This is a genomic window from Luteibacter mycovicinus, assembly GCF_000745235.1.
Taxonomy (GTDB): Bacteria; Pseudomonadota; Gammaproteobacteria; order Xanthomonadales; family Rhodanobacteraceae; genus Luteibacter; species Luteibacter mycovicinus.
This window is the reverse complement of the sequence record NZ_JQNL01000001.1, coordinates 630,550-853,350: the sequence shown is the minus strand read 5'-3', so window position 1 is coordinate 853,350 and position 222,801 is coordinate 630,550. Positions and strand designations below refer to the sequence as shown.

Below are 222,801 nucleotides of genomic sequence, written 5' to 3'. Positions count from 1 at the left end.
GTTCAGGAGACGGCATCCGACGTTCCGGTGATCATGGCGGTGCTGTCCAGCCTGCGCGATCGTCCCCTGCCCGAAAAGACCATCGCCTTCGGTGAAGTCGGTCTGTCCGGCGAGATCCGCCCGGTGCCCAATGGCGAGGAGCGGCTGAAGGAAGCGGCGACGCACGGTTTTCGTCGTGCCATCGTGCCGGCCGCCAACGCGCCCAGGCGTGGTCGCGTGGGCGACATGGAAGTCATCGGGGTCGAGCGGTTGTCACAGGCCCTGGATGCGAGCCGGGACACGTAAGCCGCGAGGGCGCAAGGACGCGCGCGCTTATGCCGTGCGGTGCAGGATGAGCTCCAGCACCGCCTTGGTGCCGAAGAATGCCAGCAGCAGGAACGCCATGCCGGCCAGCGTCCAGTACACGGCACGAATGCCGCGCCAGCCGTAGCGCCACCGTCCCCAGAGCAGGACCCCGAAGACGATCCAGGCGATGATCGAGAGCACCGTCTTATGGACGAGGTGCTGCCCGAACAGGTCGCCGACGAACAGGGCGCCGGTCACCAGGGTCAGCGTGAGCAGCACGAAGCCGACCGCGATCAGACGGAACAGCAGTACTTCGGTCAGCGTGAGCGGGGGCAGGGCGCGCAGCCAGTGGCCGAACTTGCTCCGGCGCAGTGCGCGCTCCTGAATCGCCAGCAGGATGGCCAGGGCGGCGGCGATCGACAGGATGCCGAAGGCCAGCACGGCGATGGTGACGTGCAGCTCGATCTGCCAGGTCATGATGCCGGGCGCGGTGTGAGGCGCCAGAAACGTATCGACCGCCAGGAAGATCGCGGAGAGCGGGAAGATCAGGATGCCCAGCCCCGCGACCGGCCGGGACAGGTTGACCGCCAGGGTCAGCGCCGAGGCGATCCAGGCGACCAGCGACAGGGCGGCGAAGAAATGCAGATCCAGCGTGCCGCGGTGAGCACTGAGCAGGACGGCGCCGTGGGCGAGGGCGGCGACGGTCGCCAGCAGGGCGCCCGCACGGGCGAGCGGCTGCCCGCCCGTGACCAGTGGCCGCGCGAGGACACCGGCGGCGGACAGGTAGAGGGCGATGGCGGCCAGCGTAAGGGCGGTGACGATCATGACTGCGGAGTGTGGCATAGCCGCCCGGGGTCGTGAATGCGACACAGTGGCATTTGCTCGCCCAAGCCCTTTGCGCGTCCCGCGTCAGCTATAATTCGTTGTTTACAGCATCGCCGACCCGACTCGCCATGTTCGAATCGCTCAGTAATCGCCTCTCCGATACCGTCAACCGCCTGCGTGGTCGCGGCCGGCTGACCGAGGAAAACATTCGCGAAACCCTGCGCGAAGTCCGCATCGCCCTCCTCGAGGCCGACGTGGCCCTGCCTGTGGTGAAGGCGCTGATCGAGCGGGTCAAGGTCCGCGCCGTCGGCCAGGACGTTCTGAAGAGCCTGTCGCCGGGCCAGGCGCTCATCAAGGTCGTCAGCGACGAACTGACCGCGGTCATGGGTCAGGCCAACACTGAGCTGAATCTCGCCGCCACGCCTCCCGCCATCGTTCTGATGGCCGGTCTGCAGGGTGCGGGTAAGACCACCACGGTCGGCAAGCTGGCCCGTTTCCTCAGGGAGCGGAAGAAGAAGCGCGTCATGGTGGTCAGCTGCGACGTGTATCGTCCCGCCGCCATCGAGCAGCTGCGCACGCTGGCCGAGCAGGTCGACGTCACCTTCTTCCCGTCGGAAGCCGGCCAGAATCCGGTCGATATCGCGAAGGCCGCGGTTGCCGCCGCCCGTCGCGAAGTGATGGACGTGCTGCTGGTCGATACCGCGGGCCGTCTGCATATCGACGACGCGATGATGGACGAGATCAAGGCGCTGCATGGTGCCCTGAACCCCATCGAGACCCTGTTCGTGGTCGACTCGATGACCGGTCAGGATGCGGCCAATGTGGCCAAGGCGTTCTCCGACGCCTTGCCGCTGACCGGTGTGATCCTGACCAAAACGGACGGTGACGCCCGTGGCGGCGCCGCCCTGTCGGTGCGCTACATCACGGGTCGCCCGATCAAGTTCCTCGGTGCGGGCGAGAAGTCCGACGCCCTCGAGCCGTTCCATCCCGATCGCCTCGCGCAGCGCATCCTCGGCATGGGCGACGTCCTGTCGCTGGTCGAGGAAGTCGAGCGCAAGGTCGACCAGGAAAAAGCCCAGAAGCTGGCCGAGAAGGTCATCAAGGGCAAGCGTTTCGATCTGAACGACATGCGCGACCAGCTCGAGCAGATGTCGAACATGGGCGGCCTGGCCGGTCTCATGGACAAACTGCCCGGCATGGGCAACATCCCGGACAGCGTCAAGTCCAAGGTCAACGACAACGAGCTGAAGCGCATGGTCGCTATCATCGGCTCGATGACGAAGAAGGAGCGTCGGCACCCCGATCTCCTGAACGGATCGCGCAAAGCCCGTGTGGCGCGTGGTTCGGGCACGCAGCCGGCGGACGTCAACCGCCTGCTGAAGCAGTACATGCAGATGGAAAAGATGATGTCCAAGCTGTCCAAGGGCGGCAGCAAGGGTCTCCTCCGTCAGATGCGTGGGGCGATGAAGGGTATGGGCGGTATGGGCGGCGGTTTGCCGCCGATGCGCTGAACCCCTTCCATTTTCTACAACTTTCGCTAAAATGCCGGGTTTACCGCGCCCGCTTCTCGCGCGCGCCTTGCCGGCACACGGCATTCTGGAGCTCGTAATATGGTTAAGATTCGTCTTTCGCGCGGTGGCGCCAAGGGCCGTCCGTTTTATCACATCGTTGTGACCGACCAGCGCAGCCCGCGCGACGGTCGTAACATCGAGCGTGTCGGCTACTACAACCCGGTCGCTTCGGGCGCTGATAAGCGTCTCGAGCTCGACGTCGCCAAGGTCCAGGCTTGGGTCGGCAAGGGTGCGCAGCTGACCGACAAGGTCCGTGCCCTCGTGAAGGAAGCCGGCAAGCTGGCTGCTTGATGTCGACGGAGTCCGGTAAGCGCGTCCGTCTGGGGCGCATTGTCGGGCTCTACGGTGTGCAGGGCCAGGTCAAGCTCGAAAGCTGGACCGAGCCCCGCATCCAGATCTTCCGCTACCAGCCATGGCTGCTCACCGCGCCGGGTGTGGAAAAGGAAATCGGCGGAGTCCGTGGACGCGCGCAGGGCAAAGGTCTCGTGGCCAGCCTTCCGGGCGTCGAGGATCGCGATCAGGCGACAGCCCTCATCGGTTGTGAGATCACGGTCTCGCGCGATGTGCTGCCGCCTCCCGCTCCGGGCGAGTTCTACTGGACCGACCTCGAAGGCCTCGAGGTCGTTACCACGGAAAACGTCGTTCTCGGTCGGGTGAATCACCTGTTCGCCACCGGCGCCAACGACGTCATGGTGGTGAAGGATGGTGACAAGGAACGCCTGATTCCGTTCGTCCAGGGCCCTTACGTGCACGCTATCGATTTCGACAGCGCCCGCATCGTGGTGGACTGGGACCCCGAGTTCTAAGGCGACGAATCCAGGTCATGCGTATCGATGTGGTTTCGTTGTTTCCCGATTTCGTCCGCCAGTCGGCCGCGGTCGGGGTGGTCGGAAGGGCGCAGCAACGCGAGTTGTTACAGGTGGAAACCTGGAACCCCCGCGATTTCGCTCCCGACAGGCATCGCACCGTGGACGGCCGCCCTTTTGGCGGTGGGCCGGGCATGGTGATGCTGATCGACCCTTTGCGAGCGGCGCTCGCAGCGGTTCGTGAGGCGGCACCGGAACCGGTGCACGTGATTTATCTCAGCCCGCAAGGTGCGCGGCTGACGCAGAAGAGGACCGAGGCGCTGGCAAACATGCCGCGAATCGCCCTGATCTGCGGACGTTACGAGGGCGTGGACGAACGCCTGCTGGAGCACGAGGTCGACGAAGAGCTTTCAATCGGCGATTATGTGCTGTCTGGCGGGGAGCTTGCCGCAGCGGTGGTTATCGACGCGGTGGGTCGTCTTCAGGAAGGTGCGTTGAACGACGCGCAATCCGCCCAGCAGGACTCCTTCTCGGATGGTCTGCTGGATTGCCCGCATTACACCCGTCCCGAGCATCACGATGCCTGGGGCGGCGTGCCGGAGGTGCTGCTTTCCGGCGATCACGCGGCTATTCGCCGCTGGCGTCGAAAACAGTCGCTGGGTCGTACCTGGCTGCGCCGGCCGGATCTGCTAACGCAGCGTGCGCTCGATGATGAATCGAGGGCATTGCTTGATGAATTCCGCCGTGAATACGAACGGCCAAACGGTGCGGCCGGAAACGACCGCCGTAACAAAAATTGACAGGTGTGCCATGAACAAACTCCTCCAACAGTTCGAAGCCGAGCAGATCACCCGCCAGCTGCCGGATTTCGGTCCTGGCGACACCGTGATCGTCAACGTCAAGGTGAAGGAAGGTAACCGCGAGCGCGTACAGGCGTTCGAAGGTATCGTCATCGCCAAGCGCAGCCGCGGCCTGCACTCCGCCTTCACCGTGCGCAAGATCTCGCACGGCACCGGCGTGGAGCGCGTGTTCCAGTCGCACAGCCGCGCCATCGACTCGGTCGAAGTGAAGCGCAAGGGTAAGGTCCGCGGCGCCAAGCTGTACTACCTGCGTGGTCTCGAAGGTAAGGCTGCCCGCATCAAGGAAGACATCGCCGCCGCCGCCGCTGCGAAGGTCGCCAAGAAGGCCGCTGCCGCCGCTGCCGCCGCCGAGTAATCGGCTGCCGCAAGGCACACGAAAAAGCCCGCGAGCGATCGCGGGCTTTTTCGTTGTCAGACCGGCATGTATTCCTCGGCCAGCACCTTGGCGGGCTCCTGCAGGAAGTTGCCCTGCACGAAGTCCACGCCGCAGGCGAACAGCAGTGAGGTGCTCACCGCGTCCTCGACCCATTCGGCGATGGTCTGCTTGCCCGAAGTGTGGCCTTCCTTGCAGATCTCCGCGATCTTCTTCTGATTTTCCGGGTGCTGCGGGAGATCCGTCATGAAGCTGCGGTCGATCTTGAGGAAGTCGGCTTCGATGTGATTGAGCATCTGGAACGAGTTGAGGCCGGAGCCGAACTGTTCGATGCCGAACTTGCCGCCCGCCTTGCGCCACGCCGAGACGAATTCCTGGGTCGGGCGCAGGCTGGTGAGCACCTTGGATTCCGGCATCTCGATGACCAGCGTGCTGCGACGCAGCCTGGCCGTATCCAGACGCCGACAGAGCCAGGGGAGCAGATCGCGGTCTTCCAGCGACTGCTGGGTCATCTTTACGAAATACGTGGTCGTCAGACCGTCGTTCTCGCGATGCACCAGCGCGTCGATGGCATGCCCCAAAACCCAGCGGTCGATCGCGGGCAGCAGGCCGTTACGCTCCGCCACCGGGAAGAAATACGACGGCAGGACATCGCCCTTGGGCCCGCGCATGCGGACCAGGATCTCGTAGAACTCGCCGGCGGCATCCTGCAGGCTGATGATCTGCTGGTGATAGAGGCGCAGGCCGTCTTTCGCCAGCGCGTCGCGGACCAGGTCGAGCCAGTACTGCTCGCGCTCGGCGTCGGCCTTCTCGCGTGCGCTCGGGTCGTGCAGTTCGACCCGGTTGCCGCCCTGGTTCTGGGCGTTGCGAAGCGCTGCGCTGGCCTGGTCGAGCACGGTGTCGCTGTTGGCGTTCTTCTCGGCCAGCAGGGTGCCGCCGATGGTGATCGTGACGGTCAGCGAGCGGGAGCCCGCATCGAAGATGTGCTCGGAGATCGCGGTGCGCAGGCGCTCGGTGAGAGCCGCGTGTTCCAGATCGCCGCGCGGCCCGAGGATCAGGCCGAGCGTGTGGTCGCCAAGGACGCCGGCGACGTCATCGTCGTCGATGGATTCCGCGATGCGCGTGGCGATGGCCGCCAGCAGGGAATCCGCGTTGCCGATGCCGGCGCTGGTGACGATGTCCTTCCAGTTGTCCGGCTCGATGAGCAGGACGGCCTGGCCCTCGCGGCCGGCGGCCGCGGCAGCCACGGCTTCATCCACGTGCTCCAGGGTGCGCGCGCGATTGAACAGGCCGGTGACCGGGTCGCGTTGCAGCTGGGCGACCAGTGCGGCGTCGACGATCTGCTGACGGAAGACGATCTGCAGGCAGGCTTCGCTTTCGAAGGTGGCGTGGGCGAATTCCACCATCGCGGTGAAGGTGCTGCCGTCATCGCGGCGCGCCAGCAGTTCGATCGGCGGGGGCGACTTGTCGCCCCTGGAAAGGCCGCGCAGCGTCGTCTTGAAGTCGTCCGCGTGCGTACCGGCGATCAGGTCGAGGATGGGCAGGCCCAGGATGTCGTCGAAGTCGGCAAAGCCGAAGGCATCGAGGTAGGCCTGATTCACACGCACGTGCATGCCTTCGTGCACGTAGGCGATGGCATCGCGCGACGAATCGAGCAGGGAGTCGCAGCGTCGCTCGGTCTCACGCAGCGACGTCTCGAGGCGACGCACCTGGCGCCGCGTCGAGAGCGACTCGAACTCGCGCAGGACGATCGCAAGGATCTGGTCCGGGCGCTTGCGCAATGCCACGCCGCGGCAGCCGTTGGCGAAGAGATCGGCGACCGCATCGTCCTGCAGGCCATCGACGATGGCGATGAGCGCGAGGTCGCGGCCGCTGGCATCGAGCTGGCGCATGACGGCACCGGCATCGATGCCGGGCACGTTCGGATTCAGAAGCACCAGGTCGGGCACGAGCTCGTCGAGCGAGGCCTGGATGCCCGCCGCGTCGACCGCCCGGGCGGGGCGCACGGCGATGCCGCCATTGCGCAGTACGTTGATCAAAAGCTCGGCGTCTTCCACCGAGTCTTCGATGAAGAGGATCCTGATGACGTTGTCGTGTTTCATGCCGTTCCGCTTACCGCTGTTCCACCCGACGAACCCGTGAACCGGCCCGCTCCCCCCTTGTCGCGGCCCGGTCACTCTCGTACCGGGTAGGGGACATACTAGCGCGCGAAATCGGCAATGGGGCGCTTCGAAGGGTCGCCCTGCAATTCACGCACGAGTTTTGGGACGAGGTACCCGGGAAGCCTTGCACGCAGGGCGTCGACGAGGCGCAGAGCCGTCTCATCGTCGACCTCGAAATGGGCGGCCCCCGCCACCTTGTCCAGCTGGTGCAGGTAATAGGGCAGCACCCCGGCGGCGAAGGACCGCTCACACAGGTCACTGAGAATATCCGCATCGTCATTGATGCCGCGAAGCAGGACCGACTGGTTGAGCAGGGTGGCGCCAGCATCGCGAAGGCGCGCGCAGGCGGCATCGACCGAGGCGTCGAACTCGTTGGCGTGGTTGGCGTGCAGGACCACGACCTTCTGCAGCGGCAGGCTGGACAGCCAGGTCGTGAACTCGTCGTCCACCCGCTCCGGCAACACGACCGGCAGGCGCGTGTGGATGCGCAGGCGGATGACGTGAGGCATTTCCGCCAGGCCCCGGGTGAGTTCGGCGAGCTTGTGCGTGGCCAGTGACAGGGGATCGCCGCCGGACAGGATCAGCTCCCGGATCGACGGGTCGGCCTTCACATGCGTGAGGGCCTCCCGCCACTGGGCGGCGGCGGCGATTTCTTCTCCGTACGGGAAGTGCCGGCGAAAGCAGTACCGGCAATTGACCGCGCAGCTGCCGCTGGCGATCAGCAGGGCCCGTCCATCGTACTTGTGCAGCACCCCGTGGCCCGTCCGCGAGGCCATGTCGCCCACGGCGTCCACGGTAAAGCCCTCGGCCATATCGTGCTCGGCGCGGCGCGGGAGTACCTGGAGCAGGAGGGGGTCGCTGGCGTCCCCCTGACGCATCCGGGCCGCGAAACCGCGGGGCACACGCAGGGGAAACCCGGCGTCGTCGGGGGGCAGAAGGTCGGTGCGCCCGCCGAGGCCGACGGCCCGCAGGAGCTCGCCGGCGTCCGTGATGGCGTCCCGCCACAGCTCGCGCCAGCCCGGGGAAGGCGACGATAGGCGGGAAGTGGGGCTTGCGGTTATCATTGTGGACCTTGGATCGGGCGCTGTGGCCCGTGACAGACCCTATTTTAGCCGCCCAGCGGGGCGGATATAACTCTGGAGCAGATACAGATGGGCATGCTGGGCCTCAACGACGTCAAAACGGGCAAGAAGATCATCCACAACGGCGATCCCTGGATCATCACCGAAGCGGACTTCATCAAGCCGGGTAAGGGCCAGGCGTTTACCCGTATCCGTATCCGCAACCTCAAGGACGGTCGCACGACCGAGCAGACGCTCAAGTCGAGCGACTCGTACGAAGAGGCCGATGCCGTCGATACGGATGCCAGCTTCTCGTACGTCGAGGGCACCGGCAACGATCGCGAATGGATCTTCATGCAGAGCGAGACCTACGACCAGCACCGCGCCAGCCTGGCGGCGATGGGCGACGCGTGGAAGTGGCTCAAGGGCGACGAAGAGTGCGTCATCACCCTCTTCAACGGCAATATCATCGCCGTGCAGGCGCCGAAGTTCGTCGAGCTGAAGATCACCGAGACCGATCCGGGCGTCCGTGGCGATACCTCGGGCGGCGGCGGCAAGCCGGCCACGCTCGAGACCGGTGCCGTGGTCCGCGTGCCGCTGTTCGTCAATCAGGACGAAATCATCAAGGTCGATACCCGCACCGGCGAGTACGACAGCCGCGTCAAGTAAGGCACGGCGTCTGTTGGTCGAATCGGCACGGCTGCCTTCCAGGCGCCGTGCCGATTTGTTTATGGGGTTTGCGCCCGATATGTTCCGAGAGTCCTGGTACCCCGCATCCCTGAGGCAGAAATGACTTCCAGCCCCACACCGATCGACCTTCTTATCGAAGCCCGCTGGGTCGTTCCCATCGAGCCGCATGGCGTGGTCCTCGACGACCATGCCGTCGCCGTGCACGGCGGCGAGATCGTCGCGATCCTGCCTGCCGACGAGGCCCGCGCGGCGTACGCGCCCGAAGAGCGCGTCATCCTCGAAGAACACGCGCTGATCCCCGGCCTGATCAACGCCCACACGCACAACCCCATGACTCTGCTGCGCGGTCTGGCCGACGACCTGCCGCTGATGACCTGGCTGCAGGAGCACATCTGGCCGGCCGAAGCGCGCGTGATGGGACACGACTTCATCCGTGACGGCGTGGAACTGGCCGTGGCCGAGATGATCCGCGGCGGCACCACCTGCGCCAACGAAAACTATTTCTTCCCCGACGTGATCGCCGCGACCTATCGCAAGATGGGCTTTCGCGCCGTCATCGGCCTGCCGGTCATCGATTTCCCGACGCCCTGGGCGAAGACCTCCGATGAATACTTCAGTCGCGCGGTCGAGGTCCACGATTCCCTGCAAGGCGAGCCGCTGCTGACCACGGCCTTCGTGCCGCACGCGCCGTATACGGTGTCGGACGAAAATTTCGAGCGCATCCGCGTGCTGTCCGACCAGCTCGATATCCCGGTGCATCTGCATACGCACGAGACCGCGCAGGAAGTGGAGGAGGCCGTCGCGAAGGACGGCATGCGTCCCTTCGAACGTCTGCGTAAGCTCGGCATCGTCAACGAGCGGCTGGTCGCCGTGCACATGACCCAGCTCACCGATGGCGAGATCGCGGCGTGTGCCGCGGCGGGCGTGTCGGTCGTGCATTGTCCGGAGTCCAACCTCAAGCTGGCATCCGGCTTCTGCCCGGCGGAGAAGCTGCGCACCGCGGGCGTCAACGTCTGCATCGGCACCGATGGCTGCGCGTCCAACAACGATCTCGACATGTTCGGCGAGATGCGCACGGCGGCGATGCTGGCCAAGGCCGTCGCGCAGGACGCCGCGGCGTTCGACGCCGCCTTCGCGCTTCGCGCCGCGACGCTCAACGGCGCAAAGGCCATCGGCCTCGGCGACCGCGTCGGCTCCATCGAGCCGGGCAAGCGCGCCGACCTGACCGCGGTTCGCCTGGATGCCCTCGAGACGCAGCCGCTCTACCACGTGGCCTCGCAGCTCGTGTACGCCACCGGCCGTCATCAGGTGAGCGACGTGTGGATCGACGGCCAGCGCAAGCTCGTCGCCGGTGAGCTCGTCGGCATCGATACCGCCGCGATCCGCGAAAAAGCGCGTTTCTGGCGCCAGCGTATCGCCGCCGGGGATCAGCCCGATGAGTGAGGCGACCCACCTCTACCTCGTGATGGCGATGCGCAACCCGACCTTCCAGGCCGAGGCGGGGCAGGCGCACCAGACGTTTCTCGCCGGACTGATCGAGCGCGGCGAACTCGACATGACCGGCCCGTTCACGGACGGGTCCGGCGGAGCCTACCTGCTGCGTGCCGCCAGCCTCGACGAGGCGACACGCATCGCGCACGCCGACCCGTTGCACATCACCGGTTCTTCCACGCTCACCGTCCACGAATGGCGTTTCCGCCGTTTTCCGGAGGCTTGAATCATGCAAACCGAAACCACCGCCAACGTCAGTCCGGAAGAGATCGCCCGCTTCGAAAAGCTCGCTGCGCGCTGGTGGGATCCCGATGGTGAATCGCGCCCGCTGCACGACCTCAACCCGGTGCGTGCCGCGTATGTCGGTGGCCGTGCGAACCTGCGCGGCGCGAAGGTCGCCGACGTGGGCTGCGGCGGTGGGTTGCTCAGCGAAGCGCTGGCGCGCGCGGGAGCCCATGTCACCGCGATCGATCTCGGCGCGAAGCTGATCGAGATTGCGAAGCTGCACCTCTTCGAGTCCAACCTTCAGGTCGATTATCGCGTGCAGTCGTCCGATGCCCTGGCCGCGGCCGAACCTGCCTCGTTCGACGTGGTCTGCTGCATGGAGATGATCGAGCACGTGCCTGATCCGCTGGTGCTGATCCGGGACCTCGCCGGCATGCTCAAGCCGGGCGGCCAGCTCTTTCTGTCGACGCTCAATCGCACGCCGGCCGCATTCGGCGCGGCGATCGTCGGCGCGGAATACCTCATGCGTCTGCTGCCGCGCGGTACGCATCACTACGCGCAGTTCCTCAAGCCGTCGGAAGTCGCGGGCATGCTGCGCCGCTTCGACCTCGAGCTCGAAGACCTGCGTGGCCTCGCTTACAATCCGCTCACGCGCAACGCGAGCCTGTCGTCCAATACGTCGGTGAACTACGTGCTGGCGGCGAGGAAGGTCGCGTGAGCGGACTGCCGTTCAAGCCGGAAGGTGTGTTCTTCGATCTGGATGGCACCTTGCTCGACAGCGCGCGCGATCTGTACGCCGCCGCCGTCGACCTGTGTGCGGAGAAGGGCGTGACGCCACCGTCTTACGACGACGTCCGCCCGGTGGTGTCGCGTGGATCGCGCGCGATCATCGCGGTGGCTTTTCCGGAGCTCGACGCCGACGCGATCATGCGGCTCGTGCCGCGTTACCTCGCGATCTACGAAGCGAACATGGCCCGCCACACGATTCCGTTCGACGGCGTCGAACCGCTGCTCGCCGGTATCGACGCGGCCGGTATCCGCTGGGGCGTCGTGACCAACAAGCCCGGGTTCCTGACGGATGCGCTGCTGCCTCAGGCGGTACCGCACTGGAAGCCCGCCGCGGTGGTCTCCGGCGATACGCTGCCGGTGAAGAAGCCCGACCCGGCGCCCGTATTGCACGCGTATGCGATCGCCGGCTGCGATCCCGCCCGTTCGGTGTTCGTCGGCGACGATCGTCGCGACATCCTTGCCGGCAAGGCGGCCGGCTCGTTCACCGTGGCTGTGCGCTGGGGCTACCTCGATGGTGGCGATCCCGACAGCTGGGGTGCGGACGCGGTCATCGATCACCCGGGCGAACTGGCCGCGCTGCTGGGCGTCGGGGAGGCGGTGGCGTGAGCGACGGCGCGACCCAGAGCTATATCGACAAGTGGCTGGCGGTGCAGCCGCAGCAGCGCATCGCGCTCGGTTTCGTCGACGAGCGCGTGCGCGACGAGCACGTGGCGCTTGCCGCCTTCGAACAGGAACTGATCGCGTCCGCCTACGGCATCCGCGAGCCGCAGGTGGCTGCGGCCAAGCTGCAGTGGTGGGCCGAAGAACTCTCCGGCGCGTCCGCCAGTGGCGGCCGGCATCCGCTGACCAAGCAACTGTTTGCGAGCGAGCGCGCGCGTCGTATACCTGCGTCGGTCTGGATCGCTCCCGTGCTGGCCGCGATGGCCCAGCTCGAGCAGGGCACCTCGTCGGACTTCGGCGCCCAGGTGACGGCGGCCAGCGGTCTGCATGGCGCGCTGGCGACGCTCGAAACCGCGTGGTGGTTCGGCCCTGATGCATCTGCCGAGGCGGCGTCACGGGTGGCCACGCTGTCGCACCTGGTCTTCGCGCTCTCGCGCCTGGAACTCGATGCGGAGCGCGAACGCCTGCCGTTGCCGATGTCGCGCCTGGCGAGGCACAGCCTGTCGCGAGGTCAGCTGAAAGACGATACGCCGGCCCGGCGCGACGCCATCCGCGCCCAGCTGACCGAACTCGCCGCCGGTCTGAAGGCCGCGCTGGCCCTGAATCAGCCGCTGAGCACGTTCCGCGGACTCGAGGGCCGTACGGCCCTGGCGACGGCCCGAGGCGCGGCCAAAGCCGCCGAACCTTTCGCCGAACTGCACCGTCGGCAGTCGCGCACGGGACCGGCGACGGCTCTGCGGGCCTGGCGCGCGGCCCGTCGCGCGGGTCGGTTGGGCTGAACGCACCGTTTCCCGGCACCCACCATTGAGCCCGTGAGTCGGGCCCCCATCTCGGCACGGTAGGCCGGATACGACTGGCCCCCTAGGATATTCCCCGATGTACATCCACGATTCCCCCACTCGCCTGCTGCCTGACGTCGCCTCTCAGGAACACGCGCTCGCCCTCGGTACGCTCGACTGGGTGGGTATGGACGGCATGGAAATGCCGGTCGCGTTCGATGCCGGCGACGGCGACGTGCGGTCCACCGGCGCCCGCGTCGGTGCCTTCGTCAATCTCACCAAAGCGGAGGCGCGCGGCATCCACATGTCACGCCTCTACCTGCTGGTCTCCGAGGCGCTATCGGCCGGACCGCTGACGATCGACGGCATCAGGCGTCTGCTGAACGACTTCCTGAGTTCGCATGAGGGGCTGTCGGACCACGCGCGGATCACGATCGGCTTCGACCACCTCGTCCGTCGCCATGCGTTGCGCAGCGACAACAGCGGCTGGCGCTCCTACTCGATCACGATCGATGCGACGCTCACGGGAGAGACCTTCCGCCTCGAGATCGTCACCGACGTGGTCTACTCCTCGACCTGTCCCGCCTCCGCCGCGCTGTCACGCCAGCTTATCCAGGACAATTTCGCCAGCACGTTCGCGGCCGGTCAGCCGCTGGACCGGGAAACGATCCTCGCCTGGCTGGGCACGGAGAAGGGCATCGTGGCGACCCCGCATGCCCAGCGCAGCACGGCCACGATCCGCGTGCGTCCCGCCGGCGACGGCGTCTTCCCGCTGATCACGCTGATCGACAACGTGGAGGCCGCGCTCGGGACTCCCGTCCAGACGGCGGTCAAGCGTGCGGACGAGCAGGCGTTCGCGCTGGCCAATGGTCAGAATCTGATGTTCTGCGAAGACGCCGCCCGTCGTATCCAGAAGACGCTGGAGGCCGACCGAAACGTCGCCGACTTCCACGTCCGCGTGGCCCATCACGAGAGCCTGCACCCGCACGACGCCGTGGCGTTTGCCAGCAAGGCGCGCTAGCGCCTTGCGTTGTAGGAGCGAGCCCTGCTCGCGAAGCTCTTCGCCCCGCTCGCGCAGACCCGCGCGAACGTCGGTCGCGAGCAGGGCTGTAATGGCCGGGTTTTTCAGGACCACCAAGTAGGAGCAAAATCTCCTGCGAGGTGAATCATGGCTCATAGAAAAATTCCGGCAGCGGTCAAAGCCGAGGCAATACGACTGGTGGTCGAGGTGGGATATACCCCGCCTCAAGCCGCTCAGATGATGGGTCTGGGGCCGACGGCCCTGAGGCGATGGGTGGAGGAATGGCGTGAACGGCAAGCGGCGATACCGGACGATCCGGTGGAGCAGCGGCGCCTCATCGCGCAGCTTCAGGGACAGCTGAAAGCCTCTGAAGACGCTCGTGCGGTGTTGGCACAGGAGCGTGACGTCCTAAAAAAACAGTTGCCCTCTCACCTGGCCGCCATCTTGCGAAAGCCGAGATCGTCCAAAAGGTGAGAGGGGATTTGTCGATACGACAGGTCTACGCGATTCTTGGCTGGCCCCGGAGCCGGCACTACGCCCCCGTCAAGGCGGCTCCCGCCATCGACGAAGGGCTTGCCCAGACCGCTCTGGCCATTCATCGGGATAGTCGCCGCAGCTATGGCGCACGCCGCCTTGCGCGCAGCCTGTGCCGGCACGGCTTTCGTGTGGGTCGCGAACGGGCGGCGACACTGATGCGCCGGCTGGACATTCGACTGAGGAAGAAGCGGTTTCATTACGCCAGACGCAACACGAAACCTGCACCGGCCGAAAATATCGTCAACCGACAGTTCGATCCGGCGCGTCCCAACCAGACCTGGGCCGGCGACATCACCTTCATCCGAACGGGCCAGGGCTTCCTCTATCTGGCCATCGTGGTCGATCTGTACTCCCGGCGAATCGTCGGCTGGGCCACAAGCCACACGCCCGATTCACGACTGGCCATCAAGGCCAACGAACTGGCCATCGGCTTGCGCCAGCCGGCTCCCGGGTTAGTCATGCACACCGATCAGGGCGCCTCGTACACCTCCGATCGCTACACCCAACATCTGGCCCGGCACGGCATCGTTCAAAGCATGAGCCGAAAGGGGAACTGCTGGGACAACGCCGTCGTCGAACGCGTCTTCCGAAGCCTTAAACAGGAGTGGTTCGGCGAGGAAACCTTCCCGACCCGAGCTCTGGCATCACAAGACGCGATCGACTATCTGGTTCGCTATTACAACCACGAGCGCCTGCACTCCGCGCTCGACTACCGCCCGCCAGCCGAGTTTGAGAGGATGGCGGCTTAACGCTCCTATGCGTGGTCCTCAAATACCCGGCCACTACAGCCTCGCTCCTACAATGGACGCGGCTATAGGCGACCTGTCAGTGAATCCCAGGCAGCAGCAACGGATCCAGCCGTGTTCCGAACCAGTTGAAGCCCCAGTGCACGTGGGGTCCCGTCGCGCGTCCGGTCTTCCCGGCCGCACCGATGATCTGCCCCTGACGCACATGCTCACCGACCCGCACGTCGATTCGTGACAGGTGCAGGAAGTTCGACGACAGGCCGAAGCCGTGGTCGAGCAGCACGGTGCCGCCGGTGAGATAGAGATCCGGGCTGGCGAACGTGATGATGCCGTCCGCGGGTGCTTTCACCGGCGTGCCTTCAGGTACGGCGATGTCCATGCCCGAGTGCGGCGCCTTCGGGTCGCCGTTGTAGATGCGCTGATTGCCGAAACGCCCGCTGATACGACCCGTCACCGGCCAGATGAAGCCGTGGGCGAAGTCCTCGCGCGTATCGTCACGGTTACGTGCCGCGACCACCCCGGCCTGCTCGCGTTCGATGCGCGCCGCGATGTCCGGCGGCGGGTTCACCGTCTTCGGCGGCACACCCTCGACGCGCTCCATCGGCCAGTCGCGAGGGATGACCTCGACCACCCGTTTCTCCGTGCCGACAGTGACGACGATGGGACCTTTCTCATCCCGTCCGGCACCGAAGACGAAGATGCCGTCGTCGCCGACATGCACGGGCTTGCCGGCGACGGTGACGTGAGAGCCCCGGGGCGCGTGGCCGATGACCAGCCCGCCCTGCGACACCGTCGAGGGCAGGTCGGGGACCGCGGCCGCGGCGGCCGCGGTCATCCACAGAGCGAGTGCAGCGCTTGCGATTTTCCTCATGCCTTGGCCGCACCACTCGCCGGTCGGTCGAACGTCAGGCGCTGGCCACGGACATCGCCGTCGACGGTCTTGCCGTCGAAAACACGCTGTCCATTGACGAAGGTCGACACGATGCTGCTCGAGAACGTCTCACCCTCGAACGGCGACCAGCCGCACTTCGAGAGAACTTCCTCGCGTGTCACCGTGTGCTTTTTCTTCGGGTCGACCAGGACCAGATCGGCCGCGTAGCCCTCGCGCAGGAAGCCGCGCTTCTCGACGTCGAACAGCTTGGCCGGTGCGTGACAAACCGCCTCGACCACACGCTCGAGCGTGAGCTTGCCTTCATGCACGCGCTCGAGAGCGGCCTGCAGCGCGAACTGCACGAGCGGCAGGCCCGACGGCGCCTTGTCGTACTTCTGTGCCTTTTCTTCCAGCAGATGCGGCGCGTGGTCGGTGGCCAGGACGTCGAGTCGGCCTTCGGCGAGAGCTTTGGTAATCGCGTCGCGATCGGCCTCGTCCTTGATCGCGGGGTTGCACTTGATGAAAGAACCCTTCGCGTCATAGTCGGCCTTGCCGCCGAAGTGCAGGAAGTGCACGCAGGTTTCCGCCGTGATGCGCTTGCCCTCGATCGGGCCCGGCTCGAACAGCGCCAGTTCGTCGGCCGTGGAGATATGCAGCACGTGCAGGCGGGTGTTGTGCTTTTTCGCCAGGGAAATCGCCAGACGGGTGGACTTGATGCAAGCCTCACGCGAGCGGATGTGCGGGTGCTCCCACATCGGGATATCGTCGCCGTACTGTTCGTGCGCCATGGCGAGGTTCTCGTCGATCATCGGCGTGTCTTCGCAGTGCGTGATGATCGGCACCGGGGTGTCGCGAAAGATACCGTCGAGGGTCTCCGGGTTATCCACCAGCATGTTGCCGGTCGACGCACCCATGAAAACCTTCACGCCGGGTGCGGCCTTCGGATCGAGCGCGCGGATCGCCTCGAGGTTGTCGTTACTGGCGCCCATGTAGAAGGCGTAGTTGACCACGGAGGACTTGGCGGCGAGCTCGTACTTGTATTCCAGCGAATCGCGGTCCAGTGCGGGCGGCTTGGTATTGGGCATTTCCATGAAGCTGGTGATGCCGCCTGCCGCGCAGGCGCGCGACTCGTGCGCCAGGTCAGCCTTCTGCGTGAGACCCGGCTCACGGAAGTGCACCTGATCGTCGATCATTCCGGGCAGCAGCCAGAGGCCCGTGGCGTCGATAACCTGTTCGTCACGTTCCGTTGCCAGATGCTGCGCAATCGTCGCGATTTTTCCGTCACGGACACGTAAGTCGGCGGTGAACCGGCGGCCTTCGTTGATCAGTTCGGCGTTCTTGATGAGCCAGGCATCAGTCATGGGTATCAGCTCCTTGGGCGCCACATCGGCGCAGGACGAATTGGTCGGGGACGGGGTCGTGGCCGCCTTCACACAGCGGCTGGCAGCGCAGGATGCGCCAGGTTCCCAGAACCGCGCCACGTGCCGGCCCGAAACGGGCTATGGCGACGCGGGCATAATCGGAACAGGATGGATGGAAGCGGCATCGGGCCCCAAGGAGGGGACTGAGCCACCGTTTGTAGAAGGAAATCAGGATTAAGAGGAGGCGGGTCACTATGAGTCCGGTGTCGACCGGCGTAAGCCAGAAGACAGTATCCCAGAAGAGAGGTTGCTGGGGTAACGCTTCTGGGCTATAACACCCCGCCGCCACGGCCACCGAGGTGAAGGATTATGGCGAAAAACGCTAGCAGTTCCGCAGCCGCCAAGGGCGCCGCCAAGAAGGGCGGCGCGGGCGACGTGAAGACGGCCAAAACGGTTGTGGCCGGGGTAAAGGCGGCCAAGGCGCCGGCGAAGAAGGCAGCGGTCAAGGCCGCGCCGGTGAAATCCGCCGCGCCCGCGAAAAAGGCCGTGGCGAAGACACCCGCCAAGGCCGCGCCCGTCAAGAACGCCAAGCCGGCGGCAAAGGCGCCCGTTAAAACGGCGACAAAACCAGCGGCTTCCCATGCGGCTCCCGCCGCGACGAAATCCACCGCTCCCGCCGTAAGTAAGGCGGCAGCGGCCAAGACCAAGCCGACGCCGGCCAAGGCCGCGCCGGCTCCCGCTCCAACGCCGGCGGCGAAGTCATCCGCCCCGGCCCACGATGCACCGACGCCCGCCCAGGGCAGGACGGCATCGGCCGTTGCCGCTACATCGCCGCGGAGTGCCTCCGCGGTGGGTAGCGCTACCTCATCCAGTAACGAGAATTCCACGCACTCCAGCATGAACAGCACCACTTCCCACACCGCCGACAACGGCATCACGCGCGAAGACGGCCGCTATGCGCTGCCGGCTTCGACTGTCATCGACCTGCCGAAGGGTTACAAGCCGGGTCCCGACGAGGAGTACATGAGTCCTCGTCACCTGGCCTATTTCCGCAACAAGCTGAAGGACTGGCGCGACCAGCTGGTCGAAGAATCCCGCCAGACCATGGACAACCTCCGTGAGGAAGTCCGCGACGTGGGTGACGAAGCGGAGCGCGCCACGCGCGAGACCGAGAACTCGCTCGAGCTGCGCACCCGCGACCGCTACCGCAAGCTGATCTCCAAGATCGACAAGGCCCTGCGCCGGATCGAGGAAGGCCGCTACGGTTTCTGCGAAGAGACCGACGAGGAAATCGGCGTGGAGCGTCTCGACGCCCGCCCGATCGCCACGCTGACGCTCGATGCACAGGAGCGCCGCGAGCACCTGCAGAAACAGATGGGCGACTGATCGCCTGTTTTGCCGCGGTCTAAAAAAACCCTCGCGAGCGATCGCGAGGGTTTTTTCTTGCCTGCTGTCGTAGGAGCGCGCCTGTAATGGCCGGGTTTTTCAGGACCACCAAGTAGGAGCAAAATCTCCTGCGAGGTGAATCATGGCTCATAGAAAAATTCCGGCAGCGGTCAAAGCCGAGGCAATACGACTGGTGGTCGAGGTGGGATATACCCCGCCTCAAGCCGCTCAGATGATGGGTCTGGGGCCGACGGCCCTGAGGCGATGGGTGGAGGAATGGCGTGAACGGCAAGCGGCGATACCGGACGATCCGGTGGAGCAGCGGCGCCTCATCGCGCAGCTTCAGGGACAGCTGAAAGCCTCTGAAGACGCTCGTGCGGTGTTGGCACAGGAGCGTGACGTCCTAAAAAAACAGTTGCCCTCTCACCTGGCCGCCATCTTGCGAAAGCCGAGATCGTCCAAAAGGTGAGAGGGGATTTGTCGATACGACAGGTCTACGCGATTCTTGGCTGGCCCCGGAGCCGGCACTACGCCCCCGTCAAGGCGGCTCCCGCCATCGACGAAGGGCTTGCCCAGACCGCTCTGGCCATTCATCGGGATAGTCGCCGCAGCTATGGCGCACGCCGCCTTGCGCGCAGCCTGTGCCGGCACGGCTTTCGTGTGGGTCGCGAACGGGCGGCGACACTGATGCGCCGGCTGGACATTCGACTGAGGAAGAAGCGGTTTCATTACGCCAGACGCAACACGAAACCTGCACCGGCCGAAAATATCGTCAACCGACAGTTCGATCCGGCGCGTCCCAACCAGACCTGGGCCGGCGACATCACCTTCATCCGAACGGGCCAGGGCTTCCTCTATCTGGCCATCGTGGTCGATCTGTACTCCCGGCGAATCGTCGGCTGGGCCACAAGCCACACGCCCGATTCACGACTGGCCATCAAGGCCAACGAACTGGCCATCGGCTTGCGCCAGCCGGCTCCCGGGTTAGTCATGCACACCGATCAGGGCGCCTCGTACACCTCCGATCGCTACACCCAACATCTGGCCCGGCACGGCATCGTTCAAAGCATGAGCCGAAAGGGGAACTGCTGGGACAACGCCGTCGTCGAACGCGTCTTCCGAAGCCTTAAACAGGAGTGGTTCGGCGAGGAAACCTTCCCGACCCGAGCTCTGGCATCACAAGACGCGATCGACTATCTGGTTCGCTATTACAACCACGAGCGCCTGCACTCCGCGCTCGACTACCGCCCGCCAGCCGAGTTTGAGAGGATGGCGGCTTAACGCTCCTATGCGTGGTCCTCAAATACCCGGCCACTACAGCCCTGCGCGCGAAAGGCATCGCGCGCAGGGCGCGCTCCTACAGGTGACGTCAGCGCCGCGTGCAAGTCACGTCAGCGCCGCGCGGCCGCGTGCAAGTCACGTCAGCGTCGCGCGGCCGCGTACAGGTCACGCCAGCGTTGCGGCCGCGTAGGCCTTCAGTTTGACTAGCATCGCCGCCAGGCCATTCGACCGGGTGGGCGACAGATGCTTGGCCAGCCCGATGTCCTGGATGAAGCTCGGCTCGGTGTCCACGATCTCGCGGGCCGACCGGTCGGAGTACACGCGCAGCACCAGCGCGATGAGGCCCGAGACGATCGCCGAATCGCTGGCGGCGTCGAAATGCATCTTCGAGGCATCGCCCGACGGAATCAGCCAGACCATGGACTGGCAGCCGTGGACCCGGTTCTCTTCCGTTTTGCGCTCATCGGGAAAGGCAGGCAGCTGGCGACCGAGGTCGATCAGGTACTGGTAGCGTTCCGTCCAGTCGCTGAAAAAGGCGAACTCTTCGGCGATGGCCGCCTGGGCCTCGAGGGCGGTGGATTCGATCGGCTCGCTCATGCTTTCACCACGCTCCAGCGCGTGCCCTGTGCGCCGTCTTCAATGGCGATGCCCAGCTCCCTGAGCTGGTCGCGGATGGCGTCCGAGCGCGCGAAGTCCTTCGCGGCACGAGCCGCCCGGCGCTCCTCGAGCAAGGCCTCGATGGCGGCCTCGTCGATGCATTCGCCCGGGTTGCCCTGACGGAACCAGCTTTCCGGGTCTTCCTGCAGCAAGCCGAGCAGGCCGGCGCCACCCAGCAGCGCCGCCTTGGCGGCGGCGCGCTCGTCGCCCGTGGCGCGGCGTGCCGCGTCGGCCAGCTGGGAGATCTCCGCCAGGGCCTGCGGGGTGTTGAGGTCGTCGCACAGGGCCGCTTCGACGGCCGCTGGCATGACCGCATCGCCGGCATCGACATCCGCCATGTCGCGCAGGGCGCCGTACCAGCCGTCCAGTGTACGCACGGACTGGGTGAGTGCGCTTTCCGACCAGTCCAGCGGCTGGCGGTAATGCCCGCGCAGGAGCATCAGGCGCAGCGCTTCGCCGGGGTGTCTGCCCAGCAGTTCGTGCAGCTGAAGCACGTTACCCAGCGACTTCGACATCTTGCGACCGTCGAAGGTCAGCATGCCGTTATGCAGCCAGTAGCGCGCAAAGGTCTTGCCGCCGTGGGCGCAGACGCTCTGGGCGATTTCGTTTTCGTGGTGCGGGAACGTCAGGTCGACGCCGCCGGCATGGATGTCGATGGTCTCACCCAGATGGGCTTCGCTCATGGCCGAGCACTCGATGTGCCAGCCCGGACGGCCACGGCCCCAGGGACTGTCCCAGCCGGGCAGGGTGGCGTCGGAGGGCTTCCAGAGCACGAAGTCACCGGGGCTCTTCTTGTACGGAGCCACCTCGACACGGGCGCCGGCGATCAGGTCCTCCGGGTCGCGACCGGAAAGGGCGCCGTACTCGGCATACGACTCCACATGGAAGAGGACATGGCCCTCGGCCTCGTAGGCGTGGCCGGAGGCGATCAGACGCTCGATCATCGCCACGATCTGTGGAATGTGGTCCGTGGCGTGGGGTTCGACGTCCGGCGCCGCGACGCCCAGCCGGGCCATGTCCTCACGATAGGCCTGAGTGAATCGCTCGGTGATCTGACCGATCGGCACGCCCGCGGCGGACGCGGCGGCGTTGATCTTGTCGTCGACGTCGGTGATGTTCCGCGCGTACACGAGATTCGGGTAGTGGCGGCGGATCAGCCGCGCCAGCACGTCGAACACGACCGGCGGCCGGGCATTGCCGATATGGATGTAGTTGTAGACGGTCGGCCCACAGACGTACATCGTCACCCGGTTCGGATCGATCGGGGTGAACGCCTCCGTGCGGCGCGACAAGGTGTTGTAGAGCGAGATCGGCATCGTGGATCCGTGGACGGGCGCGGCGGGCGGCCGGTCGCAGATAGTAACAAGCCCGCCGCCTTCCCGGGCGCACGCACGTGGCGCGAATCGGTTGACATCGTGCGTGAATTCGCCCGCGCGAGGTTCTAAGCGTGGATTCAGCGTGAACTTGATGAAATGCGTACCAGTAGGCGCGCCCGTGCGCCTGGCTGGAGGTTTTCCTACATGTCTCGCCTGCTTATCCCTGCGCTCATCCTCGCCGTTTTCGCCTCTGGCGCCAGCGCCCAGGACGGCCGTTATGCGCCACCGCCGCCACCCCCGGGTGCCGTGGGTCCGGATGACAACACCCATTTCGGCTGGGCCGACGTGCTGCGCGTGGACCCCGTCTACGGCGTCGCGCGTGTCGAGACGCCGCGTCAGGAGTGCTACGACCAGCCAGTCGTCCGTCGTGAGTCCAGTGGCAACAGCACCGCCGGCACCATCCTCGGCGCGGTGGTCGGTGGTGTCCTGGGCAATACCGTCGGCAAGGGCGACGGCCGTAAGGCCGCCACCGTGGTTGGCGCGGTGGCCGGCGGCGCCGTGGGCAACAACATCTCCCACAACGGCGACCGCACTTACGAGAGCACCGAAACCCGCTGCCGCGACGTGAGCTCGGTCTCCGAGCAGCGCCGCATCGCCGGCTACGATGTCGAATACCGATATCGCGGTGAGGTCTACGTCTCGCGCCTGAACTACGACCCGGGCGAGCGCCTGCGGGTCCGCGTCAACGTGGCGCCGGCGGACTGACCGCCTCGCCATGATGTCGAGAAAGGCCGCGAGCGATCGCGGCCTTTTTTTGGGCGCGCGTCGGGGCACGGGCGGGGGGCGGGGGCGGGGGCGGGGGCGGGTGCCATTCTCGTCGCTAAGTCCTCCTTCGGCCTTCGCCTACGTGCGGAAGCGCTCCGAGAACGACACCCGCCCCCGCCCTCCCAACCAAGAGGTTGCGGGTGGGGAAAGCGGCGAGCAGCATGAGGTGTGATCCGTGCGTGCGGTGCTGCCCACGATGTCGATCACCGCGGCGCGCGCAGGTTCCGCGATTTGCTCGTCTTCCACGTGCCCCGTCGCGTTGGAAGGGAGTGGTCGGCTGCCGTTCTTGGAGCGCTTCCGCACGAAGGCGAAGGCCGTAGGAGGACTTAGCGACAAGAATGGCAGCCGACCGCTCCCGTGCCTCAGCGCAAGCACCCCCATGCGATGGCGAAGCCGAGCCCGAGCCCGAAGCAATGTTGCGCAACGCACCAAATCCCGGCATGATCGGGGTTCCATCTTCGCCGACCCTGCCGTGTCCCATACTGTCTACACCGCCGTTGTCTTCACTAGCGCCCGCATGGCCGCTGGGATGACGTCGCGTGCTCGTCGACCGTACATCGGACATTCGGCCGGGTAGGCTGTCGCGCGCATTTCATTCGCATCGACTAAAAAACCCGGCCCCGTGCCGGGTTTTTTCGTTTCCGATTCCTGATATTCCACCCACGGCCCCCGGGCCACCGACCGATCTGGACCGCCATGACCGTTCGCCACTTCCTCAATACCCAGGACTACAGCCGCGCCGAGATCGACGCCCTGCTCGAGCAGGCCGCCGAATTCAAGCGCTCGCCGCAGGGTCAGCAGCTGGCTGGCAAGTCGATCGCGCTGATGTTCTTCAACCCCTCCATGCGGACCCGGACCAGCTTCGAGCTGGGCGCGTTCCAGCTGGGCGGGCACGCCGTGGTGCTTTCCCCGGGCAAGGACGCGTGGCCGATCGAGTTCGAGGTCGGTACGGTGATGGACGGCGATACGGAAGAGCACATCGCCGAGGTCGCCCAGGTGCTGTCGCGCTACGCGGACATCATCGCCGTGCGCGCCTTCCCCAAATTCGTCGACTGGCAGGTGGATCGTCAGGACATCGTGCTGAAGGCGTTCGCGCGCTATGCCACGGTGCCGGTGATCAACATGGAGACGATCACCCATCCCTGTCAGGAGCTGGCCCATGCGCTGGCCATGAAGGAGCATCTGGGCGATCTCCAGAACAAGAAATACGTGCTGACGTGGACCTATCATCCGAAGCCGCTGAACACGGCGGTGGCCAACTCGGCGCTGATGATCGCGACCAGGATGGGCATGGACGTGACCCTGCTGTGCCCGACGCCGGAATACATCCTCGACGAGCGCTACATGGAATTCGCGAAGCGGAACGCGGCCGAGAACGGCGGCTCGCTGCAGGTGTCACATGACATCGAATCGGCGTACAGCGGCGCGCACGTGATCTACGCGAAGAGCTGGGGCGCGATTCCCTACTTCGGTCGCTGGGACGAAGAAAAGGCCATTCGTGACGCCAACAAGCACTTCATCGTCGACGAGGCCAAGATGGCGCTCACCGACAACGGCCTGTTCAGCCACTGCCTCCCGCTGCGCCGGAACATCAAGGCGACGGACGCGGTGATGGACTCGCCGGCGTGCATCGCCATCGACGAAGCCGAAAACCGCCTGCACGTGCAGAAGGCGGTGATGGCTTCGCTCATCTCGCACGCGTCGGGCGCGAAGTCCGGCCTCGGTTTCTGATTCGCTCTTTCCCTTTTCCCTTATTTTGGAGCCAGCATGTCCAGCAAAGATATCGTTCTCGCGTTTTCCGGCGGCCTCGACACCAGCTTCTGCGTTCCGTACCTGATGGAGCGCGGCTATGCCGTGCACACCGTGTTCGTCGATACTGGCGGCGTCTCGGCGGAAGAGCGTGAGTACATCGAGCAGCGCGCGACCGAACTGGGCGCCGCCTCGCACCGCACCGTCGACGCCTCGCAGGCGATCTGGGACACCTTCGTCACCCCGCTGATCTGGGCCGGCGAGTTCTATCAGGGCCAGTACCCGCTGCTGGTGTCCGATCGCTACCTCATCGTGAAGGCCTCCCTGGAGCGTTGCGACGAGCTCGGCACCAAGCTGTTCGCCCACGGCTGCACGGGCATGGGCAACGACCAGGTGCGTTTCGACCTGACCGTCCGCGCCCTCGGCGACTACACCATCGTCGCGCCGATCCGCGAGATCCAGCGCGAGCACACCCAGGTCCGCGCTTACGAGCAGAAGTACCTGGAAGACAAGGGCTTCGAAGTCCGCGCCAAGACCAAGCACTACACGATCAACGAGAACGTGCTGGGCGTGACCATCTCCGGCGGCGAGATCGACGCCTGGGAAATTCCTGGCGAAGGCGCGATCGGCTGGTGCGCGCCGCGCGCCGAATGGCCGTCCGAACCGCTGCGTATCGAACTCGGCTTCGAGAAGGGTGTAGCCACCTCGCTCAACGGTAAGGCCGCCACTGGTCCCGAGATCCTCGCCTTCCTCAACCGCGAACTGGCGAAGTACGGCGTGGGTCGCAGCCTGTACACCGGCGACACCAACATCGGCCTGAAGGGCCGCATCGTGTTCGAGGCGCCGGCACTGACCGCGCTGCTCACCGCGCACCGCGCACTGGAAGAAACCGTGCTGTCGAAGCAGCAGAACCGCTTCAAGCCGGAGATCGGTCGCAAGTGGACGGAAGTCGCCTATGAAGGCTTCTTCAACGATCCGATCAAGGCCGACCTCGAGGCCTACCTCGTGTCGACGCAGCGCAAGGTCGACGGCAAGGTCATCGTCGAGACCCGCGGCGGTTCCATCTACGCCGTGAAGGTCGAATCGAAGAACCTGCTGCATTCGTCCAAGGCGACGTACGCGCAGGCTGCCGACTGGGGCGTCGCCGAAGCCGAGGGCTTCATCAAGCTCTACGGCATGAGCTCGACGATCTGGGCGGAAGTCGACCGCGCCAACGGGAACTGATCCAGGCTCATGGAAAAGCTTCTCGAAGACACCCTGACCCATCTGCGTGCGCTGGTCGGTTTCGACACGCGCAATCCGCCACGAACCATCGGTACCGATGGCATCTTCGACTACCTGCGCGCGAACCTTCCCGGGTTCGACGTGCAGGTGACGGATTTCGGCGCCGGTGCCGTCAATCTGTACGCCGTGCGCGGTAAGCCAAAGTACCTGTTCAACGTACACATGGACACCGTGCCGGATTCCCCGCACTGGACCGCCAACCCGCACGAACTGCGGGTGACGGAAGACCGTGCGATCGGCCTCGGCGCCTGCGACATCAAGGGTGCAGCGGCGGCGCTGGTCGCCGTCGCCAACGCGACGCAGGGCGACATGGCGTTGCTGCTGTCGACCGACGAAGAGGCCAACGACGCGCGTTGCATCGATGGGTTTCTCAAGACGCCGCGCGACTACGAGGCGATCATCGTCGCCGAGCCGACCAGGGGTGAGGCGGTGCTGGCGCATCGCGGCATCCACTCGGTGCAGATGCGTTTCCTTGGCCGGGCAGGGCATGCCTCGGGTGAGCAGAAGCCGTCGGACAGCGCGTTGCACCAGGCGATTCGCTGGGGCGCGGCTGCGCTCGATCACGTGCAGGCCCTGTCGCATGAGCGTTTCGGTGGTCTAACCGGTCTGCGCTTCAACATCGGCAAGGTCGAAGGCGGGATCAAGGCCAACATGGTCGCGCCCACCGCGGATGTCCGTTTCGGCTTCCGTCCGCTGCCGTCGATGGACGCGGATCAGCTGCTGGAGACGTTCCGCACGCTGGTCGAGCCGGCACCGGTCGAGTACGGCGAAACCTTCCGTGGCGATTCGCTGCCGGCGGGCGACACCGCCACGGCGGAGACGCGTCGCCTTGCCGCGCGCGACCTCGCCGATGAACTCGGCATCCCGGTGGGCAACGCCGTGGACTTCTGGACCGAGGCGGCCCTGTTTTCCAAGGCGGGCTACAACACCTTCGTGTACGGCCCCGGTGACATCGCTCAGGCGCACAGCGCCGACGAGTGGGTCCTCCTCGAACAACTGGCGGATTACGCCAGGACCATCCATCGGATCGTCGACAGTGGAATCTAACAAGCACACCCGCAAGACCATCGTGCGACTGCTGTCCTCGATGGGCAGCGCGCGCGAAATTCAGCAATACCTCAAGCGCTTCTCGCAGCTCGACGCCGCGCGCTTCGCCGTGGTCAAGGTCGGCGGCGCCGTGCTGCGCGACGACCTGCCGGCACTGACCTCGTCGCTATCTTTCCTGCAGCAGGTCGGCCTGACGCCCATCGTGCTGCACGGCGCGGGTCCGCAGCTGGACGAAGAGCTCTCGGCCGCCGGTATCGAGAAGAAGACGGTGAACGGCCTGCGCGTGACCTCGCCGGAAGCCCTGGCGATCGTCCGCAAGGTGTTCCAGGCACAGAACCTGCGTCTGGTCGAAGCCCTGCAGGAAGCCGATACGCGTGCCACGTCGGTGCCCTCGGGCGTGTTCACCGCCGAATTCCTCGATCAGGAAGTCTTCGGTCTCGTCGGCCGCGTGCGCGAAATCAACCTCGCGCCGATCGAAGCCAGCCTGCGCGCCGGATCGATCCCGGTCATCGCCAGCCTCGGCGAAACCGACTCGGGTCAGATCCTCAACATCAACGCCGACTTCGCCGCGAACGAACTCGTCCGCGTGCTGCAGCCGTACAAGATCGTGTTCCTTACCGGCACGGGCGGTCTGCTCGATGGCGACGGCAAGGTCATCGACTCGATCAACCTGTCGACCGAGTACGACCAGCTGCTCAAGCAGCCGTGGCTGCATTCGGGCATGCGCCTGAAAATCGAGCAGATCAAGGATCTGCTGGACGACCTGCCGCTGACCTCGTCGGTCTCGATCACGCGTCCTTCGGAACTGGCCAAGGAGCTGTTCACTCACAAGGGTTCGGGCACGCTCGTTCGTCGCGGCGAGCGCGTGCTGCGGTTCGATTCGTGGGGAGGTGTCGACAAGGAGCGCCTGCGTGAGCTGATCGAGTCCAGCTTCGGTCGCAAGACCGTGCCGGACTACTTCGACCGTACCGATCTCTACCGGTTGTACGTGTCGGAGAACTATCGCGCCGCGATGGTGCTAACGCAGGAAGAAGGTTTCGCGTACCTCGACAAGTTCGCCGTGCTGGACGACGCCCAGGGCGAAGGCCTCGGGCGTGCGGTGTGGCAGGTGATGCGCGACGAGAATCCGAAACTGTTCTGGCGTTCGCGCCACGGCAATGTCATCAATCATTTCTATTACGCGGAGTCGGACGGCTGCTACAAGCAGTCGCTCTGGAAGGTGTTCTGGTACGGCCTGGACAACTTCGCGGATATCGAACGCTGCGTCACGCATAGCGCGTCGCGCGTTCCCACCCTGCAGGACTGAGCGGTCATGGCAAGCAAGACCATCGGCATCGTCGGCGCACGTGGACACACGGGCGCCGAACTGATCAAACTCATCGCCGGTCATCCGGACCTGGAACTGGCGTTCGTTTCGTCGCGTGAGCTCGACGGCCAGCGACTGGCCGATCACAGCGACGCGTACAGCGGCGACCTGACGTACAGCAACCTCGATCCGTCCGCCGTGGCGGAGCAGGGTGCCGACGTCGTGATCCTCGCCTTGCCCAACGGCAAGGCGGCACCGTACGTCGAGGCGATCGACAAGGCGGCCGGATCGACGGTGATCGTTGACCTCTCGGCCGATTACCGCTTCGACGAGCGCTGGTACTACGGCCTGCCCGAGCTCTATCGCGATCGCTGGCGCGGCGAGAAGCGCATCAGCAATCCGGGCTGCTATGCCACGGCCATCCAGGTGTCGATCGCACCGATCAAGGACCTGCTGGCCGCGCCGCCGGTGTCGTTCGGTGTATCCGGTTACTCGGGCGCGGGCACGACGCCGTCGGACCGCAACGATCCCGAAAAGCTGCGCGACAACCTCATGCCGTATTCCCTCACCGGGCATATGCACGAGAAGGAAGCCAGCCGTCATCTGGGCATGCCGGTGGAATTCATGCCGCATGTCGCGCCGCATTTCCGTGGCCTGACGGTGACCACGAATCTCTATCTGGCCAAGCAGGCGAAGCGCGAGGACATTGTCCGTCGCTTTGAAGCCCGCTTCGAGAAAGAGAAGCTCATCCATGTCGTGGACGAAGCGCCGTGGGTCAGCCAGATCGCCAACCAGCATCATCTGGACGTGGGTGGCTTCGCGCTGTCCGTGGACGGTCGTCGCGTGGTGGTTGTCGCTACGCTGGACAACCTGCTTAAGGGCGCGGCCACCCAGGCCATGCAGAACGTCAACCGTGCGCTCGGCTTCGACGAGCTGACCGCCATCCCGCTTTAAGGACCTGACGATGACCCAGCCGCTCTGGCAGAAATCCGGTATTCAGGTCGACGCGAAAATCATGCGTTTCCTCGCCGGGAACGACGTGGTGCTCGACCGCGAATTCTTCCTGCACGACATCACCGCCAGCAAGGCGCACGTCGAAGGCCTCGCCAATATCGGCGTGGTGTCCATCGATGAGCGCGACGCGCTGTTGCGCGAACTCGATGCGCTGGCCGCTGACTTTTCGGCCGGTGCGTTCGTGCTCGACGATCGCTTCGAAGATGGCCACTCGGCGATCGAAGCGCGTCTCACCGAGCGTCTCGGCGATGCCGGTCGTCGCGTGCACACGGGGCGTAGCCGCAACGACCAGATCCTCGTGGCGACGCGTCTGTGGCTGAAGGAAAAGCTTTCGACGCTCGAGACGCTGTGCCGCGAGATTGCCGGGGTCTGCCTGCAGCGTGCGGCCAGCGACGCATTGCCGATGCCGGGCTACACGCACATTCAGCGTGCCGTCGTGTCCTCGACGGGCATGTGGTTCGCGGCGTTCGCCGAGGCCTTCATCGACAACACGCTGCGTGCGCGCCAGGCGCTCGAGCTGATCGATGCGAATCCGCTCGGTACGGCCGCGGGCTATGGCGTCAATATCCCACTCGACCGTGCGCATACGACAGCGGCACTCGGCTTCTCGCGTATGCAGGTATCGCCGATCTACGCGCAGCTGTCGCGCGGCAAGTTCGAGATGGCGGCGCTGGATGCCGTCGGTACCGCGCTGCTCGATACGCGTCGTCTGGCGTGGGATCTCTCGTTGTTCACCACGGCCGAATTCGACTTCGTGAAGCTGCCGGCGGAGTACACCACCGGTTCGTCGATCATGCCGAACAAGCGCAACCCGGACGTCGTCGAGTTGCTCCGCGCGAGCTACGCCAGTGTCGCCGCCGCGCGCACCGAGATCGAGCAGCTGCTGTCGCTGCCGTCGGGTTATCAGCGCGATCTGCAGTTCTCGAAGGGTTCGCTGTTCCATGGCTTCTCCATGGGTCTCGGTGCGCTTGAACTGCTGCCTGACATGCTCGCCCGTTTCGAGTGGAAGGCCGAGAAGATGCGCGCCGCCATCGAGCCGGCGATGTATGCCACGGACGTGGCGATCGAGCAGGCCGTCGCGGGCGTGCCGTTCCGTGACGCGTACCGTGCGGCGGCGGAGACGGCGGCCTCGGCGGGTGAGGGGCGTTCGCCGGAGTCGAGCCTGGCTGCTCGTACATCGCCGGGATCGGGCCACGATCTGATGCTGGATACGTTGCGGGCCAGGCTCACAGCCCTGACCTGACCATCGCCGGCAAGGCTGGCTCCTACACGAGTGCGGACACCGTAATGCTTCCGCTCCTGTAGGAGCCAGCCCTGCTGGCGACCCCAGATGCACGAAAGCCAGGGGTAACACCAATGCACTTCACGCCCCAACCGCTCCCAGACTGGCACCGAGCCGTCCTCAAAGTCGGCAGCAGCCTCCTCACTACCGCCACAGGCGCCCTGACCGACGAACACGCCGATGGCCTCGCCGCCTTCGTCCGCGCGAGCCGCAGCGCCGGCCGTGAAGTCATCATCGTTTCCTCGGGCGCCGTCGCCGCCGGCAGGGGCTTCGCCGCCCCCGAGCGCGCCGCCGGCCTCACCGGTCGCCAGGCCCTCGCCGCGCTCGGCCAGACCCGTCTCATCGCCCTCTGGCAGAGCTTCTTCGACTCCCCGGTCGCCCAGGTGCTGCTCACCCACGACGACCTCCGCAACCGACGTCGCTACCTCAACGCACGCTCGACCCTGCGCGAACTACTCGCACTGGGCGCGATCCCGGTCATCAACGAAAACGACACCGTCGCCGTCGACGAACTGAAGCTCGGCGACAACGACAACCTTGCCGCCATCGTCGCGGCGCTGGTCGATGCCGACGTTCTGTTCATCGCCTCGGATATCGGGGGCCTCTATACGGCCAATCCGCGTACCGATCCGCAGGCACGGCCCCTCGATACCGTCGATGTCGTCACGCCCGAACATCTGGCCAGCGCGGGCGGGGCGGGCACCGCCGCCGGCACGGGCGGCATGCGCACGAAGCTCGAAGCGGCAAGCAAGGCGGCCGCCGCGGGTATCGAAACCGTACTGTTCGACGGTCGCGACAGCGCCTGCGTCGCCCGGTTGGGCGAGGGCAGCCTGACCGGCACGCGCCTCAAGGCCCCCAGCACGCGCCTCGCCGCCCGTAAGTACTGGCTCCGACACGCGCCGCCGGCAGGCCGCATCGTCGTCGACGACGGCGCCGCCAACGCGGTGCGCGGCAAGGGTGCCTCGCTGCTTCCCGGCGGCGTGTCGGCGGCCGAAGGCGACTTCGCCCGCGGCGACGTCATCGAGATCGCCGATGGCGACGCCGTCTTCGCACGAGGCATCGCGCAATACGCCGCCGTCGACGTCCGCCGGATAGCGCGCCGTCATACGCGCGATATCGAGGCGGCGCTGGGCTACAGTTATGGCGAAAACGTCGTCCACCGCGACGACCTGGTCGTCCTTCCCGAATAAACGAGGCCACGATGACGGTTACCCTGCGCGAACGTGCCCTGGCCTGCCGCGACGCATCGACGGCCGTGTCCTCTCTCGATACAGCGGCGAAGCAACGCCTGCTGCGTGCCATGGCCGACGCGCTGGATGCCGACGTCTCCGCCGTGCTCGAAGCGAACGCCGTCGACATGGCGGCAGCGCGCGATAACGGCACGAGCGCCGCCATGCTCGACCGCCTTCGTCTGGACGACGCGCGTGTCGCTACGATCGCCAACGCCATCCGTGAGGTAGCCACGTTGCCGGATCCGGTAGGCATCGTCACACGGCGCGATGTCCGGCCCAATGGCATCGAAGTGGAGCGTGTGCGTATCCCGCTCGGCGTCATCGCGATGATCTACGAGGCGCGTCCGAACGTGACCGCCGATGCGGCTGCGTTGTGTCTGATGGCTGGGAATGCCGTGATCCTGCGTGGAGGTTCCGATGCTATGCATTCGAACGTTGCCATCGCGACGGCTTTGCGTCGTGCGATGCGTGAGCAAGGCGTGCCCGAAGCGGCGTTGACGCTGATCGACGATCCGCGCCGCGACACGATGGTCGAGTTGCTGCAGCTGGTCGATATCGTCGATCTAGCCATTCCTCGCGGCGGGGAGGGGTTGATTCGCTTTGTCACTGAACATGCGCGCGTGCCGGTGATCAAACACTACAAGGGTGTCTGCCACCTCTACGTGGATCGTGACGCCGATCATGATCTCGCGTTGCGCCTGCTGATCGACGGCAAGACCAGTCGTCCGGGTGTGTGCAATGCGCTCGAGACGTTGCTTGTTCATCGGGATGCTTCAGCCGCCTTTCTTCCACGGGCCATTGCACGCCTGCGAGAACTTGGGGTCGACGTGCGCGGTGATGAAGGGACGCGTGCGCTGGTCGGTGATGTGACGCTCGCGAGTGAAGATGACTATGCGGCGGAGTTTCTCGATCTCGTGATCGCGGTGCGCGTGGTCCACGACATCGACGTGGCGATTGCTCATATTCGGCGGTTTGGTTCTGACCATACTGAGGTCATCGCGACGCGTGACGCGGCTACTGCGGATCGGTTCATCCGCGCGATCCGCTCCGCCGTGGTCATGGTGAATGCCTCATCGCGCTTCAGCGATGGCGGTGAACTGGGTCTTGGCACTGAAATCGGGATATCGACGACGCGACTGCATGCCTACGGGCCCATGGGCGCCGAGTCGCTGACGGTGGAACGCTTCGTCGTGCGTGGCGACGGTCAGGTGCGTCATCCTCATCCTGCTAAATGATCGCCAGGACACGAGCTCTGTCCGTACAGTCAGAAGCGACCAATGCAGAATTTTCTATGGATTGTCTTGTGGCTTCCCATGATTGCGTTGGGTCACACGTTGTCGACCATCCTGTTCAAAACAGGGTCACCGGCAAGCTATGCGTTTTTCATGGTGTGGCCCTTTGCGAATTTTTATCTCGCTTACAAACTTTGCAAGAAAGGTGACGATGTCCTGGTTATTCGACTAATTTCCTTTTTCCTGACAGAGTTGGCGATCCTTGCTGTTGTGCTTCTCTACTTTGGCTAGGTCCACCTGATTGCTGTCAACCTGTCGCACAGAGAAATCAGGCGCGAGCAAGTGCGGTAGATACTGTTGAAGGCGCTCTCATGAATCCTGCCGAATCGTTGCTCGTCGCCGTATTGTCGTAGCTTTACAGATGGAGGCTATCAGTGGGTGCCGGTGAAAATAGAAGCATTGCACCCGCGATCGCTGCACTGCTCGGCGCATTGGTAGTCCATTACCTTGGCTACGCCTATCGCTTCATGTGGTATCTCGATAACGCCAACTTCGCCAAGCTGGTGTCGGCATACGCGGTCTTTCTTGCGGCAATTATCTTTGCCTTCGTGGTCGTTCCGAGGTGGTGGGTCATGGGGCCGCTTGCGCTGGCCGCCATGTTCGCACCGGCCCTCGTGGGAGTGCACTATGTGCTGCCGATCGGGGCAGCCTTTGTCTTGGTTGCCGTCGTGTGCGCGTCTCTCTTTGCGGGTGTCGCCGTATTGAGGTCTCGTGGACGAAATGCCCCCTAACGGGTCGGCTTTTGCAGGCTTCAGGTTGGTGCCAGAGACTTAGAGCGTGTATGGGAAGCGGAGGAATCGAGCCATGGTCAGAATCCTCTCGTTCCTACCCCTCGGAGCATCGATCGGTGTACTGATCTTTCAGATGTTCTCTTTCACGACCACCACTGAGCAAGTCATGGGATCGATTGCGGGTATTGCCGCGTATGGCTTCGTTGCGAGGGTCGCACGCCGGCCGTCCGCCTCGATGGGGTGGTCGTTTGCCGGGGTCGTTGTCATTGGTGTATTTCTCGGCCTGCTTCCGCCGCGCCTCCGCCTTGGCGGGGATGTCGATGCGTTCGTGCTGTTTTATCCCGTGGTGCATGCCGCGTTGCTTACGGGCTTCCTCACGCTTTACCGGTGCCGCTTCGCCAGCAAGAGGTAATCATGAGTTATCAACTCGTTCTTCAGTGGTGGCAACCGAACCTTCCGAGCTTCGATGAATTGCTTGCGATCGAAGAGGCGCTTATTGAAGTGATTGGGCAAGGTGGCGATGTGGACGGCCACGATGTCGGCGCATCGGAATGCAATATCTTTATCGAGACGGAAAATCCCGAAGCGTGTTTCGAGAAAGTCCGCGCCCGCTTCGACACCGCTCCCTGGTTTGCCGACCTGTATGTGGGCTATCGGAGGATGGACTCCGACGTATTCACGCCGGTATGGCCTGAATCGATGCCCTCATTCTCGGTCTCTTGACGCCTTCAGAGATGTCCGCTCAGGCTGGCCGCGCGAGCCCCGTGCGGATTTGCTCGGCGACGTGGATCATCGCGTACCACGCGCGTTCGATCGCGTCCGCGAGCGCATCCCGATCCAGCGCGACGGTTTCGCTTCGGCCGCCTTCGTCCGGTTCGTACTCGATCAACACCCGGTTCCCGTCGATCCAGGCCTGGTTTCCTGCAAGGAAGAGAGGATCCTCAAAACCTCCCGTCCCCGGCTCGGGTGGCATCGCGAACGGCGTGCGGCCATCGCGCGGCGCGTGACGAAGTAGCTCGATCACCCGCTCGTAAGACCCGTCCTCATCATCGAGTTCGAAATCCACGGCGTCCATCGCGGGACCTGCATACAGCTCAACCGAGCCCATGAAGATCACATGCGTGGCGTAGCCATCGAGACGGGCACGCGGATTCTTCAGCACGTCGCGTAACGCGGCCACGTAGCGCGATGTGACCTCCGGATGCTCACGCAGCCACACACTGCTGACATCCTCAACCGCCGTAACGTGCCCATCGGTTCTTGCTTCGACACCACGATGCGACACGGTCGCCGGGCGATCGGGCAGGGCCACAGGCAGTCCGCCAGCCTTGAGGCCGAACATCACGCGGCCCGGCGCGGTCCGCAGCCAGTGCGTAACGGCCTGCACGACGAACCCGTCGCCGCGTTCGCTATAGGGCGCGGGAAACAGCTCCTGCGTGCTCATGCCTGCGCCCCGCGCCAGGCTTCGATCGCCTCGACGGCGCCGAAACAATCAGCAAAGCGGTTGTAGAGCGGCGTCGGCGAAAGGCGGATCACATCGGGCTCGCGCCAGTCGCCGATCACGCCATGCTGCTCCAGATGAGCGAACAGCGCGCGCCCCGCATCGCGACCGGCGCGCACGCGGATCGACAACTGCGCGCCACGTTGTAGCGGATCGTTGGGCGTGACGATATCCAGTGCGTCGTCGAGCCGCGTGCGGATCAGCCAGTCGAGATAGCCGGTAAGGCGGCGGCTCTTCGCCACGAGAGAAGGCATGCCAGCCTGGGTAAAGATATCGAGCGACGCACGTAACGGAGCCAGCGCGAGGATCGGCGGATTGGAAAGCTGCCAGCCATCCGCACCGGGCGTCGGCACGAACTCCGGACCCATCTGAAACCGCGTGCTCTTGTCGTGGCCCCACCAGCCGGCGAAGCGCGGCACGTCGGCGCGCGCGTGACGGTCGTGCACGAAACAACCGGCAACGGCACCGGGACCCGCATTGAGGTACTTGTACGTGCACCACACCGCGAAGTCCGCGCCGCTGTCGTGCAGCGCGAGGGGCAGGTTGCCGACGGCGTGGGCGAGGTCGAAGCCGACCAGGCAGCCCTGCGCATGGCCGAGGCGGACGATCTCCGCCAGGTCGAACACTTGTCCGGTGCGGTATTGCACGCCCGGCAGCATGATCAGCGCCAGGCGATGGCCGTGTTCGGCGATGGCCCGTTCGATGGCAGCCATCGACAACGTGCCGCCCGGACCGTCCGGCTGAAGTTCGATCAGATCGGTCGCCGGATCGAAGCCATGGAAACGCACCTGCGACTCGAGGGCATAACGGTCGGTGGGAAAGGCGCCGGCTTCCATCAGGATGGCCGGGCGCTCGGCGGTCGGGCGGTAGAAGCTGACCATCATCAGGTGCAGGTTCACGCCCAGCGTGTTCATCGCCACCACTTCGTGCGGCTCGGCGCCGACGACCAGCGCCATCGCGTCCCGGACGTACTCGTGGTAGTGCATCCATGGTGAGCGGCCGCGGAAGTGGGCCTCCACCGCGAGGTCGGACCAGTCAGCCAGTTCGGCTTCGATCGCCGCGCGCACGCTCGTCGGTTGCAGGCCGAGCGAGTTACCGCAGAAATACAGGCTGTCACGGCCCTCGTGCGGCGGGATGTGGAATGCGTTGCGGAACGCGCGCAGCGGATCCACGGCGTCCTGAGCTTCGGCCCATGCGCGCGTCGCTTCGAAACCGGTCATACATAGAGCCTTGCGAAATCAGGAGGGCATGCGGGCCGCCAGATCCGCGCAGCCCTTGTCGAACGCCGCGCTCCACTTCGCGTCACCGCCGGGGCGGATGCAGCGCAGCTGGATCGCATACCCGCCACTGTAGAAATAACGCTCGTAGTAGTCGAGCGTTACCGTACCTTCCTTGGCCTTGTAGACGTTTTCGGTCGGGCTGTTCGCCTTGCCGGCCGCGTATTCCGTCAGGCCCGAAGCGCGGCTGCGCATGTTGCCGGAGAACTGCTGGAAGCCGTTGAGATTGGGCACTTTCTGCAGCGTGACGGATACGCGGGCGAGGGTGGCATTGGCCGCGTTGGCGCCCGGTACCTGAAAGATCTGCGTTTCCGTTTCGCCCTGCGACTGCATGATCGGCACCCAGTTGTCGGGCACCGGGAAGCGGATCGCGCCATCGGCCATGGAAATATCGGCAGCGCCAGCGACAGGGCTGGCCAGCAGAAGGCCGAGCACAAAGGCATGCACAGAGCGGTTCACGATTCGGATTCCCCTGGTCCAGCGGCGGTGCCGCGCTATCCCGCCATTTTTGCACAGTGCCGGTGCGCTTATGACGAGGGCCGCTGTGCGCTGCGTCACGTCACGCCACGGCGGCGACCGCCTGGAAGCGGGACAGCGGCACGCCGAGCCATTCCAGCGCCGTACCGTGGAACAGGCGCGCCCGTTCGGTGTCGCCGAGGCCAAGGGCGTCGATACCGCTGCCGGGTTCCTGCTCTCCCAGGGGGAACGGGTAGTCCGTGCCGAGCATGACGCGGTCCGTGCCTGCGGTTGCCAGCAGATAGCGGAGTGCCGCGTCGTCGTGCACGCAGGAATCGAAGAACAGACGGGAGAGGTATTCGCGCGGGTTTCGCGCGTTGTCGGTCGCGACAAGGTCCGGGCGCATGCGGAAGCCGTGCTCGATACGACCGATGGAGTAGGGAAAGCTGCCGCCACCGTGCGCCAGCATTACCCTTAACGCGGGCAGTCGTTCGAGCACTCCGCCGAAGATCAGGGCGCAGGCCGCGCGCGCCTGCTCGGCCGGCATGCCGACCAGCCAGGGCAGCCAGTACTTGGGCATGCTCTCGCTGCCCATCATGTCCCAGGGGTGCACCAGCACGGCGGCGCCGAGGTCGGCGGCGGCCTCGAAAAACGGGAACAGTTCCGGGGCGTCGAGATTCCAGGCGTTGCAGTGCGAGCCGATCTGCACGCCCTGAAGGCCGAGTTCATCGATGCAGCGTTCGAGTTCACGTACCGCCAGGTCGGGCGCTTGCAGGGGGACGGTACCGATGCCGGCGTAGTGGCGACGATGGGTTTCGCACACGCGTGCCATGTCGTCGTTCAGGTGGGTATGCAGCTCCAGCGCCTGATGCCCCTTGGCCCAGTACGAAAACATCACCGGCACGGTGGAGACGACCTGCACACCGACGCCGAAGCGGGCGTAGTCGGCGATGCGTACCTCGGGGTCGAAAGCCGAGTCCCAGACTTCGCGGAAGAATTTGCCGTCTTTGTAGATGCGGTGGTGGCCGCTGCTATGGGTCATGACCGGGAAACGGTCATCGCCGTAGCGGGCCGCCAGATCGGGCCAGTCACGAGGCAGGATATGCGCGTGCGTGTCGATCTTGAGCATGGCCCGAGTGTATCCCCGCCGCAGGCCCGGGGCTTCTGGCGGTGCAACAACGGTGCCGCGCTGCCGCGCGGTAGGAGCGCGCCCTGCGCGCGAAAAGCCTATGGAGCGGCGACGCGGAAAGGGGAGGCGTTGCCCGCTGTAGGCTTTTCGCGCGCAGGGCGCGCTCCTACAGGCGGTGTGGGGTCAGGCGGGCGTCACCGACCGTCTCGTCACCACGTGCGCGATCGTATCCACGTTGTCGGTCAGGCGGTCGGTCAGGCGCTCCACCGCCTCGGCCAGCTCGCGATCGGTCGACCGCGCCAGCGACGCCATCAAGCCGCGCTGGTGGTCGCGTAGCAACGGCGGTACGGCGATGCCTTCGGTCCGGGTGAGTGCCTCAGCCTGGGCCCGCAACGCGACCGCCGCCTCGTGAATGAACGGTCCCACGTGCGTCCATGCCTGAGGCACCTCATCGACATCGATCAACGACTCCAGCGCCATCGCCGTGCGGGCTAGGCGGTTGCCGTTGGCGAACAGGGTCTCCGCGAGCTCGAGGAGGATGGCCGGCGTGCCCGGTTCGGCGCGCATGCGGTCGACCGAGGCCTGCGCGTTGGTCCGCGCCGTACGCGTGGCGGTGCGTACCTCGTGTCGCGTGCGACGGTCGGCCGGCGCGACCAGGGCATCGAGGTAATCCGCGTACGCGCAGAGCATCGTGGACAGGGCGTTGCGTGCCTGATGGCGTTCCCACGACGGCCATAGCAGATACGCCAGCAGGGCGAGCCCGCTGCCCAGCGCCGTGTTGAGCACGCGGTCGGTCATGGCCGCGTTCGGGTCCACGCCCTCGAACGACAGCAGGACGACGACCGTGCCGGTCAGTGCGGCGACGGCGATACCGTAGTGCGCCACGGCGAGGTAACGGAAGGCGACGCACAGCACGCCCATCACGGCCAGGTGCGCCCACGGCACGTCGGGCGTCAGGCGCAGCACGAAGGTCGTCAGCAACAGGCCGAGCACGGTACCGACCACGCGTAACAAACCGAAATTGAACGTGGCGGCGAAGTCGGGGCGCAGCACGATCGCCGCCGTCATCGGCAGCCAGTAACCGTGGGGCAGGGCGAAGTAGCGCGAGAGCGCGAAGGCGAGGGTGAGGACGACGGCGCAGCGCACCGCGTGGCGGAACGCGACCGAGCCAGGCGTCAGGTTGGCGCGAAGGGTGGACAGCGCGGAGCTGCTGCGCAGCGTTTCGGGCAGCGCGGTTTCGGCGCGCTGGGCGCGTTCTTCACCGCGCGAGCCGGCCCAGTTCGTGTTGCGGACGACGGCCGCCAGCTGACCGGACAGGGCGCGGATATGACCGCTCAGGCCCATGCCACTGGAGCCGGCAAGCAACGCGCGCTCGCTGGCCTGCAAGGTGGCCAGCGCACGCTCGGCCCGCTGCGGCGGTTCGGCGGCGTCGAGTGCGTCGGCCGTCGCATCGAGCACGCGCGCGGCATCGGCGCGGAACATCTCGCTCATGCCGTCCTTCCGTGTGTCGAGCTCGGCCATGGCGATCAGTTCGAGACGCAGTCGTTCGGCCAGTTCGAGCAACACGCGGAACGCTTCCATGGCGCGGCCACGCGCGTGATGACGGCCGAGCAGGGTGATCTGCAACGTGTTCATCGCGTCGGCGAGGCCGGGGCTTCGCCATCCTTCTGCGGCTTGCGTGCGAGATCCGCCAGCCCGCGGTAGACGACCGCGAGCGCCAGGCGCTCCGGGCGATAACGTTGCAGCGGCCACGCCGCGACCGAGAAGGCGGCCAGCAGCATGCCGCCGGCAAAGATGAGGGCGCCACCGCTCAGGGCGTCGACCAGCCCTTTCGGCGTCGCCGCCGTAATCACGAGCAGCAGCATGCTGGTCATGCCCACGCGCGCGATATCGGGGCCGAACACCACGAGCATGCCGCCGAAGAAACCGCAGACCAGGCAGGCGACGCACATCGGCAGGATCCAGTCGCCGATAAGGAACCCGACGAGCGATGCGGCACCGGCGGCCAGCGCGGCGAGAAACAAACGGCTGAGTCGCTGCTGATAGGGCCCGGGCTGGTCGGAGAACATCGTGTCGAGCGCGCCGGCCGCGATGCCGAGGCCGATCTGCGGATAGCCCAGCAAAATGCCGAGCGCCATCGGCAGCACCACGGCCGCGGTATTGCGCAGGGCGACGCGCACGGGCACGTCGGGTCGCTTCGTCCGGATCAGCGTGTCGATGACGCTGGCGCGAAGCGAGTAGCCGTTGTTCATGGGGTGGGTTTGCTCATCCGTTGAGCGGGCGATTGTGCCGCAGCCTTGCTGACTGGACGGCGAGCGAAAACGCGGAACGGCATCGATACCGCGCGATGCCGCTCCGCGACGCGCATTAAGCGCGGCCGGCGAATTCGCCGGTCAGCGTGTTGACGGTGACCTTTTCGCCCGTCGTGATGTACTCGGGCACCTGGACCTCGATGCCGGTCTGCAGCGTGGCGGGCTTCGACCGCTTGGTCGCGCTGGCGCCCTTCATTTCCGGGGCGGTGTCCGTGACGGTCAGCACGACCGACGTGGGCACCTGCAGGCCGACCGGTGCATCGTCGATCACCTGGATGTAGTAACCCTCGAGGTCCTCCACGACGTAGCCGGCGTTGTCGCCGACCACGCTCGCGTCCAGCGTGTACTGGGTGTAGTCCTCGTCGTCCATGAAGACGAACGCGTCGCCGTCCATGTACGAGAACTTCGCCTGGCGGCGCTCGAGGGCGACTTCCTTGATTTCGTCATCGGCGCGCACGCTGAGATCGAACTTGCGGTTGCCCGGGATCGAGTACAGGGTGAAACGATAGGTGACGTTGCCGCCGCGCGCGGAAGGCGCGCTGCGTTCGATATCGCGGACCTGGTAGACGGTGCCGTCGTTCTCGACGACGTTACCCTTTTTGACTTCGGATGCTTTCATGGCGTTCGGTGTCGTGGCTTGGATTACTTGGGAGCGAGACGGACGCCGCCGTCGAGGCGGATCGTCTCGCCGTTGATATAACGGCTGGTGAGGAGGAAGGCCACCGTGTCGGCGAACTCCTCGGGCTTGCCCAGGCGCGACGGGAAGGGAATCGACGCGGACAGCGATTCCTGCACCTGCGGTGGCATGCCGTCGACCATCGGCGTCCAGAAGATGCCCGGCGCGATCGTGTTCACGCGGATGCCGAAGCGCGCGAGCTCGCGCGCCATCGGCAGCGTCATGCCGACCACGCCGCCCTTGGACGCGGAGTAGGCGGCCTGTCCGATCTGGCCTTCATAGGCGGCGACCGATGCGGTGTTGATGATGACGCCGCGCTCGCCGTCCTCGCCCGCCGCGTTGCCCTGCATCAGCTGGGCACCGGCCTTGGCGACGTTGAAGCTGCCGACCAGGTTGACCAGCACGGTGGTGCTGAAGTTGGCCAGCGGCATCGGGCCTTCCTTGCCCAGCACGCGACCCGCGCCAAGGATACCGGCGCAGTTGATCACGGCGTTGAGGCCACCCATGGCGTCCTGCGCGGCGGTGACGTTGGCGGTCACGCCTTCTTCGGAAGTGACGTCGGTGCGGTAAAACGAAGCGTGCGAGCCGAGGGCGGCCACGGCGGCCTGGCCCTTCTCTTCGTTGACGTCGAAGAGCGCGACTTTCGCGCCGGCGGCGACGAGTCGCCCGGCGACGGCGTGACCGAGACCGGATGCGCCGCCGGTGATGACGGCCCTGACCTGTTCGAGCTGCATGGAAACTCCGCGGTGCGACTGGCAAAGAGGCCCATCTTAGCCGAGGCATCGGGGATTGGCTTTGTGCGGGAGCACACGCTCCCGCGTCGCCGACGCTCAGGCCTCGGCGAGGAAGGCCTGAATACGACCGGACGCGACCATCTGCGCGAACGGAATGACGGCGGTCGGTGGATTCTGCGGCTCACTCAGGAACCGGCTGAAGACGCCGACGTCCCACCACTCGCCCAGCTTGTAGCCGGCCTTGGGCCACACGCCGGCGGCCCGGAATCCCATGGCTTCGTGCATGGCGACGCTGGTCGCGCCCGGCAGCGTGATGACGCCGACCGCCTGATTGATTCCCTGCAGACGCAGCGCCTCCAGCAGTACGCCATAGAGTCGCCGGGCGATGCCGCGACGGCGCGCTTTCTCGTGCACGTAGATCGACGTCTCGGCGACCCAGTCATACGCGGCGCGCTCGCGGAAGCGCCCCGCATACGCATACGCCAGAACGTCGCCGTTTTCTTCCCACACCAGCCACGGATGGTGCGCCATGCGCGCGACGATGCGCTCACGCATGACGTCGTCACCCGGCAGGTCGGTCTCGAAGGTGATCGCGCTGGTTTTCACCACGGGTGCGTAGATGGCGTGGCAGGCGGCGGCGTCGGCCTCGACGGCGATACGGATCACAGGGGTTTTTCCATGAAGATGCTGGACGGATTGGCGTGATGATCGCCGAAGGGCGGGCAGCGGTGGTAGCCCGATCGCTCGTAGAGTTCGATCGACTCCGTTTGTGCGGTGCCGGTCTCCAGTCTCACCTTCGTCCCACCGCCCGCGCGCACCTGGCGTTCGAGGGCCTCCAGCATCTGCTTGCCCAGGCCCATGCCGCGGCAGGCGGGCACGACGTACATATATTTCAGCTCGACGTAATCGCCGTGGTCGACACCGGCACCGCAGGCCAGCGGCTGGCCATCGACACGGGCCGTCATGAAGGTGGTGTCGGATCGACGCAGGTTCTCCACGCCGATCGCCTGCGGCAGGGGATGGCGGTAGAGGTCGGACAGGTATCCGTGCAGCTGCTCGATCAGCGGCAGGACGTCTTCCTTGCCGGGGTCGTCGATGCCGAACACCAGCGAGGGCGGTTTGGGCGCGACGATCAGGTCGCCGTCATTGAGGCTGCGCAGGAAAAAGCGATCGCAGCTGAAATGGCCCGTGCCACCCATCGGAGCGTCGATCCGGGTGAAGCCATGCCGGAAGTACACGGCCTGCGCCGCGTCCATCCCCGTCAGCGTTTCCAGGTAGCAACGTGAGAAACCGGCGCGCCGGGCCGCGTCCAGACAGGCACGCATCACCTTCGAGGCGGCGCCGATGCCACGGGCCTCGGGCAGGAAATACATCTTGCGAAGTTCGCAGGTCTCGTCGTCGCCGCCGTCCAGCGGCGCGATGCCCGCCCCGCCGATGGCGCGGCCGTCCTTCTCGACGACAAAATACGCGGCGCGTGGGCGGGCGTAGGCCGATGACATGGCGTCGACTTCGGCGTCGTGGATCGCGAAGCCCGGGCCGTCGGCGCCGAACTCCGGCATCACATGGCGTATGACCGCGGCGATGTGGGCATCGTCGCGGGGCTCGATGGGGCGGATCAGATAATCGGCAGGCATACGCCTGATGCTGCCAGCTTGGATGGGGAATGGCCAACTGCCCGGGCAGGAGCCAGCCCTGCTGGCGATGGGAGCCGCCTCAGCCCGCCATACGCGCCCGCGTCACCCGGCTTGCCGTTTCCTTCCCCAACTGCCCGGCCAGCCAGGCTCCCGTCTCCACCAGGCGGTCCAGATCGACGCCGGTCTCCATGCCCATGCCGTGCAGCATGTACACCACGTCCTCGCTGGCCACGTTGCCCGTGGCCCCCCTGGCATACGGGCAGCCACCCGTCCCCGAGACGGCGCTGTCGACGACGCGGACGCCTTCTTCCAGACAGGCGAGGATGTTCGCCAGCGCCTGGCCGTACGTGTCGTGGAAATGCACGGCCAGCGCAGGCATCGGCACTTCCGACGCGACGGCGCGGAGCATCGCGCGCGCCTTCACGGGCGTACCGACCCCGATCGTGTCGCCAAGCGAAATCTCGTGACAGCCCAGTTCATGCAGGCGGCGGGCGACACGCACCACGTCGGCCACCGGCACCTCGCCCTGATAAGGGCATCCGAGCACGGTCGACACATAGCCGCGTACCGCGACGCCATCGGCCCGCGCACGTTCCATCACCGGCACGAAACGATCGATCGACGCATCGATGGAGGCATTGATGTTCTTCTGGTTGAACGCTTCCGACGCGGCCGTGAACACGGCGACCTCGGTGGCGCCGACCTCGCGCGCACGCTCGTAGCCCTGCAGGTTGGGCACCAGCACGGGGTAGACCACGTCGGCCGCCTTGCGGATACCGAGGAAGACCTCGGCGGCATCGGCGAGCTGCGGTACCCATTTCGGGCTGACGAAGCTGGTCGCTTCGATCGTTGCCAGGCCGGTCGCCGACAGCCGGTCGATCAGTTCGATCTTCACGGCGGCGGGGAGCATGGCCTTCTCGTTCTGCAAGCCGTCGCGTGGGCCGACCTCGACGATGCGAACGTGGTTCGATGCGTTCATGGAAGCTCCGGTCAGGCGGTTTCGGCGAAGCGGACGAGGATCGCATCCGCGTCGACGAAATCGCCCTGTACCGCGGATACGCTCTCGATGGTGCCGCCGCGAGGTGCCTTCAAGGCGAGCTCCATCTTCATCGCTTCCATCACCATCAGTTCCTGCCCTTCTTCGACCACGTCGCCCGCCGCGACGCGCACCAGCACGACGCGGCCCGGCATGGGGGCGGCGAGGTGACGTGCGTTGCCCGACTCGACGCCGGCCCACGCGTAAGCGGGAGCGCGGGTGAACGACCAGCGACGTCCCAGAGCGTCGTGTACACGGACGAACCGCCCGTCGATCGCCAGCGGCAAGCGGCGTGCCTCGTCGTCGAAACGGGCGGACAACGCGCCGTCGACGAGACGCGCCCCGGCCACGGTGCAGGACACGTCACCTTCGCGGAGAACGTAGGCGCCGCCGTGTCCATGCGCATCGATCTCATGGCGGACGTCGCCCTGCATCAGCGCGACGACGCGTTTGCCGTGATGACCGATGCGCCACGCGTCGGCACCGGCCCAGGGGGAATGCGGGTCGCCGGGCACGCCACGGTCCTGCGCTTCATCGGCGAGAAGCACCGCCACGGCGGCGGCGAAGCGCTCCACGTGGCCCGCCTGCGTGTCGCCGGCCAGAAACTCGTCAAGGTGACGATCGAGGTAGCCCGTATCGATGCGGCCTTCCACCACCGCCGGGTGGCGTGCGAGGCGTTCGAGAAACGCGACATTGGATTTCGGGCCGACGATATCGGTCCGCGCCAGGGCTTCGCGCAACCGTTCCAGCGCCTGCGCGCGGTTCCGGTCGTGGACGATGAGCTTGGCGATCATCGGGTCGTAGAAGATGGTCACGGTGTCGCCGGCAATCACACCGCCGTCGAGGCGGACATGCCGCGACGGCGGCGGCAAGGTCAGCGACACCAGCTTGCCGGAGCCGGGCAGGAAATTCGCCTCCGGATCTTCCGCATACAGGCGGACCTCGATGGCGTGGCCGGTGGCGCGGATGTCGTCCTGTGTCAGAGGCAAGGTCTCGCCGCCCGCCACCCGCAGTTGCCACTCGACCAGATCCAGTCCGAGCGTCTCTTCGGTGACCGGGTGCTCGACCTGCAGGCGCGTGTTCATCTCCATGAAGAAGAATTCGCCGTCCTGGGCGACGATGAATTCCACGGTGCCCGCACCGACGTAATCCACGGCGCGCGCGGCCGCGACAGCGGCGGCGCCCATGCGTGCGCGTCGTGCCTCGTCGAGGAAGGGGGAGGGCGTTTCTTCCAGCACTTTCTGGTAACGACGCTGCGCGGAACACTCGCGCTCGTTCAGATGGATGATGTTGCCGTGGGTGTCGCCGAAGACCTGGAACTCGATATGGCGCGGATGCTCGACGTAACGCTCGAGGATCACCCGTGTATCGCCGAAGGCATTCGCGGCCTCCCGTTGCGCGGACGCCAGGGCTTCGGCAAAGGCGCCCGCGTCGCGCACGATACGCATGCCCTTGCCGCCGCCGCCCGAGGCCGCCTTGATCATCAGCGGAAAGCCCGTGCGGGTGGCTTCGGTTGCCAGATGGGTGGGATCCTGGTCGGCGCCGTGATACCCGGGCACCAACGGGACCGCATGGCGCTCCATCAGCGCCTTGGCGGCCGCTTTGGAGCCCATCGCGTCGATGCTTTCCGGGCGCGGCCCGATGAAGACGATGCCGGCCGCGGCGCAGGCGCGCGCGAAATCCGTATTTTCGGAGAGGAAGCCGTAACCCGGGTGGATCGCCTGCGCGCCGCTGTGCCGGGCCACTTCGATGATCGCGTCGCCACGCAGATAGGACTCGGCCGGGCGCGGGCCGCCGATGGGCCAGGCTTCGTCGGCCAGGCGTACGTGCTGGGCGTCGGCGTCCGCGCTGGAGTAGACGGCGACCGTGCGGATGCCCAGACGGCGGCAGGTCCGGATCACGCGGCAGGCGATCTCACCACGGTTGGCGATCAGAATGCAGTCGAACATGCGGCTCCCGGCGGGGTCTGGATGGGGTGGGGAAAACCCGAAAAACTAGCAGATCGCGACGACCCGGAGGGTTGCGGCGCAGCATGCCCGGTTCCGCCGATTTGCACCGGGGCGGCGTGTCGCCTAGCCTTGTGGGTCCGGGAAGGCGCCTTCATGTCTTTCCATTCCCCCTCCCAGCGAGAGAATTTCATGCAGATCGCCAACCGCCACGCCGTTTCCTTCCATTACACGCTGACCGACGACCAGGGCAACGTCATCGACAGCTCGGACGGTCGCGAGCCGCTGGCTTACATCCATGGCGAAGGCCACATCGTCCCGGGTCTGGAGAAGGCGCTCGAAGGCCGCTCGGTGGGTGACCAGTTCAAGGTCGACGTCGCCGCCGAAGAGGGCTACGGCCCGCGTCACGAAGAACTGATCCAGGTGGTGCCGCGCGCTGCGTTCCAGGGCGTGGAAGACCTCCAGCCGGGCATGCAGTTCCAGGGTCGTAACGACCAGGGCAGCATCAACGTCACCGTCAGCAAGATCGAAGGCGACAACGTCACCGTCGACGGCAACCACCCGCTGGCCGGTCAGACCCTGCACTTCGCCGTCGAGATCACCGACGTGCGTGACGCCACCGAAGAAGAGCTGGCGCACGGTCACGTGCACGGCGCCGGCGGTCATCACCATTAAGCGGTCGTCTTCGCCGACGTGACCTTATTCGCGCGCAGGGCGCGCTCCTACGACGCCGCTGTGGTAGGAGCGCGCCTGTAGTGGCCGGGTATTTGAGGACCACGCATAGGAGCGTTAAGCCGCCATCCTCTCAAACTCGGCTGGCGGGCGGTAGTCGAGCGCGGAGTGCAGGCGCTCGTGGTTGTAATAGCGAACCAGATAGTCGATCGCGTCTTGTGATGCCAGAGCTCGGGTCGGGAAGGTTTCCTCGCCGAACCACTCCTGTTTAAGGCTTCGGAAGACGCGTTCGACGACGGCGTTGTCCCAGCAGTTCCCCTTTCGGCTCATGCTTTGAACGATGCCGTGCCGGGCCAGATGTTGGGTGTAGCGATCGGAGGTGTACGAGGCGCCCTGGTCGGTGTGGATGACTAACCCGGGAGCCGGCTGGCGCAAGCCGATGGCCAGTTCGTTGGCCTTGATGGCCAGTCGTGAATCGGGCGTGTGGCTTGTGGCCCAGCCGACGATTCGCCGGGAGTACAGATCGACCACGATGGCCAGATAGAGGAAGCCCTGGCCCGTTCGGATGAAGGTGATGTCGCCGGCCCAGGTCTGGTTGGGACGCGCCGGATCGAACTGTCGGTTGACGATATTTTCGGCCGGTGCAGGTTTCGTGTTGCGTCTGGCGTAATGAAACCGCTTCTTCCTCAGTCGAATGTCCAGCCGGCGCATCAGTGTCGCCGCCCGTTCGCGACCCACACGAAAGCCGTGCCGGCACAGGCTGCGCGCAAGGCGGCGTGCGCCATAGCTGCGGCGACTATCCCGATGAATGGCCAGAGCGGTCTGGGCAAGCCCTTCGTCGATGGCGGGAGCCGCCTTGACGGGGGCGTAGTGCCGGCTCCGGGGCCAGCCAAGAATCGCGTAGACCTGTCGTATCGACAAATCCCCTCTCACCTTTTGGACGATCTCGGCTTTCGCAAGATGGCGGCCAGGTGAGAGGGCAACTGTTTTTTTAGGACGTCACGCTCCTGTGCCAACACCGCACGAGCGTCTTCAGAGGCTTTCAGCTGTCCCTGAAGCTGCGCGATGAGGCGCCGCTGCTCCACCGGATCGTCCGGTATCGCCGCTTGCCGTTCACGCCATTCCTCCACCCATCGCCTCAGGGCCGTCGGCCCCAGACCCATCATCTGAGCGGCTTGAGGCGGGGTATATCCCACCTCGACCACCAGTCGTATTGCCTCGGCTTTGACCGCTGCCGGAATTTTTCTATGAGCCATGATTCACCTCGCAGGAGATTTTGCTCCTACTTGGTGGTCCTGAAAAACCCGGCCATTACAGCCCCGCGCGCGAAAAGCCAACGCAGCGGTGATGCCGCTGCGCAGGTTCCTAAGAGATCAATACCAATCCAGCAACGACACACCGATGCCCAGATACGTCGCACGGTGGTTGTAGTCGATCATGCTCTCGCCGTAACCGTTGAACGCTTCCACGTAGCCACGCAGGTTGTTGACCACCGGGAAGCTCCAGGTGCCACGCAGCGAGCCATGCGAACGGTCACCCGTACGGAACGAATGACGCCCCGTCAGTGAGAACTCCTGACGCCCCACTTCGTGCACGACCGTGATTTCGCCACGGCCCATATAGTCCTTGATGTCCGGATTGTCGTCGTCCTTGCGTGCTTCCGGGATACGCCACCACGGACGCAGCATGATGGTCCAGCCTTCGCGTTCCAGGCCGATATCCGCGACGACGCGGTTCCAGCTGCGCGACAGGGGATCGGCGCGTCCATTGGACTGATGGTTGATGCCGATGCTGGCCAGACGGCCGTTCCAGCCGAAGATGTTGTAGTTGGTGTTGAACACCAGCAACGCTTCCGGCTCGTAGTTGGTCTCGCGGAACGGACGCGAGTTGTCCTTGTTGTACACCTGCCAGCGGGACGACTGCGTATAGCCGACCCACACGTCGCCGTTGTCGCCGAAGAGGTTCTCGGCGACCTTGGTCTTCAGGCTGATCTGGAACTTCGCCTCGACGTTGTCGAGATCCTGCGGCGTCGTGACGGTGTGGTCCGGCGCGGGCGTGTGCGGCGTCGTGTTCTGTTTGTTGGTGCCGAAGAACGGCAATACGTAGGTCGGCTTGTAACCGCGCAGATTGAACGTACCGAGTTTGCTCTCGGGCGAGAGCTCCCAGCGGCTGTCGAGCAGCGACAGCGGACGCCCCACGTCGGCCGAGTTGCGGGTCGCCAGGTCGACGCTGAGCGAATTGCCCTTCGGGTCTTCTTTCTTCGCCGCCGTCATCATGTTCGGGCGACCGACGGCCTTGTCATAGCAAAGCAGTCGCTGCGAGTCGGTTTCGATCGCCGAGCAGGCACGGATGTCGATCGGGCTCGGATTCTGCGCGAGCGCGAGGCCCGCATGCAGACAGGCGTAGACGCCGAAGGCGCCGGCGGCGTGGATTCGTTTCATGGCACGGACACTCCCTGAGCCGGCGACTGTCCGGCAGTCGCGAAGTGTATCCGTGACAAATGTGAAGACCCTGCATGGAAACTTGCGAACGTATGCACGATCTCGTCGTCCTCCCCGGGGAGTGGGGCGGTTCGCGCATGACGCCGGGATCCGGGTAAGGTCGCGCTAAAAAAAGACGGCCCGCGAATGCGGGCCGTCGAGAGACATCGGAGCGAACGCCTTACTGACCGCTGGCGCCGGACTTGGTCACCCACTTCTGGTACTCGGCCTTCGAAATATGGCCATCGCGGTTCGAGTCGGCGTACTGGAAGTCGTTCGCCAGCAGCGGAAACGCCGAGGCCTGTTCTGGCGTGATCGACTTCTTACCGCCCGCGAGCGTCGTGAAATCCGGTGCGGGACCGGACGGCTTGGCCGGGGCCGGGCCGCTGTTGACCGTGACCTGACCACCCGGGGGTGGCGTCGATGCGCCCGGCATCCCCGGTGCGCCACCCGGCGGCGGGGGCGGAGGCGGTGCATCGGCGGCCGGCGGCGGCATGGCCGGATCCGGCGCCTGCTGCATCGAACCCGGTGCCGTGTCCGACGGCGGCGGAGGCGGCGGAGGCGTGGCCTCACCCGGCGGCGGAGGCGGGACGCGGGCGGGCGGTGGAACGTCCTGGGCGAATGCGGCGCCAGCCAGCAGCAGGGATGCGCCAAGCGCGGCAGCGCGAATGTTCTTCTTCATGTAAGCCTCCGTGGTCGGGGGTGGCAGGGGTCGCAAGCCCTCGGCTCGCGACATCGTTGCCGACGCTAGCAAGGCACGATTTAATGGCGGCCCAACTGCGGAAAGGCCTTTACCGTGCCGTCACGCGTATCCGACAGGTCCTCCACGGACGCCGTGATGGAGCTGTCTCATCGTTCGGCGCAGCTGCTGCATCTGGCCGCGCAGGGCCTCGCTAAACGTGTGACGCGGCGAGCGCGCAAAGCGGACGTCCTGACCGCGATCTCACGTATGGGCATGCTGCAGATCGATACGATCAGCGTCGTCGCGCGAAGCCCTTACATGGTGCTTTTTTCGCGACTGGGTGCCTATCGCACCGAGTGGCTCGACGAATCGCTCGCCGACGGCCTGCTCGCCGAATGCTGGGCGCACGAGGCCTGTTTCGTGCCAGCGCAGGACTATCGCTTCCACCGCGACTACCGCAGTGGGCGGGCGGGGCACTGGGCGCATAAAAACGCGCTGCGCGTACACGCCGAGGCCCGTGGCGACATGGATGCTCTGATCGACCGCATCCGTAAGGAAGGCCCCTTGCGCGCGGCGGACTTCGAGCGTGAATCGACCGGAACGAAGGGCTGGTGGGGCTGGAAACCCGAAAAGCGCTGGCTGGAGGCGTGGTTTGCCCTCGGCGACCTGATGATCGCCCGGCGCAATCGTTTCCAGCGCGTCTACGATCTCGCCGAGCGGGTCACGGCACGCTGGCCGGAGCCGCCGCCAGCGGACTCCCTTGACGAATCGGCGGTGCGCCGTCATTTCATCCTGCGCAGCGTGGCGGCGCTGGGCATCGCCCGCGCGCGCTGGATCGCCGACTACTACCGCCTGCGTCCGCGCGTGACCGACGAGGAGCTGGCGTCGCTGGTGGCGGAGGGAGTGCTCATCGAGGTTGCCGTCACCGGGTGGAGCGACAGGGCATACGTCCACCGCGAGCACGCGGGATCGCTCGCCGACGCCGCACGCAACGGTTTGAGGGCCACGCGTACGGTTCTCCTGTCGCCTTTCGATCCCGTCGTCTGGGATCGGGCACGCGCGCTGGAACTGTTCGGTTTCGAATACACCATCGAGTGCTACACGCCCGCGCCCCGACGAAAGTACGGCTACTACGCGCTGCCGATCCTGCATCGCGGTCGCCTGGTCGGCCGACTCGACGCCAAGGCTCATCGTCAGGAAGGGTTTTTCCAGGTACTGGGCGTCTGGCTGGAGGAGGGTGTCGTCCTGTCTCCGGCGCTGGTCGGGGACCTGGCGGAGGCCCTGCATGAGTGTGCGGCGTGGCATGGCACGCCGCGTATCGTCATAGAAAAAGGCCAGCCGCGAGGGCTGGCCGGTCTGCTGCGCGAAGCGCTCGCGAATTGATCAGCGCGTGGACGCCGGTGCCGGGGTATCGGCACACGACTTGCCGTGCAACGCATCCTTCAGCTGACCCGCAAGCGACGCGCAACGGGCGCCGAGCTGGCCACGCATATCCGGATCCTGCGACTGGCGGAGCAGACTGGTGCGCATCATGTCGTAGCGGCTGTCGATCTGGTCGCGGGCGAAGATACCCGCCGCGAGGTGGCAGCTCTTGTAGCTCGCCAGGTATTCATCGCATGCCGCGATGCCGGTGCTGTCCGGCAGCGGGCCCGCGGCAGCGGCGGCGCGGCTGCCCGTCTTGCTCGCGGGAACATTGGTCACGGTCGTGGTCGCGGTGCGCTGCTTGACGACGCTCTTGCCCGTCGCCGTGGAAGAACTGGTCGTCCGGGTGGTGCTGGGCTGCGGCTTGGTGTTGTGGTCCGCGCACGCGGCGAGGGCGAGGGCGCCCATGAGAAGCGGAACGAGTCGGAAGCTGGAGCGGTTCATGAGGCGGTCCCCCTTGGGCTGAGCGTGGATCGGATGGTAGGTCAATTCGCATGAACGTTGCGACGGGGCGCAAGCATGTGCGCGGAATGAGTGAACGCGGCGTCAGTGGCGACGGGGCGAGGCGGCGTATCGCGCCATCGCAATTTGGTTTCCGGGCCTGTATAGTCGCCGGACTGTGTTTGCCGGGGTCATAGAGTTAGTTTGACCCGATGCAGCTGATCACGTATCCGCAACATCGCTTCGCTCCTCGCGTTTCCTTGCACACCAGTTAGGCGGCAACTATTTAAGTTGCTGGTTTTATTCGTAAAAAATCGTATTGGAGTGTTTCTATGTCGGATCGTGAAATCGGCACCGTCAAGTGGTTCAACGACGCCAAGGGCTTTGGCTTCATCTCGCGCGAGAATGGCCCGGACGTGTTCGTGCACTTCCGCGCCATCCAGGGCAACGGCTTCAAGTCGCTCGCCGAAGGCGAGAAGGTCTCCTTCAAGGTCGTGAACGGCCAGAAGGGCCTGCAGGCTGAGGAAGTCCAGAAGGCCTAAGCCTTCGGACTGACCGAGCTTCGAAAAGGCCGGGCGGCGACGCCCGGCCTTTTTTTTGCTCGTCATTTCCGATTTTTCTGTCCGAATCGCGTGATCCGTGTCAAAAAAACGGCTGATGTAGGGGATCCCCTACAGAACTTCCGGAAAATACGGTTATGATCGACCCTACTGTGTCTGCGCGGTCACGCGAGTGACCCGATGTAAGCGCGAAGTTAACGCTCCATCGCCTCACCCGGTCCTGCAAGCTCAGTAAGTCGCCGGCTCGTCGAGCCGGGTTTTTAGTGTGTTGGATAGAGGTGTGTGTGATGGCAACTGGTACTGTGAAGTGGTTCAACGACGCCAAGGGCTTTGGCTTCATCACTCAGGATGAGGGTGGTCCGGACGTGTTCGTGCATTTCCGTTCCATCCAGGGCAACGGCTTCAAGTCGCTTGCCGAGGGTCAGAAGGTGGAATACACCGTGACCCAGGGCCAGAAAGGTCCGCAGGCTGACAACGTCGTTCCGAAGTAATGCCCCAGGGCTGGCTCGCGCCGCCCGTTTTGCATGACTTTAGCCCTCCCGGCGCCCTGTGCCGGGAGGGTTTTTGCGTTTCGGGGAAGCTGAATCGATGACGGAACCCACGCGCGATGCGATCGTGCGCAGCGCAGCGCCACTGCGCATGGCGGACGGGGCATCGTCGGATCTGCTGCTTTACCTGCCGGCGGGCGAGATCGCCGCGACGCTGCTCTGGCTGCCCGCCATGGGCGTCGGCGCCCGTCACTATGAATCGCTTGCTCTCGCGCTGAGCGCGCAAGGTATCGCCGTCGCCATCCATGAATGGCGAGGCATCGGCTCCAGCGACCGGCGCGCATCGCGTCGACTCAACTGGGGTTATCGCGAACTCCTGCATGACGACCTCCCGGTCAGCCTTCACCGCCTTCGTGAGGCCGCGCCAGACGCCCCCCTGTATATCGGAGGGCACAGTCTCGGCGGACAACTCGCCTCCTTGCTCGCGGCGACGACGGCGATGCCGGTTTCCGGTCTGGTGCTGGTCGCCAGTGGGGCACCTTACTGGCGCCGCTTCAGTCCCTGGGTCGGTCTCGCCTACGTGGCGGCTCCGTTACTCGCGGCTGTGGCCGGTCGGCTTCCCGGTCGCCGGATCGGCTTCGGTGGCAACGAGGCCCGTGGCGTGATCGCGGACTGGTCGCGCAGCGGTCGTACCGGGCGTTACGCCGCCCGTGGCATGGACGTCGACCTGGAGGCCGCACTGCGCCACCAGAAAGCACCCGTTCTGGCCCAGCGTTTACGGGACGACTGGTTGGGGCCCGCGCCTTCGCTGGCATTCCTGCTGGACAAGATGCCTGATGCACCGCGCGAGGTCTCGGTCGTCGTGCCTGACGACCTCGACGGGGCGCCCGCGGATCATTTCGCGTGGATGAAAGCGCCCGGCGCAATCGCCGGACGCATCGCGGATTGGGTGCACGCGCGCTAGTCTGTGCGCCATGACCATCACGCCCATCGACGGCAAGCAGCGCGACCTCGGCGACGGATTCGTCGTACGGCGCATGCTGCCGCATCTCAAGGCCCGACACGTCGGCCCCTTCGTCTTCTTCGATCAGATGGGACCTGCCTCCTTCGGTGAGGACAAGGGCATGGATGTCCGCCCGCATCCGCACATCGGCCTCGCCACGGTGACCTGGCTGTTTCAGGGGGCGATCCGCCATCGCGACAGTCTCGGCAGCGCGGTGGATATCCATCCCGGTGACGTCAACTGGATGACGGCCGGGCGCGGTATCGCGCATTCCGAACGCACCCCGCCGGACGAACGTCACAGCGGACACGATCTCCACGGCATACAGGTCTGGGTGGCGTTGCCGAAGACCCATGAACGCATCGATCCCGAATTTCACCACCATCCGGCGAGCACGTTGCCCGTGGTGGAGCGCGACGGTGCGCGACTGGTCGTCATCGCCGGTGAGGCTTTCGGTGTGTCGTCGCCCGTACGCGTGTTCGCACCCATGTTTTTCGTCGAGGCGCGGCTGGAAGCGGGCGCACGTGTGACGATGCCTGAGCAGCACGCGGAGTGGGGCGCCTACGTGGTGGAAGGCGCCGCGCGCTTCGGCGACCTTCCGCTGGGGGCGCTGGACATGGCCGTGGCCCACGAAGGCGAAGCTCCGGTGCTCGAGGCCACGCAACCGTCGTTGATCATGTTGTTCGGCGGCGCCCCACTCGATGGGGAGCGCCACCTCTGGTGGAATTTCGTCGCCAGTTCGAAAGAGCTGATCGAAGCGGCAAAGGTCGAGTGGGCCGAAGGACGTTTCCCACTCGTACCGGGGGACGAAAGCGAGCGAATCCCGCTGCCGTCCTACTGAGCCGGAGCCCTCACGCCACTTCGGCGGCCGCCGATTCCCGCTCGCCGTCGCGGCGCGCCCGACGCATGGCGCTCCATGACGGCAACGCCATGGCGTCACGCGCGACGCGGCACACGTCGATCAGTCGTGCCACGTCGTCGTCGCTCATGCCCGCGTTCAGTGTCAGGCGCAGCAACGAGCGGTTGACCGTGGTGGCAGGTGCGCTGAACACGGAACCGAAGACGCCGTGCTGTTCCATCACGTCACGTACCTTGCCGGTGAGGATCTCCTGGCCGGCTTCGAAGGCGATGATCTGCTCGGTTCCATCCGCGATCGGATAGCCCAGTTCCGTCAGTTCCGCGCGTACCCGGCGCGTCACCTGGCGCAGGCGCTGGCGCCTCCAGCCCTCGGTCTGGATGACCCGATGGGCCGCCGACATGCCCGCGAGTTCGTGTGGCAGCAAGGACGAGCTGAAGATGGCGGGCAGAGCTTCGCAACCGAAATAATCCTTGAAACGTGTGGTGCACGCGATGAACCCCGCGCGCGAGCAATACGCCTTGGCCAGGCTCGCCGTGATGAAATGCACGCGGTCGTTGAGGCCCAGGCTGGCAACCAGTCCTTCCCCGCGCACGCCGTGCGTACCCAGCGAATGCGACTCGTCGACGACGAGGACGCAGCCGTGCTCCCGGGACAGGTTGGCGATGGCCTCGAGGGGAGCGAGGCTGCCGTTGGTGCTGTAGACCGCATCCACGACGATCACGCCCGGGCCGTTGCGCAGTACCTGTCGCTCCAGATGCGTCACGTCGTTGTGCAATACGGACACCGCTCTGGCCCCGGCGCTGCGAATGCCTTCCCATAACGACGCGTGCGCGAGCATGTCGACGTAGACGGGGATGCGATCGCCGGCGATGGACTGGATGAGGCCGACGTTGGCGGCGAAACCGGATTGCGCGAGGATGCCGTCCTCACTCCCTACCGCGCGCGCCAGCTCGGCCTCCACACGATGCAGCGGCTGATCCGCGTCCTGCTGAAACAGCGCCGACATCATCATGCCAAGGCCGCCTTCGGCCAGTGCCTCACGCTGTGCTTCGACGATGGCGGGATGTCCCGCGATCGCGAGGTAATCGTTGCTCTGGAGCATCAGGTCGTCGCCGGCGGGGCGACGCCCGCGCAAAATGTGACGGCCACCCCAGTCGATCGCCACGCGTTCGTTGTGGAATCGATCCACGCGGGTCGCAACGAAGCCAGGCAGCGCAGGGGCGGTAACGACACGGTGCAGAACGGAAACGTTTTCCATGGACATCTCTCTCTCGATGGCATGGGCGATGGACACGTTGCCGTTCACCACGAACGGCACGCGCGCGCCAACCTCGCCCGGGCGGGCGCGAAAACGAGAAAGGCCAGGGGTGGGTCGCGAACGACCCTGCGGCCTTACGCAATACCTGGAGAGAAGCGTCGGCGGGTCGGAAGACCCGCGAGCGCACCGCATGTTTTGGGCAACACAACGCCACGCGCCGGGTGCTGGGCGCGATGGCGTTTCCGGAAGGGCGAAAGTAACCCGTTTAGATGAATCGTGGTCGGCTGTCGGCGGCCAGACTCAGATCCTGCTCCCGGAGCCAGGTGCGGTACGACTTGACGTGCTGAAGCCGGAAGCGCTCAACGTCGTCGATCAGGGCGTAGTAGTACCACTGCTCGCCGGAAACGGCGGTGGCGGCATACATGTGTTCTTCAGGCCGCTCCACGCCTTTGTGATAGAAGCCGTCACGGGAGTTGAACCAGGGCAGGGCTTCGCCGCTCCGCAGGGACTCCAGGACGGCGCCGGGGGCCCCCAGATCTGCCGCAATTTCATAGTGGGTGCGCAGGTCCTCGTCCGTCTGAACCAGCAGGAACCGGCCGATCCCCCAGGCGTCGACCAGTAACAGGCCCGTCGGATTGCAGTGCACGTAGCACTCCACGGGCTGGAACGTGGCGGTGACGCTCTGCAGGACCTCGCGGAAGGCGGGGTCGCGCAGGAAGCGGAAGTTGCCCAGGGCCAGCGTTTCGGCGACGAAAGCGCTGGCACGGTCGAAGTACCGGCGCTGCAGCTCGGAGATGGCGGTCTGCAGCTTCTCGATGGCCAGCGGGTCGTTCTTGCGGATGAAGCGGTCGATCACGCCCGAATTGAAGGCATCGATCGCCGTGGCGTCATCGGCCCGGCCGGTCAGCAGGATCTTGCCGATATGCGGATTCGGCAGGCGCTTGCAGAACGTGATGCCGTCCATCTCGGGCATGGCCTGATCCACCACCACCACCGAAATCTCCGCGAAGCGCTCCGGGTCGTAGACCACCCGATGGATCGAATCGATATCGAGGGCCACCAGCTCCTGAGTCTCCGAGGGGCGGTCCTTCCAGCGGTAGAGCCAGCCGCCGCCCGGCACCGGACGGCTGCCGTTGTTGCCCAGCGTGGCCAGCGCGCTGCGCGGTGAACTGAAGGTGCGGACCCGGACCATGGGATCGAGCAACAACGGGACGACGTCGAGGTATTCCTCGTGGTCGTCGACCAGCACCGTGGTGGTCGGGAAATGGAAAGGCTGGATGTCGCCCTGCGCGTTCAACGTCGTCACTGCCGGCCCCCGGTGTTCGAATGCGGGAAGGTCAGAGTGAATTCGGTGAATTCACCCAGGTCGGTACGGCATGCGATGCCACCGCCCATATGCTCCATCGCCGCGCGGCAAAAAGCGAGTCCTATTCCCAGTCCGGTGATGGTGCCGGTGCCGGCGCTGTCGCTGGAATAGGAATAAAACCGGTTGAAAATGCGGGGCAGGACATCCGCGGGGATGCCCGGACCGGTGTCGTGGACCCGGATCCGGTTGCCACCGTCGGCGGGCTCGATGAAGACCCGGATCTCGCCCTTGCCCGCGCGATCTGTATGAAAAAGTGCATTGCGCAGAAGATTGAACAGCACGTGGACCACCAGGCTTTCCTCGCCCATGAGCGAGAAGTCGCCGGTCGGTGACAGGGTGATGCGGTCTCGTTCGGCGCGCGAGCCATAGGGAAAGCGGCGTAGCGCCTGCTCCACGCACTCGCGGGCCTGGAGCAGGGAGAGCGGCACCTCGCCGATCGGACGCGCCGAGAGCAGCAGCATGTCGATGATCGTGTTGGCGTAGGTGACCTCGCGCTCCATCACACCGATGCTGCGCTCCAGGGCATGCAGGTTCTGCGCGCGCATTTCGGGGACGGCCAGGCCCTCGCTTTCGGCGAGCCGGTGACTGCGGATCAGATCGGGCATGAAGCGGGCGACGGCGCGCGCGGCGATGCGCAGCGACCCCAGAGGCGTGCGCAGTTCGTGGGCGATGTTGTTGGACGCCGCGGTCAGGGCGTCGATCCGTGACTGCTCGGCCATATTCGACGACACCGTGCAGGTGGCGCCACCGACCATGCCGAACATCAGCAAGGGGATGTACTCCAGCATCGTCCGGGTATGCAGGTGGGCTTCCGGGGAAAGCACGAACACCAGACCCGCGAGCAGGCTGCCCAGCGAGAACACCAGCAGGAAGCTGACCAGGTCGAACAGCATCATCAGCAGCATGACGCAGGCAAGATGGGTCATCAGCCACGCGGGCGTGGCGTTGCGTAAGGTCATGTAGCCGACGAAAAACGGCATCGCGACCGTCATCGCGAAATACCAGTATGTCGGCAGATGCGTCCGCAGGCGGCGCGGCCACCAGGGCAGCAGGGCGAGCGGGATGAAGGTCGCGCTACAGACCAGCCGCATGGGCAGGTTCTCGTAGGGCTGCGGGAACAGGTAGGCCCAGACCGGGTAATACACCGCCAGGCAGAAGCTGCCGACGACGCCGATCGCCACCATCTTCGGCTGCGAGTAGCGCGTACGCAGGAACATGGTCGTTTCAAAGCGCGCCATGGCGCGCACCAGCAGCCACCAGCGCATGCGCAGGAAGCCGAGCGGACCGGTGGGCTTGTCCGAAGGCGAGGCGACAGAGGGGCCGGCGTCGTTCATGGGTCAGCGGTACTGCTGATGGCAGGACTGGCAGGCATCGCCTACGGGTTTCAGCGCGACGGCAAGGGCGTCGCAGCTGGCGGGCGCCGCCGCGACGGCCGCATCCAGTGCGGCATCCAGCGTGGCGCCGGCTCTGGCGAACCCCGCGTCCATATCCGGGAACGCCTCACGAATGTCGCCGGCCGTCAGGCGCAGGCGCGTTAGCCGCTCGGCCGAGACCTTGGCATCGCACTGTTTCGCCCGCACGTTGGCTCGCAGCGCGCCCATGTGGTGCTGCATCACGGCCATCACGCCGTCATGGAACGGCGTGCCCTGACGCAGGGCGGACAGCGCGAAAGTCGCGCCCATCGCGCCGACCGCGAGGCCGAGGATGACGAAGAGCAGCGCACGCATTGGTGTTCCATGGCTTGGCACGGCCGTCAGCATAGCGGACGGCCCCATTCTTTCAATATGAGACAATGAGCACAGTCCTTTCCTCCGAGAGTCATGTGAGCACCGCACAGGCGGAACGCTTCGCCGGTATCGAGCGCCTGTACGGGCGCGGCAGCCTGGACCGCCTCGCCCAAGCGCATGTCTGCGTCATCGGTGTCGGTGGCGTCGGCTCGTGGGCGGCGGAAGCCCTGGCGCGCAGCGGTGTGGGGCGCCTGACCCTGATCGATGGCGACGACGTCTGCCTGTCCAATACCAATCGTCAGCTGCACGCACTCGACGGTCAGTACGGCAAACCCAAGGTCGGCGTCATCGCCGAGCGGGCTCATGCGATCAGTCCGACCATCCGGCTCGAGGCCATGGAACGCTTCCTTACGCCGTCCACGCTCGATGAACTGCTCGACCGCAACTACGATGTGGTGATCGACGCGTGCGACGCGCTCAAGGTCAAGCTGGAGACGATCGTCTGGTGCCGTCGGCGAAAGGTCCCGCTGGTCACTGTAGGCGCGGCCGGCGGTCGCACCGATCCGACGCAGGTCCGCGTGCGCGACCTGTCGCGTACCGAGCACGACGCCATGCTCAGCATGATCCGGAAAAAGCTTCGCCAGGAGCACGGTTTTCCCCGCAACCCCGATCGCTTCTTCGGCGTTTCGGCGGTGTACTCGTTGCAGAACGTCCAGTACCCGCAGGCGGACGGCAGCGTGTGTGGCGTGCGCCCGCCCGGTAGCGACGCGCTCAAGCTCGACTGCGGCGGTGGGCTTGGTGCGGCCACGCACGTCACCGGCGCGTTCGCGTTCGCCGCCGTGGGTAAGGCACTCGAAAAACTGACGGCGCCAGCAAAGGCGGGCTGATCCTGCGTGTCGCCCGTCACGCGGCGGCGGGTTACGCTACGTCCATGTGGTGCGTCTATCTCATCGAATGTCGGAACGGCGCCTGGTACGCGGGGATCACCAACGACCTCGACGCACGCTATGCGGCTCATGTGGCGGGGAAGGGTGCGCGCTATACGCGGGCCAATCCGCCGGTACGGTTGCTGGGCTCACGGCCATTCGCGGACCGGTCGGAGGCGTCGCGGGCCGAGTGGGCGGTGAAGCGGCTGCCTAAGGCGAAGAAGCTGGCGTGGTTGTTGGCCACCTAAGGCAGCGTATACGCCAGGTCGTAGGTGTGCCCACCCGCGTTATCGATCGTGATCGAAAAGGTTCCGGTGATGCCCGTGAGTTCGCGGCTGCCGGTATCCGGGACGATCGTGATGAGCAGTTCCTGTCCGGCCGCGGACATCACCCCTCGGTGGACGAGCGCAAAGCTGCCGGCTCGCCCGTTGACCGAGCCCGTGAATCGCTCCACGGCCGCATAGGCAGCCGAACCCTGCACGCTCGTACTTCCGGCGGTGAGCATGGTTCCTTTGGAGGTACCCTCCATCCCTCCGTAAAACGTCTTCTCCAGACTCATCCGGCCGAGTGCCGAACCATCATCCGCGTCAACGGCCCCGTCGGGAGCGATCTTTACTTCGAAACTGCCATCTGCGTGCTGCGTCATGCGGCCTCCCCGGGCGTTTCAGTGACTCACCGTGTCGGTGTAGGATGTCAATTAGTACGGTTCAATGCCCCGGAGCGAGGCTAGCGCATATGGATACGCGACGGCATACCAGGATCACCCCCGAATGGCACACGTGGATCGGTGAGGCGCTGGCGGCAGGGTCGGCGCCGGCCGAGCTGCTCACCACGATGCGGGAAAACGATTTCGACGAGGCCGCCGCGCGTACGGCCATCGCCGATGCGCTGTTCGGCGGGCCCGCGACCCGCGCCGCGCCAGCCTGGCATACCCCGGGCTCCCGCCTGGCGGAGGGGCATGTACTGCGGACCTCCGACCGTGACGTCCGCGTTCTTCTGCGTATCGCCAGGCCGACGATCGCCGTTCTCGATGGTGTCCTCGACGACGCCGAGTGCGAGGGCATGATCGAGCAGGCCAGATCACGACTGGCACGCTCGGCCGTGGTGTCGCCCGAGTCGGGCGCCAATACCGTCATGGGTATCCGTACGAGCGAAGGCGCGTTTTTCCAGCGGGGCGAGAACCCGCTCGTACTACGCATCGACCGGCGGGCCGCCGAGATCATGCGGTTACCCCATGAGCACGGCGAAGGCCTGCAGGTGATGCGCTATGGCGTCGGCGGCGAGTACGTACCGCACTTCGATTACTTTCCGCCCGACCAGAAAGGCAGCGAGCCCCATCTGGCCCAGGGCGGTCAGCGTGTCTCCACGCTGATCATGTACCTGGCCGATGTCGAGGCCGGCGGCGAAACCATCTTTCCCCGCATCGATTTCAGCTACGTGCCGCGCAAGGGGCAGGCGCTGTACTTCGAATACACCGACGCCGACGGCTCGCTGGACGTGCTTTCGCTGCACGGCGGGGCGCCCGTCACCCAGGGTGAGAAGTGGATTGTCACGAAATGGATGCGCCAGCGATCCTTCGTGGGATGAGTCATGGCAGGCGGGGCGTGACCTCTGGCCTATATCGGCGTGAAGTCTGAGCCAGCAATCATCGCCGGATGACAGGGGGAGGGGGTTCGATGCGCCGAGAGGCAGGCAGGATGGTTCGTTTCGTCGCCGCGGGGTTGCTGCTTTGCGTCGGTAGTGTGTGGGGGCAAGCGGCCGCGCCCGCTCTTCCCGCGCCGGCAGGGGCCAGCACCGTGGCGCCGCCTGCGGTCCCTGTCGAAATTCCCTTCGCCTCGCCGCATGCCGGCTCGGTACGCACACCCAGTGCGCCCGACGCCTGGGGTGGCCCGCGTAACGGTCAGGAAGCGACCCTCTCGGATCGCGTGGTGTCGTATCGCATCCAGGCGCGGCTCGATCCCGACAAGCACGCCGTGGACGGCCAGCAGCAGCTGACCTGGCATAACCGCAGCGACCGTCCCGTGTCGGCGGTCTTCCTGCACATGTATCTCAACGCGTTCGAAGGCGAGGGCAGCACCTTTTTCACCGAGCGCGCGCTGCTCGCCGCCGCCGGTGGCGCACGCGGCACCGCCGAGGTGAAGAAGGGCGAATGGGGCTACATCGACCTTGGTAACGTCGAGCAGGACGGCGCCGCCCTGAAGTGGAGTTACGTCCATCCCGACGGCGGCCCTGCGACGGATCACACCGTGATTCGCGTGGATCTGGCGCAGCCCGTGCCGGCCGGCGGCAACGTGACCCTGGATATGAATTTTCACAGCCAGCTACCGCGCGTGATCGAGCGCACGGGCTACGTGGGCCAGTTCCATCTGGTCGCCCAGTGGTTCCCGAAGATCGGCGTGCTCGAGCTTCCGGGTGAGCGCGGTGCGACCGAGCCGCGGTGGAACGTGCACGAGTTCCACTTCAGCAGCGAGTTCTATGCCGACTTCGCCGAGTACGACGTGCGCATGACCGTGCCGAAAGGCTACGTCGTCGGCGCGGTCGGTGAGCAGCAGGGTGAGCCGGTTCCGGAAGGAAATGAGCTGACCTGGCATTTCATCCAGGGCGACGTACACGATTTTGCGTGGATGGCCGCCCCCGGCTACAAGACACTGGACAGTGACTGGAACGGGCCCGGCAGCCCGAAGGTCAGGGTGCGGGTGATCTATCCGCCCGAATACGCGGCCAGCGCGAAACCGGTGCTTAAGGCGACGCTCGATTCGCTGAGCTACTTTTCCGACACGCTGGGTCCGTACCCGTATAAGACGGTGACCGCGGTCGTGCCGCCGTTCAACGCGTCCGAAGCCGGCGGGATGGAGTACCCGACGTTCTTCACGGCCGAGGCATACGACAGCGTCAAGCCGAAGACGATGGACGAGTACATGCTCGACTTCGTCACGATCCACGAGTTCGGTCATGGTTATTTCTACGGACTGCTGGCCTCGAACGAGTTTGAAGAGCCCATGCTGGACGAGGGCCTCAACGAGTACTGGGACGAGCGCATGCTGCGCGAGCGTGGCCAGCCCTTGTATCTCACGCAGCCGGTCTGGCAGTTCTTTGGCGTGCAACCGGCGATGCCTGTCTTCATGCTCGAACGCATGTTCGCCACGCTTTCCCGTCCATCCGACCCGCTCGGACAAAACGCATGGGATCGCCTGTCGAGCGGCGATTACGTGACGGTCTATACGCGTACCGCGACGGCGATGCACGATCTGGAGGAGCGTCTCGGCAAGGAAGTGATGGAAAAGGCCTTCAAGGACTACTACGCCCGGTGGCACTTCCGTCATCCGTCCATTGCCGACCTTCAGGCCTCGCTTTCCGAATCGTCCGGCAAGCCTGACGTCGTCGCGCAGGTGTTCAACCAATACGTCTTCGGCACCGATCGTATCGACGACCGTGTCAGCGACATAACCAGTGACGAAGTGCTGCCGCTGGCCGGTACCGTCATGAAGGACGGCAGGCGGGTCGAGAAGAGCAGCGAGGAGAACGAGGCGGCGATCGACAAGCAACGTGAGGCCTGGAATAAGGCGCATCCGGATGCGAAGAAAGGTACGGGGCCGTTTCCGTGGAAGACCGTGGTCACGGTCTGGCGTGATGGTTCGTCGGTACCGCAGACACTGAAGGTGAGCTTCGCCGACGGCTCAACGGAAAACGTGCGCTGGGACGATCAGCGACGCTGGGCCCGCTTCGCCTTCACGAAGCCCGCGAAGGGCGTTTCCGCCGAACTCGATCCGGCGCAGAAGATTTATCTCGATGCGAACAAGCTCAACGACAGTCGCACCGTCGAGTCGAATCACTCCGCTTCCAACCGCTGGGGCGCCGACTTCGCTGCGCTGATCCAGGGTATCTACGCTTTCCTGGGGACGCTATGAACGCGCGCACCAAACGTTCGGCTGCTTCGGCTCTGGGTCTCGGCATGGTCGGAGGCCTGCAATGGCGGCTGATGCTGCTGTGGGTGTTCATCACGTTACTGCCGACCCTCGTCGTGGCGTTGCCGCTCTGGCGCGTGCTCGACGGCCTTTTGGGTCACTCCGTGCACGCGGAGGAATGGGCGCGTCACTTCAACGGTCTTTTCCTGGGCGATGTGTCGTCCGCGTTGCAAGCCAGCCCGTGGATCGGTTCGGCCTTCGTCGCGGGGGCGGTGCTGACGCTTGCCATCTCGCCGTTTCTTTCCGGCATGGCCGTTGCCGGCGGCCGGGCGAATCGCGCCCTGAGCTTTGGCGGGCTGTTGCAAGGCGGCGCGACCGAGTACGGACGCATGCTGCGCCTGCTCCCGCTCTCGCTGATTCCCTACGGCCTCGTCGTCCTTGCCGCGAAAGGTGTTTCGTCCCTCGTCGACGATAAGGTCGACGCCGCCTTGCTGCCGTCGACCGCCGACATGTACCAGCATGGGTCGCTCGTAGTGATCGCACTGTGCTTCGTCGTCGCCCAGGCGATCGTGGAGTCGGCGCGTGCACAGTTCATCGCGGACATCACCTTGCGCTCGGCATGGCGTGCGTTCGGACGCGGCGTGGTGCAGGTGGTGCGTCGACCCGTCGCCAGCCTGTTCGCCTATGTCGTCATTACGGCGGTCGGCCTGGGTCTGACCGTGTTGATCGCATCCTGGCGCGGTCATTCGGTCGCGGTCGGCGGCGAATGGTTCGCCGCGTTTCTGATCGTGCAGCTTGGCGTGGCGATCGTGGCATGGATGCGCACCGCACGGCTGCTGGCGCTCGCCGGTCTCAGCGGCGCGACACAGCAGCGCCGGCGCCGTTCGGATTTCGCGCCGGCGATGTAAGCCCTGTGAGTCAGCCCGCCCGGCGGACTTCGCGGTGCGGCGGGTAATAGGCGAACAGATGCGTCGCCCCGCCAAGGAAGTCGATGTTGTCGATGTGCTCGCCGCCCAGGCGCTCGGCGACGTGGTCGGAGGCTTCGTTGCCGATGCGCACGAGGCTGATCACACGCTGCGCGTGCATCTCCTTCCAGGCGAAGGCGAGGATGGCCTCACCGGCTTCGGTGGCATAACCGTGGTGGCGATGTTCGGGCTTCAGCATCCAGCCCAGCTCGAGGTCGGGCCAGCCTTCCGGTTTCATGAGGCCGGCACGGCCGATGAATTCACCGGTGTCCTTCAGTTCCATGGCCCACATGCCGCAGCCACGTAACGCCCAGTGGCCAAGCAGCATGGCCATGGATCGCCAGGCATTCATGCGGTCGAGCGGCTGGCCGTCACCGATCCAGCGCGTGCTCTCCGCGTCCGCGAGCATCCTCGCGTAGTCGTCGAAGTGATGTTCGGTAAGAGCGGTGAGCCGCAGGCGCGGCGTTTCCAGAACGGGGATATCGGATAGTGACATCGAGGTGACCAAGGGTTCAGCCGAGCAGAGCTGCCAGGGCGCGCGTGGACTGCGCGAGGCTTTCCTGCCAGGGCAAGCCGATTATTTTCTCACCACTTGCCGCGTCATTAAAGCTCTCTTCCTGGCCCGGCGCGAGAAGGTGTCGGTAATCGACAGTGATTTCAGTGCCTTGCGCGAGATCCTTCGCCGCAAAGATGAAGCCCAGGTGCCAGAGGCCGGTGGGCTCGAAGCTGTGATTCACGTAGCACTCGTCCGGCCAGTCAGGCGACACCGTGTAGCGGTCCTCGAACCAGCGCGCGGCGGCGTGAAGGTCGGCGGACAGGGCGGGGGACGCCATGATGTCGTCCCAGCGGTGCGTCTGGTCGATCGCGTCAGGCGCGGTGACGATACGGCCCGCGGCGACGAATTCATCGACGAACAGACCTTTGCCTGCGCCGGGGATGGCGGAAGCGGCGATGCGGTAACGCGGCAGGATCATTGCTTTCGTCTGGCCCCTGGTCACGTCGGCAGGGCAGAAGCGCCGCCGGCATGGGGCGCGAGTGTAGCGCGTTCCGCCGGCGGCGAAAGGGGGAGGGGTCACTCGTCCGCGTCGGCCGCCTTCGCCCTGGCCTTCGCTTTGGCGGCGCGGGGCGGCTTGGCGCTCTTTGCGATTTTGGCACCTCCGTCCACCTGGATGGCGTCCCGGTTGCGGTCGACGAGGGACTGGCCGATGCCCTTGACCTCGACGAGCTGGTCGGCGGATTCGAAGCTGCCATTGGCTTCCCGCCACGCCACGATCGCCTGAGCCTTGGCGAGGCCGACGCCATCGAGTGACTGCGCGAGGGTCGGGGCGTCGGCCGTGTTCACGTTGACGGGGGTGGAGGCGAAGGCGGGCAGACAGGTGAGAAGGCCGGCGAGGGCGAACAGACGGTAGTTCACGGTGAAACCTCCTTGGTAAGCGCGTCGGATGACGCCCGGGCACTCTGCGCTGCGCAGCCGGCGTCGCGTACCGGCGCGGCGGCGTTGTCAGCGTGCGTCGCGCGCATCACGGCGCGACGGAGCCGGACCACGGTGTGAAGGTCACCCCTGTCGGCGCTGTTACAATCGTCCTTTGTCCCACAGAGTCGTGCCCGCCATGGATACCTCGCGCATTTCTTCCTTCGTCAGCGGCCTCTGGGACGCGGAAATCGTCCCGCAGCTGGTCGAGTACATCCGTATTCCGAACAAGTCGCCCATGTTCGATGCGCAGTGGCGCGAGCACGGGTACATGGATCAGGCCGTGACGCTGATGGAAACGTGGGCGCGCTCCAAGTTGCCGGCGTTCGAGGGTGCCACGCTCGAGGTGGTCCGCCTCGAGGGCCGTACGCCGCTGATCTACATCGACGTGCCCGCGCAGGGCGTGACCGGCAAGGGCACGGACGAGACCGTCGTGCTCTACGGCCACCTCGACAAGCAGCCGGAGATGACGGGCTGGGCCGAGGATCTCGGTCCGTGGACGCCGGTGATCAAGGGCGACAAGCTTTACGGTCGTGGCGGCGCGGATGACGGCTACGCGATCTTCGGCTCGCTGGCGGCGCTGCTGGCGCTGCGCGAGCAGGGCGTGCCGCACGCGCGCTGCGTGATCATGATCGAGGCCTGCGAAGAGTCGGGCAGCTACGATCTGCCTTACTACGTGGACCACCTGGCCGACCGCATCGGCAACCCTGCCCTCGTGGTCTGCCTCGACTCCGGTTGCGGCAACTACGACCAGCTCTGGCTGACCACGTCGCTTCGCGGCATGACCGGCGGCAACCTCACCGTGCAGGTGCTCGAAGAGGGTGTGCATTCCGGCGACGCGTCGGGCGTCGTGCCTTCCAGCTTCCGTATTTTGCGCGACATCCTGAGCCGTCTGGAGAACCCGCAGACCGGCGAGATCGTGCCGAAGGAACTGTACGTCGAGATTCCCGCGCAGCGCATCGAGCAGGCGCGTCGCTCGGCCGACGTGCTGGGCACGGACATTTACGACAAGTTCCCGTTTGTCGAAGGCATGAAGCCCACCACCAGCGATCTGACCGAGCTCGTGCTCAACCGCACCTGGCGTCCGCAGCTGGCCGTGACCGGTGTGGGCGGCATGCCGCCGCTGGACAGCGCCGGCAACGTGCTGCGCCCGAAGACCGCGGTCAAGCTCAGCCTGCGCGTACCGCCGACACTGTCGGGTGCCGAAGCCGGCAAGTTCCTCAAGGAGCTGCTTGAGAAGGATCCTCCGTACGGCGCGAAAGTCAGCTTCGCGCTCGAGAAGGACGGTAGCGGCTGGAACGCGCCAGCGCTGTCGCCGTGGCTGGAAGAGGCCGTCGCGAAGGCATCCGAGCACTACTTCGGTGCCCCGGCCGCCTACATGGGTGAGGGCGGCAGCATTCCTTTCATGGGCATGCTGGGCGAGAAATTCCCGCAGGCCCAGTTCCTCATCACCGGCGTGCTGGGGCCGCATTCCAACGCGCACGGCCCGAACGAGTTCCTGCACATCCCGACGGGCAAGCGCGTGAGCATGGTGGTGGCCGACGTCGTCGCCCGGCACTTCCAGGAAGCGTCGAAGGCATGACCGCTGGTGCCGGTACGACCGCAGGTGCCGATACGCTCGCCGGTCGCCTCGCGATCGTTCGGGGTCGGATCGCCGCGGCCTGCGTCAGCGAGGGGCGCGATCCCTCCGAAGTGACGTTGTTACCGGTCAGCAAGACCTTCGGCAGTGACGTGGTCCGTGAGGCCGTCGGCCTCGGCCTGCGGCGTTTCGGCGAGAACAAGGTGCAGGAGATTCAGGCCAAGGCCGCCGATCTGGCGGCCGAGGCGCTGGACTGGGTGGTCATCGGGCACCTGCAGACGAACAAGGCCAGGCCCGTTGCCCGGCTCGCGTCCGAGGTCCAGTCGCTGGACCGCCTGGACCTGGCCGTCGCGCTGGACAAGGCGCTGCAGGCCGAAGGCAGGGCGATCGATGTCCTCATCCAGGTCAAGACCTCCCGCGAGGACAGCAAGTTCGGGCTCGCCCCGGACATGCTTCCCGCGTTCCTCGATCAGCTCCGTGCGTTCTCGTCGCTGCGGGTGCGTGGGTTGATGACGCTGGCTGAGGCATCCGAAGACGAGGCCATCGTCCGCGGCTGCTTCCGGACCCTGTATCAATGTCGTAACACCGCCCGCGAGGCCGGCTACACGGTCGATCGCCTGTCGATGGGCATGAGCGGTGACTTCGCCCTGGCCATCGCCGAGGGCAGCACCGAGGTGAGGGTAGGCAGCGCCTTGTTTGGCGCCAGGGCGTACAACGCCTGACGTGACCGGATGCACGTTTTCGGCTCCCCGCCGCCCGCGAGGGGCCGTCCGGGCCATCACATATGTGAATCCAAGTGCTTATATCGGTTCAGGTTTCTGGCCTGTTTTCCGCGCTTTCCTGCGACTTGTATGAATGTTTCCTAGGACAGGCGTTTTTTAACTTTATGCCAACAACTAGGGCGAGGGGGTTTGGTAACTTCACCACTCGTTCACGGTCGTCTCACCTTCACGGCGGCTTAACTTCACGATGAATAGGCCTTCTCGCTCATGCATTTAAAGCGACTGACCGCTCTCGCGTTAGCCTCCTGCTGTTTCGCTGTTGTCACACCCGTTATCGCCGACACGGTCACCGCTCCACAGGGTCTTGACCAGTCCGCGACGCTTCTTCTCACTGATCTTCCGGTCTTCGCCCCAGCGAATGCCCTGGCCCAGTCGGCCATCCCTGACGTCGCTTCCCTGGTTGCCCCCAAGGCGCCGGTTGCCGCCGCCAAGGTTGCCGCTCCGGCCGCCAGCGACGACGACACACTGGGTGACGATGACGACGACAGCCTCGTCGCCGCCGCCACCGACAAGCTGGCCGGTCACGTCGACGGTCATGCCCGCGAGGCCCTCCTGGCCTTCGCCATGAAGCTCCGCGATATCCGTTACCACCGCGGTGGCCGCGCCCCGTCCACCGGCTTCGACTGCAGCGGTTTTGTCCGCTACGTCTTCTCGCACAGCATCGGCCTCGACCTCCCGACCAACTCGGCCAGCCAGTTCCTCGCCGGCCTGAAGGTCAAGCGCAACGAGATGAAGACGGGTGACCTGGTCTTCTTCCGCACCCGCGGCAAGGCCATCTCGCACGTCGGCATCTATATCGACAACGGCCAGTTCATCCATTCTCCGTCGGCAGGCAAGACGGTGCGCGTGGATAACCTCAACGAGGCTTACTGGTCCAAGCACTTCGCCGGCGCCAAGCGCCCCGAAGGTATCGCGAAGATCTGACGGGAACCCTTCAACGTATTTTCCGAAACGGCATGCTCCGGCATGCCGTTTTTTTTGCGTTTTTTGGGGAGGTGTCGGGCTCGGCTTCGCCGTCGCTTTCGCCTTGTCGCGGCGTGTCGTGTGCGTTCGAGAGCCGGCGGGGGTGACCCTCGAGGCCACGCCTTCGGCGACCCCTCAGGGAAAGGCCGCTACCGCGGCCGTGTATCAATGGCCTTCGGCCGGGTCGGGCTTCGCCTGGGGGTTTTCGAGTCGGCTGTCCCTGCCTCCCCGAAAACGGCCGGTCATCCCTGACCGGCCCCGCCTGCGCGGCCTTGTCCAGTCGAAGCCCTCGCCTGCGGCTACCGGCCTCGAGGGTCACCCCCGCCGTCTCTTCCGTGCACTGAGGTGGGGTGGTGGTCGAGCGGGGCGCGGCTTCTTCGCTTCGTTGGCTTTTCGCGCGCAGGGCGCGCTCCTACAGGCCGCCATGTATCCCACCATTGCGGTCGCCGTGCGGTAGGAGCGAACCCTGTTCGCGAACCCTCACCCCGGCTAAGGCGAACGAGGCCATCCGAAACAGGTAGGCGAGCGGTCCCAGCCACGAAGCGAGCCGCGGCTCGACCCCACGCTGCCTCAGTCCCCCAAAGAGCCGGCGGGTGCCACCCTCGCGTCCGGTAGCCGCAGGCGAGGGCTCCGACTGGAAGAGGCCCGCAGGGGGCCGGTCAGGGATGACCGGCCGTTTTCGGGGAGGCAGGGACAGCCGACTCGAAAACCCCCAGTCGGAGCCCGACCCGGCCGAAGGCCATTGAAATACGGCCGCGGAGCGGCCCTTCCCTGAGGGGTCGCCGCAGGCGTGGACGCGAGGGTGGCACCCGCCGGCTCTTCAACGCGCCACGACACGCCGCGACAAAGCCAAGGTGCGATGGCGCAAGCCGAGCCCCCCAAGGACATCCTCCCGCCAGAAGAACCGCTTCCACTATCCTAGACATATGCCTCGCCCTCCTGTCAGAACGCCGACGCCGCTGCGCGCCAGACGGCCATCTCAGCCCACCTTCGGGGTCGCGCGCGTGTTGTCCAAACGCGGTGTCTGCTCGCGTAGCCAGGCGGAAAAGGCCGCGCGCGAGGGGCGGGTCAAAGTGGATGGAAAGATCGTGCGCGATCCCGAATTCCGGATCACGGGGAGCGAGCGGATCGAGCTGGATGGTGCGGGGGCGGTCGCCGCCGCGCCCGTGTATCTCGTCATGAACAAGCCCCGAGGCGTGGTGGTCTCCGCGTCCGACGATCGCGGGCGGGATACGGTCTATGGGCTGCTCGAAGGTGCCGGGTTGCCCTGGGTCGGGCCGGTGGGTCGGCTCGACAAAGCGAGCGAAGGCTTGCTGCTTCTGTCGAACGACACCGTCTGGGCGGCTGGTATCACCGAGCCGGCGACGCACGTGCCGAAGACCTATCACGTGCAGGTGGCGGGACAACCGGACGCGTCGACCATCGCGGCGATGCTCGGCGGCGTCATCGATGAAGGCGAGCCGCTGCGTGCGGGTGCGGCGGCGTTGTTGCGGCAGGGCGAGAAGACGGCCTGGCTCGAGGTCACGCTCGACGAGGGACGCAACCGGCATATCCGCCGGTTGATGGCGGCGCTGGGGTTCGAGGTGCAGCGACTGGTGCGGGTGGCGATCGGTGACTTGCCCCTTGGCGAACTGGCCAAGGGGCAGTGGCGGCATTTGAGTGAGGCTGAGGTGTCCAGCCTGCGGAGGCGGTGAGGCCAGGTGAGGCCAGTGCCCGTCGTTAGCGGGCTGGCTCTCACCGGTGTGAGGAAGACCCTCAGCCCTTCAACACGCCCAGCTTCTTTCCCACCCGGGTGAACGCCGCAATCGCGTGATCCAGGTGTTCCCGTGTATGCGCCGCACTCATCTGAGTGCGGATACGTGCTTTGCCCTGCGGTACGACGGGGAAGAAGAAGCCCGTGACGTAGATGCCTTCCTCCAGCAACTCGGTAGCCATGGCCTGCGCCTGCTTCGCGTCGTAAATCATCACCGGCACGATCGGATGCTGACCCGGACGGATGTCGAAACCGGCGTCGGTCATCTTCTCGCGGAAATAGCGGGTGTTTTCCTTCACCTTCTCGCGCAGGTCGCCGGCGGCATCCAGCATGTCGAAGACCTTGGTACCGGCGGCGACGACGTGCGGTGGCAACGAGTTGGAGAACAGGTACGGGCGCGAGCGCTGGCGCAGCAGTTCGATGACTTCACGGCGGCCGGTGGTGAAACCGCCCAGGGCGCCACCGAGTGCCTTGCCCAGCGTGCCGGTGATGATGTCGATCTTGTCGAGCACGCCGTGCAGTTCGGCCGAGCCGCGGCCGGTATCGCCCAGGAAGCCGGTGCAGTGGCACTCGTCGATGTGGACCAGCGCGTCGTACTTCTTCGCCAGCGCGGTGATCTCGGCCAGCGGGGCGACGAAGCCGTCCATCGAAAACGCGCCGTCGGTGGTGATCAGCTTGGTGCGTGCGCCCGCCGCATCGGCGGCCTGCAGCTGGGCTTCGAGATCGGCCATGTCACAGTTGGCGTAGCGGAAACGCTTTGCCTTGCACAGGCGGATGCCATCGATGATCGAGGCGTGGTTAAGCGAGTCGGAAATGACCGCGTCTTCCTCGCCCAGCAGCGGCTCGAACAGACCGCCGTTGGCGTCGAAGCAGGCGGCATACAGGATCGTGTCCTCCTTGCCGAAGAACGTGGCGATCTTCGCCTCCAGCTCCTTGTGCAGATCCTGCGTGCCGCAGATGAAGCGCACACTGGCCATGCCGAAGCCGTGCGTGTCGAGCGCGTCCTTGGCCGCCTGGATCACGTCGGGGTGATCGGCGAGGCCGAGGTAGTTGTTCGCACAGAAATTGAGGACCTTGCGGCCACCTTCCAGTTCGATCTCGGCCGACTGCGGCGAGACGATGATGCGCTCCTTCTTGAACAGACCCTGTTCGCGGATGGCGTCGAGCTCGCTGGCGAAACGGGTCTGGCCGGGGTAGGTCACGTCCATGAGCAGACCACCTTGCCGCAGTGACCGGCGCCCATCAGGTCGAAGCCCTTCTGGAAATCGTCGATCGCGATCTGATGCGTCAGCACCTTCTGCAACGGGAAGCCCGTGAGCACCATCTGGGTCATCTTGTACCAGGTCTCGTACATCTTCCGGCCGTAGATGCCCTGCAGGGTGAGCCCCTTGAAGATGACCTTGTCCCAGTCGATCCCGGCGCCACGCGGCATGATGCCGAGCATGGCGATCTTGCCGCCGTGGTACATGCAGTCGAGCATGTCGCCGAAGGCGCGGGGGTTGCCGCTCATCTCCAGACCTACGTCGAAGCCTTCGATGTGCAGGTCCTTCACGGTGTCCTTGAGCGACTGCTTGGACACGTTGACCACGCGCGTGGCGCCCATGTCGGCGGCGAGCTTCAGGCGGTAGTCGTTGACATCGGTGACGACCACGTTGCGCGCACCGACGTGCTTGGCGATGCCTGCGGCGATGATGCCGATCGGACCGGCGCCGGTGATCAGGACATCTTCACCGATCAGGTCGAACTCGAGTGCGCAGTGCGCGGCGTTGCCATACGGGTCGAAGAAAGCGGCCAGCTCGGACGGAATCTGGTCCGGGATCGGCCACAGGTTGGACGCCGGCATGGTCATGTATTCGGCGAAGGCACCGTTGCGGTTCACGCCGATGCCCGTGGTGTTCGGGCACAGGTGCTGACGGCCGGCGCGACAGTTGCGGCAATGGCCGCAGACGATGTGGCCTTCGGCCGAGACGCGATCGCCGATGTTGTAGCCGGTGACGCCCGGGCCGATCTCGGCGATGCGACCGACGAACTCGTGGCCGATGGTGAGGCCAGGCGTGATGGTGCGCTGGGACCACTCGTCCCACTTGTAGATGTGCAGGTCCGTTCCGCAGATGGCTGTCTTTTCGATCTTGATCAGGACTTCGTTCGGGCCGACCTGCGGCACCGGCACTTCTTCCATCCAGATGCCTTGCTCGGGCTTGCGCTTCACGAGCGCTTTCATCGTCTGCTGCATGGGCTCAAAGGTTCCGTGCGGGGAAGGTCCGGGGCTGGACCCAAACCGCCATTATAGGCCCGTCCATCCCCCGTTCGTGATGCGGCGCGGCATTGCCAGCGAGGGCCCGGGGCCTCTATGGTCGGGACCGCTTTGCAAGACCGACAGGGGCAACGAAAATGCGAATCCGATCGATGATGCTGGGAGCCGCCATGGCGCTGGCGCTGGATGCGAAGGCCGACGAAGGCATGTGGCTGCCGTCGCAGCTGCCTTCGATTGCGAAGAATCTCAAGGATGCCGGCTTCCGGGGCGATCCGAAGGATCTGGCCGACCTGACGAAAGCCCCCCTGAATGCGGTCGTCCGCATTGGCGGTGGCACGGGCTCGTTCGTGTCATCCGATGGTCTCGTCGTGACCAATCACCACGTTGCCTTCGGTGTCATCCAGTACAACACCCGGCCGGACCGCGATCTCATCAACGAGGGCTTCGTGGCGCCGGACCGCGCTGGCGAGCTGCCGGCCAACCCGGATTACCGCCTGCGCGTGACCGTAGGTTTCGACAAGGTCACCGACCGCATCCTGGCGGACGCGAGAGGCAAGACGGGAAGGGCTTACTACGATGCCGTCGATGCGGCGAGCAAGGCACTGGTCGCGGAGTGCGAGAAGGAGCCCGGCATCCGGTGCAGTGTCGCCAACATGTTCTACGGTCGCGACTTCTACCTGGTGCGTCAGCTGGAACTGCGCGACATCCGTCTGGTGTATGCACCGCCCCGGGCGATCGGTAACTACGGCGACGAGATCGACAACTTCGTCTGGCCGCGCCACGCGGGTGACTTCACCATCCTTCGCGCCTATGTCGGCAAGGACGGCAAGCCGGCCGACTTCTCGCCGGACAACGTGCCCTATCACCCGCCGTCGCATCTGAAGCTGGCGACGGAAGGCGTGGCCGAGGGCGACTTCGTCATGTTGGCCGGTTACCCGGGCACCACCTACCGTCATCGCACGGCGGCGGAGTTCGCCGACCAGATCGAGTGGCGCCTGCCGACGTCGGTCGCCGTGCTCAAGGGCTTGCAGGATGTGATCGAGGCCCAGGGCAAGGCGGACAAGGAAGCCGGCATCCGCTACGCCTCGCAGCTGCAGTCGCTCAAAAACAACATCAAACGGTTCAGCGGTGAGCTGGAAGGTCTGAAGCGCAGCGACGCCGTGGCGGTTCGCCGTGAGGACGAGGCGGCAATGCTGGCGTGGCTGGCGACCCAGTCCGACGCCGCTGCGCTCAAACCGTCGATCGATCAGGCCATGGCACTGATCGCGCAGGGCAAGGACGTGCGCGACCGCGACCTGCTCGTGGGCCTCCTGACGTCGCAGACCCAGCTGATGCGCGGCGCACTGTCGATCGATCGTCTGTCGGTGGAACGCCTGAAGGCCGACGCCGAGCGCGAATCCGGCTACCAGAAACGTGACGAGGAACTGATCCAGAGTCAGCTGAAACAGATTCAGCGCCGCTACGACCCGCGCGTGGAGAAAGCGCTGGTGACCTCGGTGCTCACGCGCTACCAGCAGTTGCCGGACGCGCAGCGTCTGCCGGAAGTCGACAAGGTGTTCGGTCGTACACCGGCCGAGCTGACCAGGGCGCTCGACGGCATCTACGGCGCGACGACGTTCGCCGACGAGGCGGAACGCACGCGTCTGTTCGCCGCCGCGCCTGCCGACGTTGCGAAAAGCAACGACGCCCTGCTGGTCGCCGCCCGCACGCTTCGGCCTGCGCTGCTGCGCATCGAGGAAGAAAAGAAGGCGCGGGAAGGCGATCTCCTTCGCCTGCGCCCGGCTTACATGCAGGCGCTGATCGCTTACCGCGAAAAGCAGGGTAAGGCGGTCTATCCCGACGCGAACTCGACGCTGCGTGTCAGCTACGGCAAGGTCACGCCACTGGCCGCACGCGACGCGGTCAGCTACGCGCCGCTGACCACGGTGCAGGGCATCGTCGAGAAGAACACGGGGGCGTTCCCGTTCGACGCGCCCGTACCGCTGATCGATGCGATCCACAAGGGCGACTTCGCGGGCTACACCGATGCGAAGACCGGCGCGATGCCGGTCGACTTCCTCAGCAACCTGGATACGACCGGCGGTAACTCGGGCTCGCCGGTGCTTAACGCCAGGGGCGAACTCGTCGGCCTCAACTTCGACAGCAACTGGGAGGCCGTCAGCGCCAGCTGGATGTACGACCCCCGCTACAAGCGGGCCATCCATGTGGACATGCGCTACATGCGCTGGCTGATGGACAAGGTCTATCCGTCGCACGCCCTGCTGCGTGAACTCGGCGTTCCCGCAAAGTAAGGCGTTCCATGACCTCCGGCACATACCGCCGGAGGTCGCCTCGGTCATTGTTACTTTATAACATCTTCAGGGAGCATCACCTCATGCGTCGTCTCGCCCTTGCTGCCGCCCTCGCGGCCGGTCTCGTCCCCGCCGCTCACGCCGTCGAAGGCATGTGGCAGCCGGCCCAGCTGCCGAAGATCGCAGGCACCCTCAAGCAGCACGGGCTCAAGCTCGATCCGGCCTCGCTGACGGATCTGACCGCTTATCCGATGGGCGCCATCGTCAGTCTCGGCGGCTGCACGGCGTCATTCGTGTCGACGGACGGCCTGGTCGTGACCAACCACCACTGTGGTTACGGCGCGCTCCAGTACAACTCGACCAAGGACAAGAACCTCATCGAGCAGGGCTTCCTGGCGAAGAACTTCGGCGAAGAGCTGCCGGGCTCGCCCGACATGCGCGTCTTCGTCACCGAGGAGATCCGGGATGTCACGAAGGACGTCACCGGCAAGCTGACGGCGACGATGACGGGCCAGCAGCGCTACGACGCGATCGACCGCGCGAAGAAGGAGCTGGTGAAGGCGTGCGAGACCGACGGCTACCGCTGCGACGTCTACACCTTCCACGGCGGCTACAGCTATCAGCTGATCCGACAGCTCGAGATCAAGGACGTACGTCTGGTCTATGCCCCGCCCGAGTCCATCGGCAAGTTCGGCGGTGACGTCGACAACTGGATGTGGCCGCGCCACACCGGCGACTTCAGCTACCTGCGTGCGTATGTGTCGAAGGACGGTAAGTCGGCCACGTATTCGAAGGACAACGTGCCGTATCACCCGAAGCACGTGATCAAGGTGAATCCGCAGGGTGTGGAGGAGGGCGACTACGTGATGGTCGTCGGCTACCCGGGTCGTACCAACCGTTATCGGCTGGCCCAGGAGGTGCAGAGTGCCATCGACTGGAGCTACCCGACGCAGATCAAGCTTTATCAGGAGCAGCTCGACACGATCGCCACCAACGGCAAGCGCGATCCCGAGGTCACGGTGAAGTACGCCAGTCTCGTCGCAGGCCTCAACAACTATCTGAAGAACTTCGGTGGCCAGCTCGAAGGGCTGCGTCGTGCGGACGCGGTAGCGGTGAAGCAGAAGCAGGAAGCCGATCTCACCGCCTGGCTCGCAAAGCAGGGCGGCGCGGAAAATCAGGCGCTCGCCGGAGACATCGCCCAGCTCAAAGCAAAGCTCGCCGAATACCAGGCCACGCGCGAGCGCGATCTCGACCTGATGCTGATCCAGCGGACACAGCTGTTTTCCGCAGGCGTGCGTCTTGCGCGCCTCGCCGAGGAGCGCGCCAAGCCGGACATGGAGCGTGAGACCGGCTTCCAGCAGCGTGACGAGGTGCGTATCGAAGGCGCGCTGAAGCAGATGGAGCGTCGCTACGACGCGCAGACCGATCAGGATCTGCTGACGAACGCCCTCGTCCGTTATGCCGCGCTGCCGAAGGATCAGCATCTCGCCGGTCTCGACACCTGGCTCGCTGGCGCGAACACGCGACCGGCCATCCAGGCGAAGGTCGCTTCGCTCTACAAGGGCAGCAAGCTGGGCGACACCGCAGAGCGGATGAAATGGTTCAAGGCCGATGCGAAGGCCGTCGCCGCCAGCGACGACAGCATGCTCAAGCTGGCGCATGCCCTGCTGCCGGAACTGAAGGCGAATCAGGATCAGGACGATGCCCGCGACGGTGAACTGGCGAAGCTTCGTCCGCGCTACATGCAGGCGATCATCGCGTGGAAGGAATCGCAGGGCCTGCCGGTGTATCCCGATGCCAACAGCTCGCTTCGCGTCACCTTCGGCAATGTGCAGGGCGTCGCGCCGCGCGACGGCGTGAGCTACGCGCCGTTCACCACCGCCGAGGGCATCGTGCAGAAGGATACGGGTATCGAGCCGTTCAATGCGCCCAAGGCTGAGACCGACGCGATCAGGGCAAAGGCCTACGACGGCTACGCGTCGAAGAAGCTGGGTACGTTGCCAGTCGACTTTCTCGCCGATCTCGACATCACCGGTGGCAATTCGGGTTCACCGGCACTGGATGCGAAGGGCCAGCTCGTGGGCCTCGCGTTCGACGGTAACTGGGAGTCGGTGAGTGGCGACTGGCTGTTCAACCCGAAACTCAATCGCTCCATCCAGGTGGATGTGCGCTACATGCTGTGGGTAATGCATCACCTGGACCATGCCGACAATCTGCTCAAGGAGATGGGCGTGCCGGCGAAGTGACGTCGGCGGTTCGTCGCTTCAGGCGAGAAGCTTCAGCAGGCCGAGAGCCGCTGCGAAAACACCCGCCGCTGTAACGAAGGGATACCACCTTGCCTCAGCGTCGATCTTCGCGGTCTCGGCCATGAGCTTGCCGATCTCGGCGCGGACTTTTTCCAGCTCGTCGGGTGACATGCTTCCGGTCTCGGCTTTCTTTGGGGACGGGGGCGGCATGGGTTGTCCACAGGGTATGTGGATACGGGTTGCATAACCGTGTGGATAAGTCGGCATATCGCTTTGCCGACAAACACTTCGGTTTGTCTGATCACTTAATGATCAGCGCGGTGCTCAGTGCTCCACCAGAGTCCATGCTGCTTTTTCGTCTGAGGTGCTGATGCCCGGTTGAAGAGCCTAGCCGACCCTGCGAAGAAAGCCAGGTCGGTTGTTCCCGATTCTCAATGCGGTCTTATCCACACCCTGTGTGGATACCGACTGCATAACCGTGTGGACAAGTCCGATTCAGGCTTACATAGCAACGACTTGGGTTGTACTGGTCAATCGTTGCTCACCGCCGAGCGGGCGTGAGTCACGATATCCACAGGCCATGTGGATACCGTTTGCATAAGCCTGTGGACAAGTTTGCAGATCCCTTGCGCATCATGCTCTTGCGTTGAGCTGGTCAACGGGTGACCACGGCGGTCGCGTCACCGCACCGGACGACACGCGTCGATGCAGGTCAGATACGCCTTGTGCCGTGCGTAATCGATCGTCATGCGGAAGGACCGAAGGAGATTGGCGCCCGCCGCGCCGAAAACCGTCCCATCCATATAAGAAGACATCGTGTCGACGAAACTCTTGTCCGGCCGCTCGGTGAACCAGACAGGTCCGACGGACCAGCCGCCGACGGCGACGGCAGGTACCTGGATCGCGCGTGTCGCCTTCGCCGCACCGAGCAGATCATCGGCCTGATCGACGAGCTTCCAGTCGGGATGCTTCTCGTGCCATCGGTTCATGACGCTGGTGGTCACGTAGCTGGTGACGCCGTAGCCCTCGACGACCGGCGTGGCCATGGCGTGCTGGCCTGCGACCGTCGGATGCGCGGTGGCACCGGTGTCGAGCAGTACATCGAGAGCTTGCCCGTCGATGGTCAGTGTGATCCGTGGGAACGGGCTTCCGAGCTTGCCCTTGCGATTGACGAGAAAGCCGAGCGGCACGGTATGAGCGGATGCATCCGAGCGCCAGCCGGCGTCCTCGAAGACGAGGCGCTTGCCCGGATAGTCGAAGGTCACGATGAAATCGGAGAGATACCAGCCGCTGAGCATGCCGTTCTCGACCGAGCTGCGCGGCCAGTCGACGTTGCTTGCCATGCCGCAGTTTCTTGGAGACCGCGGCAGCGCCTTGCCTGGCGCAAAGGCGGGCGTGACGAACGTCCTGTCACCCTCGCAGGACGATTCGACGAGGCCCATGGCGCGTCCGGCATCGCCGTAGACCAGCCAGCTCCTGCCGCCGCCCCCTGTGTCCACGACGAGCTTCAGTGCATGGCCGGCAGTGTCGGCGGGCGTGGCGAAGAAATGTCCTGCCTCGTAGACCGTGGGCACAACCGTCGCGGCATCCGCCGCAGTGATAACCCCCATCATGGCGGCAAGCGCCAGCGCAACACGCAACATGCTCCCGTTCTCCCTTTGAGTGCCCGCCGATCTTACCGGCTGCGGTACCCTTGCGATCGTTTGCTTCGTCGTACCCTGGCATGACCCTCGATCACCGTCCTCTCGCCGTTTTTCTGATGGGCCCGACCGCCTCGGGCAAGACGGCGCTTGCCTGTTCGCTGGCCGACCGCTACCCGATGGGCCTGATCAGCGTCGATTCGGCCCTCGTCTACCGCGGGCTGGATATCGGTTCGGCGAAACCCGACGCGGCGACGCTGGCGCGTTACCCGCACGAGCTCGTCGACATTCGCGATCCGGCTCAGCCGTATTCCGCGGCAGACTTTCGCTCCGACGCCCTGGCGGCGATGGACCGGGTGCGAAAGGCGGGCAGGGTGCCGCTGCTCGTCGGCGGCACGGGCCTTTACTTCCGGGCGCTGCAGCAGGGGCTGTCGGATCTCCCCGAGGCCGATCCGGCCGTGCGGGAGCGGATCGGCGCCGAGGCGGCGCGGGTCGGCTGGGCCACCATGCACGAGCGGATGGCCGAACGCGACCCGGTGGCCGGTGCACGTATCCGGCCGGGCGATGCCCAGCGCGTCCAGCGCGCCCTCGAGGTCATGGAGCTGACCGGCCGGACACTCACCGAGCTCCAGCAGGGCGGTAGCCGCGAGCCGTTTCCCTGGCGGGTGCTCAAGCTGGCGTTGCTGCCGGATGACCGCAAGCTGCTTCACGAGCGGATAGCCGCCCGCTTCGACACCATGATCGCCGGTGGTTTTCTCGATGAAGTGAAGCGGCTCCGCGCCCGCGGCGACCTGCATGCCGAGCTTCCGGCCATCCGTGCGGTGGGTTACCGCCAGGCCTGGGAGTACCTCGATGGTCAGGGAGACGCCACGAACTTCCGTGACCGTGGTATCTATGCAACGCGGCAACTCGCCAAGCGCCAGATCACCTGGTTGCGCGGCGAGCTCGACGCACGCACGTTCGACCCGGACCGGGGGGATCCGCTGCCGGGGGCCGACGTGGCACTTCAGCAGTTCCTGGGGATGCCGCGGGCTTCACGCACGGCGCTTCCAGCCGGTATTTAAAAGCAGTTAAGATTCAAATCACTTGGACCGGGGCGCCGTCAGGCGTTCTTTTTACCCGGTCCCGTACGAAGGCGTAGGGGAGAAGAAGAAATGTCCAAAGGGCAATCGTTGCAGGATCCGTTTCTCAATGCGCTTCGTCGCGAACGCGTGCCGGTCGCCATCTATCTGGTGAACGGCATCAAGCTGCAGGGCACGATCGAGTCGTTCGATCAGTTCGTGGTGCTGCTGCGCAATCAGGTGAGCCAGATGGTGTACAAGCACGCCATCTCTACGGTCGTGCCCAGCCGCAACGTGCGGGTCGGTGGCCACGAGAACCACGCGGAAGCCGGTGCGGGCGACGTCGAGGGTTGAGGGGCCCCCGTCGGCGACCCATATGTAAAAGAGCGGGTGCGCGTATCCTTGGGGTACGCGCACCCCTTCCTTTTTTGATGAGGTCATCCCCCTAAGTGTTCGACAGGCAAAAGAAAGGCGATCGCGCGGTGCTGGTGCTGCCGCATTCCCGCGGCGAAGGCGACGCCATTCGTCGCGGCGAGGAATTCGCCGAGCTGGTGGCTTCCGCCGGTGCCGAGGTCCTTGCGACCATCTCCGCCCGCGTAGAGAAGCCCAACCCCCGTTTCTATATCGGTACCGGTAAGGCCGAAGAGGTCGCCGAAGCCGTGCGCGCGCTGGAGGCGGACGTGGTCCTCGTCGACCACGAGCTGACCCCGGTGCAGGAGCGCAACCTCGAAAAGCAGCTGCAGACCCGCGTGGTCGACCGCGCCGGCCTGATCCTGGACATCTTCGCCCAGCGTGCCCGCTCCCACGAAGGCAAGCTCGAGGTCGAGCTGGCTCAACTCAAGCATCTGGCGACCCGGCTGGTCCGGGGCTGGACCCATCTTGACGCCCAGCGTGGCGGTGCCATCGGCAACCGCGGCCCGGGTGAAACCCAGCTCGAGACCGATCGCCGGCTGCTGGCCGAGCGCGTGAAGATGCTGAGCAAGCGGCTCGAGAAAGTAGGGACCCAGCGCGACCAGCAGCGCCGCTCGCGGCTGCGAAATACGGTGCCCCGGGTCGCCCTGGTGGGCTATACCAACGCCGGCAAATCCACGCTGTTCAACACGCTGACCACCGGGGGCGTCTACGCGGCGGATCAGCTGTTCGCCACGCTGGACCCCACGGTGCGCAAGATCGACGGCCTCGCGTGCGGGCCCGCGGTGATCGCCGACACGGTGGGTTTCATCCGCGAGCTCCCGCATGACCTCGTGGCGGCTTTCCGCGCCACGCTGGCCGAGGCGCGCGACGCCGACCTGCTCATTCACCTCAGCGACGCCGCGGACGAAGAGCGCGAGCTGCTCCGTCGCGTCGTCGACGAGGTGCTGGACGAGATCGGGGCGGGGGATGTGCCCCAGCTCTCGGTGATGAACAAGGTCGACCTGATCGACGTCGAGCCACGGGTGGATCGCGGGGACGACGGCAAGCCGCGTCAGGTCTGGCTCTCCGCCGCCACGGGACAGGGTATCGAAGGGCTGCGCGAGGCGTTGGGCGAACTGCTCGGCGGCGACCGGATCCGCACGGGTCTTGAGCTTCCGCTCACGGCGGGCCGGCTGCATGCCCGCCTCAAGGCGGCGGGCGCGATTGCCGGCGAGGCCATCGACGAGCATGGCTGGCATCTGGATATCGACGCGCCGCGATCCGTTCTGGCGCCGTTGCTGGGCGACGATGTGCATGCCGGGCCGCTCCGCGAGCTGATCGATCCGCCGCATCCCGCGTTCTGAGCGAGCACCCGCCTTACCCTATCTGATAGAATTCACGTCGTTTGCGTGCCCGATCGGCATGGCGACGGGCCTTCGCGTGCCCGGCGCCGCTTCCCCGCCGCCCGGGCCACCTCATGGCTTGCCAGCCGCCCACCCTCGGTCCCCGAAGGAGACTGTCGCCCATGGCTTGGAACGAACCCGGTAACGGCCAGAAGGATCCCTGGAACCGCAACCGGTCGAGCGGGCGGAAGCCCGATCTCGACGGTGCGCTGAAGAGCCTGAAGGCACGCTTTGGCAAGTTCGGCGCCGGCAGCGGCGGCATAACCGCCATCGTGCTGGTGTTCATCGTGGCCTGGCTGCTGGTCAGCAGCTATACCGTCATCGATGCGCGTCAGGTCGGCGTGGTGCTGCGCTTCGGCCAGTTCTCGCGCATTCTGCCGCCCGGCTTTCATCTGAAGGCGCCCAGCCCGGTCGAGACGGTGACCAAGGTCGAGACGACCCAGATCCGCTCGGTCTCGGACAACGTGTCGATGCTGACGCGGGACGAGAACATCATCGCGATCGACTTCAACGTGCAGTATCAGGTCTCCGATGCGCGCAAGTTCCTGTATTCGAACGCGGATCGCGAAGAAAACACCATCCACAACGCGGCCGAGGCGGCCGTGCGTTCCGTGGTCGGCGCCAACATCATGGATAACATCCTGACCACGCCGGGCGTCGACACGCCGGCGCCGGATCAGGCGCCGGCCGCCGGTGTCGCGCCCGCCGCGAAGGAAACCCTGCAGCAGCAGACCCGCGACATCCTCCAGGCCACGCTCGACAAGTACGACGCCGGCATCCTGGTGACGGGGGTCAGCTTCCAGAACGTTTCGCCGCCCAAGGAAGTGAAGGACGCCTTCGACGACGTCAACGCCGCGCGCGAAGACAAGCAGAGCGAAGAGAACAACGCCCGCGCCTACGAGAGCCGCGTCGTGCCACTGGCCCGTGGCGACGCCGGTCGTATCTCGGCCGTCGCGGAAGGCGATCGCGTGGAGCGCATCGCACGCGCCAACGGCGAGGCCGAGCGCTTCAATCTGTTGCTCAAGGAATACCGCGCCGCTCCCGAAGTGACGCGCCGCCGCCTGTGGCTGGAAACGGTCGAAGAGGTCATGGCCGGCAATCCCAAGATCGTCGACGGCAGCAACGGCAAGAACATCATCCAGTTGCCGGTGGAAGCGCCGAACAGCTCGATTCGCAACGTACCCGGTGTCGGTACCGTCGTGCAGTCGGCCACCACCGACGCCAACCCGACGCCGAACCAGCCGCAGCAGGGGAGCGCCCAGTGAAGATCGTTTCCGGCCTCATCGTCGTCCTCATCGTCCTGCTGGGCTTCAACAGCGCCTTTGTCGTCAGGGAAGGCGAAAACGCCTTGCTGTTGCAGTTCGGCCGTATCGTCCGCGCGGATTACCAGCCGGGTCTGCACTTCAAGATTCCCGTCGTGCAGCAGGTCATGCGTTTCGATAACCGCATCCTAGGGCTCGATGCCCAGCCCGAGCGTTATTTCACGCTCGAGAAGAAGAGCGTCAACGTCGACTTCTACGTGAAGTGGCGTATCGCCGATAACGCGGCGTATTACCGCGCCACGTCGGGCGACGACACCCAGGCGATCCAGCGCCTCACGCCCATCGTCAAGGACGCCCTGCGTCACGAGTTCAACTCGCGCAAGCTGGAAGACCTGATCGCCGGCGGCCGTGAAGACATCACCGGCCAGGTGCGTAAGGACACCGACGCCGCCGCACGCCAGAACCTCGGCATTTCGGTGGTCGACGTACGCATCAAGCGCATCGACCTTCCCGACGAAGTCAGTGGCTCGGTCTACAAGCGTATGCGCGCCGAGCGCCTGCAGCTGGCCAACGAGCTCCGTTATACCGGCCAGGAAAGCGCGGCGAAGATCCGCGCCGACGCCGACCGTCAGAAGTCGGTGCTGGTGGCCGATGCGGAGCGTGACGCGACCAAGGTCAAGGGTGATGGCGACGCTCAGGCAGCCGCCATCTACGCCCAGGCGTACAGCCAGGATCCCGAGTTCTTCGCTTTCTATCGCAGCCTGGCGGCTTATCGTAAGTCGTTCGCCGATGGCAAGGGCGTGCTCGTCCTCAAGCCCGATTCCGAATTCCTGCGCTATCTCAACGACGGCCCCGGCCGTCAGCGCTGATCCCTATACACATCGCCCATCCGGGCAACGTCACTTAGAGAGAACCGTCAACATGGGTAAGTCAGTCGTTATTCTGGGCGCGCAATGGGGCGACGAGGGCAAGGGCAAGATCGTCGATCTTCTCACCGAGCGCGTCGGTGCCGTCGCACGTTTCCAGGGTGGCCACAACGCCGGCCATACGCTGGTGATCAAGGGCAAGAAGACCGTCCTTCACCTGATCCCCTCGGGCATTCTGCGCGACGACGCGCTCTGCCTGATCGGTAACGGCGTCGTGCTGTCGCCGGCCGCGCTGATGAGCGAAGTCGCCGAGCTCGAGGCTCAGGGCGTCGACGTGCGTCCGCGCCTGAAGATCTCGCCGGCGACCCCGCTGATCATGCCGTACCACATCGCCGTCGATAAGGCGCGCGAAGTCGCCTCCGGCGCCAAGGCCATCGGCACGACCGGTCGTGGCATCGGCCCCGCGTACGAGGACAAGGTCGCGCGTCGCTCCATCCGCGTCGCCGATCTGATGTACCCGCACGAGCTGCCGGAGAAAGTGCAGGCCGCCGTCGAGTATCACAACTTCGTGCTGACCCAGTGGCTGAAGGCCGAGCCGGTCGACTATCAGACCGTCCTCGACGAAGCCCTGACGTGGGGCGAATACCTGCGTCCGATGGTCGACGACGTCGCCACCATCCTGCACGACGTGCGTAAGGAAGGCGGCAATATCCTGTTCGAAGGTGCGCAGGGCGCGTTGCTCGACATCGACCATGGCACCTATCCGTACGTCACTTCGTCGAACACGACGGTGGGCGGCGCGCTCGCCGGCACCGGCGTCGGCGCACGTGACATCGATTACGTGCTCGGTATCTGCAAGGCCTACGCCACGCGCGTCGGCGGCGGTCCGTTCCCGACCGAGCTCAACGACGAGATGGGCGAGCTGCTGCGCAAGAAGGGCAACGAGTTCGGCGCCAGCACGGGTCGTCCGCGTCGCTGCGGCTGGATCGATCTGGTCGCGCTCAAGCGCGCCGTGCAGATCAACGGCATCGACGGCCTGGCGATCACCAAGCTCGACGTGCTCGACGGCCTGGAAAGCATCAAGGTCTGCATTGCGTACGAGTACCGCGGCAAGCGTCGCGAACTCGCTCCGCTGGACGCCGACGGCTGGGCCGAGTGCAAGCCGGTCTACCTCGAGTTCCCGGGCTGGGAAGAGTCCACCGCGGGTATCCGCGACTGGAACAAGCTGCCGCCCGCCGCTCGCGCCTACCTGCGTGCGGTCGAGGAACTCTCGGGCTGCAAGCTGGCGCTGGTCGCCACGGGCGCCGATCGCGATGACACGATCATCCTCGACGACCCGTTCGGCGGTGCCGACAACTGCTGATCCGATGCAGTGATGCGATACGAAAAACGCCAGCCGTGAGGCTGGCGTTTTTCGTGGACGGCTACGGATGCTCGCCCGGGCGCCCTGCTTCCAGGGCATGCAGATCGATGTCCTTCACCGACACCGGCCGATACCGCTCATCGAACGCCACATCGCCCAGCGTCCATCCGGCCTTGCAGCGCACCGCGCCCCAGAACCGCCGGAAGGCGTTCCAGTGCAGCCCTACGAGGCCCTTCCCGTTATCGGCATCCACCATCGGATCGCCCACGCCGGTCGGCCGGATCGGCTCGCCGTACAGGGCCGTGCCAAACAGCACGTCCCACACTGAAAACACCTGCCCGAAATTGCAGTTATGCAGCGTCGGCCGATCCGGATCCACCAGCATGTGATGCAGGCGATGGAACACCGGTGACACGAACAGTCGGTCCAGTACCGGCCCGAAGCGCACGCGCACATTCGCATGCGAAAAGTTCTGCACGAGCTCACCCAGCAGCATCAGCCAGGCGAAATCGGTCGGCGCCACGCCGATCACCAGGCCGACACCGGCCAGTACCATCGACTGCAAAAAACCGTCGACGAGGCTGCCGCGATCGTTGGTCCAGCAGCTCATCTGTCGGGTGCTGTGATGCATGCTGTGCAGCGCCCACCACCAGGGCAGCGCGTGCTGCAGGCGATGCATCCAGTAATAGACCAGGTCGTAGATGACGTAATAGACCAGGAACAGCGCCAGCGGATGTCCGTCGAGTGCCGGGATCCAGTGCGTGATGCCCAGCAGTGAGTCGTCGCCTGCCTGGCCGTCGTCCGGACCGCCGAAGGCATTGCCGATCGGTGTCAGCACCAGATAGCTGAACATCGGGAAGATGCCGAGCAGCATCATCAGCGTGTACTGCCGGTCGACCCGTGTCAGCCTGCGGTCCGTCCAGCGCTCGGCCGGAATCACCGACTCCAGCGGACGGAACAGAACGCCGATGATCGCCACCTGCAGGATGGATATGAGGATGGCCTCGGCGATCTCACGCGGGTCGCCGGCCAGGCCGTTCAGATGGAGAAAGGTCAGGAACGGGACGATGGCGTGGAGACTCGTCCAGTCGACCAGTGAGGACCAAAGCGCGAACATGCCGCTTACCTTCGCCGGTGCCGCGGAGGTGCACGCGGCCGATCGGGCCATTAAGCTTCACGCCTCTTTCGTCGGGCTTTCCGCATGCGTGACATTCCCGGTATCCGTCTCGACGTCCATGTGGGGCAGGGCATCCTGCCGGTCGTGGACGAGCTGGCCGGTCTCCGTATCGCCGTATTTCGTGACTGGCCCTATCTGTACGAAGGCGACCGCGATTACGAGCGTGGCTACCTTGCCTCGTACGCCGCTTCGCCGCGCAGTGTGTGCGTCGTGGCTCGCGAGGCGTCGGGGCGGGTGATCGGTGCGTCAACCGGGGTGCCGCTCGCCGATGATGGCGAAGCGTTTCATTCGGCTTTCCTGGCGCGTGGCATTCCGCTCGAGGACGTCTTCTATTTCGGTGAGTCCGTTTTGCTGTCGCCGTGGCGCGGGCGCGGGATCGGGCACGCATTCTTCGACGCTCGTGAGGCGCATGCCCGCACCGTCGGCGAATTTCGTTGGACGGCCTTCTGTTCGGTCCGGCGCGAGGCGACCGATCCGCGTGCGCCGGACGGCCATCGCGTCAACGATGCGTTCTGGCGGGGCCGTGGCTACGCGCCGGTCGATGGTATGTCATGCACGCTCTCGTGGAAGGAGCGGGGCGATGACGCCGCGACACCGCACACTCTCGATTTCTGGATGCGCGAACTCGATCGTGCAAAGGTTTCCCAATGACTCGTTCGCTCGCCGACTGGCTCACCTATCAGGAAAGCACGCACCCGCGTGACATCGCACTGGGACTCGATCGCGTCCGCGCCGTCTGGACCGCGATGGGCTCGCCGCGCCCCGCGCCGAAGGTGATCACCGTGGGCGGCACCAACGGCAAAGGCTCGACGGTCGCTCTCATCGAGGGCATGCTCCGGGCCGCCGGCTATCGCGTGGGTTGCTACACGTCGCCGCATCTCATCCGCTACAACGAGCGCATCCGCATCGATGGCATCGACGCCGACGACGAGGCCATCGTGGCCTCTTTCGAGCGGATCGAACGCGCGCGGGGCACCATCCCGCAGACGTACTTCGAGTTCGGCACGCTGGCGGCGATCGACCTGATGTCCCGCGCGTCGCTGGATGTCGCGGTGCTCGAAGTCGGGCTCGGCGGGCGACTGGATGCCGTGAACATCATCGACGCCGATGTGGCGGTGATCACGACGATCGATCTCGATCACCAGGATTGGCTGGGCGGGGACCGCGACAGTATCGGCCGCGAAAAGGCGGGGATCGCCCGCGCCGGGCGCCCGGCGATCGTGGGCGAGCACGCACCTCCCGAGGGCCTGCTCACCGCCCTGGCAGGCCTCGGCGCGCGCGTGATGCGAGCCGGCGACAGCTTCCGGGTCAGCCGGCACCCGGGCGCCGGGACACACGGCTGGACCTGGACCCACGCCGACGGCACCGTCCTCGATCTGCCGCCTCCCGCACTGGATGCGCCCGTCCAGATCGATAACGCGGCCACCGCTATCGCGGCCATTCACGCCCTCGGCCCCACACGGGATGTCCCCCCCGGAGCGATGCGTCACGCGCTGGCCAGTGTGCGGGTACCGGGGCGCTTGCAGAAAATCGCCGACCGACCCGCGACGCTGGTCGACGTCGGACACAATCCGCAGGCGGCCAGGGCGCTGGCCGAGTGGATCGACGCGCAGCCGGGTCCCGTGAGGGTGCTCGCCGTCTACGGCGCACTGTCGGACAAGGACACCCATGGGGTGATCGCGGCGCTGGGGGATCGCGTCAACCGCTGGTATATCGCCGGACTGGATCGCGATACGCCTCGCGGGCTGACAGCCGACGCACTGGCGGCGAGCCTTGTCGCGACCTTGCCGGGGGCGGTACATGCCAGTTTCGCCAGCGTGGAAGCGGCCTGGGCCGCGGCGCGCGCCGATGCGGGTGAAGACGACATCGTGCTGTTATTCGGCTCGTTCTTCGTCGCGAGCGTCGCCCTGGCCGCCGCGAGGTGAACGCCACGCGGGGAAGGGCGTCGGGGGCACCCCTTTGCCGGTTATAATCGCCGCGATTCGCTTTGCGCCGGTCGTATGGAGCCTTCCTTGAAAACACGCCTGCTGGGTGCCGCGGTACTGATCGCGTTGCTGGTCCTGTTCGTGCCGATGATGTTCTCCAGCGCGCCGCCGAAGTCCGACGCCGACCAGACGGTCAGCCTCGAGATTCCGCCGGCCCCGGATCGCGAGCTGCAGACCCGTACGCTCGATGTGGCGCCGAATGGCTCGCCGGCGTCCGCCAGCGGCTCGCAGCCCGCCGCCGGCGCCCCGGCCTCGGGCACGCCGTCGGCTGTCGCTGCTCCCGCGCCCGCGCCCAGCCCCGCCGCGGTCACTCCGGGTGGCGGAAGCAAGCTGGCTTCGGTGGACATCGCCTCGCGCAAGCCTGCCGATGCACTGCCCGAAGACTTCGCGCCAGCGAGCAAGCCCGCGAACACCCCGGCCGCTCCCGCGCCGGCCGCCCGGCCACCGAAGCCGGTGGCCGCGACCGCGCCGCCTGCCGCCGAGGCCCTGCCCGCCGGTACGGCCGGGCGTGGCAGCTACACGATCAACCTCAGTGCCTACGCCGATCATGCCAAGGCCGACGCCCTGGTCCAGAAGGTGAAGGCCCTGGGTTACCCGGTCAGCACATCCGCGTCCAATCAGGCGGGCAAGGCGCTGACGCGCGTCTCCGCCGGCCCGTTCGAGACGCGTGCCGCCGCCGAGGCCGCTCGTCTCAAGATCACGGCCGCCGTACCGGGCGCTCCCGCGTCGCTGTCCTCCAGGCCGGAGACGCAGACGGCTGACGCACCCGCCCCGGTGCGGGCTGCCGCCGCTCCCACGCCCGCCGTACCCGCCGCCGTGCCGGCCGCTGTGCCGACCCCGTCGCCACGAGCCGGCGGTTTCGCCGTTCAGGTTGCAGCGGTCAGCAGCGAGGCGGAAGCCACGCGACTGCGCGACAAGCTGCGTGGTGCGGGCATCGCCGGCTACATCGACAGCGTCGCCTCCAGCACGGGTGCGAAGCTCTGGCGCGTGCGCGCTGGCCCGCAGACGCAGCGTGACGATGCGGCGCGTCTCAAAGATCAGATCAAGGCCAAGGTCGGCCTCGATGGCGTCATCGTACCGGCCCCGTAACGGGCACTCCCGGATGACAATGACAGCAGGGGGCGGCCGGTGAGCTGGGTGGACTACGTCATCATCGGTGTGCTGTTCATCTCGGCCTTGATCGGCCTGGTGCGCGGCCTCATTTCCGAGGTGTTGTCGCTCGTGGTGTGGGTTTGCGCGTTCTGGGCGGCGTGGACGTTCGGGCCGCTTATCGCACAGCGGCTCGAAAGCAGCATTTCGCTGCCGATGGCGCGGATCGGCATCGGTTACGGCGTGTGTTTCATGGGGGTCCTGCTCGTGGGCGGGATCTTTCGCTTCCTGATTTCCCGACTGGTCGCCAGCACCGGCGTGGGTGGACCGGATCGGCTGTTCGGCATGGTGTTCGGCGCCGTGCGCGGCGTGCTGATTGTCAGCCTGGTGGTGTTCGCGCTCGGTTTCACGCCGCTGCCGAACGAACCCATCTGGCGGGAATCGGCCCTGCTGCCGCAGTTCGCCGCGCCTGCCGCATGGCTCGGTCAGCAGGTGCCGGCCAATGTCCGTCAGTACCTGCATCCGCCAGCGGCGCTGCAGGACATGAAAATGCCCAACGTCTCCTTGCCGAGCAAGGATGAACTGATGAAACTTCGCGACCTGACGATGCCAGGGCAGGCCTCGAAGAACGATAATGCTCACCCTGCCGCCGCGACCACGACGGCCACTCAGTAGAAGGCAACACCATGTGCGGAATCATCGGCATCGTCGGTACCACGGAAGTGGCATCGGCCCTGTATGACGGCCTGACCGTCCTGCAACATCGCGGGCAGGATGCCGCCGGTATCGCCACCGTGGACGGCGCGCGCCTGCGCCTGCACAAGGGCAATGGCCTGGTACGCGATGTCTTCAACTCCGCCGGCGTCAGCAAGCTGCGCGGCCGTATCGGGATCGGCCACTGCCGTTACCCCACCGCCGGCTCCGAAGGCACGGAGGAGGCGCAGCCTTTCTACGTGAATTCGCCTTACGGCATCGCCTTCGCGCACAACGGTAACCTCGTCAACACCGAGGCGCTGCGCAAGGAAATGTTCGAAGACGACCGTCGTCACATCGACACGGACTCCGACTCCGAAGTGCTGCTCAACGTCCTCGCCCACGAGCTGCAGGTCGACGACCGCGGCGCGCTCACGCCGGAGCATGTGTTCAAGGCGATCACCAACGTGCACGCCCGTGCGCGCGGTGGTTATGCCTGTATCGCGCTGGTGCTGGGCTACGGCCTGATCGCCTTCCGCGACCCCAACGGCATCCGTCCGCTCGTTCTCGGCGAGCGCGTCTCGGCGGAAGGTCGCGAATACGCGGTCGCTTCCGAGTCGGTCGCGCTCGACGTGCTCGGTTTCAAGCGCGTGCGCGATATCGAGCCGGGCGAAGCCGTCATCATCACCGAGGGCGGTGAACTCCACGCCCAGCGTTGCGCTGAGGGCGCGGTGCATGCCCCGTGCATCTTCGAGTACGTCTATCTGGCCCGTCCGGACTCGATGATCGAAGACGTCTCGGTCTACAAGGCGCGCCTGCGCATGGGCGAGAAACTCGCCGAGAAGATCCTGCGCGAGCGCGGCCCGGATCACGGTATCGACGCGGTCATCCCGATTCCCGACACCTCGCGCACGGCGGCCAGCTCGCTGGCGCAGGCGCTGGGCGTGCCGATGCGCGAAGGCCTGGTCAAGAACCACTATATCGGCCGCACCTTCATCATGCCGGGCCAGGGCGAGCGCGTGAAATCCGTGCGCCGCAAGCTCAATACGGTCGAGCTCGAATTCCGCAAGAAGAACGTGCTGCTGGTGGATGACTCGATCGTCCGCGGTACGACCTCGCGCCAGATCATCCAGATGGCGCGCGACGCCGGGGCGAAGAACGTCTATTTCGCGTCCGCGGCGCCGCCCGTGCGTTACCCGAACATCTATGGCATCGACATGCCGGCCGCTTCCGAGCTGGTCGCCGCCGGCCGTACGGTGGAGGAAGTCGAGAAGGCACTGGGTGCCGACTGGCTGATCTATCAGGACCTCGAAGACCTCGTCTGGGCGGTCAACGACGGCAACGAAGACCTCAAGCAGTTCGACACGTCGTGCTTCTCGGGCGAGTACGTGACCGGCGTGGACGAGGGCTTCCTCGAGCAGCAGGAAGCGATGCGCTCGGACTCGGCCAAGAACGAACGCCGTACCGCCTGACGACTGATGGCGGCACGGGATCGTGCCGCCAGTCCCGCGATGAACGACGCCCACGATCTGCACGCTGCCGCGCGGCGCTGCCTTGACGCCGCCGCCCCCGCGGAAAAGTTGCGACTCAGCTTCGAGACGTTCGCCGCGCTCGATCGCGGTGAACTGCGTCCCGATGCGGGATCGCCGCCGCCGCTGCCCATCGGCCTGCCCGGGCGTCCCGAGCGTCCGCGCCTCGTCCCGTCGCGCGAGCTTTCACAGCGTGGCCTGGGTTCCGCGGAAGGACGCGCCGCGCTGGTTCACGCCATCGCGCACATCGAGTTCAATGCGATCGATCTCGCCTGGGACGCGGTCTATCGCTTTCGTGGCAAACCCGACGCGTACTACCGCGACTGGGCGTCCTGCGCCAACGACGAGGCACGTCATTTCACGATGCTGTCGGGTCGTCTGGCCGAACTCGGCTACGCCTACGGCGATTTCGACGCGCACAACGGTTTGTGGGAAATGGCGGAGAAGACCGCCCACAGCGATACGGCGCGCATGGCTCTCGTACCGCGTGTGCTCGAGGCGCGTGGGCTCGACGTCACGCCGGGGATGATGGAGCGTCTTCGTCGGCAGCAGGACGAACGCACCGTCGCCATCCTCGAGGTCATCCTTCGCGAGGAAGTGGCGCACGTCGCTGCCGGCACGCGTTGGTTTCACTGGTGCTGCGAGCGCGACGGTATCGAGCCGGAGGCGACGTTCGCCCGGTTACTCGATGACTACATGAACGGGTCACTGCGCGGGCCGTTCAATCTGGATGCGCGGCGAGCGGCGGGGTTTTCCGAGAGCGAGCTGGTCTGGCTGGCGACGCTGGGCTGACCGATTTTCGGCAGTCAGCCCCCTTGGCGATTCAACCCGCCGACAAGCCGCGGAGTTCGACGCGATCGCCATCGATCGCCAGCACCGACCCATGGTCGTACCAGTCGCCCAGCACAATCCGCTGCGCGGCGTCGCCGTCGAGCGTGAAGTCGTGAACGGCGGGACGATGCGTATGCCCATGCACGAGCCGACGCACGGCGGCGTCGCGCATCGCGCTTTCGACGGCGTTCTGATTCACGTCCATGATCGTCTCGTCGATACGCCCCGTGCGTGACTTGCTGTCGCTGCGCGCCTGCGCGGCGAACGCACGGCGTGCGGTAAGCGGCATCGACAGCACCTGGGCCTTCCACGCCTCCGTACGAACCTGCGCACGCACCGTCTGGTATTCGACGTCGTCGGTGCACAGCACGTCACCGTGCATCAGCAGCGTCCGCGTACCTTCGATGTCGTGAACGGTGCCATCCTCGAGCAGGGTCATGCCTGCACGCGTGGCGAAGGTCTCTCCCAGCAGGAAATCGCGATTGCCCGCCATGAAATAGACGGGCACACCGGCGTCGCGCAGCGCGCGGGTGGCGTTGGCGATGCGGTCCGGGAGCTCGGCATCGTCGTCGTCGCCGATCCACGCCTCGACCAGATCCCCGAGGATGTAGAAGGCCGACGCCGATCGCGCTTCGTCCGACGCCAGAAACTGTTCGAAGAGGGCGGTGATACCGGGGCGTGCATCATCCAGATGCAGGTCGGCGATGAACAGCGTGCTCATGCGGCCTTCGGCGTTGCGGACTTCTTTTCGGTTTTCTTCGTCGCGGGCCTGGCCGGCTCAGCGGCGGCAGGCTTGGCTGCCGGCGCGGCGGGAGCCGATGACGACGCGGCCGGGGCGGCTTTCTCCTCGCCCACCACGCTGGCCGTATCGATGATCACCAGCGGGTTGGGCACGTCGCCGACGAAGGGGCCCTGCGCGCGGGTAGGCAGTCCGGCGATCTTGTCGACGACGTCCATGCCGCTCACGATCTTGCCGAACACGGCGAAGCCCCAGGTCAGGCCGCTCTGGTTGCTGACGTAGTCGAGCCGGCGATTGTCGACCAGGTTGACGAAGAACTGCGACGTACCCGAATTGGCGTCCGCACCGCGGGCGACCGCGACGGTGCCGCGCAGATTGGACAGACCGTTGTCGGCCTCGCTGGGAATGGCCGCGCGCGTGCGACGCTGGGTCAGGTCGCGGCTGTAAAGGCCGCCCTGGACCAGATAGCCGTTGACCACGCGATGGAAGACGGTGCCGTCGTAGAAGCCGTCACGGACGTACTGCAGAAAGTTGGCGACGCTCTTGGGCGCCTTTTCCGGGTACAGCTCGAGTGTGAAGTCACCTTGCGTCGTGTGCATCACGACCCTGGGATGCTCCGCCGAGCCGGTGGGCGGAGCCGACGGTTTGGCAGGCTGCTGGGCCAGCGCCGCGACGGGCAGGGCGAGAAGGACGCTGGCGAGGACGGCTTTGAGCATGGGTGACCGGTCGTGGCGGTGGAACAGGCTGGTCATGATACGCCCCTTGGTCATTCCGTCACGATTTCCAGTTCGAGGCCGAGCTCGGCCAGCGGCTCCCGCTCCTGGTCGAGATCGGCCTCGGTCAGTGGATGCTGGTCCAGCCAGTCGGCGGGCAGGGTGAGACGAAGGCGCTGGCGCGTGGCGACGGCGCGAATGCGCGGCAGGGCCTCGGCACGCCGGGCGCGTCGGAAGAGCACGCCCAGGCGGAGGATGGCGGTGATGTGCCGCGCGAGAACCCGGTAACGCACCGGGAGCGCCGTGATGGCGGACTTCTCCGGCTTGCGCCGGTGCGATTCGACGATGGCCGCCAGCAACTGCTGCTCCTGGCGCGAGAAACCCGCCAGGTCGGCATGGCGCAGGATGTAGGCGCCGTGGCGCTGATGCTGGCTATGGGCGATGGCGAGACCCAGCTCGTGCACACGGGCCGCCCACGACAGCCATTCGCGGGCATCGTCGTCCAGCTTCCAGACCTTGGCCAGCTGATCGAACAGGCTCAGCGCGGTGGTTTCCACGCGACGCGACTGCGCCTTGTCGACACCATAGCGCGCGGCCAGCGAATCGATGCTCGCCATGCGGGGATCGGTACCCGCCGAACGGCCGATCAGGTCCCAGAGCAGGCCCTCGCGCATCGAGCTTTCCGATACGCGCAGGCGTTCGATACCCAGGGCCTCGAAGGCGGCTTCGAAGATGGCGACGCCGCCGGCGAACACTTCCGCACGGTCGTCGGCCAGGCCGGGCAGCTTGAGCGTGGCCGAGGAGCCTTGCTCGATGATCGCCTCGCGCACGGCGGCCAGGGCCTCCGGCGTGACGCCGTCGTCGGAGAGTTTCATCGCGCGCACGACGGAACCGATGGCTTTGGAGGTGCCCGACGAGCCATAGGCGTCGGCCCAGCCGGCTTCGCGGTAATCCTCGGAAAACTGCTGAAGGAGGACGCCGATTTCACGGCGCGCCTTCTGCCAGCGCTTGCGGGTGATCTTGCCGCCGGGGAAAAACCGCAGCGTGCTCGCGATACAGCCAACCTGCACGCTCTCGGTCAGCAGCGGCGCGTTGCCCCGGCCGATGATGAACTCCGTACTTCCACCGCCGATATCGATCACCAGCCGGTGGTCGCGCGATGCCGGCAGATCGTGGGAGGCGCCAAGAAAAATCAGGCGACCTTCTTCACGGCCCGAAACGATCTCCACCGGATGCCCGAGTGCGGCTTCCGCCGCCGACAGGAACGCGTGCGGCGACGCGAGACGACGCACGGTGTTGGTGGCGACCGCGCGCACATGCAGCGCCGGAATGCCGGCGATGCGCTGACCGAAGCGCGCCAGGCTGGCGAGCGCGGCGGCGCGGTGTCCCGCGTCGAGCGTGCCGTCCGGACGCAGGCCGATCGCCATGCGCACGGAATCGCGCAGGCGGTCGATCACGCGGGGCTCACCGTGTTCGTACCGCGCTACCACCATGTGGAAGCTGTTGGAGCCCAGGTCGACGGCGGCAAGCAGTTCACCGTCGTTGATCTGCGATTTACCTGTAGAGGCCAAAGGTGCATTCCGCAGTGGCGTATCGGTGGATTCTGGCATGGTGCTGCGCGCGAGGGTAGGAGCGCGCCCTGGGCGAGACATGGAAATCGCGCGCAGACCGCGCTCCTACGCGGTTTTTGCCTCACGCGATTTCGGCAGCGCGGAGAGGATGAACAGCACGACGCAGAGAAAACCGAACACCCAGTAGTCGGTTGGCGCGGGGCCCCACCAGTGCCGGTGCCACGGCACGTCCACGGGGTCGAAGCGCGCCAGACCGAACGCGGGGTTCAGAACGAACCAGAGGCCGTCCTCGGCCACCCAGAACAGCATCACGCAGGCGATCGTCCGCACCTGCGCACGCCAGCTCCAGTACCCCTGGAAGATCATCGGAAAATGAAAGAACAGCGCGATGAACGGAAACACGTAAGCGTGGTAACCCGTCATCGCGCGGCCGCCCCAGAACAGGTCGAGCAACCAGTGGTTCTCGATGCGCCACGTGGGCAGGCTGGTCGCCCAGCCATGCGAGCCCTCGATTTCGATCTCGACATGGGCGAACAGAAAGGCGAGCAGAAGGGTGAACAGCGCGGTCGTCAGCACGGCGACGACGCGACGGCGGGGCGAATGACTCATGGATCGTCCGGATGGGAGAGCACGGCGGCGATCACGTCGCGCGCCGCATGCGGGCGTCCGATGGCGCGTGCGGAAGCCGCCATGGCGGCGAGACGATCTGGCTCGTCACTCAGCAGGCGGACACGCCACGCGAGCGCGACGGCGTCGATCGCCTTCCACGCGGCGCCCTGTTCGAGCAGGTAATCGGCATTGCGTTCTTCCTGACCGGGGATGGGCGCATTCACGATCATCGGCAGGCCCATGGCCAGGCACTCCGAGCTGGTCAGTCCCCCGGGTTTGGTAATCGCGAGATCGCAGCAGGCCATGACGTCCTCGACCTGACGCGTGAAACCCAGCGGAATGAGGCGCCCGGCGTGCTTCGATGCCGCGATGCCGCGCAGCCGCTCCAGTGTCACGGCGTTGCGGCCGGCGAGCACCACCAGCTGGAAGTCGCCACCGGTGGACAGCAGCGTGTCGGCCAGTTGGTCCAGATCGCCGACTCCGGCACCGCCACCCATCACCAGGTAGGCCGGCCGGCCGGGGTCGATACCGAGCGTGGCACTCAGGGCCTGTCTGTCGTGCGCGCGCGCAAAGGCGGGCATGATCGGGATACCGGTCGTATGCACGCGCGACGCCGGCAGACCGACAGCGCGCATGCGGTGCGCGATTTCCGGACTGGCGGCGAAATAGCCGGCCATACCCTGCACGACCCAGAGCCGGTGCAGGTCGAAGTCGGTCACCTGCAGCCAGACGGGCACGGTGACGCGACCCTTGCGGATCTGTCGTGCCAGCATCTCGGCCGGGAGGAAATGCGTACACACGATGGCGTCGGGCGCGAATGCCGCGATGGCCGCACGCAGCCGTCGCGTATTCAGGCGCTCGATCGTACGCCGCATGCGCTCGGTCACCGCGTCGGGATGCGTATCGTCGGTGATGCGATAGAGCATGCCCCACAGCCGCGGGTAGCGGGTGATCAGGCTGAGATAGAAGTCCGCGTAGATCCGCCGGAACGTGGACGGCACGTAGTTCATGACATCGAGGTGCTTCGCCTCGACATCGTGTCCCTCGGCGGCGAACGCGGCCACCGTGGCTTCGAGCGCCTCCGCGGCGCGCACGTGTCCCGCTCCCGCGGATACCGACAGGAGCAGGACGCGCCGTGTCACCCGCAATACGCCGAGAGCAGCGCCTGCTGCGCGCTATGCGGCGCTTCGCCCTGCGACGGGTGGCTGCGCGTGTAGCGGCCATCGGTGCCGAGCAGCCACGCCTGCGTGTTGTCGCGCAGATAATTGTCCAGCGTCTCGGCATAGACACGCGAGGCGAGGTCGGGTTCCATGATCGGCACGGCGACTTCGATGCGGCGCATGAGGTTGCGTTCCATCCAGTCCGCGCTGGCGCAGTAGAGCTCCGGCTCGCCATCGTTACCGAACCAGTACACGCGGCTGTGCTCGAGGAAACGGCCGATGATCGAGCGCACGCGGATGTTCTCCGACACGCCCGGGATGCCCGGACGCAACGTGCAGGCGCCGCGGATGATCAGATCGATGCTGACGCCGGCAATCGATGCGCGATACAGCGCCTCGACCACATGCGCTTCGTTGAGCGCGTTGAGTTTGGCGACGATGCGTGCGGGACGGCCGTTGCGCGCGTGTTCGATCTCGCGTTCGATCTTGCCCATGACGCTGCTGTACAGCGTGAACGGCGAATGCAGCAGACGCTTCAGCTGGATCATCGGCCCCAGACCGGACAACTGCTGGAAGACCTTGTGGATGTCTTCGCCGATGTCCGCGTTTGAGGTCATCAGGCCGATGTCGGTGTAGCCGCGGCTGTTGCCCTGGTGGTAGTTACCGGTGGAAAGATGCACGTAACGGCGCAGGCCGCCGGCTTCGCGCCGCACGATCAACAGCATCTTGGCGTGCGTCTTGTAGCCGACCACGCCGTAAACGACCTGCACGCCCGCTTCCTGCAGACGCGTCGCCAGGCCGATGTTGGCTTCCTCGTCGAAACGCGCGCGTAGCTCGATCACCACGGTGACGTCCTTGCCGTTGCGTGCCGCCTCGACCAGCAGGTCGACCAGCGGGGAATCCTTGCCGGCCCGGTAAAGCGTCTGCTTGATCGCCAGCACGCCCGCATCCTGCGAGGCGCGGCGAAGCAGTTCGACCACGGCGGCGAACGATTCGTACGGGTGATGCAGCAGCACGTCGCGCACACCGAGGACGTCGAATTCGTTGACGCCCTTGCCGAAGGCCGGCGAAAGGCGCGGTGTGAAGCGCGGAAATTTCAGCTCCGGACGGTCGACCTGATCGTAGATCAGGCCCGAGCGGATGATGTTGACCGGACCGTCGCAACGGTACACGTCGGCATCCTCGAGCTGGAAGTTCGCGATCAGCATTTCCGTGATCGCGCGCGGACAGTCCGCGCCGACTTCGAGGCGCACGGGCCGGGCATAACCGCGACCGACCAGCTCTTCGCTCAGGGCGCGGGCGAGGTTCTCGACCTCCGCTTCCTCGACCACCAGCTCGCTGTTGCGCGTGACGCGGAACTGATACGCCGCACACACGCGAAAGCCCGGGAAGATCTCGTCCGCGAAGGCCTGGAGTACCTCGGCCAGGAAGACGAAGTCGCCCTCGGTGCCGTCCACCTCGCCCGGGATATGGATGATGCGCGGCAGGGAACGGGGCGCACGCACCAGCGCCATGTGGCCTTCGCGACCGAAGGCGTCGCGGCCTTCGAGCACGACGGCGAGGTTGAGGGTCTTGTTGAGGATGCGCGGGAAGGGGTGCGCGGGGTCGAGACCCAGCGGCGACAGCACCGGCATGATCTCGTTCTGGAAATACCCCTGCAGCCAGCGTCGCTGGCGATCGCTCCAGGCGCCGCGGGTCAGGAAGCGGATGCCTTCGGCTTCCAGCGATGGCAGCAGTTCTTCGTGCCAGATGGCGTAGAGCTCGCTGACCAGCTCGAGCGTGCGCTGGCGGATCCGCGCGAGGATCTCGGTCGATGACAGCCCATCGGCGCCCGGCATCGCCGCGCCCAGCGCGTGCTTATGCTTGAGCACGGCGACGCGAACCTCGAAGTATTCGTCGAGGTTGTTGCTGACGATGGTCAGGTAGCGCAGTCGCTCGAGGGCCGGAACGTCCGGGTCGCGGGCCTGGGCGAGCACGCGGAAGTTGAACTCCAGCGCCGCCAGCTCGCGGTTGATGTAGAGGTCGGGGTTGCCGAGGTCGACGGGCTCGCTCATTCGTTCCGGTAATCCTTTCATGACGTCCGATGGTGGCGCATGGACGATCATGCCGGAAAGCGGCGTCGCAGCAACCCGTCTACGCTTGCCTGCCATCGATCAGCCGTGCAGGCCGGCCGTTTCGTGCACGCGGGTGCTGTCCAGCAGCCGGTCGCTGACGAACACACACGCGAACACGGAGCCCTTGCCCGTCTCACTCTCGATCACCAGGCGCGCCTGGTGCAGGTTGAGCACGTGCTTGACGATCGACAGGCCCAGGCCGGTGCCGCCGGAGTCGCGCGAGCGGCTCGACGATACGCGGTAGAAGCGTTCGGTCAGCCGTGCGATGTGCGCGGCGGGAATACCGAAGCCGGAATCGTGTACCGAGAAACGCGCGCCGTCTTCCGTGTCGGCCCAGCGGATGGCGATCTTGCCGCCCGTGGGCGTATAGCGAACCGCGTTGCTGACCAGATTGGAGAACGCGCTGTGCAGATCCTTGGGCGAGCCCAGCAGGTCGTGTGCCGTGGCGACGTCCAGGGAGATGGTATGGCGACCCTGGCTCAGGGCCTCGGCTTCCTTGCGCAGGCTGGCGAGCAGCGGGGCCATCTGCACCTGCTCGTCGGCCACATGCTCCTGGGTTTCCAGGCGCGACAGGGTCAGCAGGTCTTCCACGATCTGGCCCATGCGCTTGGACTGCGCGCGCATCTCGTCCAGCACCGGCGCGAGTTCGGGCACGTCTTCCGGATCGAGCAATTCCAGGTAGCCGTGGATCACCGTCAGCGGCGTGCGCAACTCGTGCGAGACGTTGGCCACGAAATCGCGACGGATCTGTTCGAGGCGGGTGAGGTGGCTGGTGTCGCGGGCCAGCAGCAGGCGCTGGCGGCTGCCGAACGGCAGCAGCGTCGCCGTGACATGGCGGTTAGGGTGGCCCGGTGCGGTCACGTCGTTAAGCGGCTCGCGGGCGCCTTCGGCCAGCCAGTCCGACAGGTCGGTGTTGCGCATCAGATCGGCCAGCACGCGGCCACGATCGCGCGGTCGCTTCAGACCGAGCAGATCCTCCGCCGCGTGATTGAACCAGCGCACATGGTGCGAGTGATCCAGCAGGACCACGGCGTCGGGCAGGGTTCCCGCCGCGCTGCGCAGGTCACGCAGGCGGGAGGCGATTCGGCGGGTGCGAGTCATGAGACGGTCATGGTCAGGATGGGGCGTGGCGGACGATTGCAACATTGGCCCCGACTTGTGACGGAACAGCGACAGCAGCACGACGGTTTCGCCCAGCGCGACCACCGTCACGCAAGGCCATACCGCGCCCGTCAGCCAGCCCACAGCGCCACCCAGCAGAAGCAGGGCGGCGCAGCTGACAGGCAATCGCCAGGAAGTCAGGAAGCGTTGTGGCATGGCGGGCACGGCCGGTGTCGGTCTCAGGAAGGGACCATAGCGCGGCTACCCGCGCACGCCTAGGTGTTCGCGGAGAAGCGGTAGCCCGCGCCGCGCACGGTCTGCACCATGTCGTCGAGCTTCCACGGCTCCAGTGTCTTGCGCAGGCGGCGGATATGCACGTCGACCGTGCGCTCCTCCACGTACACGCTGCCGCCCCAGACATGGTCCAGCAGCTGGGCGCGCGAGTAGACGCGCTCAGGGTGGGTCATGAAGAAGAACAGCAGGCGGTATTCGGTCGGGCCGATCGGCACGGCTTCCTCGCCGGCGAACACGCGATGCGCGGGCCCATCGATGCGCAGGCCGCCGAGTTCCACCACGCCGGAGCCGTCGTCGCCCTGACTGCGGCGGAGCACCGCCTTGATCCGGGCGATCAGCTCACGGGTGGAGAACGGCTTGATGACGTAGTCGTCGACGCCGGCCTCGAGTCCGTTCACCCGGTCCATCTCCTCACCGCGCGCGGTGAGCATGATGATCGGGATCTCGCGCGAGAGTTCTTCCCGGCGGAGGCGACGGGCCAGTTCCAGTCCACTGGTGCCCGGGAGCATCCAGTCGAGCAGGATCAAGTCCGGTACCCGCTCCGAGATCGCCATCTGTGCGGCGCGGGCGTCGGCGGCGTGAGCCGCGTCCATACCCGCCTTACGAAGCGCGAATGCGACCATGTCGCGGATCGATGCTTCGTCTTCTACGATGAGAATGCGCTTATGCACGCGTGGGCCGCTCGTTGGCTATGACGGTCATATTGCAGCCATGCTGTGTTACACGCTAATGACAACGGTCACAATCCGGTTCTCAGACCGAACTGAGACCGCACGTATTGACTGCGTCCGTCCGGATTGTCGTCGGTCGTGATGCGTCGTTTACGCAGTTCCAGCAGCAGTGGGGTGAGGTCGCCGATCCGGGCCTGGATGCGCGACCGCTGGTAATAATCGAGGTCGTCCCGTTTCAGCAGCCGCTTGAGCTGCTCCATGGCGTCGAACGGCCGGCCGGCGAGGTAGGCGCTGTCCGCATACGCCTCCGCGGCCCGGATCCCGTCGCCGGACCGCTCGCTGGCCCGTGCGAAGGTGAGGAAGATGTCCGGGTCGTCGCTGTCGTCGAGCATCGGCTTCAACATGGTCGACGCCATCCGGGCGTCCTCCACGCGCCCGCTGTTGGCCAGCGCCCGCGCGTAGCCCAGAGCCACGGCGCGGTTGCGCGGCGAGTTGTCGTGCAGGGCCTTGTAGATCGCCATGGCGTCGCCGTGACGGCCGGCGTTCTCGTAGGCATCGGCCATGGCCAGGCGCAGCACCACGCTGGAGGGCAGGCTGGCCAGCAGGGGCTGAAGTTGCTCGACCGCCTGGGCACCGTGGTCCGTGCGCAGCAGGCACAGCGCGTAGCCGTACCGGTTGGCCGCGGTGTCGAAATCCTTGCGCTTGAGGTTCGTGGCATAGAAGGACGTCAGCTGACGGGCATCCCCGGAGAGGACGCGCACCCGTTCGCGCATCAGCGCATAGGTGTCGTTGACGCTGTCCTTAGCGACCTTGCCGGCGGGGGTGATCAGCGCGGTGGGGTCCTTCACGTAGAGCACCGGCGCCGTGCTCTTCTCCCAGCTGGCTTTGTCCAGCGTGGGCTGGCGCGGCTTGTTGGCCTGGGCCTCCTCGAGCGTACGGGCGCGCGCCTTGGCCTCGCTGATGCGGGCCAGGGTCACGGGGTGGGTCTGCAGGAGGGCGGGCAGCGCCTCTTCGCCCTGGCCGACGCGCAGCGTGTCCTGCATGCGGCCGAAGAAATCGCCCATCGCCTCGGGGTCGTAACCGGCCCGCGACAGGGTCTGGATGCCGACGCGGTCGGCTTCGACCTCGTCCTTACGGGTGAAGTTGATCTGCCGCTGCATGAGCAGCCCCTGGCCACCCATGAGCACGGCGGGCGCGGCGTCGCCCGCGCCGCCACCGGCACCGGCGGCGATCGCGCCCAGCAGCACGAGCGCCATCAGCGGGGCGTTCTTCTTCGAATCCTCGAAGGCACGGTACAGGTGGTTCTGGGTGATGTGGCCGATCTCGTGGGCCATGACGCCCGCGAGTTCGCTCTCGTTGTCGGTGATGTTGATCAGGCCGGCGTTGACGCCGATGTAGCCGCCGGGGGCCGCGAACGCGTTGATCTGCGTGTCGCGCACGATGAAGAACTGGAAGTGGTCCTTCGGCCGGTCGCTGGCCGCCACCAGGCGGTAGCCGAGGTCGTTGATGTACTGGTCCAGCAGGGCGTCGTCCACCGTGAGGTCGAGCGCATGCATCTGGCGCAGCATCATGGCCCCGTACTCGTCGGCCTCGCGCGGGCTGATCAGGGCGTTGGCCGAGCTACCCAGATCCGGCAGGCGGACGTTGTCCTGCGCGCCCACGGCGAAGGTGGCGAGGGCGCTGGCGGCGATCAGGGACAGGCGGAGAAATGGGGTGCGCATAAGTGCGAGGACGATACCATCACCAAACGACGAAGGACCCGCCACGCCGCGCGCGGTGGGGCCGGTTTGACCCCGGAGACCGCGCGGGGTTCGATTGCCTTGTAAAATGGGCGCCAGATCGCCATTTTGTAGTCATTCCGGTTCGGAGCCCAACCTCCCATGTCCACCCCCGATATCACCATCTACTCGACCGCCGTCTGCCCGTACTGCGTCGCCGCCAAGAACCTGCTCAAGGCCAAGGGCCTGGCGTGGGACGAGGTGCGCATCGACACCGATCCGGCGCAGCGCGACATCATGCTGGAGAAGAGCGGCGGTCGCCGCACGGTCCCGCAGATCTTCATCAACGGCACCCACGTGGGTGGTTTCGACGACCTCGCCGCCGCCGACCGCAGCGGCCGGCTGGCCGACATCCTCGGGGCGACGAACTGATGTCCGGCACGCCGACGGAAGGTAACCGCGTGGAGGAGTTCACCGCGTTCCGCAAGCGGATGAACGAGCGCATCCTCGGCGAGGACAACCAGGTCGTCCGTCGCTTTTTCGCGCTGGACACCCAGACCTACCGGGCTGGCGCGCTGGATGTGAAGACCAAGGAAATGCTCGGCCTGGTCGCCTCGATGGTGCTGCGCTGCGACGACTGCATCAGCTACCACGTCGCCCAGTGCAAGGAAGCCGGGGTCAATCGCGACGAGTTCTTCGAGGTCTTCAGCGTCGGCCTCGTCGTCGGCGGCTCCATCGTGATTCCGCACCTGCGCCGCGCCGTGGATTTCCTCGACTCGCTCGAGACCGAGGCCCCGGCCGAGGCGGAGGCCTGCGCGGACCATCCCGCGGCCTGATGAAGGCAGGGCGCCCCGCCCGGGGCGCCAAACTTGAAGGAAGAGGGCGAGATCGCCGATAATTGGGCGATTTTTCTCCCCACACGCGCCCTCGTGCGTGTGTCATGCGACGCATCCTTCAGGAGTAACCCCATGAGCAAGACGATTGCCGTGATTCCCGGCGACGGCATCGGCCCCGAGATCATGGACGCGACCATCCGCGTCCTCGATGCTCTCGACTGCGGTCTGTCCTACGACTACGTGGACGCGGGCGTGGTCGCGCTCGAGAAGCACGGCGATCTGCTCCCGCAGGCCACGCTGGATGCGATCGAGAAGCACAAGGTCGCTCTGAAGGGTCCGCTGACCACCCCGATCGGCGGTGGCTTCACCTCGATCAACGTCACCCTGCGTCGCAAGTTCGACCTGTACGCCAACGTGCGTCCGGCGATCAGCTTCCCGGGCACCAAGGCGCGCTTCGAGAACATCGACATCATCACGGTGCGTGAAAACACCATGGGTGCGTACATGGCCGAAGGCCAGACGCGCGAAGGCACCGGCGAGAACGAGGTCGCTGTCTCGGTCATCCGCAACACGCGTCCGGGCATGGAGCGGATCTGCCGCTACGGCTTCGAGATGGCGAAGCAGAAGGGCCGCAAGAAGGTCACGGCCGTGCACAAGGCCAACATCATGAAGACCTCGTCGGGCCTGTTCCTCGACGTGGCGCGTGAAGTCGCGAAGGATTACCCGGAGCTCGAATTCCAGGAAATGATCGTCGACAACGCCTGCATGCAGCTGGTGATGAACCCGTACCAGTTCGACGTGATCGTCACCACCAATCTCTTCGGTGACATCCTGTCCGACCTGTGCGCAGGCCTCGTCGGCGGCCTGGGCCTCGCCCCGGGTGCGAACATCGGCAAGGACGCGGCGATCTTCGAAGCCGTCCACGGTTCGGCGCCGGATATCGCAGGTCAGAAGAAGGCCAACCCGTGCGCACTGCTGCTGGCTGCCGCCGACATGCTCGATCACCTCGACATGGTCGCCAAGGCGACGCGTCTGCGCGCCGCCATCAGCGACGTGATGAACGCGCGCGATCGTACGACGCCGGATGTCGGTGGTACGGGCACGACGGATACCTTCGGCGATGCGATCGTCGAGCGGATTCGCGCTACGGCGTAAGCGTTACGGTTCGATCTGATTGTCGCTTTTGGAAAAGGCCTCGCGAGTGATCGTGGGGTCTTTTTCTTTGTGATCGCGTTGGAGGGCTCGGCTGCGCCATCGCTTTTGCTCTTGCGCGCTGTAGAGAGGGAGCCGTCGGCTGCCATGCCTGTCGCTAGGTCCTCCTACGGCCTTCGCCTTCGTGCGGAAGCGCTCCAGGCACGGCAGCCGACGGCTCCCTTCGGACGGTGCGGTTCGTTGTGTGGAGAGCGGAGAGCAGAGCCGGAGCGGCGTCTGGGTAAGCTTGCGGTGACGCGCGAATGGGTCGCGAATTGACGCAGATTCTCATGACACGACGTCGCGTTTTTTGCTAGCTTGTGTTCGTTGCCTGCGGGATCGCAATCCACGCATCGCAGGCAACCATCGCTCAGAGCGGTGAGCGCGGACCCAGGGTGTTCGAAGCACCACAAGGTCCGCTGACCCTAATCAACGGATAAGGTTGACCATGGCTATGCCAAATACTAAGGCATTCTCACGCGTGCCGCTTCCCGGCGGCACTTCCCTCAACGGTTACCGGGCCGTCTGCCGATCTCGCAGACACGGTTGAAGAACCGCGGCGCTGGCCGTTGTCAGTTGAGTTTTTTCTTGCCGTAGCTATCCGGCGCGTTGCCGTGTGGCCGCAAGACAGCGACTGGCGTTGCGAACCACTTCTTGAACACACCGCCCGGCGTCCGGTCACGGACAGGCCGATGAGGCTCATCGTGCGAGCGATGGTGGCACGCCTTTGCGTTTTGGCGTGCCACAACTCGGGGCTACGTGCGGCACGCATGGAGATGACTATGGAAAAGTTTGGAACGGTTGGCGAAGGAAGTTTTTGTATCGACCCCGAGGCGAGCGTCAACGCGTTGTTGAATGACGCTACCGAGTTGTTGCAATACGCGCGGGGCATGACCGATTTGCTCGTTGAGTCGCTGCAGGAAGACGAAATTCCCGAGCGTCAGCGCACGTTGCTTGCGCTGGGAGGTGTCGGTGCATTGATTACGATGGGTGTGCAGTGCGCGGCGCGGGCGCACGCGAAGATGGAGTGGGACAAGGTTTGATGTTGGAACCGCCGGCGCGGGCGGATGCAACGCTTTGTTCGCCATGTTGAGCGCTGAGGGGTCGCGAGCAGGCTCGCTCCTACATGAGCCAAGTGGCGTCAGCGTTCGGAGGGGCGTCGGCGTCTGGCGTTCCTGGAGCGATTCCGCACGGAGGCGAAGGCCGGAGGAGGACTTAGCGACAGGAATGGCAGACGCCGACGCCCCTTGCCGCGAGGCGAGGCCTCAAATCAGATGCGATGGCAAAGCCGAGCCCGGCCGCGGCGCTTCGATCCGAGCACGCCACGTCGGCGGTTAGTCGCGTGAGCCACTCCGGCAAACCGAAGCCTGCGCCGGATAATGATCGACACACCACGCCACCCACTTGCGTGTGTTCTTCTCACGCTGACTCGGCAAAAGATGCCCGTTCTGCGGACCGAACGCACGTCCCGTCACCACCTTCAGCACGAACTCGAGCCCGTCATGGACGTACCACGGCTGCCCTTGCCGATCGCGTGAGCCCTGACGGCGCACCCAGATCGACTGCTCGGGAAGGCGACGACCGTCGCCCAGGTGACTGACGATATACGGCACGCCCGCGCTGCCGAGATTCATCAGCGCATCAAACGCACGACGTTCGCTGTCCGAATCCCTTGCCGTGTCGTCCACGAGCCTGGAGACCAGAGGCGCCAGGTCGGGCGCGGGCGGTGGCGCGGCAGAGGCGGCCGCGGCGATGGGCATCAATAACGCAAGGCAGAACGCTCGCTGGCTCATAACCTGTACTCCGTTCAGGCTCACCCCGCCCGGAGTATCGCGCCACGCGCGCGGCGCGATGTTAAGACCCGATCAGCGGTAGAACGGGTAGGGCGCCAGGAAGATCAGCCAGATCATCAGCACGATGCCGACGTACTTGATCAGGCGGAACAGCTTCGGGTTCGCCTTCTTGAATTTGCGCGTGCGCTCGCGGCCACGCTTGTTCAGGGCGAACATGCGATTGACGAAGCCGACTTGCTCATTGCCGTCGTCGCTGTTGGGCGAGGCGGTGATCGAACCCATGAAAGCGCCGACGCGCTTGTTGATGCCCGTCATCAGGCGGCTCTTCAGCGGACGCTCGACGTCGGCGAAGAGGATCACGCGGGTCTGGTCCGTGCGGTTCTCGGCCCAGTGCACGTAAGTCTCGTCGAAGACGACGTCTTTCCCGTCGCGCCAGGCGTGCATTTCACCGTCGACGAAGATGCGGCAGTCGTCGGAGTTGGGCGTGATCAGGCCGAGGTGGTAGCGCAGCGAACCGGCGAATGGGTCGCGGTGCGCATTGAGCTTGCTGCCCGGCGGGAGCAGGGCGAACATCGCGGCCTTGACGCTCGGGATGGAGTTGAGCAGCTTGACCGTCTCGGGGCAGAGCGCCTCGGCCGAGGACAGCGGTTCGCCGTACCACTTGAGGTAGAAACGCTTCCAGCCCTGCTTGAAGAACGAGTTGAACGACGCGTCGTTGTGCTTCTCCGCCGAGCGGATGAAGCCCTCGTCGAACAGATGCATCGCCTCCGCGCGGATCGCCTGCCAGTTGTTCTGCAGCAGGTCGAGCTGCGGAAAGCCGCGACGATCGAGGATCGGTCGCGCCGGCACGGCCGAGAAGGCGTACATCAGCAGGTTGTACGGCGCGAAGATCGCCGAGTGATCCACCAGCTGGCGATCGAAGCGCAGGCGCGAACGGCCGCGCAGATGCACCAGCAGCACGCACAGCGTGAACAGGATCAGGAGGTACAGGACGATGAAGCGTGGCCCGAGGAAATTCATGCGCGTGGACTCGACAAGGACGAGCGATACATGCGGCCGGAGCGGCCCGTATCAACGCGCATAGGATACTCCGCCCTCAGTGCCCCAGCACGTGGACCGTGCCCCGGCCCGGTCGCCAGGACCGCTGGAAGGCCTTGTTTACCCATGCAATCGCCTCGCGGACAGCCGATTGCGGCGATTTGCCCCGAGCCAGCCCCGCCGCCACCGCCGACGCCAGCGTGCAGCCGCTCCCATGCCCCTCGAAGGGGAGGCGCGGATTCCGGACCTCGATAACCCCACTGGCGTCGTAATAGCGATCGACGACTTCGCGGCCCTTGCCGTGGCCGCCTTTGAGCAGCACCCCAGCAGCGCCCAGGGCCAACAAGTCGGCCCCCGCGGCATCCAGATCGCGTCCCAGAGGACGGCCCAGCAACGCCTCGGCCTCAGGAAGATTGGGCGTCAGCATGTCGGCAAGAGGAATCAGCCGCGTCACCAGCGCCTCAAGCGCATCCTCATCCAGCAATCGTGCCCCGCTGGTGGCGATCATTACCGGATCCACCACCAGCCACGCCGGCTGACGCCGCCGCATCTCCTTCGCCACCAGCCGTGTCACGGCCGCACTACCCAGCATCCCGGTCTTCACCGCCGCAATGTCGAAGTCGTCGAACACCGCATCGATCTGGCTACGCACATGGGCCAACGGTAACGTGTGCACCGCCGTCACCCCACGCGTGTTCTGCGACGTCACCGCGGTAATGGCCGTCAGGCCATACGTACCCCGCGCGTAAAATGTCTTCAGGTCAGCCTGAATACCCGCGCCACCCCCGGAGTCGGAGCCAGCAATGGTGAGAGTGTTAGGACGCATCGTCATAACCGAAGGATAGCGGCGCATCCAGGCTTGCGGTTATCGCTCGGGCCACAACCCGACGTCACGTTCGTGGGGAGCCGCCGGTTGCCATTATTGGAGCGCTTCCGCACGTAGGCGACGGCCGAAGGAGGACTTAGCGACAAGAATGGCGACCGGCGGCTCCCCTGCCGAAACGCGGCAAGAGCCCGCGATGGCGAAGCCGAGCCCACCACCAGGCCCAAACGAAAAAAGGCGCGGTACAAGCCCGCGCCTTTTCTTCATAGCAGCGCGCTTAAAGCGCTTCAGAAGCGAAGTCAGCCAACCTCGACCTCTCACCGCGTTTCAGCGTGATGTGCCCCGAATGAGCCCACATCTTGAACCGATCCACCGCATAAGTAAGTCCCGACGTCGTCTCCGTCAGATACGGCGTATCGATCTGCTCGACGTTACCCAGGCAGACGATCTTCGTCCCCGGCCCCGCACGCGTAATCAACGTCTTCATCTGCTTCGGCGTCAGATTCTGCGCCTCGTCGATGATCAGATAGCGGCTGAGAAACGTACGACCGCGCATGAAGTTCAGCGAGCGGATCTTCACGCGCGACGCGAGCAGATCGTTAGTGGCCTGACGTCCCCACGACCCACCCTCCTCAGGATTGGCCAGCACCTCGAGGTTATCGGTCAGTGCACCCATCCACGGGGTCATCTTCTCCTCCTCCGTACCGGGAAGGAAGCCGATGTCCTCGCCGACGGAAACCGTCGCGCGGGTCATGATGATCTCGCGGTAGCGCTGCTGGTCCATGACCTGGGCCAGGCCGGCGGCAAGCGCGAGCAGCGTCTTACCCGTACCGGCGGTGCCGAGCAGGGTGACGAAGTCGACGTCCGGATCCATCAGCAGGTTGAGCGCGAAGTTCTGCTCACGGTTGCGGGCCGCGATGCCCCAGACGCCATGCGCGGAATGCGTGTGGTCGTCCAGCAGTACGAGCTTTGCCTTGCGATCGTCTTCGTCGCCGGTGATTTCCAGAACGCGCAGTTCGACGTCGTTCTCACCCGGCATGTAGAGGCATTCGTTGGCGTACCACGCCTCGTCCTCGTGCATGCTCACTTCGTAGAACGTGCGACCGCGCTCGTTCCACGAACGAAGCTCCGGGTGCCGGCTCCAGAAGTCTTCCGGCAGTGCGTCGGAGCCCGTGAAGAGCAGGGCGAAATCGTCCAGCGCACGGTCGTTCTCGTAGTCTTCCGCGTCGATCCCGTAGATCGACGCCTTGATCCGGAGGTTGATGTCCTTGCTGACGAGAATGACCGGCCGATCGGGGTACTGATCGCGCAGGTCGAGCACCGCGGCGAGGATCTGGTTGTCGGCCTTGCCGTTCCCGTGCCCGGCGCGCTGCTGGAAGAACAGCCGGCCGACCGCGGTGCGCTTGAGCTTGACGCCCTGAGGATTGGAGAGCTCGATGCCTCCGCGGATGCCTTCGCCGCCGCCGCGTTCGATGAGCTCGTTGATGAATCGACTGACCTGCCGTCCGTTACGCGAGACTTCCGAACCGCCTTTCTTTTTCTCGTCCAGTTCCTCCAGCACCGTCATCGGTATGAAGACATCGTGTTCCTCGAAGCGGAACAGCGAGGTTGGATCGTGCAGCAGCACGTTGGTGTCGAGGGCGTAGATGCGCTTGCTTCCGGTCATACGGAAGTCACCTCATGTGGAGGTTGCGAAGACCGGCCGCACGGCGACGGCCGGGGATGGGAGCCGCGTGACGCGGAATCCGTCACGCGGTGGGAACACGCTCTAGCACGGCCTGCGCATGGCCCGGGATTTTCACCCCGCGCCACTCGGCCGCGATCTTGCCGTTGGGATCGATCAGGAAGGTGCTGCGGACCACGCCGAGATAGCGCTTACCGTAAAGTACCTTTTCGTGGATGACGTCGAACGCGTTGCACCAGGTTTCGTCGGCGTCGGAAACGAGGGGGTAGGGCAGTTCCTGCCTGGCCGCGAAGTTCGCGTGCGAGCGCACCGAGTCGCGGGATACGCCGATCACTTCGGCACCGCGCGCCTGGAATTCGCTGTAAAGGTCGCGGAAGTCTTTCGCTTCGTTGGTGCAGCCGGGCGTGCTGTCCTTCGGGTAGAAGAACACCACGACCCACTTGCCTTTCAACGAGGCCAGCGAGAGCGACGAGCCGTCGCCGAGGGTGCCTTCGAGTCTGGGAAGTTTCGTGGTCTTGCCAGTCATGCGTGGGTCTTCAATCCTTCGGTCAGAACTTCACGGGATCCATGATGGCGTCGAGATTGAGGCCATCGCACAACTCGAGGAAGTCGTCGCGCAGGGCGGCGATGTGGGTTTCGGACGGAATGCCGATGGTGATCTGCGCCTGGAACATCTCGGCGCCGGTCTGCATCGCCTGGTAGCGCATGGAGGACAGCTGCTCGACGCTGATGTCGCGCCGGGAGAAGAACTCGATGATCTTGACCAGGATGCCCGGACGATCGGCGGCGATCACTTCGACCAGGTAGGGCAGCAGGTGCGCCGTCGGTTCGCGCGGCGTGGTGCGGTAATGGACAATCTGCAGTTCTTCGTCGCGGGCCAGCTTGCCCAGCGAGGTCTCCAGCTTGGCCACGGCGTCCCAGGCGCCCGAAGCCAGCAGCATGACGGAGGTGTCGTTGCCGATCGTGGAGACGCGGGCGTCGGCGAGATTGCAGCCGGAATCCGCGATGCGCTTGGCCAGCGCGAGGATCGGGGCGCGGTGCGCCGGCGACAGCGTCGAGATGAGGAGCTGGTTATCGGTGGTGGCGCTACGTGCTGCGGAACGATTCAAGGCGGAATTTACCCGTGGCGCGTCCCGCGGGGCGCGGAACCATCGCTTTGGGAGCAGCTTACTTGGCCCTGTCGCACGCTAGCAAGACACGCTGCGTCGTTCAGGCGGGGATTGGCTGAATGGACTCGCCGGAAACGCCCCGGTAACATGCGAAGGGCTGATTACTCAACGGGTTCCACCTTGGACATCTCAGGAAGCATCACCGCGCTGGCAACGCCCTTTGCCGCCGACGGTTCCCTCGACCTCGACGCTTTCGGTCGCCTGCTCGACCAGCAGATCGCGGGCGGCACGCAGGGCGTGGTCGTGGCCGGCTCCACGGGCGAGTCGCATTTCCTCGAGCATGACGAATTCGAGCGCCTGCTCGCCTTCGCGGTGAAACACGTCGACAAACGCATCCCCGTCATCGCCGGCACCGGCGAAGCGGCTACGGCCAGAACCATCGCCACCACGCGCCGCGCGAAGGCGCTGGGCGCGGACGCGGCGCTGGTCGTGGCGCCGTTCTACGTGCGGCCCACCCAGGAAGGCCTCCGTCAGCATTTCCTCGCGGTAGCCGATCAGGGCGGCCTGCCGGTCATCCTTTACAACGTGCCGCCGCGCACCGGCTGCGATATCGCGCCGGCCACCGTGGCGGTGCTGCGCGACCACCCGGGCATCATCGGGATCAAGGAAGCCCGGGGCGATGCGGAACGCATTCGCGCGCTGGCGGAACTTATCCGCCCGGATTTCGTCTACCTCAGCGGCGACGACGGTTCGGCTCACGAGGCCATGCTGGCGGGCGCCGCGGGGACGATCTCGGTCGTGGCGAACCTCGTGCCGGACGCTTTCCGTGCCTTCTGCGACGCCGCCCGTTCGGGCGATGCCACGCGGGCCGCGAAAGAAACCGCGCGTCTGGCACCACTGATCGACGCGCTTAACTGCGCACCGAACCCGATCCCGGTCAAGGCGGGGCTGAGCGCGCTGGGGCTCGGTTCCGCCGCGCCGCGGCTCCCGCTGGTCGAGCTGGAATCCGGCCCCGAACTGGCGAAGCTGCGCGAAACGCTCTCCGCTCTGGCACCATTGGCGTCTGCCGCCTGAAGCATCTCATTTCAACGGAACCCCGATTCATGAAGAAAACCTCGTACGCGCTGGTCGTCCCGGCACTGCTCCTGTCCGCCCTGCTGGTATCGGGCTGTGGCGCGTTCCGCTCCACCAAGGAGTGGCAGAAGGCCCAGCAGGAAGCCCCGCTCGAGATCCCCCCGGGTCTCGATACGCCGTCGACGAGCGCTGCGCTGGTTGTGCCGGACGTCGGTTCGGGCGCCGCGGATGCCAAGGCGGCCGCGATCGCCGCACCGGTCTCCGACGGCTTCATCCTCTCGGATGATCCGGAAGCCGCCTACCGCCGCATCGGCGAGCTGCTGAGCGTGGGTGACCTGGGCAAGGTCGTGTCGCACGACGATGCGAACCACACCTATCAGATCGCCGCGACCACCAGCGCCCCGGAGAACCGCCCGGGCCTCTTTAAGCGCATGTTCGGTGGTGGCAAGAAGGACGACGCGCAGGACGCTCCGGCGTCGGCGCAGGGTGGTAACCACACGGTCGTGCTGGCGGTGACCGCCAGCGGCACCGGCAGCGAAGTCCGCGCGCAGGGCGACGCCGGTGGCGTTCGCCGCGTGGTCGACGCACTGAAATCGCGGATGGGCAGCAAATAATCTCGCTCATCAGCGTATTCCTCAAAACGCCGCCTTCGGGCGGCGTTTTGCGTTGGGGCGGCACCTGTTATCCGTCGACGTGCCGAAAATGGCCTCACCGCGCCTACAGCGAAAGGCGGATGGCCCCGGATCGACACCCGCATTAGCGTATCGGGTGAGGGCGAGGCAGCCCGCCACGATGGCGATCGATCCAGGGAAGGACGGGGACATGAAGCACGGGAAAACGTTGCTGCGTACAGTTTTGGTGACGAGTTGGCTGGTCCTGCTCCTCGCGTGTGCACCGGCCGTGCGGCAGCCTCCGCCGCCGGAGGCGTCCCGGACCCGTGCGGGCATGGTGGTCCAGGGAGCGCATGACAGCGACGGGCAGGCCGTCGCGCGCCACCTGCAAGACCGCTACGACGACACGGCGGCGGACTGCCGCAAAAACGCGAGCGATCCCAATCCGCTTCCAGCGGTGCTCTGCTCGGGCATTCTGCTGCGCACCACCGTGCGCGGGAACTACGATGTCTGGAATCCCAACCTCGGGTCGCCTCTGAAGTACGGGGTATCGTTCTCCTGGCTACGCAGGGACTCCGCGTTCGGCGGCCTGGTTTTCAACTACGACAACGGCTTCATCATCCTGCCGCACTTCTTCGCGGATTCGCCGTCGGATGGTTATACCCAGCTCGCCGTGTTGTGCATCTTTCCTTTTGACGCGGATACGCTGAATCGGAAAGGGGATAAAAACGACGGCTGCGGTCAGCATGGGACGACGCAGGGTACGGGTCCCTGCCAGGCGCAGAAGATTGAAACAGCGGCCCAATGGCTGGCTAAGTTTGGCGCGGCGCCAAACCGCTATCGCGATCAATGCGGCTTTACGCTGACGGCCGGGACGCCTGGCGCTTCTCTCTCGTTTCAGGCGCAGGCGAGCATTCGGACACAACTGACGCAGTTCTTCGGGATACACAACGAAGTCATGGTGGAGAAGTGGGCGCAAAACGATGCACACATCCCTCTTGAGGCCTTCTTTTACGACGACCGGGGCGCAGGGCTGGCCAGTGCGCGACTGAATCAATGGGACTTCCAGGCCGCCACTCGTCGGTGGGTGCCGATCATCAAGGTAACGATGCCGACGGCCGTCAATGGGCCGGCCGCATTCACGTACGTGGTTGCCGATCAGCAGATTCCCTGAGCCTTGAGGGCGCAGTCAAAACGAGGCGGAGCGAGTCGGCCGCTATGGATAACGGATCGTCGGGAAGGAGACCGTCATGACCCAAGGAAGCGATGCGACCGAGCGGTTGCGGGTAGCGCTGTTAGGCCTGCTCGATGAGCTGGATGCGCGAACGGATGTGGGTGGCGCGCAGGTCAGTGCTGCCGGACCGGTAAACGACGAAGTGCGGGAGGACGCCGATGCGGAATCGCATCCGGAGGTCAGTGCCGCCCGTTGGGGGCAGTATCTTCTGAAAAGGCAGCACGATCTGCTCGCCACGTCGCGGGACCGGAACGTGGTCGATGAGGCTCGCGGCCCGCTTGCGCGGCGGCATGCCTTGTTGGCATCGGAATACCTCCAGACGATCCTGGAGGGGCAGATCGAGCATTTTTCCGGTGGCATCTCGACCAATCAGGTCTGGATCCCGTGTCCGTGTTTTGGGACGGTGCCGCCGCCGCCGCCGCCGCCGCCGCCACCGCCACCGCCACCGCCTCCGCCACCGCCACCGCCACCGCCACCGCCACCGCCACCGCCACCGCCACCGCCACCGCCACCGCCACCGCCACCTCCTGTGCCGGTGCCGCCGCCCCCGGGGCCGTATCCACCGCCTCCGTCACCGCCGCCACCGCCGCCGGGAGGTGGGAGCGCCTGCAGGACGTGTGGGAGCACGGTGAATCCTCAGGGTGCGCGTTACTGCATGGACTGCGGTAACACGTTATGAGGTAGCGCGGCACCGCACAGCGATCCGCGGTTTTTGCGGTTTTTGCGGTTTGTGCGGTGTCGCCTTTAGCGGTTCCGGGTTGCCATGGAAGGATTCGTCATGGAACGGCGTGTTTCGGAAAGGTTGCGTGCCGGTGGGCTGGGGCTGTGTTGCCTCCTGGCCTCCTGTAGTCACACCGTTCGCCTTCCTGCGCCGATGGCGCATGACGGCGACGGTCTCAGGGTCGCCCGCGCTATCCAGGCCAGGTACGACGACTCGACGAATGTCCGCTGCAACGGTTCGGTCACCGCTCCCTCGTTTCTCTGCTCCGGCGTCATGCTCCGCAGTACGAGCTACCCGGCCAGCGGTCACGCCTGGGACCCCAAGGGCGCAACCAATCCCAAGCCGGGGGGTATCTCGTTCTCCTGGATGCGACGTGACGCGCAGTTCAACAAAGTGGCACACGGGTACACGCAGGGTTTCGTGCTGATTCCCGTGCTGCTTTATGACGGACGGCCATTCCGGAATATGGAAGTCCTCTGTGCGTATGCCATCGACGGTGCGTCCGATGAGCGCGCCAGTCGCGGGTGTGGGGCCCACCGCAACTACCTTTCCGACAGTGGACCGTGCCAGTCGCAAGGCATCGTGACGGCAGCGGCGTGGCTGCTTCACTACGTCAAGGTGTCGGGCGAATACGAGCAGCGCAACCATCAGTGCGGCTTTGCCGTGATGTCCGCCACACCGAACTCGTCGGCCATCTTTCAGGAAGCTCTCGGCGCCATGCGTGTCATCAAGCAGCAGTCGTTCCGTGAGCAGAACGAACTGGTTGTGGAGGAGTGGTCGTTTGGCGATGACGCCCGGTTGCCGATCGAGGCGTTCTTTTACATCTCAGGGCAGGACGGTCCGCGCGGGGCGATGGCCTACCAGCGTGATTTTCAGGCAGTCGCGGGCCGTTGGGTGCCAGTGATTCGCCTGACGCTGGCGCCGTCGGCGGGAGACCGAGCCACGTTCACGTATCGCCCGCAGGATCAGGCCATTCCCTGATCGGAGCTATTCAGCCAAGGAAGGTGAGTCATGAAGCATGTATGGATTCGACGCTACCGCGCGTGGGGTGTGGCTTTCGCGATCGCGATGTTGGCCGCCTGCTCCAGTGTCCCCGGCACTCGTCCGGCCTCCCCTGAGCGGGCGACAGTGGTCGCGTCACGTCCGGCGGACGTCTCGCCGCTGGGTGCTCATGACAATCAGGGAGCCAGGCCGGGGACGACGTACTCCGTCGGTGTCCAGGACGCTGACGGACCCTCGGTGGCGGCGGCCCTGCAGGCGCGCTACGCCAGCGCCGTCACGGCGTGTCCTGGCGGCCTGCCGGCCGTGTCATGTTCCGGTGTGCTGATGCGGGCGACGGTGCGCGGTGCCTATCGCGTCTGGAATCCCAATCCGGTAAGCCGCACGCCGCGGGGAGTGCCTTTCTCCTGGCTGCGCCGGGACGCGGCGTTCAGCGGGATGGTCTTCAATTACACCAACGGCTTCGTCGTGGTGCCCTATCAGACGGCCCTGGGTTTGCCAGGCCGATACACGGCACTGGAAGTGCAGTGCGTCTATGCCTATGACGCCGATACGTACAACCGCACAACCGGCCTGCGCGACGGATGCTCGCCCCATGACACTGAGACAAGCACCAACACGGCGCCGTGCCAGTCGCAGGACATTTTCAATGCCGACCAGTGGCTCCGCCGGTTTGAATACGCCGCCAATCGCTACACCATGCAATGCGGCTTCCGGGTCAGCGCCGGCACGCCGAACGCGGCTGCCGTTTTCATGGCGCTGCCAGCGATACGAGCGAAGCTGCCGAACGAGATGTGGCTGCATGACGAGCTGATGGTCGCCACGTGGGGTCAGAACGACCCCCGCGTTCCTGTCGAAGCGTTCTTCTTTCTTGCTGGCAGCGCGGCCGGTCTGGCGGAGGCGCGCGCGAATCAGGCCGACTTCCAGGCCGCCACCGGGCATTGGGTGCCGGTCATTCAGTTGACCCTGCCGACCAGTCCGAATGGTCCGGCCTCATTCGTCTACACGCCCTGAGGCGGGCGTGGGATCACTGCGACGGAGGTCTCATCGGGAGACTCCGCGCATCAACGCGGGAGAGCGGATATGAGTGATCGATGGAGCGAGCTGGCGACGAAGCTGGCAGAGGTGGTGAAGCTGATCGAGCTGCTTCAGCAGCCGGTGGCGTCGGAGGGTGGCATTGAGCCTCTTCGTGTCATCCCTCCAGGGCCTGGGGGAGGGACGCCCCCGCCTCCGCCGCCGCCACCGCCAGGTCCGGCACCGACCCCGCCAGGAGGTGGCGGAATCTACTGCAAGGCATGCGGAACGTATAACGTCTTCTGACAGTTCTGGCGGGGCGGGACGGACACGTCCGCCCGTCCCTTGCCCGGCGACTCAGCGCTCGATCAGATCGATCTTGCCCGGCTTACCTTCCCAGTCCTTCGCGTCGGGGAGGCCGTCCTTGCGCTCGGTGATCACCTTCCACTCTTTCGAGAGTTCGGCATTCAGCGCCACGAACGCTTCCTGGCCCGCGGGGACGTCGTCCTCGGGGTAGATGGCGTTGATCGGGCATTCCGGCTCGCAGAGGGTGCAGTCGATGCACTCGTCCGGATTGATCACGAGGAAATTCGGGCCCTCATGGAAGGCATCCACGGGGCAGACTTCGACGCAGTCCGTATACTTGCACTTGATGCAGTTGTCGGTAACGACAAAGGTCATGCGGACTATTTATGCGCCGAAGAGGAAAGTGGTGCTCCCTACGAGGTTCGAACTCGTGTTCCCGCCTTGAGAGGGCAGTGTCCTAGACCACTAGACGAAGGGAGCAGGTCGTACCCGGGGTACGAAGCGCGCTAGTATAGCCAAAATCCGGTGGCCAGCAACGCTTTTTTTGCCCGCTCGTCGGATCGGGTCAGATTCGTTACATTTGACCCATTCATCCCGACACCGGCTGCCGGTGGGGGCAGCCACTTGAACGGACGCGGACGCGCCCGCCAGGACCAAGACCGCTTGAATCCCGAAACCAGGAATGAGGTTCCGCCGACGCTCCGCGTCATCCCGCGCGAACAGCACTCCATTTCCCGCAAGAACATCAGTAAAGCCGCCCTGCGCGTGCTGTACCGGCTGCACGACGCCGGCTTCGCCGCCTACCTGGTCGGGGGCGCGGTACGCGACCTGCTGCTGGGCGGCCATCCCAAGGACTTCGACGTAGCGACGGACGCCACCCCCGACGAAGTCAAGGGGCTGTTCCGCAACTGCCGCCTGATCGGCCGACGCTTCCGTCTGGCCCACGTCGTGTTCGGCCCCGAGATTATCGAGGTAGCGACCTTCCGTGGCACGGGCGAGGAAGGCGGCGAGGGCGACAGGCACATCGCCACCGACGGCCGCATCGTCCGCGACAACATATGGGGCACGATCGAGGAAGACGCTGTGCGCCGCGACTTCAGGGTCAACGCGCTTTACTACGACATCGCCGATTTCAGCGTGCGCGATTTCGTCGGCGGCATGCAGGACCTCGAAGACCGCACCATGCGGCTGATCGGCGACCCCGATCAGCGCTATCGCGAAGACCCGGTGCGCATGCTGCGCGCCGCCCGCCTTGCCGCGAAGCTCGGCTTCACCATCGATGCCGCCGCGTCCGCGCCCTTCGCGACGCTCGGCCATCTGCTGACCGAGGCGGCACCCGCCCGCCTGTTCGACGAGTCGCTCAAGCTTTTCCTGGGCGGTCACGGCCTGAAGAGCTTCAAGATGCTCGAGGCGTGCGGCCTGCTGAAATTCCTCTTTCCCGCCACGGCGCGGGCGCTCGAGCGGGGCGACAACGCCCTGCGTGCGCTCGTCGAACAGGGGCTCGCCAACACCGATGCACGCATCGCCGAGGGTAAGTCGGTTACGCCGGCCTTCCTGTACGCGGTGCTGTTGTGGGGCGAAGTGCGCGACCAGGCCCAGGGCTGGATCGCCCAGGGCTATGACGTCAACGAAGCATGGCAGCACGCCGCGGTGCGTGTCGTAGGCGAGCAGTGCCAGCGTGTGGCGATCCCGCGCCGCTTCACCTTCACGATGGAAGAGATCTGGTCGCTGCAGCCGCGGTTCGAGCAGATCCACCGCAAGCGCGTGTTCCGTCTGATGTCGCACCCGCGCTTCCGGGCCGCGTTCGATTTCCTTCTCCTGCGTGCCCCGGAATCGGATGGCATGCGCGAGCTGGGCGAGTGGTGGGCGCATGCCCAGCAGTTGCCGCCCGAGATGCTCGCCGCCGCCCTCGGTGGCGGTGGCGTGCCGGTGCACGAGCCTTCCACCTCGTCGTCGGCGCCCGCGCGCAAGCGTCGCCGTCGCCGCAAGCCGACGGGTCGCGGTAAGGGCGGTTCGGGCGACGCGTGAGCGTGACCGCGCTGATCGGCCTGGGTGGCAACCTGGGTGACGTGCGTGCGCGGCTCGCGGCCGCGATCGACGCGCTCGGCCGGGTGCCGGGCGTTTCGGTGGGGGCTCGCTCGCGGTTTTACCGTACGCCGCCCTGGGGCAACGTCGACCAGCCGGACTTCGTCAATGCGGCGGTCGCGGTCGATACCGCCATGGGCCCGCATGACCTCCTCGATGTCCTGCTCGCCACCGAGCGCGACTTCGGGCGTGTTCGCGATGGCGAGCGCTGGGGGCCGCGCACGCTCGATCTGGACCTGCTGGCTTACGGCGATCGCACGATCGACGACGAGCGGCTTACCGTGCCACATCCCCGCATCGCTGAACGAGCCTTCGTGCTGTTGCCCCTCGCGGACATCGCTCCCACGCTGACCCTGCCCGGGATCGGACGGGTCGACGCGTTGCTTGGTCACGTCGACGCGGCCGGCTGCGTCTTGCTGGGCTGATGTCATCTCCTTGAGATGCCGCTCGTGTAGGCGGACAATTCCCGTTTCACCCAATCTGGCGAGAAGAGCGTGTACGTCGAAAAAACGAGTGCGCCGGCGCGTAAGCCGGTGACCGTGCCGGGCCTCAAGGCGATGAAAGCCGATGGCCGGAAGATCGTGATGCTCACCGCCTACGATGCGAGTTTCGCCGCGCAGTTGGAGTTTGCCGGGGTAGATATCGCCCTGGTCGGCGATTCGCTGGGCATGGTGGTACAGGGTCGTTCCAGCACGCTGCCGGTCACGGTCGACGAGATGGTCTACCACACCGCCGCGACCGCGCGCGGGCTGTCGGCGACCCTGCTGGTGGCCGACCTGCCGTTCATGAGCGATCGCGACGTGGCGACCGCCATGGACGCCGCTGCGCGACTGGTGGGGCAGGCGGGTGCCGCCATGGTCAAGATCGAGGGCGCCGGGCGTATCTGCGAGGTCATCGCCGCGCTGGCCGAACGCGACATTCCGGTCTGCAGCCATCTGGGTCTGACGCCGCAATCGGTGAACAAGTTCGGCGGCTACAAGGTGCAGGGCAAGACGCAGGACGCCGCCGACAAGCTGCTGGCCGACGCGAGGGCGGTGGAAGCCGCCGGTGCCGACCTGCTGGTGCTCGAGTGCGTGCCGTCCGCGCTGGCAAAACGCATCACCGCCGAGCTGTCCATTCCCGTGATCGGGATCGGCGCGGGCGTCGATTGCGACGGTCAGGTACTGGTCGTGTACGACCTGCTCGGCCTCACCCCCGGCAAGCGCCCGAAGTTCTCGAAGGACTTCCTCGCCGGCCGCGATTCCATTCAGGGCGCGATCGCCGCCTATGTCGAGGACGTGCGCGAACAGCGCTTCCCCGGCGCCGAACACAGCTTCACCTGAGGACCACCCGATGCAGACCGTTACCGATGCCGCCGCGCTCCGCGCCACCGTCCGTGGCTGGCGCGCCGCCGGCCACAACGTCGGCTTCGTGCCCACGATGGGCAACCTGCACGCCGGCCACCATTCGCTGCTGAAGCTGGCGCGTGCCCGCGCTGACCGCGTGGTCGCCAGCGTGTTCGTCAACCCGACCCAGTTCGGTCCGGGCGAGGACTTCGAGCGCTACCCGCGTACCCTGGCTCAGGATCAGGCTGGCCTGGCCGAGGCAGGGTGCGACATCCTTTTCGCCCCCGAGGTGTCGACGATGTATCCGTTCGGCCCGGCCGCCAGTGTCAGCATCCACGTGCCGGTCATCACCGACACGCTCGAGGGTGCGCATCGCCCGGGGCACTTCGACGGCGTCGCCACCGTGGTGGCCAAGCTGTTCAGCCTGGTCCAGCCGGATCTCGCCGTGTTCGGCCAGAAAGACTTTCAGCAGCTCAAGGTGATCGAGCGGATGGTCGCCGACCTCTCGCTGTCGGTGAAGGTCATGTCCGCGCCGACCCTGCGTGACGAGGACGGCCTGGCCAAGAGCTCGCGCAACCAGTATCTGTCGACCCAGGAGCGCGCCCGCGCGCCGCAGATCTACGCCACCCTGACCCAGATGCGCGATCTGTTCGGTCAGGGTCACAGCTGGCAGGCGCTGGAACAAGCCGCCAGGGCGCGTCTGGAGCGGGCCGGCTTCGTGCCCGACTACGTGGCGATTCGCCGTGCGGACGACCTTACGGAGCCGACGGCGGAGCAGCGCGACGGCCTCGTCGCCCTCGTGGCTGCCCGGCTGGGCAATACCCGCCTGATCGACAACCTGCCGTTCGACTGAATCCCTTCACAAACGGGGACTTGCGTTTCGAGGCGCTGTCCCCCATAAAGCGCACCGACAGAGGAAGCCCACGCGACGGACGGGCAACCCTCCGTTAGAATGGGCGTTTTTGTAACCGCCAATACCCAGAGACCGCCATGCAGCTCAACATGCTCAAGTGCAAGATCCACCGCGCCACGGTGACTCACGCCGAGCTGAACTACGAAGGTTCGATCGCCATCGACGGCAACCTGCTCGACGCCGCGGGTATCCGCGAGTACGAGCAGATCCATGCCTGGAACATCAGCAACGGCGAACGATTCGTCACCTACGCGCTGCGCGCGGATGAGGGCTCGGGCATCATTTCCGTCAACGGCAGCGCCGCCCGTCGCGTCTCCGTAGGCGACCTCGTGATCATCGCCGCGTTCGCCACCCTGTCCGAGGCCGAGATGGCCAAGTATCAGCCGGACCTGGTGTACGTCGACGCGAACAACCGCATCACCCATACGAATCATTCGATTCCGAAGCAGGCGGCGTAGCCGCCTGCTGTGTAGGAGCGCGCCTCGCGCGCGAAAAGCCGACAAGGCGATGAAGCGGCACCCCATCATCGCCCCGTAGGCCTTTCGCGCGCAGGGCGCGCTCCTACATCAGCGGGCTGGCCACAGCCGCGGGGCGGCCACACCATCGGGCTGGCCACACGATCTCGCGAGTCCCCGGAGCGACATCCATACAATCCACTTACGCTGCACTGCGGTAACATCGGGATTCCCTATCCGTTGCAGCCAAGTGGAAGCCATGGAATCACAGCACGACCGTCTGCCCTCGTTCGAGGCGCACGCCTCCCGCCTTGCCAGGACCACGCTTCGCGAACTCGTCCAGGACGATGCCCGCGGTGAGCGCCTGCGTCGCCGCATGGGCCCCATCCTTCTCGACGTGTCCCGCCAGAAGCTCGACGTCGCGGCGCTCGACGCCGTCGGCGAGTACATCGAAAGCACCGGCTGGAAAGCCGCGCGCGACGCGATGTACGAAGGCAAACACATCAACACCTCCGAAGACCGCGCGGTGCTGCATACCGCGTTGCGCGGCGGTGCCTCGCGACATCCTGCGGCGCCCGCCGACGTCCGCAAGGAAGTCGCCGACGCGCTCGACAAGATGGAAATCCTGGTCAATGCCGTCCACAAGGGCGAAGGCGAGTCGGTCGGCCTGATCGGTCGCGTCACCGACGTGGTCAACATCGGTATCGGCGGTTCGGACCTCGGTCCCCGTCTGGCCGTGCACGCGCTGGAGCAGTTCCATGTCGACGGCATCCGCAGCCACTTCCTGACCAATGTCGACGGCCAGGCAGCGACGGACCTGATGAAGGTGCTGGACCCGGCGCACACGCTGGTGATTCTCGTCTCCAAGAGCTTCAACACGCAGGAGACGCTGCTCAACGGTGGCGTGTTCCGCAACTGGATTCTCAAGGCCAACAACGGCGACGAGGCGAAGACCACCAGGCACTTCATCGCCGTGAGTTCCAACGACGAAGCCGTGCACAAGTGGGGTGCCTCTCAGGTGCTCCCGATGTGGGACTACGTCGGCGGCCGTTTCTCGCTCTGGTCTGCGGTCGGCGCGTCGATTGCCTTCGCCATCGGCATGAAGGGCTTCCGCGATTTGCTCGCGGGCGCTGCCGAGGCCGACGATCATTTCCGCAGCGCGGATTGGAAGGACAACCTTCCGGTCCTGCTGACCATCGCCGAAGTCTGGAACCGCAACGTCCTCGGCCGCACTAGCCGTGCCGTCGTGCCGTACGTGGATTCCCTCGCCGACCTGCCGTCCTACCTGCAGCAGCTCGAGATGGAAAGCCTCGGCAAGCACGTGCATCCGGGCGACGGCAGCGAAGTGACGGGCAAGACCGTCCCGGTGGTCTGGGGCAGCATCGGCACCAACGCGCAGCACGCCTATTTCCAGGCGCTGCACCAGGGCACCGATATCGTGCCGCTGGAGTTCATCGGTCTGGTCAAGCCGGCGCACCCGCTGCGCGAGAACCACGACGTGCTGCTGTCCAACCTGCTGGCGCAGGCCGCTGCGCTGTCGCTGGGCAAGACCTTCGAAGAGGCCCTGGCCGAAGCGAAGACCGGCACGGAAGAAGAGCGTCGCGCGCTGGCTGCGCAGCGCACGTTCAAGGGAGACCGTCCGAGCACCGTGTTCATGCTCGACTCGCTCACCCCGCATTCGCTGGGTGCGCTGATCGCGCTGTACGAGCACAAGGTGTTCCTGCTCGGCCACCTGTGGGGCGTCAACGCGTTCGACCAGTGGGGCGTGGAGCTGGGCAAGGTGATTGCGAAGCAGATCTATCCGTCGCTCGCCAGCGATAAGGACGTCGGTGATCTGTCGCAGTTCGATGGCGCGACACGTGCATTGATCGGGGCGATTCGCGGGCGTCGGTAACGAGCATCGCTAACACACGAAGAGCCCGGCATATGCCGGGCTTTTCGTTTTTACATGCCGGAAAAACACAGGTCGCGCCTACAGCCAATGGCCTATCGCGGTGCTGTTGCCATCGGGCGCACAGTGAGCGCGAAGTTCCCAGGGATGGAGACGCGTCATGACGACACGACACACTGGAATGTGGAAGGTTTTCGCCCTTCTGCTGTTGCTTGCCGGCTGCGCCACGGAGTCGCCCCGCCGACTCACGCCACATGCCTCGACGCAGGAAGACGGTGCCACGGTGGCGCAGCACATCCAGGATCGGTACGACCAGCTCTACACGGAATGTCGGCCCAGCTATACGCCCGCGGTGCTGTGCACGGGCGTCCTGATGCGTGGGACGGTATGGTCCACGGGCTACCATTCGTGGATTCCGAACCCGGCAAACGCGAATGGTGGCGTGTCCTTCTCGTGGCTGCGGCAGGACTCGAATTTCGGCCTCTCGGCCTATCCGAACGGGTTTATCGTGTATCCGCATTTCTACTCGGACTCACCCAACTTCTACCAGCTGACGGTGAACTGCGGCTACGTCATTAACGCGGGAACGAACGGCCTCGCCGACAAGTGCCGGTCGCCGTGTCACGCGCAAAAGGTGTACACCGCCGCCCAGTGGCAGGCAAAGTACGGCGCGGGGTCTTATGGCTGTGCATTCAAGATCGCCCCCGGGGACGCCGCTCCGGATGCCGCCGTCGCATGGATGCAGATCGTCGAGGTCCGCAAGGCGCTGAGCATCTTTACGTGGAACGAAATCCTGGTGGAGGCATGGCCCCAGAACACCTACGCAAACATGCCGCTCGAGGCGTTTTTCTATATCTCAGGGAATGCATCCGGCCTCTCCAGCGCGAAGCTGGATCAGCAGGATTTCAGGACGACAGCGGGTCGCTGGGTTCCGGTGATCCGGTGGACACCCGCGACGTCGATCGGTGGCCGCGCCACCTTTGCGTACAACGCGGCCGACCAGGCCATCCTCAACTGAAGCAAGGCGACGCTCAAACCTCGAGCGTCGCCATATCACCCTTTTCTTCCAGCCACTGCTTGCGATCGCTCGCACGCTTCTTGGCCAGCAGCATATCCATCAGCTTCGCCGTCCCGTCTTCCGCTTCGATGGTCAGCTGCACCAGACGACGCGTATCGGGATGCACGGTCGACTCGCGCAGCTGCGCCGGGTTCATCTCGCCCAGGCCCTTGAAGCGCGTCACGCTGACGGCACCCTTCATCTTCTCGCGCTCGACCTTCTCCAGCATCAGACGCTTCTCTTCCTCGTCCAGGCAATAGAACACCTGCTTGCCCACGTCGACACGGAACAGCGGCGGCATGGCGACGAAGACGTGGCCCTGGCTGACAAGGGTCGGGAAGTGACGCAGGAACAGGGCGGCGAGCAGGGTGGCGATGTGCAGGCCGTCGGAATCCGCGTCGGCCAGGATCACCACCTTGCCGTAGCGCAGACCGGACAGGTCGTCCTTACCGGGATCGCAACCGATGGCGACCGCCAGGTCGTGCACTTCCTGCGACGCAAGCACGGCGGTCGACTCGACTTCCCACGTGTTCAGGATCTTGCCGCGCAACGGCATGATCGCCTGGAAGTCCTTGTCGCGCGCCTGCTTGGCCGAGCCGCCCGCCGAATCGCCCTCGACGAGAAAAATCTCGGTACGGGTGAGGTCGGTGGACGCGCAGTCGGCCAGCTTGCCGGGCAGGGCGGGACCTGCGGTGATCTTCTTGCGGACGACCTGCTTGGCCGCCTTGAGACGCGCGCTGGCGCGTTCGATGGCGAGCTGGGCGATCTTCTCGCCGAGGTCCACATGCTGGTTCAGCCAGAGACTGAAAGCGTCGTGCACCACGCCTTCGACGATGCCGGCGGCCGCACGCGAGGACAGGCGCTCCTTGGTCTGGCCGGCGAACTGGGCGTCCTGCAGCTTGACGCTGAGCACGAAGGCCAGCCGCTCCCAGACGTCTTCCGGTGCCAGCTTGACGCCACGCGGCAGCAGGTTGCGCAGGTCGCAGAACTCGCGGATAGCGTTGGTCAGGCCCGAACGCAGACCGTTGACGTGCGTGCCGCCCTGCGCGGTCGGAATCAGGTTGACGTAGCTTTCCTGCACGAGGTCGCCTTCCGGCAGCCAGGCCAGGGCGACGTCGAGTGCGTCGGTCTCGCGTGAGAAATGCTTGACGAACAGCTCCGACGGCAGCGCTTCGGCGCCCTGCAGTTCGGCGCGCAGGTAATCGGACAGGCCATCCTCGAAGTACCACTCGGTGGTTTCGCCGGAGCTTTCGTCGGTCAGGCGAACGGTGAGGCCGGCGCACAGCACCGCCTTGGCGCGCAGCAGGTGCTTGAGCTTGGAAACGAGGATCTTCGGCGTGTCGAAGTACTTCGGGTCGGGCCAGAAGCGCAGCGTGGTGCCGGTCTTCTTCTTGGGCACCGTGCCGATGACTTCGAGGTCGCTCGCACGGTCGCCGTCGGCGAAGCTCATGCGGTATTCCTGACCCTCGCGGCGGATCGTGACGTCCACGCGCGTCGACAGCGCATTGACCACCGACACGCCCACGCCATGCAGGCCGCCCGAGAACGCGTAATTCTTGTTCGAGAACTTGCCGCCCGCATGGAGGCGGGTAAGGATCAGTTCGATACCCGGCACCTTCTCTTCCGGGTGGATGTCCACGGGCATACCGCGGCCGTCGTCGGTGACTTCGACCGAGCCGTCCTCGAAGACGGTGACATCGATGGTTTTCGCATGGCCGGCGAGGGCTTCGTCGACCGAGTTGTCGATGACTTCCTGGGCCAGATGATTCGGCCGCGAGGTGTCGGTGTACATGCCGGGACGGCGCTTGACGGGATCGAGACCGCTGAGGACTTCGATGTCTGAGGCGTTGTAGCGAGTATTCATTAGGTATCGAGGCCGTTCGTAGCCGGGCAGGATGGGGCGACTGCCCCGGAATGGTCAAGCGTGGGACCGCCGTGTATCAGAGGATGAGATCGGCCTTGCGAAAGCACACGCTGTGGGCGATGACTCACAACGGCGCGCAATGCCACTCCAGCCATTCGCGATCCGCCCCGTCCAGCAACGGTGACAGCGCCGCGCGTACGGTGGCGTGATAGTCGTCGAGCCAGGCTCGCTCCGAGGGCTCCAGCAGGCGCGGTTCCAGCCCCCGACGATCAAACGGACAGAGTGTCAGCGTCTCGAAGGCGAAGAATTCGCCGAACTCGGTGCTGTCCGCCTGCGTCACCACCGCCAGGTTTTCGTGGCGGATGCCGTAACGGCCGGGTTTGTACAGGCCCGGCTCGATCGAGGTGATCATCCCGGTCTCCAGCGGTACCAGCGCGCCACCGGTCACCGGCGGGCGAATGCCATGCGGGCCCTCGTGCACATTCAGGAAATACCCCACGCCGTGGCCGGTGCCGTGCCCGAAGTCCATGCCGGCTGCCCACAGCGGCGCACGGGCGAGTGCGTCCAGCTGCGGGCCGCTGGCGCCTTTGGGGAAACGGGCGCGGGACAGGCCGATCATGCCCTTGAGCACGAGGGTCGAGTCGCGGCGCTGCTCGTCGGTCACGGGTCCCAGCGCAAGGACGCGGGTGATGTCGGTCGTGCCGCCCAGGTACTGGCCGCCGGAATCGATCAGCAGCAGGCCTTTGGCGGCCAGCGGGCTGAACTGGCCTTCGGTGGCCCGGTAATGGGGCAGGGCGCCGTTGGCCTGATACCCGGCGATCGTGGAGAAGCTCTCGCCGACGAAGCCGGTCTGGGCGCTACGTGCGTCGCGGACGATCGTGTCGACATCGAGTTCGGTCAGCGGCTCACCCGCGACGAGACCGGTCTCGATACGGCGGAAGGCACGGGCCAGCGCGGCACCGTCGCGACGCATGACGTCGCGGATGTGGTCGAGTTCCTCGGGCGTCTTGCGCGCTTTCTGCGCCGTGGACGGCGCGGCGGCATGAACCTGCTTCACCGTCGGGGGCAGACCCTCCAGAACGGAGACGACGACACGGGCCGGATCGATCAGCAGCACGGCCTCGTCGGGCAGGGCGGCCAGCGCCGAGGCGGCCGTGGCGTAATCGGCGATTGAGATGCCATCCGCGGCGAGCGCCGCTTTGACCTCGCCCGGCACCTTGGCCGCATCGACGAACAGGGTGGCCCGATCCTCCGCGATCAGCAGATGCGCCAGGAACACCGGGTTGTAGTCGACGTCCGCACCGCGGAGGTTGGTCAGCCAGGCGATGTCGTCCAGGCTGGACAGGAAGTGGTGCGTGGCGCCCGCGCGGCGCATCGCCGTGCGCACATGGCGCAGCTTGTCCGCGCGATCGACCGCGGCAAACGGAGCCAGATGGGCGAACACCGGTGCATCGGGCCTGCCCGGACGATCAGGCCAGGCGGCAGCGGGAAGGTCGAGGTCGGTGCGCAGCGAGGCGCCGGCGGCGGCCAGCCGTTTGCCCAGGCTTTCGGCACCCGAGAGCGACACGCTGTCGCCGGCGACGGCGACGGTATCGCCTTCACCGACCTGGCCGACCAGCCAGCTGACGTGCTCCGCCGTGTGCGCCACGTTCAGTTTCATCAGGGGCAGGCCACTGCCCGCGAGCTCGGTTTCCGCCTGCGAGAAGTAGCGGGAATCGGTCCACAGCCCGCCGCCGGTCGCCGTCACGATCAGCGTGCCGGACGAGCCGGTGAAGCCGGAAAACCACTCGCGGCCCTGCCAGCGGGGCGGCAGGTACTCGGAAAGATGGGGATCGGCCGTGGGAACGACGACGGCGGCGATGCCTTCGCGGGCCATGGCGGCGCGAAGGGCCTGGAGACGGGCGGGGATGGAGGTAGCGGTCATTTCACCATGGTAAAACGAAGGCGCCCGTCCGGCACGTTCATCATGCCCCTCGCGAGTAGGGATGCACTCGGGTAAAATACCGATTTCCAGCACTGGCTGCTCGCATGACTCCCCTGATTTTCGTCACCGGCGGTGTGGTGTCTTCCCTCGGGAAGGGCATCGCAGCGGCGTCGCTCGCGTCCATTCTCGAGGCGCGGGGTCTCTCCGTCACCATGATGAAGCTCGATCCGTATATCAACGTGGATCCGGGCACCATGAGTCCCTTCCAGCACGGCGAGGTCTACGTCACCGACGACGGTGCCGAGACCGACCTCGACCTGGGCCATTACGAGCGCTTCGTCCGCACGCGCCTCACCGGCAAAAATTCGATCACCGCCGGCAAGATCTACGAGTCGGTGATCCGCAAGGAGCGCCGCGGCGACTACCTCGGCGCCACCGTGCAGGTCATCCCGCACATCACCGACGAGATCAAGCACTCCATCCACGAAGCGACGCGCGGTTACGACGTGGCGCTCGTGGAAGTCGGCGGCACCGTGGGCGATATCGAGTCCCTGCCGTTCCTCGAGGCCATCCGCCAGCTGCGTATCGAGCACGGCGCCGAGAAGTGCATGTTCGTGCATCTCACGCTGGTGCCGTATATCAAGGCCGCGGGCGAGATCAAAACCAAGCCGACCCAGCACTCGGTGAAGGAGCTTCGCTCCATCGGTATCCAGGCCGACGTGCTGCTCTGCCGCTGCGAGGAGCCCCTTCCGGACGCCGAGCGCCACAAGATCGCCCTGTTCACCAACGTGCCGAAGAACGCCGTCATCAGCACGATCGACGTCGACGTCATCTACAAGTTGCCGATGTGGCTGCACGAGCAGGGTCTGGACGAACTGGTCATCAAGCGGCTCGGCCTCGACGCCGGCCCGGCGGACCTCTCCAGCTGGGTGCGCACCGTCGAAGCCGTCGAGCACCCGCGCGACGAGATCAACATCGCCATCGTCGGCAAGTACGTCGAGCACAAGGACGCCTACAAGTCCCTGGCCGAAGCGCTGCGTCACGGTGGCATCAACCAGTCCACGCGGGTCAACCTGCACTGGGTCGATTCCGAAGACGTGGAAGCGCGCGGCGCGCGCACCGTGCTGGGCGACTCGGACGCCATCCTCGTGCCCGGCGGCTTCGGCAAGCGCGGGTTCGAGGGCAAGATCCTGGCCGCGCAGTTCGCCCGCGAAGCCGGTGTGCCGTACTTCGGCATCTGCTACGGCATGCATGCGGCGGTGGTCGAGTTCGCCCGTAATACGGCGGGCCTCACCCAGGCCGACTCCAGCGAGAACGACCGCAACACGCCGGATCCGGTCATCGGGCTGATCACCGAGTGGACCACCGCCACCGGTGAAATCGAGCAGCGCAGTGAGCGCTCCGACCTGGGCGGCACCATGCGCCTGGGCGCGCAGGAGTGCCGCCTCAAGGCCGGAACGCTGGCCCGCGAACTCTACGGCGAAGATGTGGTGCGCGAGCGCCATCGTCACCGTTACGAGTTCAACAACCGCTACCGCCAGTCGTTCGAAGACCTCGGCCTGGTGATCTCGGGCAAGTCGATGGACGATCTCCTGGTCGAAATCGTCGAGCTTCCGCGCCATGTGCATCCGTGGTTCCTGGGCTGCCAGGCGCACCCGGAATTCACCTCGACGCCGCGCGAAGGCCATCCGCTGTTCATCGGATTCGTCCGCGCCGCCCGCGAGTACAAGGCTGTCCGTGAGGGTGAAAAGCTCGCCGTCCGTTCCGAGGCGCCGGCGGCATCGAGCCACGCCTGATCGTTTCCCTGAAACGGTATGATTGACGGGATGCCGGCGCGAGGTGCGCCGGCGATGCCAACGCTGGGGCCGCAAAGGGTCCGGGGAGACAGGCTGGATGACTGAGGACAACGGGATCCCTACCGCCGGTGAAGGTCGCCAGCGTGCGGCACGTCTGCCGCAGTCGGGTCACGGCATCGCCTCGTTCGTCCTAGCCATCGTCTCCGGTCTCGCCATCGCTTTCGGCATCTCGCTCGCCGCCTCCCTGATGATGGCCGGTAACCCGGAAGAGCACCTCGCGGTGTTCGGCACCATCGGCTTCATCCTCATCGCCTTTCTCGTCCTCGCCCTCGTCGGCGTCGTGCTCGGCTTCATCGCCTTGCGCCGCCAGGACCGCCGCCGCACGTTCGGCGCGATCGGGCTCGGACTCAACGTTTTCATCCTGATCGGTACCGGCGGCCTCATGCTGCTCGGTACTGTCCTGCGTCATTCCAACTCGTAACGGGAACAGCATGAGCACTTCGATCACCAAAATTCACGCCCGCGAAATCCTCGACTCCCGCGGCAACCCGACCCTCGAAGCCGAAGTCACCCTGGCCGACGGTTCGTTCGGCCGCGCGGCCGTGCCCAGCGGCGCCTCCACCGGCACCCGCGAAGCCGTGGAACTGCGTGACGGCGACACGTCCCGTTACGGCGGCAAAGGCGTCACGAAGGCCGTCGCCAACGTCAATGGCGACATCGCCAGGGCGCTGGCCGGCTACGACGCGCTCGACCAGAAAGGTCTCGACGACAAGCTGATCGCACTCGACGGTACCGACAACAAGGGCAAGCTGGGCGCCAACGCGCTGCTCGGCGTTTCCATGGCCGCCGCTCACGCCGCTGCCGCCTCGAAGAAGCAGGCCCTGTGGCAGTACCTGATGGTCGACGGCGGCGGCACGCTGCCGGTGCCGATGATGAACATCATCAACGGTGGCGCCCACGCCGACAACAACGTCGATGTGCAGGAGTTCATGGTTCTGCCGGTCGGCGCGCCCAGCTTCGCCGAAGCCCTGCGTTACGGCGCCGAGATCTTCCACGCGCTGAAGTCGGTGCTGAAGGGTCGCGGCCTGAACACGGCGGTGGGCGACGAGGGTGGCTTCGCGCCGAACCTCAAGTCCAACGTCGAAGCGCTCGACACGATCCTGGAAGCCGTCAACAAGACCGGCTTCAAGGTCGGCAGCGAGATCCTCCTCGGCCTCGACGTCGCCAGCTCGGAGTTCTTCAAGAACGGCAAATACGACCTCGAAGGCGAAGGCAAGGTGTTCACGCCGGAGCAGTGGGTCGACACGCTGGCCTCGTGGTCGAAGCAGTACCCGATCGTCACCATCGAAGACGGCATGGGTGAAGGCGACTGGGAAGGCTGGGCACACCTGACGCGCGCGATCGGCGAGGGCATCCAGCTGGTCGGTGACGACCTGTTCGTGACCAACCCGAAGATCTTCCAGGAAGGCATCGACAAGAAGATCGCCAACGCCATCCTGATCAAGGTCAACCAGATCGGTACGCTGTCCGAGACGCTCGAAGCCATCGCCATGGCCGACCGCGCGAAGTACGCGGCCATCGTCTCGCACCGCTCGGGTGAAACCGAAGACACCACGATCTCCGACATCGCCGTGGCCACCACGGCGACGCAGATCAAGACCGGTTCGCTGTGCCGCACGGATCGCGTGGCCAAGTACAACCAGCTGCTGCGTATCGAGGAAGCCCTCGGCGCATCGGCGAAGTACGCGGGTCGCCATGCGTTCCCGAGCCTGTCCAAGCTGCCGGGCTGAGTCGTCACTTGAGCAATGCGGCAATCCTGCGGTGGATCGGCCTGATCCTCGTCATCATCCTCATCGCGCTGCAGCTGAAGCTGTGGGTCGGCGGTGGGGGGATGGCCGAGGTCGATTCACTGCGCGCGTCGGTCGCCAAACAGACCGAAGACAATGCCGCCTTGCAGAAGCGCAACCAGGCGCTGGCGGCGGACGTGGAAGACCTCAAGCACGGCGAGCAGGCCACCGAGGCGCGTGCGCGTCAGGAACTGGGTCTGGTCAAGCCGGGCGAAACGTTCTACCAGGTCGTCGAGCCGGGGGCCGCGACCAGCGCGCCGCCGGCTCCGCCGCCCGTCGCGCCTGGCGGCCAGTAATGGACGCGCTGTGGTGTGTGATTCCCGCCGCCGGTAAGGGCGTCCGGGCCGGCGGTGATCGACCCAAGCAATACCAACCTATCGCCGGCAGACCGATGCTCGACCGCACTCTCGAACGCCTCGCTGCGCATCCGCGCATCGCTGGCTTCGTGGTGGTCATCGCAGCCGACGATGGGCACTTTTCTTCCGTGGACACGGTGGGCGGCAAGCCGCTGATCGTGGCCACGGGTGGTGGCGAACGCAGCGATTCCGTCCTCGCGGGCCTGCTGGCCTTGCCGCCGTCGGTCGGTGAGGGTGACTTCGTGCTCGTGCATGACGCGGCCCGGCCGTGCGTGCGCGCCACCGACATCTCCCGCCTGATCGAGCTCGCCTCGACGGGTGAGGGTGGCCTGCTTGCCGCCCCCCTGCGTGACACGCTGAAACGGGCGGATGGACAGGATCGCAGCGTGGCGACCGAACCGCGCGACGGCCGCTGGCGTGCGTTCACCCCGCAGATGTTCCGGCGCGGCGCGCTGGCGCGTGCACTTCGCCTTGCCGCCGACGCGGGTATCGTCGTCAGCGATGAGGCGATGGCGATGGAGCGGACCGGTGTTTCGCCGCTGTTGGTCGAAGGTTCGGAAGACAATATCAAGGTAACGACGCCGGCCGACTTCGCCCTGGCGGAATTCCTGTCAGGGAGAACTCGGTGATGCGTATTGGCCAGGGCTTCGACGTCCACGCGTTTGGCGACGGCGACCATGTGATGCTCGGTGGCGTGCGCGTGCCGCATAGCCAGGGCGTGCTTGCGCATTCCGACGGCGACGTCGTGCTGCATGCGCTCTGCGATGCCTTGCTCGGTGCGCTGGCGCTCGGCGATATCGGCAAGCATTTTCCGCCGTCCGACGAGAAGTGGCGGGGTGCGGACAGCCGTTCGTTCGTCCGCGCCGTACGCGATCTTCTCGCCGAGCGCGGTTACGAGCTCGGTAACGCCGACATGACCGTGATCTGCGAGGCGCCGAAGGTCGGTCCGCACGCGCAGGCCATGCGGGCGATCATCGCCGAGGATCTCGGTGTCGACATCGACCGTATCAGCATCAAGGCGACGACGACGGAAACCCTCGGTTTCACCGGTCGTCGCGAAGGCATCGCGGCGCTGGCCACCGTGCTGGTGCTGCGCGCATGAGCGAGGCCGAACCGCGCACCTCGACGCCCCGCCTGCACGACAGGCTCGAGGCGATCACCGAGTTGCTGCGGCGCCGGGAAGACCTGCTCGAGTACGCGGGTGCGGCACCCAACGACGACGAGACCGCGCTCGGCGCGACCGATGCGGAGCTCCAGTCACGCCTGGATGAACTGCATCCGGCGGATCTCGCCGACGTGCTCGAATCGCTGCCGCTGGAAGATCGCCTCGCGGTCTGGCAGCGCGTGCGTTCGGACCGGGACGGCGAGATCCTGCTGGAAGTCTCCGACTCGGTGCGCGAAGCGCTGATCGCGGACATGGACGACAGCGAGATTCTCGCCGCCGTCGAGCCGCTCGACGCGGACGAGCTCGCCGACCTCGTCGACGACCTGCCGACCGACGTGCTGCCCGAGCTCATGGCCAGCCTCGACGCGCAGGAGCGCGAACGCGTGCAGGCCGCCATGTCCTTCGAGGACGACCAGGTCGGCGCGTTGATGGACTTCGACATGGTCACCATCCGCGAGGACATCAGCCTCGAGGTGGTGCTGCGCTACCTGCGTCGGTTCGAAGAGCTGCCCGCGCAGACGGATAAGCTGTTCGTCGTCAATTCGGAGAACGTGCTCACCGGCGTGCTGCCCTTGCACTGGCTGCTGGTGAACTCGCCGGACAAGATGGTTCACGAGATCATGGCGCCCGACGTCAATACGTTCCGTCCGGAAGACGACGCGTACGACGTCGCCCAGGCGTTCGAGCGCTACGACCTCGTCACGGCGCCGGTCATCGATCATCAGCAGCGCCTGATCGGCCGTATCGCCGTGGACGCGATGCTCGACTTCATCCGCGAGGAAAGCGAGACCGAAGCCCTGTCGCGCGGCGGTCTGCGCGAAGAAGAAGACATCTTCGCCTCGGTATGGAAGTCCGTGCGCAATCGCTGGGCGTGGCTGGCGATCAACCTGATCACGGCCTTCATCGCCTCCCGGGTGATCGGCCTGTTCGAACACTCGATCGAAAAGCTCGTCGCGCTCGCGGCACTGATGCCTATCGTCGCGGGCATCGGCGGCAATTCCGGGAACCAGACCATCACCATGATCGTCCGCGCCATGGCGCTGGAGCAGGTGGGTCCGTCGCAGGCCAAGCGTCTGTGGCGCAAGGAGCTCGGCGTCTCGCTGATCAATGGTGTCGTCTGGGGCGGTTGCATCGGCGTGGTCGCATGGCTGCTCTACGGCAGCGTGTCGCTCGGTCTGGTGATGACCTCGGCCATGACACTCAATCTTCTTCTCGCCGCGTTCATGGGGGTCGGTATCCCGATGCTCATGACCAGACTCGGCCGCGATCCGGCGCTGGGCTCCAGCGTGCTGATCACGGCGGTGACCGACAGCGGCGGCTTTTTCATTTTCCTGGGGCTGGCGACGATTTTCCTGCTCTGAAGGCCCGAACATGACAGACCATAACGAACTTCCCTACGCCTACGGCGAACCGCCGTTGCGCGGTCGCCTGCGCTCCGCGCCCGAGGATTTCTTCGTCGAGGAAATCCTCGGTTACGAAGCCGACGGTGCGGGCGAGCATGCGTTTCTCGTCGTCGAGAAACGCGGTCAGAACACCGAGTGGGTGGCCCGCGAGCTGGCGAAGTTCGCCGGTATCCAGGCGATGAACGTCGGCTATGCGGGCATGAAGGACCGTCACGCCGTGACGCGCCAGGTGTTCACGGCACATCTGCCGGGCAAGGCCGATCCGGACTGGTCGGCGTTTCCGCACGAGGACGTGACGATCGTCTCGGCCGCGCGTCACTCGCGCAAGATCAAGCGCGGTGCCCTGCGTGGAAACCGCTTCGTCCTGGTGCTGCGCGAGATCGAGGGCGATCGCGCCGCCGCCGATGCGCGTCTGACGGAGATCGCCGCGCGTGGCGTGCCCAATTACTTCGGTGAGCAGCGTTTCGGCCTGGGTGGCAACAACGTCGAGCAGGCGAAGGCGATGTTCGGCGGTCGCCGCGTGGATCGCGACAAACGGTCGATCCTGCTTTCCGCCGCACGCTCGCACATCTATAACGGCGTGCTCGCCGAGCGTGTCCGCAAAGGGCAGTGGGACACGCCGATGGACGGCGAGATCTGGTCCCTCGATGGCTCGCGCTCGTGGTTCGGGCCGGAGCCGTTCAACGAGACGCTGGCCGAGCGGTTGGGACGTTTCGACATCCATCCGTCCGGACCGTTGTGGGGCGATGGTGAGCCGCCGACCACCGAGGCGGTCGGTGAGCTGGAGCGTTCGGTCGCCGCGCGGGATGACGTCCTCGTCAGGGGACTTGCGGGTGCGCGCTTGGATCAGGAGCGCCGGGCGCTGCGTCTGATGCCGCGCGACCTGACGTGGCGCTGGCTGGACGACGGCGCGCTGGAAGTGTCGTTCGGGCTGCCGGCCGGGGCGTATGCGACCACCGTGCTTCGGGAAGTGGCGGTGACCTCGTAACCCGGGTCACCCCTTCAACAACACCACCACCGCGCCGGTCCCACCCTGTGCCGGCCTCGCCGAAGCGAACGCCACCACATCGTCCCGTCGCCGCAGCAGCCGGTCGGTCAGCCCTTTGAGCACCGGCCCCGCCGCCTTCGACCGCAGTCCCTTCCCATGAATGATCCGCACACAGCGGATTCCGTCGTGCCGGCACTCGGCCAGAAACTCGGCAATGGTCAGCTGCGCGGCGGCGGCGTTCATCTGGTGCAGGTCCACCTCCGCCTGGATGCTGAATTGCCCGCGCTTCAGCTGCTTCAGCAGTTTCGGCGGATAGCCGTCGCGAAGGTAGGATAGTTCCTCACCCACCTCCAGGTCCGCCGGGTCGTAATCGAACAGCATCGAATCCGCGGGCACCGCGGCTTCGTCCGCGTCGCGCATGTGCGGATGCGGCGCCGGCCGGGGGCGCTCTGGCACGGGCTCGACGGGCGCCATGGGCCGAACGTCGCCGATCGCCTCGCGAAACAGCTGGCTGTCGTCCTCATTGACCGTGGGCGAGCGTCGCTTCATGTCTCACATCCTAGCGGCCTTTCGTGAATCCCGCTGCCCGGTCCGGTAGACTTGGGCGGTCGGGCGGCTCTCGTTTCAGCTGTGGCCGCCGTACCCGTTTTTCGATCTGGATCAGCATGCAAGTTCTGGTTAGCAACGACGACGGCGTGGAGGCTCCGGGCATCCGGGTCCTCGCCGGGCGTCTGGGCGAGTTCGGCGCGGTGACGGTCGTCGCGCCCGACCGCGATCGCTCCGGGGCGAGCAATTCGCTCACCCTCGATGCGCCGATCCGTGCGCAGCGTCTCGAAAATGGCTTCTACCGTGTCGCCGGCACGCCGACCGATTGCGTGCATCTGGCGCTCTCGGGTCTGCTCGATCATGAGACCGACATCGTCGTCTCGGGCATCAACAACGTCGCCAATCTGGGCGATGACGTCATCTACTCCGGTACCGTCTCCGCGGCGATGGAGGGGCGCTTCCTTGGCTTGCCCGCCATCGCGGTCTCCCTGGTGACGGGCGAGGGCACCGGCCGGCATTTCGATTCGGCCGCGAGCGCCGTGCTCATGCTGATGCAGCGCCTGATCGTCGATCCGCTGCCTGCCGACACCATTCTCAACGTCAACGTACCCGATCTCCCCTGGGAAGCCATCCGGGGTTTCGAAGTGACCCGCCTCGGCCGTCGCCATCGCGCCGCTCCGGCGATCCGCGGCGAGGATCCGCGTGGTCGCACCCTGTGGTGGATCGGTCCGCCGGGAGAAATCGACGATGCCGGCCCGGGCACCGATTTCGACGCCGTGCGCCGGGGCTTCGTTTCGGTGACGCCGATCCACACCGACCTGACGCGCTTTCAGGCACTGGAGAAAGTGAGCAGCTGGATGCTGTCGCTCTCCTCGGCGATGGACAGCGAGGAGGCGGCCTGATGGTGAACCTGCACGCCCTTCCTCCTTCCGCGCTGCGCGGCGAAGGCATGACCTCGCAACGGGCGCGCGATCGTCTCGTCGCCAGGCTGGTGGAGGAGGGCATTCGCGACGAGCGCGTCCTGGAAGTAATCCGCCAGCTCCCGCGGCATCACTTCATCGATCAGGCGTTGCACTCGCGCGCCTATGAGAACACCGCGCTGCCCATCGGCCACGGCCAGACCATTTCGCAGCCGTGGATCGTCGCGCGCATGACGGAAGCGCTGATCGAGCACGGCGTCCCCGAACGCGTGCTCGAGATCGGCACCGGTTCGGGTTACCAGGCCGCCGTGCTCGCCGGCATCGTGCCGACCGTTTACACCGTCGAGCGGATCGAAGAGCTGCTGCGTCAGGCGCGCCGCCGGTTCCGCCAGCTGGGTATCGAGAACCTCCGCTCGCGCCACGACGACGGCAAGCTGGGCTGGGAGTCCGACGCACCGTTCGACGCCATCATCCTGACCGCCGCGGGCGATCGCGTACCGGCGAAGCTGCTCGATCAGCTCAAGCCGGGCGGGGTACTGGTCGCGCCGGTCGGTAGTCCGAGCCAGCAGCTGCTGCTCCGCCTGCGCAAGGGCGACGACGGTGAGGTCGTGCGCGAAGAACTCGGCGCGGTGAGTTTCGTTCCGCTGCTCGGCGGCATCGGCTGATGCCCTCACACCATAAGGGAAACCGCTGAATGCGGATGTTTTCATCGCTCTACGAGCGCGCCATCGTCTGGGCACGCCATCGTCACGCGGTCCGCTACCTCGCGGGACTTTCGTTCGTCGAGGCCTTCATCTTTCCGGTGATGCCCGAGGTGATGCTCGCGCCGATGATGCTGGCCGAGCCGCGCAAGGCTTTCCGCCTCGCTAACTGGAGCCTGCTGTTTTCGCTGCTGGGTTCGCTGGTCGGCTACATGCTCGGCCACTACGCCTTCGAAGCGCTGAAGCCGCTGCTCGAGTCGATGCACCTCCTGGCGCCCATCATGACGGGCGTGGGCAACCTGCAGAAGGACATGGAGGCGCACTCGTTCGGGCTGTACATCGTGCTCGCCATGGCCGCGTTGCAGCCCGTGGTGCCGATGAAGTTCGTCACCTGGGCCTCGGGCATCGTCGGTGTGCCCCTGCTGCCCTTCCTGCTGTGCATGCTGATCGGTCGCGGCAAGCGCGTCTGGCTGCTGGCGCTGCTGATCCGCATCTTCGGCGAGCGTGCCGAAAAGATGCTCCGCAAACACATCGAGTGGATAGGTTGGGCTGTTATCGTGGCGGTCGTCCTCCTGGCCGTCTGGTGGTTCCTGTTGCGATGAGTGACCGAGAAAGGAAATCCGCGATGCTCATGACCCGTCCGCTGGCCCTGGCCGTCGTGCTGGGCATGGCTGTGGCTCTTTCCGCCTGCGCGCCGACCCGTACCGTGGTCGTGACCCGCTCACCGGGTGGTTACGGTCCGGCGCACGCCGCCACGTCGCCGTCGCCGCCTCCGGGTGGGAGCTACCGCGTCGTCAAGGGCGATACGCTTTACAGCATCGCATTCCGGAACAAGGTCGATTTCCGCGATCTGGCCGGCTGGAACGGTATCGCCTCGCCGTACACCATCTGGCCGGGGCAGGATCTTCGCCTGTCGCCGCCAGGCCATGAGAATGCACCGGCTTCGTCGCACGCCGCTCCGCCGGTGGTCGTTGCCGTGCCGCCGCCTGCCGGGCATCCGGCGCCGGCTTCACCGCCACCGCCCGTGCAGCCGACCAGGCCCGCCTTCGAGAATGTGACCGCCGCCGAGTCGGCTCCGCCGTCCGTGCCGGCGCCGGCGACGACCACCAATACGCCGGTGGTCGTGGCGGGTAAGCCTGGTGAGTCGCTCGTGCCTCCGGCGCCGAGGCCTTCCGCTCCCGCTGCCGCTCCGGCGCCGGTCGAAAACCCGCCGGCGGCCACGCCGATCGTCACCAGCGGCGCGACGCGCAGTGCGGGCGGCATCAACTGGCGCTGGCCGGCCGACGGCACGCTGATCAAGAAATTCGCGTCGGGCGATGCCATCCCCGGCATCGAGGTCGCCGGCAAGTCGGGCGATCCGGTGCGCGCGGCCGCCGACGGTGTCGTGGTGTATAGCGGCAATGGACTGGTCGGTTACGGCGAGCTCGTCATCATCAAACACAGCGACAGCTTCCTCTCCGCCTATGGGCACAACCGGAAGCGGTTGGTGAAGGAAGGCGAGAAGGTGAAGGCGGGGCAGTCGGTGGCCGAGATGGGCTCGTCGGGTGCGACGCGCGACGAACTGCAGTTCCAGATCCGGCGGGATGGCAATCCGGTCGATCCGTTGCAGTATCTGCCGGCTAAGTAGGGCGCCTTACCTCGTACGCCTGGAGGTGCGCGAACGCCACCTCCAGCATCGGCGCGGCGATGCCCGCATCCCGCGCCCGCGTCAGCATGTCGCCGACGATGTGATCGGCTTCGACCCGCTGCCCCGACTCCAGGTCGCGCAGCATCGAGGCCGTCAGCGGAGAGCCCTCCTGCGTGAGCGTCTTCCAGGCGAACGAGCGTGCGGTGTCGGGCACGGCATGGCCCGAGGCGCGCGCCACCATCAGGCACTCCTCGTACATGCGCTCGATCAGCTGGCGGCCGTCGTTGGTGGCGACGATGTCGCCGATGCTTGCACGGAACAGACAAGTCGCGCCGGCGAGCGTCGTCAGGAAGGAAAACTTCGCCCACATGTCGCGGTGGATGTCCGTCGAGTGAGCGTGGTCGACCCCGGCGGCGGTAAAGGCCTGCGCCAGGGCATCGCAACGGTTGTCATGCGCCTGGCCGTCACGTTCGCCGAAAGTGACCGAGGCGGCGTTGCCGAAGTGCAGAACCTCGCCGTGCGGACCCTTCGCCGCGCTGATGAAGCAAAGTCCGCCAATGACGGCGTCCGGCCCGAAGCGACGGTCGAGCGTCGGGTAATGCGCCAGACCGTTCAGGATCGGAAGGAGGGCGGTCCGGGGACCCACGGCCGGATCGATGGCCTCGATGGCGGAATGCAGGTCATACGCTTTGCAGGAAAGCAGGACGATATCGAACGCGCCCGCGTTGCCGACCGTTTCGGCGGTGACCGTTGCGACGTTCACCGTCGCGTCGCCGAGCGGGCTGCGAATCACCAGTCCCTGTTCGCCCAGTACGCGCTCGCGCTCGGGGCGGACGAGAAAAGTGACATCGGAGCCGGCCTGTGCGAGCCGGCCCCCGAAGTAACCGCCGGTCCCGCCGGCGCCGAGGACCAGGAGTCGCATGAGGTTCAGACCTTGGGAAGGATGAAGGCGGCCAGGACCTTGCGGCCCTCGCCAGCCAGCAGGCTGTAAGTTCGGGCGGCCGATCCGTTGGTCATGGCTTCGACGCCGATACCTTTCTTCAGCAGTCCCGCCATGAAGGCGGCCGGCGGAAACACCTGGCGCTCGCCGGTACCGAGCAGGACGAGCTCGGGGCCGAGGGCGACGAAGGTCTCGACATCGTCGGCGGTAAGCTGGCTCGCGTCGCTCACGGCCCAGTCCTCGACCACCCGTTCGGGCGTCAGCAGGAAGCTCGTACGGAAGTCGCGGTCGACCACGGTGACCGTGCCGGGGCCAACCCGGCGCACGAACAGGTACTCACCCGGGTGTTCGAACGAGAGATCCATGGGGTTTACCGGGGCAGGGCGAGCTTCGGATCCTGTTCGTTACGGCGGAACAGGACGACGATGTGGCCGATTTCCTGGACGTTCTCGGCACCGGTCTGGCCCGACAGGAAGGCGATCTGAGCCTGGCGCTCGTCCTTGTCGCCGCCGGAAAGCTTCACTTTCACGAGCTCGTGGATATCCAGGGCCTGGGCGAGCTCCTTGGCGACGGCTTCGGTCGCGCCCTTGTTGCCGAGCAGGATGACCGGCCGCAGGTCGTGGGCGAGGCTACGGAGATATCGGCGCTGTGTAGGGGAAAGCGACATTGCGTTCAGGTTCGATGTGCGGCGGATAGGCGGCAAAGGGTATCATGCAAGGCCCGCTCCTTATTAAGAATCCGGCAAAAGCCCATGGCACGCAGCAAGACCAGCTCCCGTTGGCTTAAAGAGCACTTCGACGATCCTTACGTCAAGAAGGCTCAGGCCGAGGGGGCGCGTTCGCGCGCCATCTACAAGCTCGAAGAGCTGATCGAGCGCGACCGCCTGATCAAGCCCGGCATGACCGTGGTCGATCTGGGCGCCGCCCCGGGCGGCTGGTCGCAGCTGGCCCGCCAGCGCCTGGGCGACACCGGCAAGGTCATCGCCATGGACATCCTGCCGATGGCCAGCCTGGCCGGGGTCGAGTTCATGCAGGGCGATTTCCGTGAGGAATCGGTCCTGCGCGAGCTGGAATCCATGCTTGGCGGCCAGAAGGTCGATCTTGTCCTGTCGGACATGGCCCCCAATATGTCCGGTGTGGCACTGGCGGATCAGATCCGCGCGATGGACCTTTGCGATCTCGCCCGTGAGTTCAGCCTCGAATGGCTGAAGCCGGGCGGGTCGTTTCTCGTGAAGCTGTTCCAGGGCGTGGGATTCGACGAGTACCTCAAGACCTTGCGCGCTGACTTCAGTCGCGTGACGATGCGTAAACCGAAAGCCTCCCGCGCACGTTCGCCGGAGGTGTATGCACTGGCGACCGGACTGAAGTCCGCGACCCGGCAACCAGGCGAGAACCGCGCATGAATGAGATGGCAAAAAATCTGTTGCTCTGGCTGATCATCGCGGTGGTCCTCCTGACCGTGTTCCAGACCTTCAACCCGCACGGCGGATCGTCACAGGACATGTCCTACACGACCTTCGCCCAGCAGGTCGATAACGGGAACGTCGCCAGCGGCACCATTACGTCGACGGCACCTCCGACCATCACCGGCAAACTGAAAGACGGCGGTTCCTACCGGACCGTCGTACCGGTGGTCGGCCTGTCGACCAGCGACCTGGTCAAGCAGATGCGCGACAAGGGCGTCGAGCTGCGCCAGGAGCCGGCCGATAACGGCTTCTCCCTTCTGGGGCTGGTCTTCAACTGGCTGCCCATCATCATCTTCGTCGCCGTCCTGATCTGGTTCATGCGACAGATGCAGGCCGGCTCGGGCGGTCGCGGTGCCATGAGCTTCGGACGCTCCCGCGCCAAGCTTCAGGGTGAGGACCAGGTCAAGGTCAACTTCACCGACGTCGCCGGCTGCGACGAGGCGAAAGAAGAGGTGGGCGAGCTGGTCGAGTTCCTCCGTGACCCCGGCAAGTTCCAGAAGCTGGGCGGCAAGATCCCCCGCGGCGTGCTGATGGTGGGTCCGCCCGGTACCGGTAAGACGTTGCTGGCGAAGGCCATCGCGGGCGAAGCCAAGGTGCCGTTCTTCTCGATTTCCGGTTCGGACTTCGTCGAGATGTTCGTCGGCGTGGGCGCGAGCCGCGTGCGCGACATGTTCGAGCAGGCCAAGAAGCACGCTCCCTGCATCATCTTCATCGACGAAATCGACGCCGTCGGTCGCCATCGCGGCGCCGGCATGGGCGGCGGTCACGACGAGCGCGAGCAGACCCTCAACCAGCTGCTTGTCGAGATGGACGGCTTCGAGGGTACCGAAGGCATCATCGTCATCGCCGCCACCAACCGTCCCGACGTCCTCGATCCCGCGCTGCTGCGTCCGGGCCGTTTCGACCGCCAGGTGGTGGTCGGCCTGCCGGACGTGAAGGGTCGTGAGCAGATCCTCAAGGTCCACATGCGCAAGGTGCCGACAGCGGCCGATGTCGAAGCGATGGTCATCGCGCGCGGCACGCCCGGGTTCTCCGGCGCCGACCTGGCCAACCTGGTCAACGAGGCCGCACTGTTCGCGGCGCGCGAGAATGCCCGCGAAGTCCGCATGAGCCACCTCGATCGTGCGCGCGACAAGATCCTCATGGGCTCCGAGCGTCGCTCGATGGCCATGAACGACGAAGAGAAGAAGCTGACCGCTTACCACGAGGCCGGCCACGCCATCATCGGCCGCCTGGTGCCCGAGCACGATCCTGTCTACAAGGTCACCATCATTCCGCGCGGTCGCGCGCTCGGTGTGACCATGTATCTGCCCGAAGGCGATCGCTACAGCATGAACAAGGTCGCGATCGAATCGCAGCTCTGCTCGCTGTACGGCGGCCGCGTCGCGGAAGAGGTCATCTTCGGCCACGACAAGATCACCACCGGTGCCTCCAACGACATCGAGCGCGCCACCAAGATGGCCCGCAACATGGCCACCAAGTGGGGCTTGTCGGACGAGCTCGGTCCGGTGATGTACGGCGAGGAAGAGGACGAGGTCTTCATCGGTCGCTCCGTCACGCAGCACAAGAGCGTCTCCAACGAGACCGCGCGCAAGATCGACGAAGTGGTCAGGACGATCCTGGATCGCGCTTACGCGCGCAGCAAGGACCTTCTGACGACGAACATCGACAAGCTGCACCGTATGGCCGAAGCACTGTTGCTCTACGAGACCATCGATGCGCGCCAGATCGACGACATCATGAACGGTCGTGAGCCGGGTCCGCCGGCCGACTGGCAGAAGCCGGGTTCGACCCCGCCGCCACCGCCGCGCGACGCGGGCCCGGCACCGGACAAAGTCGGTAAACCGGCGACGCAGCTGTAAAAGAGAAGGGCGGCCCATGGCCGCCCTTCTTCATTCGGACGGCTATTTGAACTGCGTGTTACCGATTCGAGAAAAAAAGATGCAGAAAAGGGTTGACGCACAGCTCCGATATCTGAATAATTCCGCTTCTCGACACGGCGCCAACGCTTCGCAGCGGAAGTCGCCGGGTTAAAGGTTTAAAGTGTGCGCCCGTAGCTCAGTTGGATAGAGTACCAGGCTACGAACTTGGTGGTCGGGAGTTCGAATCTCTCCGGGCGCACCATCTTTAAGCGGTAAGCCGGCGCGGTACATGCGCGACGGTAGCGGTAGTTGAAAGTGTGGTGTGTTCATACGGATTGACGGGCTTGAGTTAGACCCGTAACATTTGAAGGCTTCACCCCGGGTCATCGGGATGCAGCTTAGAAGTTCGGGGTATAGCTCAGTCTGGTAGAGCGCCAGCTTTGGGAGCTGGATGTCGGGGGTTCGAATCCCTCTGCCCCGACCAATTGGCGTTCTACGTACAGTGCCTGCGCCTGTAGCTCAACCGGATAGAGCATCGGCCTTCTAAGCCGACGGTTGCAGGTTCGATTCCTGTCGGGCGCGCCAGATCGTGTTTTATGGTGGGCGTAGCTCAGCTGGTTAGAGTACCGGATTGTGATTCCGGATGTCGTGGGTTCGAGTCCCATCGTCCACCCCACTTTTAGTGTGGTTTGCAAGTTTAAAACGGGCCGTTAGCTCAGTTGGTAGAGCAGTTGACTCTTAATCAATTGGTCGTAAGTTCGAATCTTACACGGCCCACCAATTTGAATCAGGCACTTAGAGAAATCTAGGTGCCTTTTTCTTATGTGCGATATTTCACGTGCTCGCGACTGTCTCGGGCCAGGACGGATACCCGATGATCATTCAAGACCAGTCGTCTCAGCGCCGCGCCCGGCGAGCACTACCGGCATGGGCGCTCGGCGCCGTGGTCGCCGTGTACATCCTCGCCGTGCTGAATCGTGGCTTGTGGACGGAGCTGCACGCGGCTCTGGCAGCATCGCAGGGCATACAAGGATTCTGGGCCCTCAGCGTGACAGTTTGCTGTCGGCTGGTTGGCAATCTGGTTCTGACGCTCGCTCTGGTCATGTGGCCGCGTATCGGTAAAGCGCTGCTTGCCGTGTTGATTGTTATCTCCGCCGCGAGCGCCTTCTACGCCGACACCTTCGGCGTGCGCCTCAACGAAGAAATCATCCAAAGCATTTTCGAGACGCAGCGCGCCGAAGCGATGGCGATGATCACAACTGGATCGGTGACATGGATCGCGCTGTTCGGCGTGCTGCCCGCCGTCCTCGTTCTGCTCGTGCCCGTGCGTTTCATGCCAGTCTGGCGAAGCCTCAGCTGGCGTGCCGTCATCGTGCTGGTCGCCGCCGCGCTGATGCTCGTGCCGCCCATGTTGATGGGTCGCACCTATGTCTACTTCGAGCGTAATCACCGCACGATGTACGAGGTCTTCAATCCCTACGCGGCACTCAGCGGCACGTTTCACTACCTGCAGCGCGATGTGTTCCGTCGCAAGAGGGTGATGGTGCCGATCGGCACCGACGCGACGCTGCCGCCGACGGATGCGTCCGTCGCTCCTCGCAAGCGTGTTGTCGTGCTGGTGGTGGGCGAGACGGCGCGCGCGGAAAATCAGTCGCTGCAGGGTTATGCGCGCGACACCAATCCCGAGATGAAGCGGGCGGGCGCGATCTATTTCAGCGACGCGTGGTCGTGCGGCACGGCGACGACGGTGTCGGTCCCCTGCATGTTCTCGGACATGACGCGCGCGAAGTTCGATAAGCCGGTCGCCAAGTCACACTGGAATGCGCTGGATGTGCTTCAGCACGCCGGCGTGGACGTGTTCTGGCGCGACAACGATGAAGGCTGCAAGGACGTCTGCGCCCGAGTGCCCAACGATGACCTGACCAATGCCAGGGTCGCGGGTCTGTGCGACGCGGATGGTTGCGTCGACGAAGTGTTGCTGGCGGACCTGCCTGAGCGTCTGGCGAAGATGCGCTCACCCGCGTTGCTGGTGCTGCACATCAAGGGTAGCCACGGACCGTCTTACTTCCAGCGTTATCCGGCCGCGTTCAATGTCTTCAAACCCGGCTGCGAGACCGCCGAAGTGCAGACGTGCACCTATGCGCAGACGGTGGCGAGCTACGACAACACCATTCTCTACACCGACCATATCCTTGGCCGGGTCGTGGACACGCTGAAGGCCGCGCCCGACATCGACAGCGCGATGATGTACCTGTCCGATCACGGCGAGTCGCTGGGTGAGCACGACATCTATCTCCATGGCGCGGACTGGGATACGGCCCCCACACAGCAGAAGCACATCCCGATGCTGATGTGGTTCTCACCCGGCTGGGTAAGCGACACGGGCATGCGGCTGGAGTGCCTCAATCAGCGACGCGTGCAGCCGGCCAGTCAGGACAACCTGTTCCATACCTTGCTGGGCTTCTTCGGCACGCGCACGTCGGTGTACAAGCCGGAGCTCGACCTGCTTTCCGGCTGCCGCGGCTGAGTCGGTAGACCTGCGTCCTGCGGGCGCCTAGAATGGCGCCGCGAGCGAGAGTGGCGGAATTGGTAGACGCACCAGATTTAGGTTCTGACGGGGTAACCCGTGGGGGTTCGAGTCCCCCCTCTCGCACCAGTCCGAAATTCGTTGATTCACCGGCTGGCACGATGATGGGCGATGGTTCCGCACCGATCAATGACGCCCGGGTTCACGCGTCGGCGCGCGTACGCCGCGCAACCACCGTTCCCAGCATCGCCAACACCACCGTAATCGCGAAGTTCGCCGCAAACGCCGCCACGTGCGAGACGTTGAGCAGCGCCGCGAACAGCGTACCTCCGACCGCCAGTGTCGTCGCCACCATCAACGACTCGCACAGTTGCAACGCCGAACTGTTCTTTCCCTGCTCGTGCTCCGCGGACATCGACAACGCGAGTACGGAAACCGTCCCGTAAAGCATTCCCATGCCCAGCCCGGTAATCAGCCAGCCGGCAACGGCGGCAGGCACAGGCATCCATTCGAAGATACCGAGCGACGCGACGATGCTGCCGATCACCATCAGCGCAGTGCCGCGAGTGAGTAAAGTCTGCCGCGAAATCTTCGCGTAGTGGCCCTGGTACCACGATCCGGAAAACCAGCCGATCGCGCCGACACTGATCGCAAGCCCGGACCACATCGGTGACAGCCCATGCTGCTGCGAGAACACGAGCGGAAGAAATGCCTCGGCGCCGAAGAACGCCGAAGCGGCAATGCCACGCAAGGCGACGACCGCAGGCAACCCTCTCGCAGCCCGCAAGGTGCCGGGTGGCAGCAACCGGCGCCCGCAGAAGAAGAGCAGTGCGAGTGACGGCAACATCAGCGCGACAGCGAGCAGGCCGTGCTCCTGACCCGACACGAACAGCAGGCACGCCCCCAGGGACGCCCCGACCGCATTGAGCATGCGTCCCGAGGTATCCGACGGTGTGCCGGACGGCGCCGGCAGCGAGCGCAAGGCACCGCGTAACCCGAGGGCGGCCGGTAACGCGAGCAGCGGCACGGCGAGGAACACCCAGCGCCAGCCGATGTGCTCGACGATCGCTCCGCTCACCGCCGGACCGATGAGCGCAGGCACGACCCAGCCAGCTGAGAACGAGGCGAACACCTGCGGCCGCATAGACTCCGGGTAAAGGCGGCCGACGATGACGTAGAGGGCAGGGGACAGGCAGCCGGCACCCAGGCCCTGGACGAGTCGTCCGACGAGGAGCATCGGCATGTTCTGAGCCGATCCGGCGATAAGCAGCCCAATCACGAAGCCGACCAGTCCCGTCCACATGGCGGGCGCCGGCCCACGCCGATCGCTCCAGCGGCCCGACAACGTCATGCCGATGACGCTGGTCGCCAGAACGCCACCGAAGGCGAGGGCATAGGCGCGCAGTCCGTCCAGTTCGCGGGCGACCGTCGGCATCGCGGTCGTGACGGCCAGCGCCTCGAAGGCGATAAGCGAAATCAGACAGACCATGCCGAGCGTGGCGGCGCGGTATCGCGGGCTGAGGATGCCGTCGACCTGGGGAAGGGTTTCGGCGGGAGTGAGATGGGGGTCGGAGGTTCCCACGTGCATGCTGGCTTCCTTGGGGGTGGGGAGTGTCGCACGCTTGCGCGGCGGTCCCGGAGAGGCGCAGGATGCGACCTCAACTAACGTTTAGGTCAAGTGGATGCGCGAGCTGAGTGTGGGGGAGGTGGCCAGGCGCGGCGGTGTCGCGGTGTCGGCCCTGCATTTCTATGAGCGGAAAGGGCTGATCCGGAGCCTGCGTACCTCGGGCAACCAGCGCCGGTTTTCCGCGGACGTCCTGCGCCGGATCGCGGTCATCCGGGTCGCCCAGCGGGTAGGCATCCCCCTGGAGGCCGTCCGTCAGGCCTTTGCGACACTCCCGGATGAGCGAACGCCGACGCGCGACGAGTGGGCGACGATGTCGGCGGCCTGGCGTGAGGAACTCGAGGGAAGAATCTCGCAACTGCTTAATCTGAAAGACAAACTGGCGGACTGTATCGGCTGCGGCTGTCTTTCGCTGACGGCATGCGCTCTCGCCAATCCGGGAGACTCACTGGCCTCGGAAGGCGGCGGCCCGAGGCGCTGGAGCCCCGGCTGATGCAGGTTGCGGCGGTGTAAGGGCAAAACGTAGAATGGGCAGTCATTTGCGGGGTTTTTCGCCGCCGGGGATCAAGGTCGCGGCGACGAGCCCGACATTCGCGGTGAATCCCATATCGTTTTAGTGGTTTCAGGAGAGGTCATGCAGGTTTCGGTTGAGAATGTCGGCAAGCTCGGGCGCAAGCTCACGGTGAAGTTCCCGGCGGAGCGCCTCGAGTCGCAGGTCAGCGAGCGCATCGCGGAGATGGGTCGCACGGTGCGTCTGAAGGGCTTCCGTCCGGGCAAGGTGCCCACCAACGTGATCAAGCAGCGCTTCGGCGCGCAGGTCCGTGGTGAGGCGCTCTCCGAGCTGATCGGCAGCACCCTGCGCCAGGCCGTCGAGCAGGAGAAGCTCCAGCCGATTGCCAATCCGTCGGTCGACACCACGGGTAACCCCGAGAACGGCGAAATCGCCTACACGGCTACGTTCGAAGTGATGCCGGAGTTCCCGGCCATCGACGTCTCGACGATCGAAATCGCCCGCCCCAAGGCGGAGGTCAAGGACGCCGACATCGACAAGATGATCGAGACCCTGCGCACCCAGCGTCGCAGCTTCGACGAAGTATCGCGCGCCTCGAAAGACGGTGACTTCGTGATGTTCGAATACGCCGCCGAAGCCGGTGACTACCGCTTCCCGGCCGAAGGTCTCGAGCGTGCCGGCAGCGTGCTGGGCTCGGGCACCCTGTTCAAGGCGCTCGACGAAGCGCTGACCGGCCGTTCGGCTGACGAAGAGCTGGTCCAGGACGTCGCCTTCCCGGAAGACTTCCGTAACCCGGAGCTCGCCGGCAAGACCGCGAAGGTCACCTTCAAGATCATCAAGGTGCAGGAAGCCAACCTCCCGGCCGTCGACGCCGACTTCGTCAAGCTGTTCGGTGTGGCCGACGGCGACCTGGAAACCTTCCGCAAGGAAGTTCGCGCCAACCTCGAGCGCGAGCTCAAGGCCACGCTCATGGCCCGTCTCAAGTCCGAAGTGGCCGAGAAGCTGGCCGGCGCCTATCCGGACCTCGACGTGCCGGAACTGATGTCCGACGCCGAAGCCCGCAGCCTCGCCGCCGGCAACCTGCCGCGTGGCCAGGAGCCGAGCCCGCAGATGGTCGCCGAGGCCACTCCGTTTGCCCGCAAGCGGGTCGCCGCCGCGCTGCTCATGGGCGAGATCGCACGCAAGAACGAGATCCGGATCGATCGCAAGCGCATGGCTGAAATGCTCACGGCGATTGCCTCGACCTATGAAGAACCGGAAAAGGTCATTGAACTGTATAACGGTGATCCCCAACTGATGTCGGGACTGCAGAACCGCGTGATGGAAGATCAGGTGGCCGAGTGGGTGGCTGACAACGCCAAGTCCACCGACCAGGAACTGAGCTTCGACGAGGTGATGCGACCGATCGGCGCGTAAGCACCGATCTTCTTGCAACAGCCGGGCCCCACACGTTAGGAGAGACCACATGTCCATGGCTCCGATCCAGAATCTCAACCTGGTGCCCATCGTTGTCGAGCAGACCTCGCGTGGCGAGCGTTCGTACGACATCTATTCGCGTCTCCTCAAGGAGCGCATCATCTTCGCGGTCGGCCCGGTCGACGACTACATGGCCAATGTCATCGTCGCCCAGTTGCTGTTCCTGGAGTCCGAAAACCCGGACAAGGACATCAACCTGTACATCAACAGCCCCGGTGGTTCCGTTACCGCGGGTATGGCGATCTACGACACGATGCAGTTCGTGAAGCCGGACGTCAGCACCATGTGCATCGGCCAGGCCGCCTCCATGGGCGCCCTGTTGCTGGCGGCGGGCGCGGCGGGCAAGCGTTACTCGCTGCCGCATTCGCGCATCATGATCCACCAGCCCTGGGCTGGCGGCATCTCGGGGCAGGCCACGGACATCGAGATTCACGCCCGTGAAATCCTGACCATGCGCGAGCGTCTCAACGCCATCCTTGCCCACCACAGTGGCAAGACGGTCGAAGAGATCGCCCGCGACACCGAGCGCGACCGCTTCATGAGCGGCGCCGAAGCCCAGGCCTATGGCCTGATCGACTCGGTGCCCGATAAGCGTACCGTCGACACCGTCCGTTCGGCTTGATTTGAACGTATACGCTTGTGAAAACCGGCACTTCGCCCCTGATTCCAGGGGCGGAGTGCTGTGCTATTCTCAAAGCGCACCTGGATTCTCAGTAGGGCCCAAAGCATGAGCGACGAGCGGCAGAGCCGTTCCAACGACGGCGGAAAGATTCTTTATTGCTCCTTCTGCGGCAAGAGCCAGCATGAAGTGCGCAAGTTGATCGCCGGCCCCAGCGTGTTCATCTGCGACGAATGCGTTGAGCTGTGCAACGACATCATTCGCGAGGAACTGGAAGAAAAGGCGGCCTCCGGCCGGACCCAGCTTCCCAAGCCCCGCGAAATCATGGAAGCCCTCGACCAGTACGTGGTCGGCCAGACGCGCGCCAAGAAAGCGCTCTCCGTCGCGGTCTACAACCACTACAAGCGCATGGAATCGCGCCAGAAGAACGACGATGTCGAGCTGGGCAAGTCCAACATCCTCCTGATCGGTCCGACCGGTTCGGGCAAGACGCTGCTGGCGGAAACGCTGGCTCGCCTGCTCAACGTGCCGTTCACCATCGCGGATGCCACGACGCTGACGGAAGCCGGCTATGTCGGTGAAGATGTCGAAAACATCATCCAGAAGCTCCTGCAGAAGTGCGACTACGACGTCGAAAAGGCTCAGAGCGGCATCGTATACATCGACGAAATCGACAAGATCTCGCGTAAGAGCGAGAACCCGTCGATCACCCGCGACGTGTCCGGCGAAGGCGTTCAGCAGGCTCTGCTCAAGCTCATCGAGGGCACGCTCGCCTCGGTGCCGCCGCAGGGTGGTCGCAAGCATCCGCAGCAGGAATTCCTGCAGGTCGACACGCGCAATATCCTGTTCATCTGCGGCGGCGCCTTCGCCGGGCTGGACAAGGTGATCCAGCAGCGTTCGGAGACCACGGGCATCGGCTTCAAGGCCGAAGTCCGCTCCAAGGAACGCACCGAGAACGTCGGCAAGACGCTGTCGGAAGTCGAGCCGGCGGATCTGGTCCGTTTCGGTCTGATTCCCGAATTCGTCGGTCGCCTCCCGGTCGTGGCAACGCTCGACGAACTCGATGAGGCTGCCCTGGTGCAGATTCTCACCGAGCCGAAGAACGCGGTCACCAAGCAGTTCCGCAAGCTGTTCGATATGGAAGGCGCCGAGCTCGAGTTCCGCCCGGAAGCCTTGTCCGCCATTGCTCGTCGCGCGCTCAAGCGCAAGACCGGCGCACGTGGACTGCGAACCATTCTCGAACAGGTGCTGCTCGACACGATGTTCGAACTGCCGTCGCTGGAGCACGTCAGCAAGGTGGTGGTCGACGACGCCGTGATCGATGGCCAGGCCGAGCCGTACCTTATCTACCGCGGGAACCTGCAGCAGCAGAGGATCGCGGGCGAGGGTGGCGACGCCGCCTGACGTAACGGGCGTTACGTACACCGACGGCCCCGGCGTCACTGACGCCGGGGCCGTTTTTCTTTCGGCGTGCCGCTCTTGATCGGTCCTTCGCGAACCACCACTTGACGTGTATGGCGGCTCCGGCGCAGTGTCGGGGCGAGCCCAAAAAACTCTGAGGGAAACCCTAAGCACATGGCGAAGAATCGCAACCAGACCACGAGCGGATCCGAGCTGGACCTATTGCCGGTCCTGCCATTGCGTGACGTTGTCGTCTACCCGCACATGGTCATCCCGCTCTTCGTGGGACGCGACAAATCGATGCGTGCGCTCGAGCGGGCAATGGAAGGCGAGCGGCAGATCCTGCTCGTCGCCCAGAAGAGCCCCGACATCGACGATCCCTCGATCGGCGACCTGCATCAGGTCGGTACGCTCGCGGGCGTCCTGCAGCTGCTGAAGCTCCCCGACGGCACCGTGAAGGTGCTGGTCGAAGGGCAGTCGCGCGTGCAGATCGACGCCTTCGAGGACGAGGCCGGGATGATGAGCGGCCGCGCCCGCGTCATCGAGCCGATCTACAGCAAGAACGAGCGCGAGCTCGACGTCGTGTCGCGCTCGCTGGTCTCGCTGTTCGAACAGCTGGTCAAACAGAGCCGCAAGCTGCCGCCGGAGATTCTGGCGACGCTCTCGGGCATCGACGATCCGTCGCGTCTGGCCGACTCCATCGCCGCGCATCTTTCCGTGCGTATGGCCGACAAGCAGCGTGTGCTCGAAACCTCCGATGTCGGTGAGCGTCTCGAGTTGCTCATCGGCCTCGTCGATGGCGAGATGGACTTGCAGCAGGTCGAAAAGCGCATCCGCGGCCGCGTCAAGTCGCAGATGGAAAAGAGCCAGCGCGAGTACTACCTCAACGAACAGATGAAGGCCATCCAGAAGGAACTGGGTGAAGGCGACGAGGGCGTCAACGAAATCGAAGAGCTGCAGAAGAAGATCGACGCGGCGGGCATGCCCAAGGCCGTGCTCGCGAAAGCGCGCCAGGAATTCAACAAGCTCAAGCAGATGTCGCCGATGTCGGCCGAGGCCACCGTGGTGCGCAACTACCTCGACTGGGTAGTGGGCGTGCCGTGGAAGAAGCGCAGCAAGGTCCTCAAGGATCTGGCGCTCGCGCAGGAAACGCTCGACGCCGATCACTTCGGTCTGGAGAAGGTCAAGGACCGCATCCTCGAGTATCTCGCGGTGCAGCAGCGCGTGAACACGATGAAGGGCCCAATTCTCTGTCTCGTCGGTCCGCCCGGCGTCGGCAAGACCTCGCTCGGCCAGTCCATCGCCAAGGCGACGAACCGCAAGTTCGTGCGCATGAGCCTGGGTGGCGTTCGCGACGAAGCCGAGATTCGCGGCCATCGTCGTACGTACATTGGTTCGATGCCGGGGCGCATCGTGCAGAACCTCAACAAGGTCGGCACGAAGAATCCGCTGTTCGTCCTCGACGAAATCGACAAGATGTCGATGGACTTCCGTGGCGATCCGTCGTCGGCGTTGCTCGAAGTGCTCGATCCCGAGCAGAACAGCGCGTTCAACGATCACTACCTCGAAGTCGATCTCGACCTTTCGGAAGTCATGTGGATCGCGACCGCGAACTCGCTGAATATTCCGGGTCCGCTGCTCGATCGTATGGAGGTGATCCGTATTCCCGGTTACACCGAAGACGAGAAGCTCAACATCGCGCAGAAGTACCTGCTGCCGAAGCAGCTGAAGGCGAACGGCCTGAAGTCCGAGGAGCTGGGTATCGATGAAAGCGCACTGCGCGGCATCGTGCGTTACTACACGCGCGAGTCGGGCGTGCGTAATCTGGAGAGAGAGATCTCCAAGATCTGCCGCAAGGTGGTGAAGGAAATCGCGCTGGGTACGGTCCCGGCCAAGGCGAAGGCCAAGGTGCAGAAGGCGGCCGGCAAGGCGGCGAAGGGTAAGGCGCTCGCGCCGGATCTGGTCCGCGTCGATGCAGAAAACCTCGACCATTACCTCGGTGTGCGTCGCTTCGACTTCGGTCGCGCCGAACAGCAGAACGAAGTCGGCCTGGTCACGGGTCTGGCCTGGACGCAGGTCGGCGGCGACCTGCTCAGCATCGAAGCATCCGTGGTGCCGGGTAAGGGCCGCCTGGTCCATACCGGTCAGCTCGGTGACGTGATGAAGGAATCGATCCAGGCCGCGCTCAGCGTCGTGCGCGCACGCGTCGCGGGTCTCGGCATCGAACCCGACTTCCACGAGAAGCTCGATATCCACATCCACGTTCCCGAAGGCGCGACGCCCAAGGACGGTCCGAGTGCGGGTATCGCCATGGCCACGTCGCTCGTATCGGCGCTGACCAAGGTGCCGGTGCGCTCGGAAGTGGCGATGACCGGTGAGATCACGCTGCGCGGTCGCGTGCTGCCCATCGGTGGACTCAAGGAGAAGCTGCTTGCGGCGCATCGCGGCGGTATCACCACGGTGATCATTCCGGACGAGAACAAGAAAGATCTTGTCGACCTGCCGGAAAACATCACGAGCTCGCTGGACATCCACGCCGTCAAGTGGATCGACGAAGTGCTCGATCTCGCACTCGAGCGTCCGATCGGGCCCAGCAAGAAGGGCGCGGGCGAGGCCGGTGTCGACGTGGCGCCCGCGCCGGGTCGCAAGGGTAAGGGCAAGGGTTCGCCGTCGCTTACTCACTGATCGCCGGAGTGTTTCATCGCATACCAAAAGGGGGCGCGGGTCACCGTGCTCCCTTTTCGTTTTCGTCGTCCTGTCACGATCGCTTCGCGATAATCTTTTTTATGCATACCCGCTGAAAGCGTTGGTATTGCTCGTATTGCGGTAGGGGTAGGGCACTGGTATAAAGTCCGCTCCGCCATCGCCCGCGCCGCAAGGGCGCCCTGGATCGCGGGGTTGCTGAGTCATGCCACATGGTGAGATTCGTAACCTGACGTCTTCTCGCCAAGGATCGCCGTCCGGCGATTCGAATTACCTTTGAAGGGAGTTACGTAATGAATAAAACCGACCTGATCGCCGCCATTGCTGAAAAGGCTGAACTGTCGAAGGCCGACGCCGGCAAGGCGCTCGAAGGCCTGATCGAAGCGGTAAAGGACACCCTCAAGAAGGGTGAAGACGTTGCCCTCGTCGGCTTCGGCACCTTCAAGCTGCGCAGCCGCGCCGCCCGCACGGGCCGCAACCCGCGCACGAACGAAGAGATCAAGATCCCGGCGTCGAAGGTCCCGGCCTTCACCGCTGGCAAGGCGCTCAAGGATCACGTAAACTAAGCAGTCTTCCCCGTAAGGGGGTGCTTAGCTCAGCGGTAGAGCGTCGCCTTTACACGGCGCTGGTCGGGGGTTCGATCCCCTCAGCACCCACCAACGGGAAGTGGAGTGGTAGTTCAGTCGGTTAGAATGCTGGCCTGTCACGCCGGAGGTCGCGGGTTCGAGTCCCGTCCACTCCGCCATTGTCCGCAAAGGCGCCCGCGTGGCGCCTTTGCTTTATCTATCCGCCGGTGAGGACTTTTCCGGCGTAAACCTTGCGAGTCGCATCATGCTGCAAGCCCTCCGTAACAAGATCCATGGCTGGCCCGCCGCCATCGTCCTCGGTGTCTGCGTCTTCGCCGTCGCGTTCTTCGGTATCGAGTCGTACTTCGTCTCGCGCGTCGATACGTACGTCGCGAAGGTCGGTGACCACGAGATCTCGCAGCAGGAGTGGCAGGACCGCCTCAATGGTCTTCGCCAGCAGGCCGCACAGGATCCGAACTCGCCGTTCACCGCAGCGGATCTCGAGAAGCCCGAGCTCAAGCAGAAGGTGCTCGACGGCATGATCAGTCAGGCGCTGCTGCAGCAGGCCAACACCGATCTCGGTCTGACGGTCTCCGACGCCGCCGTGCGCACCACCATCGCCACCGATCCCGGCTTTCAGGTCAACGGGCAGTTCAGTCCCGAAGCCTATCGCGCGATCCTCTCCATGCAGGGCATGAGCCCCGCCATGTACGAGACCAAGGTCCGTACGTCGCTCGCCACGCAGATGATCCCGGAAGCGATTTCCGCAACCACGATCGTCAGCGAAGCCGACGTCGACAACTTCTTCCGTCTGCACGGCCAGCAGCGCGATCTGCGCTACGCCGTGCTGCCGCGTCCTTCCCTGACCGACGCCACCGTCGCGGATGCGGACATCGACGCGTTCTACAAGTCGCACATCGCCGACTACACCACGCCCGAGCAGGTCTCGGTGCAGTACATCGAAGTGAAGCAGGCCGACCTCAAGATCGGCGAGCCGACCGACGAGCAGCTTCACGAGCAGTACGACAAGAACAAGCAGCGTTACGCGCAGCCGGAGCAGCGCGAAGCGTCGCACATTCTCATCGACGTTCCGAAGAACGCCACGCCCGAGCAGCAGAAGGCCGCGCTCGAGAAAGCGAAGAAGATCGCCGCCGAAGCCACCCCGGAAAACTTCGCCAGGCTTGCCGCCGAGAACTCGGACGATCTGGGTTCGAAGCGCACCGGCGGCGATCTGGGCTGGCTGGAAAAGGGCGTCGCCAACGCGGCGTTCGATACCGCCCTGTTCGGCCTGAAGAAGGGCGAGATCACCAAAGAGCCGATTCTCTCGCCGGAAGAGGGCTATCACATCATCTGGGTGCGCGATGCGCGCGAGGGTGATGCCAAGCCGTTCGCCGAGGTTCGCGGGCAGCTGGCCGGCGACTGGGCCAAGAGCGAAGGCGAGCGCCTCTACAACGAGCGCGCCGGTAAGCTGGCCGATCTGGCTGAGCGCAACCCGGGTTCGCTCGAGCCGGCCGCGAAGGAACTCGGCGTCGAGATCAAGACAACCCCGATGTTCGGTCGCCAGGGTGGTGAAGGCGTCGCCGCGGACCCGAAGTTCGTCACGGCCGCCTTCGGCGACGACGTGGTGAACCAGGGCAACAACTCCTCGCTGGTACAGGTGCAGCAGGGCGATGCGGTCGTCATGCATCTGGACAAGCATGCGGCAGCGGCGCCCAGGGCGCTGGCCGACGTGACCGATGCGGTGCGTCAGCGCATCCTCGACGAGCGCGTCGATGCCGCCGCGAAGAAGCAGGCCGATGACCTCGCCGCGCAGCTGAGCAAGGGTGGCGATGTCGCCAGCCTCGTGAAGGCACCGGTGCAGACCCTGACCGGGCTGGAGCGCAGCAAGCTCGCGACGATCAAGGACGCGCCGCCGGCCGTCCTGCAGCAGGCGTTTTCGCTGCCGCATCCGGTCGATGGCAAGAGCGCCTGGAGCAGCGTGGCGACCGGTAACGGTACCTACGCGCTCGTGGCGGTCGACAAGGTCACCGATGGCGATCCGTCCAAGGTCGAGAAGGCACAGCGCGTCGCGCTGCGCGGTCAGATGATGGACGCGATGGCTCAGGCCGCCACGATCGAATACATCGACGCCCTGAAGGCGAAGGGCGAGATCAAGGTCGCCACCGACCGGATGTAACGCTTACGGCTATCCCAAGGAAGGCCTCTCTCCGGAGAGGCCTTTTTTTTGTTTCTCGCCGACCGGGCTGGCTGCCATCCATGCGGAAGCGCATGGTGGGCCGCCCGATTTACAATGGGCGCCTTATCGCGTCAAAGGGACAACCCGTGATCATTCAACCCAAGGTTCGTGGCTTCATCTGCACTACCGCCCACCCCGTCGGCTGTGCGAAGAATGTGGAAGAGCAAATCGCCATCACCAGGGCCAGCGGCGCGTTCGCCGACGGCCCGAAGCGCGTGCTGGTCATCGGTGCTTCCACCGGTTATGGCCTGGCCTCGCGGATCACCGCGGCCTTTGGTCATGGCGCCGCCACGTTGGGTGTGTTTTTCGAGAAGCCGTCGAGTGACACCAAGACCGGCACCGCCGGCTGGTACAACTCGGCCGCGTTCGACAAGCTCGCCGCCGATGCAGGCCTTTACAGCCGCTCGGTCAACGGTGACGCCTTCGCTGACGAAACCCGCGCGAAGGTCATCGAGCTGATCCGGGCCGAGATGGGCGGCACCGTCGACCTCGTCGTCTATTCGCTCGCGTCGCCCGTGCGCAAGCTGCCGAAGACCGGTGAAGTGGTGCGCTCCGCGTTGAAGACCATCGGCGAGACGTTCACCGCCTCGTCCGTGGATACGAATAAGGACGCCGTGATCCAGGCATCCGTCGAGCCCGCCACCGAGCAGGAGATCAAGGACACGGTCACCGTCATGGGTGGCGAGGACTGGGCGCTCTGGATCGATGCACTGAGCGAAGCCGGCGTGCTCGCCGACAACGCCACCACGGTGGCATACAGCTATGTGGGCACCGAGATCACCTGGCCGATCTACTGGCACGGCACGCTGGGTCAGGCCAAGCAGCATCTCGATCGCACGGCGAAGGAGCTCGGCACGCGCTATGCGTCGAAGGGGCTGCGCTCGTACGTCGGTGTGATGAAGTCGGTGGTAACGCAGGCGAGCTCGGCGATTCCGGTGATTCCGCTCTACGTGTCGATGGTCTTCAAGATCATGAAGGCGAAGGGCATTCACGAAGGCACGATCGAGCAGATCAACCGTCTGTTCCACGACCGTCTGTATCGCGCGGATGGCCAGGCGGCGGAGACGGATGCCGAGGGCCGTCTGCGTCTGGACGACTGGGAACTGCGCGATGACGTGCAGACCGAGTGCAAGGCGCTCTGGCCGAACGTCACGACCGAGAATCTGCGTGAGGTGACCGACTATGCTGGTTACAAGCACGACTTCATCAAGCTGTTCGGCTTCGAGGTGAAGGGTGTCGATTACGACGCCGAGACCCATCCGGACGTGCAGTGGGATGTCGTGCAGCTTTGAGGTCTGGCCGGGACCTCGGGCGTGTCCGAGGTCCCCTCTCCGTCCGGCTTATTTGGAAGCCGTAAGCCGCAACACCTGGCCCGGCTTCACGGCCTGCGTCTGCAGCCCGTTCCACTTCATCAGCTGGTCGACGCTCACCTGATGACGGCGCGCGATCGTCCAGAGCGACTCGCCGTTATCCACTTTGTGGATCACGACATCGTTCTTTGCGGATGCATCGGACGGTGCCTTCGTCTTCGTGTTCTTCGAAGCCTTCGCCGTAGCCGTTTTCGATACTTTCGCCGCCGCCTTGCCCTTGCGCGAGCTCTTCGCCGGCACATCCGCCGCAGCCACGTCCGCGTCATCCGCTGTCGGGTCCGGCACATCGGCCACCGGATCCACCGGGCCTAGCTTGTACTGATCCGCCGCCGATTTCGGCAGCAGCAGCGACGACGACACCGTAGCCTTCGTCGTGCGGAACGCCGGATTGAAGTCGCGCAGATCGCCCATCGACAGCCCGGACTGCTTCGCCGCCTGCGCGAGGGATTGCGGGTTCGATACCTGGACGACCTGCAAGCTGTCCTGGTTGTCCTGCCTGGGCAACTGCACGTTGAAGCGCGCCGGGTCACGCACGATGCACGCGATCGCCATCAGCTTGACCAGATGCTCGCGCGTGTTCGCCTTCATCGGGACGTCGGGGATACCGTCGTCATCGCTCGGGCCGCCGTGCTTGTCGATGGTCTTCTTCAGACCGAACTCGCCGGCGTTGTAAGCGACATCCACGAGACGCCAGTCGCCCAGGTCGTCGTAGTAGCGGCGCATCATCGACATCACCGACTCGGTGGACTTGGTGATGTCCAGTCGCTCGTCGTAATTCTTGTCCACGCGCAGGCCCAGCGTATGCGCCGTCTGCGGCATGATCTGCCACATGCCAGCCGGGCGGTTCTTCGCGCCGGGCACGTGGCGATACTGGCTCTCGACCCAGGGCAGCAGCGCGAACTCGCCGGCCACGCTGTGCTGCATCGCCGACTTGTGCGCGTATACGATCAGCGGCAGCACTTCGTTGACCTGCTGCTCGAAGCGGTTGGGCATTTTCGTATACGTGCGAGCCCAGGCCATCACCTGCGGATCCGCTTCACAGCCGGGCATGGCGAAGCTGTCGCGCATGCTGCCCCAGAAGTCGGCGGGCGGGGCGGGGCGCATCAGCTTCGGCGACATCGTCACGTCGTTCACCGGCGCCGTCTGCGGTGCCGCCGCCAGTGGCGTGGTCGGCACACGCGGCGTCATGGTCGATGCGCATGCCGTGAGGAACAAGGGCATGAGCGAAGGTAGCAGGCGCCGGCGTAGGGAATTCATGCTCAGAAGCTGTCCTTGGCACGTCTCAGAGCGGCGAACCGCTCTATCCGTGTGGCGTGGGCCCCACCTTGCGCTTCGGACCAGCGGGCGACGGCCTCGCTGTCCACGCGCAGGAAGGGATTGGTGGCGTACTCGTCGGCGAGGCGGCTCGGCACACTTGGCCGGCCCTCCTCGCGCAGGCGCGCTACCTCGTCACGACGGAGGCGCAAGGGTGTGTTGTCCGGTTCCACCGTGAGGGCGAAACGAATATTGGACGCGGTGTACTCATGCGCGCAGCAGACCAGGGTCTCCGGCGGCAGATCGGCGAACTTGTCCAGCGACGCGAGCATCTGTTCCGGCGTGCCTTCGAACAGTCGGCCGCAGCCGACGCTGAAGAGGGTGTCGCCACAGAACAGAAAGCCCTCACCGAAATACGCCACGTGCGAGCTGGTGTGTCCCGGCACGGCGATGACCTTGAAGGTCGCCTTCGGCGCATCCAGAGTGATGGTGTCGCCGTCTTCCACGAAGTGGTTCTTCGGCTGGATGCGAGGATCCGCCGTGGCGTACACGTCCACGTCGTGATTGCGCACGAGGTCCGATACGCCGCCGATGTGATCGTTATGGTGGTGGGTCAGCAGGATGGCCGTCAGCGTCCAGCCTCGCTCTTTCAGCGCGGCTTCGACGGGGGCGGCTTCACCGGGATCCACGACGAAGGCATTGCCCTCGTCATCGGCGACCAGCCAGATGTAGTTGTCGCTCAGAGCCGCGACGGGAACCCAATGCATCGGGCGAACTCCCAGAAAATGGCCGCCCGGGCGATGGACTGTCGGGCGGGGAGGCCGGAATATATCAGCCGGGTATATCCCGCTCGTTAGCCATTTGTTAACCGGTGCGAGCCTCGAACAACCCCACTACACTCGATACCCATGGCTCCATTCGCCCCCGACATCTACGCGACGCCGCAGGTCCGCAAGCTGCTGGCCGACGAAGCGCGCGTGCTGGCGCCCCTGCTGGCGCGCTGCACGGGCGACCACGGGCTGCACCTGACGACCTCGGCGAAGGCCGAGCCGCCCGCGATCCCCCTGCTGGGCCACTGGGCGACCGTGCGGGTCGCCGGGGCGGAACTGGGTGGCGACATCCGCGCGAGCGGCCTGGAGGCCCTCCCGTTCGCTGACGAGGCATTCGGGGTGGTGCTGTTGCGACATGCCCTCGAGACCACCGCCCGGCAGGACAACCTGCTGGACGAAGCGATCCGCGTCCTCGCCCCGGGCGGCATGCTGGCGATCACCGGCATCCATCCGCTGGGACTGTGGTCGCCATGGGTGGCCCGGCAGAGCCGCGGCCCCAGGCCGCGCCTCACCTGGCCGTGGTGGTGGAGCCAGCGTCTCGTACGCGACGAGTTCGAGCTGTCGATGCCACGCCGCCTCGGCAGCGCCTGGCCACGTGCTGGCGGCGCCCCCGCGCACGGCTCGTTCGTCGGCGGCGGATATTTTCTGGTGGCGCGCAAAAAGCGGCCGTCGGCTGTACCCTTGCGCCCCCGCATGGCGGCGGTGCCCGCACCGATGCCTGGCACGCTCGCCTCCGGCGCGCGTCGCAACGCCCGTGAATCCATAAGCTGAGTTCCATGACCGATACCGTGACCGACATCGACAGAGTTGAAGCCTTCACCGATGGCGCCTGCCTGGGTAATCCCGGCCCGGGTGGCTGGGCCGCGCTGCTGCGCGCCAAGGGCATCGAGAAGATGCTTTCCGGCGGCGAGCGCGACACCACCAACAACCGCATGGAAATGATGGGCGCGATCGCCGCGTTCGAGGCGCTGACCCGTCGCTGCAACGTGCACCTCATGACGGACTCCAAGTACGTCATGCAGGGCGTACAGGAGTGGGTGCCGAAGTGGCGCCGCAACGGCTGGAAAACCGCCGACAAGAAGCCGGTGAAGAACCAGGATCTCTGGATTCGTCTGGACGCCGCCGCGGCCGCGCACGACGTCACCTGGGAATGGGTGAAGGGGCATAACGGCCATGTGGAAAACGAGCGCGTCGACGTCGCCGCCCGCGATCAGGCCATTCTCTACAAGGAAGGGAAGGTCGCATGAGGCAGGTCGTTCTCGATACGGAAACCACCGGCCTCGAAGCCCACCTCGGTCACCGCCTGGTGGAAATCGGTGCGGTCGAGATGATCGGCCGCCGCCCGACCGGTCGCAACTTCCATACGTATCTCAACCCTGAGCGGAAGATCGACGAAGAGGCGAGCAAGGTCACGGGCATCAAGGACGAAGACCTCGTCGACCAGCCGCTCTTCCGCGACAAGGTGGACGAGTTTTTGGAATTCATCCGCGGCGCGGAACTGATCATCCACAACGCGGTGTTCGACGTCGGCTTTATCGACGCGGAGCTGAAGCGCCTCGGGCCGAATTACGGCAGCACCACCGACTACGCCAGTGTGCTCGATACGCTGACCATGGCACGCACCATGTACCCGGGGCAGCGCAACAGCCTCGATGCGCTGTGTAAGCGCCTCGGCGTCGACAACTCGCGCCGCGATGTCCACGGCGGCCTGCTCGATGCCCAGCTGCTCGCCGACGTCTACGTCGCGATGACCTCCGGCCAGGTCGTGCTCGATCTCGCCTTCGACGCCTCCGCCGATCATGGCCGCACCAATGTCCTCGGCGACATCGTGATCACCCGTCGCCCGGTCGTCCGCCGCGCCACCGCCGAAGAGCTCGAGCTGCACACCAGTCGCCTCGACGCCCTCGACAAAGCCGCCGGCGGCCAAAGCGTCTGGCGCAAACTAGAGTCCGAAACGATCCACTAAACAGTCAAGCCACGTCAGGCGCACTCAGTAGGAGCGCGCCCCGCGCGCGACAAACCCGCCCCCTCAGCGCCCAAGGTACGAGCTCTACCCAGCAGCCCGCAACAAAATAGCCGTCACATTGTCCCGCCCCGTCCCACCGAGCGCCTCGAGAATCAGGTGATCCACCGCCTCCTGAGCCGCGATATCCGTCCGCCCGACGATCTCTCCGATCCGCGCGTCGACGACTTCGTCAGTCAGGCCGTCGGTACACAGCAGCAACCGCGCCCCCGACGAAAGCTCGCCGCGAGCCAGTCCGATATGCAACTGCTCCGGCGTCGTAATTCCCAGCGCCTGCGTCAGCACGCTGCGCTGCGGATGTGTCCGCGCCTGCGCCTCGGTCAGCTCGCCCGCCTCGACCAGCGCTTCGACGATGGAATGGTCATGCGAGAGGCGCTCCAGCGAGCCGTGCTGCCAGCGATAGATCCGGCTGTCGCCGACCCATGCAGCCTCGTAGGACCGACCGACGATCCTGATCGCGGCGATGGTCGTCCCCATCGGCCGCGACTCCGAGAGCCCGCTGGAGCGAGCGATCAGCGCCTCATTCACCCGCTGGATCGCGTCGACCAGCGACTGACCGGCCGTCACCTGAGCGACCACGCCATCGCGCGCCGTGGCCGACGCCACCTCGCCATGCTGATGACCGCCCATGCCATCCACGACCAGGAACAACCCCAGGCCGGCATCGGCGTAATAGGTGTCCTCGTTGCGCGTGCGGCGCAGTCCCGTGTGGGTGCCGTGTCCAAACTCGATCATGTGGGCCTTGGGAAAGCGGAGGAGGGGGCCTTGGGGGCCCAGGTTTCTCAGGCAGGATGCCGCATGAAAAGGCTGTTGTCACGGCGGGGAAGAGCCACTATCATTGCGGGCCCGGCAGAGCGAAAGCCCTGCCGTCGACCGTTCACGGAGAGGTGGCAGAGTGGTCGAATGTACCTGACTCGAAATCAGGCGTACGTGTAAGCGTACCGAGGGTTCGAATCCCTCCCTCTCCGCCAGTAAAGTAAGTCGTTGAACGCCCAGGACCCTCGTGGTTACTGGGCGTTTTTCGTTAGGGCACCGTAGTAGGTTAGAAGCTGCCGACACCCCGTTAGTTAGTGCCAACCATTACGTTGAATGTTCGGAACCGACGACCATCCCAGAGCGCGTCGGAGATGAAGTCGATCGACCCGCTATCGTTGATGGCCTCGCCAGCCACCAAAGGCAGCGGATGGCGTGTTGGGACGCGCTTCTTGCCGCGCCGCCGGCGATCCAAGTGCATCAGGCAATACACCCGCCAGACGCGTTTATGGTTTCACAGCAAGCCGCGGCGACGGATGATCTGAAACAACTTGTCGAAGCCGCGCTCCGGGAAACGCTCCGCCAACTCGGCCAGCAGCGCGATGACTTTCTCGTCGCGATCAGGGCGTGCTTTGTAGCGCAGTGTGGATAACGAAAAGCCCGGTGCCTGACAGCCCCGCCGCGCGTTCCATCCGTGGTGCTCGACCAACCAGGTAATGAGCGGGCGCTTTTGCGTCGGGTCCAGAGCTTTTTTGCAATGAGATCTTTTAGTCCGTCATTCTCCATCGCCAGATCCGCATACATGCGCTTAAGCTTGTTGTGCTCAGCTTCCAGATCGCGCAGCCGATGCGCATCGGATGCCTCCATCCCGCCGTACTTGGACTTCCACACGTAATACGTCGCTTTCGAAATGCCGAGCTCGCGGCAGTGACCTCGATGCGAGTGCGGTCGAGTCTTATGCGTTACTTCGCCAGCGCCTTGGTATCCACCAGAACATACTGACCCTTGTCACCCCACCGCGGCGACTTTGTGTCCAGCTTCACGCAAGGGCGACCGCCACACGAGGTCATGTTGACCTGCGCGAAAGCGGCAGCGGTGTCGGCACTGACGTTTGCCGCCGCGGTGCGCGCCCGAGCGTCCTCGTAAGCCTGCTTTTCCATCCAGAGCACAACGCCGCCGCCGCCGACCGCCAACAGCATGGCTCCCATGATGGCGAAGTAGCCCAGCGTAATTTGCCGAGAAAGAGCAGCTCTGGCCTTGGCCAGCCCCTGGTCCAGCGCGCCCATAGCCGAGTTCACCTTGGTAACAGCGGCCGTGCTGGTTTGATGCAGCCGGGCCGCACTCTCCGCCAGCGACGCGTCCACGCCTTGCTTGGCCGCGTGCGCGACCTGCTGGCCTGCGCCCTGAATCAGCCGGTCGACATCGCCGCGCAACGCGGTCACGGCCCTGGTCAGGGCTTGTCCGGCTTGCTCCTGTTGAGCAGCGGCCGCGCCGCTGCGTCGCTCCAGGGTTTCGGCCAGCAGGGCGAGTTGCTTGGCGGTTTCGACCAGTGGTGACAGTTGGGCTTGGGCGTCCAAGGTTGCCTCTCCATTTCGGGGTGGGGTAACGTCCGGGCTTGAGTCTAAGCGAGGGAGTGCGCCATGGGTGATCCCACCCTGACCGATGAGCGGCTTTACGGTCCGTCCGGCCGACCGCAAGCTGCCGACATTCGGCAGAACCTCCTTGGCGACTGTTATTTCGTAGCCCCGCTGGGGGCGTTGGCGACGCAGCAACCTGGGCACATCCAGGACGCCATTCGTTACGATCCAAAGACTTCCAGCTTTACGGTCACCCTTTACGAGCATGGCCACGGCGGATTTCTCGGGCTAAAGGACCAGCCCAAGCCCGTCCAAATCGAGGTCACCCAGGCAGACCTCCAGACGGATATGGTCCGCAGCAACAACCTTGCCCGAGGTCCACAGCCCGCGATCTGGCCGGCGGTGATGGAAGCGGCCTACGCCAGGATGGGCCAGCAGCCGAACGAGACGATGGATGATCGCTTGAGCAAGATCGGCGATGGCGGCTGGCCAAAAAATGCCATCTACGCCTTGACCGGCGAGTCCCCGACCCGCGTGTCCGCACACGACGCGAAGCAGGCCACTCTGGAGAAGGTCTACGAGCAGCTGGACGGCGCGCTCAAGGAAGGGCGACCGGTTCTTTTGAGCACCAACTACATGAAGACGGTGCCCAACGACGGCTTGATCCAAGGGGACCATGGCGTGGGCCATGTCTACATGGTCGAAGGGGTCAGCAAGGACGCCCAGGGCAATGTGGCCATGTCCTTGCGCAACCCTTGGGGCCACAATCACGCGCCCGGTATGGGCATTGATTCCCTCTCCCCCACCGTTCAAGTAGACCTGAAGACGGTGCTGGACAACGGTCACCTGGATGACCTGGAGATCGGCCCCAAGGCTCGGCAGCGCACGCAGGACCATGCCCACGGGCAGCCTGCTCATGCCGACCCGAAGCAAGTCCCGCCGCAGGCCAGCACTGGGGACCTGGCCATGGATCGGCTTCTGGCCAGCATGAACGATCCGGCGGCGATGGGGCAGGCGCTGACCGCGTTGGCCCAGTCGCCCGACGGCCAGGCGTTCCACGCCCAGGGCCAGGCGCAGTTTCAGGCTATCGAGACGCAGCAAGCTCAAGTGGCCCAGCAAGCGCAGGCGGCCCAGCAAGCGCAGGCGGCCCAGCAACAGGCGCCGGTTCAGACCGGCCCGGTCATGGTGCGCTGATATGACCGTTATCTTCCGATTCGTTGTTCTTGCCCTACTGTGTGTGGGCGCTTCTATTTCCGCAAAGGATGCCCCGATGTCGCTGGACCAACTGCCTACTAGCGAGCTGTTCAATCCGCGCCAACCCATCGCGGCGGATTGTTTTCCAGAGCAACAGGCCGACCTGGTGCGCCGGGTTGCCGCACAGGTAAACGAGTTGGACGGCTACCACATCGTGGATCAGCGTATGTTCGTGTTCACCGGCGTAAGTCCCGACATCGGTCCGCAGTGGGTGGTGATCCATGCGGAGCTGGGAAACCAGCTCATTACTCGGCTCCATGCGAAAGAGATTTCACGAGTCACCCGGGTGACCGGTCCGGCCGCCATGTCGGTGTGGTCCTTGCCGGATGGAGCTGTGATCGCGATCGCGCAATCGCAAGATCTACCCGATGGCAATGCGTTGGTGGGTTACTTCAGCTTGGCCAAGTGAATCCGCGACCGACCTAAGGATGCGCTGTATGAGGTCGAGCAGGCGACCGTGCCTCTGGCGCTGTGGAACCTGGACACCCTGGTCCGCACCCTCGTTGAGCACTACGAAGCCACGGACAGTGAGACGAAGCGGATGGTGCCGCTCAAACGGATGTATTGGCCCGCCTAAGAATCTATTCCCGAAAGTCATAAAGCCAACGGAGCAACGGAATGAAGCCGCGTGATCTAAAGACCATCCATGATCTGATTGTTACCGACTACAAAATCACCCGGATTAGCGCGGCTGTGTATCGCCATGAGTTTCACCCTGAAACGACTTCCACCCTTTACGAGTTCGAAGCCAATAAAACTCCGCTCCTCAATGAGGGTGAGCGTTATAACATTGGGTTCACCACCGATAGATCTGGAAAAAACATCGTAGACACTTCCGCGATAGCGGCAACTAGCCTGACAAAGTGCGGCTGTCAGCTACGCGGCGGCTAAGGCGTTTTCCGCGGGTATCGCGGACTCTAATCGCGCGAAGAATGACGATCGCGTGTCCCATAAGGGTGTTGGGTAACCCGCAATGAGTTTTCCATCACCGTTTCTTAATTGGGTTAGGGATCGCGGCGTTTCCATGATGGACGCGTTCGGCACGGAGGACGTCGCTCTCGATGCCGAGGACGCCATCGAAGCAGCGCAGTTGCTCGCCGACACCGGGGTAGCGGTCCTGGGCGGAGATGTATTCTTTCGGACGGCGCAAGGCTTCGAGCTGGCCTACGCCAACTGGTGCAGCAATCCAAGACCCGGCGAGAATGCGGCCGCCTACGCGGCTCGGTCCATCCGGGAAACCTGTGACTACATCCGAGACTTTCCGATGCGTCCCGACCGGACAGCGATCTTCGCTCTAGTCGTTTCCGAGGTCTTTTAAGGCTGCCTTGGCTACGTCGATGAAGACGTCGACGGGCATGATCTCGCTGGGTTCGGATCCGATTCGGCCGACGGATTCACGTCCGCCCTTGACCCATACCGTGCCTCAGCAAGTCAGCGTGCTGAGCGGCCAGCGCGTTGAGATCGGGGGCTAAGGAACTGTCCGGAAACGTATCCCTGAACAGGACGCCGAGCAGCATCGGGCCCATGATGGAAAAGAGCATCAGCGCAGGGTCTCCTTTCCGGATGCTTCCGGTCGACTGGCCCCGCTGGATGTTTGCCGTCAAAAACGCTGCGACCTTGCCAATGACCTCGTCATGCCAAACCGCCGCAAGGTCGGGAAACGTCCGGCCCTCGACCAGAACCATGCGCACGATACCGGGAACGCGCGGATCGCTCATCCTGTCGGCGACCTGCGAGAGGATCATTGGCAGGACGGTGGTGACGTCGTTGTCCGCGCTACTTGACGCGTTTTCGATGGTGCTGAGGTGCTCCGTCACGAGATGCCGGGCGACCGCCCGGAAGACATCCGCTTTCGTTTCGAAATATCGGTAAATCGTCCCTTTCACCACACCGGCTCGTCTGGCTATGTCGGCCAGCTTTGCATTGGCGTACCCCTTGGCCACGAACTCATCAATAGCGGCTTCGATGATTTCCTGTGGGCGGGCGTCTTTGCGCCGGCTCCATTTAGGTTCCTGTTCTGTCACAAATCCTGCCTGTCGGTTACTCCTGGACGATAAGAACGCGAAGCGAAGTAGGAGTCCAGCGTTTCGACCGAGCCTGTGGGGTCGGCGAGGGCAACCCATGTGTCGGGACGGAGCAGATAGAGCGCGTCCTGCCGGAGACCCGCTTTTTCATACGCGGATGTCCAGGTGAATTCCCGTAGCACGACCCCGCGCTCGCCACACCATGCTTTGAGGTCTTCCTTCGCGGTGCCGTACACGTGCACCTGCCATCCAATCCTGGCCAACGATTCGAAATTATCGCGTCCATCGATGCTGACCCAGGGGAGGCGCTCGCCGGCGTCGACGTCTCCTGCCGTCCCCTCGCTTAGTGTGCTGTCTTTGTAGGTCAGGGCCGTCTGCGACACCATCTTGAACAGGAGATCGCGTGCAGGGCCGACCTTGTACACAGCACTGGCAATCAACGGCACGCCGTAGCTGCGCATGATGTCGGCAAGCCCACCATCCGCCGTGATCAGGCTGAAGACTCGGTCGGTGGTCTTGACCAGCTCGCGTGCAAAGGCCTGCCGCTCGTCGGCATACGTGTCGAGCAGCGCGTCCGGCGCCCGGCCGTGGATGACCTCGGCGAGTTTCCAGGCGAGGTTGATGGCATCGAGAATTCCGGTATTCATGCCCTGTCCACCCGCCGGGCTATGGACGTGACCCGCGTCGCCCATCAGAAACACGCGGCCTTCGCGGAAACGGTCGGCAACACGGTGATGTACGCGGTAATGAGAAAACCAGTTGACCTTCTCGACCTTGATACCGACGCTCGCGATGGCCTCTTGCCCGACATCTTCGAAGGTCAGGCTTTCCGGGTGCTGTGCGCGCTCGTCCTGAACGGTTCCAATGAGCCGCGCCTTCCCGTCATCGCTGTAGGAGAGCACCGCAACGAAGTCCGATCCGTTGAGCGCGATATGCGCCTCGCCCATGTGTTCGAGGCCTGACAACTCGACGTCGGCAACATAAAAGACCTGCCGGTACGTGCCCCCCTCGAAACCTATGCCGAGCTGTTTGCGGACGGTGGAGCTTGCCCCGTCGCAGGCTGACAGATACATGGCCGATGCCGTTTCCTCCGTACCGTCTGCGCTACGAAGACGCGCTTCGACGTGGTCTCCCTTGTCCTGAAAGTCGACCAGCTCAGTCTCCCGTTCGACGTTTACGCCGAGGGAGGCGAGCTTGGCCACCAGCGTCTTTTCGTGGAGGTCCTGGGGATAGACGAGGATGTAGGGGTAGGGGGACAGACCGCTGCCGATGTCTTGCAATGCAACCCGGGCGCGACGCTTTCCGCGCGCCCAGATATTCATGGCCCGGTTCTGGAAACCCGCGGCAACCACTTCGTCGCTGAGATCCAGCTGCCGGTAGAGCTCCAGTGTCCGGGCCTGCACGGCCATGGCCCGGGACGTGGTCCCTGGCCCGGCTGTTCGGTCGATGATTCGGACCTTCACACCCTGGGCCGTCAGCCAGAGTGCATGCGCCAGGCCAGTGGGGCCTGCACCAACGATAAGAACGTCCAACATGGCACACCTCGACCGAGTTAATGACTTTCAGGTCATTTTGGCAGGAACGGAGGTGGCGTCAAGCCCAGAGCCGGGCAGACCGCCGAGCTTCGCTGCCGGGCGGGTGGCGAAGATTCTCAGCGACAGGCGAAACGAAGGATGGGAGGTCGCCCGCGTCCACGGTGATATTTACCGACGACCCCTGGCCGAGCGCGACAACGTCGATGCCCGATGTTTCGAGCGGGGCGAGTACCCGCTCCATGGCTTTTCGCACGCCGACATCTCTCAACAGATCCACGGTCGCGCCCTCGGTGTCGTAGAAATCGTTCCCGACACAGATGCGAGCCCGCGGGCGGTCCCGGCCCGCAGGATCGGTCAGTTCAACTCGAGTGATTGGCCTGGCTCGCAGCCATTTCAGCAATGGAATGAGCCCCGTCTTTCCGAGCACGCCCAGTGCGCCAAGAATCGCCGAAGCATTCGCGATGGCGGTTGCCTCGGAGCCCGCGAAGATGTCGCGAACCGACTGCAGCCACTTGACGCCTGTTACGAAGTCGACGTTGAAGCTGCCCGTCTTGAACGAACCTTTGACGTTGACGTTCACCTTGGCCTTGTCGCCATAGAGAACCTTGGCCGAGGCATCCAGCAGGTCCGCCATGGCAAGAAGTGCCGGCGCGAGTTCGCGCGGATCCATCTCATGGTTTTCGAGAGCCGGGCCATCGTAAGTAACGCGAAACTCGGTCGTGTCGCTCATCGTACCTCCGTGTATTCCACCATCTGAAATGCCGGGGGATTGTATCTCCGCATCCGCTGGCGAGGGCGCCGGTACCGTCCTGGACGAAGCGAAAGGGGTGGAAACCTACCGAGAGTCGTGGGTGGCACCACGCCCCTTCACACAATCGCCGTCCCAACAGAGCAGTATCACGTCTGAAGGGAGGGTCGCACATGCGAGGTATGGTTGCCTGGTACCACCACGAGCTTCGTGTCGCACTCATCGAGCGAATCGCGGGGTTTACCGTAGGTACGCTGGAAGAAGGCCTTATTTCGCCGGGCGACGTCCTGTCAGGCGACCTGCGCACGTTTGGCTGCAGCCGTCTCAACAACGAAACAACCGGAAAATCCCTGCTTTTCGACGTCGAGGCCGAAGCGCTGACGGAAGAGGAAGCGACCGATCTCCTTGCCTTCATCCGCTGAACTTTCGCGCCAGATCCACAAACGCTCGACGTTTCGTCTGCCACGTTTGGCCACCTTCAACGAGGCGCAGGCTATGAGCGACGACACCAGCAAGCGCGGCCCCGGCGATGCGCAGCGCATTAATGTCCATGAGGATTACGAGGTCGAATACTGGACCCGGATTCTCGGCGTGTCGGAAGACAAGCTTCGGGAGACAGTGAAGCGCGTCGGCATCATGACGGACGATGTCCGGAAGGCATTGGGCAAGGCATGACGGAAGAAGTGCTGATCTACATCTCGCCGCCGTCGACGGCGCGAGGCCCATGGCGTGTACGCTCGGATCATCGTCCGGTCGACGAGGTCCGCTCCGAACGTGAAGCGATCGAGCTTGCCGGCAATTACGCGCGGATGGTCGAGCGCGCCGGTGGCACGGTAGTGGTCAAGGTCGAGCGCCAGGATGGCTGCTGGGAAACGTACAAGGCCTAGCCCTACAGCCAACCGCAAGTTGTTTTTTAGCGTTTACCCGGTTTGCCAGCGCGTTGCACTCGCACTGGAAGCGATCAGCGCAAAGGCCGGACACTCTCCTGTGTCCGGCACGTTTGCTGTGATGGCGCTTACGGCTCGACCAGCGCCGTCGACCCATATGCCTCGCCGATAGCACGCTGAAACGCATCGATCTGACTGGACGACTCCGGCGAGAGGCGCGTCTTGTCGTTGATCGCCATCGCGCCTCTGGAGAACGCCATGCTCAGCGTGAAATTTTCTTTCTGCAGGGCTTCCTGGTCTGACGCATCTTTGGCCTTCAGATACTTCGCGTAGTTTTCGCGCAGCGGTTCCGCCAGCTTCTCCAGAGCCGGATCGTCGATCGGCGGCAGAGTCGGGGAGAGGACGGTCAGCTTGTGAACGACAGGCGACGGGTTCTTCGGACGATTCGCTTCGAAGTAGCCTTTCGCGTCCGCATTCTTTTCGAAGAATGCGATGAAGTCCTTCGCACGAAAGACCTTGTTATGCACCGTGTTATTCAGACCGTTGTCGTGCTCGGTCACACTGTCGGGAAGCTCTTCGTCCACGCCATACGTCCAGTCCTTGTCGATGAAAAGAGCGTTCGACTGCTTCATGGTGCCTTCGAACGTCACGCCGTCGAGTACGATGGTGTCGAGCTTGCCCTGGTAGCCAGGCGACTTGGTATTCACCTTCTCGAAGCTCTGGCGATAAATCACATAGTCACTCAGCGTCGGGTTGATGATGCCGCCCCGACCGCGATAGTACGAGATGAACCGGATGTCGCCGACGACGTCCCCTTTCATGGTGTGTTCTCCCGCGCTGAGCGACACGCTCTCGGCGTCATTCGCGGGGACCTCGTATGCCTTACCGTCGATGGTCAGCGATAGCGGCTTATCCGTCGGGTTGTCGATGGAGTAGCTGGCGCTGCGGTCGCCGCAACCGGCGAGAAGGGCAACGAGGAGCAACGGGATAAGTCTTTTTTTCACGGAGTTCACTATGGGGACGATCTTTCGATGGGCCGGCGAGGCTAACAAACGTCGCAGGATTTCGCGAGGTCGTCGATACGGTACCAGCAGGGTGCTTCATCCAAATTCGATACGGGGAGCGTCGTTGACCTAACGGCAGGCGACGATGCGTGGAGCTGGCCAGCGCGGCTTTGCGGTCAGTCGTGCGCGAAGCGAGGCGAGCCGTGTAACCCTCGCGCTTCGAGCATGCGACACTTGTCCCTGATCCGAGGGGGATATTCAGTGACGAAAATGCTAGCAGGGCTTCTGTGCGTGGCTGCGGCGATGGGGTGCGCAGCGTCGGGCACAGCTGCGGGGAGTGTCATCACCGACCCCGTCTACACCCATGCCGCGCGTCTTGTGGACATCGGCAGCGGCCAGAGGCTGAACCTATACTGCACCGGGCAGGGCTCGCCCACTGTGGTGATGGATGCCGGGATGGGCGACTCGACGGTGTCCTGGGCGCTGGTGCAGCCTGAGCTGTCGAAGCGCGGCCGGGTATGTTCCTTCGATCGCGCCGGCCTCGGGTTCAGCGATGCCGCGCGTCGGCCTGGCACGCCAGTGAACGCCTCGGAAGATCTGCACGCTCTGCTAAATGCCGCAGGTGAGAAACCGCCGTTCATCCTGGTGGGCCACTCGCTGGCTGGCTTGAACGTGCGTGTCTACGCGGACAAGTATCGCGACCAGGTGATCGCCTTGGTCATCGTGGAAGGCTCGCACGAGGATCAGTCAGAGGAGGGCTGGGCCATCGGTGCGCCGGATCAGAAGGCGAAATACGACGCCTATCTGAAGGACGCACACGGATGCATCGACGCCGCTCGAAAAGGTCTTAAGAAAGGAACGCCGGAGTATGCGAAGTGCGTCGGCACGACCGACGATCCACGCTTCAGCCCGGCAATCGACAACGCTCAGGCAGCGTATGGAAGCACCGAGCGCTGGCAGGCAGCGATCGCGTCGGAGCGGGAAAACGTCTACTACACCAGCGCCGACGAGACCCGGGCTACCCGGAAGGACTTCGGCGACATGCCTCTCATCGTGCTGACGCATTCGCCGTATCCGAAGCGCGATGACGAAACGCAGGAGGAACGCTATCGCCGGACCCTTTCATGGGAGGGGATGCACACGCGCGTCGCGGCGATGTCCACGCGTGGTATCAACATCATCGTCCCGGACGCCGGGCACTACATCCAGTACGACAAGCCACAAGTCGTGATCGACGCGGTCGATCAGGCACGCTGGCTCAGTCAGCGGCACTAGATCGACGGGACGGATTCCGCTCACGCCTCTAGCGGATCGTCCTCATGCAGTTCGTCCATCCAGCCTTTTCGTCGGTGCAGCACCCACTCGACATGCTGGGAGAACAGCACATCGATGGTGCCGCCCTGGTGCATCGAGGCGAGACGGTGCTCGGTGACGTTGCCGAGGTGCTCGGCCTGTTCGGCATAGCCAACGATACCCTCGCGTTCGAGTTGGGCGAGGACGGCAGTCAGATTGGTGTGGCGGGCGTGCTGGACGGGCATGGTTGGTCGGCTCAGCGTGTTTGTTAGTGGATCGGCGTGGGTCGGCCAGGCTTTAGGGTGCAATTGTGAAAGAGGTGGCGCCGACGTTCCGCTACCCTGCGCACGGATTGCGGCATCGATCTCCTCACATCGCACTCATCCGCCCCCGGAACCCGCCAATGACATTGCAAGAAGACAAGGATTACGACAGCCAGTCCGTCTATTCCCCGTTGACCCTGGCCATTTACGACACGCTCGTCCTGCGTATCTCCAACCCCGCCGTGTGGCGCTGTCCGACCTCACGGATCCTCGGGATCTACGACAGTTACGTAAGTTCTAACCATCTGGATGTAGGTGTCGGCACGGGGTGGTATCTGGATCATTGCCGCTTCCCGGCCGCGCCGCGGCTGGCGCTGATGGACCTCAACCGCAATGCCCTGCGCTCGGCGGCGAAGCGGGTGGAGCGCTACGCGCCCGAGAGCCACGTGGCCGACGTGTTGCAGCCGGTGCGACCGGTAGGCGAGCCGTTCGCGTCCATCGGCCTGACCTATCTGCTGCACTGCCTGCCGGGCAACATGCCCGGGAAGGCCCGTGTTTTCGACCACATGCTGCCGTTGCTCGCTCCGGGTGGCGTGATCTTCGGTGCGACCATCCTGGCGGAAGGTGTGGTGCGTAGCGGTGCGGCCGTGCGGCTGATGGCGTTCTATAACCGCAAGGGTATCTTCGGTAACGCGACGGACAGCCTGGATGATCTGCGGGCCGAACTCACGAAGCGTTTCGACAAGGTCGACATCACCGTCGTCGGCTGCGTGGCGCTGTTCGTAGCCTCGGCGCCGCGATCTTTCCGGCCCGTCCTGCAACAGGTGCCGGCTCAGAAGACGACCTGAGCCCGCACCGCCACCGAATTACCGGCGTCAGGCCCGGTAAAACTGCCCACCTGGTTATCCGTATTCCAGTGGACATAGTTGAGCATCAGCCGCGACCAGTCGTTGAGGTACCAGTTCACGCCGAGCGTATAGCTCTTGCCGATACCGCCGCGCGGTGCGTCCGCGTAGTCGTAATGGTCGACACGCCCGGCGAGCTCGAAGGCACCCCAGCCGCCCGACGTCACCGGGTTGTTCACCTTCACCGCTTTCCAGCTGCCCGAACGGCTGGAGAACCCTGGCGCTTCGCCGGTAATCATCCAGCCGGCGGCGAAACTGGACCCGTGCCGCGTGACCGAGTCGGCGGTGCTCGAATCGATGGTTCGCTTGCCGTACTCGGTCATCAGCCAGAAGTTGCGCAGTACCCCGCCCAGTTCATAGCCCTTGCCACGATCCTGCGTGGGATTGGCGATGGAGCTGGCCGATACCGCGAGGTTGTCATTGTAGTCGAGCGCGATGGCCGGCGTGTTGTTGATGCTGGTGACGCCGTCGCTGATCTTCTCGTAGTAGTACCAGCCACCCACATGCAGGAAGCCGTTTTCGGTCTTCCACGGATTCCAGTGCGCGCGGGTGAGGTACGTGGTCGAGTCGGTGCGCGTGCCCGACGTGGAACTGTTCGGGGCGTTGCCGTTGATCGACAGGCTGTAATGCCAGTTGTTGCCGTACATCCGCATCTGTGCGCCCATGCCGAAGTAGCTGACGACGGGCTGGCCCACCGCGGTCGCGGCGTTGCGCAGCATGAAGGGCACGCGCGCCGATTCGGACGAGCCTTCGGTGCCGAGATCCTTGAGGAAGTTGCCGAGATAGAACTTCGTCGTGTTGCCGAACAGCTTCGCGGTGTACGTGAGGTAGGTCTGGCGCAGGGCGACGACGTTATCGGCGAAGTCCGCTTCGACGTGGTAACCGAGTGCGCCGACGGTGCCTTCGCCGCCGAGGCGCGCGCTGGTGATCTGCGCCCCGTTGATGTTGCGTGTGTCGTAATTCGATCCGCTGGTACGGGTGAAGTCGATCAGGAGGCGACCGTCGGGCTTGAAGGTGAAGAAGCCATCGTCGCTGCGGAACAGCGGGCCGGCTTCGCCGCCGAGGCCCCAGCGCGTGCTGCCACCGGAGGATTTCGTTGCGCCACCGCGCGCCATGGCGACGGCGATCTCGCTCTCGCGCGTGTCGGCGATGGCCGCGTCGACCTGCGCCTGGCGGCGGTCGTCCTCGCTGGCAACTGGCTGCGTGTTGGTGGGCGTGACGGGAGTACCGACACCGGCGGAGGCCATGGCGGGAGCATGCGTCTGGCCTTCCACCACGGCAAGGCGCTGCTTCAACGCATCGATCTGCGCGGCCTGCTGCCTGATCAGTTTCAACAATTCGGCGTTGGTCACCTTGTCGGCGGCCATCGACGGCGCGGACATGCCGCTGGCAAAGAGTACGGCGGCGATCGCCGGATAGAGGCGGGACTGGCTTGTCTTCATGGCATGCGTCTCGTCGTCGGTGGCGATCAGTTGTCGTCCGGAATCGCATCGCTGGCCGCGGGCGCGGCATTCGACGGCGATGTGGCGGGCACGGCGAACGGGCCGGTGTCGACGGCGTTGAAGAAGCCTGCACGACGTGCCCAGGCGGCGAACAAGCGAGGCCATTGCGCCGGCGCCGAGCCGGGATCGCCGAGACCCCACCCATGACCACCCTTGTCGAACACATGCATTTCGGTGTCGACATCGTTCTTGTGCAGGGCGTCGAACATCACCAGGCTGTTACCGATGTTGGCGATCGGGTCGTCGGCGGCCTGCGCGAGAAAGGTCGGCGGCGTGTCGTGCGTCACGTGGAGCTCGACCGAATAGGCCTGCACCGCATCGGACTGCGTGGACAGTTCGCGGCTGGACCGTGTGGTATCGAAGGGCTTCTGCAACGAGATCACCGGGTAGATCAGCCCGGCGAAATCCGGTCGTGCCGACTGTTGGTCCGCCGCGTCGACGGCGGGATAGAACGCATCGGCAAAGCGCGTCTCGGCGATACCGGCAAGATTGCCACCCGCCGAGAACCCGACCACACCCACGCGCTTCGGATCGATGCCGAGCTCGCTGGCATGCGCACGCAAAACGCGGATCGCGCGCTGCGCATCCTGGAATGGCGCGACGGCCGGCCAGTGATCGGCGGGCAGGCGGTAATAAAGCACCACCGGTGTGACGCCCAGCGCCGCCAGCCATTTCGCCGTCGGGATCACCTCATGCCCGATCCCGATACGGAAATAGCCGCCGCCGCCGATGAGGATCACCGCCGCGCCATTCGGGCGGGCGGGGCGATATACCTCGATACGCGGGCGGCTGACGTTGGAGACCGCGCCGACACCGGTACCGCTCTGGCCGATACGCTCCGGCCCCTTCGGACCGCTGCCGCCGCCCGGCGGACTGCCGGGCCACAGATCGATGGAGGTAGGTTTACCGGCATCCGGCGCGGCCTGCGCGGCCACCTGGCCGGTGCACGCGAGACCGATGGCCGCGGCGAGTAGCGCGACGCGAAGCAAGCTCATGACTGTTTCCCCTGTGAAGCGACGAGCGTGGGCGCGCGGTTCTCCGCGCGAGACGACAGGGCAGCGTCCAGAGCCTTGCGATCCAGCGCGCCTTCCCAGCGTGCGACGACCACGGTAGCCACGGCGTTGCCGATGAAATTGGTGAGCGAGCGGCACTCGCTCATGAACCGATCGACGCCGAGGATCAGCGCCATGCCCGCAACCGGCAGCGAGGGCACCACGGACAGGGTCGCCGCGAGCGTGACGAATCCCGCACCGGTGACGCCCGCCGCGCCCTTCGAGCTGACCATCGCCACTAGCAACAGGGCGACCTGTTCACCGAGCGTCAGCGGTGTGTTTGTCGCCTGCGCGATGAACAACGCGGCCAGGGTCATGTAGATGTTGGTGCCATCCAGATTGAACGAGTAACCGGTGGGCACGACCAGGCCGACGACGGACTTGTCGCAACCGGCACGCTCCATCTTCTCCATCAGCGACGGAAGTGCGGCCTCCGACGACGAGGTGCCGAGTACCAGCAACAGCTCCGCCTTGAGATAGCGCAGCAGCCTGAAAATCGAGAATCCGGCCAGCCTGGCGACCGTGCCCAGCACCACCACGATGAACAGGATCGCCGTGCCGTAGAACGTGGCGACCAGAAACAACAGGTTCGACAGCGACTCGATGCCATAGCGCCCGATGGTGAACGCGATGGCGCCGAAGGCACCGATGGGTGCGGCCTTCATCAGCAGATGCACCAGCGTGAACACCGGCGCGGTCAGCGACTCGAAGAAGGAGACGACCGGCTTCGCGCGCTCGCCGGCCATCGTCAGCGAGATGCCGAACAGCACCGCGAACAGCAGCACCTGCAGGATATTGCCCGAGGTGAACGCGCCGACCACCGTGTCCGGAATGATGTCGAGCAGGAAGCCGGTCAGCGAGATATCGTGCGCCTTGGACGCATAGGTCGCGATTTCCTTCGTCGACAGGGTCGCGGGATCGATGTTCAGACCCGCACCCGGCTGCACCACGTTGGCCACGATCAGGCCGACGATCAGCGCGAGGGTCGAGAAGACCAGAAAGTAGATCATCGCCTTCAGCACGACGCGGCCGACGGCGTTGAGGTGCGGCATGCCGGCGATGCCGGTGACCACGGTGAGGAAGATCACGGGCGCGATGATCATCTTCACCAGCTTGATGAAGGCATCGCCCAGAGGCTTCAGCGACTGGCCGAACGTCGGCCAGAAGTGGCCGAGCAGGGCGCCGAGTGCGATGGCCAGCAGCACCTGGACGTAGGTCTGGCGATAGAAGGGGACAGGTACGACGGGCGAGGCGGAGCGCAGGGACATGGCACGACAACGGCAGCTGCCCTTTTGAGGGCGGGTGCCGTTTTGTACTCCCTGCGGCCGGAACGACCCATAGCACATTCCGGCTAGAGGTCCCGCGCCTGTGCGAGCATGTCGCATGCCCCGATCGCGTCTTGCCCGCTTCGTTACCCTGCTGATCCTGTTGCTGGCCATGGCCGGGAGCGTGGCGCTGGGCGGCTGGTGGGCCTGGCGGCGGGCGCTCGGCGGCATCGCCGCGCAGTCGGCGGACCGGCTCACTCTGCATGCGCTGGCGGTGCAGCGCCTGATCGATCGCTTTACCGTGCTGCCTGACGTGCTGGCGCTGGATCCCGAGCTCAGGGCGGCGTTGTCCGGTCCGACCGCATCCATCGATACGCCAGCGCTCAACCGCAAACTGGAACAGGCCAACGGCGCGGTGCATGCCTCGACGCTGACCCTGCTGGACCGTGACGGCCACGCCGTGGCCGCCAACAACTGGAACACGCCGGAAAGTAACGTCGGTCTGGATTACCGTTTCCGGCCGTACTTTCAGGACGCGATGCGTGATGGCCACTCCACGTTCTACGCGCTGGGCGTATCCACCAACGTGCCGGGCTACTTCATCACCCGCACCGTCGACGACGATAAGGGCCGTCATATCGGTGTGGTCGTGGTCAAGATCACGCTGGACGATGTGCGCCACGACTGGGCGCGCGGAGAGGACATCGTGTTGCTGGCCGACCGGCACGGCGTGGTCTTCCTGGCCAACCGTGGCCCTGAATGGATGTACCGCACCTTGCACGCGCTCGATCCACGGGACGCCTTGTCCATCGATCGCACGCGCCAGTACGGCGGTCGCACGCTTCCCCTGATCGTACGCACCCGGGTGGGAACCGCCGGGGACGGTGCGGATCAGGTAAGGGTGAGGTCGCCCGCGCTGCCTCATGAGGTCATCTGGCGCAGCCTGCCATTACCGCAGCAGGCCTGGACACTGCACCTGCTGGCCGATGCGCGCCCGGCGACCGTGGCGGCACGCAACGCGGCGCTGATCGTACTGGCAGGCTGGCTGCCTGTGATCCTCTTCGGTCTGTTCCTGCAACAGCGGATCCGCCTTGCACGTCTGCGTCTGCGCAGCCGCGAGGAGCTGGAGCGCATGGTCGCGCATCATGCCGCCGCGCTGCGGTCGGCGCAGGACAGCATCGTAGCCGCCGCGCATGAGGCGACCCAGGGGGTGCACGGCAACCTGGAGCACCTGCCGCAAGGCGTAAGCGTCGTCGATGCCTCGCTGCGTCTGGTGGCGTGGAATTCGCGTTACCAGCAGATTTTCGGTTTTCCCGACGACTACATGCGGGCGGGGCGGCCCATCGAGGACATGTTCCGCTTCAACGCACGCCGCGGCCTTCTGGGCCCGGGCGATCCCGAGGAAGCGATTCAGCGTCGTCTCGCCTATCTGCGTGCGGGTAGCCCGCACATGTATGAGCGCGAGCGTCCGGACGGCACGACGTTCGAGATTCGTGGCAACCCGCTGCCGGATGGTGGCTTCGTTACCAGTTATGCCGACATCACCGCGTACAAGGCGGCGGCGCGCGAGTTGCGCTCGCTGGCGACGAGCCTCGAGCAACGCGTCGACGAGCGCACGCGCGATCTCCACGAGGCCAAGGCGGAGGCCGAGCGCGCCAACCGATCCAAGACGCGTTTCATCGCCGCCGCCGTGCATGACCTTCTCCAGCCGTTGAATGCCGCGCGTCTTTTCATCGGTACGCTGGCGGAGGGCCGGCTCGACGCGAACGAGCGCGAACTGGCAGAGCGTGTGCGCAGCGCCCTCGACACGCAGGACGAACTGCTTGCCAGCTTGCTGGACGTGTCCCGTCTGGAGGGCGGTGCGGTCGAGCCCCGTTTCACGGCGGTGGCCCTGGGCCCGATGCTTGCCGATCTGGCCCGCCAGTTTGCCGTGCTGGCCGATTCGCGGGGCCTGCGCCTGCGTTGGGTCGACAGTGCTTTCGTCGTGCGTGCCGATGCCTTGCTGCTTCGCCGCGTGCTACAGAACTTCCTCTCCAACGCGATCCACTACACACCGCGCGGTGGCGTGCTGATTGGTGCGCGGCGGCAGGACGATGCGGTGCGCATCGAGGTCTGGGATACGGGGCTCGGTATTCCGGAGGCGAAAACACGCGCGATCTTCGACGAGTTTCTTCGCCTCGATAACGGGATGGATCGCGATCGTCGCAGTTCGGGGCTCGGTCTCTCCATTGTCGATCGCATCGGTCGGCTGCTTGGAGCGCGTGTCGGCGTGCGCTCCCGGCTGGGGCGCGGCAGCGTGTTCTCCATCGCCGTTCCGGTGTATCGCGGCGATGCCGATGCGGTCGCGCCGGGTGCGAGTGCCGAAGACGAGTCGCCCTTTACGGGGGCGCGTGTGATGCTCGTCGATGCCGACGCCATCACGCGACAGGCGACGGCCCGGCTGTTGTCTTCGTGGGGCTGCGATGTCGTGGCCGTCCCCGGGGCCAGCGCAGCCATGCGTCATGCCGAGACCGACGAGGCACCGTCGATCGTGTTGCTCGAGGATCCGATCGACGGCATGGCTACCGAAGAGCTTCGCGTAGCGCTCGGTTCGCGATGGGGCAGCCTGCCGCCGGTCGTGCTCATCGCGGAGGCGCCCTCGGCATCGGATGTCGAGCGCGCCGCGGCGGCCGGGCTGCGCTACCTGACCAAGCCGCTGGCGCCCGCACGTCTGCGTGCGGTGATGAGCCGGCTGCTGATGCTCGCCGGCTAGCGGGTCGCGTCAGCCGGGATGCGAGCCATCGACACCCTCGTCGATGTCGAGCGACTTCACCAGCACAGCGGCCTGCGTGCGCGAGCGGCATTCGAGCTTGGACAGCACGGCCGTGACGTGAATCTTCACGGTGTTCTCGGCGAGGCCGAGCTCTGCGGCGATCTGCTTGTTGAGCAGACCTTCGGCCATCAGCATGAGCACGCGGAACTGCGCGGGCGTGAGCCGCGCCAGCCGCGCGGCCAGTTGCGCGTCGTCGTCGCTGCGCTCGGCGCGCGCACCCACGAAAGCCGTGCCGCCCTGCATGACCTCGGTCACCGCCTCGCGCAATACCTCGGCGGGTGCGGACTTGGAGACGAATCCCGCCGCGCCGAACTGCTGGGCCCGGCGCACGTTGCGCGGGTGGTCGTTCGAGGAAACCACCAGCACGGGCACGTCGGGGTGCTCGCCGCGCAACCAGAGCAGGGAGGAGAACCCCATGGCGCCCGGCATGGTCAGGTCGAGCAGGACCAGGTCGACGGATTCCCCGGAGGCGAGCACGGTCTCCATGGCGCTGTGGCTGGCGGCTTCCAGCGCACGGCCGCCGCGGAGGGGTTCGGCCAGCGCGTGCAGCAGGGCGCCGCGGAACATCGGGTGGTCGTCGGCGATCAGCAGGGTCAGAGGCATGCACCGATTCTAGGGCCTTGCTTCCACGTTCACATCACGTGCGCTCGCCCTCCCTGAAGGTATGCCTCTGGTGGAAACGCGTAGAACGATCAGGAGAAGGGCATGACCGGCGGCGCTCTCAAACGAACCATCGTCTCGGCGGTGGACGGTTTCAGCGACGATGAGCTGATGACGCGCGCCGCGGCGCTGGCGTTCTACGCGGCGCTGTCGTTCGCGCCGCTCCTGCTCCTGCTGGTCTGGGTCATTTCGCTGCTTCACCCCGAATGGCGTGACCAGCTGACCGAGGCCCTGTCGGCGGTCGTCGGCAGCCGCGCGGCTGGCGCGATCGATTCGGTGATCAACAGCGCCAGGGCGCATCCGCGGATCGGCGACATCGCGGGCGTTATCGGCATCGGCGTGACACTGTTCGCCGCCTCGGCGGTGTTCGCCCAGTTGCAGGGCACCCTCGATCGGGTGTGGCGGGTGAAGGCCCGGCCGGGCGAGGCCGTGGGCGCCTGGCTGCGCGCGCGCGGCCGCGCCTTCGCGCTGCTCGGCGGCATGGCCTTCATGATGATCGTCTCGTTTATCGTCAGCGCGATCATCCAGACCATGATCCGCGGTGACTCCACCGCCTGGAAGGCGGTGGAATTCGGTATCTCCGTGGTGGTTTTCGTGGTGGCCTTCGGCGCCATGTACAAGGTGCTCCCCGACGCGGTGATCGACTGGAGCGAGGCGCTGATCGGCGCGGTGCTCACCACGGTGCTGTTCATGGTTGGCAAGTACGCTATCGGCCTCTATATCCAGTATTCGGATGTCGGCGGCGCGTACGGACCGGCCGGTGCCTTCGTGGTGTTGCTCACGTGGACCTATTACTCATCGATCATCGTCCTGCTCGGCGCGGAGCTGACCCGTGGCGTTGCCGATGCCCGCGGCAAGCCGATCCGGCCCAGCACGCACGCGGTCGAGATCGAGGCGGCGCCGGCCGAGGTGCAGCACGGGCTGAAGCGGCCGGTGCGCCAGGTCCGGACGCTGAAGGTCTCGTCGCCCGCCGTCGCGGGCTCGCTCATCGCGGCCGGTGTGATCGCCGGACTCGTCTTCGCACCGGGCTCGCGTCGCAAGGCGCGCGGCCGCGGCGTATAACGGGGCATGCATCCCACGCAGCCTCGCCGCGCGTTCACCGCGCGGCGCTCTCTTTTTGTCGTAAGTCCCGCGGATTCATCGCATGCTTGATCAGGTAAGACAGCAGAATCCCGACCCGGCGATGGTCGACGTCCTTTCCGGACGCCGCCGTGGCCTGTCCGCGCTGCTGCCATTCGCGGGGCCGGCAATGGTGGTCTCGGTCGCGTATATCGATCCGGGCAACTTCGCCACGAATATCCAGGCGGGCGCTCGCTACGGCTATGCGTTGCTCTGGGTGGTGCTTCTGGCCAATCTGGTCGCGATGTTGTTCCAGAGCCTCTCCGCCCGGCTGGGAATCGTCACGGGCCGCAATCTCGCGGAGCTTTGTCGGGATCGCCTGCCGAGACCGCTGGTCTATCTGATGTGGGTGGTGAGCGAACTGGCGGCGATGGCTACCGATCTCGCCGAATTCCTCGGCGGGGCGATCGGCCTGAGCCTGTTGTTTCACATGCCGCTGCTGGTGGGCATGGGAATCACCGGCATCGTCACGTACGCGCTGCTGATGCTGGAAGGCAAAGGCTACCGGCGGCTCGAACTGACCATCGGTGCGCTGGTCGGCGTGGTCGGACTGTCGTATCTCGTGGAGCTGTTCATCGCGCCGGTGGGCTGGAAGTCGCTGGGCCAGCAGATTTTCGTGCCGAGCATTCCGGACAGCGCCGCCATCGCCATCGCCGTGGGCATCATCGGCGCCACGGTGATGCCGCATGCGCTGTTTCTCCACTCGGGGCTGACCGAGCGTCGGGCGCAGCCGAAGAACGACAGCGAGCGCCGGCGGATCATCCGCCTGTCCAACCTCGAGGTGATCCTGGCGCTGGCCGTCGCGGGCCTGATCAACCTCGCCATGGTGGTGATGGCGGCCGGCGCGTTCCACGGCAGCCATCCGGATGTGGCGAAGATCGAAACCGCTTATCAGACACTGGTACCGCTGCTTGGCGGCGCTGCCGCGACGATCTTCCTGGTCTCGCTGGTCGCTTCCGGATTCTCCAGCTCCGTCGTCGGCACCATGGCGGGGCAGATGATCATGCAGGGCTTCGTCGATTTTCGCATCCCGATCTGGCTGCGACGGGCGATCACGATGTTGCCCAGCTTCGCGGTGGTGCTGGCCGGCGTCGATGCGACGCGCGCGCTCGTGCTCAGTCAGGTCGCGCTGAGCATCGCGCTGCCGTTCCCGATGATCGCACTGGTGTGGTTCACCAGTCGGCGCGACGTCATGGGTGCCTTCCGCAACGGGATGCTCGTGGTGGGTCTCGCCGCGCTCGCCGCACTGGTGGTGCTCGGGCTCAACGTACTGCTGCTCATGGACGCGTTCGGCGCCGTCTCGCTCTGAATCGGCGGTCCGAATCAGCGCGTCAGAACACCGAGCGCGTCGAGCGTGACCTTCATCGCCACATCGGGCGGCGTGTCACGGTGTTCCGGCAGGAACGCGCGCAGGCGCTTACCGTCCATCAGCACTTCCTCATTCCACAGGTAGCGCATCTTGCGCACCTCGCGCATCGTCTCGTGAAACGGTGCGGTGAGGTTCACCATCCACCAGGCAAACGGACGCATCCGCAGCGACGGCTTACCTGACGCACGACGGATAGCGGCGTGCAGTTCGTCGCCGGTGAGGGTGTGTCCCCCGAAGTGGAAGCGTGCAAAGGTCTCGAGTTCGTCCTCGCGATCCAGCAACGCCACGAGGGTCGATGCGACGTCGGGCAGATAGGCCCACGCATGCCGCAGCGCCGGCGGACCGGGATAGCGGATCGCGCGCAGCGGTTTGCCGGGCGTCACGATGCCCTGAGCCAGCCAGTTGTTGCCGCCACCCGGCCCATAGAAGTCACCGCAACGAAGCACGAGGCTGCGTACGCCGTCGCGGGCCGCGCGTTGCAGGTGTCGTTCAACGTCGACGCGGATCTCGCCTTTGCGTGACGGCGGATGCTGCGCGGCGTCCTCGGCGATCATGGGATACACGTCGGGCCCGTAGTTGTAGACCGAGCCGGGCAGGACGATGCGTGCTCCGACGGCATGCGCCGCCGCGATGGTGTTGTCGATCATCGGCAGAACGACGCGCTCCCAGTCCTTGTAGCCGGGCGGGTTCACGGCATGGACGATGACTTGCGCCCCGTCGGCCGCGCGGAGCACGTCGGCGGCGACCATGGCGTCGCCTTCGATCCACCGGACGCCATCTCCGGTCTTTCCCGTGTGGCGGGTCAGGGCGTTGACGTTCCAGCGCGCGGCGATCAGGGCGCGGGCCGTTTCGCCGCCGACCCCGCCGGTCGCGCCGAGGACGAGGGCAGTGCGCGGGTGCTGGGTCATGTCCGTACTCCGTTGGGATGGGCAAAGTCTGATGGGTGTGCCCCTGTTCGGGAATTGCGTATCAGTGAACATCTGCTATACGTTTATGTATGGCCAACACCGAGCCCGCCTGGGATCTTTTCCGCTCCTTTCTCGCCGTATTGCGCGAAGGCAGCCTGTCCGGCGCCGCGCGGTCGCTGGACATGACCCAGCCGAGCCTCGGCCGGCATGTGCGGGAGCTGGAGGCGTCGCTTGGCGTTCCGCTGTTCTCCCGCGCATCCCACGGACTCATTCCGACCGACGCGGCGCTGGAGTTGCAGCCTCATGCGCAGGCCATGGCTTCCGCGGCCGCCTCCGTGCTCCGGGTCGCCTCGGGCACGCGTGAGGCATTGCACGGCGTGGTGCGCATCACGGCCAGTGAGGTGGTCGGCGTCGAGATCCTGCCGCCGATGCTTGCAACGTTCCGGCGCGCGCATCCCGGCATCGTCATCGAGCTGTCGACCACCAATCGCACCGAAAATCTGCTGCGTCGGGACGCCGATATCGCCGTTCGCAGCGCGATGCCCGAGCAGGACGCGATGGTCGCCAGGCATGTCTGCGACATACCGCTGGGCTTATACGGTCACCCTGACTACCTCGCTGTGGCTGGCGCGCCCGAACGCGTCGCCGATATCGTCACGCACGCGCTGATCGGTTACGACGAGGAAAAACCGTACATCCGCGCATTGCGGCCGGCCGGTGTCCCGTATTCGCGCGAGCATTTCGCGCTGCGCACGGATAACGATCTGGCCGCGATGGCGGCGATCCGCGCCGGCTTCGGCATCGGCTTCTGTCAGGTGCCGTTGGCGCACCGCATGGGCCTGGTACGCCTACTGCCCGACGAGCTTGAGGTGTGCCTCCCGATCTGGGTCGTCATGCACGAGGACCAGCGCAAGAGCCGTCGTGTCCGGGCCGTATTCGATCATCTCGCCGCCAGCCTCGCCGCCTTCGGGGGCGGCCCTGCGGATGCAAAACTGCTAACCTCCGGCGCCTGACCGACCGGAGATTTGCCATGAGCCTTATCCAGACCCCCGTTTCTTACGGTGAGCTGATCGACAAGATCACGATCCTCCAGATCAAACTGCAGCAGATCAAGGACGCGGCCAAGCTGGCCAATGTGCGCAACGAGCTCGAACTGCTCGAGGCCACGTGGAAGAACGACAGGGCCTCCGGGACCGACATCGCCGACGAGACGTCGCGCCTGCTGGCCGTCAACCAGCGCCTGTGGAAGATCGAAGACGACATCCGCATGAAGGAGCGTGCTCAGGCGTTCGACGACGAATTCATCCAGCTCGCCCGTTCGGTGTACATCGAAAACGACGAGCGCGCGGCGATCAAGCGCGAGATCAACACGAAGCTGGGCTCGACGCTGGTCGAAGAGAAGTCGTATCAGGACTACCGCGCGCCGCAGGCCTGATCAGGCGAGCGGCAGTTTCAGGAAGGCCGCGCAGGCCTCGAAGCGGTCTTTCATGTCGGCGACCTCGACCAGGTCCATGACGCCGGCTTTCTCGATCTTGGTGCCCCAGGGTATTTCGGACGCCGGCTTGCCGAGGAACTTGCGCGACGCCGCGTCGTATCTGTCCACGCACCAGCGACGGTCCGAGTAGGGGCCGGAGCGGTGCGGGTTGCTGGCGGCGTGCAGCCCCAGGACCTTCGTGCCCACCGCGTTGGCCATGTGCATCGGGCCCGAATCCGGCGTGAGGATCATGGCGCTGCGTGCCAGCAGGGCCATGAAACGCTTCAGCGTGTCCTTGCCGGTCAGGTCCAGCGGGGCCGCCTCGGTCGCCGCCAGGATGCTGTCCGCCAGCGCGCGCTCGGGGTCCGACGGACCGCCGACCAGTGCGACACGCATGCCGCGCGCCATCGCGTGGTCGATCAGCGCCGCGTAGCGGTCGACCCGCCAGTTACGCACCGTGTGGCTCGACATCGGACTGACCAGCAGGGTCGGCGCGTCGCCGGGCAGCTGTTCGGCGGCCCACTCGTGGGCGTCGGCGGGCACGGGAATGTCCCAGCGCACCTCCGTCTGCTTCAGGCCCAGCGGCTCGATGAAGCTGGCCATGGCGTCCAGCACGTGCTCCCCCGTGCGGGCTTCGATGCGTTCGTTGACGAAGAGCCCGTGCAGGTCCTTGGAGCGGGCGTGGTCGTAGCCGATGCGGCGATCGGCTTTTACGGCCAGGCTCAGCAGATTCGAGCGCAATGCCACCTGCATGTGCAGCAGGGCGTCGAACCGGCGTCCGGCCAGCGCCTGGCGTACCTCGCGCATGCCTTCCCGGCCCTTGCCCTTATCGAAGGTAATGAACTCGACGCCCGGAAAATCGCCCACGAGCTTGCGCTCGAGCTTGCCGACGAGCCACGTCAGGCGCGTGCCGGGCGACTTTTCCTGAAGGGTGCGGACCAGCGGAATCACGTGCGTCACGTCGCCGATGGCGGAGGTACGCAGGATGCAGAGGCTGGAATCTCCCGACGGGAGTGGACGGCTTGGTAGACTGGACACGATCGGAGTACCGGATGAGTGGCTGCGTAAGGGCGGCCGACGAATGACAGAGCAACGAGTCAAGGAGAGCGCGGGCGGGACGATTCTGTTCGACGCCACCCGTGTATCTCAAGTCGACGCACCCTGGTTCTCGCCCGACTACTGGCGCGAGCGGGGTGCGCTGCGTACGCAATCGGGTGGGCGGGGCGGTGTCGCGGTAATCGATACCCCGGCCGGCGAAGCCGTGCTTCGGCATTATCGCCGCGGTGGTATGGTCGCCCGTCTGCTCGGCGATCGCTACCTCTTTACCGGCCGCCGCCGCACACGCAGTGACCGCGAGTTCCGTCTGCTGGCCGAACTGGAGCGCCGGGGCCTGCCCGTGTCGCCGCCGGTGGCCTCACGCTTCGTTCGTCAGGGCTTCCGTTACTCGGCCGACCTGATCACCTTGCGCATTCCTGCCGCCGCCACGCTGGCCGGGCGCCTTCAGGATGGCGCCTTCAATGCGGCGCTGGCGGGACGGGTCGGCGAGCTGATCGCCCGGTTCCACCGGGAGGGCGCCTGGCATGCCGACCTCAACGCGCACAACATTCTGGTCAATGCCGACGGTCTCTACCTGATCGATTTCGACCGGGGGCGTCTGCGCCGTCCGTCGCGCGGCTGGCGCCATGCCAATCTGTCCCGCCTGAAGCGCTCGCTGGTGAAGCTCGGCGCGCGCGACGCGGCCGGGGACACCTTCGACGCCGAGCTATGGCCGGCCCTGATCGAACACTACGAACGGAGCCTGCGCGCATGACCTGGGACCTGCATTTCCTCGGAACCGGCGCGGCACACGCGGTCGAGCTCGGTTCGTCGGCCGTGGTCGTCGAGCGGGACGGCAAACCGCTGCTGCTGGTCGACTGCGGCCCCGATACCCTCGATCGCTACGTCGCCGCCTACGGCACGCCGCCACCGGCGCTCTACGTCACGCATGTGCACATGGACCATGTCGCGGGCATGGAAAGGTTGTTCTTCCGCCTGTGGTTCGACGAAGCCCTGCGCGGCCGCACCCGGGTTTACCTGCACGCCGCACTCCTGCCGTGGTTGCAGGGAAGGGTGGCCGACTACCCGGGCGCACTGGCCGAGGGCGGCGTGAATTACTGGGAGGCCTTCCATCTGCTGCCCTGCACCCGCGGGTTCTGGCACGAAGGCCATTGGTTCGACGTCTTCCCCACCCGGCATCACGTGCAGGGCACCTCGTACGGCCTGGCGCTGCGTGGCAGCTTCGTCTACACGGGCGATACGCGGCCGGTGCCGGAGGCCCTGGCGCTGCACGGCGCGGCTGGCGAACTGATCGCCCACGACTGCGGCGTCATCGGCAATCCGTCGCATACCGGCGTGGACGATCTGGAGCGCGAGTACGCGCCCGAGGTCACCGCGCGCATGGCCCTGTATCACTACGGCAGCGCCGAAGACGGTGAAACGCTGGTCTCACGCGGCTACCGGATCGCTCATCCGGGGGAACGCCTGGCTCTGCCCGAACCGCAGCCGCCGCGTCCCGGTGCCGGCTGAGGCTTGCCCCGCCGCGGCGGGAACGTTATCCTTCCGCTTCTTTGCCGGACAGGACGCCGGGGAAGAGGATGTGCAAGTGCGGAGAGGTGTCCGAGTGGTTGAAGGAGCACGCCTGGAAAGTGTGTATACCCTAATAAGGTATCGCGGGTTCGAATCCCGCTCTCTCCGCCAAATCTAAAATGCGACACCGTTAAAGGTGGCGCAGAGACAAACGAAGCGAGACCGTGGGAGCGGGATTTGAACCCGCGCGGGTTCGACAAATTTGTCTGGAACAAATTTGGACGACGCGTAGCGTCGGCCCCGTAGCGAAGCGGAGGGGTGAGGGCAGGAGCCCGAACAATCCCGCCCGCACGGTTGCAACACCCTGCTTTTAAATTGATTTACCGTCTTTATGGTGACCCTGTCGGTCCCCCCGCGACGATAGTCCGTAAACTCCGCCAGGTCCGGAAGGAAGCAACGGTAGCGGACGACTCGGGTGCCGGGGTGTGGCTGGCAGGGTCATCGCCTTTTCGGGGCTGGGGTGCGCCCGACGCGTGTCCTTGGCACAATCCACTGTCGCCCCAAGGTAATACGCATGTCCTATCAGGTCCTCGCACGCAAGTGGCGCCCACGCAAGTTCGCTGAACTCGTGGGACAGGAGCACGTGGTCCGCGCGCTTACCAACGCGCTCGACTCCGGTCGCATGCATCACGCCTATCTGTTCACCGGCACCCGTGGTGTCGGCAAGACCACGATCGCCCGCATCTTCGCCAAGTCGCTCAACTGCGAGCGCGGCGAGTCGGCAGACCCGTGCGGCGAATGCGCGGTCTGCACGGCGGTGGATGCGGGTCGCTTCGTCGACCTGCTCGAGATCGACGCGGCCAGCAACACCGGCGTGGACGATGTCCGCGAGGTGATCGAGAACGCGCAGTACGCACCGTCCCGGGGGCGCTTCAAGGTGTACCTGGTGGACGAGGTGCACATGCTCTCGAAGCCGGCGTTCAATGCGCTGCTGAAAACGCTGGAAGAACCGCCCCCGCACGTCAAATTCCTGCTTGCGACCACGGATCCGCAGAAGCTGCCGGTGACCGTGCTGTCCCGCTGCCTCAAGTTCAACCTGAAGCGGCTGCTGCCGGATCAGATCACGGGCCAGATGCGCCACATCCTCGGTGCCGAAGGTATCGAGTACGACGACGAAGCCATCGGCGAACTCGCGCACGGCGCGGACGGCTCGCTGCGCGACGGTCTGTCGCTGCTCGACCAGGCGATCGCCTACGGCGGCGGCGCGGTGCGTGCGGACGATGTGCGCGCCATGCTCGGCAGCGTCGAGCGCGGCCAGGTGCTGGGTGTCCTCGAAGCGCTGGCGGCCGGCGACGGCGCCGCGTTGATGGGCGAAGCCGAGCGCATCGCGTCGTTCTCTCCGGATTTCGCCGGCGTGCTCGACGATCTGGCGACGGTGCTTCATCGCATTCAGCTGATCCAGCTGGTGCCTGGTTATCGCGAAGAAGAGAGCGATGCCGGCCTCGCCGATATCGCCTCGCGCATCGCGCCTGAAGACGTCCAGCTGTATTACCAGATCGCCACCACCAGTCGCCGCGAGTTGCCGATGGCGCCCGACGCGCGCATCGGTTTCGAGATGGCCTTGCTGCGCATGTTCGCCTTCCGTCCGACCGACGGCGGTGGAACCGTGGCGGCGGTCGCCGTGGCACGTGCACCCGTTTCCGCGCCCGCGGAGCGCCCGTCCGCACCAGCGGCGGCAGCGGGAGCGGCACGCCCTGCGGCTCCGGTGCCTCCGGCTGCCGCTCCGGCCACCGCGCGGGCTCCGTCGCGTCCGGCCGCAGCGCCAGCGCCTCCGGCGCCGGAACCCGCCGCGCCCCCCCGGCCGATCAGCATCGGCGCCGATGGTCTGCCGGACTGGCACGACATCGTCGAGCGGGCGAACCTGCGTGGTCCGATCGGCCAGCTGGCGCAAAACTGCTCACTGCGTGAGGTGGACGGCGAGAGCATGGTGCTCGCGCTGCAGCCCCAGCACATGCATCTGGCGGTCGAGCCACTGACCAGCCAGATGGAAGAAAAGGTCTCGCGCGCTCTCGATCGCCGCGTGCGCTTCCGCTTCGTCGCCGACCGGGGCAACCTGGGCACGCCGGCGGAGCGCAGGGCGCAGGCGGCCAGCGACGCGCAGGCCAGGGCGGAAGCCTCGATGGATGCCGACCCCCTTGTACAGGCGCTCAAGCGCGACTTCGACGCGCGCGTCATTCCGCAATCGATCAAACCCGTGGAGCCAGGAACGTGAAAGGTCAAATTGGTCAGCTGATGCAGCAAGCGCAGCGCATGCAGGACGAAATGAAGCGTGCACAGGACGAACTCGCCAAGACGGAAGTCACCGGCTCCGCGGGTGGCGGCCTCGTCACCGTCACGATGACCGGTGGTCACGAAGTGCGCGCCGTCCATATCGATCGCCAGACGTTCGCTGACGATCCGGAGATGGCTGAGGATCTGGTCGCCGCCGCCGTCAACGACGCGGTCAACAAGATCGCCGAGATGAGCCGCACGCGTCTGGGTGGCGTCACCGCCGGCCTGAACCTGCCTCCGGGCATGAAGCTCCCGTTCTGACGGATCGTCCGACGACACGATGAGTAACGGCTCCCGCCTTCTCGGTGAACTGATCGACGCCCTGCGCTGCCTGCCGGGCGTCGGTGCGAAGAGCGCCCAGCGCATGGCCTTCCACCTGCTCGAACGCGAGCGGCAGGGTGGCCTGCGCCTTTCTTCCGCGCTGGAGTCGGCGATGCGCGATGTGGGCAACTGCACGCGCTGCCGCAATTTCAGCGAGACGCCGGTCTGCTCGCTGTGCGCCAGCGCCACGCGCGACAAGCAGGTGCTGTGCATTGTCGAGTCGCCGTCCGATCTCGCGGCCATCGAACAGGCCACCGGCTTTCGCGGTCACTACTTCGTATTGCTGGGACGGCTGTCACCCCTCGACGGGCTGGGTCCCGATGAGCTCGGGTTGCCGTTGCTCGCCGAGCGGCTGGGGGAGGGCGAGATCGAAGAAATGATCATCGCGACCAACCCGACCGTGGAAGGCGAAGCGACCGCCCACTACATCGGGCAGCTGGCGAAGGCCGCGGGTATTCGTGCCACGCGCCTGGCTCATGGCGTGCCGCTGGGTGGTGAACTGGAGTTCGTCGACCGTGGCACGCTCGCTCACGCATTCGGCAGCCGGCAGTCGCTCGGCTGATATCCAGGGAAACCCGATGACCGACACCATTTTCGCCAAGATCGTCCGCCGCGAAATCCCCGCCGATATCGTCTTCGAAGACGATGACGTGCTGGCCTTCCGTGACCTCAACCCGCAGGCGCCGGTGCACGTGCTCTTCATCCCGAAGCGCGCCATCGCCACGCTGGACGATGCGACCGCGGGCGACGCCGAGTTGCTTGGAAAACTGCTGCTCGCCGCGGCGTCCTACGCCCGCGACCAGGGCCTGTCAAAGGACGGCTATCGCACCGTCATCAACACCAACACGCACGGCGGCCAGACGGTCTTCCACATCCACGTCCACCTGCTCGCCGGCCGCCAGATGCACTGGCCGCCGGGCTAAGCAGAACGGCAGGCACAAAAAAGCCGGCACATGGCCGGCTTTTTTGTGGGTCGCGATACTCAGCGAGCGCGCGGCGGCGGCGGCGGCGGGGGCCGCACGATGATCGTGCGCGGGCGGTAATAGAACGGATCGCCCCACGGACCGTAGCCGTACGGGCCAAAACCCGGGCCCCAGCCCGGACCCCAGAACGGGTCGTAGAACCCCGGACCGTAGCCACGGTTGATCGGCACGCGCTTCGGCCAGAGGTAGACGACGTCTGCCTCGACGCGTGGATAGGCGTAATCGAAGTCGCCCACCTTCTGCGAGACGGCGCCATGCAGCGTGCCGGTGACGGTGATTTCGCGACCGCGGGTGAACACCTCGGGGTCGTAGAAGCCGTCGCGGCAGGCGACGAAGCGGCCCTGGCTATCGGACTTGCTGGCCGTCGGCCGGGCTTCGCTGTCGAGCGGCTCGGAAAGCACGAAGAAACACGTCTGCTGCGGACCCGGCTCCGTCTTGATGATTTCGCCGCCCCAGCGCACTTTCGCGCCAGGTGCGCCCCCCTGCTGGGCGCCCGAAGTGGATACGTCGTTGAACTGACCCTGCAGCGGCTGCGGCACCGTGGCGCAAGCGCCGAGAGCCAGAGTCGCGGCCGCGATGGCCAGCGGTTTGTACATGGACATGACACATCTCCTGGAAGCGCCGGACACAGTCGGCGCCATGACCTATTTGACCACGCGGCGCGGCCTTAATTCCTTCACCGCACGACTGAATTCACTTACTGATTCAGGCGGCGGTTCGTCATTGGCATAACGCGACCGCGAGTAGACCTCGCTCAACCTTTCCAATGCATTTCGATGGTCGGGCAGCGCGCGGGCGGCGCGAGCCATGAAATGCTTCGGTCCTTCGCCTGCCCGTCGTGTCACGCCGGCCTTTTCGAGTTTCCGCTGTAGCCGGCGCATCCACACATCCAACTCATCGCCTTCACGTCGCTGAAAAAGTGCCCATCCCAGGGCGACCACGACCAGCAGGGAGCAACCGATGGCGAGGACGATCGCCAGGTCGCCGACTTCCGCCCGGCGGATGCCGAACGGCTGCAGCAGGCCCTGCTGACGGAGCGAGTCGAATCCGTTAACGGCCTGGTTCCACCATTGGTTGACCACATCCCAGCGATCTCGCGCGCTTCGCCACCACGCCGCATTGAAGAAACTGTCGCCGCCGTCACCTACCGCCGCGGCGGCCGCGGCACCCAGCGTGACGCGTTCGGGGCGTACGGCGCCGGTCGGATCGAAACGAACCCAGCCGCGTCCTTCGAGCCAGAGTTCCGTCCACGCGTGTGCGTCGGCCCGACGAATCAGGAGGTAGTGTCCGAGCGCATTCCAGTAGCCGCCCTGATAGCCGGTGACCACGCGCGCGGGGATGCCCGCGGCGCGCATTAGAAAGGTGAAGGTCGACGAATAGTGCTCGCAGTAACCCTCGCGGGTGCCGAACAGGAAGTCGTCGATGCGGTCGCGTCCCAGTGGCGCCGCGGCCAGCGTGTAGCGGAAGCCGCCGTCGTGAAACATCGCCAGGGCGGCCTGGGCGATCGCGGTGGGGTTGCCGCCGAATTGCGCGACCCACGCGGCCGCCTGCGCCCGCGCACGTGGCCCGACGTTCGCCGGAAGCTGCAGGTTGGCGCGACGGGTCTGCGGGTCCAGCGTCGCATCGAGACGGTATTCGCCGGTCGCCGTCGCGTCGTACGTATAGGTCTTGTCGAGTCGCTGATTCGCGAGCGCGGTCCGATCGCTACGCATGCTCGCATCGGTGGGCGCGGTCACGGGCATGTCGAGCATGGGCAGCACCCGCTCGCGCGTCGGCTCCAGCGTGACCCGATAGTGGAACCGCGCCGATCCCTCGAGGACGCTGTCATCGCGGCGGAGAAATCCCGGACTCCATGCCTGTCCGTCGAAGCGCGTCATCGTGAAGGCGCGGAAGTAACGCGAGCTGGCAATCGGGACGGGCCCATCGAAGCTGACGCGCATCGCGGGTGTGTCGTCGGTAAGCACCTCGGCCATGTCGCCGGGTGCCATGCGGTCCGACAGTCCGGTCGTGGCGCGGTCTATCGTCGGCGCTCCCCAGAGGGGTGAACTCAGGCGGGGAATGAACAGGAAGGCGAACAGGGCGAGGGGGATCGACACGACCAGAGCCAGAAGCACCGGCATGACCTCGACGCGCAGGCGCATGCGTGCAGGCTCCACTTCCTCCACCGAGCGCAGGGTCATCACGGCGGGCACGATGCCCAGGGCGACGATCAGCGTCGCGACGATGCTCTGGTCGAACAGCAATGCGCTCATCAGTGCGAACGCGGCGAAAGCCACGCCGACGCGCGCGTCGCGCAATCGCTCGCTCTCCATCAGTTTGAGCACCAGCAGGCCCACCGCGAACGCGCTGCCGGGCTCGCGTCCGAACAGGGTGCCGTAGGTGGAAACGATGAGCGCGAGCAGCAGTCCGATCAGCGGGACCTTGATCCAGACCGGTGGATGACGACCGCCTCGACGACGTTGCTGCCAGCGGGCCACCAGGACAACAGCGAGGCCAGCCGTCAGCCACCAGGGCAGGTGCGGCGCGTGGACGCCGACGACGAACGCCATGGTGAGGCAGAGCAGGTCGAACGATCGGGGCGCGAGGCGGGGCTCGTCCGACGGGCGTGCACGCAGCGAAGGGCGGAAGCCGGTCATGGGCGCAGCGCCAGGGCGGTCATGCAGCGGTGGTAATGCTCGTCACCCTGTGCCACGTCGAAATATCCGTCCGGCAGGCGAAGGCTCCAGCGACGGCCGGATTCGCGAGCCTCGTCCACCCAGCGGGCCAGTCGGGAGATCCGCGACTCGTCGTCGAGTCCGTGCATGCTGTCCCAGTCCAGTCGCCAGTCTTCCTGTGGCGCGGGCTGTTCCAGATCCTTCACCAGCAGGGAGTGGTGCCGGGCACTCAGTTTCCAGGCGATAAGCCGGCGCGGATCGCCGGCACGATATTCGCGCAGCGAAGCGAGTTCGTCGCCGGGGCGGGGGCGACCGCGGTCCGCATCGCCCTGCGGTTCGAAAGGTGTCGGACCCATGCCTTCGGGGCGCGGATACACGAGCACGGCCCGATCGGGATTGAGCCAGCTCCAGACACGGAACATGCCCAGAGGCCAGCGGCTGTGCAGTCGCATGCGCGGCAGCGGCAACCAGCCGCGGAACTCGGTGGGCAGGTCGAACTCCACCGTCGCCGCTCCGCCTGCCGGTACGACCACCACGTGTTCCCTGCCGTCGACATCCAGGCGCACAGCCATGCGCTCGCGCTGCGATGCGCCGATATCGAGGAAGACACGAACGTTCTCGCCGGCGCGCGCCGTGCCCATCCGCAGGCCGCCCACGGTGATGCCGTTGAGCACGCGAAACGCCACCAGCATGCTGCCGGCACTCACCGAGCCGACCAGACAGGTGAGGAGCAGGGCGGCGTTATTGGCGTAGTTCAGCGCGCCGATCAGCATGACGGCCAGCAGCACGGTAAACCCCAGGCCGAAACCCGTCGGCACGATATAGATGCGCCGCCGGTGCAGCACGATGGGCATCGGCTCGCGCTGGCGCATGCGGGTGAGTGACGGCAGTCGTCGCTCCGCCCAGGCGGTGAGTCGCTGCACCGCGTCGGGCATCAGGGCACCGCGGTCTCGGCGAGAATCGCCCGGGCAATGACCTCGCGCTGGCTTCCCCGTCCGGGCACCAGTCGGTGCGCGGCGGTGGGGACGAACACGGTCTGGACGTCCTCGGGAATGACGTAGTCACGGCCGCTCAGCAACGCCCACGCGCGCGATGCCGCAAGCAGGGCGAGTCCGGCGCGGGGCGACAGGCCGACCCGCACTTCGCTGTGTTTACGGCTGGCCGTCAGCAGGGCCTGCAGGTAGTCGAGCAGGGTGCCGGTGACCTTCACCGCCTGGGATGCCGCATGCAACTGGTCGATCGCCGCGATGTCGAGGCGTGGACTGAGCGAGGCCATCATGTCGCGGCGGTCCTCGCCGATCAGCAGCGCGCGTTCGGCGGCGGGGTCGGGGTAGTCGAGGCTCAGGCGCAGCATGAAGCGATCGAGCTGCGAATCAGGCAGAGGGAACGTGCCGGCGAGATCCAGCGGATTCTGCGTCGCGACGACGAAGAAGGGGCGAGGCAGTTCGTGCGTCACACCGTCCACGGTGACCTGTCCCTCGGCCATGGCCTCGAGCAGGGCGCTCTGCGATTTCGGCGTGGCGCGGTTGATCTCGTCCGCCAGCAGGAGGCTGGTGAAGATCGGGCCGGGATGGAAACGGAACTCGCCGGTCTCGCGCTCGTACACGCTGACCCCGATAATGTCCGAAGGCAGCAGGTCGCTGGTGAACTGGATGCGCTGGAACTCGAGGTCGAAGGTGGCCGCCAGCGCATGAGCAAGCGTGGTCTTGCCGACACCCGGGACGTCTTCGAGTAGCAGGTGTCCTCCGGCGATCAGGCAGGCGAACGCCAGCTTGACCTGTCGTGGCTTGCCCAGAAGTACGCCGTTGACCTGTGCGAGGGCGCCATCGAGTCGATGGCGCAGCATTTCATCGTTGAGTGGATTCGTTGCGGACATGATCGATGCGTGAGCTCCCCGTCCTGGCCATGTCGATGCGAGATCGTTCGAGTGTAGCGGCGCGCGCGCGATCCTGGCGAGGCACGTTTCTCGTCCTGTTCGCGCTGGCGCTGCTGGGCAAGCTTTTCATCGCATGCACCTTGTCGCCCTTCGGTGACGAAGCGTTCTACTGGCAGGAGAGCCTCACACCCGCATGGGGCTACAGCGACCTTCCGCCCCTCACGGCGTGGCTGATCGCGGTATCGGAGGCGTGCTTCGGTCACGGCCTTCTGTCGATGCGCCTGCCATTTCTGCTGATCGGTGCCTGCATCCCGTGGCAGGTCGGCTCGATCGCGAGACGCTACGGTGGTGAGGTAGCGCGCTGGCAGGCGGCGACCTTCGCCCTGAGCCTTCCGCTGGTTGGATCGCTGGGTGTGCTGGCGTTGCCCGATGTACCGCTGACCTTCGCCATCGTGCTTGCCTCGCAAGGTTTGATCGCCGCACTTGAGAAAAATCTGTATCGCGACTGGACGCTGCTCGGCCTGGCGCTGGCGATCGCCTGGATGACCCACTATCGCGCCGCCATGCCGATGCTTGGCGGCCTCGTGTTTCTGGTCGCCACCGCGCGCGGCAGGGCGCAGTGGCGGCGTCCCGGCATCTGGCTTGCGCTGGCTCTGGCGTCGATCGGTCTCGTGCCCATCGTGCTCTACAACATGGCGTCGCGCGGCGCCGGTGTGGCGTTTCAGCTGGTCGACCGGAATCCCTGGCAGTTTCATGCGGATGCGCTGGTGCAGCCGCTGGAGCAGGCCGTGGCCTGCACACCCGTCGCATGGGTGGTGATGCTCTGGGCGCTGTGGCGAAGCTGGCGCCGTCGCGCGGAGGCGCCCTTCGATGTCGTCGCGGCTATCGCGGGCACGTTCGTCCTTGCTTACTTCGTGCTTGGCCTGTTCGCGGACGACGTGCGCTTTCGTGCGCACTGGCCGCTGCCCGCTTACACGCTGCTGTGCGCCGCACTACCGTTACTGCTCGAGGATGCCGCGCGCGGATGGCGCAGGGCGGCGCGCGGTGGATTTGCGCTCGCGGCGCTGGGGCTGGTCATCGGGCTGGCCTATCTCGGTCTTGCCGCGTCGCCGTCGGGCGCCCGCATGCTTTCGGGAGCCAAGGCGTTTCCGGCGAATTTCACGGGCTGGCGGGAGTCCTCGGCCGCGGTCGCGAGGGTATTGCGCGCGGACCCATCCCTGGTCGTGGTGGCCGACAACTTCATGCTGGCGGCGGAACTGCGTTTCGCACTCGGCGGCGGGCGCGAGATCTATGCGCTCGACAGTCCGCTGAACACGAAGCATGGTCGCGCAAGACAGCTCGCCGACTGGGGTCTGGATGAAATAGGACTGTCCCTGCATGAGGGCTCGCGGTTGCTGCTCGTGGTCGACGAAACCGCGCTGCGTGAGCGTGAGAGGCGCGACTGGCTGGGATCGGTGTGTTCGCGCGTGGCGCTGGGTGAGTCGGTGACTCGTCTTGACCTGTTCGACAAGCGGCGTCGTTTTGCCTTGTATCGTGCCGGGCCGGCGCCGCCGACGTCGGAGCCGGGTCTCGCGGACCCCGACGCCTGCCGGGTTTGGACCGCTGCCGCGCGCGCCGGCGGCTGAGGGCTCAGGGGAGTTCGACGCCCGCGGCGCGCAGCAGGCGTGACGTCGCGATCAGCGGCAGACCGACCAGCGCCGTAGGGTCTTCGTTGACGATGCGCTCGAACAGGGCGATACCCAGTCCTTCGCACTTGAAGCTCCCCGCGCAGTCGAGTGGCCGCTCGCGTTCCACGTAGCGTTCGATGTCCGCCTGGGTGAGGGTTCGGAACGTCACCCGGGTTTCGTCGACGTGGGTCAGTGCGTCGCCTTGCGCATCGATGACGCAGACGGCCGTGTGAAAGACCACGTCATGGCCCGAGCTCGCGGCGAGCTGCCGGTGGGCCTGATGGACGGTGCCGGGCTTGTCCAGCACGGTGCCGTCGAGATCGGCGACCTGATCGGATCCGATCACGACGCTGCCGGGGCGGAGGGCGGCGACCGCGCGCGCTTTCGCCTCCGCCAGACGGGCTGCGCGGGAGGCGGGCGCTTCGCCGGGAAGGGCTGCTTCATCCGTACCGGGCGAAACTTGCCCGAAGTCATCGAGCAGGCGCCGCAGCAGGCCGGCCCGGTAGTGGGAGGTCGATGCGAGGACGACCATCGGGGAGGGCACGTCAGAATTCCTTGTGAATGTGTTCGCGCACGGCCGTGTCGAGTGCGGTCTGGGCGTCGTCGAGGGCACGCAGGCGGGGTTCCAGCTGCTGGCGGGCGCGGACCAGGGCATCCACCGCCTCATCGAGCTCGCGCTGGCTGGCGTCAGGCCCGCGGTCGCGGATCCACAGCCGCTGCTGGAGCAGGGCGCGCAGTCCGGAGTCCACGGCCTGCTGAGCCTCGATCTCGCCTGCCGCGGGCTGGTCGGGGCTGACCGACATCACCGCATGGGCACGCTGAAGGCGATCCCGGCAATCCTTCAGATCCGCCTCCAGCCGGTCGGCGTTGTCCATCAGGCTCTGCAGGGCGCCGTGGCGTCGGCGCGTCCGCTGGTGGCGGAGCACCCATACGGAGAGCCCGACCGCTAGCGCAAAGACGATGGCAAGTGCATAATATGCAACGGAAAACACGCGACCTCTTCCTTCCTGGGGGCTGGTGGCGGCAATCGGGAACCAGGCATGGCAGTCTGCACGAAAGCCCCGCGACTGCGCAAAACCGCCCTGTGTCCCACATTCGACCGCCTAACCGGTTGACTTCAAGGGTGTTGATGCCTACCATTTCCCGATTATGTCCGTGACTTTGCCATCGTCCGTGGACGCTTGGCGCGAAGTTCGTGCGCGGCGTTCGTTTCAGGGTCAGCTTCCCGTGTCGGTTTTCACCCGTCTCGGAGAAGTCATCGCGTCCACCGAGGGTGACGTGACCTACGAACTGGACTTCGGCACCGACGACTTCGGCACGAAGTACGTAGCCGTCCGTGCGACAGCACCGTTGACACTCATCTGTCAGCGATCGCTCGAGCCGTTCGTGCTGCCGGTCGAAGTCGATACGCGTCTCGGACTGATCGTGCGTGAGAGTGAGGAAGCCGGGCTTCCGCCGGGTTACGAGGCTTTGCTGGTCGAAGACGACGGCAAGCTCAATCCCATCGCGACGATCGAAGATGAACTGCTGTTGGTGCTGCCCCTGGTCCCGGTCAATCCGGACTATGAGTTGCCCGACGACATGCTTGGAGCCGGTGAGGAAGAAGAACCCTTGCCGGAAAAGACCGAAAACCCGTTCGCGGCACTCCGCGGACTCATTAAGTAATTTCGCTGGAGATTCGCCATGGCCGTTGCCAAGAGCCGCAAGACCCCGTCCACCCGCGGCATGCGTCGTTCGCACGATGCGCTGACCACCGTTCAGCTGTCGACCGACCCGACGAGCGGCGAAGTCCACCTGCGTCACCACGTGACCAAGGACGGCTTCTACCGTGGTAAGAAGGTCATCGACACCCGCGGCGCGGTTGAAGTCGAAGACTGATCCGTCCCGCCAGGGATGATCAGAACGCAGGCGGCGCGGCAACGCGCCGTTTTGCGTTTCCGAAACACCATCACGATGGGGATACGGTTCTGAAATACGCCCGCATCATAGGCACCGGCAGCGCACTTCCCGACAGGGTGGTCACCAATGCCGACCTCGAAAAGATCGTCGACACCAGTGACGAATGGATTCGCACGCGCACGGGTATCACCGAGCGCCACATCGCCGCGGACGGCGAAACCACCAGCGATCTCGCCTTCCTTGCCGCGCAGCGTGCGCTCGAGGCGGCTGGCGTCAAGGCCAGCGACATCGACCTGATCGTCGTCGGTACGACGACGCCGGATCTCATCTTTCCGTCCACCGCCTGTCTGGTTCAGCACCGGCTGGGTGCCAACGGCTGTGCCGCGTTCGACGTCAATGCGGCCTGCTCGGGCTTCGTTTACGCCCTGGGCGTGGCCAATGCGTTCATTCGCAGCGGACAGTCGAAGCGCGCGCTGGTGATCGGTGCCGAGACGCTGACCCGCATGGTCGACTGGACCGAGCGCGAGAGTTGCGTTCTCTTCGGTGACGGCGCCGGCGCGGTCGTTCTCGATGCGTCCGACGAACCGGGCATCTACACGACGCGCATGCGCGCCGACGGCGGATTCAAGCATCTGCTGTTCAACCCGGTCGGCGTATCCGTCGGCTTCACCGACGCGCCCAACCATGGGGTGAAGATCACCATGCTTGGCCGCGAGGTGTTCAAGGTCGCGGTGAAGACGCTCGACGCGCTGGTCGGTGAGACGCTCGCCGACGCGGGCATGACCGAGGACCAGGTCGACTGGCTGATCCCTCACCAGGCCAACCTTCGGATCATCGAGGCAACGGCCAAGCGGCTGAACATGTCGATGGACCGCGTGATCGTCACGGTCGACAAGCACGCCAACACCTCGTCGGGTTCGGTGCCGCTGGCGCTCGATTACGCCGTCCGGTCGGGCAAGGTGAAGCGCGGGCAGAATCTGCTGCTCGAGGCGTTCGGCGGCGGGTTTACCTGGGCGTCCGCGCTTCTGAGGTATTGATCGGTGACGCGGCAACGACTGACTCCGACGCCACCACACGCCTGCGAATGGTGCAATCGCCTCCGGGTTGCTGCACCATTCGCGGTTTGAAGTCCCGGAATCGTCTCGAATGACCTCATCCAGCGCCTCGCTCGCCTTCGTTTTCCCTGGCCAGGGTTCGCAGTCCGTCGGCATGCTTGCCGACCTCGCCGCCGCGCACCCTGAAGTCCGTGCCACCTTTGACGAAGCTTCCGCGGGCGCCGGTGTCGATCTGTGGGACATCAGCCAGAACGGCCCGGAAGAAAAGCTCAACAGCACCGAGAACACGCAGCCGGCACTCCTGGCCGCCAGCGTTGCCGTCTGGCGTGTCTGGGTGAAGCAGGGCGGTGTCATGCCGGCCTTCCTCTCCGGCCATAGCCTCGGCGAGTACAGCGCGCTGGTCGCCGCGGGCGCCTTGTCCCTGAAGGATGCCGCCGGGCTGGTCGCCGAGCGTGGCCGCCTGATGCAGGCCGCCGTGCCGGCTGGCGTGGGCGCCATGGCTGCGATCATCGGTGGCGACGACGCCCAGATCGCCCAGGTCTGTGAAGAAGTGGCCCAGGGGCAGGTCGTCGCTCCGGCCAACTTCAACTCGCCGGGCCAGCTGGTGATCGCGGGTCACGCCGAGGCGGTGGACCGCGCTCTGGCGCGTCTTGCCGAGCTCGGCGTGAAGAAGGCGGTGAAACTGGCCGTTTCCGTGCCGTCGCATTGCATGCTGATGCGCGATGCCGCCGATCGCCTCGGCGAAAAGATGGCCGCCATCGAGTGGTCGATGCCGTCGATTCCGGTGATTCAGAACGCCGACGCCGCGGCGCACACCTCGGTCGAGGACATTCGTGGGGCGCTGATGCGCCAGCTCTACCTGCCGGTACGCTGGACCGAATGTGTCCAGGCGCTGGCCGCCGCCGGGGTGACTCAGGCGCTCGAGTGCGGTCCGGGCAAGGTTCTGGCGGGTCTTATCAAGCGTATCGACAAGTCGGTGGAGGCGAAGCCCATCGGCGCGCCTGCCGACCTCGATGCCGCCCTGGCGGCCGTGCAGGCCTGATCCGGCCCTTCTTCTTTCTTAAGTACGACAGGACAAGCACTCCATGACCCAGTCCCTGAAGGGTGAAGTCGCCCTCGTCACCGGCGCCAGTCGCGGTATCGGCGCGGCGATCGCCGATCGGCTCGCCGCGCTCGGCGCGATCGTTTTCGGTACGGCCACCAGCGAGGCCGGTGCGCAGGCCATCAGCGAGCGCCTCGCGCCGCACGGCGGCCACGGCCGCGTGCTCAACGTCACGGACCCTGCCGCGATCGAGGCGCTGATCGACGCGGTCGCCAGGGAGACCGGTGCTGTTTCCATCCTGGTGAATAACGCCGGCATAACGCGCGACCAGCTGCTCATGCGCATGAAGGAAGACGACTGGAGCGCGATCATCGAGACCAATCTGACCTCGGTGTTCCGTACGTCCAAGGCCGTCATGCGCGGCATGATGAAGGCACGCAAGGGTCGCATCATCAGCATCGCCTCGGTCGTGGGCGTCACCGGCAACCCCGGTCAGGCCAATTACGCGGCCGCCAAGGCGGGCATCATCGCGTTCTCCAAGTCGCTGGCCCGCGAGATCGGCTCACGTGGCATCACGGTCAACGTGGTGGCGCCGGGTTTCATCGACACCGACATGACCCGCGCCCTGCCGGAGGAGCAGCGCACGGCGCTGCTGGCCGGCATCGCCCTGGGGCACCTGGGTGAATCGGAGGATATCGCCGAAGCCGTGGCCTTCCTGGCCTCGCCCGCGGCGAAATACATCACCGGCGAGACGCTCCACGTCAACGGCGGCATGTACATGCCCTGATGGGGCAGGGCCGGCGGCAGTCGCCACCGGCCCGTTTTTGAGAGACAATCTCTTTTTCGCGTCCGGCTCAGAAAAGTCGGACGTTATTCACGTGGCGGCGGTGTGTTGGCGGGCCTGGTCCTTAGCCACTACAATGCCGCCGGATTTTTCCCTCGGGAGGTAAAGGCAACATGAGCACCATCGAAGAGCGCGTCAAGAAAATCGTCGTTGAACAGCTGGGCGTTAAGGAAGACGAAGTCACCACCAACGCTTCGTTCGTGGACGATCTCGGCGCCGATTCGCTCGACACCGTTGAGCTCGTGATGGCCCTCGAAGAAGAGTTCGAGTGCGAGATCCCGGACGAAGAAGCTGAGAAGATCACCACGGTTCAGCAGGCGGTCGATTACGTCAAGGCCCACGTCAAGGCCTGATCCACATCTACCGGCTGGTTGTCGATCGGAGGCGTCGCCTCCCGTCGATCTCCGAGCGACATGGAAGCTGCGCCTTACGGCGCAGTTTTCGTTTGCGGCAAACGCAACCTGCGCCCGCGTATGGTTTGCGCGGGAACAGTTGAGGATGAGAACGCATGAGTAAACGACGTGTGGTAGTGACCGGTATGGGCATCATCTCGCCGGTCGGCAACGATGTCGCCACCGCCTGGAAGAATGTGGTCGAAGGCAATACCGGCATCGGTCCGGTGAGTGAATTCGACGCCAGCGCCTATAGCACCCGTATCGCGGGCGAGGTCAAGGGGTTCGATCCTGTCGACGCCTTCTTCGTCGGTACCGATACGCCGGACGACGAGCGTCGTTCGGTCGCCAAGGATTTCAAGCGGATGGATCCGTTCATCCACTACGGCATCGTCGCCGGCACGCATGCGTTCCGTCAGTCGGGTCTCGTGGTGACCGATGAAAACGCGGGCCGCATCGGTGTCGCGGCAGGCGCCGGTATCGGTGGCCTGCACACGATCGAAGGCACGGCGCTCGAGCTTCACGAGAAGGGTCCCCGTAAGGTGTCGCCGTTCTACGTGCCCAGCTCCATCATCAACATGGTGGCCGGCAACCTGTCGATCTACCACGGCCTCAAGGGCCCGAACATCGCGCTCGTGTCGGCATGCACCACCGCCGCGCACAACATCGGCATGGCCATGCGTCTGATCCAGTACGGCGATGCCGATGCGATGATCGCCGGCGGTGCGGAATTCGCCACGACGCCGACGGCGATGGCGGGCTTCTGCTCGGCCAAGGCCATGTCCACGCGCAACGACGACCCGGCGCACGCCAGCCGTCCTTGGGACACCGGTCGCGACGGCTTCCTGCTGTCCAATGGCGCCGGCATGCTGATGCTCGAGGAATACGAGCACGCCATGGCGCGCGGTGCCACCATCCTGGCCGAGCTCGTCGGCTTCGGTATGAGCGGCGACGCGTACCACATCACCGCGCCGAGCGGCGACGGTGCGGAACTGGCCATGCGCAACGCACTGCACGACGCCGGCCTGACCGCCGAAGACGTGCGCTACGTCAACGCGCACGGTACCTCCACGCCGGTGGGCGATCTGGGCGAAGCCAGGGCCATCCGCAACGTGTTCGGCGAACACGCCACGAAGCAGGGCGCGTTCTCGGTCAGCTCGACCAAGTCCGTCACCGGTCATCTGCTGGGTGCCGCGGGTGGTGTCGAAGCCATCTTCTCGATCATGGCGATTCGCGACGGCATCATGCCGCCGACGATGAACCTCGAGAACGTGGATCCGGAAGTCGCCGCGCTCGGCATGGATCTGGTGCCGAACAAAGCGGAGAAGGCCGACATCGACGTCGTCGTATCGAACTCGTTCGGCTTCGGCGGAACCAACGGTACGCTCGTCTTCCGTCGCGTCTGACGCGTTGGCTTTCGTCACGCGAACCCTGGCCGGCCGGCGCGATCTCCTCGCGCCGGCCGCGTCGTATCCGGCGCGCTATCCGGCGTTGCTGGCCAGTGCCGTCACCGGAACGCCGCAATCGCGTTTCGACATCCTGTTTGCCGCCGGCACCGAATCCCTCACGCTGTACGCGGACGGTGTCGTTCGCGATGCACGCGGCGATGTCATCGAGGGAAGCTTTCTCGACGCGCTCGATGCGGCGTGGTCGCGACGTCGCAGGCCGCGTGTCGATGACGGCCTGCCGTTTCACGGCGGCTGGGTCGTATATCTGGCATACGAACTGGTGGGGCAGATCGAGCCGGGCCTGCATCTGCCGGCATCGAACGGTGCGGCACCGGTGGCCATCGCCTTGCGTGCGCCAGCCGCCGCGGTGGTCGACCACATCGAGCGGCGCACCGTTCTCGTCGCGGAAGAAACGGCCCCGGAGTGGCTCGATCGTCTTGAGAGCGATCTCGCGCTTGACGCCCCGTCGATGGCGCTGGCGACGCCGCTCGCCGTCGACGAAGACGAGCCACGACGTTTCCTCGATGGCGTCACGCGTATCCACGAGCACCTGCGTGCGGGCGACGTTTTTCAGGTGAATCTCTCACGGCGCTGGTGTGCGCGTTTCGCCCAGGCGCCGTTACCGGCCAGCCTGATGCTCGCGCTGCGCAAGGCCAATCCGGCGCCGTTCGCCGGGCTGCTGCAGCAACCGGGCTGGGCCATCGTCAGTTCGTCACCCGAGCGCCTGGTCGAGTCGCGCGGCGGCGTGCTGCAGACGCGGCCGATCGCCGGTACGCGACCGCGTGTCGCCGGCGATGACGACGTGGAGAAAATTCGCGAACTCACCTCGCATCCGAAGGAGCGTGCCGAGCACGTCATGCTGATCGACCTCGAGCGCAACGATCTCGGGCGTGTCTGCGTGCCGGGCAGCGTCCGCGTCGACGAGCTGATGGTGGTGGAGAGCTACGCTCACGTGCATCACATCGTCAGCAACGTGTCGGGTCGCGCACGCGAGGGGATCACGCCCGGACAGATCATCGCGGCGACGTTCCCTGGCGGAACGATCACCGGTTGTCCGAAGGTTCGGTGCATGGAGATCATCGGCGCACTGGAGCAGGAGGCGCGTGGTGCGTACACGGGCGCGCTGGGCTATCTGGATGACCAGGGCGACATGGATCTCAACATCCTGATCCGTACCCTGACCGTCGAAGGGACCGAGGTCTCGTTCCGTGCGGGCGCGGGCATCGTGACCGACTCCGTGCCGGAGAAGGAACTCGACGAGACGCGGGCCAAGGCGCGCGGCTTGCTGCGGGTGTTCGGCGCCGGATGAGCGCGCGCGTTTCCGTGGATTTCGTCGATGGCGACCGTATCCCGGCGGCCGACCGGGGTTTCACTTACGGCGACGGGGTGTTTGAAACATTACGCATGGTCGACGGGCGCGTCCCGCTGTGGCCGCGGCACGTGGCCCGGCTGCGCGATGGTTGCACGCGCCTGCGCATGCCCGTGCCGGACGTGGATGCGATCCTCGCTGAAGTGGAGCGCCTTGCCACGGACCTGAGCGATGCGGTGGTCCGCGTCACGCTCAGCCGTGGCGATGGCATGCGCGGGTATGCGCCGCCACAGCCGCAACGGCCACGCGTGGTCGTGCAGGTCGCTCCGCTGTCGCTGGATGCCGGCGCCTACGCGGAGGGTGTTTCCGTCCGTCTTTGCGACACCCGCCTCGCCACGCAGCCTCTGCTGGCCGGGATGAAGCATCTCAATCGTCTGGAGCAGGTGCTGGCCCGTGCCGAATGGTCCGATGCCACCTGGACCGAGGGTCTCATGCTCGACGATCGCGGCGACGTTGTCTGTGCCACCGCCGCCAACGTGTTTGCTGTCTTCGATGGGCGACTGGTGACGCCACCGGTGGATCGCTGCGGTGTCGCCGGTGTGGCGCGTGCCGAAGTGCTCGCCATTCGCAACGTCGAGGTAGCTCCGATCAGCCCCTTGCGACTTGCCGAAGCCGACGAGGTCTTCCTCACGTCGGCCGTTCGGGGCATGCTTCCCGTTCGGGTCTTCGCGACCCGGTCGTGGCAGCCCGGTCCCGTCACGCGTGCGCTTCAGGCGCACTGGGGACGTCTGGGCCTGCCGTTGCCTGTCGGCTTCGAGGATTCCGATCGATGAAAGTGCGCGGCATCGCCCTCTGGCGTGTCATTTTGCTGGTGGTGCTGGTCGCGGCGATCGCCGCCGGGTCCTGGCTGTGGTTCGACTGGGCGCGTTTCGCCCGTACCCCGCTGGCGATTCCCGCCGCCGGGCAGAGCATCGACGTAGCACGCGGTGCGTCATTCAGGGACATCGTGCGTGACCTGCGCGACCGCCATGCGACCGCGGCGCCCTCGTTGTACTGGCGCGTGCTCTCCATGGAGATGCACGCCTCGGGCCGCCTGCACGCGGGCGAGTTCGCCCTGCGTCCCGGGATGACGCCGCGCGATCTCATCGGCGACATGGCCAATGGCCGTGTCCTGCAGCGCAACCTGACCATCGTGGATGGCTGGAGCTTTGCCGACCTGCGTCGCACGCTCGCGGCGGTGCCGACGCTGACCCACGACACCGCGGACCTCGACGATGCGGCGATCATGCGCCTGATCGGCGCCCCGGAGGGCGACAACCCGGAAGGGCGCTTCCTCCCCGAGACCTATGCCTATGTGAAAGACGACAAGGAGTCGAGCATCCTCAAGCGAGCGTATGTGGCGATGGGCAAGACGCTCGATGCCGCCTGGGCCGGTCGCGCGAAAGATCTCCCGCTGGCCAGCGCCTACGAGGCGCTGATCCTCGCCTCGATCGTCGAGAAGGAAACGGGCAGGGCGGATGAGCGTCCGCGAATCGCAGGCGTCTTCGTGCGTCGTCTCGAAGGCCGGATGCTGCTGCAGACGGATCCGACGGTGATCTATGGCATGGGCGCGTCGTACGCCGGCAGCATCCACAAGAGCGACCTCACGACCGACACCCCCTACAATACGTACACGCGGACAGGTCTGCCGCCGACGCCGATCGCGCTGCCAGGGCGCGCGGCGATCCTGGCGGCGGTGCATCCGGCGGACGGCAAGGAGCTGTATTTCGTCGCTAAAGGCGACGGCAGCCACGTCTTCTCGTCGTCCCTCGAAGAACATAACCGGGCCGTGGCCTGCTACCAGTTGAAGCGATGCCAGTGACGACACTCCAGCGCAGCCGGATCCGGGCCATGAACGTCATCGCGGCGGTGACCGCGTGACGTCGCGCCCCTGGCACGAGGACGCCTGGGCTCGCATGCAGGCCCGCCGCGAGCGGGATGCGCTGCCGCACGCGCTGCTGCTGGCCGGGCCCGCGGGGCTGGGCAAGCGCGATTTTCTGGCGGCATTCGTCAAGGGCCTGCTCTGTCAGCAACCGGTCGATGGCGTACCTTGCGGTATCTGCCGCAGCTGCCACCTGGTGGCCGCCGGCACCCATCCGGATGTCGTGACGCTGACGTTCGGCCTGCGCAAGGACGGCGTCACCCGAAGCGAGATCGTGGTCGACCAGATCCGCGACCTGTCGGCCCGGCTGGCGATGTCGAGTCAGTTCGGCGGCTGGCAGATCGCCACGGTCGATCCGGCCGACGCGATGAACGCCGCCGCCGCCAACGCCCTGCTGAAGACGCTGGAAGAACCCACGCCGGCAACGCTGCTGATCCTGGTGGCTGACGAGCCCGCGCGGCTTCCGGCGACGATCCGCAGCCGCTGCCAGCGCATCGATTTCCTGGTTCCCTCGCGCGAGGTGTCGCTGGCCTGGCTACGCGCCGAAGGCGTCTCCGACGCGCCGGCCGCGCTCGAGGCGGCCGGCGGTAACCCCGGCATGGCGCGCGAGTGGTCCGCCGACGGTGCGCTCAAACAGCGCTCCGAGGTACGCAACGATCTGAAGGCGCTTGCCGCGGGCCGAGGCGACGCCATGGAGGTCATCAAGCGTTGGCAGGCCGCGCAGCCGGCGCGCTATCTCTGGTTCGCCGCGCAGGCGGTGACCGACGAGCTGCGTGCGCGTACGGCCGGAAAGCCCGCGCCGCTCGAGAGTCAGCTCGACGACGAGGCACTGGACCACTGGTACGGGCGGGTCAACCGGGCCCGCGACGCCCTGCGCGGTCCGCTGCGTGTCGACCTCATTCTTCTCGAACTGCTTGCCGCCTGGCGTTGACGCGGCCTTACCGGCCATTCGGTCCTAATGGTCGTGCCCGTCACTTGTGTGAGGAAAGACCCTTTGTATCGTGACCCCGTCATCGACGGCGCCACCCGGCTTCTGGTGGTTGCGCCTCACCCCGACGATGAGTCGCTCGCCGCGGGCATGCTGATCCAGCGCACCCTGGCCATGGGCGGGCGGGCCGACGTGCTCCTGCTGACCGATGGCGACGACAACCCCTGGCCGCAGCGCTGGGTCGAGCGGCGCGTGATCATCGATGCACCGGCGCGTGCCCGCTGGGGTGCGCGACGTCGTCTCGAAGTGGCCGGGGCCCTGGGGCGCCTGGGTGTACCGCCTGACCAGTTGCATGCGCTGGGCTGGCATGACATGCAGGTAACCGATGAGCTCAGGCGGCGGCATACCGCCGCCGTGACCGCCGTCCGGCGGGTGATCGAGCGGGTCCGGCCGACCCTGGTGGTGATTCCCGATCTGGGCGATACCCACCCGGATCACGGCTCCGCCCACGTTCTTGCCCGGCTGGCGCTGTCGGCGGCCGGTTCAATGGCGGACGTACTCACTTATATGGTGCACGGCACGGAGCGCAGTGCGCCCGACGACCTGTGGGTGCCCGACCTCGATGCCGAGCGGCAGGCCACCAAGCTGGCCGCCGTGCTCGAACACCACACTCAGATGGCGCTCAGTCGCGAACGCATGCTCGGCGTGGCGTCGCGGCCCGAGCGCTTCGACCGGCCTGCCGCGGCGCCCGGTGTCGGATCCCTGCTCCTGCCGTGGCGGCCGGGCGTGCTGGCGCGCCGCCGGTTGCGCGTCGTGCTGGCGGACGGGCAGGGTGTCGTCGCGTGGCCGTGGCGCGAGGCGCCGCTGGAATCCTCGGGTGACGGCTGGCTGCTGCGGCTGCGCGATGCGCCGGGTCCGGCTTTCGTGAAGCTCACCGCCGACTTGTCCACGCCCTGGATCTACGACCACTATGGCTGGGCATGCCAGGATCCGGAGCCAGTCGGGCTTGTGGCCCGGCCCATCGGCTAGCTAGGATGGCCGCTATTACAGGGAAACCGCTTGCATGAACGCCAACGTCTCCTCGCCGCGTCAGGGCATCCTTTCGCTGAAGATCAAGGATGTGAACGCGCTCTACGTCGCCTACATGCCGTTCCTCAAGACCGGCGGCCTGTTCGCGCCCACGGCGCAGCGCTACAGCCTGGGCGACGAAGTGGCCCTGCTGGTCACCCTGATCGACGAAAACGAGCGCCTTTCGGTCGCGGGCAAGGTCGTCTGGATCACCCCCGTCGGCGCGCAGGGCAATCGTACGGCCGGCGTCGGGATCCAGTTCAACGAATCGTCTGAGAGCGAAGCCGCCCGTCAGCGTATCGAGGCCCTTCTCGCCGGTAGCCTCGCCTCCGAGCGTCCGACCCAGACCATGTGAGAGGAGGGCGCATCCGGCGCCCTTCCGAGGTCTTCCCGCCGCAAAACGCTGCGATTGCATGCATGGGGTGAGGTTTTTGCCTCACGCGGTGATGTTTTTCCCGCATTAAGGCTTGTAGGTATACCTGCACGCACTGGTACAATAGTTCGGTTCCCCAACGTGAGATTGTGGATATCCGGAGTCGTTGGCGCGCCCGTCGCGTCGGCTCGGATCGATCCATTTGGATCGATCCGAAAAAAACTCCGGCGACCCTAGCCGGACCGCTCGTCCCCGCCGACGGTCACTGATGCGCCCAGTGAGGCGCGGAGGTACGCAGCATCGTGCTTGCCCAATATTGGCCCGTCCTGTTGTTCATTGCCGTGGCCGTTGGCCTAGGTATCGTCCTGATGGCGCTCGGCATGCTTGCCGGTCCCCGCCGTCCCGACGCGGAGAAGCTCTCGCCCTACGAGTGCGGCTTCGAGGCCTTTGAAGATGCGCGCATGAAGTTCGACGTGCGCTACTACCTCATCGCCATCCTCTTCATCATTTTCGATCTCGAAATCGCCTTCCTGTTCCCGTGGGCGGTGGTGTTCGACAAGATCGGCCTGATCGCCCTGGTCGAGATGGCGCTGTTCCTCGCGCTGCTTGTCGTCGGCTTTGCTTACGTCTGGAAGAAGGGAGCACTCGAATGGGAGTGATGACCACCATCGACCGGGTGATGCACAACCCGGCGCCGCTCAACCTCGTCGACGACATCCTGCGCCCCAATGGTGACGCACCGGTCGTCAACCGCGGTTTCGGCGTGACCAGCATCGATGCGCTGATGAACTGGGCCCGCACCGGTTCCATGTGGCCGATGACCTTCGGTCTGGCCTGCTGCGCCGTCGAGATGATGCACGCGGGTGCCGCGCGCCTCGATCTCGATCGCTTCGGCGTCGTCTTCCGTCCCAGCCCGCGCCAGTCCGACGTGATGATCGTCGCCGGTACGCTGGTCAACAAGATGGCCCCCGCGCTGCGCAAGGTCTACGACCAGATGCCCGAGCCGAAGTGGGTCATCTCGATGGGCTCCTGCGCCAATGGCGGCGGCTATTACCACTATTCGTATTCGGTCGTTCGTGGCTGCGATCGCATCGTGCCGGTCGACATCTACGTGCCGGGTTGCCCGCCGACGGCCGAAGCGCTGATCCACGGCATCCTGCAGTTGCAGAAGAAGATCCGCCGCACCCACACGATCGCGCGCTGAACAGGGCTTCGAACATGAGTGTTACTAACGAGACCTCGCTGGTCGAACGGCTCGCCGCGCGTTTCGGTGACATGCTGACGGTGAAGGTCGAGCGCAACGAGGTCACCGCCGAGGTGTCTCCGCGCGACATGACCGCCGTCGCCACCGCGCTGCGCGACGAAGCCGGCTTTCGCTTCACCATCGTCATCGACGTGTGCGGTGTCGACTACCTCAGCTACGGCCAGACCGAGTGGGACACGGACACCGCGCACGGCGAAAGCTTCTCGCGCGGCGTCGAAGGCCAGAGCGCCGGCCGCTTCACGTGGGCGGAGCGTCCGCGCAACGTCGAGCAGCCGCGCCGCTACGCCGCGATCATCCACCTGCTGTCGATCGAGCTGAACCAGCGCATTCGCCTGCGCGCGTTCTGCGAAGACGACGCGTTCCCGGTCGTTCCGTCCATCACGCCGATCTTCCCGGGCGCGGACTGGTTCGAGCGTGAGACGTTCGATCTGTTCGGCATCATCTTCGATGGTCACCCCGATCTGCGCCGCATCCTCACCGATTACGGCTTCGTCGGCCATCCGTTCCGCAAGGACTTCCCGCTCATCGGCAACGTCGAGGTTCGCTACGACCCCGAACAGAAGCGTGTCGTCTACGAACCGGTCTCGATCGAACCGCGCGTGCTCGTTCCGCGCACGATCCGTAATGACGCCGATCTCGATCAGGCCAGGGCGGAATCCGCCGATCACTGGCGGGAGAATTAAGCCGTGGAAGAAATTCGCAATTACACGATGAACTTCGGCCCGCAGCATCCCGCTGCGCACGGCGTGCTGCGCCTCGTGCTGGAGATGGACGGCGAGACGATCGTCCGCGCCGATCCGCACATCGGCCTGCTGCACCGTGGCACCGAGAAGCTCGCCGAGTCCAAGCCGTTCAACCAGTCCATCGGTTACATGGACCGCCTCGACTACGTGTCGATGATGTGCAACGAGCACGCCTACGTGCGCGCCATCGAGAACCTCCTAGGTATCGAGGCGCCGGTTCGCGCGCAGTACATCCGCACGATGTTCGACGAGATCACCCGCATCCTCAATCACCTCATGTGGGTGGGTTCGAACGCACTCGATCTCGGCGCCATGGCCGTCTTCCTCTACGCGTTCCGTGAGCGCGAAGAGCTGATGGACGTCTACGAGGCGGTGTCCGGCGCGCGCATGCACGCCACGTATTACCGTCCGGGTGGCGTCTATCGCGACCTGCCGGAGCAGATGTCGAAGTATCGCGAGTCGCCGTGGCACAAGGGCGGCGACCTCAAGCGCCTCAATGCCTGGCGCGAAGGCTCGATGCTCGACTACCTCACCGAGTTCACCAACGACTTCCCGGCGCGCGTCGACGAATACGAGTCGCTGCTGACCAACAACCGTATCTGGAAGCAGCGTACGGTCGGCATCGGTGTGATTCCGCCCGAGAAGGCCCAGGCCTGGGGCATGACCGGCGCCATGCTGCGCGGTTCGGGCATCGCCTGGGATCTGCGCAAGAAGCAGCCGTATGCCGCGTACGCGGACATGGACTTCGATATCCCCGTCGGGGTCAACGGCGACTGCTACGACCGCTACCTGGTCCGCGTCGAGGAGATGCGCCAGTCGAACGCCATCATCAAGCAGTGCGTGGCGTGGCTGAAGGCCAACCCGGGCCCGGTGATGGTGCAGAACTACAAGGTTGCTCCGCCCAGTCGTGAAGAGATGAAAAACGACATGGAAGCGCTGATTCACCACTTCAAGCTCTTCACCGAGGGCTATGGTGTGCCGGCCGGTGAAACCTATGCCGCCGTCGAAGCGCCGAAGGGCGAATTCGGCTGCTACCTCGTGTCCGACGGTGCCAACAAGCCCTTCCGCGTGCATCTGCGCGCGCCCGGCTTTGCGCATCTGTCCTCCATGGACGCGATCGTGAGGGGCCATATGCTCGCCGACGTCGTCGCGATGATCGGCACCTACGATCTCGTTTTCGGCGAAGTCGACCGCTAAGTCGACGGAGTGAACTGAATCATGAAAGCCACCGGTCAATTCGAGCAGGTCAAGGACGTCGATCCCCTCGCCGTGCTCAACGATCACACCCGTCAGCACATCGATCACTGGGTGTCCAAGTTTCCGCCGGATCGCAAGCGTTCCGCGCTGATCCAGTCGCTGATGGCGGCGCAGGAGCAGAACGTCGGTTACCTCACCGACGAGCTGATCACCGCCGTCGCCAAGTACCTCGACCTGCCGCCGATCTGGGCGTACGAAGTCGCGAGCTTCTACTCGATGTTCGAGACGACGCCCGTCGGTCGTAACAACGTCGCCATCTGCACCAACATCTCGTGCTGGTTGAACGGTGCCGAAGGCATCGTGCGTCAGTGCGAGAAGAAGCTGGGCATCAAGACGGGCGAGAGCACCGCCGACGGCCGCATCTATCTCAAGCAGGAAGAGGAATGCCTGGCCGCGTGTGCCGGCGCGCCGATGATGGTGGTCAATGGTCATTACCACGAGAAGCTGACGGCCGAATCGGTCGACGCCATTCTCGACGGTCTGAAGTGAGGTAAGGGCAATGGCTAGCACCACTGGTCCGGTCGGACCCGCACCGCAGGAACACCAGGTCGTCTATACGACGTTGCATTTCGAGAAGCCGTGGGCGCTCGAAAGCTACGAGAAGATGGATGGCTGGAAGGCCTGGCGCAAGATCCTGGCCGAGAAGCCGGATCCCGCCGCGCTGATCGAAGAACTGAAGAAGAGCGCGCTGCGCGGTCGCGGTGGCGCGGGCTTCCCGACCGGCCTGAAGTGGTCGTTCATGCCGCGCACGGCACCCGGCCAGAAGTACATCCTGTGCAACTCGGACGAATCCGAGCCGGGTACCTGCAAGGACCGCGACATCCTGCGCTTCAACCCGCATGCGGTGCTCGAAGGCCTGGCCATCGCCTGCTACTGCACCGGCTCGACCGTCGCCTACAACTACCTGCGCGGCGAGTTCCATCACGAGCCGTTCGAGCACATCGAAGAAGCCCTGAAGGAAGCCTACGCGGCTGGCCTGCTGGGTAAGGACATCGCCGGCTCCGGCATCGATGTCGACATCTTCAACGCGCTCGGCGCCGGCGCGTACATCTGCGGCGAAGAAACCGCGCTGATGGAATCGCTCGAAGGCAAGAAGGGCCAGCCGCGCTTCAAGCCGCCGTTCCCGGCCGGCTTCGGCCTGTACGGTCGCCCGACCACGATCAACAACACCGAGACCTACGCCTCGGTGCCGGCCATCCTGCGCAACGGCGCGGAGTGGTTCCTCAACATCGGCAAGCCGAATAACGGCGGTCCGAAGATCTTCTCGGTATCCGGCCACGTGGCCAACCCGGGCAATTTCGAGATCAAGCTGGGCACGTCGTTCGCCGACCTGCTGCAGCTGGCCGGTGGCGTGCGCAACGGCAACAAGCTCAAGGCGGTGATCCCGGGCGGCTCCTCGATGAAGGTGCTGCCGGCCGAGAAGATCATGGAATGCACCATGGACTACGACTCGCTGCAGAAGGCGGGTTCGGGTCTGGGTTCCGGTGCCGTGATCGTCATGGACGAGACCACCTGCATGGTCCGCGCCTGCCACCGCATCTCGCGTTTCTACATGGCGGAGTCGTGCGGTCAGTGCACCCCGTGCCGCGAAGGCACCGGCTGGATGCACCGCGTGCTGTCGCGCATCGTCGAAGGCAAGGGCACGGAAGACGACCTGCATCGCCTGAAGGCGATCGCCGGTCAGATCGAAGGTCACACCATCTGCGCCTTCGGCGAAGCCGCGGCGTGGCCGGTGCAGGGCTTCCTGTTCCACTTCTGGCACGAATTCGAATACTACGTGAAGCATGGCCGTTCGATCGTCGACGGTCCGGCTGACACGGTCACCACTGGAGTCGCTGCATGAGTGCGCAGCCCGTAGCCAATGCCGCGCCGGACCTCGTCAACGTCGAGATCGACGGCGTTCCGGTGCAGGTAGCCAAGGGGTCGATGATCATCCAGGCGGCCGACGCCGTCGGTATCGCCATCCCGCGCTTCTGCTACCACCGCAAGCTCCCGATCGCCGCCAACTGCCGCATGTGCCTGGTGGAAATCGAGAAGATGCCGAAACCCGCGCCTGCCTGCGCCACGCCGGTGGGTGAGGGCATGAAGGTCTTCACGCGCTCGGACAAGGCGCTGAAGTCGCAGCGCAACGTGATGGAATTCCTGCTGATCAACCATCCGCTCGACTGCCCGATCTGCGATCAGGGCGGCGAGTGCGAGCTGCAGGACGTCTCGCTGGGTTACGGCCGCTCGGTGTCGCGTTACAACGAGCGCAAGCGCACCGTCGCCGACGAAAACATCGGCCCGCTGATCGCGACCGAGATGACCCGCTGCATCCAGTGCACGCGCTGCGTCCGCTTCACCAGCGAGATCGCCGGCACGTACGAACTGGGTGGCATGAGCCGTGGTGAAAACCTCGAGATCGGCACCTACATCGGCAAGACCATCGAGAGCGAACTGTCGGGCAACATCATCGACGTCTGCCCGGTCGGCGCGCTGACCAACAAGCCGTTCCAGTTCCAGGCCCGCGCGTGGGAGCTGATCGCGCGTCCGTCCATCGCCTACCACGATGCACTCGGCTCCAACTTGTGGATGCATACGCGCCGCGGCGAAGTGCTGCGCAACGTGCCGCGCGACAACGAGACGATCAACGAGTGCTGGCTCTCGGACCGTGACCGTTACAGCCATCAGGGCCTGTACGCGGCGGACCGCGTCAAAACCCCGATGGTCAAGCGCAACGGCCAGTGGTCGGCGACGACCTGGGACGACGCGCTGGCTGTCGCCGCCGAAGCGCTCAGGAGCATCTCCGGCGCCGAACTCGGCGTGCTGGTCAACGGCGCCACGTCGAACGAGGAGGGCGAGCTGATCGTCCGGCTGGCACGCGGCCTGGGCAGTGCCCATGTCGATCACCGCCTGCGTCAGCTCGACTTCGCGGATAACGCGTTCGCGAAGCCGTTCGCCTCGCCGATCGCCTCGATCGACAAGGTCAAGGCCGCGCTGCTGGTCGGTTCGGACCTGCGCCATGAAGTGCCGCTCCTCAACCATCGCCTCCGTCAGGCGGTGAAGAAGGGCGCCAGGGTGTACGCGGTCAATCCGGCCCACTTCAACTTCAACTACCCGCTGGCCGGTGAATCGGTCGCCGCGCCGCACGCGCTGGTGAACGAACTGCTGATCCTGGCCAAGGCGGCCGGTGAGAACGGCGCTTCGATGCCGGAGTCGCTGGCGTCCGCACTGAACGGCGTGGAGACGACCGACGCGCACCGCGACGCCTTCAAGGCGCTCGGCGAGAACGCGGTGGTCATCTTCGGCCACGCCGCGGTCACCCATCCGGAAGCCTCGTGGCTGCGTGCCATCGCTCGCTTCATCGCGCAGGCGGCCGGTGCGGCCTTCAACGAAATCCCGGTCGGCGCCAACGCGCTGGGCCTGTCGTCGGTCGGCGTCCTGCCGACCGCTGGCGGTCTGGACGCGCGCGGCATGCTCGCCCAGGCCCGTAAGGGTTACATCCTGTACAACGTCGAGCCGCCGCACGATTTCGCCGATGGCGCACTCGCGCAGCGGGCGATGCATTCGGCGCAGACGGTCGTGGCCTTCGCGGCTTACGCCAGCGACGCCCTGAAGGACTCGGCGGACGTGATCCTGCCGATCGGTCTGACGCCGGAAATCGACGCGACCCTGGTCAACGTCGAAGGTACGGCGCAGACCGTCGTCGCCGGTGCGAAGGCACCGGGCGACGCCCGTCCGGGCTGGAAGGTGCTGCGCGCGCTGGGCGGGATGCTCAACGTGGCGGGCTTCGAATTCGACGACCTCGCCGGTCTGCGTGAAGGGTTCACCGAACGCGCTTCGGACGTCCGCCAGGTGCTGGGTTCGCGCAGCAACGGCGTCTCGCTCTCGCGTCTGGCCACCACGCCGATCTATCGCGGCGACGCCGTGCTTCGTCGTGCCGGTGCGCTCAATGCGCATCCGCTGAACCGTCCCGCCGCCATCCGCATCGGTGCGGAAGAGGCCGGCAAGCTCGGTCTCACCGATGGCGCCAACGCGCGCATCGGCGACGTCGTCCTGCCGGTGGCTTTCGACGCGGCGGTGCCTGCCGGCGCCGTCTGGATCGAAGCCGCGCATTCCGAAACCGCCATGCTGCCCCCATACGGCGCGGCCATTACCGTGAGCAAGGCGTAAACCATGGCCGATCAACTCTTCGACCACCTGTTGCTGCCGATCCTCTTCATCCTGGCGATCGTGCTGCCGCTGGTCATCGGCGTCGCACTGTACGTCTGGTGGGAGCGCAAGGTGCTGGGCTGGATGCACGTCCGCATGGGGCCGAACAAGGTCGGTCCCGCCGGTCTGCTTCAGGCCTTCGCCGACGTCGTCAAGCTGCTGCTGAAGGAAGTCATCCTTCCGACCAACGCCAACCGCGTGCTCTATTACCTTGCGCCCCTGCTGGCGCTGGTGCCGGCACTCGCCGCGTGGGCGGTGGTGCCGTTCGGTCCGGAAGTCGTGCTCGCCAACGTCAACGCCGGCGTGCTCTACCTGCTGGCCATGACCTCGATGGGCGTGTACGGCATCATCCTCGCCGGCTGGTCGTCCAACTCGCGTTACGCGATGCTCGGCGCCATGCGCGCGGCGGCTCAGGTCATCTCGTACGAGCTGGCCATGGGCATGTCGATCGTCTGCGTGCTGGTGCTCACCGGTAGCCTGAACCTCTCGGCCATCGTCAACGCGCAGGCGGGCAACTTCTTCACCTGGTACTGGCTGCCGCTGCTGCCGGTGTTCGTCGTCTACTTCGTCTCGGGCGTGGCGGAAACCAACCGCGCACCGTTCGACGTGGCGGAAGGCGAATCGGAAATCGTCGCCGGCTTCCACGTCGAATACTCCGGCTCGCCGTTCGCGCTGTTCTTCCTCGCGGAATACGCCAACATGATCCTGGTCAGCTTCCTGACCTCGATCTTCTTCATGGGTGGCTGGCTGTCGCCGTTCCCGGAATCGTGGGGCCTGCTCGGTCACGGCGGTTTCCACTGGCTGTTCATCAAGGCCTTCATCTTCGCCTTCCTGTTCCTGTGGTTCCGCGCGAGCTTCCCGCGCTACCGCTATGACCAGATCATGCGCCTCGGCTGGAAGGTCTTCATCCCCATCACCATCGTCTGGGTCCTCGTCGCCGGCTGCTTGAAGTATTTCGGCTGGGTCCACCTCGGCACGGGAGCCTGATCGCCATGACCCGCGTTATCCATTACCTGAAGAGCCTCCTGCTCCTCGAGCTGTTCGCCGGCATGGGCCTGACCATGCGCTACATGTTCAGCCCGAAGTACACGATGCGCTACCCGTTCGAGCACATCCCCAAGTCGAACCGCTTCCGTGGACTGCACGCCCTGCGCCGTTACGCCAACGGTGAAGAGCGCTGCATCGCGTGCAAGCTGTGCGAGGCGGTGTGCCCGGCCCTGGCCATCACGATCGACTCGGCTCCGCGGCCGGAAGACGGCCAGCGCCGCACTA

229 protein-coding genes, 11 tRNA genes, 1 other RNA gene and 2 pseudogenes (2 of these 243 cut by a window edge) are annotated in these 222,801 nt (G+C 65.4%); 156 read left to right on the top strand and 87 right to left on the bottom strand.

Annotated elements, in window-relative coordinates:
* Positions 1-285: the final stretch of a DNA repair protein RadA gene (radA, locus tag FA85_RS03940; protein WP_036111704.1), read on the top strand. The gene continues 1,110 nt to the left of window position 1, outside the view; only the last 285 of its 1,395 coding nucleotides appear in the window; its start codon lies beyond the left edge, outside the window; its stop codon occupies positions 283-285.
* Positions 286-312: 27 nt separating this feature from the next.
* On the opposite strand, the gene FA85_RS03935 is transcribed toward radA, so the two are convergent.
* Positions 313-1,128 (bottom strand): cytochrome C assembly family protein, encoded by an 816-nt coding sequence (locus FA85_RS03935; RefSeq protein WP_428977038.1) that lies wholly within the window; start codon positions 1,126-1,128, stop codon positions 313-315.
* Positions 1,129-1,238: 110 nt separating this feature from the next.
* On the opposite strand from FA85_RS03935, the gene ffh reads away from it, so the two are divergent.
* The 5 genes from ffh to rplS all read left to right on the top strand — a co-directional run bounded on the left by ffh (position 1,239) and on the right by rplS (position 4,702).
* The gene (gene ffh, locus FA85_RS03930; RefSeq protein WP_036111710.1) at positions 1,239-2,621 is read left to right on the top strand and encodes a signal recognition particle protein; all 1,383 of its coding nucleotides are present in this window, start codon (positions 1,239-1,241) and stop codon (positions 2,619-2,621) included.
* Between the two features lie 99 nt (positions 2,622-2,720).
* Positions 2,721-2,972, top strand: coding sequence for a 30S ribosomal protein S16 (gene rpsP / locus FA85_RS03925; RefSeq protein ID WP_036111712.1), 252 nt, complete (start codon positions 2,721-2,723; stop codon positions 2,970-2,972).
* Positions 2,972-3,487 (top strand): ribosome maturation factor RimM, encoded by a 516-nt coding sequence (gene rimM, locus FA85_RS03920; protein WP_036111715.1) that lies wholly within the window; start codon positions 2,972-2,974, stop codon positions 3,485-3,487. Before rpsP ends, rimM begins: the two co-directional genes overlap by 1 nt.
* Positions 3,488-3,504: 17 nt before the next feature.
* Positions 3,505-4,287 (top strand): tRNA (guanosine(37)-N1)-methyltransferase TrmD, encoded by a 783-nt coding sequence (gene trmD / locus FA85_RS03915; RefSeq protein WP_036111718.1) that lies wholly within the window; start codon positions 3,505-3,507, stop codon positions 4,285-4,287.
* A gap of 10 nt (positions 4,288-4,297) precedes the next feature.
* Complete coding sequence (gene rplS, locus FA85_RS03910) at positions 4,298-4,702, top strand: 50S ribosomal protein L19 (protein WP_036111719.1); 405 nt, start codon at positions 4,298-4,300, stop codon at positions 4,700-4,702.
* 56 nt (positions 4,703-4,758) lie between these two features.
* Here the strand turns inward: rplS and FA85_RS03905 are convergent, their stop codons facing one another.
* A complete protein-coding gene (locus FA85_RS03905; protein WP_036111721.1) occupies positions 4,759-6,822 on the bottom strand; it encodes an EAL domain-containing response regulator in 2,064 nt (687 codons plus the stop codon).
* A gap of 98 nt (positions 6,823-6,920) precedes the next feature.
* Positions 6,921-7,946: an EF-P beta-lysylation protein EpmB gene (gene epmB / locus FA85_RS03900; protein WP_036111724.1), complete on the bottom strand. Its 1,026-nt coding sequence runs from the start codon at positions 7,944-7,946 to the stop codon at positions 6,921-6,923.
* Positions 7,947-8,033: 87 nt separating this feature from the next.
* Here epmB and efp point away from each other — a divergent pair, with 87 nt between their 5' ends.
* The 9 genes from efp to FA85_RS03855 all read left to right on the top strand — a co-directional run bounded on the left by efp (position 8,034) and on the right by FA85_RS03855 (position 14,884).
* On the top strand, positions 8,034-8,612 hold the full coding sequence (gene efp, locus FA85_RS03895) for an elongation factor P (RefSeq protein WP_036111726.1): 579 nt from the start codon (positions 8,034-8,036) through the stop codon (positions 8,610-8,612).
* Between the two features lie 120 nt (positions 8,613-8,732).
* A complete protein-coding gene (locus FA85_RS03890) occupies positions 8,733-10,076 on the top strand; it encodes a TRZ/ATZ family hydrolase (protein ID WP_036111728.1) in 1,344 nt (447 codons plus the stop codon).
* The gene (locus tag FA85_RS03885; protein ID WP_036111730.1) at positions 10,069-10,350 is read left to right on the top strand and encodes a YciI family protein; all 282 of its coding nucleotides are present in this window, start codon (positions 10,069-10,071) and stop codon (positions 10,348-10,350) included. Before FA85_RS03890 ends, FA85_RS03885 begins: the two co-directional genes overlap by 8 nt.
* 3 nt (positions 10,351-10,353) lie before the next feature.
* Positions 10,354-11,067, top strand: coding sequence for a bifunctional 2-polyprenyl-6-hydroxyphenol methylase/3-demethylubiquinol 3-O-methyltransferase UbiG (ubiG, locus tag FA85_RS03880; RefSeq protein ID WP_036111733.1), 714 nt, complete (start codon positions 10,354-10,356; stop codon positions 11,065-11,067).
* On the top strand, positions 11,064-11,744 hold the full coding sequence (locus FA85_RS03875; protein ID WP_036111735.1) for an HAD family hydrolase: 681 nt from the start codon (positions 11,064-11,066) through the stop codon (positions 11,742-11,744). Before ubiG ends, FA85_RS03875 begins: the two co-directional genes overlap by 4 nt.
* Positions 11,741-12,577 (top strand): squalene/phytoene synthase family protein, encoded by an 837-nt coding sequence (locus tag FA85_RS03870; RefSeq protein WP_036111737.1) that lies wholly within the window; start codon positions 11,741-11,743, stop codon positions 12,575-12,577. The genes FA85_RS03875 and FA85_RS03870 overlap by 4 nt, the downstream gene beginning before the upstream one ends.
* A gap of 97 nt (positions 12,578-12,674) precedes the next feature.
* Complete coding sequence (folE2, locus tag FA85_RS03865) at positions 12,675-13,598, top strand: GTP cyclohydrolase FolE2 (protein WP_036111740.1); 924 nt, start codon at positions 12,675-12,677, stop codon at positions 13,596-13,598.
* 147 nt (positions 13,599-13,745) lie between these two features.
* Positions 13,746-14,072 (top strand): transposase, encoded by a 327-nt coding sequence (locus tag FA85_RS03860; RefSeq protein ID WP_036109331.1) that lies wholly within the window; start codon positions 13,746-13,748, stop codon positions 14,070-14,072.
* Between the two features lie 8 nt (positions 14,073-14,080).
* Positions 14,081-14,884 carry an IS3 family transposase gene (locus FA85_RS03855; RefSeq protein WP_239739771.1) on the top strand — a complete coding sequence of 268 codons (804 nt, stop codon included), beginning with the start codon at positions 14,081-14,083 and terminating at the stop codon, positions 14,882-14,884.
* 76 nt (positions 14,885-14,960) lie between these two features.
* On the opposite strand, the gene FA85_RS03850 is transcribed toward FA85_RS03855, so the two are convergent.
* The 4 genes from FA85_RS03850 to FA85_RS20750 form a co-directional block, all read right to left on the bottom strand.
* On the bottom strand, positions 14,961-15,716 hold the full coding sequence (locus FA85_RS03850) for a M23 family metallopeptidase (RefSeq protein ID WP_051943427.1): 756 nt from the start codon (positions 15,714-15,716) through the stop codon (positions 14,961-14,963).
* Between the two features lie 32 nt (positions 15,717-15,748).
* A complete protein-coding gene (locus FA85_RS03845; protein ID WP_036111748.1) occupies positions 15,749-17,113 on the bottom strand; it encodes a dihydroorotase in 1,365 nt (454 codons plus the stop codon).
* Positions 17,106-17,369, bottom strand: a complete 264-nt coding sequence (yidD, locus tag FA85_RS21370; protein ID WP_239739959.1) for a membrane protein insertion efficiency factor YidD — start codon at positions 17,367-17,369, stop codon at positions 17,106-17,108. Before yidD ends, FA85_RS03845 begins: the two co-directional genes overlap by 8 nt.
* Before the next feature lie 73 nt (positions 17,370-17,442).
* Positions 17,443-18,024: a hypothetical protein gene (locus FA85_RS20750; protein WP_156108694.1), complete on the bottom strand. Its 582-nt coding sequence runs from the start codon at positions 18,022-18,024 to the stop codon at positions 17,443-17,445.
* Between FA85_RS20750 and dksA the strand changes: the two genes are divergently transcribed.
* From dksA to FA85_RS03820, 3 genes are all read left to right on the top strand, one after another.
* Positions 18,011-18,499, top strand: a complete 489-nt coding sequence (gene dksA / locus FA85_RS03830; protein WP_079522918.1) for an RNA polymerase-binding protein DksA — start codon at positions 18,011-18,013, stop codon at positions 18,497-18,499. The two genes, FA85_RS20750 and dksA, sit on opposite strands and share 14 nt — an antisense overlap.
* A 142-nt stretch (positions 18,500-18,641) precedes the next feature.
* A complete protein-coding gene (locus FA85_RS03825) occupies positions 18,642-18,968 on the top strand; it encodes a transposase (protein WP_036109331.1) in 327 nt (108 codons plus the stop codon).
* 8 nt (positions 18,969-18,976) lie between these two features.
* Entirely contained in the window at positions 18,977-19,780 is an 804-nt protein-coding gene (locus FA85_RS03820) for an IS3 family transposase (RefSeq protein ID WP_239739771.1), read from the top strand.
* 165 nt (positions 19,781-19,945) lie between these two features.
* Here FA85_RS03820 and FA85_RS03815 read toward each other — a convergent pair whose 3' ends face one another.
* Together FA85_RS03815 and cysS are read right to left on the bottom strand one after the other, a co-directional pair.
* Positions 19,946-20,377, bottom strand: a complete 432-nt coding sequence (locus FA85_RS03815; RefSeq protein ID WP_036111755.1) for a SufE family protein — start codon at positions 20,375-20,377, stop codon at positions 19,946-19,948.
* Positions 20,374-21,753, bottom strand: a complete 1,380-nt coding sequence (cysS, locus tag FA85_RS03810; RefSeq protein ID WP_036111759.1) for a cysteine--tRNA ligase — start codon at positions 21,751-21,753, stop codon at positions 20,374-20,376. The genes FA85_RS03815 and cysS overlap by 4 nt, the downstream gene beginning before the upstream one ends.
* 204 nt (positions 21,754-21,957) lie before the next feature.
* Between cysS and FA85_RS03805 the strand changes: the two genes are divergently transcribed.
* The 12 genes from FA85_RS03805 (at position 21,958) to FA85_RS03745 (ending at position 34,238) form a co-directional block, all read left to right on the top strand.
* A complete protein-coding gene (locus FA85_RS03805) occupies positions 21,958-22,518 on the top strand; it encodes a glycine zipper 2TM domain-containing protein (RefSeq protein WP_036111763.1) in 561 nt (186 codons plus the stop codon).
* A gap of 756 nt (positions 22,519-23,274) precedes the next feature.
* The gene (locus FA85_RS03800) at positions 23,275-24,309 is read left to right on the top strand and encodes an N-acetylornithine carbamoyltransferase (protein ID WP_036111765.1); all 1,035 of its coding nucleotides are present in this window, start codon (positions 23,275-23,277) and stop codon (positions 24,307-24,309) included.
* Positions 24,310-24,345: 36 nt separating this feature from the next.
* Positions 24,346-25,551 carry an argininosuccinate synthase gene (locus tag FA85_RS03795; protein WP_036111768.1) on the top strand — a complete coding sequence of 402 codons (1,206 nt, stop codon included), beginning with the start codon at positions 24,346-24,348 and terminating at the stop codon, positions 25,549-25,551.
* 9 nt (positions 25,552-25,560) lie between these two features.
* On the top strand, positions 25,561-26,658 hold the full coding sequence (locus FA85_RS03790) for an acetylornithine deacetylase (RefSeq protein WP_036111770.1): 1,098 nt from the start codon (positions 25,561-25,563) through the stop codon (positions 26,656-26,658).
* Positions 26,648-27,964 carry an acetylglutamate kinase gene (locus FA85_RS03785; protein WP_036111773.1) on the top strand — a complete coding sequence of 439 codons (1,317 nt, stop codon included), beginning with the start codon at positions 26,648-26,650 and terminating at the stop codon, positions 27,962-27,964. The genes FA85_RS03790 and FA85_RS03785 overlap by 11 nt, the downstream gene beginning before the upstream one ends.
* A gap of 6 nt (positions 27,965-27,970) precedes the next feature.
* On the top strand, positions 27,971-28,918 hold the full coding sequence (argC, locus tag FA85_RS03780; protein WP_036111775.1) for an N-acetyl-gamma-glutamyl-phosphate reductase: 948 nt from the start codon (positions 27,971-27,973) through the stop codon (positions 28,916-28,918).
* A gap of 10 nt (positions 28,919-28,928) precedes the next feature.
* Complete coding sequence (locus tag FA85_RS03775) at positions 28,929-30,221, top strand: argininosuccinate lyase (RefSeq protein WP_036111778.1); 1,293 nt, start codon at positions 28,929-28,931, stop codon at positions 30,219-30,221.
* A 113-nt stretch (positions 30,222-30,334) separates the two neighbouring features.
* Positions 30,335-31,450, top strand: coding sequence for a glutamate 5-kinase (gene proB, locus FA85_RS03770; protein ID WP_036111780.1), 1,116 nt, complete (start codon positions 30,335-30,337; stop codon positions 31,448-31,450).
* An 11-nt stretch (positions 31,451-31,461) separates the two neighbouring features.
* On the top strand, positions 31,462-32,727 hold the full coding sequence (locus tag FA85_RS03765) for a glutamate-5-semialdehyde dehydrogenase (RefSeq protein ID WP_036111782.1): 1,266 nt from the start codon (positions 31,462-31,464) through the stop codon (positions 32,725-32,727).
* Positions 32,728-33,158: 431 nt separating this feature from the next.
* Positions 33,159-33,515 carry a hypothetical protein gene (locus tag FA85_RS03755; protein ID WP_036111787.1) on the top strand — a complete coding sequence of 119 codons (357 nt, stop codon included), beginning with the start codon at positions 33,159-33,161 and terminating at the stop codon, positions 33,513-33,515.
* Between the two features lie 73 nt (positions 33,516-33,588).
* A complete protein-coding gene (locus FA85_RS03750) occupies positions 33,589-33,927 on the top strand; it encodes a hypothetical protein (RefSeq protein WP_036111789.1) in 339 nt (112 codons plus the stop codon).
* A 2-nt stretch (positions 33,928-33,929) separates the two neighbouring features.
* Positions 33,930-34,238: a hypothetical protein gene (locus FA85_RS03745; RefSeq protein ID WP_036111792.1), complete on the top strand. Its 309-nt coding sequence runs from the start codon at positions 33,930-33,932 to the stop codon at positions 34,236-34,238.
* Between the two features lie 19 nt (positions 34,239-34,257).
* On the opposite strand, the gene FA85_RS03740 is transcribed toward FA85_RS03745, so the two are convergent.
* The 13 genes and pseudogenes from FA85_RS03740 to FA85_RS03690 form a co-directional block, all read right to left on the bottom strand.
* Complete coding sequence (locus tag FA85_RS03740) at positions 34,258-34,959, bottom strand: hypothetical protein (RefSeq protein ID WP_036111795.1); 702 nt, start codon at positions 34,957-34,959, stop codon at positions 34,258-34,260.
* Positions 34,956-36,236, bottom strand: a complete 1,281-nt coding sequence (kynU, locus tag FA85_RS03735; protein WP_036111799.1) for a kynureninase — start codon at positions 36,234-36,236, stop codon at positions 34,956-34,958. Before kynU ends, FA85_RS03740 begins: the two co-directional genes overlap by 4 nt.
* Before the next feature lie 18 nt (positions 36,237-36,254).
* Positions 36,255-36,752, bottom strand: a complete 498-nt coding sequence (locus FA85_RS03730) for a hypothetical protein (protein WP_156108695.1) — start codon at positions 36,750-36,752, stop codon at positions 36,255-36,257.
* A 100-nt stretch (positions 36,753-36,852) separates the two neighbouring features.
* Positions 36,853-37,878, bottom strand: a complete 1,026-nt coding sequence (locus FA85_RS03725; RefSeq protein ID WP_036111806.1) for an amidohydrolase family protein — start codon at positions 37,876-37,878, stop codon at positions 36,853-36,855.
* 183 nt (positions 37,879-38,061) lie between these two features.
* Positions 38,062-39,513, bottom strand: a complete 1,452-nt coding sequence (locus tag FA85_RS03720; RefSeq protein WP_343122864.1) for an FUSC family protein — start codon at positions 39,511-39,513, stop codon at positions 38,062-38,064.
* Positions 39,510-40,130, bottom strand: a complete 621-nt coding sequence (locus tag FA85_RS22650) for an FUSC family membrane protein (RefSeq protein WP_343122863.1) — start codon at positions 40,128-40,130, stop codon at positions 39,510-39,512. The genes FA85_RS03720 and FA85_RS22650 overlap by 4 nt, the downstream gene beginning before the upstream one ends.
* 115 nt (positions 40,131-40,245) lie before the next feature.
* Positions 40,246-40,809, bottom strand: a complete 564-nt coding sequence (efpL, locus tag FA85_RS03715; RefSeq protein ID WP_036111810.1) for an elongation factor P-like protein EfpL — start codon at positions 40,807-40,809, stop codon at positions 40,246-40,248.
* Between the two features lie 23 nt (positions 40,810-40,832).
* Positions 40,833-41,600: an SDR family oxidoreductase gene (locus FA85_RS03710; RefSeq protein ID WP_036111813.1), complete on the bottom strand. Its 768-nt coding sequence runs from the start codon at positions 41,598-41,600 to the stop codon at positions 40,833-40,835.
* Between the two features lie 96 nt (positions 41,601-41,696).
* Entirely contained in the window at positions 41,697-42,266 is a 570-nt protein-coding gene (locus FA85_RS03705; protein ID WP_036111815.1) for a GNAT family N-acetyltransferase, read from the bottom strand.
* Positions 42,263-42,598: a GNAT family N-acetyltransferase gene (locus FA85_RS22325; protein WP_255349737.1), complete on the bottom strand. Its 336-nt coding sequence runs from the start codon at positions 42,596-42,598 to the stop codon at positions 42,263-42,265. The genes FA85_RS03705 and FA85_RS22325 overlap by 4 nt, the downstream gene beginning before the upstream one ends.
* A 150-nt stretch (positions 42,599-42,748) precedes the next feature.
* Positions 42,749-43,234: pseudogene (locus FA85_RS22320) on the bottom strand (GNAT family N-acetyltransferase); the annotation flags it as partial.
* Positions 43,235-43,313: 79 nt separating this feature from the next.
* Positions 43,314-44,213, bottom strand: a complete 900-nt coding sequence (locus tag FA85_RS03695; RefSeq protein WP_036111817.1) for a hydroxymethylglutaryl-CoA lyase — start codon at positions 44,211-44,213, stop codon at positions 43,314-43,316.
* Between the two features lie 11 nt (positions 44,214-44,224).
* Positions 44,225-46,219, bottom strand: a complete 1,995-nt coding sequence (locus tag FA85_RS03690; RefSeq protein ID WP_036111819.1) for an acetyl/propionyl/methylcrotonyl-CoA carboxylase subunit alpha — start codon at positions 46,217-46,219, stop codon at positions 44,225-44,227.
* A 189-nt stretch (positions 46,220-46,408) separates the two neighbouring features.
* Here FA85_RS03690 and FA85_RS03685 point away from each other — a divergent pair, with 189 nt between their 5' ends.
* Entirely contained in the window at positions 46,409-46,891 is a 483-nt protein-coding gene (locus FA85_RS03685; RefSeq protein ID WP_036111821.1) for an FKBP-type peptidyl-prolyl cis-trans isomerase, read from the top strand.
* A 114-nt stretch (positions 46,892-47,005) separates the two neighbouring features.
* Here FA85_RS03685 and FA85_RS03680 read toward each other — a convergent pair whose 3' ends face one another.
* The 4 genes from FA85_RS03680 to FA85_RS22105 all read right to left on the bottom strand — a co-directional run bounded on the left by FA85_RS03680 (position 47,006) and on the right by FA85_RS22105 (position 50,050).
* Positions 47,006-47,809, bottom strand: coding sequence for an IS3 family transposase (locus FA85_RS03680; RefSeq protein ID WP_239739737.1), 804 nt, complete (start codon positions 47,807-47,809; stop codon positions 47,006-47,008).
* 8 nt (positions 47,810-47,817) lie between these two features.
* Positions 47,818-48,144 carry a transposase gene (locus tag FA85_RS03675; RefSeq protein ID WP_036109331.1) on the bottom strand — a complete coding sequence of 109 codons (327 nt, stop codon included), beginning with the start codon at positions 48,142-48,144 and terminating at the stop codon, positions 47,818-47,820.
* Positions 48,145-48,261: 117 nt separating this feature from the next.
* Positions 48,262-49,329, bottom strand: coding sequence for a phospholipase A (locus FA85_RS03670; RefSeq protein ID WP_036111825.1), 1,068 nt, complete (start codon positions 49,327-49,329; stop codon positions 48,262-48,264).
* Between the two features lie 220 nt (positions 49,330-49,549).
* Complete coding sequence (locus FA85_RS22105; protein ID WP_036111828.1) at positions 49,550-50,050, bottom strand: EF-hand domain-containing protein; 501 nt, start codon at positions 50,048-50,050, stop codon at positions 49,550-49,552.
* A gap of 156 nt (positions 50,051-50,206) precedes the next feature.
* Between FA85_RS22105 and FA85_RS03660 the strand changes: the two genes are divergently transcribed.
* Positions 50,207-51,433, top strand: coding sequence for a winged helix-turn-helix domain-containing protein (locus tag FA85_RS03660; RefSeq protein ID WP_036111830.1), 1,227 nt, complete (start codon positions 50,207-50,209; stop codon positions 51,431-51,433).
* Here the strand turns inward: FA85_RS03660 and FA85_RS03655 are convergent, their stop codons facing one another.
* The gene (locus FA85_RS03655) at positions 51,434-51,916 is read right to left on the bottom strand and encodes a hypothetical protein (protein ID WP_036111833.1); all 483 of its coding nucleotides are present in this window, start codon (positions 51,914-51,916) and stop codon (positions 51,434-51,436) included.
* A 329-nt stretch (positions 51,917-52,245) separates the two neighbouring features.
* On the opposite strand from FA85_RS03655, the gene FA85_RS03650 reads away from it, so the two are divergent.
* The 4 genes from FA85_RS03650 to FA85_RS03635 all read left to right on the top strand — a co-directional run bounded on the left by FA85_RS03650 (position 52,246) and on the right by FA85_RS03635 (position 54,805).
* On the top strand, positions 52,246-52,455 hold the full coding sequence (locus FA85_RS03650; RefSeq protein ID WP_036111834.1) for a cold-shock protein: 210 nt from the start codon (positions 52,246-52,248) through the stop codon (positions 52,453-52,455).
* 305 nt (positions 52,456-52,760) lie between these two features.
* The gene (gene cspE / locus FA85_RS03645; RefSeq protein WP_036111837.1) at positions 52,761-52,964 is read left to right on the top strand and encodes a transcription antiterminator/RNA stability regulator CspE; all 204 of its coding nucleotides are present in this window, start codon (positions 52,761-52,763) and stop codon (positions 52,962-52,964) included.
* A gap of 97 nt (positions 52,965-53,061) precedes the next feature.
* Positions 53,062-53,925 carry an alpha/beta hydrolase family protein gene (locus tag FA85_RS03640; RefSeq protein ID WP_036111840.1) on the top strand — a complete coding sequence of 288 codons (864 nt, stop codon included), beginning with the start codon at positions 53,062-53,064 and terminating at the stop codon, positions 53,923-53,925.
* A 10-nt stretch (positions 53,926-53,935) separates the two neighbouring features.
* A complete protein-coding gene (locus FA85_RS03635; protein ID WP_036111843.1) occupies positions 53,936-54,805 on the top strand; it encodes a pirin family protein in 870 nt (289 codons plus the stop codon).
* Between the two features lie 10 nt (positions 54,806-54,815).
* On the opposite strand, the gene cqsA is transcribed toward FA85_RS03635, so the two are convergent.
* From cqsA to FA85_RS03615, 4 genes are all read right to left on the bottom strand, one after another.
* The gene (gene cqsA, locus FA85_RS03630; RefSeq protein WP_197056483.1) at positions 54,816-56,141 is read right to left on the bottom strand and encodes an alpha-hydroxyketone-type quorum-sensing autoinducer synthase; all 1,326 of its coding nucleotides are present in this window, start codon (positions 56,139-56,141) and stop codon (positions 54,816-54,818) included.
* A 205-nt stretch (positions 56,142-56,346) separates the two neighbouring features.
* Entirely contained in the window at positions 56,347-57,387 is a 1,041-nt protein-coding gene (locus FA85_RS03625; protein WP_051943431.1) for a response regulator, read from the bottom strand.
* A complete protein-coding gene (locus tag FA85_RS03620) occupies positions 57,384-58,781 on the bottom strand; it encodes a sensor histidine kinase (protein WP_051943433.1) in 1,398 nt (465 codons plus the stop codon). The genes FA85_RS03625 and FA85_RS03620 overlap by 4 nt, the downstream gene beginning before the upstream one ends.
* Before the next feature lie 3 nt (positions 58,782-58,784).
* A complete protein-coding gene (locus FA85_RS03615; protein WP_036111846.1) occupies positions 58,785-59,174 on the bottom strand; it encodes a cytochrome c in 390 nt (129 codons plus the stop codon).
* A gap of 95 nt (positions 59,175-59,269) precedes the next feature.
* Here FA85_RS03615 and FA85_RS03610 point away from each other — a divergent pair, with 95 nt between their 5' ends.
* A complete protein-coding gene (locus tag FA85_RS03610) occupies positions 59,270-60,061 on the top strand; it encodes a tRNA threonylcarbamoyladenosine dehydratase (RefSeq protein WP_036111848.1) in 792 nt (263 codons plus the stop codon).
* Between the two features lie 44 nt (positions 60,062-60,105).
* Positions 60,106-60,348 carry a GIY-YIG nuclease family protein gene (locus FA85_RS03605; RefSeq protein ID WP_036111852.1) on the top strand — a complete coding sequence of 81 codons (243 nt, stop codon included), beginning with the start codon at positions 60,106-60,108 and terminating at the stop codon, positions 60,346-60,348.
* On the opposite strand, the gene FA85_RS03600 is transcribed toward FA85_RS03605, so the two are convergent.
* A complete protein-coding gene (locus tag FA85_RS03600; protein WP_036111855.1) occupies positions 60,345-60,746 on the bottom strand; it encodes a DUF3224 domain-containing protein in 402 nt (133 codons plus the stop codon). The two genes, FA85_RS03605 and FA85_RS03600, sit on opposite strands and share 4 nt — an antisense overlap.
* 89 nt (positions 60,747-60,835) lie before the next feature.
* On the opposite strand from FA85_RS03600, the gene FA85_RS03595 reads away from it, so the two are divergent.
* The 3 genes from FA85_RS03595 (at position 60,836) to FA85_RS03585 (ending at position 64,913) form a co-directional block, all read left to right on the top strand.
* Positions 60,836-61,687: a 2OG-Fe(II) oxygenase gene (locus FA85_RS03595; RefSeq protein ID WP_036111856.1), complete on the top strand. Its 852-nt coding sequence runs from the start codon at positions 60,836-60,838 to the stop codon at positions 61,685-61,687.
* A gap of 110 nt (positions 61,688-61,797) precedes the next feature.
* Positions 61,798-64,008: a M1 family metallopeptidase gene (locus FA85_RS03590; protein ID WP_051943437.1), complete on the top strand. Its 2,211-nt coding sequence runs from the start codon at positions 61,798-61,800 to the stop codon at positions 64,006-64,008.
* The gene (locus tag FA85_RS03585; protein ID WP_036111859.1) at positions 64,005-64,913 is read left to right on the top strand and encodes a hypothetical protein; all 909 of its coding nucleotides are present in this window, start codon (positions 64,005-64,007) and stop codon (positions 64,911-64,913) included. The genes FA85_RS03590 and FA85_RS03585 overlap by 4 nt, the downstream gene beginning before the upstream one ends.
* Before the next feature lie 10 nt (positions 64,914-64,923).
* Here FA85_RS03585 and FA85_RS03580 read toward each other — a convergent pair whose 3' ends face one another.
* The 3 genes from FA85_RS03580 to FA85_RS03570 form a co-directional block, all read right to left on the bottom strand.
* A complete protein-coding gene (locus FA85_RS03580; protein WP_036111861.1) occupies positions 64,924-65,466 on the bottom strand; it encodes a GNAT family N-acetyltransferase in 543 nt (180 codons plus the stop codon).
* 16 nt (positions 65,467-65,482) lie between these two features.
* Positions 65,483-65,944, bottom strand: a complete 462-nt coding sequence (locus FA85_RS03575) for an SET domain-containing protein-lysine N-methyltransferase (protein WP_036111865.1) — start codon at positions 65,942-65,944, stop codon at positions 65,483-65,485.
* Between the two features lie 98 nt (positions 65,945-66,042).
* A complete protein-coding gene (locus FA85_RS03570; RefSeq protein ID WP_051943439.1) occupies positions 66,043-66,384 on the bottom strand; it encodes a ComEA family DNA-binding protein in 342 nt (113 codons plus the stop codon).
* Between the two features lie 196 nt (positions 66,385-66,580).
* On the opposite strand from FA85_RS03570, the gene FA85_RS03565 reads away from it, so the two are divergent.
* The 4 genes from FA85_RS03565 (at position 66,581) to FA85_RS03550 (ending at position 71,459) form a co-directional block, all read left to right on the top strand.
* Entirely contained in the window at positions 66,581-68,023 is a 1,443-nt protein-coding gene (locus FA85_RS03565) for a M20 family metallopeptidase (protein ID WP_036111867.1), read from the top strand.
* Positions 68,020-68,742 carry a YggS family pyridoxal phosphate-dependent enzyme gene (locus FA85_RS03560; protein ID WP_036111869.1) on the top strand — a complete coding sequence of 241 codons (723 nt, stop codon included), beginning with the start codon at positions 68,020-68,022 and terminating at the stop codon, positions 68,740-68,742. Before FA85_RS03565 ends, FA85_RS03560 begins: the two co-directional genes overlap by 4 nt.
* A 267-nt stretch (positions 68,743-69,009) precedes the next feature.
* Positions 69,010-69,726, top strand: coding sequence for a C40 family peptidase (locus tag FA85_RS03555; protein ID WP_036111872.1), 717 nt, complete (start codon positions 69,010-69,012; stop codon positions 69,724-69,726).
* Positions 69,727-70,691: 965 nt separating this feature from the next.
* On the top strand, positions 70,692-71,459 hold the full coding sequence (locus FA85_RS03550; protein WP_081907411.1) for a pseudouridine synthase: 768 nt from the start codon (positions 70,692-70,694) through the stop codon (positions 71,457-71,459).
* Between the two features lie 61 nt (positions 71,460-71,520).
* On the opposite strand, the gene kbl is transcribed toward FA85_RS03550, so the two are convergent.
* Both kbl and tdh read right to left on the bottom strand, forming a co-directional pair.
* Positions 71,521-72,726, bottom strand: coding sequence for a glycine C-acetyltransferase (gene kbl / locus FA85_RS03545; protein WP_197056482.1), 1,206 nt, complete (start codon positions 72,724-72,726; stop codon positions 71,521-71,523).
* Positions 72,717-73,739 (bottom strand): L-threonine 3-dehydrogenase, encoded by a 1,023-nt coding sequence (gene tdh, locus FA85_RS03540; RefSeq protein ID WP_036117308.1) that lies wholly within the window; start codon positions 73,737-73,739, stop codon positions 72,717-72,719. The genes kbl and tdh overlap by 10 nt, the downstream gene beginning before the upstream one ends.
* Before the next feature lie 170 nt (positions 73,740-73,909).
* Here tdh and FA85_RS03535 point away from each other — a divergent pair, with 170 nt between their 5' ends.
* Both FA85_RS03535 and FA85_RS03530 read left to right on the top strand, forming a co-directional pair.
* Positions 73,910-76,063, top strand: coding sequence for a S46 family peptidase (locus tag FA85_RS03535; protein WP_036111878.1), 2,154 nt, complete (start codon positions 73,910-73,912; stop codon positions 76,061-76,063).
* A gap of 83 nt (positions 76,064-76,146) precedes the next feature.
* A complete protein-coding gene (locus FA85_RS03530) occupies positions 76,147-78,309 on the top strand; it encodes a S46 family peptidase (RefSeq protein ID WP_036111881.1) in 2,163 nt (720 codons plus the stop codon).
* Between the two features lie 18 nt (positions 78,310-78,327).
* On the opposite strand, the gene FA85_RS21800 is transcribed toward FA85_RS03530, so the two are convergent.
* Both FA85_RS21800 and FA85_RS03520 read right to left on the bottom strand, forming a co-directional pair.
* Complete coding sequence (locus FA85_RS21800; RefSeq protein ID WP_036111883.1) at positions 78,328-78,480, bottom strand: hypothetical protein; 153 nt, start codon at positions 78,478-78,480, stop codon at positions 78,328-78,330.
* A gap of 509 nt (positions 78,481-78,989) precedes the next feature.
* Positions 78,990-79,952 (bottom strand): hypothetical protein, encoded by a 963-nt coding sequence (locus tag FA85_RS03520; RefSeq protein ID WP_036111885.1) that lies wholly within the window; start codon positions 79,950-79,952, stop codon positions 78,990-78,992.
* 80 nt (positions 79,953-80,032) lie between these two features.
* On the opposite strand from FA85_RS03520, the gene miaA reads away from it, so the two are divergent.
* The 6 genes from miaA (at position 80,033) to FA85_RS03490 (ending at position 86,297) form a co-directional block, all read left to right on the top strand.
* On the top strand, positions 80,033-81,013 hold the full coding sequence (gene miaA / locus FA85_RS03515) for a tRNA (adenosine(37)-N6)-dimethylallyltransferase MiaA (protein WP_051943441.1): 981 nt from the start codon (positions 80,033-80,035) through the stop codon (positions 81,011-81,013).
* A gap of 90 nt (positions 81,014-81,103) precedes the next feature.
* Positions 81,104-81,364, top strand: a complete 261-nt coding sequence (hfq, locus tag FA85_RS03510; protein WP_036111888.1) for an RNA chaperone Hfq — start codon at positions 81,104-81,106, stop codon at positions 81,362-81,364.
* Positions 81,365-81,459: 95 nt separating this feature from the next.
* Positions 81,460-82,767 (top strand): ribosome rescue GTPase HflX, encoded by a 1,308-nt coding sequence (hflX, locus tag FA85_RS03505; RefSeq protein ID WP_036111890.1) that lies wholly within the window; start codon positions 81,460-81,462, stop codon positions 82,765-82,767.
* A 161-nt stretch (positions 82,768-82,928) separates the two neighbouring features.
* Complete coding sequence (gene hflK / locus FA85_RS03500; RefSeq protein ID WP_051943443.1) at positions 82,929-84,071, top strand: protease modulator HflK; 1,143 nt, start codon at positions 82,929-82,931, stop codon at positions 84,069-84,071.
* Positions 84,068-84,937, top strand: a complete 870-nt coding sequence (hflC, locus tag FA85_RS03495) for a protease modulator HflC (protein ID WP_036111893.1) — start codon at positions 84,068-84,070, stop codon at positions 84,935-84,937. Before hflK ends, hflC begins: the two co-directional genes overlap by 4 nt.
* Before the next feature lie 52 nt (positions 84,938-84,989).
* Entirely contained in the window at positions 84,990-86,297 is a 1,308-nt protein-coding gene (locus FA85_RS03490; protein ID WP_036111897.1) for an adenylosuccinate synthase, read from the top strand.
* A gap of 61 nt (positions 86,298-86,358) precedes the next feature.
* Here FA85_RS03490 and FA85_RS03485 read toward each other — a convergent pair whose 3' ends face one another.
* Positions 86,359-87,414 (bottom strand): sterol desaturase family protein, encoded by a 1,056-nt coding sequence (locus FA85_RS03485; protein WP_036111900.1) that lies wholly within the window; start codon positions 87,412-87,414, stop codon positions 86,359-86,361.
* Positions 87,415-87,498: 84 nt separating this feature from the next.
* Between FA85_RS03485 and FA85_RS03480 the strand changes: the two genes are divergently transcribed.
* From FA85_RS03480 to FA85_RS03455, 6 genes are all read left to right on the top strand, one after another.
* A complete protein-coding gene (locus FA85_RS03480) occupies positions 87,499-88,125 on the top strand; it encodes a GNAT family acetyltransferase (protein WP_051943445.1) in 627 nt (208 codons plus the stop codon).
* On the top strand, positions 88,122-89,399 hold the full coding sequence (gene folC / locus FA85_RS03475) for a bifunctional tetrahydrofolate synthase/dihydrofolate synthase (protein ID WP_036111903.1): 1,278 nt from the start codon (positions 88,122-88,124) through the stop codon (positions 89,397-89,399). Before FA85_RS03480 ends, folC begins: the two co-directional genes overlap by 4 nt.
* 87 nt (positions 89,400-89,486) lie before the next feature.
* A complete protein-coding gene (locus FA85_RS03470) occupies positions 89,487-90,548 on the top strand; it encodes an SPOR domain-containing protein (protein WP_036111906.1) in 1,062 nt (353 codons plus the stop codon).
* 39 nt (positions 90,549-90,587) lie between these two features.
* Positions 90,588-91,223 (top strand): CvpA family protein, encoded by a 636-nt coding sequence (locus FA85_RS03465; RefSeq protein ID WP_036111908.1) that lies wholly within the window; start codon positions 90,588-90,590, stop codon positions 91,221-91,223.
* An 11-nt stretch (positions 91,224-91,234) separates the two neighbouring features.
* On the top strand, positions 91,235-92,713 hold the full coding sequence (gene purF / locus FA85_RS03460) for an amidophosphoribosyltransferase (RefSeq protein ID WP_036111911.1): 1,479 nt from the start codon (positions 91,235-91,237) through the stop codon (positions 92,711-92,713).
* 6 nt (positions 92,714-92,719) lie between these two features.
* Positions 92,720-93,562 (top strand): ferritin-like domain-containing protein, encoded by an 843-nt coding sequence (locus tag FA85_RS03455; RefSeq protein WP_240003820.1) that lies wholly within the window; start codon positions 92,720-92,722, stop codon positions 93,560-93,562.
* 31 nt (positions 93,563-93,593) lie between these two features.
* On the opposite strand, the gene FA85_RS03450 is transcribed toward FA85_RS03455, so the two are convergent.
* The 9 genes from FA85_RS03450 to FA85_RS03410 form a co-directional block, all read right to left on the bottom strand.
* Positions 93,594-94,322, bottom strand: coding sequence for a UDP-2,3-diacylglucosamine diphosphatase (locus FA85_RS03450; protein WP_036111914.1), 729 nt, complete (start codon positions 94,320-94,322; stop codon positions 93,594-93,596).
* Positions 94,319-95,056 carry a peptidylprolyl isomerase gene (locus FA85_RS03445; protein ID WP_036117315.1) on the bottom strand — a complete coding sequence of 246 codons (738 nt, stop codon included), beginning with the start codon at positions 95,054-95,056 and terminating at the stop codon, positions 94,319-94,321. The genes FA85_RS03450 and FA85_RS03445 overlap by 4 nt, the downstream gene beginning before the upstream one ends.
* Positions 95,057-95,106: 50 nt before the next feature.
* Positions 95,107-96,663, bottom strand: coding sequence for a Ppx/GppA phosphatase family protein (locus tag FA85_RS03440; protein ID WP_197056481.1), 1,557 nt, complete (start codon positions 96,661-96,663; stop codon positions 95,107-95,109).
* A 66-nt stretch (positions 96,664-96,729) separates the two neighbouring features.
* Entirely contained in the window at positions 96,730-97,233 is a 504-nt protein-coding gene (locus FA85_RS03435) for a hypothetical protein (RefSeq protein WP_036111920.1), read from the bottom strand.
* On the bottom strand, positions 97,230-98,375 hold the full coding sequence (locus FA85_RS03430; protein ID WP_197056480.1) for an MGDG synthase family glycosyltransferase: 1,146 nt from the start codon (positions 98,373-98,375) through the stop codon (positions 97,230-97,232). The genes FA85_RS03435 and FA85_RS03430 overlap by 4 nt, the downstream gene beginning before the upstream one ends.
* The gene (ppk1, locus tag FA85_RS03425) at positions 98,372-100,447 is read right to left on the bottom strand and encodes a polyphosphate kinase 1 (protein WP_036111924.1); all 2,076 of its coding nucleotides are present in this window, start codon (positions 100,445-100,447) and stop codon (positions 98,372-98,374) included. Before ppk1 ends, FA85_RS03430 begins: the two co-directional genes overlap by 4 nt.
* A gap of 99 nt (positions 100,448-100,546) precedes the next feature.
* On the bottom strand, positions 100,547-101,824 hold the full coding sequence (gene phoR / locus FA85_RS03420; protein WP_036111929.1) for a phosphate regulon sensor histidine kinase PhoR: 1,278 nt from the start codon (positions 101,822-101,824) through the stop codon (positions 100,547-100,549).
* A gap of 59 nt (positions 101,825-101,883) precedes the next feature.
* Positions 101,884-102,573: a phosphate regulon transcriptional regulator PhoB gene (phoB, locus tag FA85_RS03415; protein ID WP_036111931.1), complete on the bottom strand. Its 690-nt coding sequence runs from the start codon at positions 102,571-102,573 to the stop codon at positions 101,884-101,886.
* Between the two features lie 68 nt (positions 102,574-102,641).
* Complete coding sequence (locus FA85_RS03410; protein ID WP_036111933.1) at positions 102,642-104,294, bottom strand: M48 family metalloprotease; 1,653 nt, start codon at positions 104,292-104,294, stop codon at positions 102,642-102,644.
* Between the two features lie 159 nt (positions 104,295-104,453).
* Here FA85_RS03410 and grxC point away from each other — a divergent pair, with 159 nt between their 5' ends.
* The 4 genes from grxC to FA85_RS03390 all read left to right on the top strand — a co-directional run bounded on the left by grxC (position 104,454) and on the right by FA85_RS03390 (position 107,361).
* Entirely contained in the window at positions 104,454-104,723 is a 270-nt protein-coding gene (grxC, locus tag FA85_RS03405; protein ID WP_036111935.1) for a glutaredoxin 3, read from the top strand.
* A complete protein-coding gene (locus tag FA85_RS03400) occupies positions 104,723-105,127 on the top strand; it encodes a carboxymuconolactone decarboxylase family protein (RefSeq protein WP_036111937.1) in 405 nt (134 codons plus the stop codon). The genes grxC and FA85_RS03400 overlap by 1 nt, the downstream gene beginning before the upstream one ends.
* A gap of 132 nt (positions 105,128-105,259) precedes the next feature.
* Positions 105,260-106,282 carry an isocitrate dehydrogenase gene (locus FA85_RS03395; RefSeq protein WP_036111939.1) on the top strand — a complete coding sequence of 341 codons (1,023 nt, stop codon included), beginning with the start codon at positions 105,260-105,262 and terminating at the stop codon, positions 106,280-106,282.
* 728 nt (positions 106,283-107,010) lie between these two features.
* The gene (locus FA85_RS03390; RefSeq protein ID WP_036111941.1) at positions 107,011-107,361 is read left to right on the top strand and encodes a hypothetical protein; all 351 of its coding nucleotides are present in this window, start codon (positions 107,011-107,013) and stop codon (positions 107,359-107,361) included.
* 291 nt (positions 107,362-107,652) lie between these two features.
* Here FA85_RS03390 and FA85_RS03385 read toward each other — a convergent pair whose 3' ends face one another.
* The 6 genes from FA85_RS03385 to FA85_RS03360 all read right to left on the bottom strand — a co-directional run bounded on the left by FA85_RS03385 (position 107,653) and on the right by FA85_RS03360 (position 112,765).
* Positions 107,653-108,111, bottom strand: coding sequence for a hypothetical protein (locus tag FA85_RS03385; RefSeq protein ID WP_036129116.1), 459 nt, complete (start codon positions 108,109-108,111; stop codon positions 107,653-107,655).
* A gap of 72 nt (positions 108,112-108,183) precedes the next feature.
* On the bottom strand, positions 108,184-109,107 hold the full coding sequence (locus FA85_RS03380) for an aspartyl/asparaginyl beta-hydroxylase domain-containing protein (protein WP_428977056.1): 924 nt from the start codon (positions 109,105-109,107) through the stop codon (positions 108,184-108,186).
* 100 nt (positions 109,108-109,207) lie between these two features.
* On the bottom strand, positions 109,208-109,975 hold the full coding sequence (gene thiD / locus FA85_RS03375) for a bifunctional hydroxymethylpyrimidine kinase/phosphomethylpyrimidine kinase (protein ID WP_156108698.1): 768 nt from the start codon (positions 109,973-109,975) through the stop codon (positions 109,208-109,210).
* Positions 109,976-110,249: 274 nt separating this feature from the next.
* Entirely contained in the window at positions 110,250-111,638 is a 1,389-nt protein-coding gene (locus tag FA85_RS03370; protein WP_036111950.1) for a PhoH family protein, read from the bottom strand.
* An 82-nt stretch (positions 111,639-111,720) separates the two neighbouring features.
* On the bottom strand, positions 111,721-112,182 hold the full coding sequence (locus FA85_RS03365; RefSeq protein WP_036111952.1) for a peroxiredoxin: 462 nt from the start codon (positions 112,180-112,182) through the stop codon (positions 111,721-111,723).
* Between the two features lie 22 nt (positions 112,183-112,204).
* On the bottom strand, positions 112,205-112,765 hold the full coding sequence (locus FA85_RS03360; RefSeq protein ID WP_036111955.1) for a glycine cleavage system transcriptional repressor: 561 nt from the start codon (positions 112,763-112,765) through the stop codon (positions 112,205-112,207).
* Positions 112,766-112,945: 180 nt separating this feature from the next.
* Here FA85_RS03360 and dapA point away from each other — a divergent pair, with 180 nt between their 5' ends.
* The 3 genes from dapA to FA85_RS03345 all read left to right on the top strand — a co-directional run bounded on the left by dapA (position 112,946) and on the right by FA85_RS03345 (position 115,624).
* Positions 112,946-113,839 (top strand): 4-hydroxy-tetrahydrodipicolinate synthase, encoded by an 894-nt coding sequence (gene dapA / locus FA85_RS03355; protein WP_036111957.1) that lies wholly within the window; start codon positions 112,946-112,948, stop codon positions 113,837-113,839.
* Between the two features lie 29 nt (positions 113,840-113,868).
* A complete protein-coding gene (locus FA85_RS03350; protein ID WP_036111959.1) occupies positions 113,869-114,453 on the top strand; it encodes a hypothetical protein in 585 nt (194 codons plus the stop codon).
* A 208-nt stretch (positions 114,454-114,661) separates the two neighbouring features.
* Complete coding sequence (locus FA85_RS03345) at positions 114,662-115,624, top strand: hypothetical protein (RefSeq protein ID WP_051943447.1); 963 nt, start codon at positions 114,662-114,664, stop codon at positions 115,622-115,624.
* Positions 115,625-115,745: 121 nt separating this feature from the next.
* On the opposite strand, the gene FA85_RS22100 is transcribed toward FA85_RS03345, so the two are convergent.
* A complete protein-coding gene (locus FA85_RS22100; RefSeq protein WP_036111962.1) occupies positions 115,746-116,030 on the bottom strand; it encodes a hypothetical protein in 285 nt (94 codons plus the stop codon).
* A 38-nt stretch (positions 116,031-116,068) separates the two neighbouring features.
* Here FA85_RS22100 and FA85_RS22095 point away from each other — a divergent pair, with 38 nt between their 5' ends.
* The 3 genes from FA85_RS22095 to FA85_RS03325 all read left to right on the top strand — a co-directional run bounded on the left by FA85_RS22095 (position 116,069) and on the right by FA85_RS03325 (position 118,418).
* A complete protein-coding gene (locus tag FA85_RS22095) occupies positions 116,069-116,353 on the top strand; it encodes a hypothetical protein (protein WP_036111965.1) in 285 nt (94 codons plus the stop codon).
* A 109-nt stretch (positions 116,354-116,462) separates the two neighbouring features.
* Entirely contained in the window at positions 116,463-117,386 is a 924-nt protein-coding gene (locus FA85_RS03330) for a hypothetical protein (RefSeq protein ID WP_156108700.1), read from the top strand.
* 30 nt (positions 117,387-117,416) lie between these two features.
* Complete coding sequence (locus FA85_RS03325) at positions 117,417-118,418, top strand: hypothetical protein (protein ID WP_036111968.1); 1,002 nt, start codon at positions 117,417-117,419, stop codon at positions 118,416-118,418.
* Positions 118,419-118,775: 357 nt separating this feature from the next.
* Here the strand turns inward: FA85_RS03325 and fdxA are convergent, their stop codons facing one another.
* Complete coding sequence (fdxA, locus tag FA85_RS03320) at positions 118,776-119,099, bottom strand: ferredoxin FdxA (RefSeq protein ID WP_036111970.1); 324 nt, start codon at positions 119,097-119,099, stop codon at positions 118,776-118,778.
* A gap of 29 nt (positions 119,100-119,128) precedes the next feature.
* A tRNA-Glu gene (locus tag FA85_RS03315) sits at positions 119,129-119,204 on the bottom strand.
* A 183-nt stretch (positions 119,205-119,387) separates the two neighbouring features.
* On the opposite strand from FA85_RS03315, the gene pcnB reads away from it, so the two are divergent.
* The 7 genes from pcnB to FA85_RS03280 all read left to right on the top strand — a co-directional run bounded on the left by pcnB (position 119,388) and on the right by FA85_RS03280 (position 126,411).
* Positions 119,388-120,752, top strand: a complete 1,365-nt coding sequence (gene pcnB / locus FA85_RS03310; RefSeq protein WP_036111972.1) for a polynucleotide adenylyltransferase PcnB — start codon at positions 119,388-119,390, stop codon at positions 120,750-120,752.
* Positions 120,749-121,234: a 2-amino-4-hydroxy-6-hydroxymethyldihydropteridine diphosphokinase gene (gene folK / locus FA85_RS03305; protein WP_239709081.1), complete on the top strand. Its 486-nt coding sequence runs from the start codon at positions 120,749-120,751 to the stop codon at positions 121,232-121,234. The genes pcnB and folK overlap by 4 nt, the downstream gene beginning before the upstream one ends.
* Positions 121,235-121,303: 69 nt before the next feature.
* A complete protein-coding gene (gene panB, locus FA85_RS03300; protein ID WP_036111975.1) occupies positions 121,304-122,131 on the top strand; it encodes a 3-methyl-2-oxobutanoate hydroxymethyltransferase in 828 nt (275 codons plus the stop codon).
* 10 nt (positions 122,132-122,141) lie between these two features.
* Positions 122,142-122,987, top strand: coding sequence for a pantoate--beta-alanine ligase (gene panC, locus FA85_RS03295; RefSeq protein WP_036111978.1), 846 nt, complete (start codon positions 122,142-122,144; stop codon positions 122,985-122,987).
* A gap of 137 nt (positions 122,988-123,124) precedes the next feature.
* Positions 123,125-123,505: an aspartate 1-decarboxylase gene (panD, locus tag FA85_RS03290; RefSeq protein WP_036111981.1), complete on the top strand. Its 381-nt coding sequence runs from the start codon at positions 123,125-123,127 to the stop codon at positions 123,503-123,505.
* 256 nt (positions 123,506-123,761) lie between these two features.
* Positions 123,762-125,396 carry a glucose-6-phosphate isomerase gene (pgi, locus tag FA85_RS03285; RefSeq protein WP_036111984.1) on the top strand — a complete coding sequence of 545 codons (1,635 nt, stop codon included), beginning with the start codon at positions 123,762-123,764 and terminating at the stop codon, positions 125,394-125,396.
* Positions 125,397-125,553: 157 nt separating this feature from the next.
* Positions 125,554-126,411, top strand: coding sequence for a hypothetical protein (locus FA85_RS03280; protein ID WP_156108701.1), 858 nt, complete (start codon positions 125,554-125,556; stop codon positions 126,409-126,411).
* 13 nt (positions 126,412-126,424) lie between these two features.
* Here FA85_RS03280 and parE read toward each other — a convergent pair whose 3' ends face one another.
* Together parE and FA85_RS03270 are read right to left on the bottom strand one after the other, a co-directional pair.
* On the bottom strand, positions 126,425-128,314 hold the full coding sequence (gene parE / locus FA85_RS03275) for a DNA topoisomerase IV subunit B (protein ID WP_036111990.1): 1,890 nt from the start codon (positions 128,312-128,314) through the stop codon (positions 126,425-126,427).
* 124 nt (positions 128,315-128,438) lie between these two features.
* Positions 128,439-130,238 (bottom strand): aminopeptidase P family protein, encoded by a 1,800-nt coding sequence (locus FA85_RS03270; protein WP_036111993.1) that lies wholly within the window; start codon positions 130,236-130,238, stop codon positions 128,439-128,441.
* A 104-nt stretch (positions 130,239-130,342) separates the two neighbouring features.
* Between FA85_RS03270 and pyrG the strand changes: the two genes are divergently transcribed.
* From pyrG to truD, 8 genes are all read left to right on the top strand, one after another.
* A complete protein-coding gene (pyrG, locus tag FA85_RS03265; RefSeq protein WP_036111996.1) occupies positions 130,343-132,034 on the top strand; it encodes a CTP synthase in 1,692 nt (563 codons plus the stop codon).
* 97 nt (positions 132,035-132,131) lie between these two features.
* Entirely contained in the window at positions 132,132-132,515 is a 384-nt protein-coding gene (locus FA85_RS03260; protein ID WP_036111998.1) for a hypothetical protein, read from the top strand.
* Positions 132,516-132,525: 10 nt separating this feature from the next.
* Positions 132,526-133,824, top strand: coding sequence for a phosphopyruvate hydratase (eno, locus tag FA85_RS03255; protein WP_036112003.1), 1,299 nt, complete (start codon positions 132,526-132,528; stop codon positions 133,822-133,824).
* Positions 133,825-133,847: 23 nt separating this feature from the next.
* Positions 133,848-134,177 (top strand): cell division protein FtsB, encoded by a 330-nt coding sequence (gene ftsB / locus FA85_RS03250; RefSeq protein ID WP_036117324.1) that lies wholly within the window; start codon positions 133,848-133,850, stop codon positions 134,175-134,177.
* Positions 134,177-134,866, top strand: a complete 690-nt coding sequence (gene ispD / locus FA85_RS03245) for a 2-C-methyl-D-erythritol 4-phosphate cytidylyltransferase (protein WP_036112009.1) — start codon at positions 134,177-134,179, stop codon at positions 134,864-134,866. The genes ftsB and ispD overlap by 1 nt, the downstream gene beginning before the upstream one ends.
* A complete protein-coding gene (gene ispF, locus FA85_RS03240) occupies positions 134,866-135,339 on the top strand; it encodes a 2-C-methyl-D-erythritol 2,4-cyclodiphosphate synthase (protein ID WP_036112013.1) in 474 nt (157 codons plus the stop codon). Before ispD ends, ispF begins: the two co-directional genes overlap by 1 nt.
* Positions 135,336-136,763, top strand: coding sequence for a magnesium transporter (mgtE, locus tag FA85_RS03235; protein WP_036112018.1), 1,428 nt, complete (start codon positions 135,336-135,338; stop codon positions 136,761-136,763). The genes ispF and mgtE overlap by 4 nt, the downstream gene beginning before the upstream one ends.
* 10 nt (positions 136,764-136,773) lie before the next feature.
* A complete protein-coding gene (gene truD, locus FA85_RS03230; protein WP_036112022.1) occupies positions 136,774-137,793 on the top strand; it encodes a tRNA pseudouridine(13) synthase TruD in 1,020 nt (339 codons plus the stop codon).
* A gap of 6 nt (positions 137,794-137,799) precedes the next feature.
* Here the strand turns inward: truD and FA85_RS03225 are convergent, their stop codons facing one another.
* A complete protein-coding gene (locus FA85_RS03225) occupies positions 137,800-138,342 on the bottom strand; it encodes a Smr/MutS family protein (RefSeq protein WP_036112024.1) in 543 nt (180 codons plus the stop codon).
* Between the two features lie 116 nt (positions 138,343-138,458).
* On the opposite strand from FA85_RS03225, the gene surE reads away from it, so the two are divergent.
* Genes surE through FA85_RS03205 form a run of 4 tightly spaced genes read left to right on the top strand, consistent with a single transcriptional unit; the run spans position 138,459 to position 141,587 of the window.
* A complete protein-coding gene (gene surE, locus FA85_RS03220) occupies positions 138,459-139,241 on the top strand; it encodes a 5'/3'-nucleotidase SurE (RefSeq protein WP_036112027.1) in 783 nt (260 codons plus the stop codon).
* Entirely contained in the window at positions 139,241-139,924 is a 684-nt protein-coding gene (locus FA85_RS03215; protein WP_036112029.1) for a protein-L-isoaspartate(D-aspartate) O-methyltransferase, read from the top strand. Before surE ends, FA85_RS03215 begins: the two co-directional genes overlap by 1 nt.
* Positions 139,925-139,953: 29 nt before the next feature.
* Positions 139,954-140,562, top strand: coding sequence for a YqaA family protein (locus FA85_RS03210; RefSeq protein WP_036112032.1), 609 nt, complete (start codon positions 139,954-139,956; stop codon positions 140,560-140,562).
* A gap of 23 nt (positions 140,563-140,585) precedes the next feature.
* Positions 140,586-141,587, top strand: a complete 1,002-nt coding sequence (locus FA85_RS03205) for a peptidoglycan DD-metalloendopeptidase family protein (RefSeq protein WP_428977036.1) — start codon at positions 140,586-140,588, stop codon at positions 141,585-141,587.
* Here the strand turns inward: FA85_RS03205 and panE are convergent.
* Genes panE through FA85_RS03190 form a run of 3 tightly spaced genes read right to left on the bottom strand, consistent with a single transcriptional unit; the run spans position 141,580 to position 143,194 of the window.
* Positions 141,580-142,509 (bottom strand): 2-dehydropantoate 2-reductase, encoded by a 930-nt coding sequence (gene panE, locus FA85_RS03200; protein WP_036112035.1) that lies wholly within the window; start codon positions 142,507-142,509, stop codon positions 141,580-141,582. The two genes, FA85_RS03205 and panE, sit on opposite strands and share 8 nt — an antisense overlap.
* Before the next feature lie 5 nt (positions 142,510-142,514).
* Positions 142,515-142,892: an Mth938-like domain-containing protein gene (locus FA85_RS03195; protein ID WP_036112038.1), complete on the bottom strand. Its 378-nt coding sequence runs from the start codon at positions 142,890-142,892 to the stop codon at positions 142,515-142,517.
* A gap of 5 nt (positions 142,893-142,897) precedes the next feature.
* A complete protein-coding gene (locus FA85_RS03190; RefSeq protein WP_036112039.1) occupies positions 142,898-143,194 on the bottom strand; it encodes a YhbY family RNA-binding protein in 297 nt (98 codons plus the stop codon).
* 84 nt (positions 143,195-143,278) lie between these two features.
* Between FA85_RS03190 and rlmE the strand changes: the two genes are divergently transcribed.
* The 9 genes from rlmE (at position 143,279) to FA85_RS03145 (ending at position 148,510) form a co-directional block, all read left to right on the top strand.
* A complete protein-coding gene (rlmE, locus tag FA85_RS03185; RefSeq protein ID WP_036112043.1) occupies positions 143,279-143,929 on the top strand; it encodes a 23S rRNA (uridine(2552)-2'-O)-methyltransferase RlmE in 651 nt (216 codons plus the stop codon).
* On the top strand, positions 143,926-145,854 hold the full coding sequence (ftsH, locus tag FA85_RS03180; protein WP_197056479.1) for an ATP-dependent zinc metalloprotease FtsH: 1,929 nt from the start codon (positions 143,926-143,928) through the stop codon (positions 145,852-145,854). Before rlmE ends, ftsH begins: the two co-directional genes overlap by 4 nt.
* A 185-nt stretch (positions 145,855-146,039) precedes the next feature.
* Positions 146,040-146,116, top strand: a tRNA-Arg gene (locus FA85_RS03175).
* Between the two features lie 145 nt (positions 146,117-146,261).
* Positions 146,262-146,338 (top strand) — tRNA-Pro (locus FA85_RS03170).
* 24 nt (positions 146,339-146,362) lie between these two features.
* A tRNA-Arg gene (locus FA85_RS03165) sits at positions 146,363-146,439 on the top strand.
* A 14-nt stretch (positions 146,440-146,453) separates the two neighbouring features.
* A tRNA-His gene (locus FA85_RS03160) sits at positions 146,454-146,530 on the top strand.
* A gap of 28 nt (positions 146,531-146,558) precedes the next feature.
* Positions 146,559-146,634, top strand: a tRNA-Lys gene (locus FA85_RS03155).
* 94 nt (positions 146,635-146,728) lie between these two features.
* The gene (locus FA85_RS03150; RefSeq protein WP_051943455.1) at positions 146,729-148,381 is read left to right on the top strand and encodes a phosphoethanolamine transferase; all 1,653 of its coding nucleotides are present in this window, start codon (positions 146,729-146,731) and stop codon (positions 148,379-148,381) included.
* Positions 148,382-148,425: 44 nt separating this feature from the next.
* Positions 148,426-148,510, top strand: a tRNA-Leu gene (locus tag FA85_RS03145).
* Between the two features lie 73 nt (positions 148,511-148,583).
* Here the strand turns inward: FA85_RS03145 and FA85_RS03140 are convergent.
* Positions 148,584-149,969, bottom strand: coding sequence for an MFS transporter (locus FA85_RS03140; RefSeq protein WP_036112046.1), 1,386 nt, complete (start codon positions 149,967-149,969; stop codon positions 148,584-148,586).
* Between the two features lie 94 nt (positions 149,970-150,063).
* Between FA85_RS03140 and soxR the strand changes: the two genes are divergently transcribed.
* The 10 genes from soxR to fabV all read left to right on the top strand — a co-directional run bounded on the left by soxR (position 150,064) and on the right by fabV (position 160,809).
* The gene (soxR, locus tag FA85_RS03135) at positions 150,064-150,498 is read left to right on the top strand and encodes a redox-sensitive transcriptional activator SoxR (protein WP_036112049.1); all 435 of its coding nucleotides are present in this window, start codon (positions 150,064-150,066) and stop codon (positions 150,496-150,498) included.
* Between the two features lie 141 nt (positions 150,499-150,639).
* Positions 150,640-151,932 (top strand): trigger factor, encoded by a 1,293-nt coding sequence (gene tig, locus FA85_RS03130; RefSeq protein ID WP_036112052.1) that lies wholly within the window; start codon positions 150,640-150,642, stop codon positions 151,930-151,932.
* A gap of 55 nt (positions 151,933-151,987) precedes the next feature.
* Positions 151,988-152,614, top strand: a complete 627-nt coding sequence (gene clpP, locus FA85_RS03125; RefSeq protein ID WP_428977055.1) for an ATP-dependent Clp endopeptidase proteolytic subunit ClpP — start codon at positions 151,988-151,990, stop codon at positions 152,612-152,614.
* A gap of 105 nt (positions 152,615-152,719) precedes the next feature.
* Entirely contained in the window at positions 152,720-154,015 is a 1,296-nt protein-coding gene (clpX, locus tag FA85_RS03120) for an ATP-dependent Clp protease ATP-binding subunit ClpX (RefSeq protein ID WP_036112057.1), read from the top strand.
* Positions 154,016-154,186: 171 nt separating this feature from the next.
* The gene (lon, locus tag FA85_RS03115) at positions 154,187-156,697 is read left to right on the top strand and encodes an endopeptidase La (protein ID WP_036112059.1); all 2,511 of its coding nucleotides are present in this window, start codon (positions 154,187-154,189) and stop codon (positions 156,695-156,697) included.
* 311 nt (positions 156,698-157,008) lie between these two features.
* Positions 157,009-157,281 carry an HU family DNA-binding protein gene (locus tag FA85_RS03110; RefSeq protein ID WP_036112061.1) on the top strand — a complete coding sequence of 91 codons (273 nt, stop codon included), beginning with the start codon at positions 157,009-157,011 and terminating at the stop codon, positions 157,279-157,281.
* Between the two features lie 18 nt (positions 157,282-157,299).
* A tRNA-Val gene (locus FA85_RS03105) sits at positions 157,300-157,374 on the top strand.
* A gap of 9 nt (positions 157,375-157,383) precedes the next feature.
* Positions 157,384-157,460: transfer RNA gene (locus tag FA85_RS03100), tRNA-Asp, on the top strand.
* An 86-nt stretch (positions 157,461-157,546) separates the two neighbouring features.
* On the top strand, positions 157,547-159,457 hold the full coding sequence (locus FA85_RS03095; protein ID WP_036117333.1) for a SurA N-terminal domain-containing protein: 1,911 nt from the start codon (positions 157,547-157,549) through the stop codon (positions 159,455-159,457).
* A gap of 146 nt (positions 159,458-159,603) precedes the next feature.
* Entirely contained in the window at positions 159,604-160,809 is a 1,206-nt protein-coding gene (gene fabV, locus FA85_RS03090; RefSeq protein WP_036112063.1) for an enoyl-ACP reductase FabV, read from the top strand.
* A gap of 48 nt (positions 160,810-160,857) precedes the next feature.
* Here the strand turns inward: fabV and FA85_RS03085 are convergent, their stop codons facing one another.
* Together FA85_RS03085 and gloB are read right to left on the bottom strand one after the other, a co-directional pair.
* Complete coding sequence (locus tag FA85_RS03085; RefSeq protein ID WP_051943457.1) at positions 160,858-162,144, bottom strand: transglycosylase SLT domain-containing protein; 1,287 nt, start codon at positions 162,142-162,144, stop codon at positions 160,858-160,860.
* A 2-nt stretch (positions 162,145-162,146) separates the two neighbouring features.
* Entirely contained in the window at positions 162,147-162,908 is a 762-nt protein-coding gene (gloB, locus tag FA85_RS03080; protein WP_036112065.1) for a hydroxyacylglutathione hydrolase, read from the bottom strand.
* Between the two features lie 141 nt (positions 162,909-163,049).
* Here gloB and FA85_RS03075 point away from each other — a divergent pair, with 141 nt between their 5' ends.
* The 3 genes from FA85_RS03075 to dnaQ are packed head-to-tail and all read left to right on the top strand — an operon-like array spanning position 163,050 to position 164,937.
* Entirely contained in the window at positions 163,050-163,742 is a 693-nt protein-coding gene (locus FA85_RS03075) for a methyltransferase domain-containing protein (RefSeq protein ID WP_036112069.1), read from the top strand.
* Positions 163,743-163,768: 26 nt separating this feature from the next.
* Positions 163,769-164,218 (top strand): ribonuclease HI, encoded by a 450-nt coding sequence (gene rnhA / locus FA85_RS03070; RefSeq protein ID WP_156108837.1) that lies wholly within the window; start codon positions 163,769-163,771, stop codon positions 164,216-164,218.
* A complete protein-coding gene (dnaQ, locus tag FA85_RS03065; RefSeq protein WP_036112072.1) occupies positions 164,215-164,937 on the top strand; it encodes a DNA polymerase III subunit epsilon in 723 nt (240 codons plus the stop codon). Before rnhA ends, dnaQ begins: the two co-directional genes overlap by 4 nt.
* Positions 164,938-165,021: 84 nt before the next feature.
* Here the strand turns inward: dnaQ and FA85_RS03060 are convergent, their stop codons facing one another.
* Positions 165,022-165,729 (bottom strand): PP2C family protein-serine/threonine phosphatase, encoded by a 708-nt coding sequence (locus FA85_RS03060; RefSeq protein ID WP_036112075.1) that lies wholly within the window; start codon positions 165,727-165,729, stop codon positions 165,022-165,024.
* Between the two features lie 146 nt (positions 165,730-165,875).
* Here FA85_RS03060 and FA85_RS03055 point away from each other — a divergent pair.
* Positions 165,876-165,965: transfer RNA gene (locus tag FA85_RS03055), tRNA-Ser, on the top strand.
* Between the two features lie 107 nt (positions 165,966-166,072).
* Here the strand turns inward: FA85_RS03055 and FA85_RS21790 are convergent.
* Both FA85_RS21790 and FA85_RS03045 read right to left on the bottom strand, forming a co-directional pair.
* Positions 166,073-166,674, bottom strand: a pseudogene (locus tag FA85_RS21790) (transposase); the annotation flags it as partial.
* A gap of 35 nt (positions 166,675-166,709) precedes the next feature.
* Positions 166,710-167,324, bottom strand: coding sequence for a hypothetical protein (locus FA85_RS03045; protein ID WP_036112078.1), 615 nt, complete (start codon positions 167,322-167,324; stop codon positions 166,710-166,712).
* Positions 167,325-167,387: 63 nt separating this feature from the next.
* On the opposite strand from FA85_RS03045, the gene FA85_RS03040 reads away from it, so the two are divergent.
* The 4 genes from FA85_RS03040 (at position 167,388) to imm40 (ending at position 169,896) form a co-directional block, all read left to right on the top strand.
* Positions 167,388-168,518, top strand: a complete 1,131-nt coding sequence (locus FA85_RS03040) for a C2 family cysteine protease (protein WP_036112080.1) — start codon at positions 167,388-167,390, stop codon at positions 168,516-168,518.
* A gap of 1 nt (position 168,519) precedes the next feature.
* Entirely contained in the window at positions 168,520-168,987 is a 468-nt protein-coding gene (locus FA85_RS03035; RefSeq protein WP_036129109.1) for a hypothetical protein, read from the top strand.
* 209 nt (positions 168,988-169,196) lie between these two features.
* Positions 169,197-169,469, top strand: a complete 273-nt coding sequence (locus tag FA85_RS03030) for a hypothetical protein (protein ID WP_051943459.1) — start codon at positions 169,197-169,199, stop codon at positions 169,467-169,469.
* A 133-nt stretch (positions 169,470-169,602) separates the two neighbouring features.
* Positions 169,603-169,896 carry an Imm40 family immunity protein gene (gene imm40 / locus FA85_RS03025; RefSeq protein ID WP_036112087.1) on the top strand — a complete coding sequence of 98 codons (294 nt, stop codon included), beginning with the start codon at positions 169,603-169,605 and terminating at the stop codon, positions 169,894-169,896.
* A gap of 76 nt (positions 169,897-169,972) precedes the next feature.
* On the opposite strand, the gene FA85_RS03020 is transcribed toward imm40, so the two are convergent.
* The 3 genes from FA85_RS03020 to FA85_RS03010 are packed head-to-tail and all read right to left on the bottom strand — an operon-like array spanning position 169,973 to position 172,867.
* On the bottom strand, positions 169,973-170,602 hold the full coding sequence (locus FA85_RS03020; RefSeq protein WP_036112090.1) for a TetR/AcrR family transcriptional regulator: 630 nt from the start codon (positions 170,600-170,602) through the stop codon (positions 169,973-169,975).
* The gene (locus FA85_RS03015) at positions 170,599-172,137 is read right to left on the bottom strand and encodes an FAD-dependent oxidoreductase (protein WP_036112093.1); all 1,539 of its coding nucleotides are present in this window, start codon (positions 172,135-172,137) and stop codon (positions 170,599-170,601) included. The genes FA85_RS03020 and FA85_RS03015 overlap by 4 nt, the downstream gene beginning before the upstream one ends.
* 58 nt (positions 172,138-172,195) lie before the next feature.
* Complete coding sequence (locus FA85_RS03010; RefSeq protein ID WP_051943461.1) at positions 172,196-172,867, bottom strand: LAPAL motif-containing putative phage structural protein; 672 nt, start codon at positions 172,865-172,867, stop codon at positions 172,196-172,198.
* A 191-nt stretch (positions 172,868-173,058) separates the two neighbouring features.
* Between FA85_RS03010 and FA85_RS03005 the strand changes: the two genes are divergently transcribed.
* The 3 genes from FA85_RS03005 (at position 173,059) to FA85_RS02995 (ending at position 173,772) form a co-directional block, all read left to right on the top strand.
* A complete protein-coding gene (locus FA85_RS03005; protein ID WP_139382678.1) occupies positions 173,059-173,307 on the top strand; it encodes a hypothetical protein in 249 nt (82 codons plus the stop codon).
* Between the two features lie 73 nt (positions 173,308-173,380).
* Positions 173,381-173,560, top strand: coding sequence for a DUF3606 domain-containing protein (locus tag FA85_RS03000; protein ID WP_036112099.1), 180 nt, complete (start codon positions 173,381-173,383; stop codon positions 173,558-173,560).
* Complete coding sequence (locus FA85_RS02995; protein ID WP_036112102.1) at positions 173,557-173,772, top strand: hypothetical protein; 216 nt, start codon at positions 173,557-173,559, stop codon at positions 173,770-173,772. The genes FA85_RS03000 and FA85_RS02995 overlap by 4 nt, the downstream gene beginning before the upstream one ends.
* A gap of 128 nt (positions 173,773-173,900) precedes the next feature.
* Here the strand turns inward: FA85_RS02995 and FA85_RS02990 are convergent, their stop codons facing one another.
* Positions 173,901-174,776 (bottom strand): hypothetical protein, encoded by an 876-nt coding sequence (locus FA85_RS02990; protein ID WP_156108702.1) that lies wholly within the window; start codon positions 174,774-174,776, stop codon positions 173,901-173,903.
* Positions 174,777-175,067: 291 nt separating this feature from the next.
* Here FA85_RS02990 and FA85_RS20745 point away from each other — a divergent pair, with 291 nt between their 5' ends.
* Entirely contained in the window at positions 175,068-176,051 is a 984-nt protein-coding gene (locus tag FA85_RS20745) for an alpha/beta hydrolase (protein WP_197056478.1), read from the top strand.
* A gap of 20 nt (positions 176,052-176,071) precedes the next feature.
* Here the strand turns inward: FA85_RS20745 and FA85_RS02980 are convergent, their stop codons facing one another.
* Entirely contained in the window at positions 176,072-176,314 is a 243-nt protein-coding gene (locus FA85_RS02980) for a hypothetical protein (RefSeq protein WP_036112106.1), read from the bottom strand.
* A gap of 158 nt (positions 176,315-176,472) precedes the next feature.
* Here FA85_RS02980 and FA85_RS02975 point away from each other — a divergent pair, with 158 nt between their 5' ends.
* Positions 176,473-177,180, top strand: coding sequence for a class I SAM-dependent methyltransferase (locus FA85_RS02975; RefSeq protein WP_051943467.1), 708 nt, complete (start codon positions 176,473-176,475; stop codon positions 177,178-177,180).
* On the opposite strand, the gene FA85_RS02970 is transcribed toward FA85_RS02975, so the two are convergent.
* Genes FA85_RS02970 through FA85_RS02960 form a run of 3 tightly spaced genes read right to left on the bottom strand, consistent with a single transcriptional unit; the run spans position 177,165 to position 181,059 of the window.
* The gene (locus tag FA85_RS02970; protein ID WP_081907417.1) at positions 177,165-178,679 is read right to left on the bottom strand and encodes a porin; all 1,515 of its coding nucleotides are present in this window, start codon (positions 178,677-178,679) and stop codon (positions 177,165-177,167) included. The two genes, FA85_RS02975 and FA85_RS02970, sit on opposite strands and share 16 nt — an antisense overlap.
* 26 nt (positions 178,680-178,705) lie before the next feature.
* Complete coding sequence (locus tag FA85_RS02965) at positions 178,706-179,734, bottom strand: alpha/beta hydrolase (protein ID WP_036112109.1); 1,029 nt, start codon at positions 179,732-179,734, stop codon at positions 178,706-178,708.
* Positions 179,731-181,059, bottom strand: coding sequence for a dicarboxylate/amino acid:cation symporter (locus FA85_RS02960; RefSeq protein ID WP_036112112.1), 1,329 nt, complete (start codon positions 181,057-181,059; stop codon positions 179,731-179,733). Before FA85_RS02960 ends, FA85_RS02965 begins: the two co-directional genes overlap by 4 nt.
* A gap of 115 nt (positions 181,060-181,174) precedes the next feature.
* On the opposite strand from FA85_RS02960, the gene FA85_RS02955 reads away from it, so the two are divergent.
* Positions 181,175-183,808, top strand: coding sequence for a hybrid sensor histidine kinase/response regulator (locus tag FA85_RS02955; protein WP_036112115.1), 2,634 nt, complete (start codon positions 181,175-181,177; stop codon positions 183,806-183,808).
* Positions 183,809-183,817: 9 nt separating this feature from the next.
* Here FA85_RS02955 and FA85_RS02950 read toward each other — a convergent pair whose 3' ends face one another.
* Complete coding sequence (locus FA85_RS02950) at positions 183,818-184,471, bottom strand: response regulator (RefSeq protein ID WP_036112119.1); 654 nt, start codon at positions 184,469-184,471, stop codon at positions 183,818-183,820.
* 102 nt (positions 184,472-184,573) lie between these two features.
* On the opposite strand from FA85_RS02950, the gene FA85_RS02945 reads away from it, so the two are divergent.
* Both FA85_RS02945 and FA85_RS02940 read left to right on the top strand, forming a co-directional pair.
* On the top strand, positions 184,574-185,590 hold the full coding sequence (locus FA85_RS02945; protein ID WP_081907418.1) for a YihY/virulence factor BrkB family protein: 1,017 nt from the start codon (positions 184,574-184,576) through the stop codon (positions 185,588-185,590).
* Between the two features lie 82 nt (positions 185,591-185,672).
* Positions 185,673-186,956 (top strand): Nramp family divalent metal transporter, encoded by a 1,284-nt coding sequence (locus FA85_RS02940; protein ID WP_036112121.1) that lies wholly within the window; start codon positions 185,673-185,675, stop codon positions 186,954-186,956.
* Positions 186,957-186,970: 14 nt separating this feature from the next.
* On the opposite strand, the gene FA85_RS02935 is transcribed toward FA85_RS02940, so the two are convergent.
* Positions 186,971-187,924 (bottom strand): NAD-dependent epimerase/dehydratase family protein, encoded by a 954-nt coding sequence (locus tag FA85_RS02935; protein ID WP_036112124.1) that lies wholly within the window; start codon positions 187,922-187,924, stop codon positions 186,971-186,973.
* Between the two features lie 89 nt (positions 187,925-188,013).
* On the opposite strand from FA85_RS02935, the gene FA85_RS02930 reads away from it, so the two are divergent.
* Together FA85_RS02930 and FA85_RS02925 are read left to right on the top strand one after the other, a co-directional pair.
* Positions 188,014-188,937 (top strand): LysR family transcriptional regulator, encoded by a 924-nt coding sequence (locus tag FA85_RS02930; RefSeq protein ID WP_036112128.1) that lies wholly within the window; start codon positions 188,014-188,016, stop codon positions 188,935-188,937.
* 17 nt (positions 188,938-188,954) lie between these two features.
* Positions 188,955-189,359 (top strand): DUF6165 family protein, encoded by a 405-nt coding sequence (locus FA85_RS02925; protein WP_036112131.1) that lies wholly within the window; start codon positions 188,955-188,957, stop codon positions 189,357-189,359.
* Here the strand turns inward: FA85_RS02925 and FA85_RS02920 are convergent, their stop codons facing one another.
* Entirely contained in the window at positions 189,360-190,436 is a 1,077-nt protein-coding gene (locus FA85_RS02920) for a glycosyltransferase family 9 protein (RefSeq protein ID WP_239709079.1), read from the bottom strand.
* A gap of 43 nt (positions 190,437-190,479) precedes the next feature.
* Between FA85_RS02920 and FA85_RS02915 the strand changes: the two genes are divergently transcribed.
* From FA85_RS02915 to FA85_RS02885, 8 genes are all read left to right on the top strand, one after another.
* Positions 190,480-191,208, top strand: coding sequence for a 3-deoxy-D-manno-octulosonic acid kinase (locus FA85_RS02915; protein WP_036112134.1), 729 nt, complete (start codon positions 190,480-190,482; stop codon positions 191,206-191,208).
* Positions 191,205-191,963, top strand: a complete 759-nt coding sequence (locus tag FA85_RS02910) for an MBL fold metallo-hydrolase (protein WP_036112136.1) — start codon at positions 191,205-191,207, stop codon at positions 191,961-191,963. Before FA85_RS02915 ends, FA85_RS02910 begins: the two co-directional genes overlap by 4 nt.
* An 80-nt stretch (positions 191,964-192,043) precedes the next feature.
* Positions 192,044-192,134, top strand: a tRNA-Ser gene (locus FA85_RS02905).
* Between the two features lie 230 nt (positions 192,135-192,364).
* Positions 192,365-192,461: signal recognition particle sRNA small type (gene ffs, locus FA85_RS21345), an RNA gene on the top strand.
* A 76-nt stretch (positions 192,462-192,537) separates the two neighbouring features.
* Positions 192,538-194,235: a DNA polymerase III subunit gamma/tau gene (dnaX, locus tag FA85_RS02900; protein ID WP_036129106.1), complete on the top strand. Its 1,698-nt coding sequence runs from the start codon at positions 192,538-192,540 to the stop codon at positions 194,233-194,235.
* On the top strand, positions 194,232-194,555 hold the full coding sequence (locus FA85_RS02895) for a YbaB/EbfC family nucleoid-associated protein (protein WP_036112141.1): 324 nt from the start codon (positions 194,232-194,234) through the stop codon (positions 194,553-194,555). The genes dnaX and FA85_RS02895 overlap by 4 nt, the downstream gene beginning before the upstream one ends.
* 19 nt (positions 194,556-194,574) lie before the next feature.
* Complete coding sequence (gene recR / locus FA85_RS02890) at positions 194,575-195,177, top strand: recombination mediator RecR (RefSeq protein WP_036112145.1); 603 nt, start codon at positions 194,575-194,577, stop codon at positions 195,175-195,177.
* A gap of 16 nt (positions 195,178-195,193) precedes the next feature.
* A complete protein-coding gene (locus tag FA85_RS02885; protein WP_036112147.1) occupies positions 195,194-195,538 on the top strand; it encodes a histidine triad nucleotide-binding protein in 345 nt (114 codons plus the stop codon).
* Between the two features lie 59 nt (positions 195,539-195,597).
* On the opposite strand, the gene FA85_RS02880 is transcribed toward FA85_RS02885, so the two are convergent.
* Genes FA85_RS02880 through FA85_RS02865 form a run of 4 tightly spaced genes read right to left on the bottom strand, consistent with a single transcriptional unit; the run spans position 195,598 to position 200,128 of the window.
* The gene (locus FA85_RS02880; RefSeq protein WP_036112149.1) at positions 195,598-196,200 is read right to left on the bottom strand and encodes a Slp family lipoprotein; all 603 of its coding nucleotides are present in this window, start codon (positions 196,198-196,200) and stop codon (positions 195,598-195,600) included.
* Positions 196,201-196,242: 42 nt separating this feature from the next.
* Entirely contained in the window at positions 196,243-198,234 is a 1,992-nt protein-coding gene (locus FA85_RS02875) for a transglutaminase TgpA family protein (RefSeq protein WP_036112151.1), read from the bottom strand.
* Complete coding sequence (locus tag FA85_RS02870) at positions 198,231-199,187, bottom strand: DUF58 domain-containing protein (RefSeq protein ID WP_036112153.1); 957 nt, start codon at positions 199,185-199,187, stop codon at positions 198,231-198,233. Before FA85_RS02870 ends, FA85_RS02875 begins: the two co-directional genes overlap by 4 nt.
* Complete coding sequence (locus FA85_RS02865) at positions 199,187-200,128, bottom strand: AAA family ATPase (RefSeq protein WP_036112155.1); 942 nt, start codon at positions 200,126-200,128, stop codon at positions 199,187-199,189. Before FA85_RS02865 ends, FA85_RS02870 begins: the two co-directional genes overlap by 1 nt.
* 5 nt (positions 200,129-200,133) lie before the next feature.
* On the opposite strand from FA85_RS02865, the gene FA85_RS02860 reads away from it, so the two are divergent.
* Complete coding sequence (locus FA85_RS02860; protein WP_239739773.1) at positions 200,134-201,753, top strand: ArnT family glycosyltransferase; 1,620 nt, start codon at positions 200,134-200,136, stop codon at positions 201,751-201,753.
* 4 nt (positions 201,754-201,757) lie between these two features.
* Here FA85_RS02860 and FA85_RS02855 read toward each other — a convergent pair whose 3' ends face one another.
* Together FA85_RS02855 and FA85_RS02850 are read right to left on the bottom strand one after the other, a co-directional pair.
* On the bottom strand, positions 201,758-202,327 hold the full coding sequence (locus tag FA85_RS02855) for a Maf family protein (RefSeq protein ID WP_036112157.1): 570 nt from the start codon (positions 202,325-202,327) through the stop codon (positions 201,758-201,760).
* A 13-nt stretch (positions 202,328-202,340) separates the two neighbouring features.
* Complete coding sequence (locus FA85_RS02850) at positions 202,341-202,787, bottom strand: hypothetical protein (protein WP_036112160.1); 447 nt, start codon at positions 202,785-202,787, stop codon at positions 202,341-202,343.
* A gap of 235 nt (positions 202,788-203,022) precedes the next feature.
* Between FA85_RS02850 and FA85_RS02845 the strand changes: the two genes are divergently transcribed.
* From FA85_RS02845 to nuoI, 22 genes are all read left to right on the top strand, one after another.
* Complete coding sequence (locus tag FA85_RS02845; protein WP_308847004.1) at positions 203,023-203,460, top strand: YceD family protein; 438 nt, start codon at positions 203,023-203,025, stop codon at positions 203,458-203,460.
* An 18-nt stretch (positions 203,461-203,478) separates the two neighbouring features.
* Positions 203,479-203,673 carry a 50S ribosomal protein L32 gene (rpmF, locus tag FA85_RS02840; RefSeq protein ID WP_036112167.1) on the top strand — a complete coding sequence of 65 codons (195 nt, stop codon included), beginning with the start codon at positions 203,479-203,481 and terminating at the stop codon, positions 203,671-203,673.
* A gap of 89 nt (positions 203,674-203,762) precedes the next feature.
* A complete protein-coding gene (locus FA85_RS02835; protein WP_036112171.1) occupies positions 203,763-204,731 on the top strand; it encodes a beta-ketoacyl-ACP synthase III in 969 nt (322 codons plus the stop codon).
* 109 nt (positions 204,732-204,840) lie between these two features.
* Entirely contained in the window at positions 204,841-205,791 is a 951-nt protein-coding gene (fabD, locus tag FA85_RS02830) for an ACP S-malonyltransferase (protein ID WP_036112174.1), read from the top strand.
* Between the two features lie 43 nt (positions 205,792-205,834).
* Positions 205,835-206,578, top strand: coding sequence for a 3-oxoacyl-ACP reductase FabG (gene fabG, locus FA85_RS02825; RefSeq protein ID WP_036112177.1), 744 nt, complete (start codon positions 205,835-205,837; stop codon positions 206,576-206,578).
* A gap of 170 nt (positions 206,579-206,748) precedes the next feature.
* Positions 206,749-206,988, top strand: coding sequence for an acyl carrier protein (gene acpP / locus FA85_RS02820; protein WP_029213434.1), 240 nt, complete (start codon positions 206,749-206,751; stop codon positions 206,986-206,988).
* A gap of 155 nt (positions 206,989-207,143) precedes the next feature.
* On the top strand, positions 207,144-208,433 hold the full coding sequence (fabF, locus tag FA85_RS02815; protein ID WP_036112182.1) for a beta-ketoacyl-ACP synthase II: 1,290 nt from the start codon (positions 207,144-207,146) through the stop codon (positions 208,431-208,433).
* A 4-nt stretch (positions 208,434-208,437) separates the two neighbouring features.
* On the top strand, positions 208,438-209,784 hold the full coding sequence (locus FA85_RS02810) for an aminodeoxychorismate synthase component I (protein WP_051943469.1): 1,347 nt from the start codon (positions 208,438-208,440) through the stop codon (positions 209,782-209,784).
* Entirely contained in the window at positions 209,781-210,617 is an 837-nt protein-coding gene (gene pabC / locus FA85_RS02805) for an aminodeoxychorismate lyase (protein WP_036112186.1), read from the top strand. The genes FA85_RS02810 and pabC overlap by 4 nt, the downstream gene beginning before the upstream one ends.
* Positions 210,614-211,645: an endolytic transglycosylase MltG gene (gene mltG, locus FA85_RS02800; protein WP_036112189.1), complete on the top strand. Its 1,032-nt coding sequence runs from the start codon at positions 210,614-210,616 to the stop codon at positions 211,643-211,645. The genes pabC and mltG overlap by 4 nt, the downstream gene beginning before the upstream one ends.
* A gap of 55 nt (positions 211,646-211,700) precedes the next feature.
* Positions 211,701-212,636, top strand: coding sequence for a DNA polymerase III subunit delta' (gene holB, locus FA85_RS02795; RefSeq protein ID WP_036112192.1), 936 nt, complete (start codon positions 211,701-211,703; stop codon positions 212,634-212,636).
* 63 nt (positions 212,637-212,699) lie between these two features.
* Complete coding sequence (locus tag FA85_RS02790; protein ID WP_051943472.1) at positions 212,700-213,662, top strand: PIG-L deacetylase family protein; 963 nt, start codon at positions 212,700-212,702, stop codon at positions 213,660-213,662.
* A 34-nt stretch (positions 213,663-213,696) separates the two neighbouring features.
* On the top strand, positions 213,697-214,056 hold the full coding sequence (locus FA85_RS02785; protein WP_036112194.1) for a PilZ domain-containing protein: 360 nt from the start codon (positions 213,697-213,699) through the stop codon (positions 214,054-214,056).
* A 320-nt stretch (positions 214,057-214,376) separates the two neighbouring features.
* Entirely contained in the window at positions 214,377-214,733 is a 357-nt protein-coding gene (locus tag FA85_RS02780; protein ID WP_036112196.1) for an NADH-quinone oxidoreductase subunit A, read from the top strand.
* Positions 214,724-215,278 (top strand): NuoB/complex I 20 kDa subunit family protein, encoded by a 555-nt coding sequence (locus FA85_RS02775; RefSeq protein ID WP_036112197.1) that lies wholly within the window; start codon positions 214,724-214,726, stop codon positions 215,276-215,278. The genes FA85_RS02780 and FA85_RS02775 overlap by 10 nt, the downstream gene beginning before the upstream one ends.
* Positions 215,279-215,292: 14 nt before the next feature.
* Positions 215,293-216,021 (top strand): NADH-quinone oxidoreductase subunit C, encoded by a 729-nt coding sequence (locus FA85_RS02770; protein WP_036112199.1) that lies wholly within the window; start codon positions 215,293-215,295, stop codon positions 216,019-216,021.
* A 27-nt stretch (positions 216,022-216,048) separates the two neighbouring features.
* Complete coding sequence (locus FA85_RS02765; protein WP_239709167.1) at positions 216,049-217,278, top strand: NADH-quinone oxidoreductase subunit D; 1,230 nt, start codon at positions 216,049-216,051, stop codon at positions 217,276-217,278.
* 21 nt (positions 217,279-217,299) lie between these two features.
* Positions 217,300-217,827 carry an NADH-quinone oxidoreductase subunit NuoE gene (nuoE, locus tag FA85_RS02760; protein ID WP_036112204.1) on the top strand — a complete coding sequence of 176 codons (528 nt, stop codon included), beginning with the start codon at positions 217,300-217,302 and terminating at the stop codon, positions 217,825-217,827.
* A gap of 10 nt (positions 217,828-217,837) precedes the next feature.
* A complete protein-coding gene (gene nuoF, locus FA85_RS02755; protein WP_036112206.1) occupies positions 217,838-219,181 on the top strand; it encodes an NADH-quinone oxidoreductase subunit NuoF in 1,344 nt (447 codons plus the stop codon).
* Complete coding sequence (nuoG, locus tag FA85_RS02750) at positions 219,178-221,490, top strand: NADH-quinone oxidoreductase subunit NuoG (RefSeq protein ID WP_036112209.1); 2,313 nt, start codon at positions 219,178-219,180, stop codon at positions 221,488-221,490. Before nuoF ends, nuoG begins: the two co-directional genes overlap by 4 nt.
* Positions 221,491-221,493: 3 nt before the next feature.
* Positions 221,494-222,516, top strand: a complete 1,023-nt coding sequence (gene nuoH, locus FA85_RS02745) for an NADH-quinone oxidoreductase subunit NuoH (RefSeq protein ID WP_036112211.1) — start codon at positions 221,494-221,496, stop codon at positions 222,514-222,516.
* 5 nt (positions 222,517-222,521) lie between these two features.
* Positions 222,522-222,801, top strand: the 5' portion of a protein-coding gene (nuoI, locus tag FA85_RS02740) for an NADH-quinone oxidoreductase subunit NuoI (protein WP_036112213.1). Its footprint extends 212 nt past the window's final position; only the first 280 of its 492 coding nucleotides appear in the window; its start codon is at positions 222,522-222,524; the stop codon falls past the right edge of the window.

Excerpts from the sequence above, each read along its gene's own strand:
- FA85_RS03935 (WP_428977038.1), bottom strand. The coding sequence starts at position 1,128 with ATGCCACACTCCGCAGTCATGATCGTCACCGCCCTTACGCTGGCCGCC.
- ffh (WP_036111710.1), top strand. The coding sequence starts at position 1,239 with ATGTTCGAATCGCTCAGTAATCGCCTCTCCGATACCGTCAACCGCCTG.
- rpsP (WP_036111712.1), top strand. The coding sequence starts at position 2,721 with ATGGTTAAGATTCGTCTTTCGCGCGGTGGCGCCAAGGGCCGTCCGTTT.
- rimM (WP_036111715.1), top strand. The coding sequence starts at position 2,972 with ATGTCGACGGAGTCCGGTAAGCGCGTCCGTCTGGGGCGCATTGTCGGG.
- trmD (WP_036111718.1), top strand. The coding sequence starts at position 3,505 with ATGCGTATCGATGTGGTTTCGTTGTTTCCCGATTTCGTCCGCCAGTCG.
- rplS (WP_036111719.1), top strand. The coding sequence starts at position 4,298 with ATGAACAAACTCCTCCAACAGTTCGAAGCCGAGCAGATCACCCGCCAG.
- FA85_RS03905 (WP_036111721.1), bottom strand. The coding sequence starts at position 6,822 with ATGAAACACGACAACGTCATCAGGATCCTCTTCATCGAAGACTCGGTG.
- epmB (WP_036111724.1), bottom strand. The coding sequence starts at position 7,946 with ATGATAACCGCAAGCCCCACTTCCCGCCTATCGTCGCCTTCCCCGGGC.
- efp (WP_036111726.1), top strand. The coding sequence starts at position 8,034 with ATGGGCATGCTGGGCCTCAACGACGTCAAAACGGGCAAGAAGATCATC.
- FA85_RS03890 (WP_036111728.1), top strand. The coding sequence starts at position 8,733 with ATGACTTCCAGCCCCACACCGATCGACCTTCTTATCGAAGCCCGCTGG.
- FA85_RS03885 (WP_036111730.1), top strand. The coding sequence starts at position 10,069 with ATGAGTGAGGCGACCCACCTCTACCTCGTGATGGCGATGCGCAACCCG.
- ubiG (WP_036111733.1), top strand. The coding sequence starts at position 10,354 with ATGCAAACCGAAACCACCGCCAACGTCAGTCCGGAAGAGATCGCCCGC.
- folE2 (WP_036111740.1), top strand. The coding sequence starts at position 12,675 with ATGTACATCCACGATTCCCCCACTCGCCTGCTGCCTGACGTCGCCTCT.
- FA85_RS03860 (WP_036109331.1), top strand. The coding sequence starts at position 13,746 with ATGGCTCATAGAAAAATTCCGGCAGCGGTCAAAGCCGAGGCAATACGA.
- FA85_RS03850 (WP_051943427.1), bottom strand. The coding sequence starts at position 15,716 with ATGACCGCGGCCGCCGCGGCCGCGGTCCCCGACCTGCCCTCGACGGTG.
- FA85_RS03845 (WP_036111748.1), bottom strand. The coding sequence starts at position 17,113 with ATGACTGATGCCTGGCTCATCAAGAACGCCGAACTGATCAACGAAGGC.
- dksA (WP_079522918.1), top strand. The coding sequence starts at position 18,011 with ATGAACAGCACCACTTCCCACACCGCCGACAACGGCATCACGCGCGAA.
- FA85_RS03825 (WP_036109331.1), top strand. The coding sequence starts at position 18,642 with ATGGCTCATAGAAAAATTCCGGCAGCGGTCAAAGCCGAGGCAATACGA.
- FA85_RS03815 (WP_036111755.1), bottom strand. The coding sequence starts at position 20,377 with ATGAGCGAGCCGATCGAATCCACCGCCCTCGAGGCCCAGGCGGCCATC.
- cysS (WP_036111759.1), bottom strand. The coding sequence starts at position 21,753 with ATGCCGATCTCGCTCTACAACACCTTGTCGCGCCGCACGGAGGCGTTC.
- FA85_RS03805 (WP_036111763.1), top strand. The coding sequence starts at position 21,958 with ATGTCTCGCCTGCTTATCCCTGCGCTCATCCTCGCCGTTTTCGCCTCT.
- FA85_RS03800 (WP_036111765.1), top strand. The coding sequence starts at position 23,275 with ATGACCGTTCGCCACTTCCTCAATACCCAGGACTACAGCCGCGCCGAG.
- FA85_RS03795 (WP_036111768.1), top strand. The coding sequence starts at position 24,346 with ATGTCCAGCAAAGATATCGTTCTCGCGTTTTCCGGCGGCCTCGACACC.
- FA85_RS03790 (WP_036111770.1), top strand. The coding sequence starts at position 25,561 with ATGGAAAAGCTTCTCGAAGACACCCTGACCCATCTGCGTGCGCTGGTC.
- argC (WP_036111775.1), top strand. The coding sequence starts at position 27,971 with ATGGCAAGCAAGACCATCGGCATCGTCGGCGCACGTGGACACACGGGC.
- FA85_RS03775 (WP_036111778.1), top strand. The coding sequence starts at position 28,929 with ATGACCCAGCCGCTCTGGCAGAAATCCGGTATTCAGGTCGACGCGAAA.
- proB (WP_036111780.1), top strand. The coding sequence starts at position 30,335 with ATGCACTTCACGCCCCAACCGCTCCCAGACTGGCACCGAGCCGTCCTC.
- FA85_RS03765 (WP_036111782.1), top strand. The coding sequence starts at position 31,462 with ATGACGGTTACCCTGCGCGAACGTGCCCTGGCCTGCCGCGACGCATCG.
- FA85_RS03750 (WP_036111789.1), top strand. The coding sequence starts at position 33,589 with ATGGTCAGAATCCTCTCGTTCCTACCCCTCGGAGCATCGATCGGTGTA.
- FA85_RS03745 (WP_036111792.1), top strand. The coding sequence starts at position 33,930 with ATGAGTTATCAACTCGTTCTTCAGTGGTGGCAACCGAACCTTCCGAGC.
- FA85_RS03740 (WP_036111795.1), bottom strand. The coding sequence starts at position 34,959 with ATGAGCACGCAGGAGCTGTTTCCCGCGCCCTATAGCGAACGCGGCGAC.
- kynU (WP_036111799.1), bottom strand. The coding sequence starts at position 36,236 with ATGACCGGTTTCGAAGCGACGCGCGCATGGGCCGAAGCTCAGGACGCC.
- FA85_RS03725 (WP_036111806.1), bottom strand. The coding sequence starts at position 37,878 with ATGCTCAAGATCGACACGCACGCGCATATCCTGCCTCGTGACTGGCCC.
- FA85_RS03720 (WP_343122864.1), bottom strand. The coding sequence starts at position 39,513 with ATGAACACGTTGCAGATCACCCTGCTCGGCCGTCATCACGCGCGTGGC.
- FA85_RS22650 (WP_343122863.1), bottom strand. The coding sequence starts at position 40,130 with ATGAACAACGGCTACTCGCTTCGCGCCAGCGTCATCGACACGCTGATC.
- efpL (WP_036111810.1), bottom strand. The coding sequence starts at position 40,809 with ATGAAAGCATCCGAAGTCAAAAAGGGTAACGTCGTCGAGAACGACGGC.
- FA85_RS03710 (WP_036111813.1), bottom strand. The coding sequence starts at position 41,600 with ATGCAGCTCGAACAGGTCAGGGCCGTCATCACCGGCGGCGCATCCGGT.
- FA85_RS03695 (WP_036111817.1), bottom strand. The coding sequence starts at position 44,213 with ATGAACGCATCGAACCACGTTCGCATCGTCGAGGTCGGCCCACGCGAC.
- FA85_RS03690 (WP_036111819.1), bottom strand. The coding sequence starts at position 46,219 with ATGTTCGACTGCATTCTGATCGCCAACCGTGGTGAGATCGCCTGCCGC.
- FA85_RS03685 (WP_036111821.1), top strand. The coding sequence starts at position 46,409 with ATGCAGATCGCCAACCGCCACGCCGTTTCCTTCCATTACACGCTGACC.
- FA85_RS03675 (WP_036109331.1), bottom strand. The coding sequence starts at position 48,144 with ATGGCTCATAGAAAAATTCCGGCAGCGGTCAAAGCCGAGGCAATACGA.
- FA85_RS03670 (WP_036111825.1), bottom strand. The coding sequence starts at position 49,329 with ATGAAACGAATCCACGCCGCCGGCGCCTTCGGCGTCTACGCCTGTCTG.
- FA85_RS22105 (WP_036111828.1), bottom strand. The coding sequence starts at position 50,050 with ATGAAGAAGAACATTCGCGCTGCCGCGCTTGGCGCATCCCTGCTGCTG.
- FA85_RS03660 (WP_036111830.1), top strand. The coding sequence starts at position 50,207 with ATGGAGCTGTCTCATCGTTCGGCGCAGCTGCTGCATCTGGCCGCGCAG.
- FA85_RS03655 (WP_036111833.1), bottom strand. The coding sequence starts at position 51,916 with ATGAACCGCTCCAGCTTCCGACTCGTTCCGCTTCTCATGGGCGCCCTC.
- FA85_RS03650 (WP_036111834.1), top strand. The coding sequence starts at position 52,246 with ATGTCGGATCGTGAAATCGGCACCGTCAAGTGGTTCAACGACGCCAAG.
- cspE (WP_036111837.1), top strand. The coding sequence starts at position 52,761 with ATGGCAACTGGTACTGTGAAGTGGTTCAACGACGCCAAGGGCTTTGGC.
- FA85_RS03640 (WP_036111840.1), top strand. The coding sequence starts at position 53,062 with ATGACGGAACCCACGCGCGATGCGATCGTGCGCAGCGCAGCGCCACTG.
- FA85_RS03635 (WP_036111843.1), top strand. The coding sequence starts at position 53,936 with ATGACCATCACGCCCATCGACGGCAAGCAGCGCGACCTCGGCGACGGA.
- FA85_RS03620 (WP_051943433.1), bottom strand. The coding sequence starts at position 58,781 with ATGAACGACGCCGGCCCCTCTGTCGCCTCGCCTTCGGACAAGCCCACC.
- FA85_RS03615 (WP_036111846.1), bottom strand. The coding sequence starts at position 59,174 with ATGCGTGCGCTGCTCTTCGTCATCCTCGGCCTCGCGGTCGGCGCGATG.
- FA85_RS03605 (WP_036111852.1), top strand. The coding sequence starts at position 60,106 with ATGTGGTGCGTCTATCTCATCGAATGTCGGAACGGCGCCTGGTACGCG.
- FA85_RS03600 (WP_036111855.1), bottom strand. The coding sequence starts at position 60,746 with ATGACGCAGCACGCAGATGGCAGTTTCGAAGTAAAGATCGCTCCCGAC.
- FA85_RS03595 (WP_036111856.1), top strand. The coding sequence starts at position 60,836 with ATGGATACGCGACGGCATACCAGGATCACCCCCGAATGGCACACGTGG.
- FA85_RS03590 (WP_051943437.1), top strand. The coding sequence starts at position 61,798 with ATGGTTCGTTTCGTCGCCGCGGGGTTGCTGCTTTGCGTCGGTAGTGTG.
- FA85_RS03585 (WP_036111859.1), top strand. The coding sequence starts at position 64,005 with ATGAACGCGCGCACCAAACGTTCGGCTGCTTCGGCTCTGGGTCTCGGC.
- FA85_RS03580 (WP_036111861.1), bottom strand. The coding sequence starts at position 65,466 with ATGTCACTATCCGATATCCCCGTTCTGGAAACGCCGCGCCTGCGGCTC.
- FA85_RS03575 (WP_036111865.1), bottom strand. The coding sequence starts at position 65,944 with ATGATCCTGCCGCGTTACCGCATCGCCGCTTCCGCCATCCCCGGCGCA.
- FA85_RS03565 (WP_036111867.1), top strand. The coding sequence starts at position 66,581 with ATGGATACCTCGCGCATTTCTTCCTTCGTCAGCGGCCTCTGGGACGCG.
- FA85_RS03560 (WP_036111869.1), top strand. The coding sequence starts at position 68,020 with ATGACCGCTGGTGCCGGTACGACCGCAGGTGCCGATACGCTCGCCGGT.
- FA85_RS03555 (WP_036111872.1), top strand. The coding sequence starts at position 69,010 with ATGCATTTAAAGCGACTGACCGCTCTCGCGTTAGCCTCCTGCTGTTTC.
- FA85_RS03550 (WP_081907411.1), top strand. The coding sequence starts at position 70,692 with ATGCCTCGCCCTCCTGTCAGAACGCCGACGCCGCTGCGCGCCAGACGG.
- kbl (WP_197056482.1), bottom strand. The coding sequence starts at position 72,726 with ATGGACGTGACCTACCCCGGCCAGACCCGTTTCGCCAGCGAGCTCGAC.
- tdh (WP_036117308.1), bottom strand. The coding sequence starts at position 73,739 with ATGAAAGCGCTCGTGAAGCGCAAGCCCGAGCAAGGCATCTGGATGGAA.
- FA85_RS03535 (WP_036111878.1), top strand. The coding sequence starts at position 73,910 with ATGCGAATCCGATCGATGATGCTGGGAGCCGCCATGGCGCTGGCGCTG.
- FA85_RS03530 (WP_036111881.1), top strand. The coding sequence starts at position 76,147 with ATGCGTCGTCTCGCCCTTGCTGCCGCCCTCGCGGCCGGTCTCGTCCCC.
- FA85_RS21800 (WP_036111883.1), bottom strand. The coding sequence starts at position 78,480 with ATGTCACCCGACGAGCTGGAAAAAGTCCGCGCCGAGATCGGCAAGCTC.
- FA85_RS03520 (WP_036111885.1), bottom strand. The coding sequence starts at position 79,952 with ATGTTGCGTGTTGCGCTGGCGCTTGCCGCCATGATGGGGGTTATCACT.
- miaA (WP_051943441.1), top strand. The coding sequence starts at position 80,033 with ATGACCCTCGATCACCGTCCTCTCGCCGTTTTTCTGATGGGCCCGACC.
- hfq (WP_036111888.1), top strand. The coding sequence starts at position 81,104 with ATGTCCAAAGGGCAATCGTTGCAGGATCCGTTTCTCAATGCGCTTCGT.
- hflK (WP_051943443.1), top strand. The coding sequence starts at position 82,929 with ATGGCTTGGAACGAACCCGGTAACGGCCAGAAGGATCCCTGGAACCGC.
- FA85_RS03490 (WP_036111897.1), top strand. The coding sequence starts at position 84,990 with ATGGGTAAGTCAGTCGTTATTCTGGGCGCGCAATGGGGCGACGAGGGC.
- FA85_RS03485 (WP_036111900.1), bottom strand. The coding sequence starts at position 87,414 with ATGTTCGCGCTTTGGTCCTCACTGGTCGACTGGACGAGTCTCCACGCC.
- FA85_RS03480 (WP_051943445.1), top strand. The coding sequence starts at position 87,499 with ATGCGTGACATTCCCGGTATCCGTCTCGACGTCCATGTGGGGCAGGGC.
- folC (WP_036111903.1), top strand. The coding sequence starts at position 88,122 with ATGACTCGTTCGCTCGCCGACTGGCTCACCTATCAGGAAAGCACGCAC.
- purF (WP_036111911.1), top strand. The coding sequence starts at position 91,235 with ATGTGCGGAATCATCGGCATCGTCGGTACCACGGAAGTGGCATCGGCC.
- FA85_RS03455 (WP_240003820.1), top strand. The coding sequence starts at position 92,720 with ATGGCGGCACGGGATCGTGCCGCCAGTCCCGCGATGAACGACGCCCAC.
- FA85_RS03450 (WP_036111914.1), bottom strand. The coding sequence starts at position 94,322 with ATGAGCACGCTGTTCATCGCCGACCTGCATCTGGATGATGCACGCCCC.
- FA85_RS03445 (WP_036117315.1), bottom strand. The coding sequence starts at position 95,056 with ATGCTCAAAGCCGTCCTCGCCAGCGTCCTTCTCGCCCTGCCCGTCGCG.
- FA85_RS03440 (WP_197056481.1), bottom strand. The coding sequence starts at position 96,663 with ATGCCAGAATCCACCGATACGCCACTGCGGAATGCACCTTTGGCCTCT.
- FA85_RS03435 (WP_036111920.1), bottom strand. The coding sequence starts at position 97,233 with ATGAGTCATTCGCCCCGCCGTCGCGTCGTCGCCGTGCTGACGACCGCG.
- ppk1 (WP_036111924.1), bottom strand. The coding sequence starts at position 100,447 with ATGAGCGAGCCCGTCGACCTCGGCAACCCCGACCTCTACATCAACCGC.
- phoR (WP_036111929.1), bottom strand. The coding sequence starts at position 101,824 with ATGCCACAACGCTTCCTGACTTCCTGGCGATTGCCTGTCAGCTGCGCC.
- FA85_RS03410 (WP_036111933.1), bottom strand. The coding sequence starts at position 104,294 with ATGCGCACCCCATTTCTCCGCCTGTCCCTGATCGCCGCCAGCGCCCTC.
- grxC (WP_036111935.1), top strand. The coding sequence starts at position 104,454 with ATGTCCACCCCCGATATCACCATCTACTCGACCGCCGTCTGCCCGTAC.
- FA85_RS03400 (WP_036111937.1), top strand. The coding sequence starts at position 104,723 with ATGTCCGGCACGCCGACGGAAGGTAACCGCGTGGAGGAGTTCACCGCG.
- FA85_RS03395 (WP_036111939.1), top strand. The coding sequence starts at position 105,260 with ATGAGCAAGACGATTGCCGTGATTCCCGGCGACGGCATCGGCCCCGAG.
- FA85_RS03390 (WP_036111941.1), top strand. The coding sequence starts at position 107,011 with ATGAGGCTCATCGTGCGAGCGATGGTGGCACGCCTTTGCGTTTTGGCG.
- FA85_RS03385 (WP_036129116.1), bottom strand. The coding sequence starts at position 108,111 with ATGAGCCAGCGAGCGTTCTGCCTTGCGTTATTGATGCCCATCGCCGCG.
- thiD (WP_156108698.1), bottom strand. The coding sequence starts at position 109,975 with ATGCGTCCTAACACTCTCACCATTGCTGGCTCCGACTCCGGGGGTGGC.
- FA85_RS03370 (WP_036111950.1), bottom strand. The coding sequence starts at position 111,638 with ATGACCGGAAGCAAGCGCATCTACGCCCTCGACACCAACGTGCTGCTG.
- FA85_RS03365 (WP_036111952.1), bottom strand. The coding sequence starts at position 112,182 with ATGACTGGCAAGACCACGAAACTTCCCAGACTCGAAGGCACCCTCGGC.
- FA85_RS03350 (WP_036111959.1), top strand. The coding sequence starts at position 113,869 with ATGAAGAAAACCTCGTACGCGCTGGTCGTCCCGGCACTGCTCCTGTCC.
- FA85_RS03345 (WP_051943447.1), top strand. The coding sequence starts at position 114,662 with ATGAAGCACGGGAAAACGTTGCTGCGTACAGTTTTGGTGACGAGTTGG.
- FA85_RS22100 (WP_036111962.1), bottom strand. The coding sequence starts at position 116,030 with ATGCTCGATCTGCCCCTCCAGGATCGTCTGGAGGTATTCCGATGCCAA.
- FA85_RS03330 (WP_156108700.1), top strand. The coding sequence starts at position 116,463 with ATGGAACGGCGTGTTTCGGAAAGGTTGCGTGCCGGTGGGCTGGGGCTG.
- FA85_RS03325 (WP_036111968.1), top strand. The coding sequence starts at position 117,417 with ATGAAGCATGTATGGATTCGACGCTACCGCGCGTGGGGTGTGGCTTTC.
- fdxA (WP_036111970.1), bottom strand. The coding sequence starts at position 119,099 with ATGACCTTTGTCGTTACCGACAACTGCATCAAGTGCAAGTATACGGAC.
- panC (WP_036111978.1), top strand. The coding sequence starts at position 122,142 with ATGCAGACCGTTACCGATGCCGCCGCGCTCCGCGCCACCGTCCGTGGC.
- panD (WP_036111981.1), top strand. The coding sequence starts at position 123,125 with ATGCAGCTCAACATGCTCAAGTGCAAGATCCACCGCGCCACGGTGACT.
- pgi (WP_036111984.1), top strand. The coding sequence starts at position 123,762 with ATGGAATCACAGCACGACCGTCTGCCCTCGTTCGAGGCGCACGCCTCC.
- FA85_RS03280 (WP_156108701.1), top strand. The coding sequence starts at position 125,554 with ATGACGACACGACACACTGGAATGTGGAAGGTTTTCGCCCTTCTGCTG.
- parE (WP_036111990.1), bottom strand. The coding sequence starts at position 128,314 with ATGAATACTCGCTACAACGCCTCAGACATCGAAGTCCTCAGCGGTCTC.
- FA85_RS03270 (WP_036111993.1), bottom strand. The coding sequence starts at position 130,238 with ATGACCGCTACCTCCATCCCCGCCCGTCTCCAGGCCCTTCGCGCCGCC.
- pyrG (WP_036111996.1), top strand. The coding sequence starts at position 130,343 with ATGACTCCCCTGATTTTCGTCACCGGCGGTGTGGTGTCTTCCCTCGGG.
- FA85_RS03260 (WP_036111998.1), top strand. The coding sequence starts at position 132,132 with ATGACTGAGGACAACGGGATCCCTACCGCCGGTGAAGGTCGCCAGCGT.
- eno (WP_036112003.1), top strand. The coding sequence starts at position 132,526 with ATGAGCACTTCGATCACCAAAATTCACGCCCGCGAAATCCTCGACTCC.
- ispD (WP_036112009.1), top strand. The coding sequence starts at position 134,177 with ATGGACGCGCTGTGGTGTGTGATTCCCGCCGCCGGTAAGGGCGTCCGG.
- ispF (WP_036112013.1), top strand. The coding sequence starts at position 134,866 with ATGCGTATTGGCCAGGGCTTCGACGTCCACGCGTTTGGCGACGGCGAC.
- mgtE (WP_036112018.1), top strand. The coding sequence starts at position 135,336 with ATGAGCGAGGCCGAACCGCGCACCTCGACGCCCCGCCTGCACGACAGG.
- truD (WP_036112022.1), top strand. The coding sequence starts at position 136,774 with ATGACAGACCATAACGAACTTCCCTACGCCTACGGCGAACCGCCGTTG.
- FA85_RS03225 (WP_036112024.1), bottom strand. The coding sequence starts at position 138,342 with ATGAAGCGACGCTCGCCCACGGTCAATGAGGACGACAGCCAGCTGTTT.
- surE (WP_036112027.1), top strand. The coding sequence starts at position 138,459 with ATGCAAGTTCTGGTTAGCAACGACGACGGCGTGGAGGCTCCGGGCATC.
- FA85_RS03215 (WP_036112029.1), top strand. The coding sequence starts at position 139,241 with ATGGTGAACCTGCACGCCCTTCCTCCTTCCGCGCTGCGCGGCGAAGGC.
- FA85_RS03210 (WP_036112032.1), top strand. The coding sequence starts at position 139,954 with ATGCGGATGTTTTCATCGCTCTACGAGCGCGCCATCGTCTGGGCACGC.
- FA85_RS03205 (WP_428977036.1), top strand. The coding sequence starts at position 140,586 with ATGCTCATGACCCGTCCGCTGGCCCTGGCCGTCGTGCTGGGCATGGCT.
- panE (WP_036112035.1), bottom strand. The coding sequence starts at position 142,509 with ATGCGACTCCTGGTCCTCGGCGCCGGCGGGACCGGCGGTTACTTCGGG.
- FA85_RS03195 (WP_036112038.1), bottom strand. The coding sequence starts at position 142,892 with ATGGATCTCTCGTTCGAACACCCGGGTGAGTACCTGTTCGTGCGCCGG.
- FA85_RS03190 (WP_036112039.1), bottom strand. The coding sequence starts at position 143,194 with ATGTCGCTTTCCCCTACACAGCGCCGATATCTCCGTAGCCTCGCCCAC.
- rlmE (WP_036112043.1), top strand. The coding sequence starts at position 143,279 with ATGGCACGCAGCAAGACCAGCTCCCGTTGGCTTAAAGAGCACTTCGAC.
- ftsH (WP_197056479.1), top strand. The coding sequence starts at position 143,926 with ATGAATGAGATGGCAAAAAATCTGTTGCTCTGGCTGATCATCGCGGTG.
- FA85_RS03150 (WP_051943455.1), top strand. The coding sequence starts at position 146,729 with ATGATCATTCAAGACCAGTCGTCTCAGCGCCGCGCCCGGCGAGCACTA.
- FA85_RS03140 (WP_036112046.1), bottom strand. The coding sequence starts at position 149,969 with ATGCACGTGGGAACCTCCGACCCCCATCTCACTCCCGCCGAAACCCTT.
- soxR (WP_036112049.1), top strand. The coding sequence starts at position 150,064 with ATGCGCGAGCTGAGTGTGGGGGAGGTGGCCAGGCGCGGCGGTGTCGCG.
- tig (WP_036112052.1), top strand. The coding sequence starts at position 150,640 with ATGCAGGTTTCGGTTGAGAATGTCGGCAAGCTCGGGCGCAAGCTCACG.
- clpP (WP_428977055.1), top strand. The coding sequence starts at position 151,988 with ATGGCTCCGATCCAGAATCTCAACCTGGTGCCCATCGTTGTCGAGCAG.
- clpX (WP_036112057.1), top strand. The coding sequence starts at position 152,720 with ATGAGCGACGAGCGGCAGAGCCGTTCCAACGACGGCGGAAAGATTCTT.
- lon (WP_036112059.1), top strand. The coding sequence starts at position 154,187 with ATGGCGAAGAATCGCAACCAGACCACGAGCGGATCCGAGCTGGACCTA.
- FA85_RS03110 (WP_036112061.1), top strand. The coding sequence starts at position 157,009 with ATGAATAAAACCGACCTGATCGCCGCCATTGCTGAAAAGGCTGAACTG.
- FA85_RS03095 (WP_036117333.1), top strand. The coding sequence starts at position 157,547 with ATGCTGCAAGCCCTCCGTAACAAGATCCATGGCTGGCCCGCCGCCATC.
- FA85_RS03085 (WP_051943457.1), bottom strand. The coding sequence starts at position 162,144 with ATGAATTCCCTACGCCGGCGCCTGCTACCTTCGCTCATGCCCTTGTTC.
- gloB (WP_036112065.1), bottom strand. The coding sequence starts at position 162,908 with ATGCATTGGGTTCCCGTCGCGGCTCTGAGCGACAACTACATCTGGCTG.
- FA85_RS03075 (WP_036112069.1), top strand. The coding sequence starts at position 163,050 with ATGGCTCCATTCGCCCCCGACATCTACGCGACGCCGCAGGTCCGCAAG.
- dnaQ (WP_036112072.1), top strand. The coding sequence starts at position 164,215 with ATGAGGCAGGTCGTTCTCGATACGGAAACCACCGGCCTCGAAGCCCAC.
- FA85_RS03060 (WP_036112075.1), bottom strand. The coding sequence starts at position 165,729 with ATGATCGAGTTTGGACACGGCACCCACACGGGACTGCGCCGCACGCGC.
- FA85_RS03040 (WP_036112080.1), top strand. The coding sequence starts at position 167,388 with ATGGGTGATCCCACCCTGACCGATGAGCGGCTTTACGGTCCGTCCGGC.
- FA85_RS03035 (WP_036129109.1), top strand. The coding sequence starts at position 168,520 with ATGACCGTTATCTTCCGATTCGTTGTTCTTGCCCTACTGTGTGTGGGC.
- FA85_RS03030 (WP_051943459.1), top strand. The coding sequence starts at position 169,197 with ATGAAGCCGCGTGATCTAAAGACCATCCATGATCTGATTGTTACCGAC.
- imm40 (WP_036112087.1), top strand. The coding sequence starts at position 169,603 with ATGATGGACGCGTTCGGCACGGAGGACGTCGCTCTCGATGCCGAGGAC.
- FA85_RS03015 (WP_036112093.1), bottom strand. The coding sequence starts at position 172,137 with ATGTTGGACGTTCTTATCGTTGGTGCAGGCCCCACTGGCCTGGCGCAT.
- FA85_RS03010 (WP_051943461.1), bottom strand. The coding sequence starts at position 172,867 with ATGAGCGACACGACCGAGTTTCGCGTTACTTACGATGGCCCGGCTCTC.
- FA85_RS03005 (WP_139382678.1), top strand. The coding sequence starts at position 173,059 with ATGCGAGGTATGGTTGCCTGGTACCACCACGAGCTTCGTGTCGCACTC.
- FA85_RS03000 (WP_036112099.1), top strand. The coding sequence starts at position 173,381 with ATGAGCGACGACACCAGCAAGCGCGGCCCCGGCGATGCGCAGCGCATT.
- FA85_RS02995 (WP_036112102.1), top strand. The coding sequence starts at position 173,557 with ATGACGGAAGAAGTGCTGATCTACATCTCGCCGCCGTCGACGGCGCGA.
- FA85_RS02980 (WP_036112106.1), bottom strand. The coding sequence starts at position 176,314 with ATGCCCGTCCAGCACGCCCGCCACACCAATCTGACTGCCGTCCTCGCC.
- FA85_RS02975 (WP_051943467.1), top strand. The coding sequence starts at position 176,473 with ATGACATTGCAAGAAGACAAGGATTACGACAGCCAGTCCGTCTATTCC.
- FA85_RS02970 (WP_081907417.1), bottom strand. The coding sequence starts at position 178,679 with ATGAAGACAAGCCAGTCCCGCCTCTATCCGGCGATCGCCGCCGTACTC.
- FA85_RS02965 (WP_036112109.1), bottom strand. The coding sequence starts at position 179,734 with ATGAGCTTGCTTCGCGTCGCGCTACTCGCCGCGGCCATCGGTCTCGCG.
- FA85_RS02960 (WP_036112112.1), bottom strand. The coding sequence starts at position 181,059 with ATGTCCCTGCGCTCCGCCTCGCCCGTCGTACCTGTCCCCTTCTATCGC.
- FA85_RS02955 (WP_036112115.1), top strand. The coding sequence starts at position 181,175 with ATGCCCCGATCGCGTCTTGCCCGCTTCGTTACCCTGCTGATCCTGTTG.
- FA85_RS02950 (WP_036112119.1), bottom strand. The coding sequence starts at position 184,471 with ATGCCTCTGACCCTGCTGATCGCCGACGACCACCCGATGTTCCGCGGC.
- FA85_RS02945 (WP_081907418.1), top strand. The coding sequence starts at position 184,574 with ATGACCGGCGGCGCTCTCAAACGAACCATCGTCTCGGCGGTGGACGGT.
- FA85_RS02940 (WP_036112121.1), top strand. The coding sequence starts at position 185,673 with ATGCTTGATCAGGTAAGACAGCAGAATCCCGACCCGGCGATGGTCGAC.
- FA85_RS02935 (WP_036112124.1), bottom strand. The coding sequence starts at position 187,924 with ATGACCCAGCACCCGCGCACTGCCCTCGTCCTCGGCGCGACCGGCGGG.
- FA85_RS02930 (WP_036112128.1), top strand. The coding sequence starts at position 188,014 with ATGGCCAACACCGAGCCCGCCTGGGATCTTTTCCGCTCCTTTCTCGCC.
- FA85_RS02925 (WP_036112131.1), top strand. The coding sequence starts at position 188,955 with ATGAGCCTTATCCAGACCCCCGTTTCTTACGGTGAGCTGATCGACAAG.
- FA85_RS02915 (WP_036112134.1), top strand. The coding sequence starts at position 190,480 with ATGACAGAGCAACGAGTCAAGGAGAGCGCGGGCGGGACGATTCTGTTC.
- FA85_RS02910 (WP_036112136.1), top strand. The coding sequence starts at position 191,205 with ATGACCTGGGACCTGCATTTCCTCGGAACCGGCGCGGCACACGCGGTC.
- dnaX (WP_036129106.1), top strand. The coding sequence starts at position 192,538 with ATGTCCTATCAGGTCCTCGCACGCAAGTGGCGCCCACGCAAGTTCGCT.
- recR (WP_036112145.1), top strand. The coding sequence starts at position 194,575 with ATGAGTAACGGCTCCCGCCTTCTCGGTGAACTGATCGACGCCCTGCGC.
- FA85_RS02885 (WP_036112147.1), top strand. The coding sequence starts at position 195,194 with ATGACCGACACCATTTTCGCCAAGATCGTCCGCCGCGAAATCCCCGCC.
- FA85_RS02880 (WP_036112149.1), bottom strand. The coding sequence starts at position 196,200 with ATGTCCATGTACAAACCGCTGGCCATCGCGGCCGCGACTCTGGCTCTC.
- FA85_RS02875 (WP_036112151.1), bottom strand. The coding sequence starts at position 198,234 with ATGACCGGCTTCCGCCCTTCGCTGCGTGCACGCCCGTCGGACGAGCCC.
- FA85_RS02870 (WP_036112153.1), bottom strand. The coding sequence starts at position 199,187 with ATGCCCGACGCGGTGCAGCGACTCACCGCCTGGGCGGAGCGACGACTG.
- FA85_RS02865 (WP_036112155.1), bottom strand. The coding sequence starts at position 200,128 with ATGTCCGCAACGAATCCACTCAACGATGAAATGCTGCGCCATCGACTC.
- FA85_RS02860 (WP_239739773.1), top strand. The coding sequence starts at position 200,134 with ATGCGTGAGCTCCCCGTCCTGGCCATGTCGATGCGAGATCGTTCGAGT.
- FA85_RS02855 (WP_036112157.1), bottom strand. The coding sequence starts at position 202,327 with ATGGTCGTCCTCGCATCGACCTCCCACTACCGGGCCGGCCTGCTGCGG.
- rpmF (WP_036112167.1), top strand. The coding sequence starts at position 203,479 with ATGGCCGTTGCCAAGAGCCGCAAGACCCCGTCCACCCGCGGCATGCGT.
- fabD (WP_036112174.1), top strand. The coding sequence starts at position 204,841 with ATGACCTCATCCAGCGCCTCGCTCGCCTTCGTTTTCCCTGGCCAGGGT.
- fabG (WP_036112177.1), top strand. The coding sequence starts at position 205,835 with ATGACCCAGTCCCTGAAGGGTGAAGTCGCCCTCGTCACCGGCGCCAGT.
- acpP (WP_029213434.1), top strand. The coding sequence starts at position 206,749 with ATGAGCACCATCGAAGAGCGCGTCAAGAAAATCGTCGTTGAACAGCTG.
- fabF (WP_036112182.1), top strand. The coding sequence starts at position 207,144 with ATGAGTAAACGACGTGTGGTAGTGACCGGTATGGGCATCATCTCGCCG.
- pabC (WP_036112186.1), top strand. The coding sequence starts at position 209,781 with ATGAGCGCGCGCGTTTCCGTGGATTTCGTCGATGGCGACCGTATCCCG.
- mltG (WP_036112189.1), top strand. The coding sequence starts at position 210,614 with ATGAAAGTGCGCGGCATCGCCCTCTGGCGTGTCATTTTGCTGGTGGTG.
- FA85_RS02785 (WP_036112194.1), top strand. The coding sequence starts at position 213,697 with ATGAACGCCAACGTCTCCTCGCCGCGTCAGGGCATCCTTTCGCTGAAG.
- FA85_RS02775 (WP_036112197.1), top strand. The coding sequence starts at position 214,724 with ATGGGAGTGATGACCACCATCGACCGGGTGATGCACAACCCGGCGCCG.
- FA85_RS02770 (WP_036112199.1), top strand. The coding sequence starts at position 215,293 with ATGAGTGTTACTAACGAGACCTCGCTGGTCGAACGGCTCGCCGCGCGT.
- FA85_RS02765 (WP_239709167.1), top strand. The coding sequence starts at position 216,049 with ATGAACTTCGGCCCGCAGCATCCCGCTGCGCACGGCGTGCTGCGCCTC.
- nuoE (WP_036112204.1), top strand. The coding sequence starts at position 217,300 with ATGAAAGCCACCGGTCAATTCGAGCAGGTCAAGGACGTCGATCCCCTC.
- nuoF (WP_036112206.1), top strand. The coding sequence starts at position 217,838 with ATGGCTAGCACCACTGGTCCGGTCGGACCCGCACCGCAGGAACACCAG.
- nuoG (WP_036112209.1), top strand. The coding sequence starts at position 219,178 with ATGAGTGCGCAGCCCGTAGCCAATGCCGCGCCGGACCTCGTCAACGTC.
- nuoH (WP_036112211.1), top strand. The coding sequence starts at position 221,494 with ATGGCCGATCAACTCTTCGACCACCTGTTGCTGCCGATCCTCTTCATC.